Genomic DNA, 227,075 nt, shown 5'->3' with positions numbered 1-227,075 from the left:
AGCGACCACGCTTCCCACGTTCGTACGGTCTGCGTCGTATCTCGATGCCGATATCGCGAACCTGTGCGCATCGTTCTGTGCGGCTTTTCGGCCGTGCAGAGAGCATTTGCATCGGCGTCCGTCACAGGACGCATCATTGGAGACGGCATTCATGGATATCAGCGGCAAGCCCTTCACGGCGGAGACTTACGGCGCCGGTTCGTTTTCCGGGCTGTCCTATACATTGCGCGCCGGGCGCGATTTCGAGCCGCCGGCCACCCATACGCTCGTCACGCTTCTCGATCGGTACGGCGATACGCTGTGGGAGGGCGGCAAGCACAAGGCCAATGTCGTCGCCTTCATCCACGATCTCTACGAGATGATGGTGGAGAAGGAATTTGCCGGCTTCTCCCAGGATATGCTCGACCGTCTGGTCAATGCACTGCGCAAGCGCGGCAACAGTAATGCGACGATCAACCGCAAAATGTCGGCGCTGAGCAAGCTCCTGCGCAAGGCGCACAAGATGGGCGACATCTCCGTCCTGCCGGATTTCACCCGACAGAAAGAACGCGCCGGGCGCGTCCGTTTCCTGGAGCACGACGAGGAGGCGCGCCTCTTCGCCGCGATCGGCGCGCGCAACGAGCTCTATCGACGGCTCTGCATCTTCCTGGTGGATAGCGGTGCGCGTCTCGGAGAAGCGCTCGGCCTGCGCTGGAACGACCTGCAGGGCTCCATGGCAACCTTCTGGATCACCAAATCCGGCCGCAGCCGCTCCGTTCCGCTGACAACCCGAGCCCGCAAGGCTATCGGTCACGCCACGTCGCGCGGCCTCGGACCTTTTTCCAGCATCGATCAGCAGCAGTTCCGCACGGTGTGGAAGCTTGCCAAGCAGGATTCAGGCTTTCTCGACGATCCCGATCTCGTGCCGCATGTGCTGCGTCATACCTGCGCGTCGCGGCTCGTGCGCGGCGGCATCGATATCCGCCGTGTCCAGATGTGGCTCGGCCACCAGACGCTGCAGATGACGATGCGCTATGCCCACCTCGCCTCGCACGATCTCGATCTCTGCGTGCCGGTGCTGGAGCGCGCCAACAAGACCTTCGCCGCGGCGGCGAAAGCCAAGCGCATGCCGCAACAGGCGCCCTCGGCGCCGGCCTGCTGAGGTCGCAGAGCACCGGCGAAGCGCGTTCGAGAACCGATAAGCCTTCCCCGGACGGGCCGCGACATCGGCACCGTCCGGACTTGTCCCGCGAGCGAGCTACTGCCCGCCCTCCTGCGGTATTTCGTCCGTCACCACGTCGAAACGCACCAGCGTTGCCGGACCGAAAGCGGTGGAGAGCGCGACGTCGGTCGCATCCCGTCCGGTCGCCATCAGGATGCGACCGATCCGGGGCTTGTTGTGCCGGGCGTCGGCCGTATGCCAGTGGCCGCCGAGATAGACCTCGAACCAGGCGCTGAAATCCATCGGATTGACATCGATCGGCACGCCGATATCGCCGAGATAGCCGGTGCAGTAGCGCGCCGGGATATTCATCGCCCGGCAGAGCGTGATGGCGAGATGCGCGAAATCGCGACAGACGCCCACCCGGTCCGTAAAGCCGCCAAAGGCCGATCGCGTCGAATCGGCCTTCATATAGTCGAAGCGGATATGATTGTGGGCGAAGGAGAGGATCGCCGCCACGCGGGGCCAGCCCGGGGGCGTGTGGGAAAAAGTCTGCCATGCGAAGTTCGAGAGGCGGTCGGTGTCGCAATAGCGGCTGCCGAGCAGGAAGACCAGAACGTCGTCGGGCAGATCCTTGATCGAGTGCTGGACGGCATCATAGGGGATCAGATCGGGTTGGCCGCTGTCGTAGATCTCGAACGTGGTCGATAGCGTCGTGATGCCGGCCGGGGCGACGATCCGGCTGCAACTGTTGCCGAAGCCATCGACATATTCCCAGGCCTCGATCGGCCGGTCGAACTGCAAAACCTGGTCCGTCAGCAGGTCCACGCGCCTGGAAGGATGAATGTTGAGCACCAGCAGCATCGCGGTGTCGTGTTGGCATTCATAGCTGATGTGGAACCCGGCTTTGATCTTCAAATGCTCTATCCTTCGGTGCGGCGTGGCGGGAGGTCATGCTGGACGGGAAACGGCGTGTGAGACGGATGGTTGCGCATGCGCGCGCTCCGAGGCGTCGATGACGTCGGATTTCTGGCCTTCGGGATGCGCATTGACGTTTGCGGGCTGCGCGACGCTGCCGGCCTGCAACGCTTCGCTGATGACGTTGACCTGCACGGTCATGCTGTCGAAGTCGCCCTTCTTGCCGTCATAGCTTCCCGAGAGCGGCACCGCCTGCCGGGGCGTGCGGGCCACGCCGACGCGAATCAGGTCCCGGTTGCCGACGATGCCGTTGGTCGGATCGAACTCCACCCAGCCTGCTCCCGGCAGATAGACCTGGCACCAGGCATGGGTCGATCCGCCACCGAGCGTCACCTGTCCATCCCGACTCGGCACATAGATATAGCCGGTGACGAAGCGGGCCGCGAGGCCCAGGGCGCGGGCGGCCTCCATCATCAGCAGCGCGAAATCGCGGCACGTTCCCTTGCGCAGACGCAAGGTTTCCAAAGGTTGCTGCGTCCCATGTTCCTGCCGGCGCGCATAGACGAAGCCTTCGCGGATCGCGAAGCAGAGCGTCATCAGCAAATGCCCGGTCTCCGTCGGCCGGCCGACGCGCACGAACTGGCGTGCCCATTTCCCCACCTGATCTTCGGGGTCCGGACAATGGCGTTTCATCGTCTGCTCGAGGTCGAAAGCCTCTTCCGGATCGTAGGCGAAAGGATAGGTTCGCGCCTCTTCATCGATCTCGAAGTCGATCGGCACATGCGGCGTGTGTTCCAGCCGGATCAGCGTCTCGAAGGCCAAGTCCCGCGCGGGCTTCTCGAACCCGACCAGAGCCACGCAATTGCCGAAGACGTCATGAATCCAGCGGATATAGCTCGGCTCCGGCGACACATGAAGCGATGCCTCCAGCAGCGTCTGGTCGAAACTGTCGCGCGGTCGAAACATCAGCCGGTGCTCGCCGAAGCCGACCGGCCGCTTGTAACGATAGGACGTCTTGTGGTGAACCGAGAAGAGAACCATTAGCCGACGTTAGCACCTCGCCTGCCGCCCGTCGCTGGGAAAGCTCATAAAATAGGGGGAAATTCAGGCTCGCCGCAGCGGACCGGCATGCGAAAGAGGTCGGACAAACGCCTGCCCGCTGTCCATGGCCGCGACACGGGACACGCGCGCCTGACCCTGCTTCGGACGGCAGGCACGGCGGCGGCCATCCCGGTCTCCACCCGGGGCCCGTCCAGCCTCGTGCCGCGCCTCGCTCACAAATCCTTCGCCAGACGCAGCGCATCGTAGATCGCGGCATGGGTATTGCGCGCCGCGACGGCGTCGCCGATGCGGAAAAGGCGATAGGTGCCGGCGGGGTTGTGGACGAGGGTCTGGGGTTCTCCCGACAAAAGGGCATCGTAAGAGACTTCGCCGAGGTTGCGAGAAGCGGGGCGAAGCTCGAAATAGAGATCGTCGAGCGGGATCGTGCCGTGATTGACGACGATCTGGTCGACGATGCGCTCCTTCGCGCCGGCGCTGAGGTTGCCGCCGTAATCGCTGCCGACGCGGGCGACGATGGCGTTGCCGCGGCGCTCGGCGGAGTGAAGCCGGTAGGTGACCGTGAAGGTGGCGTCGAGCGCCTGCAGCGTGCGCATGTAGGGCACGAGATTCATCGCCATCACCTCCGGTGCGAAGGCGCGGTCCGGCGTCATGATCTCGACCTTCGCGCCCGATTTCGCAATGATTTCGGCGGCCTGCAGGCCGGCATGGTCGCCGGCATCGTCGAACACCAGCACGTTGGTGCCGGGTTTCACGTCGCCCGACAGGATGTCCCAGGCAGACACGACGAGATCGTTTCCGGTGGAGAGAACATCCGTGTGCGGCAGGCCGCCGGTGGCGATGATCACGACGTCGGGTTGTTCGGCCGCGATCGTCTCGGCATCCGCCCAGCTGTTGAAGTGGAAGGTGACACCCTGTTTTTCGCACTGGGCCATACGCCAGGCGATGATGCTCATCATCTCCCGCCGGCGCTCGCTCTGCGCGGTCAGGCGAATCTGGCCGCCGGGCTGGTTGGCCGCCTCGAAGACGACGACGTGGTGGCCGCGCTCGGCCGAAACACGGGCGGCCTCCAGCCCCGCCGGTCCCGCGCCGACGATGACGATCCGGCGCAGGACGTCGGCTTTGGCGATCGTGTGCGGCATGGTCTCCTCACGGCCGGTCGCCGCATTGTGGATGCAGAAGGCCATGCCGCCCTGATAGATGCGGTCGAGACAATAGTTAGCCCCGACGCAGGGGCGGATGTCCTCTTCGCGCTTCTCGATGATCTTGCGCACGATATGCGGGTCGGTCATATGCGCCCGCGTCATGCCGACCATGTCCACCTTGCCGCTCGCGATCGCATGGCGGGCCGTGGCGACGTCGGGGATCTTGGCCGCGTGGAAGGTCGGGAAATTGGTCGCGGCGCGGATCTCGCCGGCAAAGTCGAGATGCGGGGAATTGGCCATGCCCTGGATGGGGATGACGTCGGTGAGGCCGGGATCGGTATCGATATGGCCGCGGATGACGTTGAGATAGTCGATCAGACCGCTGTCGCGCAGGCGGCGCGAGATCTCCAGACCCTCGGCCTGCCCCGTGCCGCCGGGCAGACATTCGTCCGCCGTGTAGCGCACGCCGAGAATGAAATCCTCGCCCACGCGGGCGCGCATCGCCCTGAACACGTCGAGACAGAAGCGCAGGCGCGTGTCGAGCGAGGCGCCGCCATAGGGGCCGTCGAGTTCGTTGGTGGCCGGCGAGGTGAACTGGTCGATCAGGTGGCCATAGGCTTCGAGCTCGACACCATCCATGCCGCCGGCCTTCATGCGCTCGGCCGCGTCGGCAAAATCCTTGATGATCCGGGCGATGTCCCAGTCTTCGAGCTTCTTCGGAAAGGCCCGGTGTGCGGCCTCCCGCTGGTGCGACGGGGCAACCACGGGCAACCAGTCGCCCTTGTCCCAGCGGGTGCGCCGGCCGAGATGGGTCAGCTGGATCATGATCGCCGCGCCCTCTTCATGCACGGCATCCGTCATCTCGCGGATATAGGGAACGATCTCGTCCTTGTAGGCGAGCAGATTGTTGAACACCGGCGGGCTGTCTTTCGACACGGCGGCCGAGCCCGCCGTCATCGTTAGCGCAACGCCGCCCCTCGCCCGCTCCACCGTATAGGCCCTGTAGCGCGCCTTGGGCATGCCGTCTTCCGGATAGGCCGGCTCGTGCGACGTCACGATGATGCGGTTGCGCAGGGTCAGATGCTTCAGCCGGTAGGGCTGCAGGAGGGGATCGCTGGACATGCCTTGGCTCCGATTGATGCGTCGGGGGTCGATGCGTCGGGGCCGAGGCTAACGAGAAATGTACACATGTGTCAATCCGCAAAACAGGCGTGTACATTCACCTTGTTCACGCGGCCGGGATTTGGTAGGCATGAGGGTATGGAGCAAGCGGTGAGCGACAGCGGCTGGCGGGGGTCTTACGAGGGGTGGTTCGATGCCGCCTACACCTCGCTGCTGGAATCCGGTGTGGATTCGGTCAAGATCCTGCCGCTCGCCAAGCAGCTTGGCCTGTCGCGCACCAGCTTCTACTGGTTCTTCAAGGATCGCGAGGCGCTGCTCGATGCGCTGATCGACCGCTGGCGCGACACGAATACCGGCAACATCATCCGGCAGTCGGAGGCCTATGCGGAGACGCTCGTCGAGGCGATGCTGAACGTGTTCGACTGCTGGCTCGACACCGCGCTGTTCGATGCCCGCTTCGAATTTGCGGTGCGCAGCTGGGCGCTGCAATCGCCCGAGATCGAGGCGGAGGTGCAGCGCGCCGATGCGGCGCGCATGGCGGCGCTCGCCCGCATGTTCGCACGCTTCGGCCATGACGACGTGGCGGCGGATGTCCGGGCGCGCACCACCTATCTCGTGCAGATCGGCTATATCTCCATGCAGGCCCGCGAGGACGTGGCGCTGCGGATGAAGCGCATTCCGCAGTACATCGCCATCTTCACCGGTCAGGAACCGCAACAGCGGGAGCTCGACCGTTTCCATGCCCGCCACGGCTACCGGCAGGGATAGCGGAAATGGCGGTCGCGGCGATATCGAACACCGGCCCGATGGCCACCGCGCAGCGACCAATCCTCATGCCGACACGTCCATCGACCCACCTGTTCCGCCCGTTCGATCGCGCCGCGGCCTGTCTAATCGCGCCCTGGAATGGCGCGGCAGGACTGTCGGTCGCCCGGTCCATCCGCCACACTCCCTGCATCACGCGAGGGCCCTGGCCTTTCACGAAAGGAGACCTGCGGGCCGCAGATGCGGTCTGCGCCGAAGATTGGAATAAGGAGACTGTCCTTCAGGACCCATGAATCTCCAAGCCTATGAAGCGGATGTCTGCGGCGTCCCGCTTTTTCTGCCTTGCCGCTCATCCATAAAAGGGGAACGATAATGAAGAAACTACTCGCCTCCACCTGCCTCACCATGGGCCTGTTTGCCGGCCTGTCCGGGGCCAGCGCGGCCGAATGCGGCAGCGTCACCATTGCCAGCATGAACTGGCAGAGCGCGGAGGTCATCTCCAATCTCGACAAGCTGATCCTCAACGAAGGCTATGGCTGTCAGGCGGAAATCACCGTCGGCGACACCGTTCCCACCATCACCTCCATGGCCGAGAAGGGCCAGCCGGACATCGCGCCCGAAGCCTGGGTGGATCTGCTGCCGGACGTCGTCGCCAAGGGCACGGAAGAAGGCCGCATCGTCAAGGTCGGCTCGCCTTTGCCGGATGGCGGCAACCAGGGCTGGTGGATCCCGAAATATCTCGCCGACAAGCATCCCGACATCAAGACCATTCCCGACCTGCTGAAGCATCCTGACCTGTTTCCGAGCGAGGAAGACCCGAGCAAGGGCGCCGTGCTCAACGGCCCGCAGGGCTGGGGCGGCACCGTGGTGACGACGCAGCTCTTCAAGGCCTATGACGGCGAGAAGGCGAACTTCACGCTGGTCGATACCGGCTCTGCCGCCGGCCTCGACGGCGCGATCGCCAAGGCCTATGAGCGCGAGAAGGGCTTTGCCGCCTATTACTGGGCACCGACCGCCCTGCTCGGCAAATACCCGATGGTCAAGCTCGACGCCGGCGCACCGGCGGATGCGGCCGAATGGAAGCGCTGCAACACGGTTGCCGATTGCCCGGACCCCAAGCCCAATGCCTGGCCGGTCGATACCATCGTGACGCTGGTCGCCAAGCCCTTCTCCGAGAAGGCCGGGCCAGAGGTCATGGCCTATCTCGAAAAGCGCTCCTGGAGCAACGAGACCATCGGCAAGCTGATGGCCTGGATGACCGACAACCAGGCGAGCGGCGAAGACGGCGCCAAGCACTTCCTGAAGGAAAACAAGGACATCTGGACCAAGTGGGTTTCGGCCGACGCGGCCGCGAAGATCGAAGCGGCGCTCTGAGCTCCGTCCTTTGAGGCGGCGTGCGCCGGCGCTTGAGCCTATCTGGGCCCGGCGCCGGCGCACGCCGCTTCCCGCTTGCCGTCAGAAGAAGAAAAAGACGTCGCACGGCTCCTTCCAGAGAAAGGGACCCGCATGGAATGGTTTTACACATTTCCACACATGGATGACGACGCGCTTCGCAACCTGAAAAAGACCATCGACGAGGGATTTCGGGCCTTCACCCGGACCTATGGCGACGCGATCGAAAGCCTGTTCTCGCCGCTCCAGACCTTCCTGCTCGCGACCGATCGCTTCATGACGCAGACGCCCTGGCCGATCATCACCGCGATCATCCTGACGATCGCCTGGTTTGCCAGTCGCAGCGTGAAGATCGTGCTCGGCTGTCTCGTGACGCTGCTGCTCATCGGCTATTTCGACATGTGGACCGACACGATGCGGACGGTCGCGATGATCTTCGTCTGCACGGTGCTGTCGATCGCGGTCGGCCTGCCGATCGGCATTCTCATGGCGCGCTCCGATACGTTCCGGCGGATCGTCAATCCGATCCTCGATGTGATGCAGACCATGCCGAGCTTCGTCTATCTCATTCCCGTGGTCATGCTGCTCGGCATCGGTCGCGTGCCCGGCCTCATCGCCGTCGTCATCTACGCCATTCCCCCGATGATCCGGCTGACCGACCTCGGCATCCGGCTCGTGGACAAGGACGTGCTGGAGGCGGCCGATGCCTTCGGCACGTCGGATCGCCAAAAACTCTTCAAGGTGCAGCTCCCCCTCGCCCTTCCCACCATCATGGCCGGCATCAACCAGACGATCATGATGGCGCTCGCCATGGTCGTGGTGGCCTCGATGATCGGCGTTCAGGGCCTCGGCCAGCCGGTGCTCAAAGCCATCGCCAACCAGTATTTCACGCTCGGCATGTTCAACGGGCTCGCCATCGTGGGCATCGCCATCATCTTCGACCGCGTCAGCCAGGCCTATGGCAAGCGCCTGCAGAAACACCGGGAGATCGTCCATGGCTGACCCCCTTGCGTCCAAGGCTTTCGGCGGCATCGCCGTGCGCAATCTCTACAAGATCTTCGGCCCCAATGCGGCAGCCCATGTCGAGGCGGTGCGCAACGGCATGACGAAGACCGAGCTCAACGCCTTGCACGGCCATGTGCTGGGGCTTCGCGATATCAATATCGAGATCGCCTCCGGCTCGATCCAGGTGATTATGGGCCTGTCGGGCTCCGGCAAGTCCACGCTGATCCGTCATATCAACCGGCTGATCGACCCGACCGCCGGCGAGGTGCTGGTGGATGGCGTCGACGTCGTGAAGATGGGACCGGCCGAGCTGCGCAATTTCCGGCGCCACCAGACGGCCATGGTGTTCCAGAAGTTCGCCCTGCTGCCGCATCGCAGCGTGCTCGACAACACCATGTTCGGCCTGGAGATCCAAGGCATCGAGCGCACGACGTCGCGCGACATCGCCATGCGCTGGCTGGAGCGGGTGGGGCTGAAAGGCTTCGAGAGCAAATATCCGAACCAGCTTTCGGGCGGCATGCAGCAGCGCGTGGGGCTCGCCCGTGCACTGTCGAACGATGCGCCCGTGCTGCTGATGGACGAGGCCTATTCCGCGCTCGACCCGCTGATCCGCATGGACATGCAGTCGGTGCTCCTCGACATCCAGGCGGAGATCCGCAAGACCATCGTCTTCATCACCCACGATCTCGACGAGGCGCTGCGGCTCGGCGACCAGATCGCCATCCTGCGCGATGGCGAGGTGATCCAGCAGGGCACGAGCCAGGATATCGTGCTGCGCCCCGCCGACGACTATGTCGCAAGCTTCGTGCGCGAGGTGAACCGCGGTCGCGTCGTGCATGTCGAGGCGGTGATGACGCCGCTGCGCGGACCGGCGTCCGGTGGCACGGCATCCGGTGGCCGCACCATGGCCTCGACCGTCACGATCGAGGAGGCGCTTCGCCTGCTGGTCGGCGTGCCCGAGGACGAGGCTACAGTGGTGGACGCGAGCGGGCAGCCCGTGGGCACGGTCAGTTTCCGCCAGCTTGCGGGCGCCATGGTGAATGCTCACGAAATCGGGGCTCACGGTATTGGGGAACCCGAAATCGGCCGGCCGATGCCGGAGGGCCGCTCCCACGTCGCCTGAGCCGGCCTCAGGTGAACCGGCCTCAAGTGAACCGGCCTCAAGGCAGGCTCCGAACCGGACGTCTGCCCGCCGCCGCGGGCGGGCTCTCGAACCTGGCCCTGCCGGCCGTCGGCGAGACCTCGGGCGTCATCGACGAAGCGCGAATCGTCCGAGCCAATGAACAGCGCCGCCCCGGCGATCTCCTCGGCCTCCCCCTGCGACGGAGCGGACTGCGCGCGCAGAAGCGCGTGGCGGAACCCCCGCGCGCGCGATTACAGCGTCTTGCCCACGGGGAGTGTTTTCGTGCCCAGATTGCCGGAGAATGACGTCGCGCAGACGTCGAGCGCCTCGACCACCGACCGAAGGTAGATGCCGCGCCGGCTGTCGCCTGCCCGTATCGCCTCGGCGGACAAAGCCTCCCGGATCCGGTCGATGAAGCCCTGATGATCGAACGCATCCGACCGCACGTTGACCTTCACCTCGTCGACATAATGCGACACCAGCGGCTCCAGATCGAGGTTCCCGTCGGCCTGATACATGACCGCCATCTGCTGGGCGAGTTTGACCATCTGGACATAGGGCCCGAACGCGGCGCTCATGAACGTCTCCTTTGAAGGCTTGCTATCCCCGCCACCACGACACGGCAACGCGCGTGACGAAGACGGTATCGAATTGCCCTGAAGATGGGGATCCCCGCCCGCAACGCCATCAACCCCCAAGATAAACTTTCCGTCAGACGCGCGCCAGCGAAGATGCGTCGGACGTGAGAGGGAAGCGAACGGGAGATTGGCCGAGACTCGGCTGAAGACGTTTCGGGATCCGGCGGTGAAACGATAGGCGTTCCCGCAAAGCGTCAGACTTGCGCGAACGTGCAGTTCCAATCACCGATTGGACCGTCGAAAAACCGGGTGAATGAAGAAGATAAAATGGCGGGCCACGCCCGACGATGATGAGAACGACGTCTACGCTATTGCACTCTAACACTGCACGGCGCTACTTTCAGTGCCAATTGGCGCAGTTCATCAGCGGTTTTGGCCATTCTCGATGGGCGGGTGGCTTGTAGCATCGCTGGAACAGCAGGCCGCCTTGTCCTTGCTTCGCCCCGCAACGCATGAAGAGGAGATCGCCCATGTCTTTCTACCCTCCCTTCGTCATAGAACCGGGCGAGCCGAGCACCGCGACGTTCTTCCGTGGAGAGCCTCACTGGTCTAACCCGCCCCATGCCGACGCCGCGCTAATCCGCGCGACAGAGGAGCGGCTGAACATCGTGATGCCAAATTTGCTCCGAACCCTTTACCTGGAGCAGAATGGCGGCGGTTCAGACTTCATCTACTCGGCGATCGAGCCCGGCGCACCGCTTGCTCCGGCCGAAGCCGATTTCGACAGGTGGTGGCGCGGGAGCTTGCCTGGCGAGGCGCTGCTGCCGCTCGGCGATCTCACGAGCATGGAAGCGCTACAGGAGACAGTCGTCTACGACCCGGACTATTCTTGGCGCGAGCACCTTCCCGAAGCCGGCCGATTGATCCGGATAGCCGGATGGGACGAGTTTCTCTGCCTCGACTATGGGAACGGACGTACCGAGCCGCGCGTGGTTTTGTTTGACGACGTGCACTGGACCCCCGGCAACAATGCACCTTTCGAAGCCGTATGGCCGGATTTCACGACCTTTTTCACAGGACTACGCCGCCCTACGCTGACCTTTGACGAGGGGCGGCCCTACCGTGGATTGATGCCAGCTGGCCCTCGCGATCAAAGCATGACGGAAGGCTGAATGAGCAGGGTCGAGAGGCGCTCATCCTTTGTCGCTACAGATAGGGACAAGTCGGACGCCCATGCAGAATTCGGCGGTGATTGAGTAACCATCGAGCGGAATATCGCGCCATAGCGTAAAATCGGCGGGAATGGCGGAGAAGATGGGATTCGAACCCACGATACCCTTCCGGGTATACTCCCTTAGCAGGGGAGCGCCTTCGACCACTCGGCCACCTCTCCGTCGAGGCCCCTGATAGGATCAATCCACGTGGGGATCAAGGGCTATTTGGTCTTTCTGGCGATGATCTCGCAAAACGGTCATGAAGATGCGGGTGTCTTCCGCACGGGAAGGTGCTCGGGGGCCGGGTGCTGTGGCGTATGGCGATCGCTCGGCGGCATGGCGCGCGCCGGGTTGGATGGACCGTTGGCCGCATGGGCCCTCACGCCCGCAACGACAAGGTTGAAACAAGGCTCGCGGCCTAAGGATCAGGGCGAGAGCGAGCGACCCTTGACCGGAGCAATCCCATGTCCATGATCATGCACAGGGCGGAGGCCCGTCCGGGGCAGACGAGTGCAACCTACAAGCACTTCTTCCTCGAGCGCCCCTGCCGCATTCTCGTGGTCGGTCAGCATCTGAAACCGAAGACGAAATATAACGGGCTCTTGCGGCATATCTCGATCGGCGGCGCGATGATCGATTTCAACCCGGCCGTCTCCCTGCCGCAGCATTTCTTCGTGGAGATCATCGGCTTTCCCGAGGAGATCGGCAGCACCGTCGTTCACCGCAGCGGCTCGGAACTCGGCGTGCGCTTCAATATGCAGCTGACGCCGGAATTCATCCGCCAGCTGATCCGCATGGATTTCGCCCAGAACAGCATCGCCACGCGTTAGGCACGGGCCGTTGATGGCCGGATTGCGTCGCCTCGCGCTTCTTTGGGGCGTCTCTAATGACGCAACAAACGGTAATCCGGTTGTGGTCGCGCTCCGTAGACGTGCAAAACAGGAGCGCGACGATGAAGACCTATCTGATTGCCTATGCCGGTACCCTCCTTTCCTTCCTCGTCGTCGATGCCGTGTGGCTGGGCGTCGTGGCGCGGACGTTCTACCGCGACCAGCTCGGCGACCTGATGTCGCCGCAGCCGAACCTTGCCGTTGCCGCCGTCTTCTACCTGTTCTTTGCCGTGGCCATCGTCATCCTCGCCGTGCTTCCGGGGCTCCGGGCGGGGTCGCTGATGACGACGATCGGCTATGGTGCGGTGCTCGGCCTTGCCGCCTACGGCACCTATGACATCACCAACCTCTCCACCCTGCGCAACTGGCCGGCCATGCTGAGCGTGGTGGATATGATCTGGGGCACCTTCCTCACGGCGCTGGGCGCTGCCTGCGGTTTCTTTGCCGTGCGCTGGCTGGGCGACGCCGCCGTCTGAGAGCGGTCCTTCGAGATTGGAGGGGCGGACGGTTTCCGGCGCGGCGGTTTCTGCTAGGGTGGCGAAAAGTCGTCACCATCGGACCTTATCATGTCAGCTTTCGCCCGCTTCACGCCGCTTGCCCGTTCCCTCCCCGCAACCGTCCCTTTCGTCGGGCCGGAAGCCATCGAACGGCAGCGACATGCCCGGCTGACGGCGCGAATCGGGGCGAACGAGAGCGGCTTCGGCCCTGCCGCGAGCGTGGTCGCCGCCATGACATCCGCACTGTCGGGCGTCTGGAAATACAATGATCCCGAAAATTTCGACCTGAAGCAGGCGCTCGCCCGTCACCTCGGCGTGCAGCCGAACAATCTGGCGATCGGCGAAGGCATCGATGGGCTTCTCGGGCAGATCGTGCGCCTGGTCATCGAGCCGGGCATGCCGGTGGTCACCTCGCTCGGCGGCTATCCCACGTTCAATTTCCATGTCGCCGGCCATGGCGGGCGACTGATCACCGTACCCTATGACGGCGACGACCGGGAAAACCTGGCGGGCCTGCGGGAGGCCGTTATCCGCGAGGATGCACCGCTGGTCTATCTTGCCAATCCCGACAATCCGATGGGGAGCTGGTGGGACGCCGACAGCGTGCTGGATTTTGCACGGGCCCTGCCGGAAACGACCCTGCTGGTGCTGGACGAAGCCTATGGCGAGACGGCACCGACCGGCACCCTGCCCGCGCTCTCCGCCCTCATCGACCGGCCGAACATCATCCGGACTCGGACGTTCTCGAAGGCTTACGGCCTTGCCGGCGCGCGGATCGGCTATGCGATCTCCACGCCCGGCACGGCCGCGGCCTTCGACAAGATCCGCAATCATTTCGGTATGAACCGCATCGGCACGGCGGCGGCGGAGGCCGCGCTGCAGGATCAGGCCCATCTTCAGACCGTGATCGCCCAGATCGCCGCCGCGCGCGCGACCATCGCCCGGATTGCGGACGAGGCCGGGCTGAAGCCGTTGCCGTCCGCGACGAATTTCGTGGCGATCGATTGCGGCGCGGATGCGACCTTCGCGCGCGCCATCGTCGATGGGCTGATGGACGATGCCGGTGTGTTCATCCGCATGCCGGGTGCGGCCCCGCTCAACCGGTGCATTCGCGTCAGCGCCGGTCCACAGGCCGAGATGGATGCCTTCGCGCAGGCGCTGCCGCGTGTTCTGGAGCGTCTTCGCCGGGCGTGAGCGCGGGAACGGGACATGAAAAGAGCGCGTGGCGGGGGCCACGCGCTCTTTTCGTCATTCAAGTCTCGTCAATCGAGGCTTCAGGCGATCAGTTGACCGACGTCAGCGTCATCGAGGTGCCCGCGGCGGCGACGTTGAGACCGATCTGACCCTGAAGGCTCAGGAGCTGAAGGTGGATCGAGCCCGACGTGCCGCCGGTCAGAATGTTGGCACCGACGCCGAGACCGACCGTGGCTTCGGCCGATGCGCCCTGGTAGAGGCCGGCCAGCGAACCATGGTGATAGCCGGCCGTGGGCGCGAGAACGGCCCAGATCAGGCGGCCTTCGGTGGTGAAGCCGAGGTCGATGCCGAGCTTGCGCATGGCGCCCGAGTAGTCATCGACGGGTTCGCCATCGATGGTCGACTTGAAGGCGCAATTGACCTCCTTGGACGAGCCGAGGACATAGCCGGCGCCGCCGGCGATCGTGCAATCGAGATAACCGATCTTCACGCCGTTGCGGGCGCCGGAATCGGAATAGGATTGTGCGGGAGCGAGGTCGGCGGCCATGGCCGGAAGGGTGCCGGACGCGATGGCTGCAGCGCAGACGATGCTGGCGAGGGACTGGTTCATGATATTCTCCTGTCAGAACGAGATACGGACATCGACCCGAGATAGGGCGGAAATGCGTTTGGCCGTTCATAACGCACGAAGAGCCGAAACGATCCGGCAAACCCTGTGACCGGGATGTCACAAACCATGACAGGATGTCACGATTCCCCGACGCACGCCGGATGCCAGCGCAAGGCCACAGCGCGGGCGACAACGCAAGGTGGCGCGTCTTTACCAGGCGTTAACCATAATTCCGGCATTTTGAGCGCTCCAGAGTCATCCACTTGGGGCTTGTTCATGTCCATTTCCCGCCGCGGCCTGCTGCTCGGTTTCTCCGCTCTTCTCGCCGGCTGCGCCGACACGGGATCGGTTGCCCGCCTCAACTATGCGGCCCTGCCCGACGAACGCTTCCCCCTGCCCGCGGTGCCTCTGGACCAGATCGAGCCGGACCTGCGACGCCAAGACGTGGCCTATCCCGCAAGCTATGCGGCCGGCACCATCGTGGTCGACACGCCGGCGCGGCGGCTCTACTATATTCTCGGCAATGGCCGCGCGATGCGGTACGGCATCGGCGTCGGGCGCGAAGGCTATGCGCTGGCCGGCAATGCCTATATCGGCCGCAAGGCGGAATGGCCGAGCTGGACGCCGACGCCGAACATGATTCGTCGCGACCCCGACCGGAACCTCAAATATGCCGGCGGCCTGCCGGGCGGCCCGAACAATCCGCTCGGCGCGCGCGCGATCTATCTCTATCGCGGCGGCAACGACACATTGTTCCGCATTCACGGCACCAACCAGCCGCGATCGATCGGGCACGCGATGTCGAGCGGCTGCGTCCGCATGCTCAATCACGATGTCGTCGATCTCTACGATCGCGTGAAGGCCGGCGATCAGGTCGTGGTTCTGCAAGCCGCAGCGTGAGGGCTCTGCCCGTCCATTCGACGGCAGAGCGCGTCTCGTCAGCGGACCGCTGTCGCCTTCATGCGCGAATGCGAAATAAGCAGGGATTCACCGGCGGGGCTCATCTTGAAGCCTGTGATAAACGCCGCATATACGATCCGGCAGGAGGGACCGGCCGGGACCTGCCCGGTCTGCCCATGCCTTGCGCTCAGACACAGCCGGGATCCGCATGAAGCTCAAAGCGATACTGAACAGCGACGGCGGCACCTTTCGCACCACCGATATGGCTGCCTATTCCCAAGCGATGGAGGGCGCCTTCCGCTCTGCCGGCCATGAGATCGAGATCGCCGTGGTGTCGGGCAGCGACATGGAAGCGGAACTCAAGAAAGCAGCCAACCGCGACGACCTCGATGCGATGATTGCCGGCGGGGGCGACGGCACGATTTCCGCGGCCGCCGGCGTCGCCTGGAAAAGCGGGCTGCCGCTCGGCGTCGTGCCCGCGGGGACGATGAACCTCTTTGCCCGCTCGCTGAAGCTGCCGCTCGATATCTGGAAGGTGCTGGACGTGCTCGCCCATGGCGAGGTGATCGAGGGCGACATCGGCAGCGCCAATGGTCGCGCCTTCGTGCACCAGTTTTCCATGGGCCTGCATGCGCGCATGGTGCGCTACCGCGAATCCTACAGCTTCGCCTCGCGCCTCGGCAAGATTTCGGCCAGCACCCGGGCCGCGATCGGCGTGGTCTTCAACCCGCCGCAGTTCAAGATCGAGTTTCGCGCCGACGGCGTGACGGAACGGCGCAAGGTGTCCGCCCTGTCCGTCTCCAACAATCATTTCGGCGCCAATTCGCTGATGTATGCGGACGACCTGACCGGCGGCCATCTCGGCTTCTACACCGCGCCGCCCCTCACCCCGCCGGGCGTCGGACGCCTCGTCTTCGATATTCTCAGGGGAAAATTCCGCGAGAGCACGCTGATCACCGAGATGAGCGTGAAGCAGGTGGAGCTCTATTTCCCGCACGCCCGCCGGCACAAGATCAATTGCGTCATCGACGGCGAATTGCTGCCGTTGCGCGGCGACGTCGATATCCGGATTCATGCGGGCGAACTGAAGCTGCTCGTGGGACGATCGGTGGCGCCGCAGGCTGCGGCCGTCGCCCCGGCGCCGGAACAGACGGCCTGACCGAGGCGGCGCGCCCGCCTGCGGTCATCCTTCGAAGCCTCTACTGAAACGCCGTCTCGAAGAAGCTGCGAAGCTTGCGGGAATGCAGCTTTTCCGGCGGCATCGCGGCCAGCTTTTCCAGAGCGCGAATGCCGATCTGCAGATGCTGGCTGACCTGATTCTTGTAAAAAGCCGTTGCCATGCCCGGCAGTTTCAGCTCGCCATGCAGCGGCTTGTCGGAGACGCAGAGCAGCGTTCCATAAGGAACCCGGAACCGGAAGCCGTTGGCGGCGATGGTGGCGGATTCCATGTCGAGCGCAATCGCCCGTGACTGCGACAGCCGCTTGACCGGGCCGCGCTGGTCGCGAAGCTCCCAGTTGCGGTTGTCGATGGTCGCGACCGTGCCGGTGCGCATGATGCGCTTGAGGTCGTAGCCCTCGTAGCCGGTGGTTTCCGCCACGGCTTCCTGCAAGGCCATTTGCACTTCGGCAAGCGCCGGGATCGGCACCCAGACCGGCAGATCGTCGTCCAGCACATGGTCCTCGCGCACATAGGCATGCGCCAGAACATAATCGCCGAGCGCCTGGCTGTTGCGCAGGCCGGCGCAGTGACCGAGCATCAGCCAGGCATGCGGGCGCAGCACGGCGATATGGTCGGTGATGGTCTTCGCATTGGACGGACCGACGCCGATATTGACGACGGTGATGCCGCCATGCCCCTTCTTCTTCAGGTGATAGGCCGGCATCTGCGGCAGGCGGGCGAGCGTCAGGTCGCTGTCCGGCTCGTCGGAGCCGGCCTGCGTCACGATGTTTCCCGGCTCGACGAAGGCCGTGTAGCCATTGCCGCCCTCGGACATCTGCTTGCGCGCCCAGACGCAGAATTCATCGATGTAGAACTGGTAATTGGTGAAGAGCACGAAGTTCTGGAAATGCGCCGCGCTGGTCGCTGTGTAATGGCTGAGGCGTGCCAGCGAATAATCGATGCGCTGTGCGGTGAACGGGGCCAGCGGAAAGGGTTCGCCTGGGCCCGGCTCATAGGCACCGTTGGCGATCTCGTCGTCGGTGGTCGAGAGGTCGGGCGTATCGAACAGGTCGCGCAGGGGCACATCGATATTCTCGGCCAGCGACGCCTCGACATGCGCGCCCTCGCCGAACGCGAAGTGCAGCGGGATGGGCGTCGCGGATTCCGACACCGTGATGCCCGTGCCGTGATTGCGAATCAACAGGCCGAGCTGTTCCTTGAGATAGTGCCGGAACAGTTTGGGGCGGGTGACCGTGGTCGTGTAGACGCCGGGCGCGGTGACATGGCCGTAGGACAGGCGCGAATCGACATGGCCGAAGCTGGAGGTTTCCATGCTGACCTGCGGGTAGCAGGCGCGGAACCGGCTGGCGGCGACGCCCTTGCCGAGCGCCGTGAACCCGTCCACGAGGAAATTGGTGTTGCGCTCATAGAGCGCGGTCAGCGCATCCACCGCCTGGACGGGATCGTCGTAGGTCTGGGGCTCGAAGGCCTCGGGCATGGCGATGGGAAGGACGGGGACGGAAGAGATTCGTGCGCTCATACGGCATTATAGGATGCCGTAATTGACAAGCAAACGACAAGTGACGCCGCCGCGCTGCAATTCCTTCCCGCACGTCTTCAGCCGCGCGAAGGCGCGATGATGACGAGCGTTCCGGCGAGCGCCAGCAGCACGCCGGCGAGATCGAAGCGATCGGGCCGCACGCCCTCCGCAAGCCACATCCAGAGAACCGATGCCGCGATGTAGATGCCGCCATAGGCCGCGAAACTCCGGCCGGCCGCCGGCTGCGGGCTGAATGTCAGGAGCCAGGCAAAGGCCACCAGACTGGCGATGCCGGGGATGAGCCAGAGCGCGGAGCGTCCGAGCCGGAGCCAGGCCCACAGGCTGAAACAGCCGGCGATCTCGAACAGGGCTGCGAGCGCATAGAGGAGGATGGTGGAGACAGGAAGGCCGAACATGGGGCGATGATGATCGCAGGCGCGGCGTGGACACAAGCGGATTTCATCCGGTCTTCTGCAATGCCGGAGAAAGAGAAGAGGCCCGGAACCCGCCCGGAAGTGGCGGGTTCGACAGGGTGAGCGTGCCGGATCGGGCGGCGGTCAAGCCGGCGCGCAACAGGTTCGCGTCAGAGCTTTGCCTGGCAGAACTGCGCGGTATGCGCGGTGCAGTCGGCCAGCGTCGTGGTGTAATCATGCTGGCGGCGGCGCTCGGTGTCGGCGCTGACGGCGGCCGCCAGGCTCATGGCGAAGACGACCATGAGGGCGCTGATGATCGTGAGGCGGCGAGCAATGATATCCATGACAGTCGATCCGTTCGAGCGATTTGGGTGGGTGTGGGTTCGATGATCGTCTTTTCGCACAGCCAAACTGAATTCTAGCTGAGAGGCCGGTTCATGTGCCGTTCAGGTTGAATGCTGCATTGCACAGAGTCTCCTCCACTCGTCCTCGCGACACCCGCCGATCCGGCCTGCCCGACCCGCGCGGCAGGACCGATCATCCTGCGCAAACGGTTCCGGTTCGATGCTTTCTGCGCTAGGCTGGCGTCGAACCCGATGCAAGCGAGAGACCGGAGCCAAACATGTCCGCACCGATAGACCTCTATTACTGGCCGACACCCAATGGCTGGAAGATCACCATCCTGCTGGAAGAACTCGGCCTTCCCTACGCGGTCAAGTACATCAACATTTCCAAGGGCGAGCAGTTCGCACCCGACTTCCTGAAGATCGCCCCCAACAACCGCATGCCGGCCATTATCGATCCCGACGGCCCGGGCGGCGCACCGATTTCGGTGTTCGAGTCCGGCGCCATCCTGCAATATCTCGGCCGCAAGACCGGGCGTTTCTACCCGAGCGACGAGCGGGCGCGCGTCGATGTCGATCAATGGCTGTTCTGGCAGATGGGCGGGCTCGGCCCGATGGCGGGACAGGCCAATCATTTTCGGCACTATGCGCCGGAAAAGATCGCCTACGGCATCGAGCGCTACACCAACGAGGTCAATCGCCTCTACGGCGTCATGAACCGGCGCCTGGCCGACCGGGACTATCTGGCCGGAGACTATTCGATCGCCGACATGGCCTGCCTCGGCTGGGTGCGCCAGTATGAAAGCGGCGGGCAGGATCTCAACGACTTCCCGCACCTGAAGCGCTGGTTCGAGGCGCTGGCCGCCCGCCCCGCCGTCATCGCCGGCTTCGATGTCGGTCGCGAGGAGCGCGAGCGGCAAAAACATCTGTCGGAAGACAAGGACGCGCAGAAGATCCTGTTCGGCCAGCGCGCGCAGTAGATCGCTTTCAAAAGCGGAGCCCTTCTGCCGGAGGGCTCCGTTATCCTTCCGGCATCCATCCGTCATCCTTCCGGCCGCCATGGCGCCGGCGACGGTCGAAGGAGCGAAGGCTCAGAGCCGGCTCCAGGTCTGGCTCTTGCAAAGCACCTTCAGCACGCAACCCTTGAGTTTCAGCTGTTTGCCCGTGACGGCGGCGGAACCGCTATAGGTCTTGTCGTTGTCGGGGTCGGTCACTTCGCCGGTGTAACTTTCCCCAGCACCCGACAGGGTGCCGATCTTCTTTCCCGCATTCTTGCCGGTCTTCACCGTGATGCAGAAGCTGCCGCCGCAGGACGCGATCGCTGCGGTCTCGCCACTTGCCGTCTTCCAGTTGCCGACGATGGGCTCCGCCGCCAATGCGGGCAAGGCAAGAAGAGCCGAACCCAGAACGGCTGCAGACACAATCGATGTGATCTTCATGAAATCTCCTCCCAAAAGGCGCCTCCCCAGCGCCGCATTCAAAAATTACGTGAACGTAAAAGGAATGTCAAAAGCGCATTGGAAGAATCTCGTGCCGCACGGATTTTCCAGGGACGAAGAGCGCCCATGCGTTTCGTGGTGAACGAAGCGTTGAAATCCAGACGTGAAAGATGCGTAAAATTTGACGCGAAAGCCAGGCAATACAGGGCCTGCGATGTTTAACGAAAACCCAAGTTTACCAATCGTTTGAACTTCGTTTGCCGCGAATTAATCATGCATTTTAAGCGCGCATTGAAGGCCGTGCGGCATACTTCAATCCATAAGACGAGCGGAGACGAAACACTCCGCCGACAGCCTCCGGAAGATCAAGAGCCCCGCAGAGGGCCGGGCTTCCAGAGGTCGAAACAGGGACTGCACGAAGAAACGTTCAACGCAACAGGGACAACGACAATGGCACGCTTCGACCTCCAGAATTTCACCTATGCCACGATCGCCGGCGAAAACCGCGCGGAAGCCTTCTGCAACATGGGCCTGATGTACGCCACCGGCCGCGGCTGCGACGTCGATGTGGTCGCCGCGCACAAATGGCTGAACATCGCCGCCATCAAGGGCTCCGAGCGGGCCGCCGAGCTGCGCGCCGAACTGGCCGCCACCATGTCGAAAGCCGACCTCGCCATCGCGCTGCGTTCGGCCCGCGAATGGATGACCGTGCATTGATCGATCCACGCATAGAAAAACCCTCCCTCTCCGCACCCCGTTTCTTCAGGCCGACCTGACAGGACGTGGACGGAGAGCGGAGGGCTTTCGGCGTTTTTGTGAAACGGGCCTCCAGCGACGCGCCTTACATGTTCGGATAGACCGGCCCCTCGCCGCCCTGCGGCGGAACCCAGGTGATGTTGCCGTTCGGATCCTTGATGTCGCAGGTCTTGCAGTGCACGCAGTTCTGCGCGTTGATCACGAAGACCTCGTCGCCATCCTTCTCCACCCATTCATAGACGCCGGCCGGACAGTAGCGTGTGGACGGACCCGCATAGATGTCGTGCTCGGAGCGCTTCTGCAGCGCCATGTCCTTCACCTTGAGATGGACCGGCTGGTCTTCCTCATGGTTGGTGTTGGAGAGAAACACCGAGGACAGGCGATCGAAGGTCAGGACGCCATCCGGTTTCGGATAGGCGATGCGCTTGTGCTTGGCCGCCGGCTCCAGGCTTTGGGCATCGGTCTTGCCGTGCTTCAGCGTGCCGAAGAAGGAGAAGCCGAGGAGCTGGTTGGTCCACATGTCGAGACCGCCGAGCGCCACGCCGGCCACCGTGCCGAGCTTCGACCAGAGCGGCTTGACGTTGCGCACGCGCTTGAGGTCCGTGCCGATCGGGCCGGCGCGCCATTCGTTTTCAATCTCGACCACTTCATCGTTCGCCCGGCCGGCCGCAATGGCCGCGGCGATCTTCTCGGCGGCCATCTTGCCCGACAGCACGGCGTTGTGGCTGCCCTTGATGCGGGGCACGTTGACGAGACCGGCGGAACAGCCGATCAGAGCGCCGCCCGGGAAGGTCAGCTTCGGCACCGACTGATAGCCGCCCTCGGTGATGGCGCGCGCGCCGTAGGAGAGGCGCTTGCCCCCCTCGAACGTGCCGCGGATCGCCGGGTGCGTCTTGAAGCGCTGGAATTCCTCGAACGGGTAGAGATAGGGGTTCTTGTAGTTGAGATGCACCACGAAGCCGACGGCCACCGTGTTGTCCTCGAGATGATAGAGGAACGAGCCGCCGCCGGTGCTGAGGCCGAGCGGCCAGCCGAAGGAGTGCTGTACGAGACCCTGCTTGTGGTTCTCCGGCTTCACCTGCCAGAGTTCCTTGATCCCCAGACCGTATTTCTGCGGCTCGCGGTCTTTCTGCAGGTCGTATCTTGCGATCAGCTGCTTGGCGAGCGAACCGCGCACGCCTTCGCCGATCAGCACGTATTTGCCGCGCAGCTCCATGCCGCGGGCGAAGTTCGGGCCGGGTTCGCCGTTCTTCTCGATGCCCATGTCGCCGGTGGCGACGCCGACCACCGCGCCCTGCTCGTCGTAGAGCACCTCGGTCGCGGCAAAGCCCGGATAGATTTCGACGCCGAGTTCTTCGGCCTTGCCCGCCAGCCAACGACAGACATTGCCGAGCGAGACGATGTAGTTGCCGTGATTGTTCATGAGCGGCGGCATGGCGAAGTTCGGCAGGCGCAGCGAGCCGGCCGGGCCGAGCAGCAGGAACTGGTCCTCGGTCACCTGCGTCTTGAAGGGATGATCCGCCTCTTCGCGCCAGCCGGGCAGGAGCGCGTCCATGCCGCAGGGATCGACGACGGCGCCCGACAGGATATGGGCGCCGACCTCCGCGCCCTTCTCCAGCACGACGACGGTCAGCTCCGGGTCGATCTGCTTCAGCCGGATCGCAGCGGAAAGGCCGGCCGGGCCGGCGCCGACCACGACGACGTCGAAATCCATGCTCTCGCGCTCAGGCAAGGCGCGCTCAGGCAATTCTTGTGCTTCGCTCATGATCACCCCGCCTCCCAGCGACTGCTACCGGACCCGTCTTCATCGTTTCGTCATGTCAAATCCGCGCCGGCTTGTCGAGCCGATGTGCGCCATCGACCATGCCGATCCGGCCATTCGCTCTTGTTTTTCGCACGGGCCCATGCGAGGGAGCGCCCTTCCCAAAGCCGCCAGTGGCGAGATTTCTTTTCCCAGGGTCCTTTCACAGGGTCCTTTCACAGAGCCTTTTCGCAGGGGCCTTTTCGCAGGGCCCTTTCCGCAAGCCCGTCCCGCCGGACCGGCCCATGCCCGCATCGCACCGCCCGCGACACCTCGCCGACCCGGCGCCGGAGCTCCGGCGCGACGGCCTTGCGTCGCGGCGATCCGCACCAGGAGACAGATCATGACCGCGTCGCTCGGCTTCGATTTCGGCACCACCAACTCCGTCCTCGCCACCGTCGGCAGCGGCGGCACGCAGGCCATCGGTTTCGACAGCCCTGCCGGCCGCTACGACACGATGCGCACCGCCCTGTCCTTCATGAAGCATCCGAATCTCGGCGCGCAGGCCCTGCAGATCGAGGCGGGACAGGCCGCCATCCGCACCTTCATCGACAATCCCGGCGACGCGCGCTTCCTGCAGTCGATCAAGACCTTCGCGGCCAGCCCGCTGTTCCAGGGCACGCTGATCTTTGCGCGCCGCAACGGGTTCGAGGACCTGATGCGCGCTTTCGTCGCACGCCTGCGCGACTATGCCGGCGACGCCTGGCCGGTCGAAGGCACCCGCATCGTCGTCGGCCGGCCGGTGCGCTATGCCGGGGCGAACCCGGACGACAATCTGGCGCTGGAGCGCTACCAGACGGCGCTCGGCACCTTCGGCTTCTCGGACATCCGCTATGTCTACGAGCCGGTGGCGGCCGCCTTCTACTTCGCCCAGACCTTGAGGCAGGATGCGACGGTGCTGGTCGCCGATTTCGGCGGCGGCACCACCGACTACTCGCTGATCCGCTTCGAGACCCATGCCGGCGTGCTGTCGGCAACGCCCATCGGCCATTCCGGCGTGGGCGTCGCCGGCGATCATTTCGACTTCCGCATCATCGACAACCTCGTCTCGCCGCTGATCGGCAAGGGCACCCAGTTCCGCTCCTTCGACAAGGTGCTCGACGTGCCCTCGGGCTACTACGCCAATTTCGGCCGCTGGAACCAGCTGTCGATCTTCAAGACACTGAAGGACTTCGCCGACCTGAAGCAGCTCGTCCGCTCCTCGCTGGAGCCGGAAAAGCTCGAAGCCTTCATCGACCTGATCGAGCATGACGAAGGCTATCCGCTCTACCAGGCGGTCTCGGCCACCAAGATGCGGCTTTCGGCCGAGGACGAGACCGAATTTTACTTCGCACCGCTCGGCGAACGCAGCCGCAAGATCGTGCGTCGGTCCGATTTCGAGCAATGGATCGCCCCGGAACTCGGCCGAATCGAGAGCGCGCTGGACGAGGTGCTGGAAAAGACGAGCACGACGGCGGGTGGCGTGGACAAGGTGTTCCTGACGGGCGGCACCTCCTTCGTGCCGGCCGTGCGGCGCCTGTTCGAGCGGCGGTTCGATGCGGGAAAGATCGAGAGCGGCGGCGAACTTCTCTCCATCGCCCATGGCCTGGCCCTGATCGGCGCCCGCGACGACATCGATCTGTGGACGGCGGAGGCGAACTGAGGCTTCCGGGCGTCACGCGGCGGCCTTTCGGCCAATTGCCGCTTTCATGCACGGCGGCGCTTCTGTAAACCTTGTCCCATGACCTCCCCCGACGAGACACGGTTTGCCGACGGACCGATCCTGGATGCGATGTCGCCGCACGAGCTTGCGGCGCTTCTCGCGTTCCATGCGGATTCCGGCGTGGACTGGCTCCTGGAGGACGACCCGATCGACCGGATCGCCGCCTTTGCCGCCAGTCAGGCGACACGCGGCGGCGCTGGATCCGGCGTCCGCGACGAAGCTCTGCGGGATTCGCAAGGCTCGTCCAGAACGACGCCCAAAAATGAGGCTGGCGGGCGCGCGCAACCGCCCGCTGTGGAAAAGCAGCAGGGCCGCGGCAAGTCCGACCCCGCACCCCGCCCGGTCTCGACGCGGGTCGCCATTCCCGACGAGCAGGCCGTGGCAGAGGCGCGGATCGCCGCAGGCTCGGCGCAGACGCTCGCCGATCTCAAGAGCGCGCTTGACGGCTTTACCGGCTGCAACCTGCGCAACAGCGCCCGCAATCTGGTCTTTGCCGAGGGCGATCCGGCCGCCGGGCTGATGATCGTCGGGCCGGGACCGAATGGCGACGACGACCGCGACGGGCGGCCTTTCGCCGGTCGGCAGGGCGATCTGCTCGACAAGATGCTGGCCGCGATCGGCCTCGAGCGTGCGGGCGTGCTGGTCACGAACGTCATTCCCTGGCGGCCGCCGGGCAACCGCATGCCGTCGGCGCGCGAACTGGAGATCTGCCGGCCCTTTCTCGACCGGCAGTTTGCGCTCGCCCGGCCCCGGCGTGTCCTGGTGCTCGGCAATTTCGCGGCGCGGTTCTTCTTCGGCGGCAGCGACACGATCCACGAAATGCGCGGCGACTGGCGGACGATCACCACCGGCGGCGAGACGTTTCGGGCACTGGCAACGCTGCATCCGCAGGACCTGATGTCGGCCCCGATCTGCAAGCGCCTCGCCTGGCAGGACCTGCAGATGTTCGCCGCACCGGACAATGCCTGACACGTCGGCATGGGCAGGCGTTTCTGCGCGCGATTCGCAATCTTGAAGAAACTGTGAAGGATGCATGCAAAAAGCCATGCAAGTTGCGCATGGCAGCAACCCGACTTCACGGCTTGTGAAAAGCATGGTGCGGCGCAATATAGCATCACGGGAGGAACGGAATTTAAGGAACTGACAATGAACACCCGTCCGCGCCCCCTGCATTGCGGCTTCGAAACGCTCCGCCGCAGTGGCTCTGCCCTCCGCACGCCGTTCAGCGGCTTCGGCTCGGCAGCAAACGAGCAGATGACCGCCGCCGGCTATGCCCGTGCCGCACGTCCTGCCACCATCTACGCCGAATTCATCCAGCGCTAAGCCGTCTCAGCGACGATCGCTGAGCCCGTCCGGCGCTTTGTCGGTCATCACGAGACTGACGAACGTCGATCCGGGCGGTCTCCGGACGCAACTGAAAGACTGCCCCATGCCCATTCGCGCGCTCAACGCTTTTATCTCCGACATCCGGATCGCCGTGCGCGCCTCGCAGACCTTTTCCGACCTCAGTCGCGATCTCCGCGCGTCTTCGGATGTGAACCGAGGCACCTTCGGCCTGCTGCCGCGTTAAGGCGCGATCTTCCAGATCAGCGTGTTGCGCTTTCGCTCGTCGTTTTGCGCATGTCGTTATTGCAAAACCGCTGCGCAGTCTTGCGCCTCAGGCGTGAGGCGCCTCGGCATTGCCTCTTCGCCGCACCAACCCGTTTGGGAAGACGGCCGTTTGAGAGGGCAACTGCGTCGCGAACGCTGCCCCTTCATCTCTTCGGTCGATTCGCGTGAGCCCTAGGGTCTTCACCCGACGCCACCCGCATGGCCCCTTTCCTCCCTGACCCTCCTCACGCAACCGCGACCGTGTCATCCTTGCGGCGTCACATGCTTGCGCGCGGCTCGTCGTTCCAGACCCAGCCTGTGTTCGCGCAGGATGATGAAGATGCCGGCACCGATGACGATGGCGGTGCCGATCAGCATGGTGATGGTGGGCACGTCGTCGAACAGCCAGTAGCCGATCACCAGGCCGAGCACGATCGACGTGTATTCGAACGGCGCGATGGTCGACATATCCGCATAGCGATAGCTCTGCGTCAGCAGCAATTGCGCGACGCCGCCGCAAAAGCCTGCCGCCATCAGGAACAGGAAGGCGCGCCAGCTGAGCGGCTCCCAGCCGAAGGGCAAGGTCAGCAGCGAGAACAGCGAGGCCGACAGCGAGAAATAGAGCACGATCGTGTGCGTCCGCTCGTTCATCACGAGCTTGCGCACCAGCACCATCGCGGTTGCGCCGAGCGCTGCCGATATCAGCACCGCAAGCGCGCCATAGGCCGCGCCGGCCTCGCCACCGCCACCGGCAAACAGCGTCAGCCGCGGATAGGTGATGATCATCACCCCGACAAGACCGACCATGACGGCCGACCAGCGATAGATGCGCACGACCTCTTTCAAGAACACGGCGGCGAAGACGACGGCGAGCAGCGGCATGGCATAGCCGATGGCGATCGCCTCGGGCAGCGGCAGATGCGTCAGGCCGTAGAAGCCGCAGCTCATGGCGAGAATGCCGATGAAGCCGCGAATGAGATGCCCGAACGGATCGCGCGTCCTGAAGGCGGTGCCGAGATCGCCCTTGATCGCGAGATAGCCGAGAATCGGCACCATGGCGAAAGCGGAGCGGTAGAAGGTGATCTGCCCCGTGGCGATACCGTCGCCCGCCGATTTGATGAAGGTCGACATCGCCACGAAAACGAGAACGGACGATACTTTGAGAGCAATACCCAGAAGCGGGTTGGGCTCGTCGCGATCCATAAGATCGGTCCTGCATGCACGAGAAGGGAAAGGGAGCCTGAGGCGGCGCGGAGAATCGCAAGCCTACTGCATAAATCCGCAAACCGGAATCGCCTTGGGCGGAAAGTTGCAGATATCCGCGCGCGATCGTGCAGCGTGCGGCCCCCCGGCGCGGGGCACCTAAGAAATAGTGATTCGAAAAGGATGATGTCCGCCTGAAAATGGCTTATTGCTTAAAATCTTGTTAGGCCGAAACGCGTAATTGTTCAGGTCTTTGATCGGCACTGGCCCTCGCACCCTTGCGAGCGGCTTCTCAGGCTGCCTCGGGAGCAAAACGAAACATGCGGACGGACACGGGCCAGATTATCCACCTCGAAGATTATCAACCGACGGATTTCGTGCTCGAGCGCGTCGATCTGACATTCGAACTGGATCCGCTGGAAACCAAGGTCGAAGCCCGGCTGATCTTCCATCGCCGCGAAGGCGTTGCTGCCGATCGTCCGCTGGTGCTGGATGGCGACGAGCTGAAGATGACCGGGCTGGCGCTCGATCAGGAGCCGATCGCCGCAAAAGACTACACCGAGACCGCGGCGACGCTGACCATTCGCGGTCTGCCGGAAAGCGCGCCGTTCGAAATCACCGTCACGACAGAGCTTTCGCCTCAGACCAACACCAAGCTGATGGGCCTCTACCGGACGAACGACGTCTACTGCACGCAGTGCGAGGCCGAGGGTTTCCGCCGCATCACCTTCTTCCCCGACAGGCCCGACGTTCTCGCCGTCTACACGGTCAACATCATCGCCGACAAGGCGACGGTGCCGCTGCTGCTCTCGAACGGGAATTTCCTCGGCGGTGCGGGCATGGGCGACGGGCGGCATTTCGCCGCCTGGTTCGATCCGCATCCCAAGCCCAGCTACCTCTTCGCGCTGGTCGCCGGCGATCTCGGCGTCATCGAGGACAGCTTCACCACCCTGTCCGGCCGCGAGGTCGTTCTGAAGATCTATGTCGAGCACGGCAAGGAGCCGCGCGCGGCCTACGCCATGGACGCACTGAAGCGCTCCATGCGCTGGGACGAAGAGGCGTTCGGCCGCGAATACGATCTCGACATCTTCATGATCGTCGCCGTGTCCGATTTCAACATGGGCGCCATGGAGAACAAGGGGCTCAACGTCTTCAACGACAAATACGTGCTGGCCGATCCGGAAACCGCCACCGACCAGGACTACGCCAATATCGAGGCGATCATCGCGCACGAATATTTTCACAACTGGACCGGCAACCGCATCACCTGCCGCGACTGGTTCCAGCTGTGCCTGAAGGAAGGCCTGACGGTCTATCGCGACCACCAGTTTTCCGCCGACCAGCGGTCGCGCGCCGTCAAGCGCATCGCGGAAGTCCGTCATCTGAAGGCCGAGCAGTTCCCGGAAGACGGCGGCCCGCTGGCGCATCCGGTCCGGCCGACGCACTTTCGCGAGATCAACAATTTCTACACGACGACCGTCTACGAAAAGGGCTCGGAAGTCACCGGCATGATCGCGACCCTGCTCGGGCCCGATCTGTTCAAGGCCGGCATGGACCTCTATTTCGAGCGCCATGACGGGCAGGCCGTGACCATCGAGGATTTCGTGCGCTGCTTCGAGGATGCGAGCGGTCGCGATCTCGCGCAATTCGCACTCTGGTACCACCAGGCAGGCACACCGCTCGTCAGCGCATCGGGCACCTTCGACGCGAACCGGCAGACCTTCACGCTGGCGCTGGAGCAGACCGTGCCGCCGACGCCCGGCCAGAGCACGAAGCAGCCGATGCACATCCCGCTTCGCTTCGCGCTGATCTCGGAAGACGGCACGATCGCGCAGCCGTCGGGCGTGACCGGCGCCGAGGTCACCGGCGACGTGCTGCATCTCGTCGAGCGCAGCCAGACCGTGACGTTCGAGGGCATCGCTTCGCGGCCGGTCGTCTCGCTCAATCGCGGCTTCTCCGCCCCGATCAACCTGCATTTCGAAAAATCGCTGGCCGACCGCGCCCATATCGCCCGGTTCGAGACGGATCTTTTCTCGCGCTGGCAGGCGCTGAACGACATGGCGCTCGACGCGCTGGTGGCCGCGACCGCCAGCGTCCGCGCCGGCACGCCGGTCGTGTGCGACGCGTCGCTCATCGACGCGCTGATGGCGACGGTTTCGGACGACGCGCTGGAGCCGGCCTTCCGCGCCCAGGCGCTGGCCCTGCCGAGCGAGTCGGATATTGCGCGGGAGATCGGCCGTGACAACAACCCGGACGCCATCTTCGCCGCCCGGCGCGAGATCATGACGGCCATTGCGGTTTCTGCGCGGGAGACGTTCGCCCGCCTGTTCGACACCATGGGCTCGTCGGAAGCATTCTCTCCGGATGCCGCGAGCGCCGGTCGCCGCGCCTTGCGCAATGGCGCCCTGTCCTACCTCGTGCTCGCCGAAAACATCCCGGCCAGAGCCGTCGAGGCCTTCGCCGCCGCCGACAACATGACCGATCTCGTCCAGGCGCTGACCATCCTCGTGCACCGCTTCCCGGATACGCCGGACGCCGCCCAGGCGCTCGAGAGCTTCCAGACGCGTTTCGCGGACAATGCGCTCGTTCTCGACAAGTGGTTCACCGTCCAGGCGACCATTCCCGGCGCCGCGACGCTGGAGCGCGTCGAGGCGCTGATGACGCATCCGCTCTTCAACGGTCTCAACCCGAACCGCGTCCGCGCGCTCGTCGGCACCTTCGCCTTCTCCAATCCGACCGGCTTCAACCGGGCGGACGGCAAGGGTTTCCGGTTCCTCGCCCGCCAGATCCTGGAGATCGATCCGCGCAACCCGCAGCTCGCCGCGCGCATTCTCACCGCGATGCGCTCCTGGCGTTCGCTCGAGGCCGGACGGGCCGAACAGGCCCGTGCGGCGCTCGGTGAGATCGCAGCTGGCGCGAAGCTTTCGCCCGATGTCAGCGACATCGTCGAGCGCACCCTAAACGGCTGACGTTCCGGATCGGGCGCGTCCAATGCCTGATTCTTTTCAACGGCTTACCGGAAAAACCGGATTCGCGGCGCGGCAAGCTGCGAATTCGTACCGGTGAGAACTGGTTAACCTCTCGTTAGCCTTTTCGCTGGACAAGAAGAATCCGAATTGATTCATTGAGCCAGATTCGGGCGAGCGGCGCGTCGAATCAAACGAGGTTCAAAGATTTGACGAAGATGGCGGAAGCGCAACAGATGCGCGCGGCCGGGGATGGGCTGCGCCCACGATTCCCGGGCCTTGCGAGCCTTGAACAGGCTTTCCTGCGGCATGTGCGCGGTCTGGCCGCGCCGGCCTCGATCCGGCTCAACAAGGCGGAGCCGCTGCTGAAGCGCTCCATTCCCGTGCTGATCACGGCGTTCCTCATCGTGGTCGCCATCTCCCGCATCAGCGGCATCGTCAACGAATATGCCCGGATGGAAAACAGCGCCCGCCAGACGACGGTCATGGCGGCCACCGCAGCCGAAGCGATCCTCGCCCCGCAGGCGCACCTCCTCTTCGATCAGGCGCAGCGCGCGCCGGTGGAACAGGCGCTCAACGATCTTCTCACGCCCGACATGCTCGCCCCCGGCGCTTTCGCGCTCGGCGTTCGCAATGACGGCCGCATCTTCGCCTCCTCGTCGGAGGGCAAGGCCTTTACCGGACGCGCGCTGTCGGCGATCTCGCCGGAAATCGCCGCCTTCCAGTATTTCGGCGAACGCTCGACGGTCATGAACGCCTTCATTGGCGGTAGCGAATATGTCGTCGCACTGATGCAGGTGGGCGACAAGGCCGGCACGCTGATGGTGGCAACGCCGCTCGCGCATATGGACCGGCTCTGGCGCGACGAGGTCTCGCTCAACGTCACGCTGTTTGCCGGCATTTCGGCCATCCTGCTCGTCGTGCTCTATGCCTATTACATCCAGGCCAAGCGCGCGCGCGACGCCGACCAGATCTTTGCCGAATCCAACCTGCGCGTCGAAACCGCGCTGTCGCGCGGCCGGTGCGGGCTGTGGGATTTCGACATGCCGAACCGGCGGCTTTTCTGGTCACGCTCCATGTACGAGATGCTGGGCATGACGCCGCAGGGCAGCGTGCTCTCCTTCGGCGATGCCGCCCGGCTGATGCATCCCGACGATACCGGCCTCTACAAGGTTGCCCGCTCGATCGCCCGCGGCGACATCCGCCACATCGACCACGTGTTCCGCATGCGCCATGCCGACGGACATTATGTCTGGCTGCGCGCCCGCGCGCAGGTAATCCGCACCAGCGGCGACCGCGTGCACCTCATCGGCATCGCCATGGACGTGACCGAGCAGCACCGCCTCGCCCAGCGCTATGCCGAAGCCGACCAGCGGCTGGCCGACGCCATCGAGTGTACCTCGGAAGCCTTCGTGCTCTGGGACAAGAACGACCGTCTCGTGATGTGCAACACGCATTACCAGCAGGCCTACCAGCTTCCCGATACCGTGCTCGTGCCCGGCACCGAGCGCTCGGCCGTCAATGCCGCCTCGGCCCGCCCGATCATCGAACGACGCATCGCCGATCCGGATCGCTCCAATCATTCCTCGACCTCGGAGGTCCAGCTGGCCGACCAGCGCTGGCTGCAGATCAACGATCGCCGCACGCGCGATGGCGGTCTCGTGTCCGTCGGCACCGACATCACGCTTCTGAAGCGCCACCAAGTGCGCCTGCGCGAGTCCGAGCGCCGGCTGATGGCGACCATCGGCGATCTCTCGACCTCGCGCATGACGCTCGAACATCAGAAGTCGGAACTGTCGATCGCCAACGCCAACTACCTTGCCGAAAAGCAGCGCGCGGAAGCGGCCAACCGGGCGAAATCCGAGTTCCTCGCCAACATGTCGCACGAGCTGCGGACGCCGCTGAACGCGATCCTCGGCTTCTCGGAAATCCTCAAGAACCGCATGTTCGGCCCGCTCGGCTCCGACAAATACGGCGAGTATGCGCTCGATATCCACGACAGCGGTAAGCATCTCCTCAACGTCATCAACGATATTCTCGACATGTCGAAGATCGAGGCCGGGCAGATGCGGATCGACCGCGAGCGGATCGATCTCGCACCGCTGATCGAGGAAACGCTGCGGCTGACCACCGTGCCGGCCACGCAGAAGAACATCAGCGTCATGCATCAGGTGTCTTCGGGCCTGACCATGGTCGCGGACCGCCGGGCGATGAAGCAGGTTCTGCTCAACCTCCTGTCGAATGCCGTGAAGTTCACCAATGACGGCGGGCGCATCTCGCTGCGGGCCCGCAAGGTTTCCGGCGCGGTCATGCTGACCATCGCCGATACCGGCATCGGCATCCCGCGCTCGGCGATGCGCAAGATCGGCCTGCCGTTCGAGCAGGTGCAGAGCCAGTATGCCAAGAGCAAGGGCGGCTCGGGCCTTGGGCTCGCCATCTCCCGCTCGCTGACCACCCTGCATGGCGGCCGCATGAAGATCCATTCGGCCGAGAACGTCGGCACGATCATCTCGGTGCGTATCCCGGATTCTGTCTAGGACGGCTCTGTCTAGGATAGCTCCGGCTAAGATGTCTCCGGCTGGGGTTCAACCGCTCACGAGCGCGAGAAAAATGCGGCGCACGGCCTTTGTCAGTCGCCGCAGTTCGCTCTCCAGCACCTTGATGTCGGGCGCGTCGCCGGCCCGGCACAGCCGCTCGACCAGCCCGGCCGGCGCCTGTTGCGGATCGAACGGCCCGTCGATGCAGAGGCGGATGATCTGCGACAGCTCCGTCATCAGGGCGAGCGCCTGCGTCAGCAGCGCAAGATCCGGAGGTGCCAGGAAGCCCGGGCCGAGCTGTTCCAGCACCTCCATCGTCGGCAGGCCGCAGACCGGCAAAGCCTGCCCCTGCGCCGAGGCGAGGAGAAACATGGCCTGCGCCGAAAACTCGATATCCACGAGACCGCCGGGGATGAGTTTCAGGTCCCACGCATTCTCCGGCGGCTTCTCCGCTTCGACGAGGACGCGCATCTCGCGCACATCCTTTCGCACCACCGCCGCGTCGCTCGGCTCCCGGATCACGGCCTGGATCGCATCGGCCGTCGTGCTCATCATGTCCGGATCGCCGGCGATCGGGCGGGCACGGGTCAGCGCCATGTGCTCCCAGGTCCAGGCGTCCTCACGCTGATACTTGACGAAAGCCGGCAGACGGGTGGCGACAGGCCCCTTGTTGCCGGACGGGCGCAAGCGCATGTCCACCTCGTAGAGCACGCCCTCGGCCGTCGGCGCCGAGAGAGCGGCGATCAGCCTCTGCGTCAGGCGGGCGTGGTAGCGCGCAGCGTCCAGCGGGCGCGGCCCGTCCGAATCCGCCGCATCGCCATCATGGTCGTAGATGAGGATCAGGTCGATGTCGGAGCCCGCCGTCAGTTCGCGGCTGCCGGCCTTGCCCATCGCCACGAGCGCGACCCGGCTGCCGGCGATCTCGCCATGCGCCTCGGCAATCTCATGTCGGACAGCCTTGAAGGTGGCGGCAACGACGATCTCGGCAAGGTCGGTCAGGGCCCTGCCCGTCCTGGAACCGTCGATGACCCCGGTCAGAAGCCGGATTCCGATCAGGAAACGCTGTTCGGATGCGAAGATGCGCAGCCGGTCGAGCCGATCCTCGTAATGGCGCGCCGTGGAGAGAAAGTCGTCCAGCCGGCCGGCCAGATCGTCCCGCTCGGGCATTTCGTTGAGCACCCGCCGGTCGAGCATGCCGTCGAAGACATGGGGCTTGGCCGCGATGATGTCGGCCAGCCGGGGCGCTGCCGACATGATGGTGACGATGAGCGAGAGCAGCGCGGGATTGTTGCCGAGCAGCGAGAACAGCTGGATGCCGGCCGGCAGCTTGGCGAGGAAGCCATCGAAGCGCAGCAGTGCCTCGTCGGCCCGCCGGCTCTCGCCGAAGACTTTCAACAGCCGGGGGGTGAGCTCCGTCAGCCGCTCGCGCGCCTCGACGGATTGCGTCGCCCGGTAACGGCCATTGTGCCAGGTGCGCATCACGCGGGCGATGTCCTGCGGCCGCTCGAAACCGAGGCCGCGAATGGTTTCCAGCGTGTCGGGGTCGTCCTTCTGTCCGGTAAAGACGAGGTTGCCGAGGTCCGAGGACAATTCGGCCTCGCGCTCGAACAGCTGGATATAGCGCCGCTCCACCGTGCGCATGGCCCGTGACAGCGCCTCGCCGAACGCCTTCGTGTCGGCAAAACCGGCCATCAGCGCGATGCGCTTCAGCTCGGCCTCCGTCGTCGGCAGCGTGTGGCTCTGCTCGTCGCGGACCATCTGGATACGGTGCTCGACATCGCGCAGGAACCAGTAGGCCTGCGTCAGCTCGTCCCGCGTGCGCCCGTCGATCCAGCCGGCCTCGGCGAGCGCCGCCAGCATCGTCTCCGTCTCGCGTCCGCGCAGGGCGGCGGAGCGCCCGCCTGCGATCAGCTGCTGGGTCTGCACGAAGAATTCGATCTCGCGGATGCCGCCGCGGCCGAGCTTGACATTGTGCCCCTTCACCGCGATCTCGCCATGCCCCTTATGCGCATGGATCTGCCGCTTGATGGAGTGGATGTCGGCAATGGCGGCGTAGTCGAGATACTTTCGGAAGACGAAGGGCCGCAGCGCCTTCAGGAACCGCTCGCCGGCCTCCAGATCGCCGGCCACGGGACGCGCCTTGATATAGGCCGCCCGTTCCCAGTTCTGCCCGCGCCCTTCATAATAGATCAGCGCAGCCTCGACCGGGATCGCCAGCGGCGTCGCGCCGGGGTCGGGCCGCAGGCGCAGGTCGGTGCGAAACACATAGCCGTCGCCCGTGCGCTCCTGCAGGATCCGCACCAGCCGGCGCAGCAGCCGCGCAAAGATGTCGGACGCGTCGAGGATATCGGCAAAGCCAAGCATTTCCGGCTCGTAGAACACGACGAGATCGATGTCGGAGGAATAGTTCAGCTCGTCGGCACCGAGCTTGCCCATGCCGAGCACGATGACGCCCGAGCCGTCACTCGGCCGGTCCTCGTCCTGAAGCCGGATCTTGCCCCCGCGATGCGCGCCGAGCAACAAATGATCGATCGTGGCGGACGTGGCGGCGGACGCGAACCGGCTCAGCAGTCGTGCGCTGTCGCGCGCGTCCGTCAACCGCGCGAGATCGTGGAGCGCGAGCGCGAAGGCTGCGGTTCGCTTGGCTCTGCGCAACCGCTCCATCAGCAGGGTGTCGCTGACCTCGGCACCGCGCCAGCTCTCGCGCGCCTCGAAAATCGTGTCTTCGAGGAGGGCTCCGAGCGGCTGACCGATCACCCGCAGAAGCAGGGCCGGATGGGCGACCGCGATATCGCGCAGATAGGGCGAAAGGGAAAAGGCTGCGACGAGAAACGCCCGCAGCACGGGGGCCGCCTCCAGACGCGGCTGCAGCGCAGGCTCCGCCTTCGTCATTGCCTTCAGATCGGCACTGACGCTGCGCGCCTCCGTCTGGCTGATGGGCTTGAGCGCGCATGTCGCCAGCGCCGCCAGCCCGGCCGGCGTCTCCTGCCCCATCGTGTGCCTTGCCGTGTGCCCTGTCGTGTGCCCCGCGTTGAAACCGCCCGATGTCATGAAACCTCCCGATCACGACGTTTTCCGACGACTCATACAGCATCTCTGCCGAATTCGTGCATCGGTTTGGAGACAAGGCCGGATCGACGGGGGTTTTCAGGTCGGGCTCTGGGGAAAGATCATATCGACCGTCAGCCCCTTGGCGCCGTCGGCCTCCGGCATCGTGCCGCGCAGCGCGAGACGACCATGGTGCAGTTCCATGACCGCTTCCACCAGCGACAGGCCGAGGCCGGTTCCGGGCTTCGACCGGCTCTGGTCGAGCCGCACGAACCGCTGCACCACGACCTCGCGCTTGTCGTCGGGCACGCCGGGGCCGAAATCGGCGACCGACACGACCGCGCCGCCCTCGCGCCGCGACAGCCGCACGAGGATGCGCGCGTCCGCCGCGCCCTCCGAATATTTGACCGCATTGTCGATGAGGTTGCCGAGCGCCTGCCCGATCAGCTCGCGGTTGCCGGTGACGGAAATGCCCGGCTCGACCTCGGCCTCCAGCGACAGCGCATGTTCGTCCGCCAGCGGCTCGTAAAGCTCGACGCAGTCGGCCACGCTCTGCGACAGATCGACATCGCTCATCTCCGCGGCCGAAGATCCGGCCTCGACGCGGGAGATCATCAACAGCGCGTTGAAGGTGCGGATCAGCTGGTCGGATTCGTTGATGATCTCGTCCAGCGAGCCGCGATACCCGTCGATCGAGGTGTTGTGGGCGAGCGCCGCTTCCGCCTTGTTGCGCAGGCGGGTCAGCGGCGTCTTCAGGTCGTGGGCGATGTTGTCGGAGACCTGACGCAGGCCCTCGTTCAGCTTCTCGATGCGGCCGAGCATGGCGTTCAGCGATTCCGACAGGCGATCGAACTCGTCGCCAGAGCCGCTCATCGGCAGGCGCTGCGACAGGTCGCCCGCCATGATGCGCGTGCTCGCATCCGACATGCGGTCGATGCGCTTCAGGGCATTGCGGCCGATGGCAAACCAGATGATCAGGGCGCCGACGCCCATCACCCCGAGCGCCACCATCAGCGCCTGGCGGACGAGGACACGGAATTTCTCCGGCTCCTGCAGGTCGCGGCCGACGAGGACGCGCAGCCCGTTGTCGAGGAAGAGCACCTGGGCGAGCGCCACGTGTCGGTCCTTGCGCGTTTCGTCCGTGTAGCGCTGATAGGCGAAGGCTTCGTCGGTCCAGCCTTCCTTGTCGAGCAGGCCCGGCTGCAGCGAGGCGACATTGCCCGCGAGGATCTCCCCCGTCGGGCCGGCGATGACATAGAGGGCGGCCCCCGGCTGGCGCGCGCGTCGCTCCAGCGTCCGCAAAAGCCCGTTGACCCCGGCACGCCCGTAGATCGCCTCGATCTGCGTCGCCTCGGCGCTCACGGCATCCTTGGTCTGCTGGTCGAGCAGCCGCTGTGACATGCCGGTGACGTAAAAGACGAGGAAGGCGGCACAGAGCGAAAACAGCACGAGATAGAGCGCCGACAGGCGCACGGCCGTCGTGCGCATCAGAATGCCGACACGGCTCATGCCTCGGCGCGCCCTTCGATCCTGGGTTCGTCCTTGATCATATAGCCGGCACCGCGCACGGTCCGCAGCAGCGGCTGGTCGAAGTCCTTCTCGATCTTGGCCCGCAGGCGCGACACATGCACGTCGATGACGTTGGTCTGCGGATCGAAATGATAGTCCCAGACATTTTCGAGCAGCATGGTGCGCGTCACCACCTGCCCCGCATTCTTCATCAGATATTCGAGCAGGCGGAACTCGCGCGGCTGGAGAAGAAGCTCCCGGCCCTGGCGCTTGACGGTGTGGGACAGCCGGTCGAGTTCGAGATCGCCGACGCGGTAGATCATGTCCTGTTCCGGCGCGCCCTTGCGGCGGCCGAGCACCTCGATCCGGGCCAGAAGCTCGTTGAAGGCATAGGGTTTTGGCAGATAGTCGTCGCCGCCTGCGCGCAGGCCCGTCACCCGGTCGTCCACCTGGCCGAGCGCGGAGAGAATGAGCACCGGCGTGTGGATGCCGCGGGCGCGCAGCTCGGTGATGACGGAAAGGCCGTCACGGCGCGGCAGCATGCGGTCGATCACCAGAACGTCGTAGCTGTTCTCGCTCGCCATGAACAAGCCGCTCTCGCCGTCGCTCGCTTGATCGCTGACGATGCCCGCCTCGCGGAAGGCCTTGGAGAGATAGGCTGCAGCTTCGAGGTCGTCCTCGACGATCAATATCTTCATGTGGCTGACCATAATGCCGGTCCCGTCACTTTCACAGTGTTTCCCTGACAACAGAGGGGCTTTGTTGGAACATCCGGCCCCTGAAAACGGCAACGCCGCGAAACCTCGTCGATTTCGCGGCGCGCCATCCGTCTATCGAGGCCCGATCAGCCCTGGTCGATCGGCAGCGCGATGAAGCGGCTGGCATTGTCGGCCTGGATCTGGAACAGCGCCTTGGAGCGGCCATCCTTCTTCGCCTGGCTGATCACCTTCAGGATGTCGTCCGCGGACTTCACTTCCTGATTGTTGACCGAGACGATCTTCTCGCCTTCCTTCAGGCCGCGATCGCTCGCGTCGCTATCGGGATCGACCTGCGAGATCGTCACGCCCTGGCCGTCCTCGGAGGGCGCAACCGTCACGCCGAGATCCGCCAGCGCCTTCTCGCTTGCGGGCTGCGACGGCTCTTCCGGCTGCGTCGGGTCGGCGGCGGCTTCCTGCTTGTCGTCCGGCAGCGTGCCGATGACCAGCTTGACGCTCTGCGACTTGCCGTCGCGCCACAGCGAGACATCCACCGAGCTGCCCGGCTTCATCGCGCCGATCTTGCGGGCGAGTTCGCGCGGTCCCTTGATCGGATCGCCATCGACGGCGGTCACGACGTCGCCCTTCTTGATGCCGGCCTTTTCGCCCGGGGAACCCGGCTGCGGCTCGACCACCAGCGCGCCGCTGGCTTCCGCCAGGCCGAGGCTGTCGGCGATGTCCTTGTTGACGGGCTGGATCTGCACGCCGAGCCAGCCGCGCGAAACGCTGCCGTCCTTCATCAGGTCCTCGACCACGTCTTTCGCCACCGAAGCCGGAATGGCGAAGGCGATGCCGACATTGCCGCCCGACGGCGAGAAGATCGCGGTGTTGATGCCGACGACTTGGCCTTCGAGGTTGAAGGTCGGGCCACCGGAGTTGCCGCGGTTCACCGCCGCATCCACCTGCAGATAATCGTCATACGGGCCGGAGCCGATGTCGCGGCCGCGGGCCGAGACGATGCCGGAGGTCACCGTGCCGCCGAGGCCGAACGGGTTGCCGACCGCCACGACCCAGTCGCCGACGCGAACCTTGCTGTCGTCGGCGAAGCTCACATAGGTGAACTTGCGCTTGTCATCGACCTTGAGCACCGCGAGATCGGTGCGGCTGTCCTTGCCGACGAGCTTGGCATCGAGTTCGGTGCCGTCGTTCAGCACGACCGTGAAGGCCGAGCCGTCGCTGACGACGTGGTTGTTGGTGACGAGGTAGCCGTCTTCGGTGATGAAGAAGCCCGAGCCCTGCGAAGTCGGGCGCAGGCGGCCTTCGCCACCCTTGCCATGCGGGCCGCGTTCGGCATGCGGGCCGTTCGGGCCGTGCTGGGGCCCACTGTTCGGGCCCCCGTTCTGGCCACCAAATTCGCGGAAGAGACGCTTCAGCGGGTGATCGTCCGGCAGGTCGTCGAACCCGCGACCGTTGAAGTCGAACGAAAAGCCGTTGGTCGCATCTTCCGACACCGGGTTCGCACGGCTCTGGACGCGAACGGAGACGACGGCCGGGGAGACGGCGTCGACCACGTTGGCAAAGCTCGGAACCTGCTGCGGCGCCGTGATGCGGACGGGTTCGGCAAAGGAACTGGTGATGGCGGCGGGGATGCCCGTGGAGAGCATGACGGCCGCGAGACCGGCGACGCTGGACGTCTTCAGGACGGTCTTCAAGGAGGGGCGGAAAGAACGTGTCGTTGTCATCCTGATATGCCTTTTCTTCTCTGCTCGGGCTGTGACTGGAGGAAACAGCTGATGACCACAGAGATAGGCTCGCCCACCTTACGAGGGAATGTCTTGGGCATGAACATTTGGTAATGTTGGAGAAAACGCACTCCGTCAGGCGGACGTCACTTCCCAGTTCCGCTTCAGATATTCAGCAAACAGCGGCACGGTAAAGTCGATATCACCGTGCGACGGGCTGTAAATCATGCCTTTGCGGATGATGCTCGATCGAGTCGGCCCAAGACTTGTGACTTTTTCCTGCATTTCCGCGGCAACGTCGCCAGATCGGTAGGGTCCGTTGCCCAATCTTGCCATGCAGATCACATATCGGCGTTCCTTTGTGGTCAATCGATCGAAACGCACACGGAAAAACCCTTCGTCCAGTCTCTGGATTGCATCAATCGAAGCGCGGTCAACGTCACCCTCGGAGATCGGCGACACCGCGGCCATATTCCAAACCTGATAACCCCATTCCTGCAGAAAATATGGGTATCCCTGTGTTTTGGCTACGATGTTGCGGATGGCGGCATCGCTAATGCTTTCATTTTCTTGTTCGATAGGGTTTCTGATAGCCGCACGGGCATCCATGTCGTTGAGGGGGCCAACCGAGGGATAGCTGAAAATGCGCTCGGCATAGGACTTTGCATCACCAGAAAGCGCTGCGGCCTGGGGGAGACCGGCACCGAAAAAGAGAACAGGCAGCGCTTTCTGGTTTGCACGGTGAAGAGCGACAATCAATGCTGAGAGATCGTCGGCTGCAAGATATTGCACCTCATCGATCAGCAGCGTCCAACCGCAGTTCGCGGCCTTCGCTGCCGCACCAATCTTCAGAAACAGGTCCGACAGATCATACTCCAAATTTCCGCTATCCGCCGTCCCACTTTCCGGATCGACTGAAATCGAGATATCGCCGATCTCGACTTTGAACGCACCCGCAAAACCACGTAGTGCCCGCAGTCCCGAATGAGCCGATGCCTTTGCCTTTTCCGTTAGGGAAAGCTTGCGAAGAACCTGAACGAGCTTCGGATAGAGCAGATCTACAATTCGGTTTCCTTCCGGCGCCTCGATGAACGATGTCAGATGACCTTCATCTTCAGCCATTTCCTGAATACGGTTGAGAAGAACAGTCTTGCCGACGCCACGCAGGCCCAGCAGCATCTGGGATCGACTGTTGCGACCGAGAACGGCGCGTTGCAACGCGATGCGCACGTCTTTGATGATACCGTCACGTCCGGCAAGCTCGGGTGGCTGCGTCCCTGCACCGGGCGCAAACGGATTTCGGACTTCGTCCATGATATACCGACTTTACAAAGTTTATCGCTGATATGCCGATTTCTGAAAATGACGCTATAACCGCATATAATGCTATATAATTCGATAAACTTCCTACAGATCCTTGGTCACTTCAGGAGCTGATCTAGCCGCCCCTCTTCCTCCGCCGACAGCGGGTCGGGGGCAGGAGGCCGTTCGCGGCGGCGGCGGACGGCCAGCAGCATGGCGGTGCCGCCGGCGAGCAGGAGCATGACGGGCGTTCCCCAGAGGATCAGCGTCTTGCCCTCGAAGCGGGGTTTGAGCAGCACGAATTCGCCGTAGCGCGAGACGACGTAGTCGATCACCGCCGCATCGGTGTCGCCGCGGGCGAGCCGCTCGCGCACGATCAGGCGCAGGTCCTTGGCAAGCTCGGCATTGCTGTCGTCGATCGACTGGTTCTGGCAGACCATGCAGCGCAGTTGCCCCGAGAGGGCCCGCGCCCGCCCCTCCAGCGCCGGATCGGCCAGCACCTCGTCCGGATTGACCGCCAGCGCCGGCCCGATCGTCATCAGCCCGAGCATCAGGGCGACGAGCATCGTCGCCGCCATACCGGCGCCTTTGCGCGCCAGGGGGCCGAGCACCGTCATTCCGCTGCCTCGGCGATGGGCCGGACCGGCTTTCGCGCCCGCGACGGGGCGCCGATGCGCAGGCGCCGGTCGCTGAGCGACACCGCCCCGCCGAGCATCATCAGCACCGTACCGCCCCAGATGCAGAGGATCAGCGGCTTCCACCAGATGCGCACGACGACGCCGCCATTCGCCTGGTCGTCGCCGAGCGAGACGTAGAGCTGGCTCATGCCGAAGGTCAGGATGCCCGCTTCCGTCGTCGGCATCCGCCGCGCGGTGTAGAGCCGGCGCGCCGACCAGACGTCGGCAACGACGAGGCCGGCGCGGCTGATCGTGAAATGCCCGCGTTCCTCGCTGTAATTCGGCCCCTGCCCGGCCTTCAGGCCGTCGAAGCGCAGCGCATATCCGCCGGCCTCGGTCGATTGCCCCGGCGTCATCGCCAGAATATGCTCGCTCTGGAACGCCGTCACCGCGACGATGCCGATCATCGTCACGCCGACGCCGGCATGCGCCAGCGCCGTGCCGAAGCTTGAGCGCGGCAGGCCGGACAGCCGCCGCCGGGCGGTGGCGAGCGGCACCTTGCCGAGGCCGGAGCGCAGCACGAGATCGGTCACCGCGCCGCCGATCATATAGGCGCCGAGCGCGATCCCGAGCAGCGCCAGAACCGGCCCGCCGCCTTGTGCATAGGCAATTCCCGCGCCGACGACGAGGCCGAAGGCGACGGCGGCAAACAGCCGCTGGCCGGCTGCGAGAATGTCGCCGCGCTTCCAGGCCAGCAGCGGCCCGAAAGGCACCGCGCAGAGCAGCGGCAGCATCAGGAGGCCGAAGGTCATGTTGAAGAAGGGCGGCCCGACGGAGATCTTGTCGCCGGTCAGGGCTTCGAGCGCCAGCGGATAGAGCGTGCCGGTCAGCACGGTCGCCGCCGCGGTGGTCAGGATCAGGTTGTTGAAGACCAGCGCGCCCTCGCGCGAGATCGGCGCAAACAGCCCGCCCGCCTTCAGCCGCGCGGCCCTGAGCGCAAACAAGGTCAGCGCCCCGCCGATGAAGAGGATGAGAATCACGAGAATGAAGATGCCGCGCCGGGGATCGGTCGCGAAGGCATGCACCGAGGTGAGCACCCCGGAGCGCACGAGGAAGGTGCCGAGCAGCGACAGCGAGAAGGTCATCAGCGCCAGCAGCACCGTCCAGATCTTCAGCGCCTCGCGCTTTTCCATGACCAGTGCCGAATGCAGCAGTGCGGTTCCGGCAAGCCAGGGCATGAAGGAGGCGTTTTCGACCGGATCCCAGAACCACCAGCCGCCCCAGCCGAGTTCGTAATAGGCCCAGTAGGAGCCCATGGCGATGCCCGCCGTCAGAAAGCTCCAGGCGGCGAGCGTCCAGGGCCGCACCCAGCGTGCCCAGGCCGCATCCAGCCGCCCCTCGATCAGCGCCGCCACGGCGAAGGAGAAACAGACGGAGAAGCCGACATAGCCGAGATAGAGCAGCGGCGGATGGATCGCGAGCCCGATATCCTGCAGCACGGGGTTCAGGTCCTGCCCCTCGCCCGGTGCCGGCACCAGCCGCGCGAACGGGTTGGAGGTCAGGAGCACGAAGAGCGCGAAGGCTGTGGCGATCAGCGCCTGGATCGACAGGACATGCGCCTTGAGCGTGGCCGGCAGGTTGCCGCCGAAGAAGGCGACGAGCGCCGAGAAGAAGGTGAGGATCAGCATCCACAGGAGCATGGAGCCCTCGTGATTGCCCCAAACGCCCGAAAACTTGTAGATCAGCGGGATGGCCGAATGCGAATTCGCCCAGACATTCTCGACGGAGAAGTCGGACGTCACATGCGCATGGGTCAGCGCGGCAAACGACAGGGCCACGAGGATGAACGTCGCATAGGCGGCCGAGGTACCGCTCGCCATCAGGGCCGTGTCGCGTCGCCACGCGCCGATCGCCGGCAGCGCCGCCTGCAACAGGCTGGTCGCCAGCGCCAGCACCAGCGCGTAGTGCCCGAGTTCCGCAATCATCGGATCACCTCTTGCCCGCCGAGCGAAACGCCCTGCGCCTTCAGCCGGTCGGCCACGTCCTTCGGCATATAGGTTTCGTCATGCTTGGCCAGCACCGTATCGGCCACGAACACGCCGGCATCGTTCATCGCGCCCTCCGCCACCACGCCCTGGCCCTCGCGAAACAGGTCGGGCAGCATGCCGGTATAGGTCACCGGAACCTTGGCCAGCGTGTCGGTCACGGTAAAGGTCACCGTCGTGCCCGCGCTCCGCTCCACGGAACCTGCGGCCACGAGCCCGCCGAGCCGGATGCGGGTTCCCGGCGCGACATGCGCCTTTTCGAGATCGGCCGGCACGTAGAAATAGGCCACCGCCTGGCTGAAGGCGAAAAGCACGAGCAGCACGGCAAGCGTCAGGAAACCGACGCCGCCGGCGATCAGGCCCAGCCGCTTCCGCCTGCGCGCCGACCCTCTCGTCGTGCCACCTGTGACCATACTCGTCATGGTGCTCTCCCCGTGTCGATGCCCAGTTCCGCGGCCAGCGCCAGCAGTTGCCGTCCGCCCTCGCCGTCTCCCGGGAACGCGGCGAGCCCGTCGCGCAGCGCACCTTCCGCCTTGGCCGTCTCGCCCAGGACCGCATAGGAGCGGATGATCCGCTGCCAGCCCTCGAGGTTGGCGGGTTCCTCCTTCAGCTTGGCGGCGAGGCTTGCCACCATGCCTTCGATCATCTGCCGCCGGTCGCCGGTGCTCATCGCCTCGGCGCTGGCGATCGCGGCCGCATCCGGCCCGCCGAGCGTCGCCGGCGCTGCGGGCGCTTTGTCGGCCAGCGCTTTGTCGGAAGCTGCGAGCGCGGCGACATGCTGGTTGACGAGCGGCAGCCAGGGCGCGCCGGCCGGCGAGGTCGCGACGATCGCGCGGAAGGCCGTCAGTGCCTCGGTCGCCTTGCCGTCCTGCTCCAGCCCCAGCGCGAGGTAGAAGCGCGCGCGCGGATCTTCGGGCTGCAGCACCAGCGACTGTTCCAGCGCCTTGCGCGCCTCCGCCGCCACCAGACCGCCGGAGCGCGCGATCAGGCTTTCGGCATAGCCGCCCAGCCGTTGCGGCGAGGGTCCGTTGAGGCGGATCGCGTTGGAAAAGGCGGAGATGGCATCGTCGAAACGGCCGCTGCGATAATAGATCGGCGCGAGCACGTCGTAACCGGCGCCGTCGTCCGGACGGGCGGCGAGCTGCCGCTCGGCCTGGGCGATGAGGATTTCGACGTCGTCGCCGGGATTGGCGATCCGCGCCGACAGCGGCGCATCGGGCAGCTCCGGGCTGCCGGTGTTGAGATAGAGACAGAGCCCGACCAGAGGCAGCACGACGATGACGGCCGCCTGCGCCAGCCGGTTGGTGCGGCCATGGGCCGACATGCCCCCCACCGCCCGGGTCCGCTCCGCCCGGGTCCGCTCCGCCTTGGCGCTCGCGGCCAGCAGCCGCCGGGCGATCTCGGCGCGGGCCAGCTCGGCCTCTTCGGGCGCGATCAGCCCCGTCCGGGCGTCGCGTTTCAGCTCTTCCAGCTGGTCGCGATAGACCTCGGCGTCATAGTCGCCCGCCACGGCCTCCGCCCTGCCGGCCCGCAAGAGCGGCAGGAGAAGCAGCGCCGCGACGGCGGCGGTCATCACGGCAACGATGATCCAGAACAGCATGTCCAGTCTTTCAAGCCCATCTTCGGCACGAGGATGCGGCACCTCCGCCATCCCCCTGTCCGCGCTGCAAAAACGCAGGACGAGCCGTCCTGCGCCGCAGCCGTCCTATGCTGCCATACTATGCAGGCAGCCGGGTTCCAATCGCCAAAGCGAGCATGACGAAAAATTGAGGCGCGAAACGGGCGGGCGCGCTCCGGCGAAAGGTCGCACTCGGCCGGGAGACGACGCTCAGATCAGCGGCGTCCAGCTGCCGTCGGCATTGCGGCAGGCGACGCCGCGCGCCACGCTGTCGGTCGCTCCCACCGTCACCGTATGGCTGTACTGCCGGCAGTTCTGAGAGCCCACCTGATAGGGGGCGGCGCCGACGACCGAGCCGCGGATGCCGCTGCCCTGCCAGACGACGGGCTGGCCGCCCGGTGCGGCCTCCAGGGCGCGATATTCCGCTTCGAGCGCTCTCTGGCGGTCGGCCCCCGAGAGCTTGATGCCGGCGATCTGGCCGATGATGCCGTTTCCGAGCGCCGCGATGAAGGAGGAAGAGGCGCCGCTGCGTGTCGCCACGCCGCCCAGCGCGGCCGCCTTGCCGCCGGTGGCGCGGGAGGCGCAGCCGCCGGCCACCCCGAGCGCGACCAGAAGCCCTGCGGTTGCCAGTGTCCGGATCGTGCGGGAAAAGCGGTGTCTGTCTGTCATGCGCAATGCGGATCCGGCTTCATCGGGAACGGTCGAAGCGCTTATTTTGCACCGCCGCAAAATGCGGGCAACAGCGCATCGCGAAATAAGCGCGGGCGTCCGTGCATTTCCGCCCGAGCGGTGTCGAAAAAGCACGCCGGACCGTCAGCGTGTCTGCTCAGGAGGCCGCGGGCAGCACCAGCGTCGCCTTGAGACCGCCGATCTCGGCCCGGTCCATGGCCAGCGTCCCGTGATATTCGCCGGCGATCTCCCGCACGATCGAGAGGCCGAGGCCGGTGCCCGGCTTGCTCTCGTCCAGCCGTCGGCCGCGCTTCATCGCCATGGCGATCTGTTCCGGCTCGATGCCCGGCCCGTCATCCTCGACATCGACCGTGATCCAGGCGCGCCGTCCGGGATCGAGCCCCTGCACGCCTTCGGCCGAGAGATGCGCCGTGATCCGGACCTCCGTCCGCGCATAGCGCGCGGCATTGTCGAGCAGGTTGCCGACCGTCTCCTCCACATCCTGCTGCTCCATCGCCAGAACCAGGTTCGGCGGCGAGATCGTCAGGTGGAAGGTCTTTTCCGCATGCAGGCGGCGCATCACCCGCACCAGCCGCTCCAGCGCCTGCTCGACCTCGGTGCGGGCCAGCACCGATTCGCGCTGGGCGGCGATCCGCGCGCGGTTGAGATAGGATTGCACCTGCACCTGCATGGCGTCGGCCTGGCTGCGCACCAGCTCGCCATGCGGCGGCTCCAGCACGCGCGCCTCGTTGATCAGCACGGCAAGCGGCGTCTTCAGCGAATGGGCGAGGTTGCCCACCTGCATGCGCGCCCGCTCGATGATGCGCCGGTTGCTGTCGATCAGCGCGTTGACCTCGCTTGCCAGCGGCTGGATCTCGCGCGGAAACTCCCCGTCCAGCCGTTCGCTCTCGCCCGCCCGGATCTTTTCGAGCGACCGGCGCGCCTGGTCCAGCGGGCGCAGGCCGAACAGGATGGCGAGCGCGTTCATGCCGAGCCCGCCGAAGCCGAAGATCGCCAGGGCCAGATAGAGGTTGCGGTTGAAATCGTTGATATCGGCTTCCAGCACATCGCGGTTGCCGGCGATGCGGAACCGCGCGGTGCGGCCCTGAATGTCGAGCACCACCTCGGTCTCGGCCACCTCGACCTCGTTGCCAAAGCTGTCGAGCGTCGTGTAGAATCGCTCGTAGCGGATGTCGAACGGCACCTCGTCGACGCTGACGATCGGCAGCTTTCCGGAGCCGAGCGAGGTCGAGACGAGCGGCGGCGTGTTGAACTCGCCGATCGGCTCGACGATCCAGTACCAGCCCGTCTGCGGCTGCGAGAACCGGAGGTCGCCGAGCTGCGGACTGCCGGCGAGCACCCCCTTGTCGTTGACGACGATCGAGTTGATGACGTTGTAGAGCTGCGCCCGCAGCAGATCCTGAAAGCCGCGCTCGGAGCCCTGCCGGTAAAGCGTCGAGATCACGACGCCGATCACCACGAGCGCCGCCGCCGCCCAGATGGTGGAGACGAGCAGAACGCGCGCGGTGAGGGATTGCAGCCGCAGCATCAGCCGTGCCGGCGTTTGTTGGGCAGCGTCTGCCTCAAGACTTTTCCGCCATGCCTTTTTCAGCGACACCCGGCGCCTGCATCCGGTAGCCGAGCCCGCGCACGGTCTCGATCAGGTCGTTGCCGATCTTCTTGCGCAGCCGGCCGACGAAGACCTCGATCGTGTTGGAATCGCGGTCGAAATCCTGGTCGTACATGTGCTCGACCAGTTCGGTGCGCGAGACCACCTGGCCCATATGGTGCATCAGGTAGGAGAGCAGCCGGAATTCGTGCGAGGTGAGTTTCAGCGCGACGCCGTTGACCGTCGCCTTAGAGCCCTTGGTGTCGAGCCGCACCGGGCCGCAGACGATCTCGGACGTCGCGTGGCCGGCCGCGCGACGGATCAGCGCGCGGATGCGGGCCAGCACCTCCTCGACGTGGAAGGGTTTCGTCACGTAGTCGTCGGCCCCGGCATCGATGCCGGCGACCTTGTCGCTCCAACGGTCGCGGGCCGTGAGGATCAGCACCGGCATGCGGCGTCCGGCGGCGCGCCATTTTTCCAGCACCGTGATGCCGTCCATTTCGGGCAGGCCGATGTCGAGGATGATCGCGTCGTAGGGCTCGCCCTCGCCGAGATAGTGCCCCTCTTCGCCATCGAAGGCCTGGTCCACGACATAGCCCGCTTCCTTCAGCGTGTCGGCCAGCTGCCGGTTGAGGTTGACGTCGTCTTCGACCACCAGAATGCGCATCCGATATCACTCTCCGTCTGTCCGTCGTCACGGACCCTACCGGGCAAGCCCGGCTGCATTGCGTTCATAGCCGCTCTCCGCCCCCGGAGGGAAGCGGCACGGCCGGCGCGCGGCGCCGATCTACATCGGCACCCGCATCGTCACCTTCTTCGGCCGTCCGCCATTGCCGGGAATGAGCACGGTCACCACGCATTGCCCGTCGGAGGTCAGCTGCACCGACAGGAGATCGCCGCCGGTCTTCTCGACGACCTCCGAGGCCGCCGAACTGCAATCGCCGGAAACGGGCGCGGCCTCCAGGGCCTCGACGGTGCCGATGGCGGGCGTGACCGCGAACGGTGCTGCCGCCGTCGGCAGCGACAGCAGCATCAGGCTTCCGGCCAGGCTTCCGGCGAGCATCGCGATGATCAGCGGTGACGGCATGAACGCACTTTCGCATTTCCGAGGTGTTGCGTGTCTATTAGGTGTCCCTGCCTGAATGGCGAATGAATGCGCGACTCACGCCATTCTCTCCGCTCCGGATCAAGCCCTGATACCCCCTGATCTGCGCGCCCGCCAGCGGTTTCGCCCTCGCGGTCCGCCACGGTCGGCAAAGGCCGCCTCAGACGGCCAGCAGCGCCTCGGCGGCAAGCCCGAGCGCCACCACCTGCCCCCTCTGGCGCACCCGCACGGAAAGCTGGCTCTGCCGCGACCCGAAATCCGCGATTTCCTGCGCCAGCGGATAGGCGAATTCGGCCGCGGTCGTCTCGCCCCGGCGCAGGACCTGCGTCCCCGAGAGGATCTCGATCCGGTAGGCCTCGACGGGCTCGTCCAGCGGCGTTTCCCCGTCGAGCCAGGCGTCGGCCGAGGCGCGGGCGCAGCGGATCCAGCGGAGCGTGAGGTTGCCGCCCGCATCCCGCCGCGCGCGGATATGCACCGGCGCCAGCGGCGTTTCCGCCCGCAGGCCGCCGGCAAAGGCGTAGGTCTGCGCCGCGCCGGCCGGACGGCCCTGCGCCTCGACGATCCAGTTGAGGGCCTGCCCCGCTTCCGCACTGCTCAAGCCCAGCGGCTGCACGGCCGCGTCGAGCATCACGATCGCGGCACCGGCCGCCGCACCCGCCGCCTGCGCATCCGTGGAACCGCCCAGCCCGCGCAGGAGCCGCGACAATCGCCAGCGTCCGGGCGCGATCTCGTCGGCGAGACCGAAGCCCAGAATTTCCAAGGCCCCGTTGCGCGACAGCACGGCCATGCGGTTCTCGCCGCCGAACAGCGCCAGGTCGCTCAGCGCGGTCAGTTCGCCCGCAAGAAGGTCGAGGACCAGGCTGTTCGCACGGTCGAACCGCCCGGAGACGCCGGGGCCGAGAGCCTCGGCCAGCGTCCCGGTGCGCGCCGGCCGCGCGAGCGACAGGCGCGCGGCAAAACCCTCGCGCGTCGGCGAGGCCGAGAGCGTCACGGCCGTCCAGGGCCGCGCGAAGACCGCCGCCCGCGCAAAGCCGGCGGCCTCGCCGTCCGTGTAGCGCGGCAGGTCCATCAGGTGAACGAGCGGCGAGAAGGCGGAGGCGGCGCTGTGGCCGACGGTCGGCGTGCGCGTCTCCGGCACGAAGCGGCTGGCGCCGCCGGTGACGATGCCGCGCGCCTCCACCCGGCGCACGTCGCCATCGTCGATCCGCTCGATGAGGAAGGTCCCGGCCGGCCCCTGTTCGAACGTCGCGACATCCCCCGGCACGGGGCCGATCGCGGTCGGCGACAGCGCAAAGCTTACCCGCCGTCGCCCGGCCTGGTGGTCGCGCAGGGCCGCCTCCACGGCATCGGTCGCCGCCGCCTCGTGCAGCGCGCCCGCCAGCGACAGCCGCAGCAGCCGCTCGTTGCCGGGTGCGGCCCGGCGCGAGCGCGCCGTCGTCCGGCCATAGTCGTTCATGGGGTCGAGATGGTCGAGGATCGCCTCGCGGGCGAAGTCGCCGGCATCACCGCGCAGGTCCTCCAGCAAGGCCGCGTCCTTCCCCTCCGCCAGCGTGTCGAGCCGCACCGGCGGGCCGGCCTGCAGCAGGCGCGAGCGGAAGACCAGCCGCCCGTCCCGCTCCACCGCATCGATGCTGCCGGCCGCCATCAGCGGCTCCAGCAGGTCGCGCGCCGACATCTGTTCGGCCTGCACATAGCCGCCGAGATCGCCGCAGACGAGGCGCGTATCGCCCTCGGCAAAGTGGTGATCGGACAGGATGGCCGCGATCGTGTCGGCCATCGTCGCCGTGCCCAGCCGGCCGTTCAGCCAGTGGCCGGTCTGCCAGTTGCGGCCATCCGCCCAGGTATCGAGATCGCCCGGAAAGGCCGGCTGCGGCCGCGCATCCCAGGTCCAGACGAACATGTGGTCGGGATCGACGCCCGCGGGCGCGTCCGCGGCCTGCCAGAAGGCGTGGCTTGCCTCCAGAACCCGGCGCTGCAGCGCGTCGCTGCGGCCGCCGGCCGAAAAATACGGCACCGCGCTCTCGGAGGATTTCGGATCGGAAAAGACATTCGGCTGGTTGGCGCCCTTGTCGATCGCCGGGCATCCGGTCTCGGTAAACCAGACCGGCTTCATGCGCGGCACCCAGGCCGTCGGCGCGGCCTGCTCGATACCGCCGATGCGCGGGTGATGCGCGTTCGCCCACCAGGCGCCGATGTCCTTGGCGCGAAACACCCAGGGCTTGCCGGCCTGCCCGTCGCTGATCGGCGTGCGCCGCCGGGCCTCGCGATCGGCAGCGCTCGCATAATACCAGTCGAAGCCCTCGCCACCGGCATGCATCGCCTGCAGCGCGTCGCCGTCCTCCGGCGTCCGCTGACCGTCCGGATTGCCCCCGGCGATATCGCCGTCCCGCCAGTCCGACAGCGGCAGGTAACTGTCGATGCCGACCGCGTCGATCGCGGGCGAGGCCCAGAGCGGATCGAGATGGAAGTGAACGTCGCCCGATCCGTCGTCCGGGTGATAGCCGAAATATTCGCTCCAGTCGGCGCCGTAGGTCAGCCGTGTTGCCGGTCCCACCACGCCGCGCACGTCCTGAGCCAGCGCCGTCAGCGCCTCGACGAAGGGAAAGCCGCCGGTCCCGTCGCGCAGCGTCGTCAGGCCGCGCAGCTCCGAGCCGATGATGAAGCCGTGGACGCCGCCCGCGTCCCGCGCCAGCCGCGCATGGTGCAGCACGAAGGCCCGGTACCGCTCGTCAGCCGTGCCGTTCCCGCAAAAGGCGGCGATCTCGCCCCGCACGGCCGGCGTGTTGTCGCTGCTGCCGGGCCGTCCGGGCGCCACCGCGGCCGTGATCCGCCCACGCCAGGGATAGGCCGCCTGCCGCGCGCCGCCATAGGGGTCGGCCAGCGCATTGTCTGTGGGAATGTCCATCATCACGAAGGGATAGAGGAACACCTCCAGCCCCCGTGCCTTCAGATCGGCGATGGCGGCGGCCACGCTCGCGTCCGAGGGTGTGCCGCCATAGGCCGGTCCGCCCCCGTTGCGGCTGACGAGATGCGCCGCGCCCCGCGCCACGCCGGCCACCGACCAGACCCGCGTCTCCTGCCCGCCCGCGCGCGTCTCCACGCCGGGCACGATCCGGCAGGCCCCGGCGCGGAGATCCGTGCCGAACCAGGAGACGACCAGCGCCACGCGCTTGAGGTTCGGGCAGAGCGCCTGCAGCTCGTCGAGCGAGGCCTGCCAGTCCGTCTCGCCATGGAAGACATGACGGTTGAGGATGCGGGCCTCGCCCGGCCGCGTCTTTTCCTCGACCGGCGCCGGGTCGTAGCCATGCTCCGTCGCACCGGGAATGATCGTCACGGCGCGGATCTGCCTCTCGAGGCGTCCGACCGGGCGGACGACCTCGACATGCAGCAGCGGAATCCGGTTGCCGTAGCTGCCGAGCGGCAGCCGCTCGAAGACGAGATAGGCAAGGCCGCGATAGGCCGGGGTTTCGCCGGCGGCCTGCTTGGCCGCGATCAGCGGATCGGGCGCCTGGGTCTCGGTTCCGGTGTAGAGCCGCATCTCCACGGTGGAGAGATCGAGCTCGCGCCCGTCCGCCCAGACGCGGCGGATGCCGGCGATCGGCCCCTCGCAGAGGCCGAGCGCGACATTCGCGAAATAGCGGAACGTCTCGACGCGCGGCCCGCTCGCCTTGCCGCCCTGCCGCTCGCGATGCACCTCTTCCTCGAAACGCGTCGCCCAGATCAGCGTGCCGCCGATCCGCAGCGTGCCGTAGACGCGCGGAACGGCCGTGCCTTCCTCGGCGCCGGGCACGCGGGCATCACCCAGCCGCGCGCCGGTCACGGTCGTCATGCCGTTGAGGATGGAGCGGTCGATGGCGGAGCCCGCGAGCGCGCCTGCCGCCCGCCCGACGATCGCGCCCAGCGGCCCGAACACGCTGCCGATCGCGGCCCCCGCCGCCTGCAGAAGAATCGTCGCCATGGCTAAAAGACCTCGGGAAAGCGGAAGACGCCGGCAATCCGCCGTCGCCAGGCGGGCACCAGCGCCGATTCCACGACGCTTGCCTGTTCATAGGCATGAATGAAACGCGCACCGCCGGATGCCGGCGGCGCCTCGTCCCGGCTGAGGATGCCTGCGTGCTTGGCCGGCATGCCGAGCCGCCAGCGAAAGAGGAGAAGGTCGCCCGGCCGCATCGCGCCAAGGTCGATCGGCGCCCCCATCACGCGGGTCGCGGCGTCCCACAGCCGGTCCTCGCCGCTGCGCTCGGCCCAGTCCGGCCGGTAGGGCGGCGGCGTCTCGGGCTCCCGCCCGTGGATCTCGCGCCAGATGCCGCGGATGAGCCCGAGGCAGTCGCAGCCCACCCCCTTCAGGCTCGCCTGATGCCGGTAGGGCGTGCCGATCCAGTCCCGCGCCGAAGCCAGCACCCGAAGGCGCATCGGTTCCTCACGCAAACAGCGGTCGTCCGTCATGCACCGTCTCCCCATCCGCATAGCCATAAGAAAAGTCGCTGCCCGGCATATGCGGGAAGCCGCGAAAATTGCGCGTGTTGGCAAAGCGGTCGCGGCAGGTGGCAAAGCTCTTGTCGCAGCCCATCGTCACCGTGAAGGTCTCGCCCGCCGACAGGGCCACCGGCGGCGGCAGCCAGAGGCTGAGCACCGCCGAAGCGCCCCCCGTCCCGACGGCGTGGTCCTCGACATCGCAGCTCCAGCCGGCATTCGCCCCGCTCGTCATCCGCAGCAGCCCGTAGCGATAGGCCCCGGCTGCGGCCGAAAGCCCGGAGACACGCAGTCCCACATCGCCGGTGACCGCAAGGATCACCCCCGCCTCGCTGCGCCCGGCAAGGCTCGCGCCGCAGCGCGCATCCCCGAAGGCCGCGTCGCAGCGGCGTCCATAGCTGCGGCCCTGCACCTCGGACAACCGATGCGTCAGGCTGCGCAGCTCGGCGCGAAAGGCTCCGCCCGCCTGCGTCACCTCGCCGATGTCCTGCACGGTCAGGAGCACATGCTGCTGGGGCGCCTGCCAGTTGACCAGAAACTGCTCGACGCGGGCGCCGTCGTAGCGCCCCGCCGCCACATCCGTCTCGCTGATCGCGACGCTCGAAAAACCGCCCGCCACCTCGCCGGCATCCGCCGCCAGCCCTGCTGCCGCCTCCGTTTCGCTCGCCCGAAAGCCGCTTGCCGCCAGAAAGGTCATGCCGGCAAAGACGAGGTCGCGGTCATGCTCGGTAAAGCCGATCACGACGCCGTCGCGCCGCATCACCCGCCAGCCATGGCAGACCGTCGTCGCATCGCCGGAGAGATGTGCCGCCAGCGCTTCGGGAATGTCTCTCATGGCCGGATCTCCACCAGCGGAATGGTCGGGATGCGCCCGGCCCGGAACTGCGCCAGATCGACGTCGATCCGGTCGGTGTCGAAGCGCACCGGCACGTCGAAGTCGAAGCCCGCCCGCACCACGGCGCCGACGGCGGGCACATGGCCGGGCGCAAAGGTCACGATCCCCGTCGCCGTATCGAACGTCACCTGCCCGGCGGTAACCGCGATGCCGTTGACGGAGACCAGCAGCGTTCCCGCCACCGGCTTGGCGATCTCGCGCACCGTGGCGCCGCCTGCATCGCCATAGGTCTTGGTCAGTTGGAAGCGCGCCGTCTGCCCGTCGCCGGTGCCGATCGCCTGGTCGCCTGCCGTCGCCGCCCGGCCCGGCGGACCGGAGCGGAAATCGAGCGGATCGCGGAAGCGAAACCCGTGCAGCTGGCCGGAGCGCGCCTCGAAAAACGCGATCACCGCGTAGAGATCGTCGATCCCGCGGATGCCGGACCCCGCATCGTAATGCCGGCGCGCATCCCGCCAGCGGCTGTTGCGGGTCTCCCGCCCGTTCGACAGGCTGACGATATCGGTGCGCCGCACCGGCCCGCCGCTGGTGCCGAGCGCCAGCCGCATCGGAAACCGCACCTCGTGAAATCCCTGATCCATGGTGAAACCTTTTTAACCGCCCCTCGTCAGACGCCGCGCCGCCCGCGCCCGACGGTGCGGGTCAGCATGGCGGCGATCTGCCCTTCCGAGCGGCGAAAACTCTCGGCATCGCTCGCCGTCACGTTGAAGACGACGGTCGGGCCTGCGCCTGCCGTCCCGCCCGCGCCCGGCATGCCTCCCGCCGCGGTGCCGGCGCCGGACGCGTCCCCGCCGCCCGCCGTCCCGCCCTCGGAAACCCCGGCGAGAAACCGCGGCGTCGCAAGGCGTCCATCGCCCGAGAACGGCGCAACGCCCCTTTCGGCCGACGCGCCGCCGATCCCGGCGACCCCTCCGCCGAACACAGCCCCGATCCCGGTCGACACCGCGTCCTGCAGCGGCTTCAGCCCGGCCGACAGCGCGATATCGACCAGCCGCAGACCGGCGCTCTTCAGGATGTCGTCGAGCCCCTTTCCGCCGCGCACCGCGCTCGACAGCGCGCTCGTCATCGCCGCGCCGAAACGCCCGGCGCTCTGCTCCAGATCGGAGAGCACCGTGTCCAGCGCCTTTCCCTGCGCGATCATCTCCGGAAAATCGCGACCCTTGCCCGCCCCGTCCGCCCCGTCCGCCCCATTCGTCATGCCTGCCTCCATCGGTTTCTTCGGCCGTCACGCCGCATCGTCAGGAAATTGCCGCATCATCCGGGCGAGCCCCGCCCGGTCGGGCGCGCCCCCTCTGCCGGCCGAAAGGCCGAGCGCTGCCGCGAGCTCGCGCGGGGTCATCCGCCAGAAGTCGCGGGCCGGAAGCCGCAGGCGCGAAAGACCGGCCGCCATGACCGCCTCCCAGGGAAAGGGCGCCGGTGCCGCGCTTTCCTCGCCGCCTGCGGCCGTCAGGGGTCCGTTCCCGTCGGCGCCTCCGCCGCATCGCTGCCGAAGGCCGCGGACAGGAGGTCGCCCACCAGCCGCGCCAGTCCGCCCAGCCCGCCCTCGACGCTCATGCCGGCGACGTCCTCGTCGGAGACGAGGTTACCGCCGCCGCGCAGGCCCGCCCCGAGGAGGACGATCAGGTCCTCCGCCTTCAGCCCGCCCGCGGAAAAGCGCCGCGCCAGCCCCATGAGGCTGTCGGCGGCAAAGGCCGTCTCAAGCTCGGCCAAGCTGCCGAGCGTCAGGCAGAGGATGCGGCGTTCGCCGTCGATGACGGCCTCCACCTCGCCTCGGTGCCGGTTCGCGCGCCCGGCAGCGCCCCTGTCGCGCGGCCGCATCAGGCGACCGTGAAGGTCAGGGGGCCGGCCGATACCAGCGCCGCCTCGAATTGCACCTCGCCATTATACTGGCCGGTATAGGCGAGCGTCGTCAGCTGAAAGAGGCCGCTGACCGTGCCGAAATCCGGGATGATCACCTGCCAGGTGACGATCGCGCCGGAAAAGAACGTCGCGCGCACCAGCGCGTCGGAGGCCTGGTCCTTGAACAGGCCGGCGCCGGCGATCGAGGCCCGCTGCACGCCCGCCCCGCCCAGAAGCTCGCGCCAGCGTCCGCTGGACTCCGCGTCGGTCACGTCGACCGTTTCCGCATCGAATGCCAGCCGCTTGGACCGCAGCCCGGCCACGGTTACAAAGCCGCCGCCGGTCTCGATCTTCAACAGAATGTCCTTGCCCTTCTGCGCCACCATCGGCCGATCCCTTTCCCGTTTATTCTCTCGGTTGTTTCCCGTCCCACACGGCCCAGCCGCTCAGGCTCCAAGCTCCAGGCTCAGGCCACCGGCTCCGTCACGGCGCGAAACCGCATCGCCGCCACATGCCCCCGCGCCGCGCCGTCGCGCGCCGTGCGCGTGCCCTCGTGCCGCAGGTTCACCAGATGCTGGCCGGCCAGCGACAGGCCCGCATCGTGCAGCAGCGCCAGCACCCGCGCGGCGATCTCCTGCACCACGCGGTTGCCGCCCTCCGGCCCGCGCACCTCGATGGCAAGGTCGTGTTCCTCGCCCGGCTCGCTCGCCGTCGACCAGTCGCGGCTCTCGATACCGGCAAGGCGCAGATAGGGATGCGCCGGGCTTTCCAGCAGCCGGTCATGGATGCCGCCCGGCCCGAGCAGCGTCGAAAGCGCTGAATCCCCCGACAGCCTGGCGAAGACCGCGGTCTGCAGGGCATTGGCCGCGCTCATGACCGCGCCTCCCGGCAGCGGCAGACGAGGTAGCGTCGCGTCTCGTCCGGATCGAAGGCCGAGAGGATCGCGAACAGCCGCGTTCCCTTGCGAAAGCGCATGCCGGGCGCAATATCGGCACGGTGGCGGATCCAGACGTCGTGCTCGACATCCACCACCGTCTCGTCGCGCCGCTCCGCGATCAGCGCCACTCGCGGCTCGATCAGCGTCCAGAGCGCGCCGGCCGCCGCAAACGCGCGCGACGTGCCGCCCTGCCCGTCCGGCATGTCCACCGGCATTTCCAGTTCCATCCGCGCCGTCATGCGGCCGGGGTCGATCGTGTCTGTGCGCATGGTCAGAGCCTCATCCGGCGAAAGGGCGCGACCAGCCGGTCGTAGCCGGCCGGCACGTCGGCCGGCTGGTCGTCCGGCGCAACCGCGCCGCGATAGGCGTGCAGCAGTGCCAGATGCAGCAGCAGCGCCCGCTTTAGCGAGGCCGGCACCTCCGCCCCCGTCGTGCCGAAGCCCGCGGTGAAATCGATCTCGATGCCGTTCACCGCCCGCGCCGTCTCGGGTGCCGCCGGCAGGAACAGGCGCGGCGGAGATGCCCCGCCATCCAGCACGAAGCCGGTCATATCCGCCTCGAACGGCGCCCCCAGCGCGTCGTAACCCGTGATCGTCTCGATGCTGCGGATCGGCCCGCGCCCGATCTCCAGCACGCGGCCCTGCGGCCAGCGGTCGAGATAGAGCCGGAAGCTGCGGGCGATCAGCACGAGCCCGGTCGTGCGCTCCAGATGTTCGCGCACGGTGGTGATGAGGTCGGCGATCACAGGATCGTCGGCGGTATCGTCGATGCGCAGATGCGCCCGCGCTTCGGCAAGCGTCAACGGCTCGCCCACCGGCGGCGCCAGTTCGGCAATGGTCATGGATGTCTCCGGTCTCAAAAGGAAAGGGTGCCCAGAGCACGCCCCGACGAAGCCCCTTCGCTCCGCCTTGGGGGACAATGCTGCGATAAAAAGCCGTGCGTTCGAAGGGGTGTGCGCGACAGCGCCGTCGTCGCCACCCAGGCCCGCCGTCATTCCGGCATCGAGCCCCGAAAACGTCCGCCGACGGCCGGGCACGCACCCCGCCCGCCAATGCTACGTTCAACCGGTCAGTTGACCGCGAACTTCACCAGCTTGATCGCCTCGAAGTTCTGCACCCCGCCGCCGACGCGCTTGGTGGTGTAGAACAGCACGTAGGGCTTGGCGGAATAGGGATCGCGCAGGATGCGCACGCCCGTGCGGTCCACCACGAGATAGCCCGCCTGGAAATCGCCGAAGGCGATGGCCGTGCTGCCGGCGACCACATCCGGCATGTCCTCGGCCTCGGCCACGGGGAAGCCGAGCAGCGAGGCGGCCTGGCCGACCGTGGCCGGCGGCTGCCAGAGATAGTTGCCGTCGGCATCCTTGAACTTGCGGATATCGGCCTGCGTCCTGCGGTTCATCACGAAGCTCGCCTTCTGCCGGTGGCCGGCCTTCAGCGCGTAGATCGTGTCGATCAGCACGTCGGCGGGGCCGCTCGAGCGGAAGCCGTTGGCCGCGCCGGTGGCGATATAGCCGAGGCTGCCCCAGGCCCAGCCGGCTTCGGCGACCGACCCGTAGCTCAAAAATCCCCTCGGCTTGTTGATGCCGTCGCCGGTGACGAAGGCGGTGCCCTCCTGCTCGCTGAAGGCGATGTCCACCTCGTCGGCGATCCAGCCCTCGACGTCCACCGCCGCATCGTCCAGAAGCGCTGCGGTCGCCGCCGGCATGGCGTAGAGTTCCATGGTCGGAAAGGTCAGCTCGGAGAGCTGCGGCGTCGCGGTCTGCGGCCGCGCCGCGGTTTCCGAGACCCAGCCGGAGGCGAGACCCGAGACCGCGAACGGCTTCTTCAGCACGCTGCCCGAGACCTGCCGCACGGTCGACAGCGCGCGGATCGGCGAGATCACCTGCAGCCGGCGGCCGATTTCCGTGTCGGTCTGCGCCGGCACGAGGTAGCCGCCGTCGCTGGCCGAGCCGATCGAAAACGCTTTCTCCTCCAGCGCCCGCAGCGCGCCCTCGTCGCCCCGGCGGATATAGCTGTCGAAGGCCGCCTTGTGCTCGGCCGCCTCGAAGCTCATCGCCTCGGCCTTGCCGCCCAGCGCCGGGCGCGCCTTCGTGAGCAGCATCCGGTCGAGCGCCCGCTTCTGCTCGTCCATGCCGCGCGAGATCCGGTCCACCTTGTCGCGCGTGATCACGTCGGCGGAGAGCTTGCTCTCGATCTCGCCCAGCCGCTGGTCGTTGGCTTCCTTGAACACCTCGAAGGCGCCCATGAAGTCCTCGAAGGCCGAGGCCATCGTGTCCGGGATCGTCTTGATCTCGGGTGCCGTCTTCGACGGATTGGCTGTCTGTGTCTGGGTCATCTCAAGAAATCCTTTCGTTCCACCATCATCCGGGCCGCCCGCCGCATCGTGCGCACGAGCTCCGTTTCCCTGTCGCGGAAGAACCGCGCATGCTTGACGTTCGAGACCCGCGCCGATGGCAGCATCGGAAAGGTCACGACCGAAATTTCCCAAAGGTCGGCTTCGAGCACGCGGCGGATGCCGCTCTTGGCGTCGGTGCGCGCCTTCACCGTCTGGAAGCCGATGGACAGCCCGTCGAGCGCGCCGCCCTTCATCAGCTGATGCACCTCGCGGGCCCGCGCCACACCCTGGGAGAGCCGCCCCTCGACGAACAGCCCGCGCCCGTCCTCCCGGATCGTCGTCCAGGTGCCGATCGGCTCGTTCGGATCGTGCTGGAACAGCATCCGCACGCCGCCCGCGCCACGCTTTGCCAGCGAGTGCAGGAAGGCGCCGCGCTCGATCGTGTCCTTGCCGAGATCGATCTCGCCGAACACGCTGGCATAGCCCGAAAACCGCCCCTCTCCCGTCATCCCCGCCAGCGTCAACCCGGCAACCGCCGTCGTCCGCCGTACCGCATACCGGTCAGTCGCCATGGAATTCTCCCGATGCTGTGATGTGTTGAACCGACGTTCCGACCGGACCTCCGACCAGAAAACGACCGAAAATGCCCGCGTCCGCTATTTCTGCCCGTAGCGCCGCGAAATCCGCACGGCGGCGCCCAGGGCCCACCAGGCCAGAAGGCTCGCCGCCGCCGATCCGGTCAGGAGCACCTCGGCCCCGGAGACGCGCCCCGCAATCCCCAGCCGCTCGACCGCCCACAATCCCGTCGGCCCGCCGAACACCAGCCCGCAGACCGTCCCGGTCAGAAACCGCGACGCCGCCTCGTGCCGGCTTTTGGGCAGCAGATAGATGAGCGAAACGGCAGCCCCCGCCACCGCCCCGATTCCGCGCGCGATCCACAGTCCCGGATCTTCCGCCATCGCCATATCCTTCACCTCGTCCCGTTTCGCCCGCCAGTGTGCCAGCTTGCCCGCCGGTGCCCGACCGGCCGCCTCAATACCCCACCGCCGCCCGCTTCTCCGCGTCCGTCAGAAACCCGGCCGCCCCGACGCGGGACCAGAGTTCGCTGCGCTCGCCGGCCAGGCCGCTCACCTGGTCGAGATCGGCCGCCAGTTGCAGCGGCGTGTCGAAGCGGTCGGAGAGGAAGGCGGAGAGCGCCGTTGCCGTGCGGTTGATCAGCGGCAGCACGGTCAGGCGGTAGAAGGCCCGGTGGGCCTCCTGATAGTTCGCATAGGTGTTGTCGCCGGGAATGCCGAGCAGCATGGGCGGCACGCCGAAGGCGAGCGCGATGTCGCGCGCCGCGCCGTTCTTCGCCTCCACGAAATCCATGTCCTTCGGCGAAAGGCCCATCGCCTTCCAGTCGAGCCCGCCTTCCAGAAGCAGCGGCCGCCCGGCCCGCATCGGGCCGCTATAGCCCTCGTCCAGCTCGCTCTTCAGCCGGTCGTACTGGTCGGGCGAAAGGTTGCCGCCCTCCTTCGGCTGGTAGACCAGCGCGCCGGAGGGCCGGGCCGAATTGTCGAGCAGCGCCTTGTTCCAGGTCGCCGCCGCATTGGACAGGTCGAGCGCCGTCTGGGCGGCCGCCAGCGGCGGGAACCCCAGATGATCGTCGAGCGGGTGAAACAGCTTCAGGTGCAGCAGCCCGGAGCCTGCGGGATAGCGCCGCACCGCGCCGCCGGCACGATATTCATAGCCCTCCGGCCATCCGTCCCGCCCTTCGAGCACGCGCACCCGGTCGGGCCGCAACAGATGCAGCTCGCGCGTTTCCGCGCCGATCGCCACCGCCTCGATAAAGGCATTGCCCGAGAGCAGCAGGTGGCCATAGAGCGTCTCGAGAAAATCCGCCGCCGCCATCTGGGCGTTCGGCCGCGCCAGCAGGTGCCGCACCGGATGGTCGGTCACCTCGCGCCCGTCGCGATAGACGAGCAACGGCACGGCGGCGGAGGCTTCCGCGATCATCCGCACGGTGCGATAGGCCACCGGATTGCGCAGAAACCCCTCCCGCGCCAGCGCGGCATAGGATCGCCCCGTCCAGTGCGCCCGCCCCTCCTGCGCGATCGCCACGAACCCGGCCGCCTTGTTTTCGCGCCCGGGCTCTCTCGTCTCAGGCTCTCTCGTCTCCCGCTTTTCCAAGGACGTCCCGGCGGCGAACCCGGGCATTTTCAGGCCAAACGGCATCTTCATGACAGGACGATCCTTCTGATGGAGGAGAAACCCGCGGCGTCCAGCGCCGCATGATAGGCCCGGCCATAGGCCGCGATCTCCACGGCCCGGTCCCGGCCGTTGATGATCTTTCGCGCCCCGACCCAGTCGGTGCGGCCGGTGCCGAACACATCGGCCAGCGACACGCCGGTAAAGGCGCCCGTCTCCATGCCGACGAACAGGATCTCGACGGCCGTCGCACCGTCCATGGCGCGGTCGGGATCGGCGATAAGGTCGATGCCGACGAGACCGGACAGGTTTTCGTAGTTGCGCCGGTGCGTCAGCTGCACCAGCCCGCGGCCGAGCCAGGACTTGCCCTCCGCATCGCGCCGCCAATAGGGCGTGCGCACCGACGGCAGCTGCCCGCGGGCAAAGGCCCGGTCCAGCCGGGCGATAGCCTGTCCGTCGCTCATTGCCAGGGTCTCGCGCACAGGCTGCATTTTCTGCCCGGTTTCGTGGTGCGCGGTCGCCAGGAGATAGGCGAGCCAGCGCGGATCATACGGTGCTGCACGCGCCTGCGCGCTCGTCCCGGCCCGCTCCGCCTGGTCGAGGATCGCGCCGATCCCCGCCACCTGCCCGCTCGTCAGCCGCCCGGAAAAGAGCGTCCTGCGGATCCTGTCGAAGAACATCGCCCGGTCCATGCGGTCACCTCCTCGTGCTGCGGCGCACACGGACGCCCGGTTGTCATAAAAATGTCGAGATTCAATCGATTTAGAAGAATTAAATCGTTTAAATCCCTTAAACCACTGATTTACTTTTCGTTTAGCATCTGCCAGCGTAAGCCCATCGGGCGGGACCGGCCACTTATGGTCGCATTTTAAACAATCGAACCAGTTTCAAACCTTCGGGATGGAGAGACGGCATGACCTCGACAGAGAAGACGCAGACCACCGTTCGCGAAACCATCCCGCCGCATCTCTTCAGCCGGATCGAAAACGAGTGGCAGCAGATGCGCTCCGTCGCCGTGGCCACGCCGCGCACGGACGACCGCTCCGCCGCCGCAGAGGTGTCCATCGCCCGCGGCTGACGCAGCCTCGCGCTGCAGATATCTGCGGAACCATTCCGACCCATGTGCGTTTTTGTCGCACTCAACCGTCGCGTTAAGGAGAGACCATGACCGTGAAGACGATTTCCCAGAGCCTTTTCGACCGCTTCGAAAACGAATGGCGCCAGATCCGCACCTCCAGCACCACCCCCGCCAAGCCGGCACCGGCCAGCGCGAAGTAGTCGACCGAGGTCGATCACAAGGTTTGAAGAAGGCGCACAGGTTGCGCCTTTTTCCGTTGACGCACCTGTCACCTCCGTCCACCCCTCATCCGGCGTGGCCCTGCCTCGTCCCTCACCTGCAATAATCCCATCCGCCCTGCATCCGGCTGTCGGCACCGCCTCCCCGCACGCGGGACGAAAGGAGATGTGGCAAAGCGCTCGCTCCAGGTCCCTTCTCCCCGCCGGCGGGGAGAAGGTCGCGGCAGCGGGATGAGGGGCCGCCACAGAGAACAACCGCGCCGTCATCGCCAGCACCACGCGCCACGCGTAACCACCCGCACCCCCATCACACCATCCGCAGCCGCGGCTCTCCGCCGCCCTCCAGCATCAGGGCCGTCAGCGCCCAGACGAGCGCGTCCAGCCGGTCCGGCGAGCGGCCCGAGGACAGTCCGTCGGCGCCGAAATCGCACATCTGGTCCTCGAGTGCGGGAAAGGTCCCCGCATGCACCACGCGGCCCTGCTCGTAGAGTGCGGCCACCGGTTCGGCGCGCAGCCATTTGCCGCGGCTGGCGCGAACATTGGTGATCGGCAGGCGCGCGTCGATGCCGCGCAGCACGGCGGCCACCATGTCGCCGCCCTGGTTGATCTCGGCGACGATCCGGTCGGCGTCGAAGCGGCGGAAGGCGCGCACCACGGCGGCGGCCCAGGTGGCCGGGCTTGCGCCCTCCACCGAGCAATCCGCCAGCACCACGGCCCGGCCGCGCCCGTCGAGGCCGGCCACCACGATGCCGCAGCAGCTGTCGGCACCGGCGCCGGCCGGCGGATCGACCGCCACGACGATGCGGCCGAGCGGCCCCGTCTCCCGGAGCGAACCGGTATCGCGCAGCGTCAGCGCCTCGATGGCCGCCCGGTTCCACAGCGCGTCTTCCCGGTCGGCGATCATCTCGCCGTCGAGTTCCTGCCGCCCGAGCCGCGTGCCGCCATAGCGGCCGTCCATCGCCTTCAGGAAGCCCGGCGCCAGATTGCCGGCATTGTCGGCCGTGCGGATGCGGCGCAGCACCGTTGCCGGGTCGGCGGCCAGCGCCTTCAGCATGGGGATCGGCCGCGGCGTCGTCGTCACCAGAATGCGCGGGTCGGCCCCCAGCCGCAGCGCGAACTGCAGCATGTCGAAGGTCGCCTGGGCATGCTTCCATTTTCCCAGCTCGTCGCACCAGGCATAGTCGAATTGCGGCCCGCGCAGGCTTTCGGGATCTTCCGAGGAGAAGATCTGGGCGATCGTGCCGTTCGGCCAGACCAACCGCCGGCGCGAGACCTCGAACTCCGGGCGATGCCGCGTCGCCACCCGGCAGATGCCGGAGACGCCGTCGATCATCACCTCGCGCGCGTCACCCAGCGTTTCCGCCACCAGCGCGATCCGGAGACCCGGCCGGGCGCCGGGGGCGGTCGCCAGATCGTGCACCCAGTGCGATCCCGCCCGCGTCTTGCCGGAGCCGCGGCCGCCCATCAGCAGCCAGACACGCCAGTCGCCGGGCGGCGGCCGCTGCTCGGCCCGTCCCGTCAGCCGCCAATCGGAGGCGAGCCGCGAGAGAAGCACCGGCGAGAGATCCCCGGCGGTGGCCGCGAGCCAGGCCGCAAACCCCTCGGGCTGCGGCCGGCCGTCGCCGTCCGTCATCGTCTCCGTTCGCGCATCCGCCACGGGACGCACGCGCCGCGCCGCGATATCCGCGCGCACCGCATCCCGCACCGCGTCGCGCACCGCATCGGCGGACCGGATAACCGGGGCTGACATCGCTGGCCTGTCCCCATCCGAAGCGGCAGCGCCGTGCGCCATTCTCTGCCCCATGCCGCCCAGTCGTCCCAGAGAGCCCGTCAATCGTTCCTCGACCCGCGCCACGCCCACCTCAAGATCCGCAACGATCATCTCAAACAGCGCTGCGTGCGCCGCGTCGATCCGACGCCGCCGCATGGCGGCCGCGACAGAACGCTCATCCGTAGGGTGCGAGGGGATTGCCAGCTCGGCAGACGGCGGGCACGGAACCGTCGCCAGCCAGAGCGGCAGCGCCTGCGACAGATCCGCCCTCAAGCCGCCCATCTCGGCCAGTTCCATCTCGGCCAGCCCCCTCTCGGCCAGTTCCGTCTCCGGCCTCCCGGCCGCGCGCGCCATCGGCCTGCGCCGGAATGCTGTCCCGCTCCCGGAAACGCTCGACAGCGCGCTGCTCGATGACAGCCTCCAGTTTGACGAGAAGAGAGTGATAGCCGGCATCGTCCAGTGTCTCCGCGTCCCGCCGTTCCCGGTCCTGCGCCAGCGTCCGCTGCAGGCTGTCGATCTTTTCGAGCGTGCGCACGATCAGCGACATCGCCTCGATCGAGGCCTTGGCATCGGCCTGGGCGACCTTGCGGTCGATCTCCTCGCCGGCTTCCGCCGTCTGGCGCTCGGCCTGCCGGCGCAGCATCTGGAACATCTGCATCTGCTCGCGCAGTTCCCGCGTCATGCCGTTCAGCATGTCCACCAGCGCCTCGCCGGCGGGAATATCGGCGGCCTTCCGGTCGAGAATCAGCCGGATCTCGTCATCGGACGGGTCCGCATCCACAGTCAGCGCCCCGTCATAGACGCAGCGCGCCGGCCACGCGCCAAACAGCGCCGGATCTGCCTGTCCGTCGATCATCGCATCGTCCTGTCGTCAGATCGTTTGGAGAAGAGGGAGGTTCAGAAATGCAAAAAGCCGGCTGCGCCCCGGCGGCCCCGCCGCACCCGCACATCTCCGACCATACACAAAACCTACCCGAGGACCGTCACGCCGTCAAGGACTATTTTCCTATATCGGGAAAATAATCAGCTCTTCTCGCCGGAATTGCCATCCATCGGCCAGTCGGCCAGGTAATCCTCGAAATCGTCGATATCGACATCGTCCTCGCTGACGGTGCGGCCGCGGGCGGAGATGCCGGCGGCGTGCACGGTTTCCGGGTCGCCGGACACCAGCGGGTGCCACCAGTAGAGGTCCTCGCCGTCGCGCACGAGTCGATAGCCGCAGGTGGGGGGCAGCCAGGGGAGGTCGCGCACCTGCTGCGGCGTCAGCTGAATACAGTCCGGCACCGTCGCCTGCCGGTTGGGATAGTCGCGACAGCGGCAGGTGTCGCCGTCGAGCAGGGTGCAGCGGATCGAGGTCCAGGCGATCTCGCCCGTGTCCCAGTCCTCGAGCTTGTTGAGACAACAGAGGCCGCAGCCGTCGCAGAGGCTTTCCCACTCCGCGCCGTCCATCGTCTCCAGTGTCTTGGTCTTCCAGAAAGGCACGTCGCCCATCGATCCGTCCTGCCGTTCTGTCCTGCCTTCGTTACACCGTCCGTCTATACCCGGGGGCCTCCCGGCGCTAGGCCTGCCGGTGTCCACATGTAAGCGGACATTTCCAGATTTTTAAGGCTGTTCCGACATATCCTCATTTCCGTGAAGGCTGCCCCGTGGCAGTATGGCGCCATCCCGCGCGAAAAAAGCCTGCTTTGCCCGGCAGCCTGTGCGATATCGAAACATCGCGCGAGATTGAGGACGGTCCGAAGCGTTGACAAGCCCGAGCGACGACATTCCCGACACGGCCCCGCGCCCGGCCTCCCCGGACGACGCCCCGCCCGTTTCGCCGTCAGAAGCCCTCTCTAGCGCCGCCGCGCCCTCTCCGCCGGACCGTCCGAAGAAGCGCCATATCCTGCTGCGCATCGATGCCTTCATCGATTCGACCGTCTGGCATGCCGGTTTCCGCCTTGCGGAATGGTGGGAGGACGTCACCATCTTCTTCCGCCGTTTCCGCGTGCGCGGCTGGAAGCGCGTCGTGTTCGAACTGATGGGCGAAGGCATGACCTGGGGCACGGTCGGGGCGGTCCTGCTTCTGGCGCTCGCCCTTCCCGCCTTCCAAGAAACCAAGGGCAACTGGCTGGCGCAGAGCGATTTCGCCGTCACCTTCCTCGATCGCTACGGCAACGAGATCGGCCATCGCGGCATCATCCACGAGGACAGCGTTCCCGTGGACGAGCTGCCGGACACGCTGGTCAAAGCCGTGCTCGCCACCGAGGACCGGCGCTTCTTCGATCATTGGGGCATCGATTTTCTCGGCCTCGCCCGGGCGATGACCGTGAACGCGCGCGCCGGCGGCGTCGTCCAGGGCGGCTCGACGCTGACGCAGCAGCTTGCCAAGAATCTGTTCCTCTCGAACGAGCGCACTTTCGAGCGCAAGATCAAGGAAGCCTTCCTGTCCGTCTGGCTGGAGTGCAACCTGTCGAAGAAGGAAATCCTGCGCCTCTACCTCGACCGCGCCTATATGGGCGGCGGCACGTTTGGCGCGGCGGCGGCGTCGCAATTCTATTTCGGCAAGGCCATCACCGACATCAATCTGGCGGAAAGCGCCATGCTCGCCGGCCTGTTCAAGGCCCCGGCCCGCTATGCGCCGCATGTCAACCTGCCCGCCGCCCGCGCGCGGGCGAACGAAGTGCTGACCAATCTCGTCCAGGGCGGGCTGATGACCGAGGGCCAGGTGGTCGCCGCCCGTCTGCACCCGGCATCCGTGGTCGATCGCGCCGAGGTCACCGCGCCCGATTTCTTCCTCGACTGGGCCTTCGACGAGGTCCAGCGCATCGCCGCCCCCTTCGCGCAACACTCGCTCATCGTGCGCACCACCATCGACATGAGCCTGCAGCAGGCGGCGGAAGATGCGATCGAATCGAGCCTGCGCCAGTATGGCGAAAGCTACCGCGTCGCCCAGGGCGCGCTGGTGATGATCGAGAACGGCGGCGCCGTGCGCGCCATGGTCGGCGGGCGCGATTACGGCGAGAGCCAGTTCAACCGCGCCACCAAGGCGCTCCGCCAGCCGGGCTCCTCCTTCAAGGCCTATACCTATGCCGCCGCCATGGAAAAGGGCATGACGCCGGAGACCGTGATCAGCGATGCGCCGATCACCTGGGGCCGCTGGTCGCCGCAGAATTACGGCCGCAGCTTCTCCGGCAAGGTCACGCTGCTCAATGCCATCGCCCGCTCCATCAACACGGTGCCGGTGCGGCTGGCCAAGGACACGCTCGGCATTCCGCGCATCGTCGCGCTCGCCAAGGCCTTCGGCGTGGAAACGCCGATCCGGCCCGACAAGACCATTCCGCTCGGCACCTCCGAACTCACCGTCATGGACCAGGCGACCGGCTATGCCGTCTTCCCGGCCGGCGGCCTGCAGGCGCGCCGCCACGGCCTCAGCCAGATCCTGAACTATGACGGCGACGTGCTCTATGATTTCAACCGCGACGCCCCGCCGGCAGAGCGCGTGCTCAGCGAAAAGGCCACGGCCTCGATGAACTACATGCTGACGCAGATCCCGATCATCGGCACGGCGCGCAAGGCCGCCCTCGACAACGGCGTCGTGGCCGGCGGCAAGACGGGCACCACCCAGTCCTATCGCGATGCCTGGTTCGTCGGCTTCACCGGCGATTATACCGCCGCCGTCTGGTTTGGAAACGACGACTATACCTCGACCAACAACATGACCGGCGGCTCCCTGCCCGCCATGGCCTTCAAGCGGCTGATGGATTACGCCGAACAGGGCATCGACCACCGCGCGATCCCCGGCATCGCCCCGCCGCCGGCCCCCTCCAAAAACGACAAGCCGGCCGCCGCCGTCGCCAAGACCGACGAAAACGCCCTGCCGCCCCTCGTGCGCCCCCGCATGCTCTCCGGCGACGTCACCCGCCTCCTGAAGGCGCTCGGCACCCGCTTCGAAACCACCCCGCCCCTCGACATCCCCCCCGCCACCCCCGGAAAAGTCGCGAGCGCCACCCCCAAACCCGCTGCCGCCGCCAGCAATTGATGCGGGGCCGATGTCGAGACGTCGGCCTTCCCGACGGTGCCGCGCATCTCCACGCCCGTTGTCGGTCCATGGCCGATCGGCTATATAGAAACGGTGTATGTCTATAGGAGCGTGCGGTGTCCTCCACGGTTTCGGCAAATGTCGACGGCAGAACGGCCACGAAATTGAAGCGGGTGGCATTGATGGAAAACAGGTCCGTCTCGAATGCGGTGTCCAGCGCGATCACCGTCTTCGTCGGGCTTCCCAAGGGCGTGCGGGATTTCCTGCTCGAGCTGAACGCCGAGAACGATGAGGACACCATCGTCCGGCTCGGCCGCGAAATGATGGCCGCCGCGGCGCGGCTCCGGCTCGAGAAGGCCACGGACGCCCTTGCCTCCGAGCACCGGTTCGGCGGACCGGACGACGCGTCCAGCGAGATCGACATCATGGAGGAGGCAACGGTTCTCGCCCGTGCTGCGACACACCGGACGTAATCGTGAACCGTCCCGTCCGCGTCGTCCTGGATGTCAACATTCTCGTGGGCAACATCATGGCCCACGACCGTGGCCGCAGGGGCACGGCAACGCAGACCCTGGTGTCGATGGTCGCCGGCCAGACCTGGGGCCTTACTTGGGGCATGGGTGGCAGGGCGCAGCTGGTCATCTCGCTCGATATGATCGAAACTTTGGAAACGGTGCTGCGCCGCCTGCAGTTTGCCGACGACAAGATCAAGGCATATTCCGGATCCCTGATCGACATCATGCACTACGGCCCGGACGCGCTGGATCCCTATCTCGTTCTGGGCGGAGAAGAGCGCTTCGCCATGCCGGATGCGGAGGATGCCGGCGTGCTGGCGACCGCCATCGCCGCGAAAGCCGATCTTCTCGTGACCGACAACCTGCGCGACTTCGCAACCAAGGATGCCGCCATCATCGACACGCAGGTGATCGAGACAACCGCGTCGGGCCAGAGAACTCTTCAGGCGCTGCGGTATCGGATCGGCGGCGCGGATCTCATCGTCGCGCATCCGTTCGATATCATGCACTGGATGCGCCTTGGCTATGATTTTACCCCGGAGATCCTGTGGAACGCCCTTCGCACACATGGAAGCGGAAGCGTGCGATGACGGTTGACAACAGCCCGATGTCGCGGCTTCGGTGCCACCTGCGCGGCACGTCCGCGCAAACCGCCCCACCCGCACCCCTTATGCCCGAAAGCCGCCAGTCCTGATGTTTCGCGTGCCCTTTCTCGTTGCACTCACCCTCTGCGTCGCCTTTGGCGGCGGCATTGCCGTGAGCAATTTCGCGCTGAAGGCGTCCACCGGTTTCGGGTCGATCCAGCTCGGGCCCTGGGTCGCCTATCCCAATGCCCAGACCGCCGATACCGACCCCTATGCCAAGGCCCACCGGGCGCGCGCCGGGCGGCTGCTCTATGGCAAGGCCGAGGGCATGCGGTTTACCGCCGACACCGACGATGCCGGCCGGCCGCTGTCGGGCACCTGCCGCTACGATATCGTCGGCAACACCCCGCCTGCCCGTTTCTGGACCCTGTTTGCGACCGACCGGTCCGACCGGCCGCTGACCGCGTCGGAAACGCTGCCGGTCGCGCTCAATGCCTGGACCGTGCTGCGCGAGGCCGATACCTCCTTCGTCATCCATGTCGCGCCGGATGCCCAGCCGGACAACTGGCTGGCGATCACGCCGCCGGACGATCCGCGCCGCGCCGCCTCCACCGCCGCCGCCTATGATGCCGCCAGCGCGCTGAACGGCACCAATACGCCCGCCATCAAGCCCGCCACAACGCTTGCCGGCCCTCCCGCCGTCCCGCCGGTCGGCCGGTTCCGCCTTGTGCTGACGCTTCTCGATGCGCCGACCGCCAATTCCTCGGGCGCCATCGAGCTGGTCATGCCGGCCATCGTCCAGCGGGGATGCGGCGATGCGTAGCCTTCTCTATGCGCTTCTCGTGGGTGTGATCGGTGCCGCCCTGCTGCACATCGTCATCATTCTGGCTCTGCCGCGCTTCACGGCGGAGGATGCCTATAGCCGGGTGCTCGGGCTCTATGAAATGGACAGCTTTTTCCCGCTCACCTCGGCGCCGGGGCCGACCGGCCTGTCGAACGACGACCCCTATCTGCGCGTCGCGGTCTGCGGTTTTTCGGTGCTGGGCGGACCGGTGCGCTTCACCGCGGCGGGCGACGTGCCGTTCTGGTCGCTGGCGATCTATGATTCCGGCTCGAACGAGATCTTCAGCATGAGCAATGCCACCGCGGTCGACAACCGCGTCGATGTCGTCGCGGCGACGCCGCTGCAGCTCGTGGAGCTGCGCAAGCAGCCGGCCGACACGATCGGGCAGACCATCACGGTGGAGATGCCGGACGACGAAGGCTATGCCGTGCTGCGGGCGCTCGCCCCGCTCGGCAGCTACGAGGCCGCCGCCAGCCGCTTCCTCGCGGAAGCCGGGTGCGAACCCCTGTCGCGGTGAGGCGACTGTCGCAGTGCGGCAACTATGAAGATCAGGCGAGACCGTTCCGCGCGATGGTGACATCGACCGCGCAAACGCCATCGCAAATCATCAATGTTTGTGGGTCGAACCGTTCAGCGGCTTGACGGCCGAGGCTTTGGGGTGGGGGCCGGTCGTGGCCGGGGCGCCGTCCATGCGCTCGTAGCGAATGCCGGTGAAGAGCAGGATCGTTGCGTCCTGCCGGGCCCCGTCCGGGGTCATCTTGCGGCCGCCGCGATGCTGGCGGTCCTGAAGTCTGATAACATCTGCCATTCTCGTCTCCAATGATCTGGATGAGACGGATGAACTTGAAACAGATCTCATCCTGCCCTCGTCGGGCTGACGCTTCACCACACCTTCGGGGTTCCCTTTCGGGACACCTTTTGGGGTGGACATGAGCGCCGTTCTCGTTGCTCCTTCTTCCGGATGATCCCGGATGTATTTCGGCTCGAATTGCAGGGCCGGCTCGGCATTTTCGACGCGTCGTCCCGCGTGATGATTGGGCCATAGCTTCGTTAACATGGCCTTAACCGTGGAAGCCCCAAACCTAGCGATGGAAAACATCAGAGAAACCTGCCGCTTACCCGTTGAAACCCGTGATTCGCATGAAATGAAGTGAAAGCCTGTCGCCATGGCAGCGGAAAACACCGCTGTTTTCCAGTCGCAGACAGCCGCAGCGCCCTTTCGGACGATGCGGCTGCAGGCTTTATAGGTTTTATGACGGACGATCGCGTCAGCGGCGGGCGAGAAGGCCCAGCACGAACGAGACGCCGGCAATGGTCAGAAGCGTGGTCACCGGCTCTTCGCGAACGCGGTCGCGCAGGCGCTCGGTCAGCACTTCGGCTTCCGACTGCACCACGGCCTTCGCGCCGCTGCCGATCGCCGAGACCGAGTCGGTCAGACGGGCGATTTCGGCGCGCAGATCGGAAATCTGGCTGTCGAGTTCGCTCTTGGCGACGCTGGCTTCGACTTCGGCTTCTGCGCTGGAAACGGTGGCGAATTTCTTATCGATCATTGTCCGGGGCTCCTGTTCGAACTGCCCCGTAAACGGCCGACCCGCGCTTTTGTTCCCGCCCGTGTTCCTGCACGCCAGCGCCACCCCGATATCGAGGGCCGATCCTTTTTCCCGTCCGCCATCGTTCAGGAACCGTTCAGGCCGGCGGACCTAGGAACAAAACAGGCGGAAAATCTTTTCTGCTTCGCCCGACGCTCGCGTGGCGGTGCGCATTCGTGACGTGATCTGGTTTGCAGGCGCAGGAAGAATACGCGTTTGGCGGTCTTTTCCGCGCGACGTTGCCCACCTCCTCTCCTTGGCGATTGCCAACGGAGAAGAGCGGGGCCAACGGAGAAGCGCGGAGGGAGACCGCCGCAAACCTTGGACCGCGGACGGAGCCGCCATCATACGGACGCGTTTCGAACATGTTACTTGCCTATCGCCGCCGGCCTGATCTGCCCTTTTTCCGGTGCAGACCGCGCGCCGGAGAGCTCACTGGAGGACCCTGAAGTGTATTCCGTCAAATCCATCCTGTCCGGCATCGCGCTGGCCGCCACGCTGCTGACGCCGGTCGCGGCCAGCGCTGCGGAGGGCTTCGCCACCGCCAATGTCAACATGCGCTCCGGCCCGAGCACCCGTTACCCCGCCGTCGTGGTCATCCCCGTCGGCGCGCCCATCGAAATCCACGGCTGCCTGGCCGATGCCAACTGGTGCGACGTGTCCTTCGCCCGCGGCCGCGGCTGGGTCTCCGGCACCTATGTGCAGGCCGAGTATCAGAGCAACCGCGTCTATGTGGCGCCGCGCTACTACCGCCCGCTCGGCATTCCCACCGTCACCTTCGAACTCGGCAATTACTGGGATCGCAACTACCGCAACCGCGACTTCTACCGCGACCGCGAATACTGGCGCGGCGGCCAGGGCCGCTACGATCGCGACCGGGATCGGGATCGGGATCGCCCGCGTTTCGACCGGGATCGTGACCAGGACCGGGATCGGGATCGCAACCGGGACCAGGTCGAACGCGAACGCGACCGCGTCGAGCGGGATCGGTTCCGCATCGAGCAGGACCGCAACCAGATCGAGCGCGATCGGAACCGGGATCGCGACCGGGAACGTTTCGAGCGCCAGCGCGAACGCGACCGTCAGCGCTTCGACGACAACAACAACGGTGCCTCCGACAGGGACCGGGACCGCGAACGCGACCGTCGCCGCTTCGATCGGGATGGCGACGGCAACCGCGATCGCCCGCAGTTCGAGCGTCGGGACAATGACCGTCGGGACAATGATCGTCGCGACAACGAGCGCCGGGACAACGAGCGTCGGGACAATGATCGCCGGGATAACCAGCGGCAGGAAAACCAGCGGCAGGACAACGACCGGCGCGACAACGACCGGCAGAACATGGAACGCCGGGACAACGACCGCCGCGGCACCAACGGCCTCAACGAGGACCGCCGCAACGATCGCCGCGAGCGTCGCGCCTGCGACGTCAACGATCCCAGCTGCGTGCTCTAAGCGCGCGGTCCGAGCGAGCTGACAGAGACGTGAGAGAGACGGGCGGCGCCTGACACAGGCGCCGCCCGAACTGTTTCGACGGTTCCCGGCAGGCGGTCGCCTCCGACATCAGCCGCAACGCGCGTCGCCCGCCTCATCTCCGCCTGCAACCGCCACGACAGGGCGGTCCCGCCTTGCGCGCGGCCTGCCCCGATCCGGGGCGCCCTTAAGCCGATGTTAACCACGTCGTCATAATCTCCCTCTCATGGCGCGCTCCTTGCCATCGCTGCGACACCTGTCTCCGTCATTCCGAGAGACTTCAACGCTTTGTTCGGAGACGTTCGGAAGATGCGTGAGCGGAAACCGGCGGCGGGAGGGTGCGATCGAGACGTCCGGTGGGGATTGCCCTGCTTCAGGATTGCGTCAGTGTTTTGCGTATGAGGTGGACGTGTGGCGGACCGTTTTCGTGAATTGGAAAGACCTCGGAATGGCCGCGTCAAAGACGCGGTGCTGATGGCCACGGTGTCGAGCTTCGAGGGGCTTCGCCAGCCGCGCGCCTCCGACCTCAAGCAGTTCTGCGAGCTGTTCGAGCCGCTGTTTGCCGCCTCCAGCGACGAGGCGCGCCGCCAGGCCGCTGCCGCGCTCGCCAGAAGCCCCAATGTCCCCCCGTCCGTCGCGCTGCAGATCGGCAGCGCGCCTATCGCCATCGCCGCGCTGTTCCTCACGCGCGCCATGGCGATCGACGAGCGCGTTCTCCTCGACATCATCCGCAACCAGAGCCCCGCACACGCCAACACCATCGCCCGCCGCGACAAGCTGAGCGTGCGCGTCGTCGATGCCCTTGTCGAACGGCGCGACAGTGCGCCCGGCCGCGACGCGTCCGCCAGACAGGCCGAAACGCCGGAAACAGACGTCACCGGAACCGAAACCCTTTCGATCCAAACCCTTGCGACCGACGCTCGGGCCGAGGCTGCGGCCACCGCGACGCGGGAGCGCGAGGAGCGGCTGCGGGCCGAGCTGAAAGCGCTTACCCGGACCGTCGGCCAGCCCTTGCAGGCGCCGGCCGCCCCGCCCCGCCGTCCGCTCCTGTCGCTCGATGCCACGCATGAGGCGCTGCTCGTGCGCTTCTCGCGCTCGGGCGAGGTCAATCTTTTCGCCGCCACCCTGTCGCATGCGCTCGACTGCTCCGCCGTGTTCGGGGAGCGCCTCGTGCTCGACGTCTCCGGCTGGCAGCTGGCCGTCACCCTGTCGGCGCTCGGCACCGAGCGGGCGGAGATGGTGCGCATGCTGACCAGGCTCTATCCCTATCTGTCCGAAAGAAGCGGTGCGGCAACGCGCTGCGACGCGCTGCTCGACGGCATCGATCCGATTGAAGCGCGCAACCGCGTCGAAGGCTGGATCGCCGCGGACGCCGCGCGCCGCGACGGTGGACAGCGCCATGCCCCGGTGCTCGGCCCGGAGCGCGCCGAAGACCCGCGCCAGCCCACGAGTTACCCCACGAGTTACCCGGCCCCCGCCAACCAGACGCAGCAGGTCGTCTCCACCTTCTACCGCCGCACTCTCCATCGCGGCGCGCGCTGACGCCCGGCGTCAGGGCTCAGGGATCTGGCTTAAGGGATTGGGCTCAGGAATCGGGCTGGCTCGTTTCGAAGAGATCGGAGACATCGGACGTCTCCAGCTCCACCACCCAGCAGTCGGGATCGAACCGGATCTCGCGGGCGAGGGCGGCGTCGATGGCCTCCGGATCGGCCGAGGACAGCCGGCGCTCGAACAGCCGGCCGCCCTCCTCCTGCGCCGTCACGAGGCTTTGCGGTGCCGGGCCGAACAGGGTCTCGACCCCGTCGCGGGCGCGCTGGCGGAGGAAGATCGCGCCGGCCGCCTCGGCCCCCTTGCGCAGCACGGCCGCGGTGTCGCCGCGCGAAAACACGCGGCGGGTGATGGCGGAAACGAAGACGTCGGAGCGAAGGCGCATGGCCCTTCCTACAGCGGTCGCGCAACGGCGTCTATCGCTGCCGTCTCAGGCGCTTGAGGCCGGTCTCTTCACGGGACACGCGAAGTCCCTGCCGGGTTGAGTCCGGAAGCCCCGGCAAACCGCGGCAATCCCTGCCTTTTTCGAAAGAGTCCGCGGCTCAGATCGCCCCGATTTCCTTCATCTTCAGCAGAAGCGCCTGGCTCGGCTCGCCGGTCTCCGGCAGGCGATAGTGCTTTTCGAAATGGCGGATCGCGAGACGCGTCTGGTCGCCCACCACGCCGTCGATCGAGACGTCGGTATAAGCGAGATTGGCAAGCCCCCGCTGGATCGCCATGACCATGCCGGAGCCCTGCCCCGCGGTCGGCGCGGTGCGCACCGGCGCCGGCTCGGCGGAGGCCGTTTCTGTGTCTTTGACGGGGGCTTTGACGGGGGCCGGCTTCGGCTTCGCTTCCGCGCCGCCTTCCGCCGCCCGGATCGCGGCGGCGATCGGGTCGATCTCGACCGTTCCGCCGTCTGCCGATTTTTGCGCGGGCGGAATGGCCGTCGGGCGCGGTGCGGGCGTGATGGTGGCGATATCCGATCCCGATCCCGATCCTGATCCGCGCAGCGCGGCCAGCAGGCCCGCGCTGACGACGCCGGTCTGCGGGCGGCCCTTGGCCTGCTCGAAGCGGCGGATGGCGGCCGTGGTCTTCGGGCCGAGACGGCCGTCGGCCTCGCCGTCGTAAAAGCCGTGGCGGGCAAGCTCCGCCTGCACGGCGCGCACGAGGCTCGCCGGGTCGAGGTCAGGCTGGGACTGGGACTGGGACTGGGGCTCCGGCTCGCCGGGCAGGGTCGCCAGCGTATCGTGCGCGGGGACGCTCGCGGTGCGCTCGCCGGTCGGAGCCGTCTCGGCCGGCATCTGCCCCGGTTCGGCCGCGGCCGTCTGCGGATCGCCCGCGCCACCCTCGCCTTCCCGTCGGATGACGAAGGTCGTGACCTTGCTCGGGTCCGGCACATCCTGCGGGTCGCTCAGCGAAACGCGCGCGGGGTCCGGATGGGTGAAGGGCAGCCGGGTGCGCAGCAGCGGCGACGGGTGGTGGCTCGGCTGGTACCAGAGCGCATTGGCGGCGACGAAACCGAACACGACGGCAAAGGCCGCGCCGCCGCCGAAGATGGCGGGATTGCGCAGCGCAAGGCCGAGCAGGCCGGAGGCCGCCCGCAGCACGATGTTGGGCCGCGACGAGCCCTTGCGCTTCAGCGCGGTCGCGCCTTTGGCACCCGTCCTGGCCTTGGTGGTGGGGGTTTTGCGCCGGTCAGGCTGTTTTCGCGTAGGCTTCGCCATCGGTCGCACCTCCTTTCTCGACGCCGCGCGTCTCGGCATCGGTGGTCCCGGGCGTTGCGCCCGCCTCTGTCCGGCGCGGGTCCTGGGCCTTCAGGCGCGGCGGAAATTCGGCGATGGCCTCGCCACCGTCGGCCTGATCGACATCGCGGATGCCGGAGCCGTCGAGCGGCAGGCTGATCCGGATCGCCGTGCCTTCGCGCACGCGGCTCGAAATGTCGAAACCGCCGCCATGCAGCGCCACCAGCCCCTTGACGAGCGCCAGCCCGAGGCCGGTGCCTTCATAGGCGCGGGTATATTCGTTCTCGACCTGCATGAAGGCCTGGCCGAGATGCGCGAGCTTCTCGGCGGGAATGCCGATGCCGGTGTCGCTGACGGTCAGCCGCAGATCGGCGCCCACCACCTCGGCATCGATGGTGACGATGCCGCCGGCGTCGGTGAACTTGATGGCGTTGCCGACGAGGTTGATGAGGATCTGCTGCACGGCGCGGCGGTCGGCATGGACCTCGCCGACGCCGCGCAGGATGCGGCTTGCCAGCTTCACGCCCTTGGCCTCGGCCTGCAGGCCCAGCATCGCCTCGCAGGCGGAGACGGCATCGGCCACGACGAAGGGCTCGGCGATCAGCTCGTAACGGCCGGCCTCGATCTTGCTCATGTCCAGCATCGTGTTGACGACGGAGAGCAGATGCGCGCCCGACTGGTTGATCAGGGCGACATATTCGCGCTGGCGATCGTTTTCCAGCCGGCCGAAATATTCGCCGGAAAGGATATCGGAAAAGCCGAGAATGGCATTGAGCGGCGTGCGCAGCTCGTGGCTGACGGCGGCAAGGAACCGGCTTTTCGCCTCGTTGGCGCTTTCCGCGGCCTGCGCCTTGGAGGCGGCATCGGCCTTCAGCGCGACTTCGGCCGAGATATCGCGCGACTGGACGAGAATGCCCGACAGGACGCCGTTGTCGACGATGGCCGCCAGTTCGCAGCGGACATGCAGCAGCTGTGCGCCGCCTTCGGTCATCGAGCCGCGCTCGAGCCGCAGCTCGACCGTTTCGCTGCCGGCGCCGAGCCGGATGGCGTCGATGGCGCGCAGGAAGCCGATGCGGTCGGAGACGTGGATCTGCTCGATGAAGCCGCGGCCCGCGGGGTCGCGCATCCAGGCGAGGAAGGCGGACGCATCGCGGCCGTGCACGGCGGTGACCGAGCCGCGCAGATCGTGCAGCGTCACGAGGCCGGCGAAGAGATCATAGGCGGGCGCGGCATCCGCCGTCGGCAGAGGTGCCGGCAAAACGGTCGCAGGGGCGCGGCCGGCAAGGCCGACGGCGCAGAGACCGCCGACCAGCGTCAGCGCGCCGACGAGACCGGCACCGACCGGCAGCGCCAGCGACAGCGGCAGAACGGCGGCCAGCGCCAGCGGCGCGACGGGAAAGGCGATGAGGGCGGAGGCGGCGACGGTGCGCAGCGCCGAGAGTTCGCGGGCCGTCGGTGCCGGACGCGGCAACCAGAGCCTGGCGGCATCGTCCACGCGGGACGCAAACCTTCCAGCGATGTTCCGCACAATTGTCACGCCCGACCCTGCATTTTTTGTTGCCCGGAACATCCTGCCCCGGTCTCATGAGGTGCCGCGGCGATCGTTTCGCGTCGCTCCCGAAGGGGCGCTGGCGATCGCTGTCGGCATGGGGCGAATGTCTCACCGGCGGCTTAATGAAACTCTAAGTGAGACGGCTCGACGTGTTGCAAAACGGCTTCACCGGCCTTCCGGAGCCCGAATCGGACGCCCTTCGTTTGTTGTGGTTAACGTCGCGTAACCGTTGAAATATTGGTGTTTTTCGAGTTAATTTAACGCCTGTGGCAGGAGACGACGCTGCGGGAGGCCGCATTTGCAGGGGCTTTGGACCAGGCCCCGCCTTGACCCTTAACGGAATTGGCTCAAATGCCCCTCAAATGCGTGTCAAAAGCAGATCGATCGAATTTTATGAAACATCGCTTCAAATACAGGTCTCGTTTTCAAGGCCGTGTTGGAAGAGGCGCACTAGATTGATGTTCAGCCGCCCTGCACCCTGTCATCGGGCATCCTGTCATCGGAACCGTCGAAAGACAACGGTGAGGGAAGCGAACAGGGCGCGCGGGACAGGTGCGTGAACGTCAAGAACGGGGTCGACCATGTGGTTTCTGATCAAGGCAGCATTCTGGTTTTCGCTGGTGCTCGTGCTGCTGCCGATCTTCGGCACGGAGGACGCGGCGCAGACGACGCCGCAGACGACCGCCGGCGTCGATATCGGCGACACGGTGTCGGCCGCCAGCCAGGCGATCGGCTATATCAGCGCCATCTGCTCCGAGAAGCCGGATGTCTGCGTCAAGGGTGCCGAGACCTTCAACGCGCTCGGCCACCGCGCCAAGGATGGCGCCCGCATCGCCTATCAGCTGCTCGAAACCCAGTTTGCCGATGAGACGACCGCGCAGGCCGGCGCCGCTTCGGGCGACGCCGTGACCACCGGAACCGTGCCGGCCGCCCGCAAAGGCGCATCGGAACAGGCGCTTCCCGTTGCCGCCGCGCCGGCTGCGTCCGCGCCGCAGACGCCGGAAGAGGTCATTCGCGCCAGCGAGCAGGCGAATGAGCAGGCTGGCGAGCAGACTAATGAGGATCTTGGCTTCACCCGCATTCCCGTTCCGGAAAAGCGCATTCCGCCGAAGCCGCATCGCGCGTCGTGAGCAGAGGCGCGAAGCCCGCAAAAGAGGCTTTCCAAGGAGGCCGCAAAGGCCGTTTCGCGCGCCGCGTCCCGGCTTCTCAAGCCGCTTGCGATCCCTTATAGAGACGGCATGACCGATGCCGCCGCCTTCACGCCGACGCCCCTTTCCGACATTCTCGAGAATTGCGCCTATCTCGACGACTGGCAGGACAGGATGAGCTATGTCATCGAACTCGGCCGCACCCTGCCCGTCCTGCCGGAGGACAAGCGCACGGCGGAGAACAAGGTGCAGGGCTGCGCGAGCCAGGTCTGGCTCGTGACCCACGCGGCAGACGGCGGCGATCCGGTGCTGACCTTCGAGGGGGAGTCCGACGCCCATATCGTGCGCGGCCTCGTCGCCATCGTGCTCTCGATCTTCTCCGGCAAGACGGCCTCCGAGATCGTCAGGACCGATGCGCTCGACCTCTTCGGAAAGATGGGCCTCATCGAATTCCTTACCGCCCAGCGCGCCAACGGCCTGCGCTCGATGGTCAAACGCATCCAGGACCAGGCGGCGCTTCGCCTGAGGGGTTGACCGGGGTCTGTCGGTAAATTTGTCGGTGACTGTCTCTCTGGGCTGCGGACGGGTCACGTTTCCTGACCTGACGGACGGTCGGTCGCCGGCGCCCGGCGCAAGGCCGGAATGACGGAGGGTTGGGGCCTGTTCTCCGCCTTGCCGCTCTCGGCTCTCGGGTGTCGCCTCGCGCATCACAGCGTCCGGCTCACCGCTCACAACTCACAACTCACAACTCACTCCTCACCCCTTCCCCCCATGTCCGGGCGAAACCCTTCCGCGCCCCAGGCGCGGGTGCGGCGGGTCGGCGGGGGCGGTGGGGCGTAGTGGCGGGCAAGGGCCATGAGGGCGGCGCGGAGCAGGAGCTTGGCCGAGCGCGCCGGCCACTGGCGTTCCCGCTCCACCGTTTCCAGCCCCTTTTCGAAGCCGCAGACGTCGATGGCGACGCCGCAGAGTTCCGGGCCGATGGCTTCCATGGCGCGGGCCACACGGGTGCGCGCGGCGATCGCGCTGTCGGCGATCTCGCCGCCGCCGCTGCTGCCCTTCGTGCGCGTCGACAGGCGCGGCTCGTAGGCCATGGTCAGGCGTGGCTGGAGCTGCGCGCGGGTGAAGTCGCGGTGCAGGCGCTGTCCGGCCTCCAGCGCTTCCGGCGGCAAGAAGGGCCGGCCGGATTTGTCCCTCAGCCGGCCGATGGGCGCGAGCGGCGATTCGGCGAGATTGATGTGCACCGTCTGCCGGCCGGCCGCGGTCTCCAGCGTGGCGGAAGCGATCTGCCGGTGCTGGCCGGCATAGGCGTCGTCCGGATCCGACAGCGCCCGCTTGAGAAAGCCGACGGCGGGGGGCAGGAGCCGGTAGAGGCCGGCCGCATCCGGGCCCGAGACGAGACCGAGGGACACGGCGCTGCGCAAGACGGCCGGCGGCACCGTGCGTTTCGCGCCGTCCGCTCGGGTGACGACGCTCTCGGCGCCCTCCTCCGCGACGGAGAAAGACACGCTCACCGGATCGGCCGCGTCCGGAGCGCCCGCCTGCTCCGGGCTGCCCCGACGGCCGCCGAGGAGATGCCGGACGAGCCGGACGAGGCCGGCGCGGGTGGCAAGGGTGGCAAGGGTGGCAAAGGCCTCGCGATCCTGCGCAGAGGCGGGATGGCCGCGCGTCATGGTGCGACACCCTGCTCGACGGCTGCGGCCGGCGGGAAGACGGCGCCGATGATGCGCTCGATGGTGGAGACGAAGTCGTCGAAATCGGCCGCGTCGCGCCGGTCCTCGACCACATGGCAGGAATAGCTGACGGTTGAGCGATCCCGACCGAAGGCGATGCCGATATCGGTGAGCGTCACCTGCAGCACGACATGGCTGACATACATGGCGATCTGGCGGACATGCACCATCATGCGCCGGCGGTCGCGGCGCAATTGCGGGCGGTCGCCGACCATCATGGTCAGCTCCTCGACCACCTCCGCCACCATGCGGCAGCGGGCCTGCGCCAGCGGATCGGGCGCGCCGAGATCGGGAACCTCGGAAATGCGGGAGGTCTGGACCAGAGGCTCCGACGTTTCCGGCGCGACATCCGACGCGACATCCTGCCCACCGGCAAAGATCGACTTGCATTCGGGCGCGCGGGCCGGCGGGAGCGTGCGGCAAGAGACCGCGCGGAGCGACACGATCGGCGCGGGCGGGAGACTCGCTGGGAAGCCGGGCGGGAAATCAAGCCGGAAGCCGGGCCCGAGGGTGGGCGGGAGGCTCGCGAGGACGAACGGCTTGAAATCAAGGCCTTGGGCAGCATGAGGCATGGTCATCGCAGGTCTCCGTTATAGGAATAGTTTCACATATCCTATGTCGAAGATGAAACGAGCGCTACAACCCGGCCGCAACTTTCTGTTGAATTACAGAGACTTTCCGATAGGTCTCTGAATCATATAGGCATTTTTTCCTTATTCAAGGACGCGAATATTCTTGACTTCGAATGAACATGAAAAAGCCGGGTCGGAAAGGATCCGGCCCGGCATGCATAAGAGACGTGACGGCAATTCCCGTCCGTCTTCCGGCCCTGAGGGAGGCCTTATTTGGCGGCGCGCTTGCGGCGCTGGCCGAGGCCCATTTCGCGGGCGAGGCGCGAGCGCGCTTCGGCATAGGCCGGGGCGACCATCGGATAATCCTGCGGCAGTTCCCACTTCTCGCGATAGTCTTCCGGCGACAGCGCGTGATGGGTCATCAGGTGGCGCTTCAGCGACTTGAAGTTTCCACCGCATTCCAGGCAGGTGATCTGCCCGTCCTGCACCGACTTGCGCACGGAAACGGCCGGCTTCGGCTTTTCGACGGCAGCGGCGACCGGAGCCGGCGCGCCGGTGTTGTTCAGCGCATTGTGCACGTCGCCGATGAGGGTCGACAGTTCCGAAACCGGAACGACATGATTGCTGACATAGGCGGCGACGATTTCGGCGGTCAGTTCCACCAGCAGCTCGTTGCCGTGTCCTGCAGAGCCCTGACCGGCGTGGCTTGTGTGACTATGGCCGGCGTGGCTGTTTGCCGTCGCGCTCTGTCCTGCCATCTGTTCGCTCATTTTGTTCTCCTTTCGGGCGATATCTCGTTTCGCCCACGGATCCGCAGGCACTGGCTGAAAGCATCAATGCTCCATGGAGACGCCATCGATTCCGGCGCAAGCCGGGGCGATGGCATCAGAAGGGAACGACCGAGTTACTTGCTTGAAGCTTTTGCATTCCCCGTCGCGTAACTTGACAAAACCTCGGAATGACAACCCAATTCTGTCGATTTATTGTCGCGGCGGTACCGTGCAGTATTTTCAGTCTCAGACACTTTGCTGATACTCGAATAACATTCACCCCAAAAATGTCAAACACGTTTTTCAATAGTCGCAAGACTTGACGACAGAAATCCGTCCCGGCATCGCAGTTACCGGAAGCAATCACCGTATATCTGTACGCTTTTATCTATCAAGGCGGGCAAGCTGCGGTCAGTTCTGCCCGTCCACCTTGAGCAAGGGCGGAAATTTTCTGCAACCAGGGATTCCCGCAGCGATTCGTCGGCTGCATATAAGCAGCGGATACTATGCAGGGTCGTGGTCTGCCGTTGGAATGCCGGCTTTGTTTGGCCGATCGGCGTTCCTATATGAAGTGCAGTGTGAAGATGAGGAGCACGATATGAGCGAACATCACCCGAATGCCGCCGCCGAGCCTGCGAACCCCGGGCTGAAGGTCGTGAAGAGCGATGCGGAATGGCGCGAACAGCTGACGCCGGACCAGTATCGCGTCACGCGCCAGCACGGAACGGAGCGCGCATTTTCCAGCCCGGACTTCGCGCTCGGCAAGCCCGGCACCTATCGCTGCGTGTGTTGCGGCAAGGCGCTTTACGATGCCCGCACGAAGTTCGATTCCGGCACCGGCTGGCCGAGCTTCTTCCAGCCGCTGGAGCCGGACGCCGTGACGCAGGTGACGGACCGCTCCTACGGCATGACGCGGACGGAGGTGAAATGCGCCGATTGCGACGCGCATCTCGGCCATGTCTTCCCCGACGGCCCGGCCCCGACCGGCCTGCGCTACTGCATGAACGGCGTGGCGCTGACCTTCGAGCCGGCCTGAGACCCGGCCAGAGAGCTGGCCTGAGACCCGGCTGAGCGGAAAAACGGGGCGGCGCCTTAAAGGGCGCCGTTGCCGATGACGGAAAAGACGGCCGAGAAATGCACCGCCGCCGCGGTGACGACGAAACCGTGCCAGATGGCGTTCTGGAAGCGCAGCCGCTCCCATACATGGAAGATGACCCCGGCGGAATAGATCACGCCGCCTGCCAGGATGAGCAGCATGGTGGCACCGTCGAGCGTGGCGAGCAGCGGCCCGACGGCGAGCACGCCGCTCCAGCCCATGGCAAGGTAGAGCACGATCGCCAGCCTGTCATAGCGGCCGGGGAAAACGCATTTCAGCGCGACGCCCAAAGCGGCGATCATCCAGATGCCGACGAGCATGACGGCCAGAAACGGATCGTTCCAGCCGCTCTGCAGGAAGGGCGTGTAGGTGGCGGCGATCAGGATGAAGATCGAGGAATGATCGAACCGGCGCAGCAGCCATTTGGTGCGCGAGACCGGCCACATATTGTAGACGAAGGAGATCGACAGGGTGGCGACGAGGCCGGCGCCGTAGATCGCGGCGGCCGCGATCTGTCCGGCGGTGCTGGCCGCGCTGGCATGGACCAGCAGGATGGTAACACCGACGAGCGCGCAGGCAAGTCCGATGCCATGGACGATGCCGTCCGCGATCATCTCGCTGCGGTCGTAGTTCCACTTGATGCCTTGGATCTCCACGCGTGCTTCGTCTCCAGATCGTTTCGAGTATCAGGCTACGCAACCGCTGCCCGTTTGGCGAGCCCCTGCGCGGTGCGCGGCCGTCACTTTCGGTGACGGCTCGACTATCGGTGCCGATGCGGGCGGGAGCATGGCGGAGACCGTGTCCGGTAGCGATATCGGGACGAGATTGTCAACGGAGCCGAGACGATCCATCGCCGTTCCCGAGGATTTCGCGCGGCGGGCAAGAGGTGCATAGTCGGCCCGACCGAACGGGAACCCTGCCATGGACACTCTGCGCCGACGCCGCCTGCTGCACATGACGGGGCTCGCGCTCACCCTGCCCGGCGCCTTTTCCCCATTTCCCGCTGGAGCGACCGAGATGACCCCTTCCATGACTGCGCGCGGCTCTTCCGCCGACCATCCCCTTGGGCCCGAACATCCGCTCTCCATGCCGGCCTTCGTCGATCATGCCCGGCTGGTGGTGCGCGACCTGCCGCTCGTTTCCTCCTGGTATCAAAGGGTCATGGGGCTGAGCGTGATCGAGCGGCAGCCGAGCGGCGAGACGCTCGGCGTCGGCGGCCGGCCGCTGCTCACGCTCACCACGTCGGGCCAGGCGGCCATCGCGCCGCGCAATGCGCCGGGCCTGTTCCACACGGCCTTTCTCGTGCCGGACCGGGCAGCGCTCGCCCGCTGGCTCGCCCATGCCGCGGGCCAACAGGTGGCATTGCAGGGCGCGTCCGACCATCTGGTCTCCGAGGCGATCTATCTCGCCGATCCCGAGGGCAACGGCATCGAGGTCTATCGCGACCGGCCCCGTGCCGACTGGACCACCCTGCCCGATGGCATGGTGCAGATGGCGACACTGCCGCTCGACCTGCAGACGCTCTACGACGAGGGCGTGAGCCTTTCCCGGGGAGAGACCGCCTGGGGCGGAATGGATGCGGGAACGGCGCTCGGCCATCTCCATCTGCAGGTCTCGGACCTGCCGCAGGCAAACGGCTTCTTCCGCGATGTGCTGGGCCTCGACATCGTCTCGACCTATCCCGGCGCGAGCTTCTTTTCGACCGGCCGCTATCACCATCACCTCGCCGCCAATATCTGGAACACGCGCAACGCGCCGCGCCGCGCTGCGGATATGACCGGGCTCGGCACCTATGCGCTGCGCTTCAACGACGCCTCCGCGCTTGAGACGGCCCTCGCCGCCCTCGACCGGCTGGAAATCCCCACCCGCCGCGATGGCGACACCGTCTCGCTCACCGACCCCTTCGGCATCGGCCTGACGCTGTCGCTTTAAGCTCTCGTCATCCGGCGCGCCGGATGACGAGGGATGTCAGGCGGAGCGCGATCGGGCGGACGAGGAGCACGCTGACGAAGGCGGCGGGCATGGCGATGATGTAGGCTGCGAGAACGCGGCGCGGCAGACCGCCATCGATGCCGCTATTGGCGGCGACGATGATCCAGCACATGATGAAGGCCATGATGCCCGCCATGAAGAAGGCGAAGACATAGGGCGTCAGGGTCGGCGACAATCCGGCTCTTGGCCCGGCTCTTGACGACGAGAGCTGCGATTTGGGGGGTGTTGCGGTGGGCATGATGGCTCCTGTCCTTGCGGTTGTTCGAAACGGTGTTGCCCTTTCCTACGCTTGAAGACGATGCTTGATTAGTGGCTTGCACGCACGAATAATCTGAAGCAAAACTTTCGAATGGCCGGGATCGAAGGAGCGCTCAGCTATGGATAGCCTTCGCGGCATCGAGAGTTTCGTGCGCAGCGTCGAGATGGGCAGCATCGCCGCCGCCGCCCGGCTGCTCGGCATCAGCCCTGCCGCCGCCAGCCAGAACATCGCCCGGCTGGAGCGCGATCTCGGCGTGCGCCTGCTGCAGCGCACGACCCGCCGGCTGGGGCTGACGGACAGCGGCGAGGTCTATTTCGAGCGGGTGCGCCATGTGGTGCACGAACTGGAGGCGGCCGCCACCGCCGTCTCCGCGCTCAACGACCTGCCGCGCGGCCGGCTCACCATCTCCGCCTCCGTCGCCTTCGGGCGCCATGTCATCGCGCCGCTCATTCCCGGCTTTGCCAGCCTCTACCCGCAGCTCTCCGTCGAGCTCGTCATCACCGACCGGGCGATCGATCACATTGCGGAAGGCATCGACATCAGCGTGCGGTTCGCCGAGCAGCTGGAGCCGTCGCTGATCGCCCGCCGGCTCGTCACCGTGCCGATGATCATCTGTGCCGCGCCCGACTATCTCGCCCGGCGCGGCCATCCGCAGAGGCCGGAGGATCTGGTGCATCATGATTGCCTGCTCTACCGGCTGGCCACCGATGGCCGCCTGTTCCGCTGGACGTTCCTGCGCGACGGCACGCTCTACGAGCCCGACATCCAGGCGCGGATCATCAGCAACGATATCGACACGCTGACCACGATGGTGCTGGCCGGCGCCGGCATCGCCCGCCTCGGCGCCTTCATCGCCGACGATCTCATCGACAAGGGGCTGGTGGTGCCGCTGTTCGGAAACGACGCGGCGCATACGCCGTTCACCTTCTATGCCTGCATGCTCGACCGCCACAGCGCCACGCCGAAAATCCGCGCCTTCATCGATTATGCAGTGGCGGCCCTGTCGTCGCGCTGGCGCGCGGCTGCCTGAGGCGACGTGTCCCGCGCTTTGCCGCTTGAATGCACCGGCTGCGGCATCTATGTCCGGAGCACCCCCGAGCCTGTTCGGGTGAGCATGTCCGGGGCGGAGCGTGTCGCTTTGCCACGGACGATGCGGCCAATCGAAACGATGGCGCTGGTCCCCGAACCGGACAGCGCTCTGCCCCCCGGAGATCGCATTGTCCGACAAGACCCCCGTCTTTTCCGCCCTGCCCGCCGCACCCGTCGCGGCTAGAAAGCCGCTGAGCGACACCCGCCACGGCATCACGCGCACCGACGACTATGCCTGGCTGCGCGCCGACAACTGGCAGCAGATGTTCCGGGACACCTCTATTCTCGATCCCGAAATCCGCGCGCATCTGGAGGCAGAGAACGCCTATATGAAGGCGGCGATGGCGGATACCGAGGCGCTGCAGAAGACGCTGTTTGCCGAGATGAAGGGCCGCATCAAGGAGGACGACAGCTCCGTGCCGATGAAGGACGGACCGTTCGCCTATGGCACGTCCTTCGTCACCGGCGGCGAGCAGCCGCGCTATTTCCGCGAGCCGCGCGCGGGCGGCGACCGCGTCGTGCTGCTCGACGGCGACAGGGAGGCCGCCGGCAAGGACTATTTCCGCCTGTCCGGCATCGACCACTGCACCGACCATTCGCTCGGCATCTGGGGCTATGACGACAAGGGGTCGGAATATTTCACGCTGCGCATCCGCGATCTCTCGACCGGGGCCGACCTCGAAGACGTGATCGACAACACCGGCGGCGGCGGCGCCTGGGCGCCGGACGGCCGCAGCTTCTTCTACACCGTGCTCGACGAGAACCATCGCCCGTCAAAAATCTTCCACCATGTCGTCGGCACGCCGCAGGCGGACGACCGGCTGGTCTACGAGGAAGAGGATGCCGGCTTCTTCATGGGCGTCGGCGCCTCCATGCTGGACGACGTCATCTATATCGACATCCACGACCACGAGACGAGCGAATATCTGCTGATCCCGACCTCGGACCTTCATGCCGAACCCAGGCTGGTCGCCGCGCGCGAGACCGGGCTCGAATATTCCCTGACCGAAGGCGGCGACGTCTTCTACATCCTGACGAATGCCGACGGCGCCAAAGATTTCAAGATCATGGAAACGCCGGTCGACACGCCGGAGCGGGAAAACTGGCGCGAGGTGGTGCCCCATACGCCGGGCCGGCTGATCCTCAACCACATGGCCTTTGCCCGCCACCTCGTCTGGCTGGAGCGCGAAAACGGCCTGCCGCAGATCAAGATCCGCGACCGGCGCACAGGCGAGGAACACGCGATTGCCTTTGCCGAAGAGGCCTTCTCGCTCGGCCTGTCCGGGGCCGGCGAATACGACACCGACGTCATCCGCTTTTCCTATTCCTCGATGACGACGCCGAGCCAGCTTTACGACTACGACATGACGACGCGCGAGCGCACGCTTCTGAAGACGCAGGAGGTGCCCTCCGGTCACGATCCGGACGACTATGTGACGCGCCGGGTGTTTGCGCCCTCGCATGACGGCGCCTCCGTGCCGGTGACGCTGCTCTACCGCCGCGACACCCCGCTCGACGGCTCCGCGCCCTGCCTGCTCTATGGCTACGGCGCCTATGGCATTTCCATTCCCGCCTCGTTCAACACCAATTGCCTGTCGCTGGTCGATCGCGGTTTCGTCTATGCCATCGCCCATATCCGCGGCGGCAAGGACAAGGGCTTTGCCTGGTACGAAGACGGCAAGATGGAGAAGAAGACCAACACGTTCAAGGACTTCATCGCCGCGGCCGATTATCTGAGTCAGGAGCGCTTCACGTCTTACGCGAACATCGTCGCCGAGGGCGGATCGGCCGGCGGCATGCTGATGGGCGCGATCGCCAACATGGCGCCGGAAAAGTTCGGCGGCATCATCGCGGCCGTGCCCTTCGTGGACGTGCTCAACACCATGCTCGACGACACCCTGCCGCTGACCCCGCCGGAATGGCCGGAATGGGGCAACCCGATCGATGACGAAGCGGCCTACCACCACATCGCCGGCTATTCGCCCTATGACAATGTGGACGCGAAGCCCTATCCCGCGCTGCTGGCCCTCTCCGGCCTCACCGACCCGCGCGTGACCTATTGGGAACCGACCAAATGGGTGGCGAAGCTGCGCGAAAAGGCCACCGGCGACCAGCCGATCCTGCTGAAGACCAATATGGGCGCCGGCCACGGCGGCGCCTCCGGCCGCTTCCAGCGACTGGAAGAGATCGCCTTCGAATATGCCTTCGCGATCAAGGTGGCGCGGAAGATGTGAGGGGACGCGGAAGACGGGCCTCGCCCCGCCTTCTGACGCCTGCCTCCCGAATCTCGCCTTATCATGAACATGGGCCGTCTCGAAAACAGGCCGTCGCGCCCTATCCTTAGGGCTGCGGCGGCGATCATTCCGGTCGGTCCGGTTCGGGGGGTCTCATGCTCAGGTCGAAACGTCTCTGGCAGGTGGTGCGGCTGTCGCGGCGGCTTTGGGTGCGGGCGACGCTCTATTGCCTGGCCGGGGTTGCGACCGCGCTTGTCGCCATCCTGCTCGGGCCGTTCATTCCGGAAGAGATGACGAAGGCGTTCGGGGCGGATGCGGTCGATCCGATCCTCAGCATCATCGCCTCCAGCATGCTCGCCGTGACCACCTTCTCGCTCTCGACGCTGGTGGCCGCGACCTCGGCGGCCGCGAGCAGCGCGACGCCGCGGGCGACCAGCCTGCTGCTCGAGGACACCACCGCGCAGCGGGCGCTCTCGACCTTTCTCGGCACCTTCCTGTTTTCGCTGGTCGGGCTGATCGCGCTGCATGCCGGTCTCTATGGCGGCGGCGGGCGGCTGGTGCTGTTCATCGTCACGCTCGGCGTCATCGCCGTGATCGTGCTGACGCTGCTGCGCTGGATCGACCATCTTTCGACGCTCGGCCGGGTCGGCGAGACCATCGACCGGGTAAAAACGGCGGCGATGACCGGCATGCGCGACCATCTGGAAGATCCGCTTCTCGGCGGCGCCCCCGCAGGCGTCACGCCGCCCGGCGCCGTGCCGGTCTCGCCCATCAAGGTCGGCTATCTCCAGCATATCGACATGCCGCACTTGCAGGCGCTTGGCGAGGCGCGCGATCTCGACCTCTATCTCACCGCGCGGGCCGGCGCCTTCTGCGCGCCGGGCACGCCGATGCTGTTCGTGCGGGCCCGCGCGGGCGGCGGTCCGGACGAGACGATAACGCAGGCCATTCTCGACGCGCTGACCATCGGCCCGCGCCGCACCTTCGAGCAGGATCCGCGCTTCGGGCTGATCGTGCTGGCCGAGATCGCCTCGCGCGCCCTCTCGCCGGCCGTCAACGATCCGGGGACGGCGATCGACGTGATGACGACGATGGTCGAGGTGCTGGCCGTGGAACCGCGCGCCGACCATCTGCGCGCGACGCCGGACTTCCCGCGCGTGCACGTCTCCCCGATCACGCTGCGGGATATGTTCGAGGATGCCTTCCTGCCGATTGCCCGCGACGGCGCCGAGAACCCCGACATCGCCATCCGCCTGCAGAAGAGCCTGCGCGCGCTCGCCAACCTGCCCGGCGGACGCCTGCACACCATTGCCCGCGAGATGGCGGAGGCATGCCTGGCGCGCGCGCTGGAAAGCCTATCCTTCGAGCCGGATCGCGCACGGCTGAAGCGGGAGGCTTTCGTGGCGGTTTGACCCGCGTTCCCGCCCGGCCATAGCGCCGGACCCGAACCGCCTCTGCAAGCCTCGCGCAGGTCCTGTCCTTTAGGTCATCCTCATACGCAGGAAGGATCGCGCCATGAAGATCGCCGACAGCCGCATCACGCCCTACAGGACCCCTTCGAACCGGCCGAGCGCGGGTTTCGACCCGCGCCAGATCGACGCCTCCTTTTCCGGCGGGCAACCGGGTGCGCTGAACCGCGATGCGGCCGGCGGCGCGGGCCGCTCCGGCGCCGGCGACGACATCGGGGCCGTCGTTGCCACCGATCCCACGGTCAGCCTCTCCGCCGCCTTCTGGGCGATCAATGCGGAGAAGCGGACAGCGCGTGCCGAAGACGACAGGAAGGCCGTGCAGGCGGTCGCCGATCGCGCCGCGGACAAGGCCGAAACGCGAAACGCCTTCCTGGACTGGGCGGGAAAATCGCTTGCCGAGACGATCCGGGCGCAGGTTCTGGAAAAGCACGGACAGACGGAGGGGACCCTCGCCCAGATGGATCCCGAGGCGCGCAAGGCGATCGAGCAGGAGATTGCGGACGCCATCAAGCAGCAGGCCGGTCTTGACGTCGACGAGACCAGCGTCCTGGCGCAGGTGGCATTGCCGGCCGAATTCCAAGCTGTAACCCGGCCTGTAACCCGGCCTATCCGCGCGGACTGACCGCCCTTTCATGCCGCCGCCCCGCACCCTATCTAGAGGTCCCGGTCCTGCGACGGGACGATCAGGATTGCGGAACACAGTGGAGGCGACGATGGAGGCGACGAACAGGACCGAGGCCGGCACGCCGCCCATACCCTTCGACAACAGCTATGCCCGGCTGCCGGAGAGTTTCTTCACCGCCGTCGATCCGACGCCGGTCGAGGCACCGGTGCTGATCCGCTTCAACCGGGCGCTGGCGCAGGAGCTCGGGCTCGATGTCGCGGCGCTGGAGGCCGAGGGTGCGGCGATCTTTTCGGGCAATACGCATCTACCCGGCGCGCAGCCGCTGGCCATGGCCTATTCCGGCCACCAGTTCGGCGGCTTCAACCCGCAGCTCGGCGATGGCCGGGCCATTCTGCTCGGCGAGGTCGTGGACATCCACGGCCGCCGCCGCGATATCCAGCTGAAGGGGGCGGGCCCCACCCCCTATTCGCGCCGGGGCGACGGGCGCGCGGCGCTCGGGCCGGTGCTGCGGGAATATATCGTCAGCGAGGCCATGCATGCGCTCGGACTGCCGACCACGCGGGCGCTCGCCGCCGTCGTCACCGGCGAGCCGGTCTATCGCGAGACCGTGCAGCCCGGCGCCGTGCTGACGCGGGTGGCGGCCAGCCATATCCGGGTGGGCACCTTCCAGTTTCACGCCGCGCGCGACGATCAGGCCGGGGTGAAGCGGCTCGCCGATTATGCCATCGCGCGGCATTATCCCGACATTGCGGACGATCCGCAGCCCTATCTCGCCTTTCTCACCGCCTTTGCCGACCGTCAGGCCCTGCTCATCGCCCGCTGGCTGTCGATCGGCTTCATCCATGGCGTGATGAACACCGACAATGTCGCGATCTCCGGCGAGACGATCGATTTCGGCCCCTGCGCCTTTCTCGATGCCTACGATCCGGCCAAGGTGTTCTCCTCCATCGACCGCAACGGCCGCTACGCCTATGCCGCCCAGCCCGGCATCGGCCAATGGAACCTCGCGCGGCTGGCCGAAACCCTGCTGCCGCTGCTCGACACCGACGCGGAGGCCGCCGTGACCGCCGCAAACGGCGTGCTGAAGCTCTATGGCGAGCGGTTCCAGCACCACTGGCTCGCCGCCATGCGCGCCAAGCTCGGGCTTTCCGCCAGCGCAGACGGCGATCTCGATCTCGTGCAGGACCTGCTGACGCTGATGCATCAGGAAGAGGCCGATTTCACGCTGACCTTCCGGAGGCTCGCGGATGTCGCGGCCGACCCGTCGACGGAGGACGGGTTCACCGCGCAGTTCCGCACCCCCGCCAGCACCAGCCTCTGGCTCGACCGCTGGCGCCGCCGCGTGGAGACGGACGGGCGCAGCGGAGCCGACACCGCCGCCGCCATGCGCAGCGTCAACCCCGCCTTCATCCCCCGCAACCACCGGATCGAACAGGCGATCACGGCCGCCCGGACGGACGCCGATTTCTCCGCCTTCGACGCCCTGATGCAGGTCCTCGCCCGCCCCTATGACGACCAGCCCGCCCTCGCCCCCTTCGCCGCCCCCCCGGCGCCGGGCGAAGAGGTGCTGAAAACGTTCTGCGGGACGTGAGGGGTGCGCTTGCCGCAAAACCCGCGACATGATATGCATATCTGCTGATATGAGGTGCCGACATGGCGACGAAAACTCTGCCGAAGCCTGCCCGAATGCAGGAAACACAGATCGACCGCCTGACCCGCATCGCCACGGAGGCGAAAAGGGAAAAGGGCGAGGAACTGCCGACGATGACGCGCGAGGAAGCGCGCGCGTTCTTTTTCAAGACGCAACCCGACATCGAGACATGATGCGACGGCCAGACATGATGCGACCGGCCACCGCGTCGTCCGCTTCCTGACGGCTTCCGGATGCTGCACGCGAAGACGGATGCGCGAAGTGCCTAACAGGGTCCACTTCTTCGCGTATCCTGACCCGGTTGAGGAAATGCGGCGAACGTTGACGTGACGGGTGCGAGCGTGCGGCTTTCAGGGCCACCGCCGAGCCTGCGGCTGCCCCTCATCCTCTCCCCGCTTGCGGGGTTCCCTCACCTTCACTCTCTCCTTGCATGCGGGGCCCCTCACCCTAACCCTCTCCCCGCTTGCGGGGCGAGGGGACGCGGCCTGCGCGGCGTTTCGATGTGGGGCGAAAGCCGTGCCACACGTCCCTTCGCCCCGCTTGGCGGGGAGAAGGTCGCGGCAGCGGGATGAGGGGCGGACGGGAGCGCCAGTGTTCGCGGCGATACCCACGCCCCTTCCCCGCCCTTTGTGCATTGCGGCATTGACCCCGCATCACCTCGCCCTAATTTCGCCATGACGGGGTCCGGATCGCCACCAGGCCCCCGCTGTCGAAATTGACGAGGTGCCCGATGCGGTGCCGGGAGTCCCTTCCATGATCATGTTTACGTCTGTCCTCTTTGCGCTGATAGGACTGGGGCTTGCCGGCTTCGGGGCCTGGCTCGCCGTTCTCGGCGGCAGCTGGTATTATGTGCTGGCGGGTCTCGCCTTTCTGGCGACCGCCATCCTGCTCTCGCGCCACAGATCCTCGGCGCTCACCGTCTATGCGGTGTTCATCGTCGCCACGCTCGGCTGGGCGCTGTGGGAGGTCGGGTTCGACTGGTGGCAGCTCGGCCCGCGCGGCGGCGTCGTCATCCTGCTCGGCCTCTGGCTGCTGCTGCCGTCGATCCGCAAGCCGCTCGGCTTTACGAGCCCGACGGGCCACGTCTACCGCGCCAGCGGCTGGCCGCTCGGGATCGCCGTCGTTCTGTCGATCGCGGTCGCGCTCTATTCGATGACGCAGGACCCGCTGGATATGGCCGGCACGCTGCCGACCACGGTCGCCAATGCGACGCCGGCGCTCGGCGGCAATGTGCCGGACGGCGAATGGCACCAGTATGGCCGCACGCAATATGGCCAGCGCTATTCGCCGCTGGCGCAGATCACCACCGCCAACGTGTCGGACCTGAAGGAAGCCTGGCGCTACCAGACCGGCGACGTGAAGCTGCCGGAGGACGTGGGCGAGACGACCTATCAGGTGACGCCGCTCAAGATCGGCGAGACGCTCTATGTCTGCACGCCGCACAATTGGGCGATCGCCATCGATGCCGCAACCGGCAAGGAAAAGTGGAAGTTCGACAGCAATTCCGGCATGAACCCGGACCGGCAGCATCAGACCTGCCGCGGCGTCAGCTATTACAAGGACGCGGCCGCCGCACCGGGCAGCGCCTGCGCCTCCCGCGTCTACCTGCCGACCTCGGACGCCCGGCTGATCGCGCTCGACGCCGAGAACGGCCAGGTCTGCACCGGCTTTGCCGATCAGGGCACGCTGCATCTGGAAAGCGGCATGCGCTACCAGCCGGCCGGCTACTACTATTCGACCTCGCCGCCGGTCATCACCGGCAACAAGATCATCATCGGCGGTGCCGTCAACGACAACTATTCGACGCAGGAACAGTCGGGCGTCATCCGCGCCTTCGACGTCAACACCGGCGCGCTGATCTGGAACTGGGACAGCGGCAATCCCGACGTCACCACGCCGCTGCCGGAAGGTCAGCACTATACGACCAACTCGCCGAACAGCTGGTCGGTGTTCTCCTATGACGAAGCCCTCGGCCTCGTCTACATCCCGCTCGGCAACCAGGTGCCCGACCAGCTCGGCATGGGCCGCAGCGAGAACGTGGAAAAGTTCTCCTCCTCCATCGTCGCGCTCGACATCAACAGCGGGCAGCTGCGCTGGGTCCGCCAGACCGTGCATCACGACCTCTGGGACATGGACGTTCCCGCCCAGCCCGTGCTGCTCGACATCGACGGCCGTCCGGCGCTGGTGGGCCCGACCAAGCAGGGCGATCTCTACGTGCTCGACCGGCGCACCGGCGAGGCGATCATCCCCGTGAAGGAAATCCCCGCGCCCTCCGGCGCGATCCCGGAAGACTTTACCGCGCCGACCCAGCCGATCTCCGACCTCACCTTCTCGCCGCCGCCGCTGACGGACAAGAACATGTGGGGGGTCAGCATGTTCGACCAGCTCGCCTGCCGCATCGCCTTCGAGCGGCTGCGCTATGAAGGCCGCTACACGCCGCCCTCGCTCGAGGGGTCGCTGATCTATCCCGGCAATTTCGGCACCTTCAACTGGGGCTCCGTCGCGGTCGATCCGGAAAAGCAGCTGATGTTCGGCATGCCGACCTATCTCGCCTTCACCTCGCAGCTCGTGCCGCGCGACCAGATCCCGCCGAAGGGGCAGGACCAGAAGGGCAGCGAACAGGGCCTGAACCGCAATGACGGCGCACCCTATGGCGTGCTGATGGGGCCGTTCCTCGGCCCGCTCGGCATTCCCTGCCAGGCGCCGCCCTGGGGCTATGTCGCGGGCGTGGACCTGAAGACCGGCGAGACCGCCTACAAGCACCGCAACGGCACGGTCTACGACATGACGCCGCTGCCCCTGCCCTTCAAGGTCGGCGTTCCCGGCATCGGCGGCCCGATGATCACCAAGGGCGGCGTCGCCTTCCTGGGCGCGGCGGTCGACAACTACCTGCGCGCCTACGATCTCGCCACCGGCCGCGAACTCTGGAAGGGTCGCCTGCCCGCCGGCGGCCAGTCCACGCCGATGACCTACAGCACGCAGGACGGCACCCAATACGTCGTCATCGTCGCCGGCGGCCACGGCTCGGTCGGCACGAAACCCGGCGACTCCATCATCGCCTACACGCTGCCGAAATAAGGCGGCGGGAACGGACAGGACGAAGCCCGGCCGCGAAAGCACGCCGGGCTTTTTCGTGTCGGGGGTGTGGGGGGACCTATCGCCCAAGCCCCCTCAAGAAAGCCCCCCTCAAGACAGCCAGTGCGCAATCTGGGGGGCGGTGAGATTGCCGCCGCAGAGGGGGGTGGCGAGGCGCTGGCCGGCGAGGCTTTCGGCCTCTGCCAGGATGGCGGCGAGGCCGGCGGCGCCGGCGGGTTCGATGCGGCGGCCCCAGGTGCGGTGTGCAAAACGCATCGCCTCGATGATCTGCGCGTCGTCGACGAGAACGACATCGTCGATCGTGCCCTGCAGCCAGTCGACGGCCGAGGGCACGGGGATGCGCACGGCGATGCCGTCGGCGATCGTGTTGCCTTCGGGGCTCGAGATCGGCCGGCCTTCCCGAAACGACAAAGCCATGCAGGGTGCGCCCTTTGCGGCGACCGCGACGATGCGAGTTTGTGGCGAACGCGCCTTGAGCCAGCACCCCATGCCGGCGGCAAGAGCGCCATTGCCGAGGGGGACATAGACGGCGTCGATCGCCGCGACCGCCTCGGTGAGTTCGGCCGCGATGGTTCCCGCGCCTTCGGCGATGGCGGCGCTTGCGCCGTCCTCCACGAAGGTGAGCGCGCGCTCCTGGGCGTAAAGCCGCGCCGCATCCTTGGCCGCGTCGAAATCCTCGCCGGCGAGACGAACCTCCGCCCCCAGCCGGCGCATGGCCGCAATCTTCAGCGGATTGGCGTTGACGCTGGCAAAAACGACGAGCGATCGCCCGCGCCGCGCGGCATGATAGGCAAGGCCCTGCCCGAAATTGCCGGCGGATGCCGTGACGAGCGGGTCCCGGCCGGCAGTGCCGCCTTCGCCGGTGTCCTGCGCGAGAAAATACCCCGTGCCGCGGCCCTTGAAGCTGCGGATCGGATTGTCGGTTTCGTCCTTGGCAAAAAGCGACAGGCCCGCCGTCTCCGAGACAAGCACGGGGCTGTCCAGAAAGACCGGATCGATGATCCGTCGGGCGGCGATGATATTCTGATGGGACAGTGCGGGTTCTTTTGTCATGGGCTTATGATACTGCTTTGAGATGCGGCAATGCGGCAGACTTCGATGTTTTGGCGCCGCTTTTCCGCTCGATCGAGGGGTTCGACGCCATGGACGATGTGGACAGAGTGCTTCTGGCGGCCCTGCAGGAGAATGCCGACATGCCGGCGAAAAGGCTGGCGGAGCGGGTCGCTCTCTCGACCTCGGCCGTCGAGCGGCGGATCGCCCGGCTGAAGCAGGACGGCGTCATCGAGAAAATCGTCGCCGTGGTCGATCCCAAGGCGATCGGCCGGCCGCTTTCGATCCTGGTGGAGCTGGAGATCCAGAACGAGCATCGCCACACGCTCGACCAGTTCCAGAGATGGCTCGACCGCGCGCCGGAAATCCAGTCCTGCTGGTACGTCACGGGCGATATGGACTATGTCCTCCTCGTCGCCGTGCGCGACCTTGCCGAGTACAACGCCTTCATCGAGCGGCTGATGACCGAGCAGCAGGCGCTCGTGCGGAAATACAAGAGCATCATCGCCCTGAAGACGATCAAGCACGGACTGGCGCTTTCGGTCGAGGCGTGAGGCTTGAGGCTTGAGGCGGGGATCGCGCGGGAGAGATCCGGATATCGGCGGAGCCGGCCCGGTCTTCGCCCTGCGCTCAGTGCTGGACGGCCAGATCCCCGCGGATTGCGTTTGCGAGGATTGAGCGCTTTCAAGCGGCCGCGGGAGCACCTATCTTGACAGGACAAGCGGCCGTGTTTGCCGCGCGGAGAACGGGCCCATGTATTCGATCGGCGATCTGTCGCGGCGCACCGGCGTGAAGGTGCCGACCATCCGGTATTATGAGCAGGCGGGGCTGATCGTGCCGGCCGAGCGGACAGAGGGCAACCAGCGGCGCTATGAGCGAAAGGCGCTCGACCGGCTGGCCTTCATTCGCCACGGGCGCGACCTCGGCCTGTCGATCGAGGCGATCCGCGACCTGATCGAGCTCAGCGACCACCCGGAAAAGCCCTGCGGCCGGGCGGATGGCATCGCGCTCGAGCATCTGGCCGCCGTGCGCGCGAAGATCGCGCAGCTGCAGCGGCTGGAGCAGGAGCTGGAGCGGATCGTCTCCCATTGCGCCGGCCATACGGTGGAGGATTGCTATGTCCTGCGTGCGCTGTCCGACCACGGGCTCTGCGACGGCGAGCATGCCGAGCTGCCGGCCAAGGCGGTCGGGCGGGAGGGTGTCTGAGAGGCTGGCTGAGAGGCCGGACGGGATGCGGGCCCCGCGCGCCGGGCCCCGTTGACATGGCGGGGAAAAGGGCTCATGACGGATGCATGATCACGACCGCAACCCGTGCCCGCTGGTATTTTACGCTGCATTCATAGATGCGGCTGTGTGATCACGTTCAACAAGCCGCCGCCAGGCGGCTTTTGTTTTGACGGGTGCCTGGGGCGGATCAGCTTCAGGAAACCACGATGCCGACCTTGTCTTCCCCACCTCTGCCAAAACCGCCTCTACCAATTCCGCATGCCCATTCCCATCCGGCCGCCCACCTGACCGCCTTGCCGAACGGGCTGGACCTGCAGGCTGCCGCCGCGCCCAAGCGCGCGCCGCTGGTGACCATCCGGTCCGCCCGCGCCGAGGATATCCCCGCGCTCTGCGCGATGATCGCCGAGCTGGCCGCACATCATGGCGACACGGCCCCGCTCGATGCGGAGACGCTGGAGCGCGACCTGTTCGGCCCGGTGCCGTGGATCACCGCGCTCGTGGCCGAAGCGGCCGGCACGCTGATCGGCTACGCCATTCTCGTGCCCCTCTACCGGGCGCAGCTCGGCGTGCGCGGCATGGACCTGCACCATCTCTTCGTGCGCGATGCCCATCGCGGCACCGGCATCGGCCGCCATCTCGTGGCAAAGGCCCGCGAACAGGCCCGCCGCGCCGGCTGCACCTACCTCTCGGTCAGCGCCGCCACCGGCAACTTCCAGGCGCACCGGTTCTATGAGAGCCAGGATTTCACGCCCGGCCCGGTGACCGGGATGCGGTATGTGCAGGCTTTGCGGTAGGCGTCTTCAGAGCGCGGGACGCACGGCGCAGGACGCGTCGTTCACGCGTGCCACTCCGCGGAGCGTGATGCTCAGTCCCGTTAAGACGGCTGGCATCCTTTCGGAGATCGGAAGCGTCTTCAGGAAGGATGCAGCCGTCGCATCTGGTCCGGCAAAACAGAAGGGGGCCAAGCGGAGGTCGTCAATCGTCGTCGCGCGCGTCGGCCGCAGCTTCGGCCCGGCGTTCGGAGATCCGTTCGTCGGAGACCAGGCCGGGGCCCGGATCGAGCCCCCTGCACGCTTCCCGCAACGCCCGAACAGCCTGCATTTGGGATAGGCCGGGCCCTGCGTCCCGGTCGGGAGCAGCCGTCCGTTCGACGTCATCGGTTCCTGTCAGCGTTTTCCCCTCACGCCTCTTCCGTCGCGGCCTCCGCCAGAACCTCGGCCGCCCATTGGTTGAGGCTCTTGCCGGCGAGTGCTGCCGCGCGGGCGGCCTTGGCGTGGATTTCCGGATCGACGCGGAACATCATCCGGCCGGAATAGGGTTTCTGCGGATCCTTGCCGGCCTTGGCGCAGGTCTCGATATAGTCGTCCACCGCCTCGTGAAAGGCGGTCTTCAGGTCCGATACCGTGTCCGCATGGAAGCCGACGCCGTCCGTGATGCCGGCGAGACGGCCGAAGAAGATCTCGTCCTCGGCATCATAGTCTATCCGGGCGAAATAGCCTTTGTACGACATGACGTTCACGGTTGACCTCCCATACGCCTGATAAAATCCCGTGCGGCGCGAACCTGATAACGCTTGGCTTCTTTCGCCGGATGCGGGCGGTGGAAGCTTTCGATCTCCGACCCGTTGACGAACCGCACGCGCGACCCCGAGCCTTCGACGACGTCGCATCCCAGCGCGATCAGAAGCGCCTCGATATCCGCCCAGGCGACGGTGCCGGAGACGGGGTCCGCGAAAATGGCCATCAGGATCTTGCGATGCCGATTGTTCATGGCCGATCCTACGTCATGCTTGCAGTTTCTGCAAGCACTACCGCGCCGGCACCGCCTTCAGATAGGCGGCGATCGCTTCGCGGTCGGCGGCGGGGAGTTTGGCAATGTTTTGCTGGACCTCGACCATGGAGCCGCCGGCGCTGTCGAAATCGGGGGTAAAGCCGGTTTCGAGGTAGTTGGCGATGTCGGCTTCGCTCCAGCTGCCGATGGATTTGGAGCCGGGGGTGATGTTGGGGATCTGGCCCTCGCCTTCCGGGTTCGGCGCGCCGGCAAGCCAGAGGTCGGCCTTGAAGCCGCCCAGCGCATTGCGCGGCGTGTGGCATTCGCCGCAATGGCCGGGGCCTTCGACCAGATACTGGCCGCGCACCAGCTTGGCATTCGCCTGGTCGATCGGCACGCGCGGCTTGTCGCTGTAGAACAGCAGCTTCCAGCCGCCAAGCGATGCCCGGATGTCGAAGGGGAACGGCAGTTCGTGCGGCGGCGCGACATTGGCGCTCTTCGGCAGCGTCTTGATATAGCCGAAGAGGTCGTTGACGTCCTTCTGGGTCAGCCGGGCATAGGAGCCGTAGGGAAACGAGGGGTAGAGGTGCTCGCCATCCGGGCCGACGCCGCGCGTCATGGCATCGCCGAACTGGGCGAGCGTCCAGCCGCCGATGCCGGCGGTCTCATCGGGCGAGATATTGGGCACGTGGAAGGTGCCGAACGGGCTTTTCAGCGGCAGCCCGCCGGTCAGCACCAGCTTGGCATCGCCTTCCGATCCCGGCGCCGCGTGACAGCTCGTGCAGCCCCCGGCCCAGAACACCTGCTCGCCATGACCGAGGTCCGGTTCGCCGAGGCCGTCCCAATGCGCGGCGGGCCAGGGCTCGGGCTTGGTGACGAACCAGGCGCCGCCGGCCACCACCACCCCCAGAAACAGCATGGTCGAGACGAATTTCCGAGCGCGACGGGCCATGCGGCAGATCCTTGTTGTCGGGGCGCCGGGGTTTCAGGAGGGAACCGCAGCGCCGTTACGGTCGGACGATGATCCGCAGGGAGATAGGGCGGGCGGTCTTTGGGGAAAGCCGTCCGCTGGGGGGAAAGCCGTCCGCCGGCGCGCGTTGGCGGTCATCGGATGCGGCCGCGACGGGCCGCACGGTCCTCGCGCGGCACGCCGCCACACGGCCAGGATGGAACGCGCGTGGGACGGCAGGCGGGCGGGACGGCACGGCCGGAGCTGCGCCGCCTCGATGGCGATCGGAAAAAAGCCCGTCTCCGGTCTACCGCTTACTTCTTGACGCGGTAGACCTGGTGACAGTCGCCGCAATGGGGGCCGAGCTTGCCGATGGCAAGGCTGAGGGCGGCCGGGTCGGCGGGCAGCTGCGCCAGAACCAGGTCGGCATCCTTGGCGAGGCTCGCAGCCTTGGCGTCGAAATCGGCCTTGTTTTCCCAGATCTTCGGGCTTGCCTCGGAGTTGGCTTCCGATCCCGCCGGGAACTGATCCGGGAAGGCCTTGATGCTGGTGCTGATCGTCGTCAGCGACGTCTTGACCACCTCGGCATCATAAGGCTTCTGGCCCTTGGCGATGGCCGACAGCGCGCCCATGGAGCCGCCGATCTTCTTCATCAGGCCTTCGCGCACCTCTTGCGGCTCTGCCGCCGTGACCGCGCCTGCAGCAAGCCCCGTCAGGGCCGCGGCGAGAAACATGGTTCTCAGTTTCATGGGAGTCCTCTCTGGTATCGACGCGCGTTGCGGGCGTCTCTCCGTCATTCATGGCCGAGCGAGACGACCGAATCCTGCCCGCAGGCACGGTCATTTCGTCGCAGGCATCTTGGCATCTTCTGATCGCGTTGAAAGTAAAATCTTTGCGACATCGCAGATACATAACGGCGGGCCGACAGGCGGCAAGGCGGGTCCGGCGTCAGCGGCCAAACGTGCGCGACAGGTGCGGCCATTCGGCCAGAAGCGCGTCGCGCGTCAGCACGCCGGGCGAGGTCTCGGTCTTTTCGCGCGTGCGGATCAGCCGGGCGAAGACCACGGGCCGGTCGTTTGCCGCTTTCTCTTCGGCCCAGCCGACATACCAGCCCCAGCCATGGGCATAATCGAAGCTGCGATCCGCCCGGCGCGGAAAGGCCGCTCCCGTCTTGCCGTGCAGCGTCCAGCCGCCGATCGCGCGCGTTTCCACGATCCGCCGGGTCTTCTCGATCGCCTCGGCACCGACTGGCAGGGTGCCGTTGACGAGGCCGCGCAGGAAGGCGACCTGCTCGCGCGGCGAGATCTGCAGCGAGGAGGCGATCCAGGCGCGCTCCAGGCCGTTGTCGAAACCGGGATCGCCGGAAAAATCGGCATTGCCGTAATTCAGCTCGCGCGCGTAGCGCTCCAGCCTGTCGCGGCCGAGATCGCGGGTGATGCGCTGGGAATACCAGACGACGGAATAGCGCAGCCAGTCGGTCGGGTTGGTGTCGCGCAGCCAGTTGGCCCCGCCCCAGTCCGGATCGCCCTTCTGGTAGGACAGCACCGGCGTCGTCTCGTCTTTCAGGACATGCGTGTCGTAGCCGATCAGCGCCAGCGGGATCTTGAAGGTGGAGGCCGGCGTGGTGCGCGTGGCGCAGTCGCCCTCCTCGATCAGCACACTGCCCGTGGCCGCATCGAGCATGATGGTGCAGGTGACGTCGATGTCATCCGCAGCCCAAGCGGTGGAGGCGAAAGCTGCGAACAGGGCGAAGGCGAGAGCGGGACGATGCAAGCGGAATGTCCTTTCGGGAGAGGAGGATGCCCCGGCAGGATGCGGCAAAAGGCGGCATGAATGCGGCGCCTGCCGCACGGGCTCCGGCCGTTCTTCGAAACTCAGAACTTACACACAGCTTTGCAGGACGCGGCTTTCCTCCCGGCCGAACCCTTCGATTTCCAGCCGGTCTTCGTAGAGGCTGAGAACGGCGAAGGCATTGCGGTCCGGCGTGTCGACCATGCCGCGGAACGTGACGAAATGGGTGCCGTCCCGCGTGACGGCATTGCCGGCGTGATTGTGACCGCAGAGATAGGCGCGGACATTCTCATAGGGCGCGAGGAGATCGAGCAGGCGCTGGGCGTCCCAGAGATCATGCGCGTTTTCGGGCGCGACCGGATAATGGCAGAGAAGCACGACCGGCTCGTCCTCCTCGCGGGCCTGCTCCAGCACCTCGCCGAGCCAGGCGAACTGCGCCTCGCCGAGGCCGCCGTTCCAGCGCTGCGCATTGGCGGCGCCGGCAGCCGTCAGCGCTTTCAGCCGGGCTTTCGCCTGTTCGCGCCGCGGATGGCCGTCCGGCACGGCAAACAGGCTGACCTCGCTGCCGTCGAGCACGACGATCCGGTGGCCGGCGATCAGCAGGTCATGATAATGCGCGGGCATGCCGAGGCGTCGGTGCACGTCGCCCAGATGCTCCGGCGCGACCGCGAAATCATGATTGCCGGGCAGGAAGATCGCCCGATGCCGCAGACGCCGATAGACCGCCAGCGCCGGATCGAAGCTCGCCCAGTCGCGATCGATCAGATCGCCGAGCGTGACCACGGCATCGAGCGCGCGCCCGTTGAACAGCGCGATCGCCTCCTCCAGCCTGCCGAGGGACTGGCGAAAATGCCGGTCGAGCGCAAGATTGGGGTCGAGATCGGCATATTGCGGATCGGCGATGATGCCGAGGCGCAGGAGGGGCGTTTCACGTCTGCTGTGTTCCATGGCGCGCGACGTAGCGATGATGGGTGACGGGAGCATGACAGGGTGTGGACAAGGCCGGATCGGCCTCCGTTCAAATTATCCCTTGATCGTGCCCTGATGGAACAGCATTTGCCAATGTATTCCGTCGTTTTTCCAGACGGAGCTCCTCAGGACACGACGCATCGAACAATCTCCATACGACTGCTCAGTCTCGTAGGTGAGAAGCACGGCATCGCTCGATATGGGCGTCAAAACGTAGTTCGACGTTCGGAGATCACCGTCATCGCCGCCGCTCTCCTGTGCGAGAAGCGCGATCACGGTCGGACGATCGTAAACCTTGCCGGATGCGCCAAACTCCACAAAGCCTGCTGCAAGCAGCGGTTCCACGGCCTCTCTGGAACGCCTGATCTCAGGCTTGTGAAGCGCCTCTTCAAGCGCTCGTATCTGATGAAGGTTCGGCACTTCGGTCACGGTTCTCACCTCCATGAGACCTCGACAGGATGTCGAGGCAGGCCGCTCGACGTGTGAGGGTGCGAAGGCTGCGGGCATGAAAAAAGCGGGACCCGAGGGCCCCGCTTTTCCGATTCTCAGGGCCTGATCAGGCGGCCTTTTCGTAAAGCTCCAAGACGTAGTCCCAGTTGATCAGGTTGTCGATGAAGGCTTCCAGGTACTTCGGGCGGGCGTTGCGGTAGTCGATGTAATAGGAATGTTCCCAGACATCGACGCCAAGCACCGGCGTGGCACCGTGGACCAGCGGGTTTTCGCCGTTCGGGGTCTTGGCGATCTGCAGCTTGCCGTCCTTGACGGCGAGCCAGGCCCAGCCCGAGCCGAACTGGCCGACGCCGGCCGCGATGAAATCGGCCTTGAACTTGTCGTAGCCGCCGAGGTCGGACTTGATCGCCGCGTCGAGCTTGCCCGGCAGCGAGGTGCCGCCGCCGCCCTTCTTCATCCACTTCCAGAAGTGCAGATGGTTGTAGTGCTGGCCGGCATTGTTGAACAGCGGCTGGTTGGTGCCGTAGGACTTCTTGACGATCTCCTCGAGCGAGAGATCGGCAAGGCCGGCCTCTTCCGCCAGCTTGTTGCCGGCCGTCACATAGGCCTGGTGGTGCTTGTCGTGATGATATTCCAGCGTCTCGCGCGACATGTAGGGCGCAAGCGCATCGTAATCATAGGGCAGCGGGGGAAGTTCGAAAGCCATGGCGGTTCTCCTCTTGGCATCGGAATTCATTCGCGAAATCGTCAGGGGAACATAGGCACCCCCCTCGCCGGAGGCAACCGGCGCCGCCGCTAAATTCACCGCACCGCGCGGAATGGTTTTCTCCGGGCGAGGCTGGGCGGCGGCGGCGACCCGCGTTCGGGGTGGCGACGGCCATGATGGAACGGGCCCTCACCCTTGCGTCCTTCCGGGCTCGACCCGGTTTCTAGCGACCCGACGTCCGTCCGGTCGGAAAGCCTGCCCTCCCTCCCGCAGTTGTGACTGGCGGGCCTTCATTTCGCCCGTTTCTTAAGCCTCTGTTAAGACTTTCGAAACCCGGGGGAATGCTCCATGGCGCTAGGCGCTTCGCATCGATTGCAGGACGGCATCGAGGCCGTCGAGACCATGACGCGGTTTGCGCTGGCCGTGCTGGCGCTCGCCTCGGGCGTCTATACCTATCTCGGCGTCCGCTCGATCCTCGACGGGTCGGCCACCGCCGTGTTCTTCGCCGCCCTGATCTATTCCTCCGCCGTCTCCGTCGCGATCTATGCGTTCTGGAGCTACATGGCGCGGTTCTATCCGCATGTCACCGGCACCGCCGGGCGCGGCGCGATGATCGGCGTGATGGCGCTCGGCTGCGCCATGATCATCGCCATGTCGAGCTGGCTGAACGCGGCAGCGCTTGCCGGATCGGCCGCCCTCGAGCAGCATCTGGCCGAAACCCTGGAGGACTATACGGCCGATCTCGACAAGGCGCACCAGAATGCGCTGGCCGCCCAGAGCCTGCTGCCGGACATCCAGCGGACGCAGGAGCGCTTCCAGAGGCTGGCCGACCAGGAGCGCGAGACCGGCGCGCTGACCGGCACCACCGGCGCGGGCAGCGTCGTGCAGCTGCTGTCGCAGATGGCCGCGCAGTTGACCGAGCTCGAAAACGGCATCACCGCCTCGCGCGAGCGCGTCACCACGCTGTTCGACGACGGTCGCAAGCGTCTGGAGACCATGCGCACGCTGGTCTCGGCCCCGGGCGCGATCGACCCGCGCGCCGACCAGTTCTCGGCCGAAGTCGTGGCGCTGTCCGGCGTCATCACGTCGCTGCAGCAGACCTCCATCGCGCCCTCCGTCAAGCGCGCGGCGGAAGACCTTTCCCTCGGCTTCATCGCCCCGATCGCGGATGGCGATGCGCCGGACCTTGCCAACCGGCAGGACCGGGTGATGGAGACGATCCGCTCCTCTGTCGCTGCGCAATCCAAGGTGCTGTCGACGGCGGCGGACGAGATTCTCGCGCGCGAGCCCGTGGCCGACCGGCGCTTCGTGCCGCTGTCCTCCGCCGAGGCGGTGCTGCGCTATGCCTCGGACTTCATTCCGAGCTGGGCCGGCGCGATCTCGATCGACCTGCTCCCCGCCGTCCTCGTCTTCATGCTGTCCATCGTCCATGCGGCGCTGCGCCGGCAGGAGGAGACCCTGCCGTTCGCGCAGCGCATCACCGCGGCCGAGCTTCTCGACGCCATGGCGGTGCAGCAGGCGCTGGCCCGCAGCGGGGTCGATATCGAGGCGATCGTGCGGGCCGAGGTTTTGGCGGACCGCAGCGGCGACGCGGTGGATCTCAACGAGGCGGGAGCGACGGAGCCGACCAATATCACGAGCCTCGACATCGCCTCGAAGGGCCCGCCCCGGGCGCCGCGCGCCGGAACGCCCGCATGAGCCTGACCGCGGACGACGGCACACCCGCCGGCGGCGAGAGACCGGCACGCCCGGAGAGAGCGAGCGTGCTGCAGGATCGGCGCAGGCCCGCCGGAGAAAACGCCGACCAGAGCGCGGGCCAAACCTTTGCCGCCACCGCGCGGCGGACGCTGCGACGTCTCGCCCGGCTGGACGACGGGCAGATGATGCGCGCCTTCTTCTACGGCCTGCTGGCAACCGCGGTCGTCTTCGTGCTGATCGACTGGCGCACGATCAGCACGCAGGCCGCTCTCGTGCCCGCCACCGATCCGGCGAGCCCGGCCAGCGATCCGGTTCTGCCACCGGCGCTCACCACCGGCGAGCCGGAGGATGCGCCCGGCGAGGTCAAAACCGATCCGGACGTCCTCCGGCAGGCGATCCGCTTCGAGCTGCAGCCGGGCGGCGTGCTGCTCGCCAAAGGCGCGATCGACCCCGGCGCGGCGGCGCGGTTCGCCACGGAAATCGAGGCGCGCGGCGAATATGTGAAGGTGGTGAGCCTCGATTCGCCCGGCGGCTCCGTCGGCGATGCGCTCGCCATGTCGAAGCTGATCCGCGAGCGGCAGTTGAACACGCTGGTCGACAAAGGCGCGCTCTGCGCCTCCTCCTGCCCGATCGTGCTGTCGGGCGGGGTGGAGCGGACCGCGGCGGAGGGCGCCGTCGTCGGCGTGCACCAGGTCTTCAACGGCTCGCGCGAAAAGCTCTCGCCGGAAATGGCCATGTCCGAAGCCCAGCGCACCACCGCCACCGTCACCCGCCACCTCGACGCCATGGGCATCAAGCCCGGCCTCTGGCAACGTGCCATGGAAACGGCGCCCGACCGGCTGGCCTATCTCAGCGTCAAGGAGATGCGGGACTTTGCACTGACGACCGGTGCGGAGGCGGCTGCGGCGGCGCCCTGAGCGGGGTGTTTTCGGCGAAGCGGCCCCTCATCCGGCAGCTAAAGCCCGCGCTGCCCCTCATCCCGCTGCCGCGACCTTCTCCCCGCCGGCGGGGAGAAGGGAGATGTGGCAAACGCCCGCTCCACGTTCCCCCCGCGAGACCGGGGCTGAGAGAGAAGTGGGGCGGCCGTTCGGGGGTCCTTCTCCCCGTGAGAACGGGGAGAAGGTCGCGGCAGCGGGATGAGGGGCCGCCTCCCCGCTCTATTGACCGCTCAGAAATCCAACCCGTTGCCATGGGCATCAGGCCCGGCCTCTGGCAACGCGCCATGGAAACAGCGCCCGACCGGCTGGCCTATCTCAGCGTCAAGGAGATGCGGGACTTTGCCTTGACGACCGGTGCGGAGGCGGCGGCGGAGGCGCCCTGAGCGGGGTGTTTTGGGCGATGCCGCCCCTCATCCAGCAGCTAAAGCCCGCGCCGCCCCTCATCCCGCTGCCGCGACCGTCTCCCCGCCTGCGGGGCGAAGGGAGATGTGGCCAACGCCCGCTCCAAGGTCCCCCGCGAGACTGGGGCGGAGAGAGATGAGGCGGCCGTTCGGGGGTCCTTCTCCCCGTGAGAACGGGGAGAAGGTCGCGGCAGCGGGATGAGGGGCCGCCTCCCCGCTCTATCGACCGCTCAGAAATCCGACCCGTTGCCATGGACATCAAGCCCGGCCTCTGGCAACGCGCCATGGAAACGGCGGCCGACCGGCTGGCCTATCTCAGCGTCAAGGAAATGCGGGACTTTGCCTTGACGACCGGTGCGGAGGCGGCTGCGGCGGCGCCCTGAGGGGGTGTTTTCGGCGAAGCGGCCCCTCATCCCGCTGCCGCGACCTTCTCCCCGCCTGCGGGGMGAAGGGAGATGTGGCCAACGCCCGCTCCAAGTCCCCCCGCGAGACCGGGACTGAGAGAGATGGGCGGCCGTTCTGGGCTCCTTCTCCCCGTGAGAACGGGGAGAAGGTCGCGGCAGCGGGATGAGGGGCCGTCTCCCCCCGCTTTGCCGACCGCTCAGAAATCCGACCCGTTGCCATGGGCCCAGTCCATGTAGACTTCGAGCGCCTTTTTCCCCACCGGGCCCTCCTGGAAATGCCGGTCGTCGAGCCTGACGACGGGGACGATCTTGGAGAAGTTGCCGGAGGTGAAGATCTCGTCGGCGGCGAGGAAATCCTCGACCGTCAGCGTCGTCTCGCGCACGTCGAGACCGGCGCGGCGCAACAGGGTGAGGACGCGGGAGCGGGTGATGCCGGCGAGGAAGGTGCCGTTGGCGAGCGGGGTGAAGACGATGCCGTCCTTGACCATGAAGATGTTGGACGAGGCGGTTTCCGCGACATTGCCGTTCATGTCCTTTGCCAGCGCGTTGTCGAAGCCGCGCGAGCGGGCCTCCAGGATCATGCGGCCGGAATTGGGGTAGAGGCTGCCGGTCTTGGCCGTGGTCACCGCGACTTCGGGGCTCGGGCGGCGGAAGGGCGAGACGGTGAGCGAGGACGGCTGGGCCGTGTTCATCGGCGCTTCGAACAGGCAGAGCGCGAAGCGCGTGGATGCGGGATCGGCCGCCACAACCGAGCCCGGCATGCCGTGTTCGGCCCAGTACATCGGCTTGATGTAGATCGCGGTGCGGCCGTCGAACTTCTTGACGCCCTCCCAGGCGAGGCCTTCGATATCCTCGGCGGCGACGAGCGCATCGAGGCCGAGCGCCAGCGCCGAACGGTTGACGCGCTGGCAGTGGAGATCGAGATCCGGCGCGATGCCGTCGAACCAGCGGGCGCCGTCGAACACGGTCGAGCCGAGCCACATGGCATGCGAGGTCGGCCCGATCAGCGGCGGGTTGCCCGTCACCCATTCGCCATCGACGAAGGTCCATGTGGTGCTGCGCGGTGACGTGTCGACGGCCATGATGGTCTCCTTGTTCTCGTTCTCGTTGTCATTCTCGAATGCTCGCGTCGGGATCGATGCCGGGCCGGCACGGGTCGCTCGCCCTGCAATCTCGATCCGTCTTGTCGCATAGCCCGAAATCGGAGAACAGGGGTGAATGGATCGATCAAAACTTCTGATCGTCCGGACTTACCGGCTTTGCCCGCCGGCGTCGTTTGCGCTAGGCACGTGCAACGCTCTCAAACCCCAAACCTGCGGAGACCGCCATGCGCGCCATGTATTTCGACACGTTCGGCAAGACGCCGGAGATCCGCGACGTGCCGGATCCGACGCCCACGGACGGTGGCGTGGTCATCCAGGTGGAGGCGACGGGCCTCTGCCGCAGCGACTGGCACGGCTGGATGGGCCACGATCCCGATATCCGCCTGCCGCACGTGCCCGGCCACGAGCTTGCCGGCACGGTCGTCGCCACCGGCCGCGGCGTGATGCGCTACACGGTCGGCGACCGGGTGACGGTGCCGTTCGTGTCCGGCTGCGGCCGCTGCGCGGAGTGCCATTCCGGCAATCAGCAGGTCTGCCCCGACCAGTTCCAGCCGGGCTTCACCCATTGGGGCTCGTTCGCCGACTATGTCGCGATCGACTTTGCCGACGAGAACCTCGTGCGGCTGCCCGACGACATCGATGCGGCGACGGCGGCAAGCCTCGGCTGCCGGTTTGCCACCGCCTTCCGGGCGATCGTCGACCAGGGCCGGGTGCGCGGCGGCGAATGGGTGGCCGTGCACGGTGCCGGCGGCGTGGGGCTGTCGGCCGTCATGATCGCCTCGGCCATGGGCGCGAACGTGATCGCCATCGACATTGCCGACACGAAACTGTCCTTTGCCCGCGAGATCGGGGCGGTGCAGACCATCAATGCCACGCAGACCGGCGATATCGCCGAGGCCGTGCGCGAGATCACCGGCGGCGGCGCGCATCTGTCGATCGACGCGCTCGGCTCGCCCGTCACCTGCTTCAATTCCATCCGCAACCTGCGCCGGCGCGGCCGGCATGTGCAGGTGGGGCTGATGCTCGGCGACCACGCGGCGCCGCAGATCCCGATGGCGCAGGTGATCGGCCAGGAGCTGGAGATCTATGGCAGCCACGGCATGCAGGCCTGGCGCTACGAGGCGATGCTGGCGCTGGTGGCGTCGGGCAAGCTCGCGCCGCAGAAGCTGATCGGCCGGCATCTCTCGCTGGAAGAGGCCGTGCCCGCGCTCGTCACGATGGACACGTCCACCGATCTCGGCATCAGCGTCGTCACGACGTTCTGACGCGCGCGCGCCGGAGCGCCGACCGGAATTTCCGCCGGGGACCCTTGGCTCGGTCCCGTTCCCGCTGCTAATTTACCCACCGGGGCAGACAGAGAATCACGAGGTGGATCATGGCACGCGCAGCGCAGACACCGGATGAGGACGTTCTTTTTTCGCCGGTGCTGCTTCCCAATCCCGAACACCGGAACGGCTGGCCGCTGTCGATGATGGTGAGTTCGCAGACCGAGGCGCGGCACAATCGCGCGCTCTGGGCGCCGACGCATCTCATCTCCATCCGGGCGCCGGACACCAAGCTCCTGTCGATGATCGACCTTCCCGAAGACCGGCATCTGCAACTGATCTTCGGCGACACGATGGACCCGGAGGAGCGGGACGCGGCGCGACTGCCCGCCATCACGCAGGCCTTCGCCTTCATCGACGGACTGCCGGCGGATGCGCGGCTGCTGATCCACTGCCTGCGCGGGATCGGCCGCTCGACGGCGCTGACGCTCGGCATTCTCGCGCGCTACATGGACCCCGAATCGGCCGCCGCCGCGCTGCATGCGCTGCGGCCGGATGCCAAGCCGAACCGGCATGTCGTCGGCCTTTGCGATACCGCGCTCGGGCTGAAGGGCAAGCTCGCCAGGCAGGCGCTGCGCTTTCCGGCAAAAGCCTGGAAACCGGCAAAGGGCTGAGCATGGCCTGGTCGGCGGCGCAATATCTGGCCTTCGAGGACGAGCGGACGCGGCCGGCGCGGGATCTGCTGGCGCAGGTTCCGGACCTGCCGGACGGTCCGATCTTCGACATCGGCTGCGGGCCGGGCAATTCGACGGCGCTGCTCGCCGCGCGGTTTCCGGCCGCGCCCCTCACCGGCATCGACAGCGACGCGGACATGCTGGCCGCCGCGCGGCAACGGCTGGCCGATATCCCGTTCCGGCACGCCGACCTCAACGACTGGCAGGCGCCCGCCCCGCCGGCGCTGATCTTCGCCAATGCCGTGCTGCAATGGCTGCCGGACCCTCTCTTCGCCATCGACAGGCTCGCCCGGATGCTCGCGCCGGGCGGGGTGCTTGCGGTGCAGATGCCGGACAATCTGGAGGAGCCGACGCACCGGGCCATGCGCGAGATCGCCGCTGAGCCGCTCTTTGCCGAGGCCTATGGCGCGACGCGGCCGAACCGGAGCGGCCTGCCTGCGCCGGGGCGGCTGGTCGATCTTCTGTCGCCCGTCTGCGGCCGCGTCGATGTGTGGCACACGATCTATTATCACCGGCTGGCGGGCCCGGAGGCCATCGTGGACTGGGTGAAGGGCACCGGCCTGCGCCCCTATCTCGCGCCGCTTTCCGAGGATCTCCGCCCGACATTCCTTGCGCGCTACCTCCAGCGCGTGGCCGCCGACTATCCGCCGCTTGCCGACGGGCGCGTGCTTCTGCGCTTCCCCCGGTTGTTTCTGATCGCGCAGCGCAACGGCCACGCGCCGGCGTGATGCGGGGCGGAACACGCGGTCGTTCCGGTGCGTTTTGCCGGCTTCATACAGAGCCATGATGTGAAAAACGCCGTTCATCTGCGAAATTGCTTGCCTGCCTCGCCGCCCCGCTTCAAAACAGAGCATTCGCTTTCCGCTCAAGACATCGTGATCCATGATCGCACGCTTCGATTTTCCCCTCGTCCCGCACGGTGCCACCGCACCGCTCGCGCCCGTGTGCCGGGGGGTTTGAGATCATGGGACAGTCCAAGGCGCCGATGCCGGTCGTGCTGGTGGTGGAAGACGAGCCGCTGCTGCGGATGATGGCGGTGGACCTGATCGAGGAGGCCGGATTCTCCGTCGTGGAAGCCAGCAATGCCGACGAGGCCGTGCATCTGCTGGAAACCCGGCTCGACATCCGCATCGTCTTTACCGATATCGACATGCCCGGCAGCATGGACGGGCTGAAGCTCGCCGCCGCCATTCGCGACCGCTGGCCGCCGATCGAGATCATCATCACCTCCGGCGCCGTCACCAATGCCGCGGCGCAACTGCCGGACCGGGCCGTGTTCTTCCCGAAACCCTACGACCACACCCGCCTGCTCTCCACCCTCCAGGGCTTCGCCGCGCTGCCGCAGCTGCCGGGGCTTTAAAAAGCTTCGTCGTCTTTGGGACGTCGGCTCAGACCGGATCGCAGGCCTTTTCGGCACCGACCTTGATGGCGGTCGTTGCCTGCAGCGCGGCTTTCGCCTGTCCCGTCAGGGGTGTCGACGCACCATCCTGCGCGTAGAGGCTGCGGATCTCCCCGGCGACCAGGGTGTCGTTTGGCACTGAATGGTAAGAATGCGGCCCTTCATCCAAGGTGACCCCACTCGTTATGATGAAGCGATAGACCAGATGATGCGTTACGCATTGTGCTTGAGAGAAAACGGTATCATTCCATAGAGAGACGTTGGAGACGAACTTGGATCAAGAATGGACGCTTGTACCCAAAGATGGGCTGACGCAGCTAAAATTTGGGATGTTGGTGAGCGACGTTGCCAAATTAAGCGAAATCTATGGCGCTGTTGAAGCCGCATCCACGAACCCGATAACTCCCGGCGTGGCTGATGACAACGATGATTTTCTTAGCAAGTATTTTTCAGATGATGAGCTCGCCAAGGATAAAGATCACGTTGATGAATCTACAGATGAAGCCACGGTTATTACGCAAAGGCTGACGGGAAGTTCTCTGGTACTCGATTATTTGAATGGCAGACTTCAATCGATTATTGCGTCGGAGCAGGCTGACCAAATCAATTTGAGCGGTGAACGTATCTTTCAGATGGAAAGCGATAAATTGCTGAGGCTCTTGGAGTCAGCAAACGGTTCGCCAGGGCGATATGACTCTACAGGCGCTGCGTTCGACAATATCGCACTTTACCTGGACGGCTTTACGGAAACCAATTCCGACGGAAAAATTATCATCCTGACGAGATCAGATGATCGATTTGAGTCTCGAACCATAACCGCTCGGCATGAGCGGTACCAGATCAACGATTTTCTACCTGAGGGAAAGATACAATCTTTCCTTTGATTATTACGAGGTTGCTACACTGCGTCAGACAAGTTGGAGATAGATGATCGATGGGACCTTTTGTTTATTGAAACTGTTGAAGCGGAATCTCACGATTAAGTGCAAAACGAGATGGTGAGATATTCCGCGCCTGAGCCGACATGGCCGCAGGCGCGGGCGAGGATGCGGGCGACCTCCTCCAGCGGCAGGCGGGCGACGGCGTTGTGGCCGCTGCCGGGGCTTTAAAAAGCGTCGTCGTCGGGACGTCGGCTCAGACCGGATCGCAGGCCTTTTCGGCACCGACCTTGATGGCGGGCGTTGCCTGCAGCGCGGCTTTCGCCTGTCCCGTCAGGGGTGTCGATGCACCATCCTGCGCGTAGAGGCTGCGGATCTCCTCGGCGACCAGGGCCTGCAGGCGCCAGAGGTTGCGGTCGTGGATGCCGGCGGCTTCGAGGTGGAGCACGGTGTTGTAGAGATATTCCGCGCCTGAGCCGACATGGCCGCAGGCGCGGGCGAGGATGCGGGCGACCTCCTCCAGCGGCAGGCGGGCGACGGCGTCGTGGCCGGTCGATCCGAGCCAGAAGCCGAGCACGTTCACATTCGTATTCGCCGGGCCTTCGGACACTGGGCCTTCGGGCGTGCGGACCGGCATCCAGCGGACGGTGGAGACCGTTTCGCGCGAGGAAAGTTCGCGGCGCAGCAGGCGCTCGATCTGGGCGATGCGGTCGCCATCCGCAAGCCGGTAGATCACGCCGTCGCAGCGCCCGCCCCGCTCCAGCGCCATCATCAGCCCGGGTGCGGCGCGCGAGCCGCGCCAGCGGTCGATCTTCAGCGAAAAGGCGCGGTGCCAGCCATAGGCGGTGGCGCGGCGGCTTTCGACCGGGTCGAATTCCGGCTTCCAGATCAGCGAGCCATAGGCAAAGACCCAGAGCGGCGCGCCGCCCGACTGCGCGTCCAGATCGCGCGCCAGCGCCCGGTAATCCTCGTCCTCCATCGGCGTCAGCCGCGCATCGAGACCGGGATCGGGCTCGTCGCGATAGCAGAGCGCGACCAGTTCCGGCGTCAGCGACATCTGCCGTTGCCTGGCGCCCGAGCGGGTCTGAAGCGATATTGGCGCGGCGGCGGGGGTTTCGGACATGGAAGCACGTTTCCTTGCGGACATCGGGGCCTCCTCCTCGCCCTATCGGAGGGGGAAGCGGCGGTTTTGTCAAGTTGGCTCGTGCGGTTGGCCTTTCAAGGTGTCGTTCACTATGACGACTGGGCGGGGCCGATGTGGGCTGGGTCGATGCGGGCAACGAGGAAATCGATGAAGGCGCGGATGCGGGCGGCGAGATGCTCGTGGCTGGCAAAGACGGCATGGATGGTTTCCCGGTCGGCCGGGCGGTGCGCCTGCAACAGCGGCACAAGACGCCCGGCATCGACATCCCGCTGGATGTGAAAGGCGCCGATGCGGCCGATGCCGACGCCGTCGAGGCAGAGCGTCCGCATGACGAAGCCGGCATTGACGAGGACCGCCGGCTCGAACGGCCGCTGGATCGTCGCGCCGCTGAGCGGATCGATAAACGGCCATTCGCTGCGCATGCCGGGAATGTTGAAGCCGAGGCAGGCATGGCGCGCGAGATCCGCCGGCACCTGCGGCGTGCCGTGGCGGGCGAGATAGGCAGGCGATGCCACCAGCAGGCGGTGGCTGTCGAGCAGCTTTCGCGTCTTCAGCGAGCTGTCGCGGAGCGCGCCGGACGACCGGATGGCGATGTCCGTGCGGTCGCCCACAAGATCCACCACGTCGTCGCTCAGCGACAGATCGATCAGCACATGCGGGTAGAGGCTGCGGAATTCGCCGATCAGCGGCAGGATATGGCGCTCGGCAAAGGCCATCAGCGCGCTGACCCGCAACACGCCGCGCGGCACGGCCTGCGTGCCGCTCGTGATCAGGCGTTCCGTCTCGTTGATCTCGGCAAGGATGGCGCGGGCGCGGGCGAGATAGAGCTCGCCTTCCGGCGTCGGCTGCAGCGTGCGGGTGGTGCGCACCAGAAGCCGCGCCCCCAGCCGGTCCTCCAGCCGCGCGACGAGCTTGCTGACGGCCGACGGCGACAGGCCGAGCCTGCGACCCGCCGCCGAAAAGCCGCCGCCGTCCACGGCCGCCACGAAAACCTCCATCTCGCCGGCCCGGTTGTCCATTCTCGTCCGCCCCTCTCATGAACTGAAATCACAGGTGATTGTCCGATATACCGGATTATCGCACAAGCGGGCACCGGCTATATCTCCCCCATCCCCGCACCGGCCAAACCCGACGCGGCTGCCGCGCAACCCTTTTGACCATCCCGGAGGCTGCCATGCCCCTTGCCCTGCTTGCTCTGACGATCGCCGCCTATGCGATCGGAACCACCGAATTCGTCATTGTCGGCCTGTTGCCGACGGTCGCCCGCGATCTCGACATCACGCTGCCGATGGCGGGCCTGATCGTGTCGATCTATGCGCTCGGCGTCACCTTCGGCGCCCCCATCCTCACCGCGCTCACGGGCCGCATCGCGCGCAAGCCGCTGCTTCTCGGGCTGATGGCGCTGTTCATCCTCGGCAATACGCTCGCGGCACTCTCGCCCGGCTATGGTCTGCTGCTCGTCGCCCGCGTGCTCTCGGCCTTTGCCCATGGCGTGTTCTTCTCGGTCGGCGCGACGATCGCCGCGGGGCTGGTGCCCGAGAACCGGCGGGCGTCGGCCATTGCGATGATGTTCATGGGCCTGACGGTCGCCATCGTCACCGGCGTTCCCCTCGGCACGCTGATCGGCCAGACCTTTGGCTGGCGGGCCACTTTTGCCGCCGTGGCCGGGCTCGGTGCCGTCGCCTTCGCCGCCATCGCGCTGCTGCTGCCGGCCGATCTGCCGTCGAGCCCGCCCGCCCGGCTCTTCGACCAGGTCAAGGTTCTCGGCAGCGGCCGCCTGCTCCTCGTCTTCGGCATGACCGCGCTCGGCTATGGCGGCACCTTCGTCACCTTCACCTATCTGGCGCCGCTTCTGGAAGAGATCACCGGCCTCTCCGCCTCGGCCGTCAGCCTCGTGCTGGTGCTCTACGGGCTGGCGATCGCGGCCGGAAACCTCGTCGGCGGGCGTCTCGCCAACCGCAATCCGGTGCGGGCGCTCGCCGCCCTGTTCACGGCGCAGGCGCTCGTTCTCTTCCTGCTCACCTTTACGGCGAGCGCCACCATCCCCGCCCTCGTCACGCTGACCGCGCTCGGCTTTCTCTCCTTCGCCACGGTGCCGGGCCTGCAACTCTATGTCGTGGAACTCGCAAAACAGCATCGCCCGGCGGCCGTCGATGTCGCCTCGGCGCTCAACATCGCCGCCTTCAACCTCGGCATCGCCGCCGGCGCCTGGATCGGGGGCCTCACCGTCGCCTCCTCGCTCGGCCTCGGCGCCACGCCCTGGGTGGGCGCGCTGATCGTGCTCGGTGCGCTGGGGCTGACGCTGGTCAGCGGCCATCTCGATCGCCGGCCGGCAGCCGCACCCCCGGTCTGCGCCTGACCGGTTTTGCGGAACCTTCGGCAGCCCGGCACCATTACGGTCTCTTCGGTGCGGCGTGTTTGCTCGCGGGCCGGAAAAACAGCTTCTAGAATCCCTTACCGGCATTTCAGAATCCTCTTGTGGAGGATCAGTGCCGCCCCTTCCCGCCCCTGCCGACCCATGGCCGGGGCCATTCGACTGAGGAAACATCGTCATGCAACATGTCAAAGCCAATGGTGCCGAGATCCCCGCTCTCGGCTTCGGAACCTTCCGCATGCCCGGACCCGAGGTTCTCGAAATCGTGCCGAAAGCCATCCAGCGCGGTTTCCGCCACGTGGATACGGCGCAGATCTACGGCAACGAGGCGGAGGTGGGGACGGCGATCCAGCAATCCGGCGTCTCCCGCAACGAGATCTTCCTGACCACCAAGGTCTGGCCGGAGCGCTACGCCCGGTCGAGCTTCGCGCAATCGGTGGACGAGAGCCTGCGCAAGCTGAAGACCGACCATGTCGACCTGCTGCTCCTGCACTGGCCGCGCGGAAGCACCGTGCCGCTCGAAGAGCAGATCGAGGGCTTGAACGCCGCCGTGAAGGCCGGCAAGACGCGGCATATCGGCATCAGCAATTTCAACACGGAGGCGATGCGCGCGGCGAGCCGCCTGTCGGATGCGCCGATCTCGACCAACCAGATCGAGTATCATCCCTATATCGATCAACGGACGGTGCTGGAGACGGCGCGCGACCTCGGACAGTCGATCACCGCCTATTACGCCATGGCCGACGGGCAGGTGCCGAAGGACGCCGTGCTCAACGACATCGGCAGCCGCCACGGCAAGACGGCGGCGCAGGTCGTGCTGCGCTGGCTGATCCAGCAGGACGGCGTCGTCGCGCTGTCGAAGACCTCGACGGAAGCGCGGCTGACCGAGAATCTCGGCATCTTCGAATTCGTGCTTTCACCCGAAGAGATGCAGGCCATCCACGCCCTCGCCCGCCCCGACGGCCGCATCGTCAACCCCGGCCACCTCGCGCCGAAATGGGACGAGGCGGCGTAAAAGGGCGGCCCTAGAGATGGCGCCGCGGGTCTTTCGATCCGCGGCTACGCCGTGAGCCTCAGACGAACTGGCGCAGGCCCGGGACCGAGTTGATGACCGCATCGACCGTTTCGTCGCCGGCGTGCTCGCGGGCATAGGCGAGGATTTCCTTGGCGAGGCCGGTGATCTCGCCCATGGAGAGGCCTTCGCCCATCAATTGCTGGCCGAGCGCCATGACGCCGCCACCGACCGCGCCCATGACCTTGCCGAGCAGACCGGGCTTGGCGCCTTCGCCGTTGAAGCGGGCGACGAGTTCCGGCGCGCCGGGCACGGCCTCGATCATGCGGGCCACGGGACCGGCATCGGCTTCGCGCTGCAGGAAGCCCAGCATCATGCCGATCGCCTTTTCCGCCTTGTCCGGCTCGATGCCGACATTGTCGGATACGCGGGTGACCAGTTCGCTCATGCTCTTCTCCTCGGCAAGAGATTTTACGTTCACGTCTACGTAAAGATCCCGGCGGAGAAATCAAGCCGTCCGGCGGGGTTTTCCGGGATGCCTCGCCCGACGCGAAGCGAGCATCCGGGACCGGGCAAACAGCGTGCTTGTCTGCTTGCGGACAACGTATAGTATCCCGGCCAAACAAGCGAATGGATCCCGACATGGCACTGCTGCAGCCCGGAATGCTCTACCTCGGCACGAGCCGCAAGCCGGACGACACGTTGAACAAGCCCGAATATCTCACGCTCAAATACGGCAACCGCCACGGGCTGGTGACGGGCGCGACGGGCACGGGCAAGACCGTGACGCTGCAGGTGCTGGCCGAAGGCTTTGCGGCCGCCGGCGTGCCGGTGTTCTGCGCCGACATCAAGGGCGACCTTTCGGGCATCGCCGCCCGGGGCGAGCCGAAGGATTTCCTTCTCAAGCGCGCCGCCGAGATCGGGCTCGATCCCTATGACTTCACCCAATATCCGGTGATCTTCTGGGATCTCTACGGCGAAAAGGGCCACCGCGTGCGCACCACCATGTCGGAGATGGGGCCGCTGCTGCTCTCCCGCCTGATGAATGCGACGGACGCGCAGGAAGGCGTGCTCAACATCGCCTTCAAGATCGCCGACGAAGGCGGCCTGCCGCTGCTCGACCTCAAGGATCTGCGGGCGCTGCTGACCTATATGAGCGAGAATGCGAGCGCGCTTTCGGCCACCGTCGGGCTGATCTCCAAGGCTTCCGTCGGCTCGATCCAGCGCGAGCTTCTCATTCTCGAGCAGCAGGGCGCCGAGCAATTCTTCGGCGAGCCGGCGCTGAAGGTGACCGACATCATGCGGGTGACGCCCGAGGGGCGCGGCACGATCTCCGTGCTGGCTGCCGACAAGCTGATGATGAACCCGCGGCTCTACGGCACCTTTCTCCTCTGGCTGCTGTCGGAGCTGTTCGAGGAACTGCCGGAAGTGGGCGACCCGGACAAGCCGCGGCTGGTGTTCTTCTTCGACGAGGCGCACCTCTTGTTCAAGGACGCGCCAAAAGTGCTTCTGGAGCGGATCGAGCAGGTGGTCCGCCTGATCCGGTCCAAGGGCGTCGGCGTCTATTTCGTGACGCAGAACCCGCTCGACGTGCCGGAAAGCGTGCTGGCGCAGCTCGGCAACCGGGTGCAGCATGCGCTGCGCGCCTATACGCCGCGCGAGCAGAAGGCGGTGAAGACGGCCGCCGACACGTTCCGCCCCAATCCGGCCTTCGACTGCGCCGCGGTGATCACCCAGCTTTCGACCGGCGAGGCGCTGGTCTCGACGCTGGAGGGCAAGGGCTCGCCCGCCATGGTGGAGCGCACGCTGGTCCGCCCGCCTTCGGCCCGCGTCGGCCCGCTCACCGATGCGGAACGGGCGCAGGTGATGGCACAGAGCCCGGTTGCCGGCCTCTACGACCGGGATATCGATCGCGAATCAGCCTACGAGATCCTCGCCGCCCGCGCCGCCAAGGCCGCGCAGGCGGACGCTGCGCGCGAGGCGGAGACGTCTGACGGGCAGGAATCCACCACAGGCGGCAGCCGCTGGACGCTGCCGGGCTTCGGCGACGATGCCGCACCGGCCCCCAAGCCGACGCGCGCGGGCACGGCCGACAGACCGCGCGCCACGGGCTACCAGCGGGAAACCGTGGTGGAGGCCGCCATGAAGACGGTGGCGCGAACCGTCGCCTCCTCGCTCGGCCGGGCGCTGGTGCGCGGCATTCTCGGCAGTTTGAAGCGCTAGGCGCGACTTGGCGGGTCGCATCAAAGTCTTTGCGGCCGGCATTGCCCGGGTTTTCCCCATGGTTCCAAGACGTTGCCACATGGGGGTCGCTGGCCGGGGTCGCCGGGCGCTTCCGCAAATTATTGCCGACGTCTTGCAATTGTCGGGGGGATCGTCTATCTCATGTCTATCGATCTTGCATTTTGAGCTTTGCTCCCGCGCAACGCGCCGTTCAATCTTCTCTTTCAACGTCGATCTATCACCGCCCGCACACTGCGAGCGAAACTTCATCACGATTGAAAAGGAATCACGTCGTGGCAACAGGTACCGTAAAGTTCTTCAACGCAACCAAGGGCTTCGGCTTCATCGCTCCGGACAACGGCGCAAGCGACGTTTTCGTGCACATCTCGGCCGTTGAGCGCGCCGGCATGCGTTCGCTGAACGAAGGCCAGAAGGTCAACTTCGAAATCGTTCAGGACCGTCGCAGCGGCAAGAGCGCTGCCGACAACCTGTCCGCAGCCTAAGACACAGAATTTCGTTTCCGGCGCCTGACCACGGATGTACTGGCAGAAACCGTCGAGACGATATCGAGAAGGTCGGGAATTTCCCGGCCTTTTTTTGTGCCTTTCGGTGTCTGCCGGCGTGGTTGTGCGGTCCTGATGCGCGGCCGTGATGCCTGGCCTATGGCAAGGCTGTCTGGCGATCCTGTATCTCGGGGTGTATGTCGGGACGGACGCTTCCGGTTTGGCCCGGAATGCGGTAAGCTCCTCATAACATTGCGGATGCCGCGCCTGCCGCAGAGACGCGCACCCGCTTCCTTAAGCCCCGCACGACCCGCCGCCCCGCCAGCCGCGTCAGAGAGAGCGGCGGCTGTGGGGCGCGACGACACGCCCGACACCGACGACAGACTGCGCGATCGTGGCCGACCGGCCTTCGACGCCCCCCGATCCTTTCAAAGGAGAACGCCTTGGTTCCCGCCGATCGCCTGTTCAAGACCGAAGCCCGTCCCGCCAACGCCAAGGCGACCCAGACCGATTCGGCCTCCCGCTCCATCATCGAGGTCGAGGCCGCCCAGCGCCGCGCCAAGACCGAGCGCCTCAAGCAGGCCCGCATCGCGCAGGAAGCCAGCCAGCCCGCGCCCGAAGCGCCGGTGAAGAAGGCCGCCAAATCCCGCAAGAAGGACTGACGCCGCTTCGCGCCGGCTCGGGCCTTCAGGCGCCCTCCGCGCCCTCCCCGTTTCCCGTCGCGGGACATGCGCGCGGATCGGTCCGTGCGGTGGCAGAGCCGCGTCCGGCGAGATGGGCCCTCAGAGAGGCCACCGGCGCGCCGATCGGACGCCCGTGCCTTGTATCCGCGTCATGTCTAACCATCTATGATCTCCAGACAGGAGACCAGGATTGTCCGACTTCATCAGCACCCTCTTTGCCATTTTCGTCGTCACGCCGCTGCAGGCGGATCTGACGGACCGCCTGCAAGGCCTGCCCTCGGCGGACCTCCTCCAGGCCGGCCGCGCCTGCATCGCGGCGGAAGGCCCTCGCCTGCTGCAGATGGCACAGGAAAACTGGGGCTGGGCCGCCGCCCAGGCCATCGGCGTCAGCACCGGCTTCGTCGATCCGGTGACGTTGCTGTCGACCCAGAACGGCGATTGCGGCGTGGTCCGCAACGCCCTGCTCAACCGCTCCGGCGAAGACGCGTAAACGCGCCGTCGCGACACGGGGCATCCCCCGGGATTGCGGGGCTTTGTCCCGAGAATGACACGACATTCCGCCACCGCTTCGCCCGCTGGCAGGCGCCGACGACGCGCCGGGCCGGGTGTCCGGCAGGCCCGACGGTCGGTCCCCACCGGCGTCCGGCAGAACCATATCGTCGGCGTTGACGGGGCCCGAGGTTTTACGCCGCCACCGCCCGCATCGTCTCCGCCGTCTCGAACATGCGTTCCAGACTGAGACAACAGATCCTTCCCTTCGGTTGGGCGATGATGCCGTCGGCATCGTGCCTGCCGGGGGATATGCTGATCTCGGGGACCGGCTGCAGCAGGCTTTCCGGGACCTTGAGGATGTCGGAGACGCCGTCGACGAGGAGGCGATCGTCCTGTCGTCGATCTCGGCCACGACGATGGCGCTGCGCGGGGTCGGCGTCGTGCTGTTCCTGCCGGGCCGGGTGGCCATGCCGAGCCTGGTGGCCAGATCGATGACCGGGATCACCGTGCCGCGCAGGTCATCACGCCGGACACATCTGCCGGGGCAAACGGGATCGGGGTGGCCGGCCCCCATCCGCGACTATCGCGGATGGTCGTCGTGTGGAGGCAGAACGCCTGCCCGTGCAGCCTGAAGGCGACGATCTGGAGCGTGCCGCCGGTCCCGGCTGTCGACGGGTTTGGACCGCTCGTCAGAACTCCTCCCAGCTTTCCTTCACCGCAGCATTGCCGGAGAAGGCCTTCGCGACCTTGCCCGCCAGTCGCTTCGCCGGCGAGGCGACGGGGCGATGAGCCGGGCTTGCGGCCATGGCTGCGCTCTGGCGCGGCGCTCCGCCCAGCTGGAACTGCGCAATCAGCTCGCGCAGGCGTTGGGCTTCCGAGGCCAGCGTGGCGCTGGCGGCATTGCTTTCCTCGACCATGGCGGCATTCTGCTGGGTCACCTGGTCCATCTGGTTGACGGCCGTGTTGACCTCGGCAAGGCCGACGGATTGTTCGCGGGCGGAGGTGGCGATGGCGTCCATGTGCTGGTTGACGGTGACGATATAGCCTTCGATCGTCTTCAGCGCATCGCCGGTCTCGCTGACCAGCCGGACGCCGTTCTGCACCTCGACCGAGGAATTGCGGATCAGCTCCTTGATCTCCTTGGCCGCCTTGGCCGAGCGCTGGGCCAGCTCGCGAACCTCCTGCGCGACGACGGCAAAGCCCTTGCCGGCATCGCCCGCGCGGGCCGCCTCGACGCCGGCATTCAGCGCCAGCAGATTGGTCTGGAAGGCGATTTCGTCGATGACGCCGATGATGTTGGAGATTTCATTGGAGGACTGCTCGATCTTCTGCATGGCATCCACCGCATTGGCAACGACCGCGCCGGACTGCGCCGCGCTTTCGTTGGCAAGCAGGGCCGTCTTGCGGGCTTCCTCGGCGCGCTTGGAGGAGTTGGTGACATTGACGGTGATCTCGTCGAGCGCGGCGGCCGTCTCTTCGAGCGATGCGGCCTGCTGTTCGGTCCGCTTGGAGAGATCCTCGGTGCTGGCGCTGATCTCCCGCGTGCCGGTGTCGATCTGGGTGCTGGCACCCGCCACGGCCCGCATGGTTTCGGCAAGCTGTGCGATCGCCCCGTTCAGATCGTGACGCAGAGCCTCGAAATCGGACGAAAAGGCCTCGTTGAGCTGGAACCCGAGATCGCCCGACGCAAGGCGGCGAAGACCGGTGGCGAGGCCCGACGTCGCGTCCTGGAGGAGCGACCTTGCAGCGGCTTCCGCTTCGGTGGTCATGCGAAGGCGATCCTGTTCCGCCTGGATGCGGGCCGCTTCGGATTCCTGCTCGAGGCGCTTGTTGTTGATCGCCGCCTGGCGAAACACCTCGACGGCACCGGCCATCTCGCCGATCTCGTCCTTCCTGCCCGTCTGGGCGAGATCGATATCCGTATCGCCGTCGGCGAGCTTTCGCATGGCCGTCGTCATGGCGCGAATGGGCTGACCGACACTTTTGATCAGAACGAAGGCGGAGAGAACCAGAACCAGCACGATCGCAAGACCGATGCCGAGCGCGACCGAATCCGCCCGTGCGACCGTGGCGCCGAGCGCTTCCTTCGCGCCGGCCGTGAAGCGGGTGGCGTTCTTCTTCGCCGTGTCGATGGCGGTCGCCGTGGCGTCGGCGACCTTGCCGCTATCGGCGGCAGACCCGACGAGCGCCTGGCTCAGCTCCTCCGCCGTGATCTGACCGTCCGCCTTTTTCTGGAACGAGGCCACGACGAAGGCCGCCCGTTTTTCCGACGTGTCCGTGTAGTCCTTCAGGCCGTTCCGGATCTGAACCAGCACGTCCGGGATCATCGCCAGCGCGATGGGTTGCTCAAGACCGTTCCAGCCGGCTTCGAAGTGCGATCTGACCGTCGCAAGGGCCGTGTCCGCATCCTCTTTGGTCTGTGCCAGGTTCATGCGGGTCGCGGCATAGCGCATCCGGGCGAGCGCGAGCTCTGCGTTGACGACGCCGTTGAGGATCGTCTGTTCGCGTCCGACGACGGCGTTTGCCTCGTCGACCTGACGACTGCTGATCTGCTGGTTGGCGATCATTCCGGCGATCAGCAGGATGGCGATCCCCGACGAGACGAGCAGCTTGGTTCCGACCTTGGCATTCTGGAATAGTGACATGAACCTCTCCAATGAGATGCGAGTTTGGCGTGGTGTCCGATGGAGGACGGCCGGAAGCAAAGTCATTCTGCCGCAGGCTTGGGGAGGAAGACGGAGATCATCTCCGCAGCGGGCTTTGAGGCCAGAAAGGCGCTCGTCCGTCGGCCGGGCTGCCGAGGGTTGCGTTGACAACGCGGTTTCCCCCGGACGTCCGGCATCGACGGCCATTCGGACCGGTCCCGCGACGTCTCCCGCGACGTCTCCCGCACGGGGGAGATGCGAGACAGACGGTTGCGCGCTCGATTCTGATCTCGGATGCGACCGCTGAGCTGAAAGGTTTCAGGGCCGCGCGATCACCGACCGAATATCGGCTACATTCATTGTCGTTTAGATAATAACTCGCTTAATTATGATCTTCGCGGTAATCTTTTCGCGTGTAAAAAGCGATCATATCCGGGAAGGCGTTCTGGGCTTGCGCAAAGGGTGAGCGAAAATCGTTCAGGCCCCGCGCGTTCGGATCGCATGCAAGGAGAGGGAAGAGATGCCGAAACGGCGCCTTTCGGGGCATGACGCGACCGGCCAGGCCCCGCACGAGGAGATGGCCGGAAACCCTCGCATGATGGGCATTTCATCGCGGCATTTCCTGAAGCTCGTCGAAGACCGGGGCGTGATCGGTTTCTGGTCGATGGATTTCGAGACGGGCCACATCAACGGGTCCGTGGGCATGTACAGGCTCCTCGGCCTGCCGCCGTCGACCCGGCTGACCTTCACGGAACTGCTGACGATGATGCATCCCGGAGATCGGACGCTGAACGTCGATATGCTCGCGGTCATCCGCTCCGGCCAACCGCTCGACCGGGACTTCAGACTGATCCGGCACGACAGGACCCTGCGCTGGATCGAGAGCAAGGCGGAGGTTCTCGTCGACAGCGAGGGCATTCCCAGACGCGCGCTCGGGCTCTTCATCGATGTCACCGAGCGCCACGAGGCCCGCGTCATCGTCGAGGAAGGGTGGCGGAGCTATCGCAGCCTCGTCTCGGCGATTGCCGCCGTGGAATGGCGGATGTCGCCGGAAGGCCGGATCACGTCCCTTGAGACATGGGACGCGCTGACCGGGCAGACGCTGGCCGAAGCCGACAACTGGGGATGGGTGGAGATGGTCCATCCGGACGAGCGCGACGCCGCCCTTTCCCTCTGGGCGGAATGCGCGGCAACACGCCGCCCTTACGCCCTCGACCTCCGCATCCGATGCGTGGACGGACCCTATCGGACCTATCTCGTCCGTGGCGCCCCGCTCTACAATGCGGACGAGACGTTGCGGGAATGGATTTGCGTCCTCGTCGAACCGGCGGCGATCGGCGGCGCGAACGAGGCGCCGCCTTTGGAGGATTTCGAGGGCCTGGGTGTCGCGCATATCCGCGCCGCCCGGGCGATCCTGAACTGGAGCATCGAAAATCTGTCGACCGAGTCCGGCGTGTCCGTCTCGACGATCCGGCGCATCGAACAGAGCGCCGCGATGAAGACGCGACTGCCGCATATGAGGGCGCTGCTGAAGGCGCTGGAAAACGGCGGCGTTCGGTTCGGACACGGCCCGAACCGCGAACTGACCATCAGCTGCTGATCCCGCAACGGTCGCCGCCTGCCCCCCAAGCGTGACTGGAGGACGGCTTTGCTCCGACCGGAGTGACCGATATCATGCCTCGACCTGTGCTGATGCCGAACCAATGTGGTGTCGTCAGAAAAGATCGGTCTTTCAGGAAGCAGTGTGGGACTGTCCCAAAGTAGATGCACGGGGCCAAGACATGCGCGCGATCAGAAGAAGAAGATCAATATTAGATCGTCTTCATGTTCTCTTCCGGGCGATGGTTTTACACGGGAAATTCGAGGTTGAGTACACGCAGGACTAGACACCTGTCATCGTTTATCTCATCAAATACAATGGGTGGACGGAGGGACAGGGCATGGACGAGCGAAGCATGGACGGGTCGAATGCGGTCGAGGCGTCCGTTTTTGCGAGCAGCCTGTCGGTCGAGGCCAAGATCGAGCGCGCGCGGATGGAGCTGCTCGATCTCTCGGCCCGCAACCGGCTTCTCAACGTCCCCCGCTTTTCCAAGAGCGCGAAAACCATCGACATTGTCGAAGAACGCGCGTCCGAGGTGTTTCGTATCCTCGTGACGGAAGGCAAGGCGATGACGTTTCTCGCCGGGGCGAAGGGGCGCGAGGTCAAGGGTGAGGATGGCGCGCAGGAAGAGCTGATCGAACTGGCGCTGCCCGACGACGACGATCGCGACGAGAGCGGCCGCCTCGTGCGGCATGCGGATACGAAGCTCCAGACGCGCATGACGCCGGCGGCGTTGCAGAAGAGGCTGCTCGATCTCTACTTCGACGCCCGGACGCTCGAGGAGGAACAGGGCGTCAATATCCTCTTCCTCGGTCTCGGAACGCTGAAATGGATCGATCCGAAGAACCCGGACAATATCCGCTATGCGCCGCTGGTTCTGGTTCCGGTGTCGCTGGAGCGCGGGACGGCGGCCGAGCGGTTCCGGCTCAAGGCGCGGGCCGAAGACTTTTCGTCCAACCTCTCGCTCCAGGCCTATCTCGACCGCGAACATACGATCAAGATGCCGGACTTCGAGCCGTCCGACGACTTCTCGCTGGAAGACTATGCGGCCAAGGTCGCCACCAGCATCGCGATCAAGCCGACATGGTCGGTGCAAACGGACGATATCGTTCTCGGCTTCTTCTCCTTCGCCAAGTTCCTGATGTACCGAGACCTCGACCCGGCTCTCTGGCCTGCCCATGCGAAGTTTACGGATCGACCGCTGATCACGTCGCTCGTGTCGAACGGGTTTTCCCGGTCCGAGGCGCTTCTGGCAGAGGATGCCAAGATCGACCCTCATATCTCGCCGGCCGAGATGACGCACATCGTCGATGCCGACAGCTCGCAGACGGTGGCCATTCACGAGGTCCGCAAGGGCCGCGATCTGGTGATCCAGGGGCCGCCCGGAACAGGCAAGTCGCAGACGATCGCCAACATCATCGCCGCGGCCGTCGCGGATGGAAAGACCGTGCTGTTCGTGGCCGAGAAGATGGCGGCGCTCGAGGTGGTCAAACGGCGCCTCGATCAGGCCGGCGTCGGGGATGCGTGCCTGGAACTCCACAGCAACAAGGCCAACAAGCGCGCGGTTCTCGCCGAACTGCGCCATACCTGGGAGCTGGGCGCACCGAAGGGCGATCGCAGCGCCATCCTGCTCGAACGGCTGACCGAGGTGCGCGACAGGCTGAACGCCCATCCCGAGAGGCTTCATCTCGTCCACCAGCCCTATAATCTTTCGCCTTATCAGGTAACGGGGCATCTTGCGCGCCTTCGACGTGCCGGCCTTCCGCCCTCCGATATCGCGCTGCCGGTCGCCACGACCTGGTCGCCCGAAACGCACACACGCATCGCCGCCCTGCTCCTCGAACTGGGCGAGCGGATCAAGGATATCGGACGGCCCATCGACCATCCGTGGCATGGCATCGGCCTGACAGGCATCAGCCCGCTCGATCTCGAACGGCTGATGACGCGGATCGACGGTGCCGTGGCGAGTGTGGCGCGGTTCACGGTCGCCGCCTCCGACCTGACCGGTCGTCTCCGCAGGTCCGAGGTTTCCTCTATCGCCGCGCTTCTGCGCGAGGCGGAGCTTGCGGACCGGATCGCCACATGCCCCCACACCTTTTCAGCCGAGGCGCTGGCCAATCCGATCTGGGACACGGACAGCGCCGGCGTCGCCCGTCTCGTCGAGGACGGCGGAGCGTACAAGGCGCTGACGGACAGGCTTGGCGACAGCGTGACGCCGCTGGCATGGACAGCGGAGACGGAGCCGCTGAGGCTTGCCTTCTCGCGACTGCCGGAAAGCTTTCCGCAGGAGGCGTTCGCCCATCTCCACGCCCTGGATGCCGCCCTTCCCCGGTTTCTCCACGCGGCTCAGGCGCTGCGCAGCCTGCTCGGCGTCAACGCCTCGCCGACCCTCGGCTCGATCGACCGGCTGATCGTGATCGGCCAGCGCGTTGCCGAAGCCCCCGATGCCAGCCCGGACGCCTTCGTCGCCGCCATCTGGGAGCGCGGGCTCGAACAGGCAAGCGATCTGGCCGAAGCTGTCACCACGCTTCGGCGGATCAGGGCGGAGCTTTCCGGCAAGATCGCCGATCAGGCCTGGGACACCGATCTCGCGCCGGCCCGCATGGCCATAGCGGTGCACGGCAAGCGTTTGCTCCGGTTCACGAGCGGCGACTGGCGGACAGCTCGCGCGCTGCTGAAGACCGTGCTTCCGGGCGAGACCACGCCGGAAGAAACCGTTCGGCTGCTCGATCTCCTGCAGAAGGGCAAGGATGCCCGGACGATCGTGCGCGATGGCGACGGACTTGGGCGGTCGGCATTCGGCGCGGACTGGCGCGGCGAGCGTTCGGACCCCAAGCCGTTGGAGAACCTGGTTCTCTGGATGCGCAGCCTGCGGGGCGTCGGTGCCGAGGCGCGGGTGATCGCCAGCCGCCTCTCCGACAAAGCCGCGGTGTCGTCGCGCTGCGAGCAGCTGAAAGATCAGCTGGACGAGGCGCGCCGGCTGCTTCAGGCGTTCTGGGCAGACATCGGCCACGAGGCGACCCGGCTGTTCCCCGATGCCATCGGGGTGGACGAGGTCAGCCTCATCGCCGCCGCCAAAGCGGTCCACGACCTGACCGACGCAGACAAGGCCTTTGCTCCGCTCGTCAAACGGGCGCTGGACACCGCCGGGGCCAGAGTCCGGCTGCTGGACGTGCTGGTCTCAGCCCGACGTTTGCGGGTCGCGCTGACGGAACGCGCACCCGTCGGGCAAGCGGCATTCGGTTCCCTCTGGCAGGATGCCGCTTCCGACTGGGCCGCTCTTGCGGGCGCTGTCGACTGGACGCGCGAGAATGTCGATATCCGGGTTGCCGCCTCTCAGGTCGAAGACAGGCAGGGCGCTGCGGACAGGGCCGCCAGGGGCCGCGCGCTGGCCGCAAGCCTGACCGCCGATCTCGACACGCTTTTCGAGGCACTGGTGGTGGCCCGGCCGACCGTGTTCGGCACCGACGATCTTGCCACTGTCGCCCTACCGACCCTGTCCGAGCGCCTGTCCGTCTGGCGTGCCGCAGAGGAGCAACTGTCGAAATGGGCCGCCTATAAAGGCCGCGCCGAGGAGGCGTCCAAGGCCGGGCTCGGCGATATCGTGGCACGGCTTGACGACGGCCGGGTCCCGCCGGACGCTGTCATTCCGTATTTCGAGATGGCCTTTTACGAGGCCCTGCTCCGCCACCAGACCAATGCCGATCCTGAGATCGGCCGCTTCGACGGCGAGGTGCATGGACGGCTGGTTAGCGAGTTCGCGCAGCTGGACCGCGACCGCATGGCCCTCTCGCGGCTGGAGGTCGTTCGCGCGCACCACAAGCGGCTGCCGGCGATCAGCGGCATCGGCCCGGTCGGCGTGCTGCGCGGTGAGATGGCCAAGCGCAGCAAGCATATGCCGATCCGCCAGCTCATGCAGAGGGCCTCCCCTGCGATACAGGCGCTCAAACCCGTCTTCATGATGAGCCCGCTGTCCATCGCCCAGTTCCTGCCGCAGGGTCTCTTTCAGTTCGATCTCCTCGTTATGGACGAGGCCAGCCAAATTCAGCCGATCGACGCGCTGGGCGCCGTCGCCCGCGCCAATCAGGTCGTCGTCGTCGGCGACGAACGGCAGCTGCCGCCGACCAAGTTCTTCTCGAAGATGACGTCGGGCGCGTCCGAGGACGACGACGATGCCGATGGCGCGCAGGTGTCCGATATCGAAAGCATTCTCGGCCTCTTTTCCGCGCGCGGCCTGCCCGAGCGCATGTTGCGCTGGCATTATCGCAGCCGCCACCAGTCGCTGATCGCGGTTTCCAACAGCCAGTTCTACGAGAGCAAGCTCTTCATCGTTCCCAGCCCCTACACCCAGGAAGCGGGCATGGGGCTGCGCTTCCACCATGTGCCGGGCGGCGTGTTCGAAGAGAGCGTCAACAAGGTCGAGGCGAAGGTGGTCGCCGAGGCGATCATCCGGCATGCCAAGCAGTTTCCCGCGCTGTCGCTTGGCGTCGCCGCTTTCTCGATCAAGCAGCGTCGCGAAATTCAGGACCAACTCGAGCTGCTGCGCCGGCTGAACCCGGAGACCGAAGACTTCTTCCATGCGCATCCGAACGAGCCGTTCTTCATCAAGAACCTCGAAAACGTGCAGGGCGACGAGCGCGACGTGATCCTCATTTCGGTTGCCTATGCCCGCAATGCGCAAGGATACATGGGCATGCGCTTCGGGCCTCTGGGTGCCGAGGGCGGCGAGCGGCGTCTGAACGTGCTGATCAGCCGGGCGAAGCGTCGCTGCGAGGTTTTCGCATCGATTACCGATGAGGACATCGATCTGGAACGCGGCAAGGGCAAGGGCATCTTCGCCTTCAAGCTCTTCCTCCACTATGCCCGGACCGGCCGTCTCTCGATGGCGGAGCGGAGCGGACGCGACATGGACAGCGTGTTCGAGGAGCAGGTAGCGGCAGCCCTTTTGGAGAAGGGATATCAGGTTCACCCGCAGGTCGGCATCGCCGGCTTCTTCATCGACCTCGCCGTTGCCGACGCCGAAGTGCCCGGCCGCTATCTCATCGGCATCGAATGCGACGGCGCCTCCTATCACAGTTCGCGCTCGGCGCGGGATCGCGACAGGCTGCGGCAGGCGGTGCTGGAGGACCACGGCTGGACCATTCACCGCATCTGGAGCGGTGACTGGTTTCAGCGCCCGAAAGCGGAGCTCGAACGGCTCGTCGCCGCCATCGAGCGCGCCAAGGCGGACGCCCAGTCCGGCGCAGCCGATCACGCCCTTTCGGCGCGAGCCGTGCCGGTCGAGATCGTGACGGTCGAGCGGACCGACGTGACGGAGATCGGACTGGAGCACAGCACTGCCCCGAAGGTGGATCGCACTTACAAACAGGCGGACCTTCGCCCCGTGATCGAGGGTGAGCTCCACGAGCTCCCCACGGGAAAGATGGTGAAGCTCGTGACGGAGACCGTGCAAGTCGAAAGCCCGGTTCATCGCGACGAGGTCGTCACGCGGATCAGGACGGCCTGGGGCCTGCAACGCTCTGGACATCGCATCGATACCCATGTCGGCAACGCCATCACCGTCGCCGTCACCTCCGGTATGATCCAGCGTGACGGAGACTTCCTGCTTTGGCCGGACGCTGCCGTTCCTTTCCGAGACCGCTCCTATGTCACATCCCTCAGCCTGCGCCGGATCGAGATGCTGCCGCCGATGGAGATCGACGAAGGCCTGAAGGTCATCCTTCGCCAGAGCTTCGGTGCGACGACCGAAGAAGCCATCAGTGCAGTCTCCAGAGCGCTCGGCTTCAAGTCGACCAGCGGACAGCTGCGGGAGCTCATTCTCTCGCGGATCAGCCAGCTTCGAGCGGATGAGGTTCTGGTGGAGGGCAACGGCGTGTTGACCGTTCGCGAGACTTAGCGCCCGTCTGCCGCCCTCGGAGGCATCGACTGGATGCCTCTGCCTGTCTACCCTCCACGACCACCGGATTAGGTCCGGCACGCCACCCGGAGACGTCCTTGTCTCGACAACATGCCGCGCCCGTTATCCTCAGGGATGGCTCCACCACCACGCTCCGTCCGCTGAGCCTCACCGCAGTATTGGACGGCGTCAGCGAAGCGCAGATTCAGGACCTCGTTCACAGGGATCCGGGATCATTGCCGATCGACGAGGTAGACCCCTCTTTCGGAAATCCCATTGCCATCTGCCGTGAACTCGGAACACCGGCGGGTGCCATCGACAACCGTCTCGTGACGGCGTCCGGTCTGCCGATCCTGGTGGAATGCAAGCTCTGGCGAAACCCGGAAAGCCGCCGCGAAGTCGTGGGGCAGATCATCGACGATGCCAAGGAACTCAGCCGCTGGAAGTCATCAGACCTTCAGCGTGAAGTGAGCCGACGCCTCGGCGTTTCCAGGAACGCAATGCTCGACCTCTCGTGCGAGCCGTCGACCCTTTCGTCGATGAAATCGCCTTCAACGACGCGCTCAGCCTCAATCCCCGTCGCGGACGGTTCCTGCTCCTGATCCTCGGCGACGGTATCCGCGAAGGCGTCGAAGCGATCGCCGAATATCTGCAACGCCACATTCCGTCTGATGTGGGGCCGATGCCAGACCGTCCGTTATTGGACAGATGTATCCAGAAGCGGACGTATCAGCTCCGAGGTGTTTGATCCCAGGTTTTGATGGTGCAATCAGCTCTCTCGACCCAAGCTGATGGCCTCGCACAAGGTCCCTTCGCCATTATCCCGGCATCGATAAAAGGCGGGTAAGACGCTATGACGGGACGATTGGCAAACGCCAACAAGGCTTACGAGAGCAGCGATTACATCGGCGCTCTCACGCTGTTGAGCAGCATGATTGATGACGGCGCAGATTCAGAGGTGCTGACGCTTCTTGGTCTGACCTTTCAAAAGCTCGGCCTGGAAAAAGACGCGCTCGACATATTTGCCCGTGCCGTCGATCTGGATCCGACACCCGAGGTCCTGAAGCGCGCGGCCGACTCGGCCGTAGCGGTCGGCGACGACGAGCGCGCCCTTCTCTTTGGGATGCGCCTCTTCGTGCTGCAGCCTGAAAATCCAGACGTCGCTGCCCTCGTCGCCTCGACCTTTCTTCGCAAAGGCGACACCAAGTCGGCGCATCTTGTTCGGGCCGCACTGGTCGACAGCAACGACCCCGCCCATATCCATCTCGCTGCAACGCTGTATAACGGCGAAGGCCGGGATCCTGCTGCGCTGACAGTCTTCCGGAAACTGGCGGACCTGGAAACCGAAAATCCCTATCCGCAGGCCTGCTATATGGCAGTTGCGCGGGAATTCTGCGACTACAAAGCCCTGGCCGAACTGGAAAGCCGTTGGGAAGTGGCAAGTTGGGACACCGCGACCTCGACGCCGCGGCTCCTTAAGGGCGAAATGTCCTTCGCCAACCTGCTCCACTGCGGCAACGAGCGGCTGAACCGGCTTGCGACCAACAGCGCACCGGTCCGCAACCGGTCGAAACCCGCCCGTCCCCGCATGAGCCGGAAACGCGGCACGCAACCCTTGCGCATCGGCTACCTCTCCAGCGACTTCTGGAGCGGCCACGCCACCATGCGCCTGCTGCAAACCGTTCTCACCCTGCACGACCGCGATCGATTCGACATCACGCTCTACTGCCACACGAGCGAAAGGTATTTAAAAGCCGAAACGGCCGACCGCTCGCTCTTGGGCCGCATCGTCCCTATTCATGCGATGACCGACGCGGAAGCCGCCCGGACGATCCGCGCCGACGGCATCGACATTCTGGTCGATCTCAAGGGCGCGACCGCCGACACCCGATACATCATCCTCAACGAAAACGTGGCGCCGGTGCAGGTCTCCTGGCTCGGCTTTCCCGGAAGCAACATCGGTATCGACTGCGATTACGTCATCGGCGACCCGATCGTGACGCCGCGGGCGTCGGCACGCTTCTACCACGAGCAAATCTGCCGCCTTCCCGAGACATACCAGCCGAACGACCCGCTCTATCGCGCTCTTCCACCGCCGACGTCCCGCTCCGAGCTTGGCCTTCCAGAAGGCCGCTTCATCTTCGCGGCCTTCAACGCAACTCGCAAGATGACGATCGAGACCATCGACATCTGGGCTGATATCCTGCGAGGAGCGCCAGAGGCCCTCCTCTGGGTTCTTGTCGACAGCCCTACCGCGCGCAACAATTTCATGCGCGCCATGACGGAAAGGGGCGTAGGCGAGACGCAGATCGTCTTTGCCGGGACAGCCCGCTATGATGCTCATATCGCCCGGCTGCAGGCGGCCGATATCGGCCTCGACACCTTTCCCTATAACGGACACACGACAACCTCCGACAAGCTTTGGGCGGGTCTCCCTGTCGTCTCCAAGCGGGGAAACAATTTTGCCTCACGCGTTTCGGAAAGCCTGTTGACAGCGGCTGGCATGCCCGATCTCGTCATGCCTGACAGTCGAGCCTTGGTCGAACGAGCCGTGGCGCTTGCAAAGAATGGCGACGAAGTGGCCAGCCTGAAACAACGGCTCGTCAAAAGCCGCGACTCAGCGCCGCTGTTCGATGCCGAGAGATTTTGTCGCCACCTCGAGGCAGCCTATGAAAAAATGGCGGATCGAGCGCGTTTGAGGCTGCCGCCAGCATCTTTCGATGTGCCGCCGCTTGCCGAACGGAAAGGGCGCTTTCGAGTGAATGAAACCGCAGCCTCCTATGAGGGGCCTTCGATGTGAGCGCATAGACATGCATCTCGTCTAAACTTCCCGATAAGGAAGAAAATTCGTCTTTAGACGATTTCTTCCCGATCGGTAAACTAGCCGATGCTTGGCCAATAACGCTTGGCGGCTATCAGGCTTGGCGGCTCTTCCTCGCCTGCCTCGCCTCGTGACCGGCGACGCTTTCCAGAACGCGAACGGCTGCCATGCTGAAGCCTTTGTGAAAAGTGAGCGGGATTTTCGGCCTTCCTGTGAGGCACCCGTGTCAGACAGCCTTGTCAGACAGTCCTGTGAGACACTGCGTCCCATTCGATTCCCAGCTCAGCATAAGCGCTGGAAAACGTGGATTTCCGGGCTGAAAAAAAGCTGCTGGCTGGGGCGCCAGGATTCGAACCTGGGAATGCCGGTACCAAAAACCGGTGCCTTACCGCTTGGCGACGCCCCATTGCCGGCCCGGGTGCGGTGATGTCCGGGTGTTGGGCTGATAGCAAAGCGTGAGGGCGGGGACAACGGGTAAGTTCGTCGGGTCTCAAGATTATCCGGGCGCTGGTTTCGCGGTTCCGTGGTTCGGGTCCCGTGGTTCGGGTCCCATGGTCCGGGTTCTGTGTTTCGGGTTCTGCGTTTCGGGTTCCGGCTTTCGGCACCGTCGTTTCGGTTGGCGGCGAATTGGGCTAGGGTCGGCTTTCGGGCGCGCTCTTGCAGCGGGCAGGATGCGGGCCGGGTCGGCGCGGTGTGAGGAGACGGGAATGGCGGGATATCGGGCTCGGATGCCGGCGCGGCCGACGGTGGTCAGCGACGATGGTTTCATGCGCGTCACGCAGTGGGATTTCGCGCCCGGGGCCGAGACCGGGCATCATGTCCACGGGCTTTCCTATATCGTCGTGCCGATGACGGATTGCCGCTTCCGGATCGAGGATGGCGGAGGCGCGCGGGAATTCGATGTCGCCAAGGGTGCGGTCTATCGGCGGGAGGCCGGCGTGGAGCACAATGTGGTCAATGCCGGGGACGCGCCCATGTGCTTCATCGAGATCGAACTGAAATGAGCGGCGCGTCCCTTGCAAGCGAGGAGGAGCCGCAGTTCGAGCGGGCCTTCGCGCCGGCCTATGGGCAGGCGGTTGCGGTCGCGGACGGCGTGCGGCGGGTGACGGTCGAAAATCCCTCGCCGTTCACCTTTCACGGCACCAACAGCTATCTCGTCGGGGAGGAGACGCTGGCGATCATCGATCCCGGTCCGCTCGACGATGCGCATCTGGCCGCGCTGCTGCGCGCGATCGAAGGGCGGCCGGTCAGCCATATTCTCGTGAGCCACACGCACCGCGATCACGCGCCGCTGGCGCGCGTTCTCCAGGCCCGTGTGGGTGGGGTGATCGCGGCGGAGGGGCCGCACCGGCCCTCCCGGCCGCTGCATGCGGGCGAGGTCAACCCGTTTTCGGAAAGCGCCGACCTGGATTTCGTGCCCGATCTCGCGCTCGGCCATGGTGCGACGATCGCCGGCGACGGCTGGGCGCTGACGGCGCTTTCGACGCCCGGCCATACGGCGAACCATCTGTCGTTCGCGCTGGAGGGAACGGGCATCGTCTTCTCGGCCGATCACGTGATGGCCTGGGCGACCAGCATCGTCGCGCCGCCGGATGGGTCGATGCGCGACTATATGGCCTCGCTCGAGACGATGCTCGCGCGCGACGACCGGCTCTATCTGCCCGGACATGGCGGGCCGGTGACGGAGCCCCACAAGTTTCTGCGCGGGCTGCGGGCACATCGGCGCATGCGCGAGCGCGGCGTGGTGGAGCGCATCCGCCGCGGCGACGGTGCGATTTCCGAGATCGTGCGGGCGCTCTATGCCTCGACGGACCCGCGGCTGCATGGTGCCGCCGCTCTCTCCGTGCTCGCCCATCTGGAAGATCTGGTGGAGCGCGGGATCGTCGTGACCGAGGGGCCGCCGGCGCTTAACGGACGCTACCGGCTGACCTGAGCCGGCGGTCTGTCGCGGCGCGCGGGTCCGGCCGTCCGACAACATGCCCGGCGATGCCGGGGGAAGATCAAGCCTCAGTATCCGGCCTCAGTCGCCGGCGATGCCCAGAAGCTCGGCGTCGAGCGCGTGCAGGAAGCGCTCGGCCACGGCGGCATCGAGGCCGAGATCGTGATGGCCGAGCCTGGAGGCGACGCGGATATCGACGAAGGTGGTTTCGGACTCTTCGCGAAGACGGATGACGAGATCGAAACGGAAACCGGCCAGGAAACTGCGGCTTTCCCCCTGCAGCAGGATATCGCCGGCCTTTCGGCCGGGCGGCAAGGGACCGAGATCCGGCTTCGGGCGCGAGAGCGGAATGGGCACCGGGCCCGGATCGTCGCCCAAGGGGTCGCTGCGGCCGGCTTTTGCCGTTTTGCCCTTGGTCTTTCCCTTGGCGCCGCTTTGGCCGTCGGTGGGCGGCGGCTCGGTTTTCTGGGCGAGATCCTCGAAATCGGGCTCGGCGTTTTCGAGGCCCTCTTCCGCGACGATGGCGATGCCGGATTGTTCGGCCACTATGCGCACGCCGGTCAGCACGCGGTCGAGCGCGCCGTCGTAGCGACGCCCGGTGAGCGCGGGAAAAGCCTGCGCCTGCGCCTGCCGGTCGGCCGCGGCGGGCGGCGTCGGGGTCAGCCAGCCGGCCTCGACCGGGCGTTCGCGGATGAAGGGCGGCGGCGTGACGAGATCGGTGGACACATCGGTGAGCGCCGGCTTTTCGACCACCTGAAACAGCGCGAGGCCGGCGACGCCGAGCGGCAGGGCCGCATAGACCAGCGCCATGGTGGAGGCGATGCCGCCGACGGCCGCGACCTGCCACAGCCGCACGAAGCCGACGACCGACAGGAGAACGGCCACCAGCGCCAGCGCCGCACTGGCGAGCGCCAGCGTGACGAACAGCGTGCTCGACAGGGAGCCGAAGCGGTGGGCGGCAAGCGACAGGACGAAGATGGCGAAGGCGAGCCGCGCGACATGGCGCGCCGCGCGGGCGGCGTAGGATATCGGGCGCTCATAGGTGATCATTGCCGGCCGAACCCCCGTCTCGTTCCACGTCCTGTCCCACGTCGTCGCACGTCTGCGCTCTCACCCGGCGCTTGGCCCAGGGATCGCACGTCGCTCTGTCCTTACACCATCCTGCGCATCATCCAAGGCGGCAATCGCGAGGCGAAGGCGGCAATCGCAAGGCGCCTGCGGGTGTTGCCGAACGGCATCGACGGTCGATCCTTTCCGGGTGCGACACGGGCGTCGGTTGTCCGGACCTGCGGGCCTTGCCTGAGAGCCGACGCTGGAACCTTTGCGCGGCTGCGACGTTAATCCCCGCTTCACGATCTTCCGCAACCGGGAGACGCGTTGCCACGGAATTGCCATTCTTGTTAACGATTTTATCGAAGACCTTTGGCCTGCTGCCCCGCAGTCGGCTATCCTGACCGGGTCGGACCGGTTGCAAAAGGGGGATGACGACCATGCGTTCTGCCGAAATCGAAACCCCGGCCATCCAGAGCGGCGCTCCAGAGGGTGGCGACTTTGAATTCACGATGGAAATGCTGGAGCTCGAGCTGTCGCTGGACGGCATCGTGCTCGACGGCATGGTGGGCGACGGGCTGGTCGGCAGCGGCGACGCGTTTGCCGATCGCGTGCGCGCGGCGGCGACCGACCTCAAGGGCGCCTTCCTGTTCGACCTCCCCGCCTCCGGTCTCGTCGAAAACTGCCTGCGGATCGCCGTGCTGCGCATCCCGCGCGACACTGGGGCTGGCGCCGAGACGATCTTTGCCTGCCTGGAGGCCGACGGCACCTCGATCCGCATCGAGAAGCCGGATGAGCGCACGCTTGGCCTCGCGAGTTTCGCCCAGGCCTTCGTGGATGTTTTTCAGCGGATCTAGACGCGCCGGCAAACGCTTGCCGGGCCCCGACCCCAGCCGGCCCTAGCCAGCCAGAGCGCGCAGCGGGGACACCTCGACCGGAGTGGTGCGCTTCGAGTTCGTCTCGCCGAACAGGCGCCAGGTGTTGCGGCCGCTGCGCTTGGCCTCGTAGAGGGCGATGTCGGCTTCTCCACAGAGCTTTGCAAAACTCTCCGTCTCCCCTGCGTCTCCTCCGCCTGCCATCAGGGCCATGCCGATGCTCGCACCCACGCGGATCGGCAGGCCGCCGATGTCGGTCGGCTTGTTGAACTGGAGAAGCACGCGGCCTGCAAAGGCTTCGAGCCCGGCGGCGTCCAGACCGCTGGTGCAGATGGCGAATTCGTCGCCGCCGAGGCGCGCGAGCAGGCCGTCGGCGCCGGCAACGCCCGCTCCCACGACATTCGAGAGACGGGAGGCGATCTCCCGCAGCAGCTGGTCGCCGGCGAAATGGCCATGCGTGTCGTTCACGGCCTTGAAGCCGTCGAGATCAATATAGAGCACGCCGACGCGGTTTTCCGACATCTGGCACTCCCGATCGGCCGTCTCCGTCCCGGTCCGCAGGGCGGCGGCGAACCGGTCGTCGCCGAGGCTTGCGAAACGGGTCCGGTTCAAAAGGCCGGTCAGAGGATCGGTTTCCGCCTGGAAGCGCAGCCGCTCGGTCAGGTCGCGGCGTTCCGACAGTTGCCGTTCCAGCCGGGCGATGGCCTCGAAGAGATCGTTGAGTTCGCGCGTGTCGGCCTTGGTCGCCACGCGCTCGACCGGTTGTTCCTCCGCCAGCCCGACGATCATCTCGTGCGCCGTCAAGAGCGGGCGCAGGACCGAAAGGAACAGGCGCCGCAGGACGACGACCAGCAGCACGAGGAGAAGCGCCGTTGCCGCGGCCATGCCGACGAGCTTCAGCAAAGCGAGATCGCGGCCGTGGCCGATATCGGTCACCATCTGGTGGATTGCGGCCTTGCGCAGGTTTTCGAGCGGCAGGAGCGTCGGAACGTAGAGGCCGGTGAGGTCGGCGGGGGCGACGCTGTAAGGTGCGCCGCTGCGCCCTTCCTGCGTCAGCCTTTCGATCAGCCGGACGCCCTCGCCGATGAAGAGCCGGCGCACCTCGCCCATCTGCTGGCGCAGGCCGGCGTCCGAGGCGTCGATGCGCGCGCCGAGTATCCACACGAGCTGCTCGATCTTGCCCGCGGTGCGGTTGACCTTGTCGACGGCCTGCGGCGAGAGCGCCAGGCCGCGCGAGACGCTCGGGACGACATAGCTTCCGAGCCGCCCCGCCTGCTCGCGCAGATCCGTGGCGATCAGCGCCGTGAAGACGCTGCGGGACAGACCGGGATGGCGCATCTGCAGCGTTGCGGCGGCGCGGGCAACGGAGGGCTGGATCGCATCGGCGATCGCAAACATCCGGGCGATCGCCTCCGTCAGCATCTCGAGGGACCGTTCCGCCTGCGGCAGCAGCGCGATGGCGTCGATGCTGGCACGGGCGTTCTTCAGATCGTCCTCGAGACTGCGCAGGATGCCCGGCGCCAGCGGCAGGGTCCGGGTCCGGTCGACCACGGACAAGGCCGCATCCGTCAGGCGGCGCGCCTCCCGCAGCTTGGCGACGGCCGCGGGATCGGCGCCGGCCTCGATCGACATCAGGACGTTGGAGGGTCCGCGCTCGGCCGACAGCGCGCGCGTCGCCACCAGCAGCGCCTCGTATTCATGGACGCCGGCAAGGCTTTGTTCGGCATCAAGGAAGGCCCTGGCCGACGGTGCGACGATCCAGAGCGCCATGCCGAGGACGGCTGCCGACAGGAGAAGGCAGGCGCTGCGCCATTGGCCATACAAGGATCGCGCATGCCGCTTCGCCTGTTTCATCTGGGTCGTCCTTAAGCCTCGTCTCCTCAAACCGATACTGATGAACCTTTAAGCGGGGGTGAATACCCTAAAATTCAGGCCCCCGAAATCTTGCCGTTGATGGCCGCCTGGGCGGCGGCCAGACGGGCGATCGGCACGCGGAACGGCGAGCAGGAGACATAATCGAGGCCGGTCTCCTCGCAGAAGCGGATCGAGGCGGGATCGCCGCCATGTTCGCCGCAAATGCCGAGCTTCAGGCCGTTCTTGGTCCGCCGGCCGCGCTCGGCGGCGATCTGGATCAGCTCGCCGACGCCGTCATAGTCGATGGAGACGAAGGGATCGCGGTCGATGATGCCCTTCATGCGGTAGGTGTTGAGAAACTGCGCGGCATCGTCGCGCGAAATGCCGAAGGTGGTCTGCGTCAGGTCGTTGGTGCCGAAGGAGAAGAAATCGGCAGATTCGGCGATGACATGGGCCCGAAGGGCGGCGCGCGGCAGCTCGATCATGGTGCCCACGAGATAATCGATGCCGACGCCGGCTTCGGCAAGGATCTCCGCGGCGACCGCGTCGATGCGCGCCTTGACGTAGTCGAGCTCGGCCTTGAGACCGACCAGCGGCACCATGATTTCCGGCACGACCGGCGCGCCCGTCTCGCGGGCGGCGATGACGGCCGCCTCGAAGATGGCGCGGGCCTGCATTTCCACGATTTCGGGATAGGAGATGGCGAGGCGGCAGCCGCGATGGCCAAGCATGGGGTTGAACTCGTGCAGCGCATCCACCCGCTGGCGCAGTTCCAGCGGCCTCATGCCGAGCGCCGTGGCGACGTCGGCGATCTCCTCGTCGCTTTTCGGCAGGAACTCGTGCAGCGGCGGATCGAGCAGGCGGATCGTCACCGGCAGGCCGTGCATGATGGAGAAGAGCTCGGTGAAATCGGCCCGCTGCATCGGCAGGAGCTTGGAGAGAGCCGCGCGCCGTCCGGCCTCGTCGGCGGCGAGGATCATCTCGCGCATGACGTTGATGCGCTCGCCCTCGAAGAACATGTGCTCGGTGCGGCAGAGGCCGATGCCCTCGGCCCCGAAGGAGCGCGCGGCGCGCGCATCGGCCGGCGTATCCGCATTGGTGCGCACGGTCATGCGGCGGCTTGCATCCGCCCATTCCATGATGCGGCCGAAATCGCCGGAAAGCTCCGGCTGGACCATGGAGACGCGGCCCTTGAGCACCTGTCCCGAGGAACCGTCGATGGTGATGATATCGCCCCGGACAAAGGTCGCGCCGGCGGCCGTCAGCCGTTCGTTGCGCAGGTCGACCCTGATGGAGCCGGCGCCGGAGACGCAGGGGATGCCCATGCCGCGGGCGACCACGGCGGCGTGGCTGGTCATGCCGCCGCGCGTCGTCAGGATGCCTTCGGCCGCATGCATGCCGTGAATGTCTTCCGGGCTCGTCTCGACCCGCACCAGAATGACGGAGCGGCCCTCCTTCTTGGCCGAAACCGCCTCCTCCGAGGTGAAGACGATCTCTCCAGTCGCCGCCCCCGGCGAGGCGGGCAGGCCGGCGCCGATGATATCGCGGCGGGCGGCGGGATCGATGGTCGGGTGCAGCAGCTGGTCGAGCGCGGCGGGATCGATGCGGGCCACGGCCTCCTCGCGCGAGATCAGCCGTTCGTCGGCCATATCCACCGCGACCTTCATCGCCGCGCGTGCCGTGCGCTTGGCCGAGCGGGTCTGCAGCATCCAGAGCTTGCCCTGCTCGATGGTGAATTCGATGTCCTGCATGTCGCGATAATGGGCTTCCAGCCGGTCGCAGATGGCGCAGAGATCGGCGAAGGCTTCCGGCATGACCTTTTCGAGCGAGGGCCGGTCGGAACCGGAGGCGATGCGGGCGCTCTCGGTGATGTTCTGCGGCGTGCGGATGCCGGCGACCACGTCCTCGCCCTGCGCATTGACCAGGAACTCGCCATAGAGCGCCTTTTCGCCGGTCGAGGGATTGCGCGTGAAGGCGACGCCGGTGGCGGAGTCATTGCCGAGATTGCCGAACACCATGGTCTGGACGTTGACGGCGGTGCCCCAGTCGGCGGGAATATCGTGGAGATGGCGATAGGTCACGGCCCGCGGGTTCATCCAGCTGGCAAAGACCGCGCCGATGGCGCCCCAGAGCTGCACGGCCGGATCCTGCGGGAACCCCTCGCCCGTCTCCTCCTCGATCACGTCCTTGTAGCGGGTGACGAGGCGGCGCCATTCGCCGACGGTGAAATCGGTCTCCTGCTCCTTGCCGATCCGGCCCTTCTCGTCCTCCAGAAGCTCGGCGAAGACCTCGTGGTCGATGCCCATGACGACGTCGCCATACATCTGGATGAAGCGGCGATAGCTGTCCCAGGCAAAGCGGGCATCGCCGCTGTCGCGCGAGAGCGCCTCGACCGTCTCGTCGTTGAGGCCGAGATTGAGCACCGTATCCATCATGCCGGGCATGGAGGCGCGGGCGCCGGAGCGCACCGACAGGAGCAGCGGCCGTTCCCCGTCGCCAAACCGCCGGCCGGCCATGTCCTCGACGAGGGCGATGCCGGCGAGCACCTCGGTCTTCAGGCTGTCGGGAAGGGCGCGGCCGTTTTCGGAATAGAGCGCGCAGGCGCGCGTGACGATGGTGAGGCCCGGCGGCACCGGCAGGCCGAGGCTGCACATTTCCGCGAGGTTGGCACCCTTGCCGCCCAGGAGATCGTGATCCAGCGCCCGCCCCTCGGCCTTGCCTCCGCCGAAGGTGTATACCCACTTCACCATGTCCGTCTCCACCCTGAGACGCCCGCGCCAGGCGTCGCATTCCCGCAACCCCGGCCCGTCCCGCCTCTTCTCCCATTTCACGCTACAGCATCCGCAACCGATTAGGAATGCTGCAAGTGCGGCTATAGTGTTGCATTGCAGCAAAATTGTTGCGGGGCGCGGGTGCGGTGGCCTCCGGACATCGTGTGGCCTTCAGTCTTTTTTGATTTTTCCACCCTGTGCCGATAGAGTTGGGACAGGCCGCAGCGTTTTGCACATCAGATCATACCGGCGCAATTTCCCGAGCTGCGAAACCTCGTCTGGAACAGGGACCCCGCGCGCCCGATCGATGCGGACGACGTCTTTGCCCTTTACGAGCGCAACTGGCGATTTGTCGATCGCGAACGCCTGTCGGACGAGGAAGCGCTGCTGATCCGCGAACTGACCGAGACCTTCGGTCACGGCCATATGCTGGTGTGATGGGATATCTCCGCGCCGAGCACCGGGCCATCGCCGAGGTGTTGTCTTCGATGAACCATGACGCTCTTCGTTCTGCCGAATGCTGGTTCGGCAGGGGAACGGCGATCGGCCGGTGTTCGGGCATTTCCGCAGGCTAGCATTCGGGCGGACGGCGGCGCCTTCGACTGATCGCTCCCTCCCGCCCTCACACCGCCTCGCGCAATTGCTCCGCCGTCTGCAGATCCACCGAGACCAGCTGGCTCACGCCCTGCTCGGCCATGGTGACGCCGAAGAGGCGGTTCATGCGGGCCATGGTGATGGGGTTGTGGGTGATGATGACGAAGCGGGTTTCGGTGGAGGCGGCCATTTCGTCCATGAGGTTGCAGTAGCGCTCGACATTGTGGTCGTCGAGCGGCGCGTCGACCTCGTCCAGCACGCAGATGGGCGCGGGATTGGTGAGGAAGACGGCGAAGATCAGGGCCATGGCGGTCAAAGCCTGCTCGCCGCCGGACAGCAGTGTCATGGTTTGCGGCTTCTTGCCCGGCGGGCGGGCGAGGATTTCGAGGCCGGCATCAAGCGGGTCCTCGCTTTCGATCAGTTGCAGCTCCGCCGTTCCCCCGCCGAAGAGGTGGCTGAACAAGCGCTGGAACTGGGCGTTGACGATGTCGAAGGCGGCGAGCAGCCGTTCGCGGCCCTCGCGGTTGAGGTTCTGGATGGCGCTGCGCAGCTTGCGGATCGCGTCGATCACGTCCTCGCGCTCCTTGAGCAGCGCCGCGAGCCGGCCCGCCAGTTCCGCCTGCTCCTCCTCGGCGCGCAAGTTGACGGCGCCGAGGCGCTCGCGCTCGATCTTCAGGCGTTCGAGGTCGCGCTCTACGCCGCGCGGATCGGCCGGCAGGGCATCGGCTGTGCGGCCGGTCAGGCGCAGCACGTCGTGCGGGGCGACGGACAGGGCCTGGCGGATCGCCGCTTCCACCTCGATGCGTTTTTCGCGCGCCGACATCAGCCGCTCCTCGGCGCGGCCGCGCTTTTCGCGGGTCTCGGCCAGATCGGAGAGGGCGGTCGTGGCAAGGCGATCGGCGTCGCGCTGGCGGGTTTCCGCCTCGACCAGCCGGTCGGCCGCCGCGCGCCGGGCCGCTTCCATGTCCGAGAGGGCGCTCATCAGGGCGCGCCGCTTCTCGTCGAATTCGTCGGGCGCATCGAGGATGGCCTCGATCTCGTCGCGGGCTTCCGCCTCGCGGTCGCGCAGCGTGGCGATATGGTCGTCGGCGCTCACGGCGCGGGCGGCCCATGTCGCGCGCTCGGCGTCGATCGCCCGGAGCCGCCGCGCACGCGCATCCGTCTCGCGCGTGAGGCCATCGGACAAAGCGCGGGCTTCGGCGAGCGCCGAGCGGTCGGCGGCGACCTCCGTGCCCTGCACGGCGAGGCGCTGGTCGAGGCCGGCCATGTCGGGAGCGTCCTCGAGCGCCGCGATGGCGTCCTCGAGCGCGGTCGCCGTTTCCGCGCGCTGTTCCTCGATGCGGGCGGCGGCTTCGGCCAGAACCGCACGGCGGCGGGCGAGATCGCCCTGGGCGCGCTCGGCGGCCGTCAGCGCGTCGCGCGCCTCCGACAGGCGGCGGATCGCCTGCCGCTCGGCCTCGCGCGTCATCCGCACCGCCTCGTCGGCCGCGCGGACCGCGTCCGTCGCTTGGCTCAGAGCGCGCTCGCACTGCTCCAGAGCGTCGGAGGCCTCCCCGATCTCGGCGTCCAGTTCGCCCAGCCGATTGCGGTTTTCGAGCCGCAGGGTGGCCGCACTCGGCGCATCGGCACCGGTGACATGACCATCCCAGCGCCAGAGCGCGCCGGACCGCGTCACGAGGCGCTGGCCGGGGTGGAGCGCGGGCAGCAGCCGTTCGGCCGCGGCATCGTCCGCAACGATGCCGACCTGCGACAGGCCGCGCCGCAGGGCGTCCGGCGCGGTGACATGATCGATCAGCGGGGCGGCGCCCGGCGGCAGGGCCGGATCGGCATCGCCGCCGCCGGGATCGCGCCAGTGGACGGGCGCCGACGCATCGAGCGGGGATTCGAGATCGTCGCCGAGGGCAGCCCCCAGAAGCGCCTCGAAACCGCGCTCGACGGCGATGGCATCGACCACGGGGCTGGCGCCGCCCGACAGGGTTGCGGCTTCCAGAAGGCGGCGCAGGGTGCGCGCCTCGGTGTCCGCCGCACTCAGCCGCGCCCGCGCGGCCTCCAGCGGCCCGCGGGCCTCCGCTTCGCGGGCGCGGGCGTCGCCGAGCGCGTCTTCAGCCTCGATGATCGCCTCGGTCCGCGCCTCGATCTCGGCGTCCGCCATCTCCACGGCTTCGCGATGCGCTTCCGGGTCTTCGAGGCCTGCCATATCTAGGTCGAGCGTGGCGATCTCGCCGGCCTGCTCGGATATCTGGCGCGCGAGGCGCATCTGCCGGTCGCCGAAGTCGCGGATGACGCGTTCCAGCTGACCCCGGGCGGCGGAGGCTTCGGCGCGTTCGGCGGTCAGCGCCGCCAGCGCCCGCTCGCTGGTCTCCAGCCGGTCCTGCGCCTCGACCAGGCGCTCGCGCGCCTCTTCCGCCCGCTCGCCGGCCTCCTCGGCATCGGCCTGCAGCGCCTCGGCCTCCTCTTCCAGACGGGCGACGGCACCGGCATTTTCGAGCGCCAGCCGTTCCTCGCGGGCAATGTCCTCGCCGAGCTGGGTCAGGCGGCGCTGCAGTTCGTCGCGCCTGCGCAACGTGCGGCTCATATCCTCGTCGAGCTGGGTGCGGGCGATCTGCAGCCGCTGGAGACCGGCGGCCGCGCGGGCCTCCGCCTCGCGCAGCTCGGGCAGCTTGAGGCTCGATATCGCCTGGTTTTTCGCCGCCTCCATCTGGGCCTGCGCCTTTTCGGCCACCAGCGAGGTCGCCTGGTTGAGCAGGCTGTCCGCCTCGCCCTCGGCCTCCTTGGCCTGCACCCAGCGGATGTGGAACAGCATGGCCTCGTGGGCGCGGATCTCGGCCGAGAGCATCTTGAAACGGTTGGCCTGACGCGACTGGCGCTTAAGGCTCTCGATGCGGCTTTCGAGCTCGGCCGTGACCTCGTCCAGCCGGTCGAGATTGGTTTCGGCGCCGCGCAGGCGAAGCTCCGCCTCGTGGCGGCGGGAATGGAGACCGGAAATGCCGGCGGCCTCTTCCAGCAATTGCCGGCGGGCCTGGGGTTTGGCGGCGATCAGCTCGCCGATGCGGCCCTGCCCGACCATGGAGGGCGAGCGGGCGCCGGTCGAGGCATCCGCAAACAGCAGCTGGACGTCCTTGGCGCGCGCCTCACGGCCGTTGATTCGGTAGACCGAGCCGTTCTCGCGCTCGATGCGGCGCGTCACCTGGATCTCGTCGCTGTCGTTGAAGGCGGCAGGTGCGGTGCGGTCGCTGTTGTCGAGATAGAGGCCGACTTCGGCCGTGTTGCGGGCCGGACGCTTGCCCGAGCCGGAGAAGATGACGTCGTCCATGCCGGACGCGCGCATGTTCTTGTAGGAATTCTCGCCCATCACCCAGCGCAGGGCCTCGACGAGGTTCGACTTGCCGCAGCCGTTCGGGCCGACCACGCCGGTCAGACCGCGCTCGATGACGAATTCGGACGGCTCCACGAAGGACTTGAAGCCGACCAGACGCAGCTTGGTGAACTTCATGACGGCCGGCCCGTCTCAAACGGGAACGCGGTCATGACCGGACACGGGACGAACGGGAAAAACGGCACGGTTTCCCGTGCCGCATCGGAGCGCGACTTAAAGCAGAGGGTCGATAAGGGCCGACATGGTGTCAACCGACATGTCTCCGGAATAGCGCTTGCCGTTGATGAAGAAGGTCGGCGTCGAAGCAACCTGGTACTCCTTCATGCCCTTCTGCATCACGGCATTCACATCATCCAGAAGCTTCTGGTTCGTCAAGCAGGCCTCGAAGCTCTCCTGTGAAAAACCGGCGAGCTTGGACATCTGCAGCAGGGCATCGCGGCCGTTCTGGGCCGCGGCCCACTGTTCCTGCTGCTTGAAGAGCATGGAGACCATCGGGAAATACTGGCCTTCCGGGGCGCAACGCGCCAGCATGAAGGCGGCCGCCGCGCGCGGATCGAACGGGAATTCGCGCAGCACGAAGCGCACCTTGCCGGTCTCGACATATTTCGTCTTGATGGTGTCGAAGGTCTGATTGTGGAAGTTGGCGCAATGCGGGCAGGTCATCGACATATATTCGACGATCGTGACCGGGGCATCGGCCTTGCCGATCGCCATTTCCGGCAGAGCGCCGGGTTCCATCAGCTTGGAAACTTCGACCTCGCCATCGGCCTGGGGCAGTTCGGGTGCCGCCGTGGGCGCTGCGGCCGGGGCGGCCGCCTGGGCCATCTGGGTCTGCGACGTCGCGGGCGTTGTTGCGGTGGACGATGTCGTCATCGTATCCGCGGGCTTCATCTCGGTCTTGGTCGCGGTATCCACGGTTTCGACCGGAGCCGCCGCATTCGCCGTCTCCTTCTTCTCGTCGCTGCAGGCGACGAGCGCGAGCGCCAGCGTGGCGATGGCCACACCGCTCGAAAGGCGTTTCAGCAAGGTCATTTCGGAAAGGGACATGGTTCACCTGTTCAAGCGGAGACGGGCCTTTGCGATATCGCGCCGGCCGGGACCGGACAAGGGGTCCCCTTAGCGCATCGTTCAAAGAATTGTGAGGCATTTGTGGCGCGAGGGCCTTCCTTTCCCGATATCGCACGTGCGTGATGGTCGCACGTGTTGATTAGGGCGGCACGCTACTGATACAATCGAACGCGCAGGCAGCCCTTCAGGACCGGAGGCGAGGCAGACGATGACGGCCATTACGATCCGAAATCTCCCCGAAGACACCCATCAGGCTGTGGAAGCCCGTGCGCGCCGAAACGGACGCACGACGGAAGCGGAGATCAACGCCATTCTGCAGAGGGTCGCGGAGAGCGAAGTGCCGGGTGGCATCGGCTCCTCTCTGCGCGCCGTCGGACGATCGATCGGCGGGGTCGACCTCGAAGACGGGCGAGACCGGAAAACCTACGAACCCCCCTCCTTCACAGGATGATCCTCGACACGAATGTCGTGTCCGAGCCTTTGCGAAAATCGCCGAACGCGCGCGTGCTGGCCTGGCTCGACGCACAACCGGCAGGTTCGTTGTTCCTGACGACCATCACCGTCGCTGAGATCTTGTCCGGCGCGGCGATCCTGCCGGCGGGGCGGCGGAAAGACGCGCTGCAACACGCGCTCGACCATCTCGTGACGACCCTGTTTCACGATCGAATCCTGCCATTCGACCTGGCGGCGGCACGGGAATTTGCCGTGATCCTGCAAAGGGCGCGGCAGAACGGGATCGGACTGGCGGACGCACAGATCGCGGCGATCGCTGTCGCGAGAAACGGCTCCGTGGCGACGCGCGATGTCACGCCGTTTGCCGCGAGCGGCCTGAGCAAGATCGATCCCTGGAGGGACTGACGCCCCCTACCGCGTCTTCCCCAGCACCGCCGTGCCCAGCCGCGTCAGCGCCGCCTTCAGGCCTTCGTCCTCGATCTCGGCGGTGAGCGCCGCGAGGTGGCGGGCGGGTTGGCCGGTGAGCGGGCGCGGTGGACGGCGGGTGCGGTTCTGCGGCGTGACGGGCTTCTGGACGATGCGGACGCGGTCGATGGCGGGGAAGCCGAAGAAGCCGTTGATGCGCTGGACGAGTTCGCCCTCGGCATGGGCGAGGAACAGCGCCCGGCCGCCGTCGCAGGCGATGGTGAGAACGCCCGGCTGGTGGCGGCTTTCGCCGGTCATTTCCGAGACGCGCCGCGGCCAGGCGATCTTCTCCGGCCGGGTGCAATCGGCAAAGGCCTCGCCGGCGATCTCGTCCCAGGAGCCGAGCAGCAGCGTGCTGATGCCGGCGCGTTTCGCCAGAACCGGATCGAGGAGACCGTTGGCGACCTCGCTGATCTGGCGGACGCCTTTCGGTGTATAGGGCTTGGAAGGCGCCATGCGGTGGTTCCCGTCGGTGGTGAATGCTGTCGCAGCCCTTACCCGCCGATGCCGTTTCGGCTATGACGCTCGGGGCGGCATGGCGCGCGGCAAGACGGCTCGGCTCGGCTGCTTGGCGATGATCTATAGGGCAAGTCGGCCGCAAGGACCATGATGCAACGTTTTCCGTCCACCGCAGAGGCCCTGCCCTTCGACACGTCCCGGCCGGCGCCGATGCCGCAGGCGGGCTCCCCCACCGCGCTGCTGCTCGACTGGTACGACCGCAGCCACCGCGTGCTGCCCTGGCGCATCACGCCGGCGATGGCGGCGGACGGGCTGCGGCCCGACCCCTATCATATCTGGCTGTCGGAAGTGATGCTGCAGCAGACGACGGTGCAGGCGGTCAAAGCCTATTTCGAAAAGTTCCGGGCGCTGTGGCCGACCGTGACCGATCTTGCCGCGGCCGACACCGAGGACGTGATGAAGGCCTGGGCGGGGCTTGGCTATTACGCCCGCGCGCGCAACCTCAAGGCCTGCGCCGAACAGGTCGCAAGCCGGCATGGCGGGCGCTTTCCCGATACCGAAGAGGGTTTGAAGGCGCTTCCGGGCATCGGCGACTATACCGCCGCCGCGATTGCCGCCATCGCCTTCGGCCGGCAGAGCGCGGTTCTCGACGGCAATGTCGAGCGGGTGATCTCCCGGCTCTACCGCGTGGAGACGCCGGTGCCGGCGGCGCGGCCCGACATGCGCCGGCTGGTCGCGGCCATGACGCCCGCCGGGCGGCCGGGCGATTTCGCGCAGGCCATGATGGATCTCGGCGCGACCCTCTGCACGCCGCGCCGGCCGGTCTGCGCGCTCTGTCCGATCAACGCGGATTGCCGCGCCTTCAAGGCCGGCGACCCCGAGCGCTTTCCGGTGAAGCTGGCGAAGAAGGCAAAGCCGGTGCGCTATGGCACGGCCTATGTCGCGACCGACGCGACCGGCGCCGTCTATCTCAGCAAGCGCGGCGACAAAGGCCTGCTGGGCGGCATGACCGAGGTTCCCGGCACCGAGTGGACGGCCGACGGGACGGCCGCGCCGGCGCCGCCTTTTGCTGCCGCCCGCGAAATCGCCTGGCGCGACTGCGGCAGCATCGTGCATGTCTTCACCCATTTCGAGCTGCGGCTCGGCGTTCTCAAGGCCGAGGTCGAGCGGGCGGCGATTGCGGCCAATGGCTGGTGGGAACCGCGCGCTTCGCTCGCCGAGCAGGCCTTGCCGACGGTGATGAAGAAGGCGATCGAGAAAGCCCTGCCCGGAAGTTTCGAACCCAAGGATCTCAAGAAGGAGAAACGCCCATGACCGACGCGACGACGCCCATCCGCCATATCGTTTTCGACATCGGCAAGGTGCTGATCCATTACGATCCGAATATTCCGTTCAGCCGCCTCATTCCCGACGAGGCCGAGCGCACCGCTTTCTTTGCGACCGTGTGCACGCATGAATGGAACCTGGAACAGGACCGCGGCCGCAGCTGGAGCGATGCGGAGGCGCATCTGATCGCGCAGTTTCCCGAGCAGGAGGCGCATATCCGCGCCTTCCGCCTGCATTGGGGCGAGATGGTGCCGCATGCCTATGAGGAGAGCGTCGCGATCCTCGAAAGCCTTGTCGAGAAGGGCTACGACGTGACGATGCTGACCAATTTCGCGGCCGACACCTTTGCCGAGGCACGGGCCCGCTTCGCTTTTCTCAACCTGCCGCGCGGCGTGACGGTTTCCGGCGAAAAGCGCCAGATCAAGCCCGACCGCGAGATCTACGAGACGCACCAGGCGGCCTTCGACCTCGAACCCGCAGCCACCCTGTTCATCGACGACAGCCTCGCCAATGTCGAGGGCGCGCGGGCGGCGGGCTGGCAGGCGGTGCAGTTCATCGACGGGCCCCGGCTGAAGGCCGATCTCGCACGGCTCGGGCTGCCCGTGTAGCATCTCGATCGTCCGGCGGGCCCGGCGCGCAACGACCTGACCGGGCCTGCCTTTTTCATATCACTGAAAAGCCATGTTTGGTTCAGCCGACGTTCACTTGATCGGTGTAGTCTCGGCCCGTCATCTTGACCGATCATTCTGCGAGGACGCTTTCATGGCGAAATATTACGGCACCAACGGCAACGACATCCTGACCCAGAACAACCTGTCCGAAGTGTCGATCTACGGTTACGGCGGGAACGACACGATCTATCTCAACCGCACCGACAGCCGGGGCGGCTTCAATTTTGTGGATGCGGGCTCCGGCAGCGACCGGGTCGTCAACTATTACGAAGGCGGCAACGACATTTTCCTCGGCACCGGCAACGATCTCTACGTCGCCGACATTCGCGCCGGCGATTCGAAGGCCTATGACATCGTCTCGGGCGGCGACGGCAACGATCGTTTCGAGGTCAATTCCGAATCCAGCGTCTACAAGGGCGATGCCGGCAACGACACCTTCGTGTCGGTCGGCTACAACAACAGCTTCAATGGCGGCTCGGGCGTCGACACGATCAGCTACGCCATGCAGGACAACTACGCCTCGCAGCGCGGCAAGGGCGTCGACATCGATCTCGGCAAGGGCACGGCGATCATCGACAACGATCAGGCCGAGGATCTGATCAGCATCGAAAACGCCATCGGCACGAATGCGGCCGACGACATCACCGGTTCCTCGGTTCGCAACGTGATCAAGGGCCAGGGCGGTGCCGACGACATTTACGGCCTCGGCGGCAATGACAGCCTCTATGGCGGCAGCGGCAACGACTACATCTATGGCGGCGCGGGCGCAGACGACATCACCGGCGGCACCGGCACCGACTATCTGAACGGCGGCTCGGGCGCGGATATCTTCTTCTTCGACAGCGTCAGCGAAAGCCGGGTCGGCAGCGGCCGCGACCTCATCGCCGATTTCCGCCCGGGTGAAGGCGACCTCATCGACCTCGGCACGATCGATGCGAATTCGCGCTCCGGCGGCAATCAGTCGTTCGACTATATCGGCAGCCATGGCTTCACCCAGCATGCCGGCGAACTGCGCTTCTCGAACGGCATCCTCTCGGGCGACGTCAACGGCGACGGCCGCGCCGACTTCGAAATCCGCGTCAACGGCGTCACCAAGATGTATGCCGACGACTTCATTCTCTAACGGGCTTTTCAGGCTCTAAAGGGCTTTTCAGGCTTCAGGAGCGCCGCGCGTCGATCGTGATGTGCGGCGCTTCCATGCTTTAAACCGGCATATCCTATCGAAGGACGTCCAGCCCCTTGCGCTCGATCAGGTCGAGAATCTTGATGGCCGTACCGTTCGGCTTCTTGTTCCCCTGCTCCCATGCCGCGACCGTCACTTTCTTAACGTTGATGAAGCTGGCGAAGACTGCCTGACTGGCCTTGCTATCAGCCCTGATCTTCCTGATCTCATCGGGCGAATAGTCCCGCAGAGGAGGCAGGCAGAGCGCGTCGAATTCTCTCATCGTCACGTCATCGACGAAACCTGCATCCTGCAGTCGCTCGGCAGATTTATGGACGTTCTTCAGTATGCGACTCATTGCACGCGATCTCCCGTATCGTGGTCTTTGCGATCATCTCGGCAAGCGTGCTGTCATCCGCGGACATGTAGATCTCGCACAGTTTCCGAAGGGCTGCCTTTTCGTTTTTCGTGATGTTGTCCGTCTCGTTCTTCGCAAAGCCGTGCACGAAAATGAGCCTATCGGCTTGTCGATAGCCAACGAGCATCCGGTAGCTTCCCGACTTGCCTCGACCCGGTGCCGCCACCCGCTTCTTCAAGAGGAACCCGCCAAGCCGGGCATCGACGAGACCCGCCTCGATCTCCTTTGCGGCCGTGCACAGCATCGCATCTGACACGCCGTATTCGATCGCCCAGTTGTGAAATTCAACGTCCTTCAAGACTCTCAACGACAATTTCTATATCACTCCGTAATACAAGCAACAAGAGCGATCATCTAGAGGCAATCATCAGGATACGGGATCGACCCTTATCGAAATCATGTGGCAACCGCCGCATGATGCCACAATTCCGGCCTGAAGCAGATATTATTTTAGAAATCGCTGCATGAAAAACAGCAACGCCCGGCGGCTTTTTCAAGCGGCCGGGCGTTTCTGATTCCTCCGGGACTGAAGGTACGAAACCGGAGGAAAGACGACTGTCGGCGGGCTTTCCCGTCGATAGATCGCACTCCCGCTTCGTCTTGGGACGGAGCCCCGGCAATCGCCGGAACCCTGTCCGCATCGCGGTCTGCCGGTGGTTGATCAACGGCGGTATCGCAGATGCGAGACTAGCGGCGGAGAGGTTAAATTCTCTTAAACAATGCGGAGAGAATCTGGCGGAGATGGCGACATTTGGGCGTGGCCTCCCCTCACCCTGGCCCTCCCCCTGGCCCTCTCCCCGCTTGCGGGGCGAGGGGCAATGTGGCGGCGGCCGGATGAAGGGCTGACGCGGGCGTTGACCCCTTGGCTTACAGCATCACCCCAGCCGTGCCATATCGGCCCGGATGACGCTGCGCAGGTCGTCGATCGGCTTCAGCACGCCGCCATCCTCGTAGTGCCAGAAGGTCCAGCCGTTGCAGGCGTCAAAGCCCTGCACCTTGGCACCGAGGCGGTGGATGGAGCCGGCCTCGCCGCCGCTGGCGAGCGTGCCGTCGGCGCGCACGATGGCGCTGTGACGGCGGCGCGCGTCGGTGAGGATGGCGCCGGGCTTGATGAGGCCGCTTTCCACCAGCACGTTGAAGGCGACGCGGGGTTCGGCGCGCTTGCCGGTCATCACCGACAATGTGGCACCGCCGAGCGGCTCGACCGCCTCGATGCGGGCACGGGCCGCGTCGATATAGGTCTGTTCGCGCTCGACGCCGACATAATGGCGGCCGAGGCGCTTGGCGACGGCGCCGGTGGTGCCCGAGCCGAAGAACGGATCCAGCACGACATCGCCCGGCCGGGTGGAAGCCATCATGACGCGGGCGAGCAGGGCTTCCGGCTTCTGGGTCGGGTGGACCTTGTCGCCGTTCTCGTCCTTCAGGCGCTCTCCGCCCGAGCAGATCGGGAAGACCCAGTCGGACCGCATCTGCACGTCGTCGTTTGCCGCCTTCAGGGCGTCGTAGTTGAAGGTGTAGCCCTTGCCCTTGGCGCTCGGGCTCGCCCAGATCAGCGTTTCATGCGCGTTCTGGAACCGGCGGCCCTTGAAATTGGGCATCGGGTTGGTCTTGCGCCAGACGATGTCGTTGAGGATCCAGAAATTCAGGTCCTGCAGGATGGCGCCGACGCGGAAGATGTTGTGGTAGGAGCCGATGACCCAGAGCGTGCCGGTGGGCTTCAGCACGCGGCGGCAGGCCAGAAGCCAGGCGCGGGTGAAGGCATCATAGGCTTCGAACGAGGCGAACTGGTCCCAGGCGTCATCGACGGCATCGACCAGCGACTGGTCCGGCCGGTGCAGGGCGCCGCCGAGCTGCAGGTTGTAGGGCGGATCGGCGAAGACGACATCGACCGAATTGTCGGGCAGCTTCTCGAGGGCGGAGACGCAATCGCCCTTGATGATGGTGTCGAGCCACCCGGATTCCCGGGCGGAACCGGCGGCGGGGGAGGTTTCAGCAGACAAAACGACGGAAGACTTCAGGGACACCATGACTACTCGCTGATACGCTGACTCTGGGACACATATTCTGCTGCTATGGTTACCGAGTTTGGTTACCAAAGGCTGAAGAGCCGCAAAACTTGCGCGAAAAACCGACGAATGGATCGATTGCGTGTTTTGCGCTAAGCGCGATCGCATGACAGCGCACCTCGATCGAAGACAGGTCATCGAGCGTCTCCGTGGCCAGGCGGAGGCGGTGCGCTCCTGTGGCGCGACATCGCTCTCCGTCTACGGTTCGGTGGCGCGCGACGAAGCCGGGGTAACGAGCGACATCGACCTCTTCATCGACGACGATCCTGCCAGCCGCTTCAATGCCTTCGATCTCATCGGCATCAAGCTGATGCTGGAAGAGCGCCTGGATTCGACCGTCGATATCACAACCCGGGATGGGCTCCACCCCATGCTGAAGGCGGATATCGAAGCCTCGGCCCTGCAGGTTTTCTCGTGGCACGCGATTTCCGACATGCGCTTTCAGACATGAACGACGCGATCCTCGGGATTCAGGCGGCGGCGGACGGAAACATCATCCGGCACGCATATCACGGGCTCTCCGACACGATCCTCCGGGGCGTCATCGTCGACGAAATCCCCGCTCTCGAACGCGCGGTTGCCGGGCTGCCGGCGCAGCATCCCCCGGCATAGGCATGGGCGCGTCCCTGCCGTCGTCCTGACATGGAAATTCGCTTTCCGTCGTTCGCGCATTGTCCCGCGCCGTCCCCTCGTGTAAAGCGCGGGGCATCCCCCATTCGTCCCCCATGCATCAGAGATTTTCCCATGTCCGGTATCGACCTCATCATCTTCGATTGCGACGGCGTGCTCGTCGATAGCGAGATCATCGCCTCCGAAGTCGAGGCGGCGCTCTTGACGGAGGCGGGCTATCCGATCTCCACCGAGGAGATGGCCGAGCGCTATGCCGGCATGACCTGGCAGAACACGCTGCTGGCGATCGAGCGCGAGGCGACCATCCCCCTCTCGGCGCGCCTGTTGTCGCGCCACAGCGAGATCCTCGAACAGCGGCTGAAGGACGATGTGCAGATCATCGACGGGGTCAAGGCGGCGCTGTCGCAGATCCGGCTGAAGACGTGCGTCTGCTCCAACTCCACCTCCGAGCGGCTGGCGATGATGCTCGGCAAGGTCGGGCTGAAGGACCTGTTCGGCCGCAACATCTTTTCCGCCCGCGACCTCGGCGAGGACCGCGTGAAGCCGAAGCCCGACATCTTCCTGCATGGCGCGGCGCAGATGGGCATCGACCCGTCGCGGGTGATCGTGGTGGAGGACTCGGTGCACGGCGTCCACGGCGCCCGCTCGGCCGGCATGCGCGTCATCGGCTTCACCGGGGCCTCCCACAGCTACCCCTCGCATGCCGACGCCCTGACCGAAGCCGGCGCCGAAACCGTCATCTCCCGCATGACCGCCCTGCCCGCCACCATCGAGGCGCTGGCCGAATGGTCGGAGGAGCTGGGAGCCTGATCGGGCCGTCGGAGGTTTCCGGCACGAAAAACGCGGCGACCGTTGGAACAGCCGCCGCGCACATTCGGTCTGACAATGCTGAGGCGATCGGGCCTTACACGATCAGGAAATCGGCCGCCGTCATCTTGAGATTGGCCGAGACTGTGGCAAACAGCACCGCAGCGGTGCCGTTCGCGCCGTCGGCATCGTAATAGATGTTGCCGGAGCTTGCCTGGTAGATGATGTGATCGTTGCTGTCGACGGCCTTGCCGGACGCGTTGATGACGAATTCTCCCGCGGCGAGAACGCCCGTCTTGGTGAACACCTTGAAGACCGCGTTTTCAAGCCGGATCGTATCGTCGGCGACGATGAAATCCTGGATGACATCGCGATTGGAGCCGCCATTCGGTGCGACATCGAACAGGAAGCTGTCCCTGCCGGCGCCGCCGAGCAACGTGTCGTTGCCGCCGCGTCCGGAGAGGAGATCGTTGCCCTCGTCGCCGCGCAGGAAATTGTCGCTCGCGCTGCCCAGAAGCGTGTCCGCCAATTCGGAGCCGCGCGCGCCTTCGATGCTGGTCAGCTTGTCCGCCTTGCCGAAGCCGTCGATCGCCGTGCCCTTGGTCAGGTCCACGGTCACGCCGCTTTCAGCACCACGGCGCACGTCGCGGTGATAGGTCACCATGTCGAAGCCGCCCTTGCCGTCGATCGTGTCCTTGCCGCCGAGCCCCATGAAGGTCTCGTCCCGCGAGGAGCCTGTCATCACGTCGGCGAAAATGGTGCCTCGGAACCCCTCGATGTTCTTGAAGGTTTCCTTGTTGCCGTACTGGTCGGTCACGGTGCCGGCGGCCGCGTCGAGCACGATACCGCGGAGACTGTCGCGATTGTAGTAGCTGTCCTGGAAGCTGATCGTGTCCCAGCCGGTGCCGCCGTCATAGCTGTCCTTGCCGCTCCCGCCTTCCATGAAGTCGTCGCCGGCGCCGCCCCGCATGACGTCATTGCCGTTGAAGCCGTACATGTCATCGCCGCCGGCCGAACCGGTGATCGTGTCGTTGCCCTTCATCAGCCATTCCTGGAAACCCCAGCTGTCATAGGCCTGCGTCGCATCGCTCAGGTCGGCAAACGACAGGCTGAGGCCCGAAATCGTCTGGAAAACCGTGCCGCTCTTGGTTTGCAGCTGAAGGCTCGTGACCGTGCCGGAGATCGGATCCTTCTGGCTGTCGAAGGAGAAGCCGGAGCCCAGAACCTTCAATTGAAGGCCGTTGTCGAGATCGTAGATCGCCTGTTTCGTCGTGCTCGAATTGTAGGTCACGCCGGATTCGTCGATATAGTCGGCCAAGGAAAAATTGTAGTCGCCGTTGAGCGGCGACTGATTTTTCGGAAAGAAATACGTCCAGACTGCCATGGTTGAAGCCCCCTTAACCCTTGCTTAAGGAAGTCTTAACATGCCCTGAAAAAAGGGAAAGCCCCATCATGAAAGCTTGGTTACCGGCCCCGAGAAAAAGCGCGTCACCCGCGCGTTCGCAGACGCGCCGGCAGCCGGGCTGCCGGCGAACGCCGTGGTCCGAACCCTACTTTTTTCTCTTGGCGGCAGGCTTGGCCGGGGCCGTGTCGAAGCCGACATAGACCTTGGCGAAGTCGCCGGCGCCGCCGTTGATGGGGGCGGATTTGGTGAAGATGAACTGCTGGGCGCCGGCGCCGGCCGCCACCGTGACCGGAAGCTGCGTCACCTCGGAGAACAGCGTGTTGTCGGCGTCGCTGGCGGTGACGCGGATGGGCAGGTTGATCGTGCCGGGGCCGCCGGCGGGACCGGTGGTGACGCGGCCCTGCACCACGACGGTGACGGTGAGCGTCGTATCGCTCTGCACGCACTGGCGGGTCGAGTCGGCGAGCGAGGCCTGGTAGACGATCTGCGTCGGATCGTCCTTGGCGCCCTTGGCATAGGTGCGATAGACCGAGGTCGCATCGCGCATCACGATCTGCGGGCACTTGGCCTGAATGACGGCGGGCGTGGCCGATGCCGCGCTGCCGCCGGCCTCGATCGCGCCGCCCGTATCCGGCGTGTTGCAACCACCGAGCGCCAAGAGACCGACACATGCCGCGATGCGGCTGACTGTTTGACCCACCATTCGAACTCGACCCCCTGTCGCTGCCCGCGCTCTCACGGCGCGTGTCTGTCGCTGTCCGCAGAGCCGGTCCCGTCTGCCGAAAGGCAGGCTTTCCAGTGCTGCGGCGATGGTCTATAGCAGCGGCGCGCCGGAAAATCGATTGGACAAGCGCGCCTTCCGGTCGATTTTTGCAAGGCCTGCCTCCGCCCCTGGCGTCCCGTCTCAGGGCTGGCGCCCGGGTTCTTCGGCAGCGTCGCCGGCCGGCACGAGACGAGGATGACGACCGTGAAGTATGTTTCGACCCGGGGCGAGGCCCCTGCGCTCGGTTTCAGCGATGCCCTGATGGCGGGCCTTGCCCGCGACGGCGGGCTCTATGTTCCGGAGACGTGGCCGACCCTGTCGAAGCGCGAGATCCGGGCGTTGCGCGGTCTCTCCTATCAGGACGTCGCCTTCCGCATCCTGCAGCTGTTCGTGGATGGCGAGATCGAGGATGCAACGCTGCGCGGCATGATCGACGAGGCCTATGCGACGTTTCGGCATCCGGCCGTGGTGCCGATCGTGCAGACCGGGCCGAACGCCTTCGTCATGGAGCTCTTCCACGGCTCGACGCTCGCCTTCAAGGACGTGGCGATGCAGCTGCTCGCGCGGCTGATGGACCATGTGCTGGCCACCCGCAACACGCGCGCCACCATCGTCGGCGCGACCTCGGGCGATACCGGCGGTGCCGCGATCGACGCCTTTGCCGGGCGCGACCGCACCGATATCTTCATCCTGTTTCCGCACGGCAAGGTCTCGCCGGTGCAGCAGCACCAGATGACGACGTCGAAGGCGTCAAACGTCCATGCGATCGCGATCCGCGGCAATTTCGACGATTGCCAGACGCTGGTCAAAGACATGTTCAACGACACGGCGTTCCGCGACCACGTGCACCTGTCGGGCGTCAATTCGATCAACTGGGCGCGCATCATGTCCCAGATCGTCTATTACTTCACGACGGCGGTAGCGCTGGGCGGGCCCGATCGCAAGATCGCCTTCACCGTTCCCACGGGCAATTTCGGCGACATCTTCGCGGGTTACGTGGCGATGAAGATGGGGCTGCCGATCGCGCGCCTCGTGGTGGCGACCAACGAGAACGACATTCTCGCCCGCACGCTGAAGACCGGGCGCTACGAAATGCGCGACGTGCGCGCGACCACCTCGCCCTCGATGGACATCCAGATCTCCTCCAATTTCGAACGGCTGCTGTTCGAGGCCTTCGACCGGGACGCGGGCAAGGTGCGCGCGGCCATGGGCGGGCTGAAGCAGTCGGGCGCCTTCGAGATCGAGGAGAAGGCGCTGAAGAGGATCCGCGGCCTGTTCCGCGCCGGACGGGCGACCGAGAAACAGGTCGCCGACACCATCGCGAAGACGCTCGAAGAGACCGGCTATCTGTTCGATCCGCACAGCGCCATCGGCGCCTTCGTTGCCGCCAAGCATATGAAACCCAACGCACCTATGGTGACGCTGGCCACCGCGCATCCGGCCAAATTCCCCGCCGCAGTAAAATCGGCCAGCGGTATTGACCCGGCGCTTCCGACGTGGCTTGCTGACCTGATGGACAGGGAGGAGCGCTTCGACATTCTGGATCCCGAGCTGAAAGCCGTCGAGGCCTATATCGGCGAGCACGCGCGTATCCGGAACTAGTGCGCAGAAAGACCGATGATGAAAGTTGAGTGCACCCGGCTTGCCTCCGGGCTGACGGTCGTTACCGAAACCATGCCGCACCTGGAAAGCGTCGCGCTCGGCACGTGGATCAAGTCCGGCTCCCGCGACGAGACCATGTCGGAGCATGGCATCGCCCATCTGCTGGAGCACATGGCCTTCAAGGGAACGGCCTCGCGCTCGGCGCGCGACATCGCCGAGCAGATCGAGAATGTCGGCGGCGAGGTGAACGCCGCGACATCGACCGAGACGACCTCCTATTACGCCCGCGTGCTGAAGGACGACACGACGCTCGCCATCGACATCCTCGCCGACATCCTGACCGAGTCGTCCTTCGACGAGGACGAGCTGGAGCGCGAGAAGAACGTCATCCTGCAGGAAATCGGCGCGGCGAACGACATGCCCGACGACGTGGTGTTCGACCGTTTCGCCGAAACCGCCTTTGCCGACCAGATCGTCGGCCGGCCGATCCTCGGCACGCCGGACACGGTGATGTCGTTCTCCTCCGACCAGATCCGCAGCTATCTCGGCCGCAACTACACGACCGACCGCATGTTCGTGGTGGGTGCCGGCGCCGTCGATCACGATGCCTTCGTGGCGCAGGTCGAGGCGCGCTTCGCCGCCCTGCCGCAGCAGCCGGCGGAGGCGCCGATCCTCGAAAAGGCCCGCTATACCGGCGGCGACACGCGCGAGGACCGCGACCTGATGGACGCGCAGGTGCTGCTCGGCTTCGAGGGCAAGGCCTATCATGCGCGCGACTTCTACTGTTCGCAGATCCTCGCCAATATTCTCGGCGGCGGCATGTCCTCGCGGCTCTTCCAGGAAGTGCGCGAGCATCGCGGCCTCTGCTATTCGGTCTATGCGTTCCACTGGGGCTTTTCCGACACCGGCATCTTCGGCGTCCACGCCGCGACCGGCGGCGAGAACCTGCCGGAACTGATGCCGGTCATCATCGAGGAGCTGCGCAAGTCGGCCGACCGCATCGAGCAGCAGGAAATCGACCGCGCCCGCGCGCAGATCCGCGCCCAGCTGCTGATGGGCCAGGAGAGCCCGGCCGCCCGCGCCGGCCAGATCGCCCGGCAGATGATGCTCTACGGCCGGCCCATTCCCAACGAGGAACTGATGGAGCGGCTGTCCGGCATCACCGTCGAGCGGCTGACCGACCTTGCCGGCCGGCTGTTCTTCGAGACCGTGCCGACGCTTTCGGCCATCGGCCCCGTCGACAAGCTGGCGCCCATGGCGGACATTCTCGGCGGACTGACCAAGGCCCCGGCCCTGCCGCGCGCGGCCAACGGCTGAACTCATCCCGGCGCACCCGCGCCGGCACCTTCGCCTTCATCATCCCGGCGCGCCCGCGCCGGGCCCTTCCCTTTCCTCATCCCGGCCGTGCGGAGGCGTTCATGACACGATCGGTGTTTCGGTTCCTGTCACGACAGCCGGACCCGGTCAGGATCGAGAGCGACGCCCATCTGTTGCGCCTGCCGCGCGGCTCCGACTATCGGCAATGGTTCGCGCTGCGCCGGGAAAGCCGGCCGTTTCTGGAGCCCTGGGAGCCGACCTGGCGGGCGGAGGAGATGACCGAGAGCGCCTTTCGCGCCCGGGCGGTGCGCAGCGAGCAGGAGTTCCAGTCCGGCCAGGCCGTGCCCCTGTTCGTCTTCGCGCGCGAGACCGACACGCTGCTCGGCGGTCTCACAATCGGCTATATAAGGCGCGGCGCGGCGCAGTGCTGCATGATCGGCTACTGGATGGGCGAGCGTTTCGCCGGCCAGGGACATATGTCCGCGGCGGTCAGGCTCTCCATCCCCTACATCTTTTCGACCCTTCAGTTGCACCGTATCGAGGCAGCCTGTATTCCGGAAAACGACAGGAGCATCCGGCTCCTTGAAAAGGCCGGCTTTCATCGCGAAGGCTACCTGCGTGAGTATCTCAAGATCAATGGGCAGTGGCGCGACCACCTGATCTTCTCCCTTCTTTCGCGTGACATCGCGCCCAACAGGACTGCTAGCGAGTGACCTACCCCTTCCGTCCGACGCGTCTGCCGTCGATCCGCAGGCTGCCCGGGCTGATGCTGGCCCTGGTGCTGGCGATGACGTGGCTCGGTGCGGGTCTGGCCCATGCCATCGAGCCCGTGAAGATCTCGCGCGAGGACACAGCGCTCGATCTCACCGCGACCACCGAGATCTAYACCGGCCGCGGCGAGGCCTTTCAGGTATCGACCGCGCCCGGCACTGACGGCATCGTGCGGCGCATCGAGGTGCGCTCCAGCGCCGAGAACCACCAGGGCGACTGGGCGGTGTTCGCGCTTGCCAACGTGTCCGAAGAGCAGCTCGACCGGGTGATCGTCGCGCCGCATTTCCGGCTGGTGAACTCGAAGATCTTCTGGCCGGACCTCGGCTCGAAGCGCATCCTCTCCATCACCCCGTCGGAAGGCTTCGCGCTCGACCGGCAGCCGAGCGAGGAAGCCGACGTCTTCCGCATCACGCTCAATCCGGGCTCAGTCATCACCTTCGTCGCGGAGCTGGCGACGCCCGACCTGCCGCAGATGTATCTCTGGGAGCCGGACGCCTACAAGGACACGGTCAACGCCTTCACGCTCTATCGCGGCATCGTGCTCGGCATTGCCGGCCTGCTCGCCGTGTTCCTGACCATTCTCTTCGTCGTCAAGGGCACCTCCATGCTGCCGGCGACGGCCGCGCTGGCCTGGGCGGTGCTCGCCTATATCTGCGTCGATTTCGGCTTCCTGTCGAAGCTGATCGCGATCACGGCCGGGGACGAGCGCATCTGGCGGGCGGGCACCGAGGTGTTTCTCGCCGCGGGGCTCGTGATCTTCCTCTTCACCTATCTGAACCTCAACCGCTGGCACCAGCATCTGTCCTATGCGACGCTCGCCTGGGTCCTCGGTCTCGGCCTGCTCTTCGGCGTGGCGATCTACGATCCGGCGATCGCGGCGGGCATCGCGCGCATCTCGTTTGCGCTGACCGGCACGGCCGGCATCTTCCTCATCGCCTATCTCGGGCTCAACCGCTACGACCGCGCCATCCTGCTCGTTCCCGCCTGGCTGCTGACGCTGGTCTGGCTGTTCGGCGCATGGCTGACGGTCACCGGCAGGCTTTCCAACGACATCGTCCAGCCGGCGCTCGGCGGCGGGCTCGTGCTGATCGTGCTGCTCATCGGCTTCACCGTCATGCAGCACGCCTTTGCCGGCGGCGCCTATAGCCAGGGGCTGTTCTCGGACCTCGAACGCCAGTCGCTGGCCCTGACGGGCTCGGGCGACACCGTGTGGGACTGGGACGTGGCGCGCGACCGGGTGGTGACCATTCCCGACGTGTCGCAGCAGCTCGGCCTGACCCCCGGCGCCATGCACGGCCCTGCCCGCAACTGGCTGCCGCGGCTGCACCCCGACGACCGCGACCGTTTCCGGGCGACGCTCGACATCCTGCTCGAGCACCGCCGCGGCCGCCTCAACCACGATTTCCGCATTCGCGCCGAAGACGGGCATTACCACTGGCTGTCGATCCGCGCGCGGCCGGTGCTGGGCGCCAACGGCGAGATCATCCGCTGCGTCGGCACGCTGGTGGATATCACCGAGCAGCGCAATTCGCTCGACCGCCTGCTGCACGATGCGCTGCACGACAACCTGACCGGCCTGCCCAACCGCCAGATCTTCCTCGACCGGCTGCAATCGATTCTGGCGCTGGCGCCGGGTTCCAACGGCGTGCGCCCGACGGTGATCGCCATCGACATCGACCGCTACAAGCAGAACGTCAACGACGTGCTGGGGATCGCGGCCGGCGACAACATCCTGATCGCGCTGACGCGGCGGCTGCGGCGGCTGTTGAAGCCGCAGGATACGCTGGCGCGGCTCGGCGGCGACCAGTTCGGCCTGATCCTCATTTCGGAGCGCGACCCGGCCAAGGTGGCGGATTTCGCCGAGGCGATCAGCCGGGCGATCATGGTGCCGATCAGCTTCGGCAATCGCGAGATCAGCCTGACCGCCTCCGTCGGCCTCGTCTCCTGGGTGGACCAGAGCCAGAGCGCCGCCGGCCTGCTGGACGACGCGGAGCTGGCCATGTTCCGCGCCAAGAAGGCGGGCGGCAATCGCGTCGAGCCCTATCGGCCGGCCTTCCGCACCTCGGGCACGGACCGGCTGCAGCTCGAAACCGACCTGCGCCGCGCCATCGAGCGCAACGAGCTTTCCCTCGTCTACCAGCCGATCGTGCGGCTGAACGATGCGGAGATCGCCGGCTTCGAGGCGCTGATGCGCTGGGACCACCCGAAGCGCGGCAGCATTCCGCCGTCCGAATTCATTCCGATCGCCGAGAGTTCCGAGGTCATCAACCAGCTCGGCCTGTTCGCCTTCGAGCGGGCGACGAGCGATCTGGGCGAATGGCAGATCCAGACGGGGCAACTGCCGATCTTCGTCTCGGTCAACCTGTCGAGCGGCCAGCTGCTCAACAACGACCTGCACGACGACATCCGCGCGATCCTGCACAAGAATCGCTGCGATCCCGCGCAGATCATGGTCGAGCTGACCGAATCGCTGATGATGGAAAACCCGGAACAGGCGCGCCTCGTGCTGCAGAAGCTGCGCGACAGCGGGCTGAAGCTGGCGCTGGACGATTTCGGCACAGGCCACTCGTCGCTCGCCTATCTTACGCGCTTCCCGTTCGACACGATCAAGATGGACAAGGCGCTGGTGAAGGACGAGAGCGACAAGCGCACCATCCTGCTGCGCTCGGTCATCAACATGGCGCGCGAGCTGGACATGCAGGTGGTGGCCGAAGGCATCGAATCCGAGGAGGATGCGATCCAGCTCGGACAGATGGGCTGCCACTTCGGTCAAAGCTTCCTCTTCGGCCCGCCGATCGCCTCGGATCTGATCCAGCGGCTGCTGAAGGAGCGGTTTCCGTTGATGAAAAGGGCATGAGGGGTGAGTAGTGAGTAGTGAGTAGTGAGTAGTGAGTAGTGAGTAGTGAGTAGTGAGTAGTGAGTAGTGAGTAGTGAGTAGTGAGTAGTGAGAAATCATCGCAAATGACAACTCACAATATGATATTTACGACTTACCGATCACTGCTCACTACTTACTAATTCTGCTCACTACTCACCAATTCTGATCACGGCTTACTACTCACTGATCACCGATCACCACCTTACGCTGCTTCCGGCGCCTGCACCGGCGGGGCGACCATGGCGAGGTTTCCCTGGCCGGCCTTGTGGATCAGGCGGTTGAGGAATTCGAGTTTCTGGACGACCGGGATCGAGAGGACGAAGGGGTAGCTGTCGGTCTGGCCCATCGAGCGCTGGATGCTGTTGAGCGCCACGCTCAAGGGGACCCAGGCATCGACCAGCGTCTGCGCGTCGCGGACGTTGTAGGGGTCGAAATCGACTTCGGCGGCCATTTCCTCGTGGCGGCGCGGGTCGGTGGAGAGACCGAAGGCGCGGGCGGTTTCGAGCGTATCCACGATATGGAAGAAGTGCGCCCAGCACTCGGCGAAATCTTCCGAGGGGTGGCAGCTGGCATAGGTGGAGATGAAGCGGTTCTGCCAGTCGATCGGCGGTCCCTGCTCGTAATTGCGCTGAAGCGCTGCGGCGTAGTCCTCGCGTTCATCGCCGAACAGGGCGCGGGCTTCGGCCAGCGTTTCTTCATCGCGGCAGAGCTGCGCAAAGTAGAAATGGCCGATCTCGTGGCGGAAATGGCCGAGCAGCGTGCGATAGGGCTCGCCCATGGAAACGCGGATGCTTTCGCGCGTGGCATCGTCGGCTTCCGCGGCGCGCAGGCTGATCAGGCCATCCTCATGGCCGGTCATCGCGGCCTGGATGATGTTGCCATTGGCATCGACCTCGTCGGCGAGGAAATCGAACACCAGTCCGCCCTGCGGATCGGCATCGCGGCCGGGACGCGGCAGGTTCCAGCGCAGGATCGAATAGAACAAATGCCGCTGCGCCTGGCCGATCTTCTGCCAGCGCTGCACGCCTTCCGGATTGTCGGTGACGGGAACGATGTGGTTGTAGCTGCAGGCGACGCAATAGGTGTTCTGGCTACCGGCGGGGACGAGCCAGTTGCAGATGTCGTTCATGGCATTGGCGCAGAAGCGCACGGCCGTGTCGGTGTTGCCGATGACGCTCCACTGGTCGCCGCCGGCCGGGGCCAGCGCCCGCATGCTCAGCGTCCCGCTGTCGAAGCCGAGGCGCGATCCGCAATTCACACAGGTTCGATTGTCGAAATGGACGGAATTTCCGCAATTGCTGCACGTAAAGAGCTTCATGGTGGTTTCGTCCCTGCGCCGTCCCTCAAAGGATGGCCCTTGTTTGATGTGGCTTGGCAGCGCGGCCTTTTGCATGCCCCGTCTTCGCTGCCCTCTCAATAGTGTCTGCTGAAATAATGTCGGTGTATGCCGTGGCGAAAGAGCCATCGGCTGATGAAGACGACCGCCTGACGAGGAAATGCCCGCCGGCGCGAAGCACAGCGGGCATTCGGCGCACGTCGCCATCCAGTTGAACCCGTCAGGACGGCGACGGTTGCGCACCTCGGTGCTACGGGATCGACCGTAGCGAAACTTTGTTACAGGCGATCGACGGCACCCTTGACGGTGTCCTTGGCCTTGCCGGATGCCTGCTGGACTTCGCCCTTGACTTCCTGTGCCTTGCCTTCGGCCTGCAGGCGCTCATTGTCGGTCATCTTGCCGACGCCCTGCTTGATGTTGCCTGCTGCCTCGTTGGCGAGACCGGATACCTTGTCGGACATGCTACCCATGTGCATAACTCCCTGTCTTGGCGGCGCCGCTTGATTGCTGTGCCGCTTGCCCTGAAAACGGGGCGTCGGACAAAATGTTCCGCGATTAGTTCATGAGAAAGTCGGAAAGTCTTCGCTTTCTTAGACAGGTGATGGGCGCGTGAAGCGACCGCGCCCACGCGCGCGCCGACACGCCGTCAGGCGTGGCCGGCGGTCATGGAGAGCATGGCGGGGGCGACGCCCATGGCGGCGAGCGTGCGGTCGTATTTGTCGCCGAGGTCGCGATCGAAGATCAGGTCCTCATTGGCCGGGCAGGTCAGCCAGCCATTGTTGGCGATCTCGGCTTCCAATTGTCCTGCGCCCCAGCCGGCATAGCCGAGCATCATCATGGCGCGGGCGGGGCCGGCGCCGCGGGAGATCGCGCGCACGATGTCGAGCGTCGCCGTCAGGCAGATGTCGTCATTGACCGGAATGCTCGATTCGCTGAGATAATCGTCGGAGTGGAGGACGAAGCCGCGGCCGGTCTCGACCGGGCCGCCGGTCTGGATCTGGAACTCGCGCGTGCGCTCCGGCAGGCGGATCGCCTGCAGGCGATCGACGATTTCGAGATGCAGGAGCACGTCGGGGAAGGTCAGTTGCTGCGGGCGGTTGAGAATGAAGCCCATCGCGCCATCGTCGGAATGCGCGCAGACGAAGATCACCGTGCGCGCGAAATTGGTGTCGGGCATGCCGGGCATGGCAATCAGGAATTGCCCATCCAACATGCCCCGTTCGCGGTTCTTCTGGAATGTCGCCATCATGGTGCCCGTACCCTTGTTTTCGGTTGAGATCTGTCCCGCCTTCTCGCTGCCGACTGTTACCTGTTTCCTGCTTCTCTGTTTCCTGCTTCCCTGGTCGCCGTCTCGCCCATGCCCCGGCGATGCCCCGGCGGCGGAACCGTCTTCGCCTTTGACGAATCCGGTTTCCCGACCTTCGTTCCGCGCCTCATTCCCTGAAGGCGAGAAAAAGCAGTGATGCCGCTCTCGCGTCTTCAAGAAAAAGTGCGTGACTTTGCCGTGGTCCCGCACGCTGCCGATCTTCTCCGAACCCGGCAAAAGCGCTATGGCTCTGTCGATGATCGCACGCCGTATCGCGCAGAGTTTGACGGATTCAGCCCGTGTGGCAACCCTTTCCGCCGTCTTTTTTTTCAGCTGTGCGGCCTTCGCCGGCACGGCCTTTGCGGCGCGCAGCGCCTGGGTGGAAACGGTCGGCGGCGGCATCCGGCTGGTGACCGGCGCCCGCCTCGACGACGGCACGCTGCCGGCCATGCTGGAGATCCGGCTGGAGCCGGGCTGGCGCACCTATTGGAGCGATCCGGGATCGAGCGGCATTCCCCCGGAGGTGACGATCACCGCGACGGGACCGGGTTCCGAAAGCTTCGTCTCGTCCGGCCTGCGGCTTCCGGCGCCCAAGCGCTTCGCGGAAGGCGATCTCGACTATGCCGGCTACGACCAGCCGGTCGCCTTTCCGCTGTTCCTGAAGACCGCGCCTGGCGCGCCCGAGGCGCTGACGCTGGAGGCATCGGTGTTTCTCGGCATCTGCAAGAGCATCTGCATTCCCGTGCAGGCGACGCTCGATGTGCGACTTTCCGGCGATGCGTCCGACAATCCGCTGGACACGGCGCGCGTGCGCTCGGCCTTCGCCGCCCTGCCCGCCGCGCCGAGGCCGGATTTCGCCGTGGCCGAGGCGCGTTTCGATGAGGCGGGTAGCGAGATCGCGCTGGCGCTGACGCTGCCGCACGGGGCGACGCTGTCGGATGTTTTCCTGGCCGCGCCGTCGGGCTATGTCTTCAGGCGGGCGACGAGCCGGGTCGATGCGGCGGGGCTGACGCAGGTGCGGATCGCCGCCAAGCGGCCGGCCAAGGCCTCGGGCCTCCCGGCCGGGGGCGCAATCCGCGCGACGATCAGCGTGAAGGGGCCGAGCGGGATGAGCGCCATCGAAACGCCGCTTGTCTTCAAGCCCTGACAATCTATATCCTCGCTCTGCGCCTGTCCGGCGCACGGATTTTCCACGGAGCCCGACCGCGCTCCGCGCCGTCATTCGAGCCCCTTCCCCAGACACAAGTGAGGACCTGCCTTTGACCATTTCGATCGGCGACAAGATTCCATCCGCGACCTTCAAGGAAAAAACCGTCGACGGCCCGGTGGAGGTGACCACCGATGCGCTGTTTTCCGGCAAACGCGTCGTGATCTTCGGCGTCCCCGGCGCCTTCACGCCGACCTGCTCGCTCAACCATCTGCCCGGCTATCTTGAAAACCGCGACGCGATCCTCGCCCGCGGGATCGACGACATCGCCGTCGTCGCCGTCAACGACATCCACGTGATGGGCGCCTGGGCCACCGCTTCGGGCGGCATGGACAAGATCCACTTCCTCTCCGACTGGGACGCAGGCTTCACCAAGGCGCTCGGCCTCGACATCGACCTGTCGGCCGGCACGCTCGGCCTGCGCTCCAAGCGCTATTCGATGCTGGTGGACGATGGCGTGGTGAAGACGCTGAACATCGAGGAGAGCCCGGGACAGGCGACCGTGTCCTCGGCAGCGACCATGCTGGAGCAGATCTGAGGGTTTGCGACAATCGGCAGCGGCAGCCCCTCATCCGGCTGCCGCCACCTTCTCCCCGCTTGGCGGGGAGAAGGGACTTGGGGTGCCTGCTTTGCCCCCCTCGGAAACCGTTCGACCCTCTCGAAAACCTGCAAGAGGTGAGCGAGCGTATGCGGCTTGCCCCCTTCTCCCCGCTTGGCGGGGAGAAGGTCGCGGCAGCGGGATGAGGGGCGGGCCGCGCGTTCGACGGCCGCGACACCCGACATCTCACCCCAGCTTGACCGCCCGCTTCGTCTTGAACGGCTCCATGCCCTTGCGGGCCAGTTCGTCGGCGCGTTCGTTTTCCGGGTGGCCGGCGTGGCCCTTGACCCAGTGCCAGGTGACCTTGTGGGTGCGGTTGGCGGCGTCGAGCGCCTGCCAGAGTTCGCCGTTCTTCACCGGCTTGCGGTCGGCGGTCTTCCAGCCGTTCTTCTTCCAGCCGTGGATCCATTTCATGATCCCGTCCATGACGTATTTGCTGTCGGTGTGCAGGTCCACCTCGCAGGGCTCCTTCAGCGAGGTGAGCGCGGTGATGGCGGCGAGCAGTTCCATGCGGTTGTTGGTGGTTTCCGCCTCGCCGCCGCACAGGTCCTTTTCGGTCTCGCCATAGCGCAGCACGGCGCCCCAGCCGCCGGGACCCGGATTGCCCGAGCAGGCGCCGTCGGTGAAGATGTCGATGTGTTTCATGCGTCGGGTTCCGAAATCGTCAGGCCATATTCGAGCGCCGAGGTCACCGAGCGGTGAAACTGCAGCTTGCGGAGATATTCGAGCGGATCCTTCTTGACCACCAGCGCGCCGGCCGGCGTCGTCAGCCAGTCGTAGAGCCGCGTCAGGAAGAAGCGCAGGGCCGAGCCGCGGGCCAGCAGCGGCAAGGCCGCGATCTCGCCGGGCGTGAGCGGGCGCACCGACTGGTAGCCGGACAGCAGCGCCATGCCCTTGGTCATGTTGAAGGACCCGTCCTTCTCGAAGCACCAGGCATTGAGGCAGATCGAGACGTCGTAGGCGAGAAGATCGTTGCAGGCGAAGTAGAAGTCGATCAGGCCCGAGAGGTTCTCGCCGAGGAAGAACACGTTGTCCGGGAAGAGATCCGCATGGATGACGCCGGCCGGCAGATCGGACGGCCAGTTCGCTTCGAGATGGTCGAGTTCGGCAGCGATCTCGGTGGCGATACCCGTCTGCACCGCGTCGGCGCGATCCCGGGCCTTGTCCCAGAGCGGCCGCCAACCCGAGACCGACAACGCGTTTTTCCGCGACAGGGCAAAGCCCTCGCCCGCGACATGCATCTCGGCCAGCGCCCGGCCGACCTCGCGGCAATGGGCCGCTTCCGGCTTGCGCAGCCACATGCCTTCGAGGAAGGTGATCATGGCGGCGGGGCGGCCCGACAGCGTGCCGAGCAGGGCGCCGTCGCCACGCGCCAGCGGCAGCGGGCAGTTCAGCCCGCGATCGGCGAGATGCTGCATCAGGCCGAGGAAGAAGGGGAGATCGCCTGCATCGACGCGCTTCTCGTAGAGCGTGAGAATATAGGCGCCGGTGGTGGTGTGCAGCAGGAAGTTGCTGTTCTCGACGCCTTCGGCGATGCCCTTGTAGGAGGTGAGTTCGCCCACCGCGTAGGGTCCGAGAAACTGCTTGAGGTCGTCCTCGGAGATATCGGTATAGACGGCCATGTCGGGGAGCCTTCAGGAATGGAGGGTGGGACGGAAGGCCCTCTCTGCCCTGCCGGGAGAGGACGCGCGGAGCGACCGCCGGATTTCAGTCGCCGTTGACGAAGGCCATGTCGGCCTGGGTCAGCGGCACGTGGCGCAGCTCGCGGTTGACGAGGAAATTCTCGGTTTCCTCGACCGTATCGGCCAGCTCCACCACCGCATCGTAGCGCGCGCGAAAGGCCTCGATGATCTCGTTGACGATGACCTCCGGCGCGGAGGCCCCGGCCGAAAGCCCGACCGTGCGGATGTCGCCGAGCGTGTCCCAGTCGATCTCCGCCGCGCGCTGCACCAGCACCGACTGGCGGGCGCCGGAGCGCAGGGCGACCTCGACCAGCCGCTTGGAATTGGAGGAATTGGGCGCGCCGACGATGAGGAACAGGTCGCAGCCGGGGGCGGCCTGCTTCACGGCCTCCTGCCGGTTGGTGGTGGCGTAGCAGATGCTGTCGGCGGCGGGCGCGGTGAGATGGGGGAAGCGCTCGTGCAGGCGCTTGATGACGCCGGCGGTGTCATCGACGGACAGCGTCGTCTGGGTGACGAAGCCGAGATTGTCGGGATCGGGCGGCGTGTAGGTATCGACGTCGTCGATGGTTTCGACCAGCGAGACGCTGCCCTCGGGCAGCTGCCCCATGGTGCCGATGACCTCCGGGTGGCCGGCATGGCCGATGAGCACGACATGGCGGCCCATGCGGTTGTGGCGCATGGCCTGCTTGTGCACCTTGGAGACCAGCGGGCAGGTCGCATCGAGATAGAAGAGATTGCGCTGGTCGGCATCGGCGGGCACGGATTTGGGCACGCCGTGCGCAGAGAAGACCACCGGCTGCTTGCGGTGCTCCGGCGGGATCTCATCCAGCTCTTCCACGAAGATCGCGCCCTTGGCCTCGAGCCCTTCCACGACATAGCGATTGTGGACGATCTCGTGCCGGACATAGACCGGGGCGCCGAATTCCTTGAGCGCCAGCACGACGATCTGGATGGCGCGATCGACCCCGGCGCAGAAGCCGCGCGGGCCGCAGAGACGGATGGTCAGCGCGGACTTTGAAGGTGCGGGCGCCTGCGAAGCGGGCGTTTCAGCGGGACGAAATTCCATGGGATCAGGCGCCAAGGCTTGTGAACGGGAGTGCGAGCATCACCGGACCGCCCGGCACCCGACAGGATGCGCGCATGGACCGGCCACGGTTCTATATAGCGGCGATGACGGCGCACACAAGAAAGAACAGCCGGAGATCAACGGATGTCGGGCGGCACCTCTGCCCGGGCCTTCCGCTCCTCGGCGCGCCTGCGGACGACGAACAGGCCGCTGACGACCACCAGCGCTGCGGCAAGGCCGTACCAGGTCAGGGCATATTGGAGGTGGCTGTTCGGCAGGTCGAACTGCGTGACGCCGCCGATCGGCAATCGGGCTGCACTCGCGCCGCCGGGATGGGGCGTCGCATCGGCATCGATGAAGAAGGGCAGCGTGCGCTCCGGAGACAGGCCCGACGCCGCCACCATGGCGCTCCAGTCCTTCCAGTAGAAAATATTCTTGGCGAGATCATTGTCCGGCACGACCCAGGAGGGTTTCGCATCCAGCCGGGCGCGGGCAAGGCCGGTGATGGTGACGGGACCCTCGGGCTGGCTCTCCGGCCGGGTGGCGGGCTCCTTCTGGTCATAGGGCACGAAGCCGCGATTGACGAGGACGGCGCGACCATCCCCAAGCATCAGCGGCGTATAGACGTAAAAGCCGGTCTGCCCGTCATAGGTCGCGAAGAAATGGCGTTCGCCGTCCTTGTCGAAAATGCCGGAGACGCGGACCGTGCGATATTCGATATCGGTGCCGGCTGCGGCCATCGCGGCGATGGCATCGATCTCGACGGGCGGGGCATGGCGGCGTTCGGCGATGGCCGCGAGCAGGCCCTCCTTCCACTGGAGACGCTGCATCTGCCAGGTGCCGAGCGAAACGAGCGCCGCAAACAGACCGAGCAGAAGCACGGCCGAGAGGACGCGGGCGACGGGCCCGTCCCGGCGACGGGTGGTGCCCGGCGATGCCAGGGGCAAGGGCTCAGCCACGGTCGATTTCGCCGGGCCGGGCATTGTTGCGATACTGCAGATCGATCAGGACGCCCTTCAGCATGCGCGTCAGCGCCAGCGAGAGCACGATGGCAAGCGGGATCCAGAGCAGGAAATGCAGCCAGAGCGGCGGGCTGTAATTGACCTCGGCCCAGAGCGCAGCGCCGACCGTGATGAAGCCGATGATGAGGATGACGAAGACCACGGGACCATCGCCCGCATCGGCGAAATCATAGTCCAGCCCGCAGGCGGCGCAGCGGGGGCGTAGCGCCAGATATCCGGCAAACAGCTTGCCCTCGCCGCAGCGCGGGCACCGGCCGCGCAGGCCCGCCTTGATCGGATCGACCGGCGGATAATGGGCGGTATCGTGACGGTCCGGTTCTACGCTCATGCCTCGCCCCTCTCGGCTTTTCGTGTGAAAGCCGGTTTACAACGGACGGCCGGCCGGGGATATCCCCTCGAGCGATGGACGGGTCGAAGACATGCACGATACTTTAGAAAAGCGCTGATCAGGGCTTTCACGCGATCACGCCGCCCGCGATTGCGGACGCCATTGTCGCACTGGGGACATCAGCGTCTCGCGATCGTCAAGACACAAGGCGCTTTGCGGGTCTTCTCGATGACCCATGCGGCACGGGGTCCGCGCCAAGCGCATTTCGCTTTGCACCCTGCAGCGCCGGCCGATCGTTTCAGGATCATCGGCGGCATTGCTGCGCTTCCGCCGGGTCGCGTCGATGGTTCGGCGCGCCGTTTCCGACGCGCCGACGTGGTGCTTAACCGGCGAGCGGCGCGCCCCAGCCGCCCCAGATGTAGATGGAGAAGAACAGGAAGAGCCAGACGACGTCCACGAAGTGCCAGTACCAGGCGGCGGCCTCGAAACCGAAATGCTGCTGGGGCGTGAAGTCGCCCTTCAGCGCCCGGATGAGGCAGACCGCGAGGAAGATGGTGCCGACCAGAACGTGGAAGCCGTGGAAGCCGGTCGCCATGAAGAAGGTGGCGCCGTAGATCGAGTCCTTGAAGGCGAAGGGGGCGTGGGCGTATTCGTAGCCCTGCACGAAGGAGAACAGCACGCCGAGGACGACGGTGAGCGTCAGGCCGCTGATAAGGCCCTTGCGGTCGCCGTGCAGCAGCGCATGGTGCGCCCAGGTGACGGTGGTGCCCGACAGCAGCAGGATGACCGTGTTGTAGAGCGGCAGGTGCCAGGGATCGAGAACCTCGATGCCCTTCGGCGGCCACTGGCCACCGGTGAAGGCCGTGCGGGTCGCCTGGATGGCCTCGCCCGGAAACAGGCTGGCATCGAAATAGGCCCAGAACCAGGCGACGAAGAACATCACTTCCGACGCGATGAACATGATCATGCCGTAGCGCAGATGCAGCGAGACGACGCGGGTGTGGTGGCCCTCATGGGCTTCCTTCACCGTATCCGCCCACCAGGCGTACATGGTGTAGAGCACGATCGCGAGACCGATGAAGAGGATCCAGGGATTGGCCCATTCGAGCCCGAACATCTTGAACGAGCCGCCGGAGAGATAGCGCATATAGGCGACGCCGCCGAAGGCCATGACGAAGGCGCCGATGGAGGCGAGCAGCGGCCAGGGGCTGGGATCGATGATGTGATAGTCGTGGTTCTTCTGATGCGTGTCGGCCATGTCGTTCTCCCCGTCGTCCCCTCGCCTGAAGCGGTGCGGTCTTGCCGCGCCACTCTTCCCGAACGCCCGCAAGATTACAAGTCTGCGTCCGGTCTCATGATCTGTTGCCGACCCGCCGTCGGCGGGTCTTTCGGTTTCCTGCCAGCGGCAGGTTCGGCCTGGCACCCGTCTGGGGCGCCGGCCGCTTAAAGCTTCCGGTCCGCCGTCGCGCCGTCCTGCGGCTTCAAGGCTGCGACCGGCTTTGACGGCTGGCGCGCATAGAAGGTGTAGGACAGGGTCAGCGTTCCGATGTCTTTCGTTTCCGCCGCCTTGACGATCTCGGGATCGACGAAGAAGACGACGGGCATTTCCAGTTCCTCGCCCGGCTGCAGCGTCGTCTCGGTGAAGCAGAAGCACTGGACCTTGTTGAAATAGGCGCCGCCCTGCATGGGCGTGACGTTGAAGACGGCCTGTCCGGTCGTGGGGACATCGGCGATGTTCTTCGCCTTGAACTCGACCTGCACCGTCTCGCCGATCTTCGGCGAGATCTCGCGCACGACCGGCGTGAACCGCCAGGGCAGATCGCCCGAGACATTGGCATCGAAGGTGACGCGGATGGTCTTGTCGAGAATGGTGTCGGAGGCCTGATCGACGCGCTTCGTCGTGCCGTTATAGCCGGTGACCTTGCAGAACATGTCGTAGAGCGGCACCGCGGCATAGGCCATGCCGACCATGCCCACCACGAAAGCGACGCAGGCACCGACGATCACGCCGTTGCGACGTTCGGGCTGGCCTGTCTTTGCCATGGGTGCTGTCGGTTGCCGTGTCATGGGCACCCTCTCCTACTGCGCGAGGCCGTTGGAAAATTTCACGAGCGTGACGACGTAGAACAGCGCCACCAGGCCGAAGAGCACGAGGCCGAGCGCGATGTTGCGGCCGCGGCGGGCGCGTTTCTGGGCGGGCGTGAGCGTGACGAGATCCATCAGAAGCCCTTTCCGAAGGCGGCGAGCAGCGCGACAACCGCGCGGTCGGCGAGCAGCGCCGAGAAGATCGCAAAGAGATAGACGAGCGAGAAGGCAAACAGCTTCTTGGCCGGCAGCATTTTCTCGTCCGTCTCGGGCATGGACTGCACCTTGATCGCGTACCAGACGAAGCCGAGGCCGAGCGCCAGCGCGACGGCGCCATAGCCGAGGCTCGCAAAGCCGAGCAGGGTCGGACAGATGCCGGCAACCGCGGTCAGCACGGCATAGACGAGGATGTGCACCTTGGTGGTGGGGATGCCGCGGACGTTCGGCAGCATCGGCACGCCGACCGCGCCGTATTCGCCCATCTTGAACAGCGCCAGCGCCCAGAAATGCGCCGGCGTCCAGAGGAAGATGATGAGGAACAGGACGACGCTCTCGACGGAAACGCCGCCGGTGACGCAGGCCCAGCCGATCATCGGCGGAAAGGCGCCGGCCGCACCGCCGATGACGATGTTCTGCGGCGTCGCCCGCTTCAGCCACATCGTATAGACGACGGCATAGAAGAAGATGGTGAAGGCCAGAAAGCCGGCGGCGAACCAGCCGACGACGAGGCCGAGGATACAGACCGAAAAGGCCGAGAGCGTGAGGCCGAAGCCGAGCGCTTCCTGGCCGGTGATGCGGCCCGACGGAATGGGGCGCGTCGCCGTGCGCTTCATCACGGCATCGATATCGGCATCGTACCACATGTTGAGCGCACCGGAGGCGCCGGCACCGACCGCGATGCAGAGGATGGCGACGAAGCCGATGAACGGATTGATCGCGCCCGGCGCGAGCACCATGCCGGCAAAGGCCGTAAACACCACGAGCGACATGACGCGGGGTTTCAGGAGCGCCCAGAAATCGCGCGCCGAGGCCTCCGACAGGCGGAGATCGCCGTGGTCGAGGTTTCCGGTGGTGTCGATGACGGTCATTCCGGTTTCTTTCTTCCAGCGTTTTCGGGTGGGGCTTTTGGGCCCGGCCCCGGTGAGGCATGCGGCCTGTGACGGCCCCTCACCTTAAGCCCTCTCCCCGCTTGCGGGGCGAGGGGACGTGCGCCCCAAGATTTGGGATGCGTCCCGATAGGTCACTATAGCACGAGCGGTTGCCGCATGCCCCTTCGCCCCGCGCGCGGGGAGAAGGTGCCGGCCAAGCGGATGAGGGGCAAGCCACAACCGCCCCTCCCCCAAAACCCTACCGAATGCGGGGCAGCTGCTCCCACTGGTGGAACGGCGGCGGCGAAGAGAGCTGCCATTCGAGCGTGTTGGCACCCTCGCCCCACGGATTGTCGCCGGCGAGGCGCTTCTTGGCGAAGGCTTCCCAGACGCCGTAGAGGAAGATCAGCACGCCGAAGGCCGAGATGTAGGAGCCGATCGACGAGACGTAGTTCCAGCCCGCGAACGCATCGGGATAGTCGATATAGCGGCGCGGCATGCCGGCGAGGCCGAGGAAATGCTGCGGGAAGAACACGAGGTTCACCCCGATGAACATGACCCAGAAGTGCAGCTTGCCGATGAACTCGTTGTACATGTAGCCGCTCATCTTCGGGAACCAGTAGTACCAGCCGGCGAAAATGGCGAAGACGGCGCCCAGCGAGAGGACGTAGTGGAAGTGGGCGACGACGTAATAGGTGTCGTGCAGGGCGCGGTCGAGACCGGCATTCGCCAGCTGGACGCCGGTGACGCCGCCGACCGTGAACAGGAAGATGAAGCCGATCGCCCAGACCATCGGCGTCGCGAAGCGGATGGACCCGCCCCACATCGTCGCGATCCAGGAGAAGATCTTCACGCCCGTGGGAATGGCGATGACCATGGTGGCGAACACGAAGTAGCGCTGCGTGTCGAGCGACATGCCGACCGTGTACATGTGGTGCGCCCAGACGATGAAGCCGACGGCGCCGATCGCCACCATCGCATAGGCCATGCCGAGATAGCCGAAGATCGGCTTGCGCGAGAAGGTCGACACGATGTGGCTGACGATGCCGAAGCCGGGCAGGATCAGAATGTAGACTTCCGGGTGACCGAAGAACCAGAACAGGTGCTGGAACAGGATCGGGTCGCCGCCGCCTTCGGGTGCGAAGAAGGACGTGCCGAAATTGCGGTCGGTCAGCAGCATGGTGATGCCGCCGGCGAGAACGGGCAGCGACAGGAGCAGCAGGAAGGCGGTGATCAGCACCGACCAGGCAAACAGCGGCATCTTGTGCAGCGTCATGCCCGGTGCGCGCATGTTGAGGATGGTGGTGATGAAGTTGATCGCGCCGAGGATCGAGGAGGCGCCGGCGATGTGCAGGCCGAGGATCACGAGATCCATGGCGGGCCCCGGTTGTCCCGATGTCGAGAACGGCGGATAGATCGTCCAGCCCCCGCCCGCGCCATAGCCGCCGGCCGGACCTTCCACGAACATGGAGAGGAGGACGAGAAGGAAGGCCGGAATGATCAGCCAGAAGGAGATGTTGTTCATGCGCGGGAAGGCCATGTCCGGCGCGCCGATCATGATCGGCACCATCCAGTTGGCGAAACCGCCGATCATCGCCGGCATGACCATGAAGAAGATCATGATCAGCGCATGCGCGGTCGTGAACACGTTGTACATATGCTTGCCGCCGTCGATGGCGGCGTCGCCCTCGAAGCCGTAGACCATGGAGGCCAGACCGTGGAAGATCTGGATGCCCGGCTCCTGCAGCTCGGCGCGCATGAACACCGACAGCGTGCCGCCGATGATGCCCGCGAAGATCGCGAAGATCAGGTAGAGCGTGCCGATGTCCTTGTGGTTGGTGGACAGGAACCAGCGCTGGAAGAAGGTCAGCGGCTTGTGGGCGTGGTCATCATGCGCGTGGTCGAGCGAATGATCGTGAAGGTGATCGGTATGCGCGGTTGTTCCGGCCATTGTTTCCAGCTCCCCGAATTACTGTGCTGCGGCGGCGGCGACGTCGGTCGTCTTCACCGCATCGACGGAGGCCATCAGGGCCTTGTTGGCGTCGCCGATATTGGCGGCAGCGGCGGTCAGCCAGGTGTCGTATTGCTGCTGGCTGACGACGCGGATGGCGATCGGCATGAAGGCGTGGTCCTTGCCGCAGAGCTCGGAACACTGGCCGTAATAGAGACCCTCGCGATCGGCCTTGAACCAGGTCTCGTTGAGACGGCCGGGCACGGCATCGATCTTGACGCCGAAGGCCGGCATGGCGAAGGCGTGGATGACGTCGGCGGCGGTCACGAGCACGCGCACCGTCTTGCCGACGGGCACGACGACCTCGTTGTCGACGGCGAGCAGACGCGGATAGGCGTCCTTGTCTTCCTTGCCGAGCGCCGCGCGGTCCTCTTCCTTCATCAGCAGGCTGTCGAAGGAGAGCGGGGTTTGCCCGACTTCATATTCGTAGGACCAGTACCACTGGTTGCCCGTCGCCTTGAGCGTCAGGTCCGGATTGGCCGGCGGGGTCAGCTGCGCGGTCAGGAGCTGGAAGGAGGGAATGGCCAGGAACAGCAGGACCACGACGGGGCCGACGGTCCAGGCGATCTCGATCGCCGTGTTGTGGCTGGTGCGCGAGGGAACCGGGTTCACCTTCTCGCGGAACTTCACGACCACGACGACCAGCAGCGCCAGCACGAACAGCGTGATCGGGATGATGAACCACAGCGTGTAATGCTCGAACCAGGTGACCTCTTCCATGATGCCGGTCGCGGCCGCCTGGAAGTTGGTCTGCCATGCAACCGGCTTGTCCGCGAGCGCCGTGCCCGCGGAAAGCAGACAGCTTGCCGCCGTCACACATGCCGCGAGACCCGCAAAAGCCTTGTTTCTCACCATTCGTAATTCCCCTCTCCATCCCGCTTTCGCCGGATCGAACGATCTCCGCCCTTTACAGCGCTTCAAACCACAGTTTGACCAGAGCCGCAACATCTGTCCATGCACCGCGGGCAACGGTCTCGTCCTCGTGCGCAGAATGCCACAGAACGACCGCTGCCGCCACCGGGAGACGCGGCTTGTCCATGCGGCATTTTGCGCAGGCCTCCGGGCTGGCACGCGATCCGGGCCGGGGACCTTTGAGCGATCCGGGCCGGGGACCCTCGAGCGATTCGGGCCGGCATGGCGGCAGAGGTGGACAGGGCGGGCCCCTGCGGGATAGAAGACGGGGAGATAGCGGAACAGAGGATGCCGGAGACGTGATGTGGGGGCGCGTGCATCGTGAGAACGCGGGTCGTATTTCCGCCACACCGCGCTCTGATAGAACGTCGCCTGGAACGTCATTTGAACCTATCGGGCCATCGACGCCTTTTCTCGTGTCTTCGACGGGACAGGGAAGACGTCGGACGGCACAAGACGCGCCTCGCCCCCACAGGGGTTTCATTCGGCCCCTCCGGGGGTTTTCATTTCCGGGCCGGCCCTTCAAGAATAGCCGGACTGATTCGGTATTTTGAGGTTTTCATGGGCCTGTCCCCGCTTTTTCGCCCGTCGATCATCGGAGCTGCCCTCGCTCTGGCGTTGCCTCTGGTCTTCCTGCCCGTGAGCGCCATGGCGCAGCAGACGCCGGCCGCCCCCGGCACGGTCAAGTCGAACCACGGCGCCTGGTCGATCGTCTGCGACCAGCCGGCCGGCGCGTCTGCCGAACAATGCGCGCTGATGCAGAACGTGATCGCCGAGGACCGGCCGGAAGTCGGCCTGTCGGTGGTGGTGCTGAAGACGGCCGACCGCAAGGCGAAGATCCTGCGCGTGCTCGCGCCGCTCGGCGTGCTGCTGCCGAACGGTCTCGGTCTGAACGTCGACGGCAAGGATATCGGCCGCGCCTATTTCGTCCGTTGCTTCTCCGATGGCTGCTATGCCGAGGTGGTGCTGGAGGAAGAGCTGCTGAAGACCTTCCGGTCCGGCGCGACCGCGACCTTCATCGTCTTCCAGTCGCCCGAGGAAGGCATCGGCATTCCCGTCGATCTCAAGGGCTTCGGCGAAGGCTACGACGCGCTGCCGTAAGAGGCGCGCCCTGCCCGCTCCACTTGGGCCCCTCCGCTTGGGCCCCTCCGTTCGGCCCCCCGCTCGGCTCCTCCGCCTTGCCTCTCCCCCGGCGCGTGCCTACATAGCGGCTTCACACTGTCTGACGGAGATGCTCCATGAACACCGATCTCATCACCCTGTTCGATGGCGACGAGGCGGCGGTGCGGCGCATTCTGGCCGAGACGCTGCAGGGCGCCGACGACGGCGAGCTGTTTCTCGAGCACATCCAGTCCGAATCGCTCTCCTTCGACAATGGCCGCTTGAAGGGCGGTAGCTTCAACACCGACCAGGGTTTTGGCCTGCGCGCGGTGGCGGGCGAGGCGGTCGGATATGCGCATTCCGGCGATCTCTCCGTGGCTGCGCTGAAGCGCGCCTCGGATGCCGTCTCCGCCGTCACGCGCGGCTATAGCGGCACCTATGCCGCCGCACCGCAGAAGACCAACCGCAAGCTTTATGGCGACGAGAACCCGATCGGCGAGCCGAGCTTCGAGGCGAAGGTCGCGCTTCTTTCGAACATCGACGCCTATGTCAGGGCGAAAGACCCGAAGGTGCGGCAGGTCACCGCCTCGATCGCCGCCAGCTGGCAGGTGGTCGATATCCTGCGCGCCGATGGCGAGCATGTTCAGGATATCCGGCCGATGACGCGGGTCAACGTCTCCGTCGTCGTCGGCGACGGCGACAAGCAGGAGGCCGGCTCCTACGGCTTTGGCGGGCGGCGCGGTTTCGGCGATCTGATCGCCGGCGAGACCTGGCGCTATGGGGCCGACGAGGCGCTGCGGCAGGCGCTGGTCAATCTCGAGGCGATCGACACGCCGGCCGGCACCATGGACGTGGTGCTGTCGTCGGGCTGGCCGGGCGTCATGCTGCATGAAGCGGTCGGCCATGGGCTCGAAGGCGATTTCAACCGCAAGAAGACCTCCGCCTTTGCCGGCCTGATCGGCGAGCAGGTGGCGGCCAAGGGCGTGACCGTGGTGGACGACGGCACAATCGAATCCCGCCGGGGTTCGCTGACCGTCGACGACGAAGGCACGCCTTCCGCCTACAACGTGCTGATCGACGACGGAAAACTGGTCGGCTACATGCAGGACCGGCAGAATGCCCGCCTGATGGGCATGCAGGCCACCGGCAACGGCCGGCGCGAATCCTATTCCCACGTGCCGATGCCGCGTATGACCAACACCTATATGCTGGCCGGCGACAAGACGCCGGAAGAGATCATCGCCTCGGTGAAGAAGGGCATCTATGCCGTGTCCTTCGGCGGCGGTCAGGTGGACATCACCTCCGGCAAGTTCGTGTTCGGCTGCACCGAGGCCTATCTGATCGAGAACGGCAAGGTCGGCGCGCCGGTCAAGGGCGCCATGCTGATCGGCAACGGGCCGGATGCGATGAAGCGCATCACCATGATCGGCAACGACATGCAGCTCGACACCGGCATGGGCAATTGCGGCAAGGGCGGACAATGGGTGCCCGTCGGCGTCGGCCAGCCGCATCTGCGCATGAACGACATGACCGTCGGCGGCACGCAGGCCTGATCGGCCTCGCGCTTCCGGCCTCAGTCCTCGAACCTCTGGCATGCTCCCGCTAAAAAAGCGTTTTATTTCAGGCGGAAGGCATGATGCTTCCGCCTGACGTCTCTCCTCCCCCCACGGAACTTTCCCGCGTCGTTTCAGTTGACGATGGTCAAATCCGGACAGTGCGTCCGGGCAGCAAGGAGAGACATCATGGGACGCGGCATTCTGCTCTGGCTTCTGGGGATTCCGATCCCGATCATCATCCTGATCATGCTGTTCGTGCGCTAGGAGGCGGAGATGGCAAAGCCTCTCACCGCCGTCCTTCCCGCGGCGGCCGCTTCCGTGTCGTCGGCGGAATCCGCCAAGTCCGCCGTCAGCTGGGGTGCGATCTTCGCAGGCGCCGTCGCGGCGTCGGCCCTGACCCTGCTTCTCACTCTGCTCGGCTCGGGCCTCGGCCTCAGCGTTGCCTCCCCGTTCGGCAATGACGGCCCGTCGGTCACGACCTTCGCCGTCTCCGCTGCCGTCTGGATCGTCATCGTGCAATGGCTGTCCTCGGCCTTCGGCGGCTACATGACCGGACGTCTGCGCACCAAATGGAGCGGCATCCACAATGACGAGGCGTTCTTCCGCGACACCGCGCACGGCATTCTCGCCTGGGCGATCGCGACGCTGGTCGCCGCCGGCCTGCTCGGCTCGGTCGTGTCGTCCACCATCGGCACCGGCGTGCAGGCTGCGGCCTCGCTGACCGGCACCGCGGCCGCGACCACGATGGGTGCAGCGGCAACCTCCGACAGCGCCGGCAATGCGACGTCCTATTTCGTGGACACGCTGCTGCGCCCGGCCGATCCGCGCACGGGCCAGGGGGGCCCGAACGGCACCGACGCGACGTCCGAAGTCTCCCGCATCCTGATGAACGGCGCGACGACCGGCACGATCCCGGAAGGTGACCGCACCTATCTGTCGCAGCTGATCGCCGCACGCACAGGCCTTTCGGAGGCCGATGCCAATAGCCGCGTCGACAGCGTGCTGAAGAGCATCGAGGATGCGAAGACGGCGGCGGCGGATGCGGCGGAAACGGCCCGCAAGGCCAGCGCCACCACCGCCCTCATCGGCGCCGTGTCGCTCTTGATCGGCGCCATCTGCGCTGGCATCGGGGCTGCTCTCGGCGGTCGCCAGCGCGACGACGACAATCTCTATATCCGTCGCTAACACCCTGGAATGAAACGACGATCAGGCGGGCCGCGACTGCGGCCCGTTTGCGTATCCGGCATTTGCCGCCCCGCCGTTCAGGGAGCCTTTACCCCATGGGCCCTACACTCGCCGGCGTCACCAGCGGGAGTGTCGGCGGTCGTGAAGCGGTTGATCAAAAGAGGCGTCATTGCCGGCGGGCTGGCGGTTGCGCGCGGGCTTTCGGCAGGGGGGCTGATGCGCGGTGCGCGCGGGCGCGGGGCGATCTTTACGCTGCATCATGTGCGGCCGTTCGTTCCCGCGGTGTTTTCACCGAATGCGCATCTCGAGATCACGCCGCAATCGCTCGACGCGGCCCTCTCGCGGCTGAAACGGGACGGCTACAGGTTCATCGCGCTCGCCGATCTTCCCGCGCATCTCGCGAGCGACGACCGGAGGCCGGTTGCCGTCTTCACGCTCGACGATGCCTATCGCGACAATCTCGACCATGCCGCCCCGGTCTTCGTCCATCATGGCGCGCCCTTCACGGTATTTGCGACGGAGGGCTTCGTCAAACGCACGCACAGCCTCTGGTGGGAGACGCTGGCGGCGCTGCTGCAGGAAAAGCCCTGGCTGATCTTCGAATTCGAGGACTGGCCGGAGCGCATCCATCTTCAGACGCCGCAGCAGATGCAGACGGCGTTCGCGCGCTTTGCCGATTTCGTGCAGTCCGGCGACGAGGCGGCGGCCGTTGCCGAAATCGACCGCGTCGCCCGTGCCGAAGGGCTCGATCCGCTGGCGCTGACCGACCGGCTGACGCTGGATGCGGCGGGGCTGGAGGCGCTCGCCCGCCTGCCGGGCGCCTCCATCGGGGCGCACACGGTCAGCCACCGGGCGCTGGCGCGCTTGTCCGACGCGGATGCCGAGGCCGAGATCGTGCGGTCGGTCGAGGCCGTCGAGGCCATCACGGGCATTCGCCCCTCGAGCTTCGCCTATCCCTATGGCGACAGGCGGGCCGTCTCGGCGCGCGACATGCGGCTGGCCGGCGGCCACGGGCTCGTCGCGGTCACGACCCGGCCCGGCACGCTCGCGACCGATGCCGACCTGACCGCCCTTCCCCGCATCTCGATCAACGGCCATTTCCAGGCGCCGGGCGATGTCGCGGCGCTTGCCTCGGGCATTCCGTTTCGCCTGATGAAAGCTCGCTGACGCCTCAAGGGTACATGCGCACCTTGGACCAGTCGCCGGCCGTCTCGGGGCGGCGGAACTCGATGCGGTCGTGGAGGCGGAAGGCGCCGTCCTTCCAGAACTCGATGGAGACCGGGCGGATGCGGAACCCGGACCAATAGGCCGGGCGCGCGATCTCGCCGATCGGGTGGCGCGCGGTGAACTCGGCAACCGCCTTTTCCAGCGCGAACCGGCTTTCGAGCGGGCGCGACTGTTTCGACGCCCAGGCGCCGATGCGGCTGCCGCGGGCGCGCGACTGAAAGTAAGCGTCTGCTTCCTCATCACCGACGATCTCGACCGTCCCGCGCAGGCGCACCTGCCGGCGCAGGCTCTTCCAGTGAAAACACATGGCGGCCTTGCGGGTCGCCAGGATCTCGCGGCCCTTCTGGCTTTCGAAATTGGTGTAGAAGACGAAGCCGTCGGCGTCGAAATCCTTCAAAAGCACCATGCGCACGTTGGGAAGGCCATCCGGATCGACGGTGGCGAGCGCGACCGCGTTGGGATCGTTGATCTCGCTCTTCTTCGCCTCCTCCAGCCAGCTGCCAAAGAGCGTAAATGGTTCATTTTCCTCGGTGAAGTCACCAGTTGTTAACCGGGTTTCCGTCATAATTCAGTTTCCAATGCAGGCTGCCGATGCTGACTTCGAACGTAAGCCCCGGACATGCCGTTTCGAGCGACACCGCATTCATTTCGAGTTCGACAGGGTGACCGTGAAAGACATAGCAAAACGCGTCTGCGACACCAAGCTCTTCTCCCGATCCGCCGGCGCGCTTTTTGGCCGCATCGCCGGGGCGGCGACGCTTGGTCTCTGCGTCGTCGGGCTTTCCGGCTGCATGGGCAACGGCATCGGGCTCGGTGACGCGGCCGGCGTCGACAGTGTGCGCACGGGCTCCGTCCCCGCACCGGCCAGCCCGGCCATGGTCGATGCGGCCGCCGTACAGACGGCAGTCTCGACGGCCGACGTGACCGAGGTCACCCAGAACCCCATTCCCTGGGCCAATGCGCAATCCGGCAGCGCCGGCGTGATTTCCAGCATCGAGGAACAGACCGTCGGGGCGATGGTGTGCCGCCGCTTCACCACGACGCGCCACTCCTATCAGGGCATTGCCAAGTTCGACGGCAATACCTGCCGGACGGGCGACGGCGACTGGACGCTGACCAGCTTCGGGCCCCGGAGCTGAATCACCGAACGGCCCTTCCTCCGCAAACGCTTTCTTAACCCTGTGCGGATGTAAACGGCCGCGTTTCCAAGGGATAAACCTGTCCTTAAGGGCCTTCTTTTCATGATCGCTGCCGGCAATGGCGAACCCGCCGTCGCTGGAGGATCATGATGAAAATGTCGATGCAGGACCCCTATACCGTCCTCGGCGTCCGCCGCAATGCAGGCCCCGACGAGATCAAGGCCGCCTGGCGCGCCGTGGCCAAGGCCGTTCATCCCGACCAGAATCGCGAAGATCCGCACGCCACCGCCCGCTTTGCCGAGGCCGGCCGCGCCTATGAGGTCCTGAAGGACCCGCAGATGCGCAATCGCTACGACCAGGCGCGCCGCGACGCCGATCTGCGCCGCATGGAAGACATGAAGCGCCGCGCCGACCGTTCGCGCGCGCCCGAACAGCCCGTGGGTCCGGAGACGGCCGAAGAGGCGGTCTCGCGCATCTTCGGCACCGAGGACGGCAAGCCCGAGGCGGCCCGCGCCCAGCCACCGCGGCCGGCAGCCCCCCGCCCGGCCGCCCCGCCACGCAGCGAGGCCCCGGCAACCGAGGCGAAAGCTGCGGACGAGGCGACGACGCCCGCCGAGACGACAGCGGATGCCGCTGCACCCGGCGCGCCCGCCGGTCCCGGCATTCTTGCCCGCGCGGCGGCGCCGGCCGCCGAGATCGTCTCCAGCCTTTTCCGCCGGATTCTGCCGCTCACGGGCGAAACCGTCGAGAAGGCCGGGGAACGAACCGGCGAAAAGAGCGCCGAGAAGCCGGCCGCCGATCGCGTGCCCGATCTCGTCTGCGAGGCCGTCGCGACCATCGAGGACATTCTGCAACGCAAGCGCGTGACCGCCACGCTGCCCGACGGGCAGGTGCTGAAGGTGGCGCTGCCGCCCGGCACCACCGATGGCAGCCTGATCCGCCTGCGCGAACAGGGCTACCGCCAGGGCGCGGCCCGCGGCGACGCGCTGGTCGGCATCCGCATCGCGCGGCACGAGCGGTTCCGCGTCGAGGGCACGGACCTGCGCACCACGCTGTTCCTGTCGCTGCACGATGCCGTGCTCGGCTGCACCGCGACGGTGGCGACCGCGACGGGACAGGCGCCGGTCGTCGTTCCCCCTTGGTCCGGCCCCGACAGCCCCATCCGCATCGCCGGCCAGGGCCTTCCGACCGCGGACGGCCGGCGCGGCGACCTGATCGTCGAGCTCAGCCTGACGCTCGGCAAGCGTCCCGACCGGCAACTGATGGACCTGATGCGCAGCCAGCGCGACGGGCTGGTGCTCTGATCCGGTTTCTCCCCGATCAGACCGGATCCCGTCGGACATCCGCCCAACCGCACTGTCGGAGGCGTTCGGCGGAGATATCGCGCGCTGTGTGACAGATGTGTGAGATTCGCGGTGGACACTGACCGTTTGTTACCGCTCCTAACAGTTCCTGATCCTCCCCAAGCTTGAACGCCTTGTAAGCCTATGCCATAGCGAGGCCTCGCAAACCGGACCGACCCTCGCTTACGAGCGGGTGCGGACGCGTTCCGGCACTGTATTTTCAAGCAAGATTTCGACTGGCGCCTGCCGGTCCGATCCAGAGGCATTCGGGGGCAGACACGATGGCGCAGACATCCGGTTTGATGAGTGGAAAGCGCGGCGTGATCATGGGCGTCGCCAACAACAGGTCGATCGCCTGGGGCATCGCCAAGGCGATCCATGCGCAGGGTGCCGAGATCGCCTTCACCTATCAGGGCGATGCGCTGAAGAAGCGCGTCGAGCCGCTCGCGGCCGAACTCGGCGGCATTCTCGCCGGCCATTGCGACGTGTCGGACGAATCGACCATCGACGCCGTGTTCGACCATATCGAGAAGACCTGGGGCAAGATCGACTTCGTCGTCCACGCCATCGGCTTTTCCGACAAGGACGAGCTGACCGGCCGTTACGTCGATACCTCGGCCGACAATTTCGCCAAGACCATGCAGATCTCCGTCTATTCCTTCACCTCGGTTGCGCGCCGCGCGGAAAAGCTGATGACGGACGGCGGCTCGATGCTGACCATGACCTATTACGGCGCCGAGAAGGTCATGCCGAACTACAATGTCATGGGCGTCGCCAAGGCCGCGCTGGAAGCCAGCGTGAAGTATCTCGCGGTCGATCTCGGCCCGAAGAACATCCGCGTCAACGCCATCTCGGCCGGCCCGATCAAGACGCTGGCCGCCTCCGGCATCGGCGACTTCCGCTACATCCTCAAGTGGAACGAATACAATGCGCCGCTGCGCCGCACCGTGACGATCGAAGAGGTCGGCGATGTCGGTCTCTACATGCTGTCCGACCTGTCGCGCTCGGTGACCGGCGAAGTGCATCACGCCGATAGCGGCTATCACGTCGTCGGCATGAAGGCGGTGGACGCGCCGGATATCGCCGTCGTCAAGGACTGACGTTTTCTCCCGATCGGGCAGATCCTGAAGGCCGCCGGCAGGTCCGGCCCATCCGGACGCCCGATCCGCCCTCCCCTGCAGCAGGCATTTCCCGATGTTGATCTACATGATCCGCCACGGCCAGACCGATTGGAACGCGGAAATCCGCCTCCAGGGCCAGAAGGACATTCCGCTGAACGACACCGGCCGTGCGCAGGCGCGCGGCAATGGCCGGGCGCTGGCCGCGATCCTCGGCACCGAGGCGACCGCCTTCGACTATGTGGCAAGCCCGCTCGGGCGGACGCGCGAGACGATGGAACTGCTGCGCGGCGCGATGGGCCTCGACCCCGGCGCCTACCGGACCGACGAGCGCCTGAAGGAGGTTTCCTTCGGCGACTGGGAGGGGTTTACGCTGGAGGAGCTGGAAGCGAGCGTGCCGGAAAAGGTCGCCGAGCGCGAGGCCTCGAAATGGGACTTCATCCCGCCGGGCAGCGATGCCGAGAGCTACGAGATCCTGTCCTGGCGCATCGCCTCCTGGATGAAGGACGTTGCGGTGCCCACCGTCTGCGTCAGCCATGGCGGCGTCATCCGCAGCGTGTTCAAGCTTCTGGGCGCGCTGGCGCCGGAAGAGGCCTCGATGGGCGCGATCCCGCAGGACCGTATCCTGAAGATCGAGAACGGGACGGTCGGCTGGGTCTAGACAGCGGTCCTACTGGACGACTTCGAGATCGTTGATCACGCGCTTGCCATCGACTTCCGTGTAGAACACGACCACCTTGACGCCGGCCTTCAGGCCTTCGAAGTTGAATTCTTCCGGCGCCTGATAGCTCTTTCCGTCATCCAGCGAGAGGCTCAGCCGATCCGTATCGATGCTCGTGATCGTGGCCTCGATATCGGCGCTGTCGGCAAAGGCTGCCAGAGGGGCGAAGAAACTGGCGGTCGCCATCAATGTCGCAACGACGAAACGCATCTGTGTCTCCCTCTTGGCGGTTTGATTCACTGTTCGAATATGATGCAGTTTTTGGGCGTCGATTGTGGCAAAAATTCACCAACCTTGTGACAATCCGATGAGCATGTGACGGCGGAGCCGGTTCCCGAAAACATGGTTAACGAAGGGTTGACGCGATCCGCCCGCCGAACCGGCGCCCGCTTGTGGACATCCAGCTTTCATAAGAAGTTTTTAATCTTCGAGCACTACCCTTGGGCGAGTTCAAAGGGAAGCTGTCTGCATGACGTGGTTTGGGGACAGTGTTCGCGCCAAGGCGGCGATCGCAGGGCGTTTCACGCGCTCCTCGATCGTCCCGTCTCTGTTCGCGATCCTCGCCCTGCTCGCCATCGGCTATGTCTACCAGACGCAGAACAGCGCCAATTTTCGCCAAGCCCTGAAGAGCGACGTGGAAAGCACGCTGAGCCTCGTCGCGGCCCAGATCCAGGCGAACATCGAGAGCAATACCGCCGCCCTCTCCGGTCTCGCCAACGACGTTTCCCTCGACGGCAGCATCTCGCCGGCACGGTTCGAGGCGATCGCCACGCGGATCATGCGGCGCAATCCCGGCATCCGGCGGATCGGCCTGGCGCCGGGCGGGGTGCTCACCCGCGTCATGCCCGCCTGGGAACAGGCGCGGATCGTCGGCACGCGGCTCGACACGTTCTACTCGCAGCGCACGGCATCGCGCCGGGCGCAGACCCATGGCCGCGCCGCGCTCGGCAGCCGGATCATTCTCCCCGACGGCACCGCCGGCTTCGACGTCTATCTTCCCGTCTTCTCCGGTCGCGGCGGCTCGTCCGGCCTCTGGGGTTTCGTCGAGGCGGTGATCGACGAGGAGGCCATCCAGCTCGGCACGACGCTGACGGCGCTGAGCCAACGCGGTAACGCCGCCAGCCGCGTTTCTGCCGGCCCCGTTTCTACCGGCCGCAACACGCCGATCATGCTCGCGATCCGCGACATTTCCGACCCCGACAATATCGGCGACGCCTTCGTCGGGCGGAATGCGACGTTCCAGGCCGAACCCGTACTTCAGGACGTCGCCCTGCCCGGCGGCGCGTGGCAGATCGCCGGCGTGCCCGTCGGCGGCTTCGACCAGACGCCCGACAACGCGCACCGGATCGGCCTGATCCTTCTTCTCTGCGGCATCGTCGTGATCGTCCCGATCGTGCTGACCTTCGGCATGATGGGGGAGCGCCGGCGGGCCGTCGCCGCGCTCGACCGCCGCAACCGCGAATTCGTCGCCATGTCGCAACGGCTCAACCTGGCGCTGGAATGCTCCCGGTTCGGCGTGTGGGAAATCGATCTCGCCACGCGGCAGCGGAGCTGGGACGACCGGATGTACCATCTTCACGGCCTTGCCACGGGCGGCGGGGCGCCCGGGTCCGACGGCTGGAAGGTGCATGTCCATCCCGACGATCTCGACGAGGCCGAGGACGCGCTGACCGAGACGGTGATGTTTCTCGGCCGCTACCAGAGCGACTATCGCGTCGTGCTGCCGACGGGCATCCGCCATATCCGCCACATCGGCGCCGTCAATCTCGGGCCGGATCACCGCAAGACCGTGACGGGCATCAGCTGGGACATCACCGAGGACGTGCACCTGACGGCGGCGCTGCGGGAGGCGAAGGCGCTTGCCGAGGCGCGGACGGCGGAGCTTGCCGCGGCCAAGGACCGGATCGAGCACAATGCGCTGCACGACCCGCTGACCGGGCTCGGCAACCGGCGCATGCTCGACGCCGCCCTCGCCGCCCTGTCCGAGCGCGATCCCACCGCGGCGACCGACGTGGCGCTGCTGCATCTCGATCTCGACCGCTTCAAGCAGATCAACGACACGCTCGGCCATGCCGCGGGCGACGCCATGCTGGTGCATGCCTCGCAGGTGCTGCAGAGCGAGGCCGGCGAAGGCGATCTGGTCGCCCGCATCGGCGGCGACGAATTCATCGTGCTGGTCGAAAATCCCGCATCCGGAGAGCTGGAGGCCCTCTCCGAGCGGATTATCGCACGGATGCGGCAGCCGGTCGATTTCGAGGGCTTTGCCTGCCGCTTCGGCGTCAGCATCGGCATTGCCGTCAGCGACGGGGCGGACGCCGATCTCCGCCGCCTGCTCGTCAATGCCGATATCGCGCTCTACCGCGCCAAGGAAAAGGGCCGCAACCGCTTCGAATTCTTCAGCGAGGCGCTGCAATGCGAGATCGTCAACAACAAGCGCATCGCCGACGAGATTCTCGAGGGCATCGAGAACGACGAGTTCACCGCCTGGTACCAGCCGCAGTTCGATGCGGAAACGCTGACGCTCTGCGGGGTCGAGGCGCTGATCCGCTGGAACCACCCGCGCGAGGGCGTTCTGACGCCGGACAGGTTCCTGTCGATCGCGGAGGACCTGAACGTGGTGGCGACGCTCGACAAGATCGTCATGGAGCGCGCCCTGATCGACCTGATGACGTGGACCGCCGCCGGCATTTCCATGCCCCGGATCTCGGTCAACGTCTCGGCGCGACGGCTGAGCGACGAAACGCTGCTCGCCACCCTTGCCGGCCTCTCGTTCCGGCCGGGGCAGCTCTGCTTCGAACTGGTGGAGGCGATTTTCCTCGATGGCGACGACGAGATGATCACGGCGAACATCGCCGGCATCCTCGCCCTCGGCATCGATATCGAACTGGACGATTTCGGCACCGGCCACACCTCGATCGTCAGCCTGCTGAAGATCAAGCCGAAGCGCCTGAAGATCGACCGGCAGCTCGTCTCGCCCATCATCAACTCGCCGCGCGAACAGGCGCTGGTGCGCGCCATCATCGATATCGGCCGGTCGCTCGGCATCGGCATCGTGGCGGAGGGCGTGGAGACGCTGGCGCATGCGGAAATGCTGGCCGTGCTCGGCTGCGATATCCTGCAGGGCTATGCCTTCTCCAAGCCCGTGACGGCCGAGGACCTGAAGCGCGCCGCCGTCCTGCAATGGGAGCTTGCCTCGTGAAAAGCCGGCCTGGGCGGCCGTGTTTTTCTGCGCAAAGCGTTTCCGCCCGGCAACTTATGCAGTAAGAGTGTCGGCCGAAGAACGGGTGCCGCCAGTTTCGGCCGCCCGCAGCAGACAATGGTTGCCGCAGCATGTCGCATAATACGTTCGGTCATCTCTTTCGCGTCACCACCTGGGGCGAAAGCCACGGCACGGCGCTCGGCTGCGTCGTGGACGGCTGCCCTCCGGGCATCCGCTTCACGCTGCCTGAACTGCAGGCCTGGATGGACAAGCGCAAGCCCGGTCAGTCGCGCTTCGTGACCCAGCGGCGCGAGGACGATCTGGTGCGTGTGCTCTCCGGCGTGATGCCGGATGCCGACGGCGAAACGCTGATCACCACGGGCACGCCGATCTCCATGCTGATCGAGAACACCGACCAGCGCTCCAAGGACTATGGCGAGATCGCGCGGCGCTACCGCCCGGGCCATGCGGACTACACCTACGACGTGAAATACGGCATTCGCGACTATCGCGGCGGCGGGCGCTCGTCCGCCCGCGAAACGGCGGCGCGCGTGGCGGCCGGCGGGCTCGCACGGCGCGTGGTGCCGGGCCTCACCGTGCGCGCGGCGCTCGTGCAGATCGGCCGGCACAAGATCGACCGGGCGAACTGGGACTGGTCGGAGGTCGGCAACAACCCGTTCTTTGCGCCGGACCCGGCCATCGTCCCGGTCTGGGAAGAATATCTCGACGGCATCCGCAAGGCGGGCTCCTCGGTCGGCGCGATCATCGAGGTCGTGGCCGAGGGCGTGCCCGCCGGCATCGGCGCGCCGATCTATGCCAAGCTCGACCAGGACATCGCCTCCAACCTGATGTCGATCAACGCCGTGAAGGGCGTCGAGATCGGCAACGGCTTCGAGGCGGCCGGCATCACCGGCGAGGAAAACGCCGACGAGATGCGGATCGGGCCGGACGGCCAGCCGGTGTTCCTCTCCAATCACGCCGGCGGCATTCTCGGCGGCATTTCCACGGGACAGCCGGTCGTCGCCCGTTTCGCCATCAAGCCGACCTCCTCCATTCTCACCGAGCGCCGCTCGATCGATGCGGACGGCCAGGAGGTGGACGTGCGCACCAAGGGCCGCCACGACCCCTGCGTCGGCATTCGCGCCGTGCCGATCGGCGAGGCCATGGTCGCCTGCGCGATCGCCGATCACTATTTGCGGGACCGCGGCCAGACCGGCCGCCTGAAGTAAGAGGATCTCACTCATGTCCTTCGACCAGAAGCGCGTCGTCGATGCGATCCGGGCCTTCGAGGCCGGCGAAATCGTCGTCGTCACCGATGATGACGGCCGCGAGAACGAGGGCGACCTGATCGTTGCCGCCGTCCACTGCACGGCCGAGAAGATGGCCTTCATCGTGCGCCACACCTCCGGCATCGTCTGCGCCCCCATGCCCAAGGAAGAGGCCAAGCGGCTGAACCTCAACGCGATGGTGGCCGACAATGACAGCGCCCACACCACGGCCTTCACCGTGAGCGTCGATTTCAAGCACGGCACGACGACCGGCATCTCGGCCGACGACCGGACGCTGACCGTGCGCAACCTCGCCAACCCCAATGCGGGCGCGACCGATTTTCTCCGGCCGGGCCATATCTTCCCGCTGGTCTCGCGCGAGGGCGGCGTGCTGATGCGCTCCGGCCATACGGAGGCGGCCGTCGATCTCTGCCGGCTCGCCAGCCTGCCGCTGATCGGCGTCATCTCCGAACTCGTCAACGACAACGGCACCGTGATGCGCGGTCCCGAGGTTTCGGCCTTTGCCGAGGTTCATGGCCTGAAGCAGCTGTCCGTCGCCGATCTCATCGCCTATCGCCAGCGCAAGGAAACGCTGATCAACCGCGGCGACGTCTTCGATATCGAGACGGGCTTCGGCATGGCCAAGGGCCACGCCTTCTCGCTGCCCTGCGATCCGATGCAGCACCTCGCGGTCGTCTTCGGCGATATCCGCGACGGCGTCGATATTCCGGTGCGGCTGCATCTGGAAAATGTCGGGGCGGACGTCTTCGGCCAGGCGCGCCAGCTCGACCGCATCCTGCAGCGCATGTCGGACTATGGCCGCGGCGTCGTCGTCTACCTGCGCGAAGGCTCCGTCGGCGTCGGCGCGTCGCAGACCGCGCGCAAGGGCATGCAGGACCGCGAAGGCCACAGCGAAGCCCAGGCCCGCGACAGCGAATGGCTCGAAATCGGCCTCGGCGCCCAGATTTTGAAGGACCTCGGCATCTCCTCGATCAAACTCCTCTCCACCCGCGAGCGACATTATGTCGGACTGGAAGGGTTCGGGATCGAGATTTCGGAGACGGTGATTTTGTGAGTGAGTGATGGGGCGGCTTCAGAGATCGTTTTCGTATCTGATGGCTGCTTCGATCGCTGCCGGAAGAATCGAGATCACATTCGGTAGAAACTGATCGAGCGTTGCCCAGATCGTTTCAAGATTCAATGTGGAGAAGCCATGCGCAATATGGTTTCTCATCCCCTTCATATCTCGATAGGGGATATGCGGGAACACGTCGGCGAAGGCCGGCTGTTCCTTCAGTATCCGAGCCGAGCACTCCCCCATGATGAGCAGATTGAGAATACAGGCCTGCTGTGTTTTCCTGTCCGCCAAAAATTGCGCATCGTCGAAATCTGCACAAAACTCCTCAGCATCGTGAGCCATTTCCTGCATCAGCAGGAGATGCTCAACCAGACTTGTATCGTTCATACAGGTAGAGCTTCGTTCAAAACCTTTGCGCGTCGCTTTTCCGGTAGCCCTCCCGGCGTCAGCACATGCACTTCCACGCCAAAAAGATCCTCCAGTTCGACTTGCAGGCCGCCCAAATCGAGAAGGGTGGTGCCGGGGCGATCATCGACCAGGAACTCGAGCTCGTCGCTCTCGGCCTCGCTGTTCTCTCCCGCAGCGCCGACAAGACGAGGATTGGACAGGTGGAAGCGGCGCACGAGCGCGTGAATGGCTTCGCGGTGTTTCTCGACGGCGGCGGACGGCTTCATCTTCGATCCTCGGCTTGGACCCATCATACGCGCTCCTCAATATCGCACAACAGATGCCGCTGACATGACGCGGCCCTACCCTCTCGCCCCCTCCAGCCACACGACCTGCTCCACGCCGGCGAAGCGGGCGATGCGGATGAGCTCGGCGTCGAGGCGCGCGTCGCGGCCGGACGAGGCGCGGATGCCCGGTTCCCACCACAGGCGCTTGACCTCCAGCAGGCCCGCCTTGCGGTTGGCCTTCATGTCGATGCGGCCGACGAGGCGGTCGCCTTCGAGCAACGGAAAAACATAGTAGCCGTATTGGCGCTTCGGCTCCGGCACGAAAATCTCGATGCGATAGGAGAAGCCGAACAGGCGCTCGGTGCGGGCGCGATCCCGCAGCAGCGGATCGAACGGGCTGAGGACGCGCAGGCGCGCCGGCGGATCTTCCAGTTCGCCGAGCGTGCCGGGAAAGCCGGCCAGCGCATGGGCGGCGCGCGGGCGGCTGCCGTCGGCGGGCTCGATGACCACGGATTGCAGATCGTGCGCATGGGCGAGCACCCATTGCCGCGCGTCTTCCGGCGAGATCAGCGCGAAGAAGGCGGCGAGCTCGCCATGGGTGGCAAAGCCGAGACGCTCGAGCGCTGCCCGGCAGCACCAGTCGATGAAGGCCTCGCGGTCCACCTCGGCCGCGCGATAGGCCTCGGGGATGACGCGTTCGGTGAGGTCGTAGATCTTCTGGAAACTGTCGCGGCCGGCAATCGCCAGCGTGCCGGTGCGCCAGAGATATTCGAGCGCGGTCTTGGAGGGATGCCAGTTCCACCAGCCGCCGGAGCTGCGGTCCTCGTATTTGAAATCGCGCGCGAGCACGCGCCCGGTCTCGGTGATCTGCCGCAGCGTCTCGTCGAAGACATCCTCGAACCCCGCTTCCCGCCATTTGCGCCAGCGCTCGACCAGCGTCTCCCGTTCGCGGGCGAAGCGGTGCTTCCAGTAGACGAAGAAAGCGCTCGGGATGATCGAGGCGTCGTGGGTCCAGTGCTCGAACAGCGCGCCGTCCGTTTCCAGAAGCGCGGTCAGATGCTCCGGCCTGTAGGTCTGGTTGCGGGCGTGGAGGATCATGTGGTGGGCGCGCTCCACCGTGGAGATGCTGTCGACCTGCACGAAGCCGATCCTGGTGACGAGATCGAGCAGGCCGGCCTTGGTCAGCGCCCGGTTCGGCGCCGAGGCCAAGCCCTGGCGGTTGAGGAAGATGCGGCGGGCATCGCGGTTGGATACGAGAATCGTCATGGGTTTGATCATGCTTTGTTCTGACAAATAATCAACTGCCGGCTGCGACGATACGTCGTTTCCGCACACGCCGTCTTGCCGTGCTGCCGCGTCGCACGCTTGCCTTTCCCCCGGGTTCGCCTATGAACCGGCCATCCGCTGTCAGATCCGAGGAGACGGGATTGGAGATCCGCTTTGCCGATTGCAGTGTCCGCTATGGCGAGACCGTCGCGCTGCAGCCGCTCGACCTGACGCTGACCGAACGGCGGATCGGGGTGATCGGGCTCAACGGATCGGGCAAGACGAGCTTTGCGCGGGCGATCAACGGGCTGGTGAAGCCGAGCCAGGGCCGCGTCACCGTGAACGGGCTCGACACCGTCGCGGATGGCCCGGCCGTGCTCGGCACCGTCGGCTTCATCTTCCAGAACCCGCAGAACCAGCTGATCCTGCCGATCGTCGCCGACGATATCGCACTCGGGCTGAAGAGCCGCGGCGTCGGCAAGGCCGAGGTCGCCGACCGGGTCGCGGCCATTCTTGCGCGCTTCGGCATCGCGCATCTGGCGCGGCGGCGGGTGCATGCGCTGTCGGGCGGCGAGACGCAGCTGGTCGCGATGGCAAGCGTGCTCGTGAGCGCACCCGACATCCTGATCCTCGACGAGCCGACCAACCAGCTGGACCTGAAGAACCGCAAGCGGGTGATCGACACGCTGGAAGGCCTTGAGGAAGCCGCCATCGTCGTCAGCCACGACCTGTCGCTGATCGAGCGTTTCGGCCGCGTGCTCCTCTTCCACGAGGGTCGCCTGATCGCCGACGGGGCGCCGGGCGACGTGGTCAAGGCCTATGAGGCGGTCGCGCTGTGCTGAGGAGCCTGCATATCGACGGCGCGACGCCGCTTCACCGGCTGTCCGTACGCATCAAGCTCGCCGGCCTGTTTCTCGCGAGCCTTGCGATCTTCCTGACCGGCAGTCCGCTGCTTCTCGGCGGCGCCGCCGTGCTGTCGGCGCTGGTCCTTGCCAGCGTCGGGATGTCGTTTTCCGAGGCGGGGTCGCGGCTTTTCTGGCCGTTCGTCTCCATCGCGATCGTGGCCGTCGCCACGGGCGTCTTCGAAGCGCCGCTTCAGGGTCTCGTCGTCCTCCTGCGCTTCGCCACGCTCATTCTGCTCGCCGCGGCCGTCACCGCCTCGACGGAGGTGGGGGATTTCATGGAGGAGATCACCGTCCTGATGCTGCCGTTCGAGCGGCTGGGCCTCGTGAATGCCGCCGATATCGGGCTGGCGCTCGGCCTCGTGCTGCGCTTCGTGCCGGAGATCGCGACGCGCTACGAGAGCCTGCGGGACGCGCATGCGGCGCGCGGCCTGCCCGTGCGGCCGTTGAAGATGCTGGCGCCCTTGATCATCCTGACGCTGAAAGATGCGGACATGATCGCCATGGCCATTGACGCGCGCGGCCTGCGCCGTCAGTAATTCGCGTCCATCAGCAATTCGTGAAAGGAGGGACGATGTCCACACGCGATCTGGTTCTCACTGCCCTGTTTACCGCCATCGTCATCGTCCTCGGCATCATTCCGCCGATCACGCTCGGCTTCATCCCGGTGCCGATCACCGCGCAGTCGATGGGCGTCATGCTGGCCGGCTGCATCATCGGCGCCAAGCGCGGCGCGCTTGCCTATCTCCTCCTCATCCTCATGGTCGCGGTCGGCCTGCCCGTCCTTTCGGGCGGGCGCGGCGGTCTTGCCATTCTCGCCGGCCCGACGGCCGGCTACATCGCGGGCTGGGTCGTCGGCACGTTCGTCACCGGCCTCATCGCCGAGCGGATGGTTCGCGAAAGCCAGAGCGGCGGGCGGCAGATCGCCGGCTTCCTGCTTGCCTCGGTCGTGGGCGGCATCGGCGTCGTCTATCTCATGGGCACGATCTGGCTTTCCATCAACACCGGCATGGGCTTCTTCGCCGCGCTGACAGGCAATGCGGTCTTCCTTCCCGGCGACGCCCTGAAGGCGGGCATCGCGGCACTTGCCGCCCGCGCCGTGCTGGTCGGCTACCCGCTGCTGCCGCAGCGGACGTGAACGCGCAAGGCGGAACAGGCGGCGGGCGCGCACCGCTGCCGCCTGCCCGCCGGACGTCACGCTAACCCGCTCAATACGCTTGTCTATTTTATCCTGAAACCGGTTCCGGTTCGCAGCGTTTTGCGGTAGCTTGCCGCGCATGACAACGATCCTCTTCGAACATCCCATCTTCCTCGAGCATCAGGTGCCCGAGGGTCATCCCGAGCGGCCGGACCGGCTGCGGGCGCTCAATCTGGCGCTGGAGCACGATCGCTTCTCCGACCTCGTCCGGCAAAAGGCACCGCAGGGCAACGAGGATCTCGTCCTGCTCGCCCATCCGGAGGAGCATCTGCGCGCCGTGATGTCGGTGATCCCCGAAGAGGGCATCAACAGCTTCGAGGCCGATACGCATGCAAGCCCCGCCAGCCTGCAGGCGGCCCTGACCGGGATCGGCGGCGCGGTGGCGGCGGTGGATGCCGTCTTCACCGGCAAGGCCGACAATGTCTTCGTCGCCTCGCGGCCGCCCGGCCACCATGCCGAGACGAAGAAGGCCATGGGCTTCTGCTTCTTCAACAATGCCGCCATCGCCGCGCGCCACGCCCAGCGCGTGCACGGCGCCGAGCGCGTGGCGATCGTCGATTGGGACGTGCACCACGGCAACGGCACGCAGGACATCTTCTATGACGATGCCTCCGTGCTCTTCTGCTCGACCCACCAGATGCCGCTCTATCCCGGCACCGGGGCGAAGGACGAGACGGGCACGCACAACACGATCGTCAACGCGCCGCTGTCGCCCGATACGGGCAGCGATCATTTCCGCGAGGCGTTCAAGTCGCGCGTGCTGCCGGCGCTCGAGCGTTTCCGGCCGGATCTCGTCATCATCTCGGCCGGCTTCGACGCCCATCACCGCGATCCGCTGGCGCAGATCAATCTGGTCGGCGACGATTTCGACTGGGCGACCGGGCGGCTGCTCGATATCGCCGGCAAGCATGCCGGCAACCGCATCGTCAGCCTGCTCGAAGGCGGCTATGACCTCGTGGGGCTCGCCGAATCGGCCGGCCTGCATATCCAGCGCCTGATGAGGGGATGACCGACATGGCAAACGACGCACGCACGCAATCGCCGGCCGGCGGATCGGCCAATCCCGCCGCTGCCGCCGCGCCTGCCGATGTGGCCGCCCTCTCTTTCGAGCGGGCGGTGGAGGAGCTGGAATCGATCGTCTCGGCGCTGGAGCGCGGCGATGTCGCGCTCGACCGGTCGATCGAATTCTACGAGCGCGGGGAAGCGTTGAAGAAGCATTGCGAGGCCCTGCTCAACGCGGCGGAAAACCGCATCGAGAAGATCCGTCTCGACCGCACCGGCAAGCCGCAGGGCGTGGAACCGCTCGACGGCGACTGACGCCGGTCAGGCGGCGGCACTTTCCTCACCCGAAGACGGCCGACGGTCGGGCTGAACCTGCGTCGGGGCAGCCGCATCGCGCAGAGACCGGTCCATCAGGGCGGCGAGGTTTTTTCCGTTCCTGGCGACGATCATGCTGAGGTGATTGCCCGAGACGGTGATCCATTCGGCCTGCGGCAGATAGGGCTTCCAGATGCGCGGGGCATCGCAATCGATCGGCGAGCCGGATGTCGAGCCGAAGAAGACGAGCGGCCCGTCATAGAGGCTCGGACGATAGAGACCCTTCATCTGCAGCAGCTGGCGCGCGCGGGCATCGTAGGCGGGCGTGTAGCCGCCTGCCCATTGCGGCGCCTTCAGCGGATAGTCTGGCCGGCGTGGGCTCAGGAAGCGGAAGACGAGCTGATGGCCCCGCCGGGGCGGACTGTGACGGAAGGCGGCCGCCGCAAGATCCTCGCGCAGGGACTGGCCGTCGTTTTCGCCGGGGGCACGCCCCGACCGTCTGTCGCGACGGCGTGTCCGGCCCGCCAGCTTGCCCAGCACCGATTTCGCCTGGCGGGTCACGGTCCTGCGCATCAGCCGGGCCCAGAGGGGCAGCGGCCAGCTGTGATCGTTCTGCGGCGGATCGAGCAGCATCAGCGCCGCGATCGCATCACCCTCAGCCCTTGCCCGCCGCGCAAGCTCCAGCGCCAGCAGGCCTCCGAAGGAGTAGCCCGCGATCCGGTACGGCCCGGTCGGCTGGATGTCCTTGATGGCGCGATAGGCGAGCGCGATCTCGTCCGCGACCGCGGGCGGATCGTTCGCCGGCCGGCCGAAATCGGTGAGCGTGACGCCGTAGATCGCCCCGTCATAGCTCATCGCATCCACGAGATCCTGCGTTTCGAGGAAACAATTGACGCCGCCGGCAAAGAGGAAAAGCGGGCGGGTGTGGTCGCCATCGCGCAACAGCAGGATCTTCTCGCCCGGCTGCACGCGATTGTCCGCGATCGCCTCGACGATGGCACGCGGCGTGCGGGCGCGGTAGAAGAGGTTGACGTCGAGTTCGATGCCGGTGCGCATCCAGAACAGCTTGATCAAAGCCAGCGCCCTGTTGGCGTTCAGGCCCTTGGCCACCAGATCGTCATCCTCGGCAATGGCGCTTCGCATCGTCTGCCCGCAGAGCGCCGTCAGCGTCGTGAGCATCCCGTTTCGCTCCCTGTTCGAACACCGGACATCCGGCCAATATGCGCACCTGTCGCCGCGTCACGCGCGCAAATTACCCGAAAAGACCTACCAAAACCTTGAGCGAAGACGTCAGGATGCGTGTGGTTTCGGCACAGCGGGACCGGCAACATGTCACAACCCGTGCTGGAAATCGTGCCGTCGCGCGGCGTGGCGGATGCATCTTTCCTTCACCGCCTGCTGAACTATGTCTTTTGGAAGACGATCCGTGGGAGAAGGGGATTTCCGATGACGGTTGAGGACAGACAGGCGACGCAACCCGAGCTGAAGCGCGTGATGGGGCCGGCGCTGCTGCTGCTCTTCATCATCGGCGACATTCTCGGCACCGGGATCTATGCGCTGACCGGACAGGTCGCGGGCAAGGTCGGCGGTGTCGTCTGGCTTCCCTTCCTCATCGCCTTTGCCGTCGCGCTGCTCACCGCCTTCAGCTATCTCGAGCTGGTGACGAAATATCCGAAGGCGGCCGGTGCGGCGCTCTATACCCACAAGGCCTTCGGCATTCATTTCCTCACCTTCATCGTCGCCTTCGCGGTGATGTCGTCGGGCATCACCTCGGCTTCCACGGCCGCGCGGGCCTTTTCCGCCAATTTCACCGCGGCGCTCGGGCTCGAGGTCGGCAATGCGATGGTCGTTCTGATCGCGATCCTGTTTCTCGGGCTCGTGGCCGCCATCAACTTTCGCGGCGTCGGGGAGAGCGTGAAGCTCAATGTCGGGCTGACGATGATCGAACTCACCGGCCTGCTGATCATCATCGGCATCGGCTTCTGGGCGATCTTCCACGGCCAGGGCGACGTGTCGCGCATCACGACGTTCACGCCGGCCGGCGACAGCGGCGTGTTCTGGTCGGTCATCGCCGCCACCACGCTCGCCTTCTTCGCCATGGTGGGGTTCGAGGATTCGGTCAACATGGCCGAGGAATGCAAGGATCCGAGCCGGATCTTTCCAAAGGTTCTGCTGACCGGCCTGCTCATCACCGGCGTCATCTACGTGCTCGTCTCCATCGCCGCCATCACGCTGGTGCCGGCCGCCGAACTCAGCGAAGGCGAGACGCCGCTTCTGAAGGTCATCCAGGCCGGGGCGCCCGGATTTCCGATCAGCATCTTCGGCGTGATCACCATGCTCGCGGTCGCCAATTCCGCCCTGATCAACATGATGATGGCAAGCCGGCTGCTCTACGGCATGGCGCGGGAAGACGTCATTCCCGCCGTTCTCGGCCGCGTGCATCACGGGCGCCAGACGCCCTACATCGCCATCGGCTTCACGACGCTGCTGGCCGTCGGCCTCCTCGTCTTCGCCGGGGGCGTCCCCCAGCTCGGCGGCACGACGGCGCTGCTGCTGCTCGGCGTCTTCGCCATCGTCAACATCGCCGTGCTCGTGCTGCGCAAGGATACGGTGGAGCACAAGCACTTCCGCATTCCCACGGTGTTTCCGGTGCTCGGCGCGCTGACCTGCACCTTTCTGGCCGGCCCCTGGACCGGGCGCGACCCGGTTCAATATCTCATCGCCGGCGTGCTTCTCGCCATCGGCGTCGTGCTCTGGTTTGCAACCGTCGGCATCATGCGCCGGACGCAGGCCGCCAGGGCATAAGGCGTAGGGCGTGAGGCGTGGGGCAGGATGCGTGAGGTGCCGAACTTTCGGAGCCGAAGTTTGTTGTAGGATCGAGACGGGGGTTCCGGTATCCTACCCGGCACCCCTGAAGCAGATTCGGAGCGGGGCCGATCCGGTCTGCCGCACGGTTTTTGCGACGATGGTCTGACAGGGCTCCAACGTGGAGATGTCGCTGCGACGGGCTTTTGCAATTTCCGCAAATTGCGATTAAGAGGCCTTTTTGCGAATGATTTCGATCGCGGCCCATCAATGACCGCGGGTATGAGGACAGCGTGACCCAACCGATTTCCCAGCCGTCGACGCCGCTTCTGGACAAGGTCAACCTGCCCCGGGATCTCAAGGCCATCGACGACAAGGACCTGCCGCAGCTGGCCGGAGAACTGCGCGCCGAGATGATCGATGCCGTCTCGCGCACCGGCGGCCATCTCGGCGCCGGCCTTGGCGTGGTCGAGCTGACGATCGCCATCCACAAGGTGTTCGACACGCCGCACGACCGGCTGATCTTCGACGTCGGCCACCAGTGCTACCCCCACAAAATCCTGACCGGACGCCGCGACCGCATCCGCACGCTGCGCCAGGAAAACGGCCTGTCCGGATTTACCCGCCGGGCGGAGAGCGAATACGATCCCTTCGGCGCCGCGCATTCCTCCACCTCCATTTCCGCCGGTCTCGGCATGGCGGTCGCCTCCGAACTGCAGGGCGTGAAGCGAAACGTCATCTCCGTCATCGGCGACGGCGCGATGTCGGCCGGCATGGCCTACGAGGCGCTGAACAATGCCGGCGCGCTGGACGCCCGGCTGATCGTCATTCTCAACGACAACGACATGTCGATCGCGCCGCCGACCGGCGCCATGAGCGCCTATCTGGCGCGGCTCGCCTCCGGCCGGACCTATATGGGCTTCCGCGAGCTCGGCAAGAAGCTGACCGCCTATCTCGGCAAGTCCGTCGATCGCGCCATCACCCGTGCGGTGGAGCACGCCCGCGGCTACGTGACCGGCGGCACGCTGTTCGAGGAGATGGGTTTCTACCATATCGGGCCGATCGACGGGCACGCGTTCGAGCATCTGCTGCCGGTGCTGCGCAACGTGCGCGACAATGCGCACGGACCGGTGCTGATCCACGTGGTGACGCAGAAGGGCAAGGGCTATGCCCCGGCGGAAGCCGCCGCCGACAAATATCACGGCGTCAACACCTTCGACGTCATCACCGGCGCGCAGGCGAAGGCCAAGCCGAACGCGCCCTCCTACACGGCCGTGTTTGCCGAAGCGCTGGTGCAGGAGGCGAATGAGGACGAGCGGATCGTCGCGGTGACCGCCGCCATGCCGAACGGCACCGGGCTCGACAAGTTCGCGCTGGCGCATCCCTCTCGCATCTTCGATGTGGGGATTGCCGAGCAGCACGCCGTGACCTTTGCGGCCGGACTGGCGACCGAAGGGTTGAAGCCGTTTGCCGCGCTCTATTCCACCTTCCTACAGCGCGGCTACGACCAGGTGGTCCACGACGTGGCGATCCAGGGCCTGCCGGTGCGCTTCCCGATCGATCGCGCCGGTTTCGTCGGTGCCGACGGCCCGACGCATGCGGGCTCCTTCGACACGACCTATCTTGCCGCCCTGCCCGGCTTCGTGGTGATGGCCGCGGCCGACGAGGCGGAGCTGAAGCATATGGTGCGCACGGCTGCGGCCTATGACGAAGGTCCGATTTCCTTCCGCTACCCGCGCGGCGAAGGCGTGGGCATCGACATGCCGGTGCGGGGCGAGATTCTGGAGATCGGCCGGGGCCGCATCGTCAAGGAAGGCACCAAGGTCGCGCTGCTCTCCTTCGGGACGCGGCTTGCCGATTGTCTGCTGGCCGCCGAGGATCTCGATGCCGCCGGGCTTTCGACGACGGTGGCGGACGCGCGTTTCGCCAAGCCGCTCGACCACGACCTCATCCGCCGGCTTGCCCGCGAGCACGAGGTTCTGATCACCATCGAGGAAGGGTCGGTCGGCGGCTTCGGCAGCCATGTCCTGCAGTTCCTCGCGCTCGAAGGCCTGATGGATTCCGGGCTGAAGGTGCGCCCGATGGTGCTGCCGGATCTCTGGATGGAACAGAGCAAGCAGGAGGCCATGTATGCCCAGGCGGGTCTCGACCGCGCCGGCATCGTTTCCACCGTGTTCCGCGCTCTGGGACAAAAGCGCGTCGGCCGCGGCGCGGCGAGCTGACCGCCGAGGGACAGGCATAAGCTCGCATATCGCGCAAAAGGCTTGTCAGCCGGGCCTCGACACGCCATGACAGGCGCCATGTCAAACGAACCGAAAACCACCGTCCGCCTCGACCAGCTCGTTCTCAACCTCGGGCTCGTCGCCAGCCGGTCTCGCGCACGCGATGCCGTGCAGCGGGGAACCGTGCGGGTCAACGGCCGCGTCGTCACCAAGCCGAGCTCCACCTTTCCCGAGGATGTGACGATCGAGATCGACGATCCGGTCCAGGCCTATGTCTCGCGCGCGGCGCTGAAGCTGAAAGCCGGGCTCGACCATTTCGCGCTGTCGCCCGAGGGGCTGGACTGTCTGGATATCGGCGCCTCCACCGGCGGCTTTACCGAAGTGCTGCTGCATGCGGGCGCTGCCCATGTCATTTCCGTGGATGTCGGCCACGGCCAGTTCCACCCCCGGCTCGAAGCCGATCCGCGCGTCACCAACATAGAGGGGCTGAACGCCCGCGTGCTCGACGAGGAGCATCTGGAAGACCGCGAGATCGGCATGGTCGTCTCCGACGTGTCCTTCATCTCGCTGAAGCTCGCTCTGCCCCCGGCGCTCGACCTCGCGGTGCCCGGCGCGCTCTGCATCCTGCTGGTCAAGCCGCAGTTCGAGGCCGGCCGTGATTTCGTCAGCAAGGCGGGACTGTTGAAAGATCCCTCGACCGCACCCGAGGTGGCCGCCGAACTGGAGCGCTGGCTCGTGGAGGAGATGGGCTGGGAAAGCCTCGGGATGATCCCCTCCCCGATTGCCGGCGGCGACGGAAACGAGGAGTTCCTGCTCGCCGGCCGCAAGCCTCTCGATGACGATGCCGAGGCGGACGCAGAGACGGACGAGGACAGAGCATGAGCGCGGAAACCGCGACGATCGAACGGCTGGGCCTGCAGGGCGACGGCATCGTTACCTCCGACGCCGGGCCCATCTTCGTGCCCTTCACGCTTCCCGGCGAACGGGTGACGCTCGCCGTCAACAAGCAGCAGGGCACGGTGATGTCGCTGCTCGCGCCTTCGCCCGACCGCGTCGCGCCCGCCTGCCGGCATTTCGGGCCGGAGGGCGAGAACGGCACCTGCGGCGGCTGCACGCTGCAGCATGCCGGCGACGACCTCTACCACGCGTTCAAGCGGCAGATCGTGATCGATGCCCTGCGCGCGCGCGGCATCGAAACGGAGGTGGCACCGCTGGTCATTGCCCGCCCCGGCGAACGCAGGCGGACGGTCTTCACCGCGCGGCGCACCGAAAAGGAGCTGCTGCTCGGCTATAACCAGGCGGAAAGCCATCATATCGTTTCCATTGCGGAATGTCCGATCGCGAGCCCTGGCATCGTCTCCCGGCTCGCCGCCATCCGCATCGTTGCGGCCGCGCTTGCCGCCAGTGCCGAGCCGTTTCGCATCACCGTTCTGGAGACCTCGGCCGGGCTCGATCTCGCCGCCGAAGGCATCAAGGCGCTGTCGGACCGGCACCGGCAACAGGCGATCGAGGCCGTGCTGACGCTGCGCGGCATCGCCCGGCTCGCGGTCAATGGCGAGACGATCGTCGAGCCGATGAAGCCGCTCATCACCTTCGACGGCATCGCCGTCTCGCCGCCGCCCGGCGGCTTTGCGCAGGCGAGCGCGGTTGCCGAAGCGGCGATGGCGGAGCTGGTCCTCGCGCATCTGGGCAAGGCCAAGCGGATCGCCGATCTCTTCGCGGGGACCGGCACCTTCGCGCTGCGCATGGCGCGAAAAGGCCGCGTGCATGCGGTGGAGAGCGAGGAGAAGGCGCTGAAGGCCCTCGACCTCGCCGCCCGCAACACGCAGGGGCTGAAGCCCGTCACCATCGAAAAGCGCGACCTCTTCCGCCGGCCGATGATGACCTCCGAGCTGAAGGTCTTCGACGCCGTCGTCTTCGATCCGCCCCGCGCCGGCGCCGAGGCGCAATGCCGCGAGCTGGCCCGCTCGACGGTCAAGACCATCGTCGCCGTGTCCTGCAACCCGCAGACCCTCGCGCGCGATCTTTCGATCCTCATCGAAGGCGGCTACCGCGTCACCGCGGTCACCCCCGTCGATCAATTCCTCTGGTCGTCCCATGTCGAAGCCGTGGCAATGCTGACGCGCTGACATCATATCTGAATTTTCTAATATTTAGAAATGGCCCGTGCTACGCTCATGCCGTTCGCGGTAGAAGCAGAAAGCGCTGTGCCAGCCAGCGCGTCGGGGACGATGAGCCTCCCCGACCTCGGCAAAGGCTTTGCTGTCGAACAGGAGTGACGCGAATGGGATATCTACCCGTGAGCATCACGCTTGAGATAAGGAAAACCCGCACGGGCTGGCAACTGCACGTGCGGGTCATATTCCTAGTCTGAGCGACAGGCAGCCGGAGTTCACCCTCCGGCTGCCACTCCGCTAATATACAGCGTTGTCTGCCGTGTGCAAGACAACGGAACAGACAACGCCCGACAAACCCGACATCTGCAGGCACGCCTGATCGCCTGCAGGGCAGCGCGACACGCTCCCGAAAAAACCTTAAAAAAGAAAATCCTTATATTCCCGGACCGGTCTGCTACGCTCGCTCCGTTCGCGGCAGAAGCAGAAAGCGCTGTGCCAGCCAGCGCGTCGGGGATGATGAGCCTCCCCGACCTCGGCAAAGGGCTTTGCTGTCGAACAGGAGTGACGCGAATGGGATATTTGCCCGTGAGCATCACGCTTGAGATAAGGAAAACCCGCACGGGCTGGCAACTCCACGTGCGGGTAACATTCCTCGTCTAAGCGAAACGACAGCCGGAGTTAGCGCTTCGGCTGTCACTCCGCTAATATACAACGATGCGGTTTCCGCTGCAAGGCGTGTTGAATGGCGTGGTGCGCGTCAGCGCCTGGAGAGGAAGGCCGTGAAGGCGGCCTGGGCTTCGGTGCTTTTCAGGCGGGTGGCGAAATGCTCCGCTTCGATGTCGATGCGGGCGAGGATGTCCGCGGTGTCGCCGCGCAGGAGTTGACGGGCGATGCGCAGCGCCTGGGGCGGCTTGGCGGCGAGCATGGCGGCGGCGGCAAGGGTTTCCTGTTCCAGCACCTCGGGTGCGACGGCCTTCCAGACGAGGCCGGCGGCCACGGCCTCGTCGGCTGCGATCGGCAGGCCGGCGGCGAGCAGCGCAAAGGCGCGCTGGTGGCCGATGATGCGGGGGACGATGAGGCTGGAGGCGGCTTCGGGCACCAGAGCGAGATCCACGAAGGGCGTCCGCAGCTGGGTGCGGGTCGAGATGACGGTGAGGTCGCAATGCAGGTTGAGCGTCGTGCCGATGCCGATCGCGAGACCGTCGACGCCGGACACGAGCGGCTTGGTGACGGTCGCCAGAGCGTGCAGGAAGCCGAAAACCTCCGTTCCCCGGGTTTCGCCCATGGCCATTCGCGCGAAGTCCGCCATGTCGTTGCCGGCGGAAAAACAGCCGGGCGATCCGAGAAAGACCACGACGCGAACGTCGTCGTCCGCCTCGGCCGCTGCGAGCGCCGCGGTCATCGCCTGATACATGGCTCCGGTGATGGCGTTCTTCTTTTGCGGACGGTTGAAGCGAATGACGCGGATGGCGGCATCCGGGCGTTCGATGAGGATGGTCTCGTCGGTCATATCGGGATCTCAGTTCAGCGCGATGCGCGCAGCCTCGAGGCTGGCTGCGCCGTGGAGAATGGCGTCGGCAAGGGACGCGGTTTCGCCGATGAGGTTTTCGGCAAAGAAGCGCGCCAGCGCGACGCGCTGCGCCTGTCGGCCATCGTCGGCTTCGCTTGTCGCCCCCTTGGCGAGAAGCGCACCGGAGAGGACGAGGCCGAAGAGGCGTTGATAGGCGGTGGCACCGGCCAGCGCCGTAGACAGCCTGCCGGCCGCGACTTCGGATTGGAGCCATTCGGTGGCCGTGGACAAGGCGCCGATCGCATCCTCAAGACGCGAAGCGGTCGTGCCCCAGGCGTCGGCATCCGATCTCGCAACGGTCTTAGCGATGGCGAGCAGGTCGGCAATCAGGCCGCGGACATGGGCGCCGTCGCCGAGCGGCAGCTTGCGGGTGACGAGATCGATCGCCTGGATGCCGTTGGTGCCTTCGTAGATCGGGGCGATGCGCGCATCGCGCAACAGGCGCGCGGCACCGGTCTCCTCGACGAACCCCATGCCGCCATGGACCTGGATGCCGAGCGAGGCAACCTCGACACCGACATCGGTCGGGAAGGATTTGGCGATCGGGGTCAGGAGCGCCGCGCGATCCTGCCAGTGGCGTTTCTCGTCGCCCTCCGCCTCGTGGGCGCGATCGACCGCTTCGGCGCAAAGATAGGTGATCGCACGTGCGCCCTGCGTCAGCGCCTTCATGGTCAGCAGCGTGCGGGCGATATCGGGATGGTCGATGATCGGGCTCGATGTCGTGGCGCCCGCATTTTTACCGGGTGCCTTGCCCTGACGCCGTTCGCGCGCATAGGCGAGCGCGCCCTGCGTTGCGGCCTCCGCCATGGCGACGCCCTGGACGCCCACCGCGAGGCGGGCGTTGTTCATCATGGTGAACATGCAGGCGAGCCCGCGGTTTTCCTCGCCGATCAGATAGCCGACGGCCCCGGCCTCCGCACCGAAGCGGCCGTCGCCATAGATCATGGTGCAGGTCGGCGAGGCATGAATACCGAGCTTCTCCTCGATCGAGTGGCAGAAGAGATCGTTGCGCGCGCCGAGGCTCTCGTCGTCGTTGACGAGAAATTTCGGCACCAGGAACAGCGAGATGCCGCGCGTGCCCTCGGGCGCGTCAGTGAGACGCGCCAGAACGAGATGGACGATGTTGTCGGTGAGGTCGTGCTCGCCCCAGGTGATGTAGATCTTCTGACCGAAAATCCGGTAGGTGCCGTCATCGCGGCGTTCGGCCCGCGTGCGCAGCGTCGAGAGGTCCGAGCCGGCATGGGGTTCGGTGAGGTTCATCGTGCCGGTCCACGCGCCGGACACCATCTTTGGCAGGAACCGGGCCTTCAGCGCGTCCGAACCGTGCGCGGCCAGCGCCTCGGCGGCACCGCCCGTCAGCATCGGCGCGAGCGCGAAGGCCATCGAGCCGCCGTTCCAGATTTCCATGGCGGCGATCTGCAGCCGGTGCGGCAGGCCCTGCCCGCCGACATCCATCGGCGCGGCGAGGCCGTTCCAGCCGGCCGCCGCCCAGGCGCGGTAGATCTCGGGCCAGCCGGAGGGCGAGCGGACCTCGCCATTGGCAAGCCGGGAGCCCTCCTTGTCGCCGCGTGCCGCAGCCGGCGCGATCGTCGCGTCGCAGAAACGGCCCGCCTCCGAAATCACGGCATCCACGATATCGGTATCGACCGAGGCGTCGTTGTCGAGCCCGGCGATATGCTTGAGCGTGAACAGAATGTCGTCCACGGGCGATGTGTACATGAGGTCCTCCTGCCTTTGCCGGCGCCCATCCGTCTTTCCCGCGCCGTCGCTTAAATTATTGATTTTGACGTAAACGTCAACTGCCGATCTCCGACCGCTCCGCGGGGGCCGTTCGGCCCTTGCAACGGCGTCTGGCCTCGCAACCAAAATCTGGGCCTCGAAACGAAGTCTTGCCTTGCAACGAAACTGTCATAGAAGATCGATACAGCACGATCCCGGCCGCCGGATATTCCGTCATGAACCTTGTTTCGCCTGAAATTCCCGGCCTCGTCTGGGCCTATCGCTTTCCTCCGGGCCAGAGCCGTGGCGAGCGCATCTCCGCCGATGCGCCGCTTGCGGCCCTGAGCGAGGGCGATGGCTGGCTCTGGCTGCACCTGGCGCTGAGCGATGCGCGCACGCCGGCGCTGATCCAGAAGATCTGTGACCTGCCGCCGGATGCGCTGGCCACGCTGTCGAGCCACGACACGCAGGCCGCGATCACCACCGACGAGGCCATGGTGCACGGCACGCTGGTCGATTTCGAACGCACGTTCGACGAGATGACGAAGACGATCGGCTGGCTGCATTTCGTCGTCACGGACAAGGTGATCGTGACGACGCGGCTGCACCCGTTGCGCAGCATCGACCGGGTCAAGACAGCAATCGAGAAGAACCCGCGCTGCCTGCGTCCGATCGACCTGTTCGAGATGATGGTGATCGAGTTCCAGCGCACGCTGATCGGCCTTGTGCTCGAACTGACGGAAGAGCTGAACGTCATCGAGGACGAGGTCTATGGCGAGGCCGGACACAACGACCAGCCGCGGCTGGCGCCGCTGCGCCGCACCGCCGTGCGGCTGCACCGGCATCTGCGCACGCTGCTTGCGCTTCTGCGCCGTGCGGCGGCATCCGACGACGACGAGGTTCCCACCGGTTTCATCGACGTTGCCGAACGCCTGACCGACAAGTTGGAGACGGTGGACCGCGACGTCTTCGCGCTGCAGGAGCGGGCGCGGCTGCTGCATGAGGAGATTGACAGCAAGCTCTCCTCGGAGACCAATCGCCATCTCTACATCCTGTCGCTGATGACGGCCTTTTTGCTGCCGCCGACGCTCGTCACCGGCTTTTTCGGCATGAACACCAGCGACCTGCCGCTCTCCGGCGGCGTCCATGGCACGCTGTTTGCCGGCGTCTTCATCGTTATGTCCATGGCATTCGCCTGGACGATCCTGAAGCGCATCGGGATTCTCTGAGACCTTGCTGAACCGTGAGGCCAAAATGCTAAAAGGCACCGGTGAACCGGTGCCTTTTCGTCAATCATGTATAAACTCAGCAGATCAATAAGGCGAGTTGCACTGGCGGCGCGGGCCGTTGTTCGGCTGATACGTATTGTCGTAGGCACGATACGAACGGTAGCGGTTCTGGCACCAGGCGACATGGCTGCCGCCGACGCGGACCGGCCGGTCATTGTTGACGGCACCGCCGATGATGGCGCCTGTCGCGAAGGCTGCGAGCGGGAACCACATGCCGTTATATTCGCGGTAGCCACGACGGCGTTCGCGATAACCGCGGTGGCCGTTGTAGTAATAGGCATTGTTGCGGCGGTGATAGCCGCGGCGGCGCCAGTCGTCGCGATCGCGATTGCGGTACTGGACGGGCTCGGCTGCATTCGCCGTCTGGACCGGCTTCTGGACCGGGATCGGCACCATGGCCTGGACCGGCACGAACGAGGTGATGAAGAGCGCTGCGGAAAGGCCGGCGGCCGACAGGAGCTTTGCGTTGAAGAGACCCATTGTTTCCTCCGAGAATTTTTATTGAAATTCTGATCGAACGACCGCGCGGGGGCACGGTATCCGCTGGTCTGACAACGGGCGACGGACCTGTTGGTTCCCCCGGCGGGCACGCGGCGCGCGCCATTTCGCGCGGGTTAACGGCGCGTTAACCATGTGAGCGCAGCATTGCGCCCATGTCCACCACCGCCAGAATCATTGCCGGCGCGTTACAGCCTTCCTCAGGAGGGCCCATCGGCGTGGTCGTCAGGCCCCTCGTCGCTCTCGTCGCGGGCCTCGCTTTCTCGCTCGGCAGCCTGTTTCTGCCGCAGACGGCGCGCGCGGTCGATCAGGAACCGTGGAAGAAGCCGGAGCCGGCGCTGGTCATCGACGCCTACGAGCTCAACATCGTCGACTGGCAGGAGATGCTGAAGAACAAGCGCATCGCCGGCTTCGTTTCCAAGGCCTCGGACGGAATGCCGGAGAGTTTTTCCTGCACAGGCGACCACAAGGGCGACAGTTTTGCGCACTGTAAGACGATGTGGCGGAAGTATGCGGTCAGCCGCGAGCTTTATCAGACCCGCCGCATGGTGGCGCGAGCGAGCGGCTTGCTCTGGGGCGCCTATCATCTGGCGCGGCCGGGCAACCCGATCGAGCAGGCCAACCACTTTCTCGACTATGCCGAACCCGCGGCCGACGAGTTGATGGTGCTCGATATCGAGGGCATCGATCCGGAAAACTTCATGTCGCTCGCCGACGGCGAGATCTTCGCGCAGCATATCAAGACCCGCACCGGGCGCTATCCGATGCTCTACACCAACCACACGACCGCCCGCCATATCGCCGAAAACCGGGCGCTCTACCCGATCCTCTCGCGCCTGCCGCTCTGGTATGCGCGCTACAAGCCGGGCATCCGCGACGTCTTTCCGATGGGCAACTGGGACAGCTACGCGCTGTGGCAGTTCTCCTCCGGCGCCAATTGCAACAAGCGCCGCTGCCCCTATCGCATCGGCGGAACCCTGCCGGACATCGACGTCAACGTCGCCCCGATGGATGCGGCACGGCTGAAGGTGGAATGGGCCAAGGGCGCGCTGCTGCCGGAAAAACCCCTGCCTTCAGACCCTGCGCCAGCTCAGCCGGTGCCTGCCATACCGACGCTCGACCCGCCCGTGGTGACGCTGGTTGCCGCCAACGGCGCACGCCCCGTCTGCATCGGCACGCGGGCAGCGCTTAGCCAGGCCGCGCTTAGCCCGGCAGAGCTGGGCGTGGACGGCATGACGACCTCCTCGATCGCCACGCGCGGCCCGCGGATCGCCTCGCGCTAGGCGCATGTCCGGCCTCTGGCAGGTCTGCCTCACCTCGACAGACGCGGCTGCCCCTATCCCTGCCCGGCCCCTCAAGCCTCGATCTGCACGTCCGTCAGGGGGCGGGAGCAGCAGGCGAGGATATAGCCTTCCTCGACTTCCTCATCGAGAATGCCGCCATTGTGGTTCATCTCCACCTCGCCGGAAATCTTCATGACGCGGCAGGTGCCGCAGAGGCCGCCTTCGCAAGCGGCACCGATGCGAACGCCGGCGGCGCGGGCGGTCTGGAGCACCGTCTGGCCGGGAACGCATTTGGCTTCCTTGCCGGCCATGGTGAAGGTCACGATGGGCGCGACGACCGGCTGGTCGCCGTCCGTCTCGCCGGCCCCCTCGCCCGCACCGGCGCGAACGGCGAGCTCATCGATATTGGGTGCCGCGGCGGGCTGGAAGCTTTCCTCGTGGTAGCGCGCCATGTCGAAACCGGACGCCTGCAGCATCTCGCGCACGCCGCGCATGAACGGCTCCGGGCCGCAGCAGAACACGGTGCGGCTCAGGAAATCGGGCGCGAGCAGCGCCACCTTGGCGGCATCGATGCGGCCGCGCAGGCCGTGCCAGCCATGGCGGGGCTCATGGCCTTCCACGACGAAGCCGAGCGACAGGTTCGGCATGCCGGGGCTGAGCGTTTCCAGTTCGCGCCGGAAGAGCAGATCGTCCGGGCGGCGGGCGCAGGAGATGAACGCGACGTCGGTCTGCGGCGCGCAATCGGAAAACCAGCGCGTCATCGACATCATCGGCGTGATGCCCGAGCCGGCCGAGACGAAGAGGTATTTTTCGCCGGGATAGCGCACGAAGGAGAAATCGCCGAGCGGGCCGAAGGCCTTCAGCGTCATGCCCGGGCGCAGGTTTTCAAACATCCAGCGCGTGCCGATCGAGGTCGCCTGCGCCTTGACGGTGACGGCGATCGAGAACGGGCGCGACGGGGTCGAGGACAGCGTATAGGTCCGCATCACCGGATCGTCCGCCGTCACCGGGATTTCGAGCGTGACGAACTGGCCCGGCAGATAGCGGAACCAGCCATCGCGATCGGACTTGAACACGAAGGTCATGACATCCGGCGCTTCCGTCGTCACGGCGATGCATTCGAGCAGGTGCTGGCGGTCGTTCCAGGGCTGAAGCTCGTCGAAATGGCGGAACGGCGATGCGGAGGTCCTGCCCTGATCCATGCTCGTCCCCGTCGCTTGACCCTGCTTGTCGCTCATCTCAGGCCACGCGCACGAGCGGCGCGTGGACGCCGTTCAGGCGGTTCTGCATGAACTGGGTGTACCATTCGACGAACTGCATGACGCCGCCTTCGTGCTCGGGCGAGTACGGGCCGGGCTCGTAGGCCGGCGAGCGGATGCCGAAGGCGTTTTCCTCGACGATCCGCCGATCCTGGTCGTTGGTCTCGGTCCAGACATGCGTCAGCTCTTCGAGATTGTAGTCGACGCCTTCGACCGCATCCTTGTGCACCAGCCACTTGGTGGTGACCTGCGTCAGTTCCGGCCCGAGCGGCAGCACGCGGAAGGTGATGGCGTGGTCGGCCAGCACGTGATTCCAGGTGCTCGGATAATGGAACATCAAAAGCGTGCCGATATGGCTCTGGGTGACGTCGTCGGAGAGGCGGCGCTTGACGGCGCGGGCGCCGGACATGGTGTAGCTCTCGGCATCCTCGATGAGCGGCATGCGGGCGACGCGGAACTGGCCGGTCGGATCGATGCGGAATTCGCTCGGCAGGCCGGAGGCTTCGCAGCGGCTCCAGTGCTCGGAAATGACCGGATCGTCCTTGGCGCCCTGCACGCCGGTGGCCGAAGGGGCTTCCGGATAGGTGCGGCAAAGCTCCGGGTGATTGCTGGCGCAGTGGTAGCACTCGCGGTTGTTTTCCCAGACGAGCTTCCAGTTGCCCTTTTCCACGATGGTGCTTTCGAAGGCGACCTTCGTGTCCTTGAGATTGTGCGGCGCGATGTAGGACGTGACCATGTCGCGCACGGGCGCAAAGTCCAGCGGCTCGGCGGCCAGGCTGATGAAGATGTAGCCGCCGATGGTTTCGCAGGCGACCGGCTTCAGGCCGTGGGCCGACTTGTCGAAATCCTCGCCCATCTGGCGGGCGAACATCAGCTTGCCGTCCAGCTCATAGGTCCAGTTGTGATAGGGACAGACGAGCTTGGCCGAGGCGCCCTTGGCCTGCGTGCAGACGCGCGAGCCGCGGTGGCGGCAGGCATTGTGCAGCGCATGGATCGCGCCCTGGCGGTCGCGGGTGACGACGACGGGGTAATCGCCGACCTGCACAGTGAAATAGTTGCCGGCCTTGGGGATCTCGCAGTCATGGCCGATGAAGAGCCAGTCCTTGTACCAGATCTCCTCCAGATCGATCTTGTAGAGATCGGGATCCGTATAAAACGCCTGCTCGAGGCTGTGGGTCTCGCGCCGGTTCCGGAGCGTGCGGAGCACTTCGCTGCGAAAATCCATCTTCCCGTTCCTTTAAACGACGGACCCCGCGGCGGGGCCGTATTCAGGGCTGGTCCGCTCGGGCGAGCTTTTCGCGCTCGACCCTCAAGACCCCGCCGCACCAAGACATTCCACATCATCGATCGTCACAGTATGGGCAGTCGCAGTATAAACCGTCTCAGGAGAACAGTCATACTGGCACCAAGACAGGTGTCCGGGCTCAGGGGCCTTGGCCGTGCCGATCTCCCGAGGGGTGCACCCTCAAGACGGATCTGCCGGCTCATGCTCCACCACCGTTGCGGGCGCAGCGCCGGGTTTCGACCGGCTTCCCAAACTGTCCGGATCCTTTGGGAACCGGCGCCTTGAGCCTCTCTATCTAACGCCGCGTCGCCCGATTTCAGAGGCCAAGAAGCGACACGCGATTTGAGAAAGACGACACGCGCATTCGCCGGCTTTTTCCAGGTCTTTGAAAGCCGATCCGTGAAGATAAACAAGGCAATGCGCGAAACTTAGACAGATGTGGATTGTCCGGTCGGCCGGCAGGCAGCGCGCCGGATGCCCGTTTGCGACATGAACGGGTTCAGGCGTGACATTCCGGACCCGTGCCGCCCCCAAGACGGCATATCAGCGATCACGCAAGCCTCGCGCCATGGCGGGACCGTAAAAGCGATGAAAAGGAAGATCACCGATGCTGGACCAGACCATGGCCAAACTGCGCTACTTCGATGATGCCAAGACGCCGCCCGCGGACCAACGCGGGGGCATCTACACCGATTACCTTCGCACCGGGCGCATCAACCGCGGGACGACGGAGGCGCGCACGGCCAAGCGCTACCTGACGCACCAGCAGGTGGCCGAGCGCACGGGGCGCAAGCTGGAAACCGCCGGCACGCTCGCCTACGACCGCATCAACGGCTTCCACGCCTCCATCCGCTTTCCCAAGATGATCTTCCACCGCACGCTCGACGACAGCCCGCACCTCGGCTACTGCCACGTGACGGCGGCGCGGTCCAAGTTCGCGGACTATGACGATGTCCGCTGGTCGTTCTACATGGCCAATTTCTTCTGCGAGATCGGCAAGGACGAGCATTTCTTCGACGACGTCCGCCGGGGATATTCGCGCATGTACTTCGCCGTCGCGATGGACCTCGACCGAGAACAGGGCAAGCTCGTGATCAACCGGACCGTCCGCGATGGCGGCCTTCTCTTCCGCACGCAGGACCCGAAGACGGCCTTGAAGAACGTGCTGATGCTGGGTGCCCGCAACGACGCGCTGCGCACGATCATCCGCGCGCTCTGAGGTTCGACGTCTTTCTGCTTTTTCGACTTTGCGCTTTTCGCCTGTCGTTCCCGCAAAAGCGCTGCACAGTTCGCGCGACATGCTTTAAGACGTCCCCCTCATCGGACGGAAGCGTGAAAGCGGCATGGCAGAGATCATCGACACGACCCTGGACCCGGCGCGGGCGCTGGACCGCGCGGTGGCGGTGCTCGGCCAAGGCCGGCCGATCGCCCTGCCGACCGAGACCGTCTACGGGCTTGCGGCCGATGCGACGCGGGCCGATGCGATCGCCTCGATCTACGAGGTCAAGGGTCGCCCGCGTTTCAACCCGCTGATTTCCCACGTGTCCGACATGGCGATGGCCGAGCGCCATGGCGCGTTCGATCCCGTCTCCCGCCGGCTGGCCGAGGCCTTCTGGCCGGGACCGCTGACGCTGGTCGTCGCGCGGGCGCCCGGCAGTGCCGTGCATGCGCTGGCGACGGCCGGGCTCGATACGCTGGGGCTGCGCATGCCGGCCGGCTTTGCGCGCGAGGTCATTGCAGCCTTCGGCCAGCCGCTGGCGGCGCCGAGCGCCAACACGTCGGGGCGCATCAGCCCGACGACGGCCGCACATGTGGCCGACGATCTCGGCGGCGCCATCGACCTCATCCTCGACGCCGGGCCGGCGGGCATCGGGCTCGAATCGACCATCGTCAAGATGGAGAACGGGCAGCTTCGCCTGTTGCGGCCGGGCGGGCTGGAGGCCGACGAGATCGAGGCCGTGGCCGGGCAGCGGCTGCTGCGGCCGGCGGCGGCGGGGGCAGCGATGACGGCGGCGGGGGCCGCCCTGGAAGCGCCCGGCATGCTCGCCTCGCATTATGCGCCCGCAGCCTCGGTTCGGCTGGACGCGACCGAGGTGCGGCCGGGCGAGGCCCTGATCCGCTTCGGCGGCAGGGCGCTTCCGGGCGAAGACAGGGCCGCGCTCGTGCTCGACCTCAGCCCGTCGGGAAGCCTCAGGGAAGCCGCCGCCCATCTCTTTTCCTATATGAAGCAGGCGGACGCGACCGGCGCCCGGACGATCGCCTTTTCCGCCATGCCCGCGGACGGCCTCGGCGAGGCCATTCGCGACCGGCTGGAACGGGCGGCAGCGCCCCGCTGAGACCGAGACCGCGACCGAAACGGACACAATGAAAGCGCCCGACATGACGAACGACCCGACGAACACCGTTCCATCGCCCGACCTCGTCCGGCGCTTCGTCGATCTCGTCGGCGGCCATGCCGAGGTGGGCGCCGATGTCGCGGATCGCTATCTGGTGGAGACGCGCGGGCTCTATCGCGGCACGACGCCGGCGGTGCTGAAGCCCGGCAGCGTGGCGGAGGTTTCGGCGATCCTGACGCTTGCCAGCGAAACCGGCGTCGCCATCGTGCCGCAGGCGGGCAATACCGGCCATGTGGCCGGGCAGATCCCCCGCACGGGGGCGGCCGACATGCTGCTGTCGCTGGAGCGGATGAACCGCATCCGCGACGTCGATCCGGTCGGCAATGTGATCGTGGCGGATGCCGGCTGCATCCTCGCGGATATCCAGGCGGCGGCCGAGCGGGTGGACCGGCTGTTTCCGCTGTCGCTCGGCTCGGAGGGCTCCTGCCGGATCGGCGGCAATCTCTCGACCAATGCCGGGGGAACGGCCGTGCTGGCCTATGGCAATATGCGCCAGCTCTGCCTCGGGCTGGAGGTGGTGCTGCCGACCGGCGAGATCTGGGACGGGCTGCGGCGCTTGAAGAAGGACAATACGGGCTACGACCTGCGCGACCTGTTCATCGGCGCGGAAGGCACGCTCGGCGTCATCACCGGGGCGGTGCTGCGGCTGTTTCCAAAGCCGCTCGGGCACGAGGTGGCGCTTGTGGGCCTGCGCACCGTCGAGGCTGCGCTGGCGCTGTTCGAGCGGGCGTCCACGCTCTGCGGGCAGACGCTGACCGGATTCGAGCTGATGCCGCGCATCGGCATCGCGTTTTCGATGCGCAACATTCCGGGCGTCACCGATCCGATGGCGACGGTCCATCCCTGGTACGTGCTGATCGATATCTCGAGCGCCGACAGCGCCGAGAGCGCGCAGCGGACGATGGAAACGCTGTTATCGGGCGCGCTTGAGGACGGTCTTGCGGACGACGCCATCGTCGCCTCCAGCGAGGCCCAGCGCAAGGCACTCTGGCATATGCGCGAAAGCCTGTCGCTCGCCCAGCGTCCCGAGGGGGGCTCGATCAAGCATGACGTGTCGGTGCCCATCGCCAGCATCCCCGCTTTCATGGCCGAGGCCGACGCCGCGGTGATGGCGGCGATCCCCGGCGCGCGGATCTGCTCCTTCGGCCATATGGGCGACGGCAATATCCACTACAACATCTCGCAGCCGGTCGGCGCGGACAAGCAGGAATTTCTCGGGCGCTGGCGGGAGATGAACGCCATCGTGCATGGCATCGTGCTCGCGCATTCCGGCTCGATTTCCGCCGAGCACGGCATCGGCCAGCTGAAGCGCGACGAGCTGGCGGAGGTCAGGCACGGCATCGAGATCGAGCTGATGCAGCGGATCAAGCATGCCTTCGACCCCGCCGGCATCATGAACCCCGGCAAGGTGCTGCAGATCAGACCCTGAGGCGATTGCCTCGCTCAGCCTGAAGAGGGCGCGTCAGCCGCCCCGGCGCAACTGCGCGATGGCGAGCAGCGAGTCGCCGCTGATCCCCGCACTCCCGGCCGACGAATTGAAGATCGCCAGCGCCGGAGAGGTGTCCGTGTCGTTTTCCAGGTCGTAGAGCGCGGTGAACCGCTTCATCAGCTTTTCGAGCTTTTCCGGATCGTGGAGATCCTTCACATCGAGAACGCGCTTGATGTAGTCGGCCTGAACGTCGACATCGGCGCTGCTCATCTCCTCCGGGATGCTGAAGGTGGTGCGCACGACCTGCATCAGCGGGGTATCGGCGAGGATATCGTAGACGGAGCCGATGCCGGAGGCCATGCGGCGGAAATAGAGCGCCAGGCGCACGCCTTCATTGTCCGCGCCCGTCTGCTCTTCCAGCGTCTGGTTGAAATAGAGGTCCTCCGTTTCCAGAAGCCCGCGGCGGGTCTGGATCTGGTTTTCCTGCGGGCGCACCGTCTTGCCGGTCGCATCGAAATTGAAGGAGGCGACGAGTTCGCGGTAGCGCGGGTCGGCCTCCGTGTTGATCAGGCTCTCCGGGTCGGAGAGATCGGAGGTGAAGACCGTCTTCAGATAGTCCTTCGGCACGGTCTTCGGATCGATGCCGGTGGCGACCAGGATGAAATCCGTCATGCGCGTGTTCTTCAGGAGATCGTCGAGCGTGCCGATCTTCTCCATCTCGGCGGCATAATATTTCGCCTCGGTCGTGGCGTCCGTCTTGTCCTTCTCGGTGCCGAACTGGCTCTTGGTCAGCACATAGGCCTTGGAGATCTGCAGGATTTCCGACTGCGACTGCGCGAGCTTCGGCGCGCCGATCTTGCCGTCGGTCTTGAAGTTGAAGGCATTGGTCAGCTTGACGTAGCGGTCGTCCTTCAACGAATTCACGTAGCTCTTCGGGTCGTTGACGTCGCTGGTCAGGATCAGGCGCAGTTCGCGCACGGTCTTGCCCTCGTTCTCCACGCCGAAGGCCGAGAGCGCGAGCTTCAGGGCCTGCGGATTGGACAGGAATGTATCGACCGTGTCGACCTTGCCGATCAGCGCCTTGTAGGACGAGATCAGGGTTTCGTCGGCCGCATCCGCCACGTCGTTGTAGCGGTTCATGTAGTTCGACGAGGCTTCCGCCGTCTGGGACGCGGTCTGAGCCGTCTCGCCCGAGGCCAGCGTTCCATCCGGCAGGAAGTTGAAGCCGGCGGCGAGCGTCTTGTAGGCGGCGTTGTTTTCGGCGCCCGTCGTGTTGGCATAGCTTGCGGGATCGTTGAGATCGCTCGTGATGATGGCCTTGAGCACCGTGGAAGACGTCGCGCGCGGAATGCCGTAGGCCGTGACGATAAAGGCGCGCATGCGGCTGTCGGCGAGCAGGTCGGTCGCGGTCGCGAAATCGTTGACGTGCGCCTCGAAGTAATCCTTGTTGATCAGCGCCCCGGTGCCGGTCAGACGCGGCGCGGAGGCAAAATGGAGCTCGCGCATCGACGCCTTGTCGCTGTCGCCGACGAGCGGGCCCGAGGCCGGCGCCGTGCCGTCGGTGTTGAATTTGAAGGCCGTCGCCATCGCCTTCAGATTGGTGGCAAGCGAGGCTGTGTAGTCCAGCTGCGCATATTCGCTCGACAGCGCCGACACATTGGCGGCAGTTTGCGATTCCGGCGGGAGTTCGGCATTGCGAGCGTCGTAGATCGCCTGCTGCTCGCTGATCTTTGCCTGGATGGCCGGCTGGTCGGCGCCGGGCTGGGACAGGCTCGCGGTCAGAGACGTGATCTGTGCTGCGGCCGAGGAACGCTCGTCATATTTCGCGACCAGTGCCTCGATCTCGGCACCGCGACCGGTGAGAGAACCTCCCGCGCTCTGCTGCAGCGTGTTGATATAGCTTGCGGGATCGTTGAGATCGCTCGTCAGGGCATCGCGGACCTGCGTGAAATTGTAACTGTCCGGATTGAGGTTGAAGAGCGGGAAGGCATAATCACGCAGCCGGTCGTTCTGGAGGAACTGGTCGACCGTCTTGATATTGCCGTCCTTGGTCATTGCGTCGAAATAGTTCACCTCGGTGTTCATCGCGCTGTCGGCATTGGCGATGTTGGTGTTGTAGAGACCGATCACCGCATCTTCCTGCGCGGTGGTCTGTGCCACCGTTGCCGACTTGTCGAAGCTGAAGGCCATCGCGAAATTGCGGTAACGATCGTCGGACAGCTGATTGGCGTAGCTCTTCTCGTCGGTGAGGTCGCTTTCCAGCACCTTCTTCATGAAGGCCTTGGCGTAGGTCATGTCCTCGAGGCCATGCGCCTTCATGGCATAGGAATAGAGACGGTAGTCGTCGAGGAAGGCCTCGACCGTGGTGACCTTGCCGATGTTGTCCTTGTAATACTGGGTATCGCGCTCGACGACCTTCTGCTGGGAGACGCGGTTGATGCTCTCCCGCATGTCCCGAACGATGAGATTGTAGTCGAGATAGGTCGATGCCATCTGCCGCCCTGTCGCTGCCGAATCCGCAGGCGCAGCGCGCGCCGCAAGGCACGCACCGGCACGCTGCGGCCATGTCGCGCCACCATGACGTCTGCTGCTTGCGCGAGGCTTTTTTGCGGAGAATGCGCGGGACCGCGTTGACGTCTTTTAAACCGTAAAGGCTCGACTTTTGCTAACCATCGGAGAATGCAAAGTTTTTTAACCGCGAATTTTAAGCGCTCTCAAACAGCCGCCGCCTATGTTGAGGTCATAGAAGACGAAAACGTCTCACTGAGAAAAGACCGGAAACCGGCTCTCATCGGTAAAACAAGGGCGAAATGACCATGCTGAAAACCGTTTCTCAACCTGCCTGGGTCGACACTGCACTGCGGCTCGACCCGAAGCGTTTCCCGCAACATGCAAGCTATGCACTGCCGGGCACACGGAGCAATGTGACGATCAGCCTCGACGAACGCGGCGCCGTCATGCGCAAGGTTCTGCCGTCGAGCGGCCTGCCGCTCTCCATCGCGCTGCCGGCGCGGGCCTTCAAGGGCGTTGCCGCCCGCGCCATCGATCATGGCGACGGCGACGTCACGGTCACGCTCGAACTGCATCATGACGATCCGGACCTGTGCGTTCCCCTGCTCGTCGCCCACGACCTTTCCGATATCGCCGCCGACTGGCGCGCCTGGTCGGAAGCCTATCGCATTCCCATGCTGATGGTGGAAGCCGACGGGGTTGCCCGGCCGCTCGACAATCATCTCGGCGAGGTGAAGACCCATGCGATCGTGCCGCGTCGTCGCCATTCGCTGCACGCCAAGCGCCGTCCGCGTTTCCTGATGCGCCGGACCACCGGCAGCCTCGGCGTGGTCATGAAGATCGACGGATCCGAGATCATCGCGCGCAGCTGATCTCTCCCGACCGGTTCTCCGGTGCTCCCTTCTCCAGTGCAGAAAGTCGGCCGTTCCCTGCGGCCGGCTTTTTGTTTGTGGAGAGAGGCCGTTCCGCTTTCCCGTTTCGGAACAATCCGGTCCTCGTTCCTGTTGGTCGTCGTGATAACGAGGATCCTCCCATGCCAGACGACAAGCAGACACCCGACACCGCTCCGAGCAAGCCGAAGACCGACGCCGAGCGCGAAGAGCTTCTGAAAGAAGCCGACCAGAACCGGGTCGACAGCGACGATGGCGAAGACGCGGTCGTGCCCGATCCGGCCAATGACTGGCCGGCCGCCTGAGGCCGATCGGAAAGTCGTTTTGCCGCAGTGTCCGTCAGCCGAAGCGATGCCGCTTCGGCTGACGGATCTAGATCAGCCGCACCAGGAAGGCGACCATGAGGCCTGCGAAGATAATCAGCCCGACCATGCCGTTGAAGCGGAAAAGGGTCATGCACTGCCCCGCATCGTGGATGTCGAGGACGAGGATCTGGTAGACCAGCATGACGGCAGCGGCCGCGAGCGCGAGATAGGCGAGCGCGCCGGCACCGGCGAGCGCGAAGGATAGGGCGAGCAGAACGACGGTGAGGCCGTAGAGCGCCACCAGCCACGGTTTTGGCCGTTCGCCGAAGCGACGCGCGGTCGAGCGGACGCCGACCAGCGCGTCGTCCTCCCGGTCCTGATAGGCATAGATGGTATCGTAGCCGACCGTCCAGGCGATGGCGGCGAGGTAGAGCACCAAGGGCGCTGCCGAGAGCTGGCCGAATTCCGCCGCCCAGCCCATGACCGCGCCCCAGGAAAAGGCCATGCCGAGGAAGAACTGCGGCCAGTCGGTGAAGCGCTTGGCAAAGGGATAGATGGCAACGAAGCCGAGCGAGAAAATGCCGAGCACGATGGCAAAGGCATTGAACTGCAGGAGGACGACGAGGCCGACCAGTGCCTGCAGCGCCATGAAGATCTTCGCATTCCGGCGCGACACCCGGCCGGACGGCAGCGGGCGCGAGCGCGTGCGGGCGACCGCGCCATCGATCGTCTCGTCGACGATGTCGTTATAGGTGCATCCCGCCCCGCGCATCGCGATCGATCCGATCAGAAACAGCACGAGATGCCAGAAGAGGCGCCCGACGGACACCGTTCCCGGAAGCATGGCCGCGTTGGCGGCGAGCGCGACCGCCCAGAAGCACGGCCACATCAGAAGCTGCCAGCCGATCGGCCGGTCCCACCGGGCAAGCTGGGCGTAAGGCCAGAGCGCGCGCGGCAGGATGCGATAGACCCAGTTGGTCGATGGCGCATCGAAGACGCGGCCGCTGTCGGAAGGCAGAGTGTTCATGCCCTCCTGTTTGCCGTCTCGCCCCGGCCCGGTCAACCCGCCTCGACATCCGATCAAAACGGCTGGAACGGTCCGATCAAAACGGCTTGACGATGACCAGGAGCACGATGAGCAACATGACCACGAGCACGATCGCGCCGGCATGGCGGGCGTAGGCCGGCGGGCTGCGGTTCGGGTCGGCCGCGGTGCGGCGCAGGGCGCCCGACAGCATGCCGTGCAGCGCCGAGAGGGCGACGACCAGCAGCAGCTTGGCATGGAGCCACGGCGCGGAGAACCAGTCTCCCTGCCAGGCGGCGATGATGCCGAACAGCCAGGTCAGACCCATGGCCGGCGATGTGACGCGTCCGTCCCAGCGCTTGACCGAGGCGATGACCGCGGTCTCGCGCTCGGTACGCGGACATTGCGCCCGCGCCAGCCAGAGATGGATCGCCGACAGGAGAACCATGCCGCCCATCCAGGCGACCATGCTGGCCACGTGAAGGGATTTGATCAGAAGATAACTCAAGGCGATGTCTCCTCGCTGGCGCCGTCGAGACCCGGATCGGTTCGACGGCCTGAATGATGGTTTCGACACGTCCGGGCAAGCGCCCGGCCGTTTGTCGTCCCGCAGGTTCTACAGGGAAAACCGCTGCGGTCGAACAGGCATTCGATGTCGCGCCCTTTGCAATTGCGCCCACCCGACCCGGTCGAGACCGGCCCGGTGCCCGACAGGGCCGCGATGGTCATTGCCTTGCGGACGCAAACACTTGACGTTGCTTGCCTCTTTCCCGCTTAAGGGTGTGGCAGCGTAAAGTTTCGGCAAGCTTTAGCGTCTATTCTCACGTACGACCATGGAAGGGACGCCGGATGCGACAGGGACTTGCAGCGACAACGCTTTTGCTCGGCCTTTTCGGCTGCACGACGCTGGCGCGGGCGGAAACGCTGAACCTTCTCATCTGGGAAGCCTATATCGACCAGGCCATTCTCGACGCCTGGACCGCCTCGACCGGCATTGCGGTGCGGCAGATTTATTTCGACAGCGGCGATGCACGCGACGAGATCCTCGCCGATCCCAACAGCAATATCGACCTCAGCGTCGTCGGCGAGAACGGCAGCGCCCTCTTCGGCAAGCGCGGCATCCTCGCGCCGATCGGCGAAGACAGCGTGCCGTCGCTGAAAGATTACAAGACGCAATGGACGGCGCGCTGCGGCGGATACGGGGCGCCCTACCTCTGGGGCACGATGGGAATCGTCTATCGCTCCGACAAGGTCACGACGACGCCCACCTCCTGGAAGGACCTCATGCAGCCGGCGCCGGCGCTGAAGAAGCACATCGCCATGTACGACGATCACAACGAGGCTTTCATCGCGCCCCTGATCATGCTCGGCAAGTCGATCAATGCCAATGACAGCGAGACGCTGAAGCTGGCCTTCGAAC

Annotated in this window: 211 protein-coding genes, 2 tRNA genes, 3 pseudogenes and 1 riboswitch (1 of these 217 only partly in view); of the genes and pseudogenes, 104 read left to right on the top strand and 112 right to left on the bottom strand. The window is 65.9% G+C overall.

Annotation, left to right across the window (positions count from 1 at the left end):
* The first annotated feature begins 151 nt into the window (after positions 1-151).
* Positions 152-1,141 (top strand): site-specific integrase, encoded by a 990-nt coding sequence (locus ASG39_RS09585; protein ID WP_062594752.1) that lies wholly within the window; start codon positions 152-154, stop codon positions 1,139-1,141.
* A gap of 96 nt (positions 1,142-1,237) precedes the next feature.
* On the opposite strand, the gene ASG39_RS09580 is transcribed toward ASG39_RS09585, so the two are convergent.
* The 3 genes from ASG39_RS09580 to ASG39_RS09570 all read right to left on the bottom strand — a co-directional run bounded on the left by ASG39_RS09580 (position 1,238) and on the right by ASG39_RS09570 (position 5,385).
* Positions 1,238-2,059, bottom strand: a complete 822-nt coding sequence (locus ASG39_RS09580; protein WP_062594751.1) for a transglutaminase family protein — start codon at positions 2,057-2,059, stop codon at positions 1,238-1,240.
* A gap of 33 nt (positions 2,060-2,092) precedes the next feature.
* The gene (locus ASG39_RS09575) at positions 2,093-3,100 is read right to left on the bottom strand and encodes a transglutaminase family protein (protein WP_082477101.1); all 1,008 of its coding nucleotides are present in this window, start codon (positions 3,098-3,100) and stop codon (positions 2,093-2,095) included.
* Between the two features lie 233 nt (positions 3,101-3,333).
* Positions 3,334-5,385: an NADH:flavin oxidoreductase gene (locus tag ASG39_RS09570; protein WP_062594750.1), complete on the bottom strand. Its 2,052-nt coding sequence runs from the start codon at positions 5,383-5,385 to the stop codon at positions 3,334-3,336.
* A gap of 138 nt (positions 5,386-5,523) precedes the next feature.
* Here ASG39_RS09570 and ASG39_RS09565 point away from each other — a divergent pair, with 138 nt between their 5' ends.
* The 4 genes from ASG39_RS09565 (at position 5,524) to ASG39_RS09550 (ending at position 9,670) form a co-directional block, all read left to right on the top strand.
* On the top strand, positions 5,524-6,153 hold the full coding sequence (locus ASG39_RS09565; RefSeq protein ID WP_062594749.1) for a TetR/AcrR family transcriptional regulator: 630 nt from the start codon (positions 5,524-5,526) through the stop codon (positions 6,151-6,153).
* A 369-nt stretch (positions 6,154-6,522) separates the two neighbouring features.
* A complete protein-coding gene (locus ASG39_RS09560; RefSeq protein ID WP_062594748.1) occupies positions 6,523-7,524 on the top strand; it encodes an ABC transporter substrate-binding protein in 1,002 nt (333 codons plus the stop codon).
* 132 nt (positions 7,525-7,656) lie between these two features.
* The gene (locus ASG39_RS09555) at positions 7,657-8,544 is read left to right on the top strand and encodes a proline/glycine betaine ABC transporter permease (protein ID WP_062594747.1); all 888 of its coding nucleotides are present in this window, start codon (positions 7,657-7,659) and stop codon (positions 8,542-8,544) included.
* A complete protein-coding gene (locus ASG39_RS09550; protein ID WP_082477099.1) occupies positions 8,537-9,670 on the top strand; it encodes a glycine betaine/L-proline ABC transporter ATP-binding protein in 1,134 nt (377 codons plus the stop codon). The genes ASG39_RS09555 and ASG39_RS09550 overlap by 8 nt, the downstream gene beginning before the upstream one ends.
* Positions 9,671-9,921: 251 nt before the next feature.
* Here the strand turns inward: ASG39_RS09550 and ASG39_RS09545 are convergent, their stop codons facing one another.
* Complete coding sequence (locus ASG39_RS09545) at positions 9,922-10,248, bottom strand: hypothetical protein (RefSeq protein WP_200943876.1); 327 nt, start codon at positions 10,246-10,248, stop codon at positions 9,922-9,924.
* A 530-nt stretch (positions 10,249-10,778) separates the two neighbouring features.
* Between ASG39_RS09545 and ASG39_RS09540 the strand changes: the two genes are divergently transcribed.
* Entirely contained in the window at positions 10,779-11,420 is a 642-nt protein-coding gene (locus tag ASG39_RS09540) for an SMI1/KNR4 family protein (RefSeq protein WP_062594746.1), read from the top strand.
* 131 nt (positions 11,421-11,551) lie between these two features.
* On the opposite strand, the gene ASG39_RS09535 is transcribed toward ASG39_RS09540, so the two are convergent.
* Positions 11,552-11,641, bottom strand: a tRNA-Ser gene (locus ASG39_RS09535).
* A 285-nt stretch (positions 11,642-11,926) separates the two neighbouring features.
* Between ASG39_RS09535 and ASG39_RS09530 the strand changes: the two genes are divergently transcribed.
* From ASG39_RS09530 to ASG39_RS09520, 3 genes are all read left to right on the top strand, one after another.
* Positions 11,927-12,292 (top strand): PilZ domain-containing protein, encoded by a 366-nt coding sequence (locus ASG39_RS09530; RefSeq protein ID WP_062594745.1) that lies wholly within the window; start codon positions 11,927-11,929, stop codon positions 12,290-12,292.
* 122 nt (positions 12,293-12,414) lie between these two features.
* Positions 12,415-12,828, top strand: a complete 414-nt coding sequence (locus ASG39_RS09525) for a DUF2177 family protein (protein WP_062594744.1) — start codon at positions 12,415-12,417, stop codon at positions 12,826-12,828.
* A 90-nt stretch (positions 12,829-12,918) separates the two neighbouring features.
* A complete protein-coding gene (locus ASG39_RS09520) occupies positions 12,919-14,043 on the top strand; it encodes a pyridoxal phosphate-dependent aminotransferase (protein ID WP_062594743.1) in 1,125 nt (374 codons plus the stop codon).
* 88 nt (positions 14,044-14,131) lie between these two features.
* On the opposite strand, the gene ASG39_RS09515 is transcribed toward ASG39_RS09520, so the two are convergent.
* Positions 14,132-14,653 carry a DUF992 domain-containing protein gene (locus ASG39_RS09515; RefSeq protein ID WP_062594742.1) on the bottom strand — a complete coding sequence of 174 codons (522 nt, stop codon included), beginning with the start codon at positions 14,651-14,653 and terminating at the stop codon, positions 14,132-14,134.
* Positions 14,654-14,929: 276 nt separating this feature from the next.
* Between ASG39_RS09515 and ASG39_RS09510 the strand changes: the two genes are divergently transcribed.
* Both ASG39_RS09510 and ASG39_RS09505 read left to right on the top strand, forming a co-directional pair.
* Positions 14,930-15,553, top strand: a complete 624-nt coding sequence (locus ASG39_RS09510) for a L,D-transpeptidase (RefSeq protein ID WP_062594741.1) — start codon at positions 14,930-14,932, stop codon at positions 15,551-15,553.
* Between the two features lie 208 nt (positions 15,554-15,761).
* Complete coding sequence (locus tag ASG39_RS09505; protein WP_062594740.1) at positions 15,762-16,712, top strand: diacylglycerol kinase family protein; 951 nt, start codon at positions 15,762-15,764, stop codon at positions 16,710-16,712.
* Between the two features lie 40 nt (positions 16,713-16,752).
* On the opposite strand, the gene ASG39_RS09500 is transcribed toward ASG39_RS09505, so the two are convergent.
* The 3 genes from ASG39_RS09500 to ASG39_RS24220 form a co-directional block, all read right to left on the bottom strand.
* Positions 16,753-18,252, bottom strand: a complete 1,500-nt coding sequence (locus ASG39_RS09500; protein ID WP_062594739.1) for an AMP nucleosidase — start codon at positions 18,250-18,252, stop codon at positions 16,753-16,755.
* 77 nt (positions 18,253-18,329) lie between these two features.
* Entirely contained in the window at positions 18,330-18,668 is a 339-nt protein-coding gene (locus ASG39_RS09495) for a YnfA family protein (RefSeq protein WP_062594951.1), read from the bottom strand.
* A 167-nt stretch (positions 18,669-18,835) separates the two neighbouring features.
* Complete coding sequence (locus tag ASG39_RS24220) at positions 18,836-19,009, bottom strand: hypothetical protein (RefSeq protein ID WP_132533847.1); 174 nt, start codon at positions 19,007-19,009, stop codon at positions 18,836-18,838.
* Between the two features lie 278 nt (positions 19,010-19,287).
* Here ASG39_RS24220 and ASG39_RS09490 point away from each other — a divergent pair, with 278 nt between their 5' ends.
* The gene (locus ASG39_RS09490; protein ID WP_062594738.1) at positions 19,288-19,989 is read left to right on the top strand and encodes a glutathione S-transferase N-terminal domain-containing protein; all 702 of its coding nucleotides are present in this window, start codon (positions 19,288-19,290) and stop codon (positions 19,987-19,989) included.
* A gap of 111 nt (positions 19,990-20,100) precedes the next feature.
* Here ASG39_RS09490 and ASG39_RS09485 read toward each other — a convergent pair whose 3' ends face one another.
* A complete protein-coding gene (locus ASG39_RS09485; RefSeq protein WP_062594737.1) occupies positions 20,101-20,448 on the bottom strand; it encodes a DUF2147 domain-containing protein in 348 nt (115 codons plus the stop codon).
* 450 nt (positions 20,449-20,898) lie between these two features.
* Here ASG39_RS09485 and ASG39_RS09480 point away from each other — a divergent pair, with 450 nt between their 5' ends.
* Entirely contained in the window at positions 20,899-21,165 is a 267-nt protein-coding gene (locus ASG39_RS09480; protein ID WP_062594736.1) for a sel1 repeat family protein, read from the top strand.
* 124 nt (positions 21,166-21,289) lie between these two features.
* Here the strand turns inward: ASG39_RS09480 and ASG39_RS09475 are convergent, their stop codons facing one another.
* Positions 21,290-22,969: an electron transfer flavoprotein-ubiquinone oxidoreductase gene (locus ASG39_RS09475; RefSeq protein WP_062594950.1), complete on the bottom strand. Its 1,680-nt coding sequence runs from the start codon at positions 22,967-22,969 to the stop codon at positions 21,290-21,292.
* 379 nt (positions 22,970-23,348) lie between these two features.
* On the opposite strand from ASG39_RS09475, the gene ASG39_RS09470 reads away from it, so the two are divergent.
* The 4 genes from ASG39_RS09470 (at position 23,349) to ASG39_RS23795 (ending at position 26,277) form a co-directional block, all read left to right on the top strand.
* On the top strand, positions 23,349-24,647 hold the full coding sequence (locus ASG39_RS09470; protein WP_062594735.1) for an Hsp70 family protein: 1,299 nt from the start codon (positions 23,349-23,351) through the stop codon (positions 24,645-24,647).
* 117 nt (positions 24,648-24,764) lie between these two features.
* Positions 24,765-25,676 carry a uracil-DNA glycosylase gene (locus ASG39_RS09465; protein ID WP_062594949.1) on the top strand — a complete coding sequence of 304 codons (912 nt, stop codon included), beginning with the start codon at positions 24,765-24,767 and terminating at the stop codon, positions 25,674-25,676.
* Between the two features lie 177 nt (positions 25,677-25,853).
* A complete protein-coding gene (locus ASG39_RS24215; RefSeq protein WP_165914988.1) occupies positions 25,854-26,030 on the top strand; it encodes a hypothetical protein in 177 nt (58 codons plus the stop codon).
* 106 nt (positions 26,031-26,136) lie between these two features.
* Positions 26,137-26,277 (top strand): hypothetical protein, encoded by a 141-nt coding sequence (locus ASG39_RS23795; RefSeq protein WP_156468090.1) that lies wholly within the window; start codon positions 26,137-26,139, stop codon positions 26,275-26,277.
* A gap of 284 nt (positions 26,278-26,561) precedes the next feature.
* Here the strand turns inward: ASG39_RS23795 and ASG39_RS09460 are convergent, their stop codons facing one another.
* On the bottom strand, positions 26,562-27,500 hold the full coding sequence (locus ASG39_RS09460) for a DMT family transporter (RefSeq protein WP_062594734.1): 939 nt from the start codon (positions 27,498-27,500) through the stop codon (positions 26,562-26,564).
* Positions 27,501-27,820: 320 nt separating this feature from the next.
* Between ASG39_RS09460 and pepN the strand changes: the two genes are divergently transcribed.
* Both pepN and ASG39_RS09450 read left to right on the top strand, forming a co-directional pair.
* Positions 27,821-30,469 (top strand): aminopeptidase N, encoded by a 2,649-nt coding sequence (gene pepN, locus ASG39_RS09455; protein ID WP_062594733.1) that lies wholly within the window; start codon positions 27,821-27,823, stop codon positions 30,467-30,469.
* A 206-nt stretch (positions 30,470-30,675) separates the two neighbouring features.
* Positions 30,676-33,003 (top strand): ATP-binding protein, encoded by a 2,328-nt coding sequence (locus ASG39_RS09450; RefSeq protein ID WP_062594732.1) that lies wholly within the window; start codon positions 30,676-30,678, stop codon positions 33,001-33,003.
* Between the two features lie 48 nt (positions 33,004-33,051).
* On the opposite strand, the gene ASG39_RS09445 is transcribed toward ASG39_RS09450, so the two are convergent.
* The 29 genes from ASG39_RS09445 to ASG39_RS09310 form a co-directional block, all read right to left on the bottom strand.
* Positions 33,052-35,997: a bifunctional [glutamine synthetase] adenylyltransferase/[glutamine synthetase]-adenylyl-L-tyrosine phosphorylase gene (locus ASG39_RS09445; RefSeq protein WP_062594731.1), complete on the bottom strand. Its 2,946-nt coding sequence runs from the start codon at positions 35,995-35,997 to the stop codon at positions 33,052-33,054.
* 153 nt (positions 35,998-36,150) lie between these two features.
* Positions 36,151-37,560, bottom strand: coding sequence for an ATP-binding protein (locus tag ASG39_RS09440; protein WP_062594730.1), 1,410 nt, complete (start codon positions 37,558-37,560; stop codon positions 36,151-36,153).
* Positions 37,557-38,270 carry a response regulator transcription factor gene (locus ASG39_RS09435; protein ID WP_062594729.1) on the bottom strand — a complete coding sequence of 238 codons (714 nt, stop codon included), beginning with the start codon at positions 38,268-38,270 and terminating at the stop codon, positions 37,557-37,559. The genes ASG39_RS09440 and ASG39_RS09435 overlap by 4 nt, the downstream gene beginning before the upstream one ends.
* A 134-nt stretch (positions 38,271-38,404) precedes the next feature.
* Positions 38,405-39,997 carry a Do family serine endopeptidase gene (locus tag ASG39_RS09430; RefSeq protein WP_062594728.1) on the bottom strand — a complete coding sequence of 531 codons (1,593 nt, stop codon included), beginning with the start codon at positions 39,995-39,997 and terminating at the stop codon, positions 38,405-38,407.
* A 135-nt stretch (positions 39,998-40,132) separates the two neighbouring features.
* Positions 40,133-41,311 (bottom strand): ATP-binding protein, encoded by a 1,179-nt coding sequence (locus ASG39_RS09425; RefSeq protein ID WP_062594727.1) that lies wholly within the window; start codon positions 41,309-41,311, stop codon positions 40,133-40,135.
* Positions 41,312-41,418: 107 nt separating this feature from the next.
* On the bottom strand, positions 41,419-41,877 hold the full coding sequence (locus ASG39_RS09420; protein ID WP_062594948.1) for a cytochrome c-type biogenesis protein: 459 nt from the start codon (positions 41,875-41,877) through the stop codon (positions 41,419-41,421).
* 35 nt (positions 41,878-41,912) lie between these two features.
* A complete protein-coding gene (locus tag ASG39_RS09415) occupies positions 41,913-43,901 on the bottom strand; it encodes a heme lyase CcmF/NrfE family subunit (RefSeq protein WP_062594726.1) in 1,989 nt (662 codons plus the stop codon).
* Positions 43,898-44,374: a cytochrome c maturation protein CcmE gene (ccmE, locus tag ASG39_RS09410; protein ID WP_062594947.1), complete on the bottom strand. Its 477-nt coding sequence runs from the start codon at positions 44,372-44,374 to the stop codon at positions 43,898-43,900. Before ccmE ends, ASG39_RS09415 begins: the two co-directional genes overlap by 4 nt.
* 5 nt (positions 44,375-44,379) lie before the next feature.
* Complete coding sequence (gene ccmI / locus ASG39_RS09405) at positions 44,380-45,561, bottom strand: c-type cytochrome biogenesis protein CcmI (RefSeq protein ID WP_062594946.1); 1,182 nt, start codon at positions 45,559-45,561, stop codon at positions 44,380-44,382.
* 228 nt (positions 45,562-45,789) lie between these two features.
* Entirely contained in the window at positions 45,790-46,248 is a 459-nt protein-coding gene (locus ASG39_RS09400; protein WP_062594725.1) for a hypothetical protein, read from the bottom strand.
* 157 nt (positions 46,249-46,405) lie between these two features.
* Positions 46,406-47,794, bottom strand: a complete 1,389-nt coding sequence (locus tag ASG39_RS09395) for a HAMP domain-containing sensor histidine kinase (protein ID WP_062594945.1) — start codon at positions 47,792-47,794, stop codon at positions 46,406-46,408.
* A 37-nt stretch (positions 47,795-47,831) separates the two neighbouring features.
* Positions 47,832-48,524 carry a response regulator transcription factor gene (locus ASG39_RS09390; RefSeq protein ID WP_062594724.1) on the bottom strand — a complete coding sequence of 231 codons (693 nt, stop codon included), beginning with the start codon at positions 48,522-48,524 and terminating at the stop codon, positions 47,832-47,834.
* A gap of 120 nt (positions 48,525-48,644) precedes the next feature.
* Positions 48,645-48,944, bottom strand: a complete 300-nt coding sequence (locus tag ASG39_RS09385; RefSeq protein ID WP_082477095.1) for a hypothetical protein — start codon at positions 48,942-48,944, stop codon at positions 48,645-48,647.
* Positions 48,945-49,122: 178 nt separating this feature from the next.
* Positions 49,123-52,920 (bottom strand): glycoside hydrolase/phage tail family protein, encoded by a 3,798-nt coding sequence (locus ASG39_RS09380; RefSeq protein ID WP_062594723.1) that lies wholly within the window; start codon positions 52,918-52,920, stop codon positions 49,123-49,125.
* A gap of 2 nt (positions 52,921-52,922) precedes the next feature.
* Positions 52,923-53,408, bottom strand: coding sequence for an NlpC/P60 family protein (locus ASG39_RS09375; RefSeq protein WP_082477093.1), 486 nt, complete (start codon positions 53,406-53,408; stop codon positions 52,923-52,925).
* Entirely contained in the window at positions 53,383-54,270 is an 888-nt protein-coding gene (locus ASG39_RS09370; RefSeq protein WP_062594722.1) for a DUF2163 domain-containing protein, read from the bottom strand. The genes ASG39_RS09375 and ASG39_RS09370 overlap by 26 nt, the downstream gene beginning before the upstream one ends.
* On the bottom strand, positions 54,267-54,908 hold the full coding sequence (locus tag ASG39_RS09365; RefSeq protein WP_062594721.1) for a DUF2460 domain-containing protein: 642 nt from the start codon (positions 54,906-54,908) through the stop codon (positions 54,267-54,269). The genes ASG39_RS09370 and ASG39_RS09365 overlap by 4 nt, the downstream gene beginning before the upstream one ends.
* A 26-nt stretch (positions 54,909-54,934) precedes the next feature.
* Positions 54,935-55,525, bottom strand: coding sequence for a phage tail tape measure protein (locus ASG39_RS09360; RefSeq protein ID WP_244481195.1), 591 nt, complete (start codon positions 55,523-55,525; stop codon positions 54,935-54,937).
* 27 nt (positions 55,526-55,552) lie between these two features.
* On the bottom strand, positions 55,553-55,777 hold the full coding sequence (locus ASG39_RS23250) for a rcc01693 family protein (protein WP_082477091.1): 225 nt from the start codon (positions 55,775-55,777) through the stop codon (positions 55,553-55,555).
* Positions 55,774-56,145, bottom strand: a complete 372-nt coding sequence (locus tag ASG39_RS09355) for a gene transfer agent family protein (protein ID WP_062594720.1) — start codon at positions 56,143-56,145, stop codon at positions 55,774-55,776. Before ASG39_RS09355 ends, ASG39_RS23250 begins: the two co-directional genes overlap by 4 nt.
* Positions 56,145-56,552 (bottom strand): phage major tail protein, TP901-1 family, encoded by a 408-nt coding sequence (locus ASG39_RS09350; protein ID WP_062594719.1) that lies wholly within the window; start codon positions 56,550-56,552, stop codon positions 56,145-56,147. The genes ASG39_RS09355 and ASG39_RS09350 overlap by 1 nt, the downstream gene beginning before the upstream one ends.
* A gap of 80 nt (positions 56,553-56,632) precedes the next feature.
* On the bottom strand, positions 56,633-57,040 hold the full coding sequence (locus ASG39_RS09345; protein ID WP_062594718.1) for a DUF3168 domain-containing protein: 408 nt from the start codon (positions 57,038-57,040) through the stop codon (positions 56,633-56,635).
* Positions 57,037-57,372 (bottom strand): phage head closure protein, encoded by a 336-nt coding sequence (locus ASG39_RS09340; protein WP_062594717.1) that lies wholly within the window; start codon positions 57,370-57,372, stop codon positions 57,037-57,039. Before ASG39_RS09340 ends, ASG39_RS09345 begins: the two co-directional genes overlap by 4 nt.
* A 2-nt stretch (positions 57,373-57,374) precedes the next feature.
* A complete protein-coding gene (locus tag ASG39_RS09335; protein ID WP_062594716.1) occupies positions 57,375-57,944 on the bottom strand; it encodes a phage head-tail connector protein in 570 nt (189 codons plus the stop codon).
* A gap of 227 nt (positions 57,945-58,171) precedes the next feature.
* Positions 58,172-59,440, bottom strand: a complete 1,269-nt coding sequence (locus ASG39_RS09330; protein ID WP_062594715.1) for a phage major capsid protein — start codon at positions 59,438-59,440, stop codon at positions 58,172-58,174.
* Entirely contained in the window at positions 59,437-60,012 is a 576-nt protein-coding gene (locus ASG39_RS09325; RefSeq protein WP_062594714.1) for an HK97 family phage prohead protease, read from the bottom strand. The genes ASG39_RS09330 and ASG39_RS09325 overlap by 4 nt, the downstream gene beginning before the upstream one ends.
* Before the next feature lie 84 nt (positions 60,013-60,096).
* Positions 60,097-60,405: a DUF6107 family protein gene (locus ASG39_RS09320; protein WP_062594713.1), complete on the bottom strand. Its 309-nt coding sequence runs from the start codon at positions 60,403-60,405 to the stop codon at positions 60,097-60,099.
* Between the two features lie 67 nt (positions 60,406-60,472).
* Positions 60,473-61,660 carry a phage portal protein gene (locus tag ASG39_RS09315; protein ID WP_244481194.1) on the bottom strand — a complete coding sequence of 396 codons (1,188 nt, stop codon included), beginning with the start codon at positions 61,658-61,660 and terminating at the stop codon, positions 60,473-60,475.
* Positions 61,657-62,319 carry a hypothetical protein gene (locus tag ASG39_RS09310; RefSeq protein WP_062594712.1) on the bottom strand — a complete coding sequence of 221 codons (663 nt, stop codon included), beginning with the start codon at positions 62,317-62,319 and terminating at the stop codon, positions 61,657-61,659. The genes ASG39_RS09315 and ASG39_RS09310 overlap by 4 nt, the downstream gene beginning before the upstream one ends.
* Positions 62,320-62,540: 221 nt before the next feature.
* Between ASG39_RS09310 and ASG39_RS23790 the strand changes: the two genes are divergently transcribed.
* Positions 62,541-62,705 carry a hypothetical protein gene (locus ASG39_RS23790; protein WP_156468088.1) on the top strand — a complete coding sequence of 55 codons (165 nt, stop codon included), beginning with the start codon at positions 62,541-62,543 and terminating at the stop codon, positions 62,703-62,705.
* A 525-nt stretch (positions 62,706-63,230) separates the two neighbouring features.
* On the opposite strand, the gene ASG39_RS09305 is transcribed toward ASG39_RS23790, so the two are convergent.
* The 3 genes from ASG39_RS09305 to ASG39_RS09295 all read right to left on the bottom strand — a co-directional run bounded on the left by ASG39_RS09305 (position 63,231) and on the right by ASG39_RS09295 (position 66,185).
* Positions 63,231-64,673, bottom strand: coding sequence for a terminase family protein (locus ASG39_RS09305; RefSeq protein ID WP_244481193.1), 1,443 nt, complete (start codon positions 64,671-64,673; stop codon positions 63,231-63,233).
* 196 nt (positions 64,674-64,869) lie between these two features.
* Positions 64,870-65,550 (bottom strand): hypothetical protein, encoded by a 681-nt coding sequence (locus ASG39_RS09300; protein WP_062594711.1) that lies wholly within the window; start codon positions 65,548-65,550, stop codon positions 64,870-64,872.
* Positions 65,551-65,717: 167 nt separating this feature from the next.
* A complete protein-coding gene (locus ASG39_RS09295) occupies positions 65,718-66,185 on the bottom strand; it encodes a YcgN family cysteine cluster protein (protein WP_062594710.1) in 468 nt (155 codons plus the stop codon).
* Between the two features lie 391 nt (positions 66,186-66,576).
* On the opposite strand from ASG39_RS09295, the gene ASG39_RS09290 reads away from it, so the two are divergent.
* The 5 genes from ASG39_RS09290 (at position 66,577) to ASG39_RS09270 (ending at position 71,175) form a co-directional block, all read left to right on the top strand.
* Positions 66,577-68,715 (top strand): PBP1A family penicillin-binding protein, encoded by a 2,139-nt coding sequence (locus ASG39_RS09290; protein WP_062594939.1) that lies wholly within the window; start codon positions 66,577-66,579, stop codon positions 68,713-68,715.
* Between the two features lie 182 nt (positions 68,716-68,897).
* Positions 68,898-69,188, top strand: a complete 291-nt coding sequence (locus ASG39_RS09285) for a hypothetical protein (RefSeq protein ID WP_062594709.1) — start codon at positions 68,898-68,900, stop codon at positions 69,186-69,188.
* A 2-nt stretch (positions 69,189-69,190) separates the two neighbouring features.
* Positions 69,191-69,820, top strand: a complete 630-nt coding sequence (locus ASG39_RS09280) for a PIN domain-containing protein (protein WP_062594708.1) — start codon at positions 69,191-69,193, stop codon at positions 69,818-69,820.
* A 112-nt stretch (positions 69,821-69,932) separates the two neighbouring features.
* Positions 69,933-70,637, top strand: a complete 705-nt coding sequence (locus tag ASG39_RS24780; protein WP_347360158.1) for a DUF1214 domain-containing protein — start codon at positions 69,933-69,935, stop codon at positions 70,635-70,637.
* Complete coding sequence (locus tag ASG39_RS09270) at positions 70,630-71,175, top strand: hypothetical protein (RefSeq protein ID WP_062594706.1); 546 nt, start codon at positions 70,630-70,632, stop codon at positions 71,173-71,175. The genes ASG39_RS24780 and ASG39_RS09270 overlap by 8 nt, the downstream gene beginning before the upstream one ends.
* Positions 71,176-71,265: 90 nt before the next feature.
* Here ASG39_RS09270 and ASG39_RS23785 read toward each other — a convergent pair whose 3' ends face one another.
* Entirely contained in the window at positions 71,266-71,466 is a 201-nt protein-coding gene (locus ASG39_RS23785) for a hypothetical protein (protein WP_132534048.1), read from the bottom strand.
* 460 nt (positions 71,467-71,926) lie between these two features.
* Complete coding sequence (locus ASG39_RS09260) at positions 71,927-72,208, bottom strand: hypothetical protein (protein WP_062594704.1); 282 nt, start codon at positions 72,206-72,208, stop codon at positions 71,927-71,929.
* 489 nt (positions 72,209-72,697) lie between these two features.
* Between ASG39_RS09260 and ASG39_RS09255 the strand changes: the two genes are divergently transcribed.
* The gene (locus tag ASG39_RS09255) at positions 72,698-73,702 is read left to right on the top strand and encodes an SH3 domain-containing protein (protein WP_200943875.1); all 1,005 of its coding nucleotides are present in this window, start codon (positions 72,698-72,700) and stop codon (positions 73,700-73,702) included.
* Positions 73,703-74,194: 492 nt separating this feature from the next.
* Positions 74,195-75,262 carry a DUF2336 domain-containing protein gene (locus ASG39_RS09250; RefSeq protein WP_156468087.1) on the top strand — a complete coding sequence of 356 codons (1,068 nt, stop codon included), beginning with the start codon at positions 74,195-74,197 and terminating at the stop codon, positions 75,260-75,262.
* Positions 75,263-75,305: 43 nt separating this feature from the next.
* Here ASG39_RS09250 and ASG39_RS09245 read toward each other — a convergent pair whose 3' ends face one another.
* From ASG39_RS09245 to ASG39_RS09235, 3 genes are all read right to left on the bottom strand, one after another.
* Entirely contained in the window at positions 75,306-75,653 is a 348-nt protein-coding gene (locus ASG39_RS09245) for a DUF1491 family protein (RefSeq protein WP_062594702.1), read from the bottom strand.
* A gap of 157 nt (positions 75,654-75,810) precedes the next feature.
* Positions 75,811-76,974: a peptidoglycan-binding protein gene (locus ASG39_RS09240; RefSeq protein WP_062594701.1), complete on the bottom strand. Its 1,164-nt coding sequence runs from the start codon at positions 76,972-76,974 to the stop codon at positions 75,811-75,813.
* Positions 76,946-78,562 (bottom strand): HAMP domain-containing sensor histidine kinase, encoded by a 1,617-nt coding sequence (locus ASG39_RS09235; protein ID WP_156468086.1) that lies wholly within the window; start codon positions 78,560-78,562, stop codon positions 76,946-76,948. Before ASG39_RS09235 ends, ASG39_RS09240 begins: the two co-directional genes overlap by 29 nt.
* A 563-nt stretch (positions 78,563-79,125) precedes the next feature.
* Between ASG39_RS09235 and ASG39_RS09230 the strand changes: the two genes are divergently transcribed.
* The gene (locus ASG39_RS09230) at positions 79,126-79,674 is read left to right on the top strand and encodes a DUF5330 domain-containing protein (RefSeq protein ID WP_082477087.1); all 549 of its coding nucleotides are present in this window, start codon (positions 79,126-79,128) and stop codon (positions 79,672-79,674) included.
* A 108-nt stretch (positions 79,675-79,782) separates the two neighbouring features.
* Positions 79,783-80,226, top strand: coding sequence for a SufE family protein (locus ASG39_RS09225; RefSeq protein ID WP_062594700.1), 444 nt, complete (start codon positions 79,783-79,785; stop codon positions 80,224-80,226).
* Between the two features lie 215 nt (positions 80,227-80,441).
* Here ASG39_RS09225 and ASG39_RS09220 read toward each other — a convergent pair whose 3' ends face one another.
* The 3 genes from ASG39_RS09220 to ASG39_RS09210 all read right to left on the bottom strand — a co-directional run bounded on the left by ASG39_RS09220 (position 80,442) and on the right by ASG39_RS09210 (position 82,764).
* Complete coding sequence (locus ASG39_RS09220; RefSeq protein WP_062594699.1) at positions 80,442-81,362, bottom strand: DUF6456 domain-containing protein; 921 nt, start codon at positions 81,360-81,362, stop codon at positions 80,442-80,444.
* A complete protein-coding gene (locus tag ASG39_RS24515; RefSeq protein ID WP_244481192.1) occupies positions 81,359-82,000 on the bottom strand; it encodes a helix-turn-helix domain-containing protein in 642 nt (213 codons plus the stop codon). The genes ASG39_RS09220 and ASG39_RS24515 overlap by 4 nt, the downstream gene beginning before the upstream one ends.
* A 263-nt stretch (positions 82,001-82,263) precedes the next feature.
* Positions 82,264-82,764 (bottom strand): MucR family transcriptional regulator, encoded by a 501-nt coding sequence (locus ASG39_RS09210; RefSeq protein WP_244481191.1) that lies wholly within the window; start codon positions 82,762-82,764, stop codon positions 82,264-82,266.
* Positions 82,765-83,362: 598 nt separating this feature from the next.
* On the opposite strand from ASG39_RS09210, the gene msrB reads away from it, so the two are divergent.
* Positions 83,363-83,800 (top strand): peptide-methionine (R)-S-oxide reductase MsrB, encoded by a 438-nt coding sequence (gene msrB / locus ASG39_RS09205; protein ID WP_062594698.1) that lies wholly within the window; start codon positions 83,363-83,365, stop codon positions 83,798-83,800.
* A gap of 56 nt (positions 83,801-83,856) precedes the next feature.
* Here msrB and ASG39_RS09200 read toward each other — a convergent pair whose 3' ends face one another.
* The gene (locus ASG39_RS09200; RefSeq protein ID WP_062594697.1) at positions 83,857-84,516 is read right to left on the bottom strand and encodes a hemolysin III family protein; all 660 of its coding nucleotides are present in this window, start codon (positions 84,514-84,516) and stop codon (positions 83,857-83,859) included.
* A gap of 373 nt (positions 84,517-84,889) precedes the next feature.
* Between ASG39_RS09200 and ASG39_RS09195 the strand changes: the two genes are divergently transcribed.
* A complete protein-coding gene (locus ASG39_RS09195; protein WP_062594935.1) occupies positions 84,890-85,792 on the top strand; it encodes a VOC family protein in 903 nt (300 codons plus the stop codon).
* 7 nt (positions 85,793-85,799) lie between these two features.
* On the opposite strand, the gene ASG39_RS23245 is transcribed toward ASG39_RS09195, so the two are convergent.
* Positions 85,800-86,090, bottom strand: coding sequence for a DUF2798 domain-containing protein (locus tag ASG39_RS23245; protein ID WP_082477085.1), 291 nt, complete (start codon positions 86,088-86,090; stop codon positions 85,800-85,802).
* A 139-nt stretch (positions 86,091-86,229) separates the two neighbouring features.
* On the opposite strand from ASG39_RS23245, the gene ASG39_RS09185 reads away from it, so the two are divergent.
* The 7 genes from ASG39_RS09185 to ASG39_RS09160 all read left to right on the top strand — a co-directional run bounded on the left by ASG39_RS09185 (position 86,230) and on the right by ASG39_RS09160 (position 96,257).
* Positions 86,230-87,141 carry a LysR family transcriptional regulator gene (locus ASG39_RS09185; protein ID WP_062594696.1) on the top strand — a complete coding sequence of 304 codons (912 nt, stop codon included), beginning with the start codon at positions 86,230-86,232 and terminating at the stop codon, positions 87,139-87,141.
* A 187-nt stretch (positions 87,142-87,328) separates the two neighbouring features.
* Entirely contained in the window at positions 87,329-89,434 is a 2,106-nt protein-coding gene (locus ASG39_RS09180; protein ID WP_062594695.1) for a S9 family peptidase, read from the top strand.
* Between the two features lie 155 nt (positions 89,435-89,589).
* Positions 89,590-90,846, top strand: coding sequence for a DUF2254 domain-containing protein (locus ASG39_RS09175; RefSeq protein ID WP_062594694.1), 1,257 nt, complete (start codon positions 89,590-89,592; stop codon positions 90,844-90,846).
* A gap of 103 nt (positions 90,847-90,949) precedes the next feature.
* A complete protein-coding gene (locus ASG39_RS09170; RefSeq protein WP_062594693.1) occupies positions 90,950-91,525 on the top strand; it encodes a hypothetical protein in 576 nt (191 codons plus the stop codon).
* Between the two features lie 91 nt (positions 91,526-91,616).
* Positions 91,617-93,119: a protein adenylyltransferase SelO gene (locus ASG39_RS09165; RefSeq protein WP_062594692.1), complete on the top strand. Its 1,503-nt coding sequence runs from the start codon at positions 91,617-91,619 to the stop codon at positions 93,117-93,119.
* A 62-nt stretch (positions 93,120-93,181) separates the two neighbouring features.
* Positions 93,182-93,352, top strand: coding sequence for a hypothetical protein (locus tag ASG39_RS23780; RefSeq protein ID WP_156468085.1), 171 nt, complete (start codon positions 93,182-93,184; stop codon positions 93,350-93,352).
* A gap of 580 nt (positions 93,353-93,932) precedes the next feature.
* Positions 93,933-96,257: a glucose/quinate/shikimate family membrane-bound PQQ-dependent dehydrogenase gene (locus ASG39_RS09160; RefSeq protein WP_062594691.1), complete on the top strand. Its 2,325-nt coding sequence runs from the start codon at positions 93,933-93,935 to the stop codon at positions 96,255-96,257.
* A 108-nt stretch (positions 96,258-96,365) separates the two neighbouring features.
* Here ASG39_RS09160 and ASG39_RS09155 read toward each other — a convergent pair whose 3' ends face one another.
* Positions 96,366-97,328, bottom strand: a complete 963-nt coding sequence (locus ASG39_RS09155) for a pyridoxal-phosphate dependent enzyme (protein ID WP_062594690.1) — start codon at positions 97,326-97,328, stop codon at positions 96,366-96,368.
* A gap of 89 nt (positions 97,329-97,417) precedes the next feature.
* Here ASG39_RS09155 and ASG39_RS09150 point away from each other — a divergent pair, with 89 nt between their 5' ends.
* The 3 genes from ASG39_RS09150 (at position 97,418) to ASG39_RS09140 (ending at position 99,346) form a co-directional block, all read left to right on the top strand.
* Complete coding sequence (locus ASG39_RS09150; protein ID WP_062594933.1) at positions 97,418-97,879, top strand: Lrp/AsnC family transcriptional regulator; 462 nt, start codon at positions 97,418-97,420, stop codon at positions 97,877-97,879.
* Between the two features lie 199 nt (positions 97,880-98,078).
* Positions 98,079-98,531 carry a helix-turn-helix domain-containing protein gene (locus ASG39_RS09145; RefSeq protein WP_062594689.1) on the top strand — a complete coding sequence of 151 codons (453 nt, stop codon included), beginning with the start codon at positions 98,079-98,081 and terminating at the stop codon, positions 98,529-98,531.
* A gap of 227 nt (positions 98,532-98,758) precedes the next feature.
* On the top strand, positions 98,759-99,346 hold the full coding sequence (locus tag ASG39_RS09140; protein ID WP_082477083.1) for a GNAT family N-acetyltransferase: 588 nt from the start codon (positions 98,759-98,761) through the stop codon (positions 99,344-99,346).
* A 386-nt stretch (positions 99,347-99,732) separates the two neighbouring features.
* Here ASG39_RS09140 and ASG39_RS09130 read toward each other — a convergent pair whose 3' ends face one another.
* The 8 genes from ASG39_RS09130 to ASG39_RS09095 all read right to left on the bottom strand — a co-directional run bounded on the left by ASG39_RS09130 (position 99,733) and on the right by ASG39_RS09095 (position 105,187).
* Positions 99,733-100,071, bottom strand: a complete 339-nt coding sequence (locus tag ASG39_RS09130; protein WP_200943874.1) for a type II toxin-antitoxin system HicB family antitoxin — start codon at positions 100,069-100,071, stop codon at positions 99,733-99,735.
* Positions 100,068-100,322 (bottom strand): type II toxin-antitoxin system HicA family toxin, encoded by a 255-nt coding sequence (locus ASG39_RS09125; RefSeq protein ID WP_062594687.1) that lies wholly within the window; start codon positions 100,320-100,322, stop codon positions 100,068-100,070. Before ASG39_RS09125 ends, ASG39_RS09130 begins: the two co-directional genes overlap by 4 nt.
* A gap of 37 nt (positions 100,323-100,359) precedes the next feature.
* Positions 100,360-101,274, bottom strand: a complete 915-nt coding sequence (locus ASG39_RS09120) for a cytochrome c (protein ID WP_062594686.1) — start codon at positions 101,272-101,274, stop codon at positions 100,360-100,362.
* 311 nt (positions 101,275-101,585) lie between these two features.
* Entirely contained in the window at positions 101,586-102,020 is a 435-nt protein-coding gene (locus ASG39_RS09115; RefSeq protein WP_062594685.1) for a cytochrome c, read from the bottom strand.
* A 199-nt stretch (positions 102,021-102,219) separates the two neighbouring features.
* Positions 102,220-103,044 (bottom strand): class D beta-lactamase, encoded by an 825-nt coding sequence (blaOXA, locus tag ASG39_RS09110; RefSeq protein WP_062594684.1) that lies wholly within the window; start codon positions 103,042-103,044, stop codon positions 102,220-102,222.
* 108 nt (positions 103,045-103,152) lie between these two features.
* Positions 103,153-104,010: a metallophosphoesterase gene (locus ASG39_RS09105; protein ID WP_062594930.1), complete on the bottom strand. Its 858-nt coding sequence runs from the start codon at positions 104,008-104,010 to the stop codon at positions 103,153-103,155.
* A 75-nt stretch (positions 104,011-104,085) separates the two neighbouring features.
* Entirely contained in the window at positions 104,086-104,460 is a 375-nt protein-coding gene (locus ASG39_RS09100) for a DUF4440 domain-containing protein (protein ID WP_244481189.1), read from the bottom strand.
* Positions 104,461-104,587: 127 nt separating this feature from the next.
* Positions 104,588-105,187 (bottom strand): superoxide dismutase, encoded by a 600-nt coding sequence (locus tag ASG39_RS09095; protein WP_062469353.1) that lies wholly within the window; start codon positions 105,185-105,187, stop codon positions 104,588-104,590.
* Between the two features lie 348 nt (positions 105,188-105,535).
* On the opposite strand from ASG39_RS09095, the gene ASG39_RS09090 reads away from it, so the two are divergent.
* The 3 genes and pseudogenes from ASG39_RS09090 to ASG39_RS24700 all read left to right on the top strand — a co-directional run.
* Positions 105,536-106,885: a hypothetical protein gene (locus ASG39_RS09090; protein ID WP_062594682.1), complete on the top strand. Its 1,350-nt coding sequence runs from the start codon at positions 105,536-105,538 to the stop codon at positions 106,883-106,885.
* A gap of 182 nt (positions 106,886-107,067) precedes the next feature.
* Positions 107,068-107,802, top strand: a complete 735-nt coding sequence (locus ASG39_RS09085; RefSeq protein ID WP_062594929.1) for a hypothetical protein — start codon at positions 107,068-107,070, stop codon at positions 107,800-107,802.
* A 673-nt stretch (positions 107,803-108,475) separates the two neighbouring features.
* Positions 108,476-108,607 (top strand): annotated as a pseudogene (locus tag ASG39_RS24700) (hypothetical protein); the annotation flags it as partial.
* Positions 108,608-108,825: 218 nt separating this feature from the next.
* On the opposite strand, the gene ASG39_RS09080 reads toward ASG39_RS24700, so the two are convergent.
* Positions 108,826-109,710 (bottom strand): branched-chain amino acid aminotransferase, encoded by an 885-nt coding sequence (locus tag ASG39_RS09080; protein WP_062594681.1) that lies wholly within the window; start codon positions 109,708-109,710, stop codon positions 108,826-108,828.
* Between the two features lie 245 nt (positions 109,711-109,955).
* Between ASG39_RS09080 and ASG39_RS09075 the strand changes: the two genes are divergently transcribed.
* The 4 genes from ASG39_RS09075 to ASG39_RS09060 all read left to right on the top strand — a co-directional run bounded on the left by ASG39_RS09075 (position 109,956) and on the right by ASG39_RS09060 (position 113,090).
* Positions 109,956-110,996 carry a zinc-dependent alcohol dehydrogenase family protein gene (locus ASG39_RS09075; RefSeq protein WP_062594680.1) on the top strand — a complete coding sequence of 347 codons (1,041 nt, stop codon included), beginning with the start codon at positions 109,956-109,958 and terminating at the stop codon, positions 110,994-110,996.
* Positions 110,997-111,106: 110 nt separating this feature from the next.
* A complete protein-coding gene (locus tag ASG39_RS09070) occupies positions 111,107-111,670 on the top strand; it encodes a hypothetical protein (protein WP_062594679.1) in 564 nt (187 codons plus the stop codon).
* A gap of 2 nt (positions 111,671-111,672) precedes the next feature.
* Entirely contained in the window at positions 111,673-112,458 is a 786-nt protein-coding gene (gene tam, locus ASG39_RS09065) for a trans-aconitate 2-methyltransferase (RefSeq protein WP_062594678.1), read from the top strand.
* A 236-nt stretch (positions 112,459-112,694) separates the two neighbouring features.
* Positions 112,695-113,090, top strand: a complete 396-nt coding sequence (locus tag ASG39_RS09060; protein ID WP_062594677.1) for a response regulator — start codon at positions 112,695-112,697, stop codon at positions 113,088-113,090.
* Between the two features lie 28 nt (positions 113,091-113,118).
* Here the strand turns inward: ASG39_RS09060 and ASG39_RS23775 are convergent, their stop codons facing one another.
* Positions 113,119-113,268 (bottom strand): hypothetical protein, encoded by a 150-nt coding sequence (locus ASG39_RS23775; protein WP_156468084.1) that lies wholly within the window; start codon positions 113,266-113,268, stop codon positions 113,119-113,121.
* A 133-nt stretch (positions 113,269-113,401) separates the two neighbouring features.
* Here ASG39_RS23775 and ASG39_RS09055 point away from each other — a divergent pair, with 133 nt between their 5' ends.
* The gene (locus ASG39_RS09055; protein ID WP_062594676.1) at positions 113,402-114,013 is read left to right on the top strand and encodes a hypothetical protein; all 612 of its coding nucleotides are present in this window, start codon (positions 113,402-113,404) and stop codon (positions 114,011-114,013) included.
* Positions 114,014-114,123: 110 nt separating this feature from the next.
* On the opposite strand, the pseudogene ASG39_RS24510 reads toward ASG39_RS09055, so the two are convergent.
* The 3 genes and pseudogenes from ASG39_RS24510 to ASG39_RS09045 all read right to left on the bottom strand — a co-directional run.
* Positions 114,124-114,204, bottom strand: a pseudogene (locus ASG39_RS24510) (gamma-glutamylcyclotransferase); the annotation flags it as partial.
* Positions 114,205-114,263: 59 nt separating this feature from the next.
* On the bottom strand, positions 114,264-115,130 hold the full coding sequence (locus ASG39_RS09050; protein ID WP_244481188.1) for a gamma-glutamylcyclotransferase: 867 nt from the start codon (positions 115,128-115,130) through the stop codon (positions 114,264-114,266).
* 110 nt (positions 115,131-115,240) lie between these two features.
* Positions 115,241-116,170: a LysR family transcriptional regulator gene (locus ASG39_RS09045; RefSeq protein ID WP_062594675.1), complete on the bottom strand. Its 930-nt coding sequence runs from the start codon at positions 116,168-116,170 to the stop codon at positions 115,241-115,243.
* 155 nt (positions 116,171-116,325) lie between these two features.
* Between ASG39_RS09045 and ASG39_RS09040 the strand changes: the two genes are divergently transcribed.
* Entirely contained in the window at positions 116,326-117,510 is a 1,185-nt protein-coding gene (locus ASG39_RS09040) for an MFS transporter (protein WP_062594674.1), read from the top strand.
* A 193-nt stretch (positions 117,511-117,703) separates the two neighbouring features.
* Entirely contained in the window at positions 117,704-118,540 is an 837-nt protein-coding gene (locus ASG39_RS09035) for an aldo/keto reductase (RefSeq protein ID WP_062594673.1), read from the top strand.
* Between the two features lie 58 nt (positions 118,541-118,598).
* Here the strand turns inward: ASG39_RS09035 and ASG39_RS09030 are convergent, their stop codons facing one another.
* The gene (locus ASG39_RS09030; protein WP_347360157.1) at positions 118,599-119,018 is read right to left on the bottom strand and encodes a DUF2780 domain-containing protein; all 420 of its coding nucleotides are present in this window, start codon (positions 119,016-119,018) and stop codon (positions 118,599-118,601) included.
* A gap of 167 nt (positions 119,019-119,185) precedes the next feature.
* Between ASG39_RS09030 and ASG39_RS09025 the strand changes: the two genes are divergently transcribed.
* The 4 genes from ASG39_RS09025 (at position 119,186) to ASG39_RS09010 (ending at position 122,436) form a co-directional block, all read left to right on the top strand.
* The gene (locus tag ASG39_RS09025) at positions 119,186-120,760 is read left to right on the top strand and encodes a helicase HerA-like C-terminal domain-containing protein (RefSeq protein WP_062594928.1); all 1,575 of its coding nucleotides are present in this window, start codon (positions 119,186-119,188) and stop codon (positions 120,758-120,760) included.
* Positions 120,761-121,053: 293 nt separating this feature from the next.
* Complete coding sequence (locus tag ASG39_RS09020; protein ID WP_062469383.1) at positions 121,054-121,263, top strand: cold-shock protein; 210 nt, start codon at positions 121,054-121,056, stop codon at positions 121,261-121,263.
* 443 nt (positions 121,264-121,706) lie between these two features.
* The gene (locus ASG39_RS09015; RefSeq protein WP_062594671.1) at positions 121,707-121,925 is read left to right on the top strand and encodes a hypothetical protein; all 219 of its coding nucleotides are present in this window, start codon (positions 121,707-121,709) and stop codon (positions 121,923-121,925) included.
* A gap of 211 nt (positions 121,926-122,136) precedes the next feature.
* A complete protein-coding gene (locus ASG39_RS09010; protein ID WP_062594670.1) occupies positions 122,137-122,436 on the top strand; it encodes a hypothetical protein in 300 nt (99 codons plus the stop codon).
* A 193-nt stretch (positions 122,437-122,629) separates the two neighbouring features.
* Here the strand turns inward: ASG39_RS09010 and ASG39_RS24505 are convergent.
* Together ASG39_RS24505 and ASG39_RS09000 are read right to left on the bottom strand one after the other, a co-directional pair.
* Positions 122,630-123,131, bottom strand: a pseudogene (locus tag ASG39_RS24505) (chemotaxis protein CheW).
* Positions 123,128-125,083: a methyl-accepting chemotaxis protein gene (locus tag ASG39_RS09000; RefSeq protein ID WP_062594668.1), complete on the bottom strand. Its 1,956-nt coding sequence runs from the start codon at positions 125,081-125,083 to the stop codon at positions 123,128-123,130. The pseudogene ASG39_RS24505 and the gene ASG39_RS09000 overlap by 4 nt, the downstream one beginning before the upstream one ends.
* Positions 125,084-125,603: 520 nt before the next feature.
* Here ASG39_RS09000 and ASG39_RS08990 point away from each other — a divergent pair.
* The 4 genes from ASG39_RS08990 to ASG39_RS08975 all read left to right on the top strand — a co-directional run bounded on the left by ASG39_RS08990 (position 125,604) and on the right by ASG39_RS08975 (position 135,379).
* Positions 125,604-126,683, top strand: a complete 1,080-nt coding sequence (locus ASG39_RS08990; protein ID WP_082477082.1) for a PAS domain-containing protein — start codon at positions 125,604-125,606, stop codon at positions 126,681-126,683.
* A 340-nt stretch (positions 126,684-127,023) separates the two neighbouring features.
* Positions 127,024-132,579 carry a DUF3320 domain-containing protein gene (locus ASG39_RS08985; RefSeq protein WP_062594665.1) on the top strand — a complete coding sequence of 1,852 codons (5,556 nt, stop codon included), beginning with the start codon at positions 127,024-127,026 and terminating at the stop codon, positions 132,577-132,579.
* Positions 132,580-132,677: 98 nt separating this feature from the next.
* The gene (locus ASG39_RS23230; RefSeq protein WP_210168567.1) at positions 132,678-133,181 is read left to right on the top strand and encodes a hypothetical protein; all 504 of its coding nucleotides are present in this window, start codon (positions 132,678-132,680) and stop codon (positions 133,179-133,181) included.
* A 251-nt stretch (positions 133,182-133,432) separates the two neighbouring features.
* Positions 133,433-135,379, top strand: coding sequence for a hypothetical protein (locus tag ASG39_RS08975; RefSeq protein WP_082477081.1), 1,947 nt, complete (start codon positions 133,433-133,435; stop codon positions 135,377-135,379).
* A gap of 352 nt (positions 135,380-135,731) precedes the next feature.
* On the opposite strand, the gene ASG39_RS08970 is transcribed toward ASG39_RS08975, so the two are convergent.
* A tRNA-Gln gene (locus ASG39_RS08970) sits at positions 135,732-135,806 on the bottom strand.
* Positions 135,807-136,107: 301 nt separating this feature from the next.
* On the opposite strand from ASG39_RS08970, the gene ASG39_RS08965 reads away from it, so the two are divergent.
* Positions 136,108-136,404: a cupin domain-containing protein gene (locus ASG39_RS08965; RefSeq protein ID WP_062594662.1), complete on the top strand. Its 297-nt coding sequence runs from the start codon at positions 136,108-136,110 to the stop codon at positions 136,402-136,404.
* Positions 136,401-137,333, top strand: a complete 933-nt coding sequence (locus ASG39_RS08960; RefSeq protein WP_062594661.1) for an MBL fold metallo-hydrolase — start codon at positions 136,401-136,403, stop codon at positions 137,331-137,333. The genes ASG39_RS08965 and ASG39_RS08960 overlap by 4 nt, the downstream gene beginning before the upstream one ends.
* 87 nt (positions 137,334-137,420) lie before the next feature.
* Here ASG39_RS08960 and ASG39_RS08955 read toward each other — a convergent pair whose 3' ends face one another.
* Entirely contained in the window at positions 137,421-138,389 is a 969-nt protein-coding gene (locus ASG39_RS08955) for a DUF1499 domain-containing protein (protein WP_062594660.1), read from the bottom strand.
* Between the two features lie 440 nt (positions 138,390-138,829).
* On the opposite strand from ASG39_RS08955, the gene ASG39_RS08950 reads away from it, so the two are divergent.
* Positions 138,830-139,246, top strand: a complete 417-nt coding sequence (locus ASG39_RS08950) for a hypothetical protein (protein ID WP_062594927.1) — start codon at positions 138,830-138,832, stop codon at positions 139,244-139,246.
* A gap of 42 nt (positions 139,247-139,288) precedes the next feature.
* Here ASG39_RS08950 and ASG39_RS08945 read toward each other — a convergent pair whose 3' ends face one another.
* The 5 genes from ASG39_RS08945 to ASG39_RS08925 all read right to left on the bottom strand — a co-directional run bounded on the left by ASG39_RS08945 (position 139,289) and on the right by ASG39_RS08925 (position 148,906).
* Positions 139,289-141,118, bottom strand: a complete 1,830-nt coding sequence (locus ASG39_RS08945) for a GGDEF domain-containing protein (protein WP_062594659.1) — start codon at positions 141,116-141,118, stop codon at positions 139,289-139,291.
* Between the two features lie 74 nt (positions 141,119-141,192).
* Positions 141,193-143,868, bottom strand: a complete 2,676-nt coding sequence (gene ppdK, locus ASG39_RS08940; protein WP_062594658.1) for a pyruvate, phosphate dikinase — start codon at positions 143,866-143,868, stop codon at positions 141,193-141,195.
* Between the two features lie 192 nt (positions 143,869-144,060).
* The gene (locus ASG39_RS24775; protein WP_156468083.1) at positions 144,061-144,309 is read right to left on the bottom strand and encodes a hypothetical protein; all 249 of its coding nucleotides are present in this window, start codon (positions 144,307-144,309) and stop codon (positions 144,061-144,063) included.
* A gap of 202 nt (positions 144,310-144,511) precedes the next feature.
* Positions 144,512-147,976 carry a chromosome segregation SMC family protein gene (locus tag ASG39_RS08930; protein WP_062594656.1) on the bottom strand — a complete coding sequence of 1,155 codons (3,465 nt, stop codon included), beginning with the start codon at positions 147,974-147,976 and terminating at the stop codon, positions 144,512-144,514.
* A gap of 96 nt (positions 147,977-148,072) precedes the next feature.
* Positions 148,073-148,906, bottom strand: coding sequence for a DsbA family protein (locus tag ASG39_RS08925; RefSeq protein WP_062594655.1), 834 nt, complete (start codon positions 148,904-148,906; stop codon positions 148,073-148,075).
* A 229-nt stretch (positions 148,907-149,135) separates the two neighbouring features.
* Here ASG39_RS08925 and ASG39_RS08920 point away from each other — a divergent pair, with 229 nt between their 5' ends.
* Positions 149,136-149,378, top strand: a complete 243-nt coding sequence (locus ASG39_RS08920; RefSeq protein WP_062594654.1) for a hypothetical protein — start codon at positions 149,136-149,138, stop codon at positions 149,376-149,378.
* A 53-nt stretch (positions 149,379-149,431) separates the two neighbouring features.
* Positions 149,432-149,785, top strand: coding sequence for a type II toxin-antitoxin system VapC family toxin (locus tag ASG39_RS08915; protein WP_244481187.1), 354 nt, complete (start codon positions 149,432-149,434; stop codon positions 149,783-149,785).
* A 6-nt stretch (positions 149,786-149,791) separates the two neighbouring features.
* Here ASG39_RS08915 and ASG39_RS08910 read toward each other — a convergent pair whose 3' ends face one another.
* Complete coding sequence (locus ASG39_RS08910) at positions 149,792-150,301, bottom strand: DUF721 domain-containing protein (protein WP_062594652.1); 510 nt, start codon at positions 150,299-150,301, stop codon at positions 149,792-149,794.
* Positions 150,302-150,514: 213 nt separating this feature from the next.
* Here ASG39_RS08910 and mutY point away from each other — a divergent pair, with 213 nt between their 5' ends.
* The 3 genes from mutY to ASG39_RS08895 all read left to right on the top strand — a co-directional run bounded on the left by mutY (position 150,515) and on the right by ASG39_RS08895 (position 153,424).
* Complete coding sequence (gene mutY / locus ASG39_RS08905) at positions 150,515-151,618, top strand: A/G-specific adenine glycosylase (protein ID WP_062594926.1); 1,104 nt, start codon at positions 150,515-150,517, stop codon at positions 151,616-151,618.
* Positions 151,615-152,238, top strand: a complete 624-nt coding sequence (locus tag ASG39_RS08900) for an HAD family phosphatase (RefSeq protein WP_062594651.1) — start codon at positions 151,615-151,617, stop codon at positions 152,236-152,238. The genes mutY and ASG39_RS08900 overlap by 4 nt, the downstream gene beginning before the upstream one ends.
* 154 nt (positions 152,239-152,392) lie before the next feature.
* Positions 152,393-153,424, top strand: a complete 1,032-nt coding sequence (locus ASG39_RS08895; RefSeq protein ID WP_062594650.1) for a calcium-binding protein — start codon at positions 152,393-152,395, stop codon at positions 153,422-153,424.
* 94 nt (positions 153,425-153,518) lie between these two features.
* On the opposite strand, the gene ASG39_RS08890 is transcribed toward ASG39_RS08895, so the two are convergent.
* The 3 genes from ASG39_RS08890 to ASG39_RS08880 all read right to left on the bottom strand — a co-directional run bounded on the left by ASG39_RS08890 (position 153,519) and on the right by ASG39_RS08880 (position 155,908).
* Complete coding sequence (locus tag ASG39_RS08890) at positions 153,519-153,821, bottom strand: transcriptional regulator (protein ID WP_062594649.1); 303 nt, start codon at positions 153,819-153,821, stop codon at positions 153,519-153,521.
* Positions 153,793-154,179, bottom strand: coding sequence for a type II toxin-antitoxin system RelE/ParE family toxin (locus ASG39_RS08885; protein ID WP_244481186.1), 387 nt, complete (start codon positions 154,177-154,179; stop codon positions 153,793-153,795). The genes ASG39_RS08890 and ASG39_RS08885 overlap by 29 nt, the downstream gene beginning before the upstream one ends.
* A 577-nt stretch (positions 154,180-154,756) precedes the next feature.
* Positions 154,757-155,908, bottom strand: coding sequence for a site-specific DNA-methyltransferase (locus ASG39_RS08880; protein WP_062594647.1), 1,152 nt, complete (start codon positions 155,906-155,908; stop codon positions 154,757-154,759).
* Positions 155,909-156,053: 145 nt separating this feature from the next.
* On the opposite strand from ASG39_RS08880, the gene ASG39_RS08875 reads away from it, so the two are divergent.
* From ASG39_RS08875 to ASG39_RS08870, 3 genes are all read left to right on the top strand, one after another.
* A complete protein-coding gene (locus ASG39_RS08875; protein ID WP_062594646.1) occupies positions 156,054-156,398 on the top strand; it encodes a nucleotidyltransferase domain-containing protein in 345 nt (114 codons plus the stop codon).
* Positions 156,395-156,559: a DUF86 domain-containing protein gene (locus ASG39_RS23755; protein ID WP_244481185.1), complete on the top strand. Its 165-nt coding sequence runs from the start codon at positions 156,395-156,397 to the stop codon at positions 156,557-156,559. The genes ASG39_RS08875 and ASG39_RS23755 overlap by 4 nt, the downstream gene beginning before the upstream one ends.
* Before the next feature lie 132 nt (positions 156,560-156,691).
* Positions 156,692-157,387 (top strand): HAD family hydrolase, encoded by a 696-nt coding sequence (locus tag ASG39_RS08870; protein ID WP_062594645.1) that lies wholly within the window; start codon positions 156,692-156,694, stop codon positions 157,385-157,387.
* A 94-nt stretch (positions 157,388-157,481) separates the two neighbouring features.
* On the opposite strand, the gene ASG39_RS08865 is transcribed toward ASG39_RS08870, so the two are convergent.
* Positions 157,482-158,768 carry a calcium-binding protein gene (locus ASG39_RS08865; protein ID WP_062594644.1) on the bottom strand — a complete coding sequence of 429 codons (1,287 nt, stop codon included), beginning with the start codon at positions 158,766-158,768 and terminating at the stop codon, positions 157,482-157,484.
* A gap of 166 nt (positions 158,769-158,934) precedes the next feature.
* Positions 158,935-159,492, bottom strand: coding sequence for a hypothetical protein (locus tag ASG39_RS08860; protein WP_062594643.1), 558 nt, complete (start codon positions 159,490-159,492; stop codon positions 158,935-158,937).
* Between the two features lie 255 nt (positions 159,493-159,747).
* On the opposite strand from ASG39_RS08860, the gene thrC reads away from it, so the two are divergent.
* The 4 genes from thrC (at position 159,748) to ASG39_RS08840 (ending at position 166,099) form a co-directional block, all read left to right on the top strand.
* Positions 159,748-161,154: a threonine synthase gene (thrC, locus tag ASG39_RS08855; protein ID WP_062594642.1), complete on the top strand. Its 1,407-nt coding sequence runs from the start codon at positions 159,748-159,750 to the stop codon at positions 161,152-161,154.
* A gap of 15 nt (positions 161,155-161,169) precedes the next feature.
* Entirely contained in the window at positions 161,170-162,471 is a 1,302-nt protein-coding gene (locus ASG39_RS08850; protein WP_132534137.1) for a pitrilysin family protein, read from the top strand.
* Between the two features lie 101 nt (positions 162,472-162,572).
* The gene (locus tag ASG39_RS08845) at positions 162,573-163,184 is read left to right on the top strand and encodes a GNAT family protein (RefSeq protein ID WP_062594641.1); all 612 of its coding nucleotides are present in this window, start codon (positions 162,573-162,575) and stop codon (positions 163,182-163,184) included.
* Positions 163,185-163,237: 53 nt separating this feature from the next.
* Positions 163,238-166,099: an EAL domain-containing protein gene (locus ASG39_RS08840; protein ID WP_062594924.1), complete on the top strand. Its 2,862-nt coding sequence runs from the start codon at positions 163,238-163,240 to the stop codon at positions 166,097-166,099.
* Between the two features lie 223 nt (positions 166,100-166,322).
* Here the strand turns inward: ASG39_RS08840 and ASG39_RS08835 are convergent, their stop codons facing one another.
* From ASG39_RS08835 to ASG39_RS08825, 3 genes are all read right to left on the bottom strand, one after another.
* Positions 166,323-167,438 (bottom strand): putative zinc-binding metallopeptidase, encoded by a 1,116-nt coding sequence (locus ASG39_RS08835; RefSeq protein WP_062594640.1) that lies wholly within the window; start codon positions 167,436-167,438, stop codon positions 166,323-166,325.
* Between the two features lie 296 nt (positions 167,439-167,734).
* Positions 167,735-167,926, bottom strand: a complete 192-nt coding sequence (locus ASG39_RS08830) for a CsbD family protein (RefSeq protein ID WP_062594923.1) — start codon at positions 167,924-167,926, stop codon at positions 167,735-167,737.
* A gap of 176 nt (positions 167,927-168,102) precedes the next feature.
* Positions 168,103-168,702, bottom strand: a complete 600-nt coding sequence (locus ASG39_RS08825) for a YqgE/AlgH family protein (RefSeq protein ID WP_062594922.1) — start codon at positions 168,700-168,702, stop codon at positions 168,103-168,105.
* Positions 168,703-169,063: 361 nt separating this feature from the next.
* Between ASG39_RS08825 and ASG39_RS08820 the strand changes: the two genes are divergently transcribed.
* Entirely contained in the window at positions 169,064-169,909 is an 846-nt protein-coding gene (locus ASG39_RS08820; protein WP_162242422.1) for a protein-disulfide reductase DsbD domain-containing protein, read from the top strand.
* Positions 169,910-170,021: 112 nt separating this feature from the next.
* On the top strand, positions 170,022-170,507 hold the full coding sequence (locus ASG39_RS08815; protein ID WP_062594638.1) for a peroxiredoxin: 486 nt from the start codon (positions 170,022-170,024) through the stop codon (positions 170,505-170,507).
* A gap of 246 nt (positions 170,508-170,753) precedes the next feature.
* Here ASG39_RS08815 and rnhA read toward each other — a convergent pair whose 3' ends face one another.
* The 11 genes from rnhA to coxB form a co-directional block, all read right to left on the bottom strand.
* Positions 170,754-171,212 carry a ribonuclease HI gene (gene rnhA / locus ASG39_RS08810; protein ID WP_062594637.1) on the bottom strand — a complete coding sequence of 153 codons (459 nt, stop codon included), beginning with the start codon at positions 171,210-171,212 and terminating at the stop codon, positions 170,754-170,756.
* Positions 171,209-172,189, bottom strand: a complete 981-nt coding sequence (locus ASG39_RS08805; protein ID WP_062594636.1) for a homoserine kinase — start codon at positions 172,187-172,189, stop codon at positions 171,209-171,211. Before ASG39_RS08805 ends, rnhA begins: the two co-directional genes overlap by 4 nt.
* Before the next feature lie 85 nt (positions 172,190-172,274).
* On the bottom strand, positions 172,275-173,315 hold the full coding sequence (gene ispH, locus ASG39_RS08800; protein ID WP_062594635.1) for a 4-hydroxy-3-methylbut-2-enyl diphosphate reductase: 1,041 nt from the start codon (positions 173,313-173,315) through the stop codon (positions 172,275-172,277).
* A 137-nt stretch (positions 173,316-173,452) separates the two neighbouring features.
* Positions 173,453-174,298 (bottom strand): SURF1 family protein, encoded by an 846-nt coding sequence (locus ASG39_RS08795; RefSeq protein WP_062594634.1) that lies wholly within the window; start codon positions 174,296-174,298, stop codon positions 173,453-173,455.
* Positions 174,267-174,665, bottom strand: a complete 399-nt coding sequence (locus ASG39_RS08790) for a DUF983 domain-containing protein (RefSeq protein ID WP_062594633.1) — start codon at positions 174,663-174,665, stop codon at positions 174,267-174,269. The genes ASG39_RS08795 and ASG39_RS08790 overlap by 32 nt, the downstream gene beginning before the upstream one ends.
* Before the next feature lie 382 nt (positions 174,666-175,047).
* Complete coding sequence (locus ASG39_RS08785) at positions 175,048-175,923, bottom strand: cytochrome c oxidase subunit 3 (RefSeq protein ID WP_062594632.1); 876 nt, start codon at positions 175,921-175,923, stop codon at positions 175,048-175,050.
* Positions 175,924-176,108: 185 nt separating this feature from the next.
* Positions 176,109-176,732, bottom strand: a complete 624-nt coding sequence (locus ASG39_RS08780; protein ID WP_244481184.1) for a cytochrome c oxidase assembly protein — start codon at positions 176,730-176,732, stop codon at positions 176,109-176,111.
* A gap of 12 nt (positions 176,733-176,744) precedes the next feature.
* The gene (locus ASG39_RS24205; RefSeq protein WP_062594630.1) at positions 176,745-176,885 is read right to left on the bottom strand and encodes a hypothetical protein; all 141 of its coding nucleotides are present in this window, start codon (positions 176,883-176,885) and stop codon (positions 176,745-176,747) included.
* Positions 176,885-177,838 carry a heme o synthase gene (locus ASG39_RS08770; RefSeq protein WP_062594629.1) on the bottom strand — a complete coding sequence of 318 codons (954 nt, stop codon included), beginning with the start codon at positions 177,836-177,838 and terminating at the stop codon, positions 176,885-176,887. Before ASG39_RS08770 ends, ASG39_RS24205 begins: the two co-directional genes overlap by 1 nt.
* A 259-nt stretch (positions 177,839-178,097) precedes the next feature.
* Positions 178,098-179,789, bottom strand: a complete 1,692-nt coding sequence (gene ctaD / locus ASG39_RS08765; protein ID WP_062594628.1) for a cytochrome c oxidase subunit I — start codon at positions 179,787-179,789, stop codon at positions 178,098-178,100.
* Positions 179,790-179,807: 18 nt separating this feature from the next.
* The gene (gene coxB / locus ASG39_RS08760) at positions 179,808-180,701 is read right to left on the bottom strand and encodes a cytochrome c oxidase subunit II (RefSeq protein ID WP_132534912.1); all 894 of its coding nucleotides are present in this window, start codon (positions 180,699-180,701) and stop codon (positions 179,808-179,810) included.
* A gap of 621 nt (positions 180,702-181,322) precedes the next feature.
* Here coxB and ASG39_RS08755 point away from each other — a divergent pair.
* The 4 genes from ASG39_RS08755 (at position 181,323) to ASG39_RS08740 (ending at position 185,770) form a co-directional block, all read left to right on the top strand.
* Entirely contained in the window at positions 181,323-181,862 is a 540-nt protein-coding gene (locus tag ASG39_RS08755) for an invasion associated locus B family protein (protein WP_062594626.1), read from the top strand.
* 137 nt (positions 181,863-181,999) lie between these two features.
* Entirely contained in the window at positions 182,000-183,415 is a 1,416-nt protein-coding gene (tldD, locus tag ASG39_RS08750) for a metalloprotease TldD (RefSeq protein ID WP_062594625.1), read from the top strand.
* A 276-nt stretch (positions 183,416-183,691) separates the two neighbouring features.
* A complete protein-coding gene (locus tag ASG39_RS08745; RefSeq protein ID WP_062594624.1) occupies positions 183,692-184,603 on the top strand; it encodes a hypothetical protein in 912 nt (303 codons plus the stop codon).
* A gap of 129 nt (positions 184,604-184,732) precedes the next feature.
* A complete protein-coding gene (locus tag ASG39_RS08740; RefSeq protein WP_062594623.1) occupies positions 184,733-185,770 on the top strand; it encodes a polysaccharide deacetylase family protein in 1,038 nt (345 codons plus the stop codon).
* Between the two features lie 4 nt (positions 185,771-185,774).
* Here ASG39_RS08740 and pdxH read toward each other — a convergent pair whose 3' ends face one another.
* Positions 185,775-186,395: a pyridoxamine 5'-phosphate oxidase gene (gene pdxH, locus ASG39_RS08735; RefSeq protein WP_062594622.1), complete on the bottom strand. Its 621-nt coding sequence runs from the start codon at positions 186,393-186,395 to the stop codon at positions 185,775-185,777.
* 103 nt (positions 186,396-186,498) lie between these two features.
* On the opposite strand from pdxH, the gene ASG39_RS24080 reads away from it, so the two are divergent.
* The 4 genes from ASG39_RS24080 (at position 186,499) to ASG39_RS08715 (ending at position 190,091) form a co-directional block, all read left to right on the top strand.
* Entirely contained in the window at positions 186,499-186,969 is a 471-nt protein-coding gene (locus ASG39_RS24080) for an RT0821/Lpp0805 family surface protein (RefSeq protein ID WP_062594621.1), read from the top strand.
* 149 nt (positions 186,970-187,118) lie between these two features.
* Positions 187,119-188,273 (top strand): DnaJ C-terminal domain-containing protein, encoded by a 1,155-nt coding sequence (locus tag ASG39_RS08725; RefSeq protein ID WP_082477079.1) that lies wholly within the window; start codon positions 187,119-187,121, stop codon positions 188,271-188,273.
* A gap of 320 nt (positions 188,274-188,593) precedes the next feature.
* Complete coding sequence (gene fabI, locus ASG39_RS08720; protein ID WP_062469489.1) at positions 188,594-189,412, top strand: enoyl-ACP reductase FabI; 819 nt, start codon at positions 188,594-188,596, stop codon at positions 189,410-189,412.
* Between the two features lie 94 nt (positions 189,413-189,506).
* Entirely contained in the window at positions 189,507-190,091 is a 585-nt protein-coding gene (locus ASG39_RS08715) for a histidine phosphatase family protein (protein WP_062594619.1), read from the top strand.
* 9 nt (positions 190,092-190,100) lie between these two features.
* On the opposite strand, the gene ASG39_RS08710 is transcribed toward ASG39_RS08715, so the two are convergent.
* Entirely contained in the window at positions 190,101-190,361 is a 261-nt protein-coding gene (locus ASG39_RS08710) for a DUF1344 domain-containing protein (RefSeq protein WP_062594618.1), read from the bottom strand.
* A gap of 259 nt (positions 190,362-190,620) precedes the next feature.
* On the opposite strand from ASG39_RS08710, the gene ASG39_RS08705 reads away from it, so the two are divergent.
* The 3 genes from ASG39_RS08705 (at position 190,621) to ribB (ending at position 195,693) form a co-directional block, all read left to right on the top strand.
* A complete protein-coding gene (locus ASG39_RS08705; RefSeq protein WP_062594617.1) occupies positions 190,621-193,350 on the top strand; it encodes an EAL domain-containing protein in 2,730 nt (909 codons plus the stop codon).
* 131 nt (positions 193,351-193,481) lie between these two features.
* Entirely contained in the window at positions 193,482-194,579 is a 1,098-nt protein-coding gene (gene aroC / locus ASG39_RS08700) for a chorismate synthase (protein ID WP_062594616.1), read from the top strand.
* 13 nt (positions 194,580-194,592) lie between these two features.
* Positions 194,593-195,693, top strand: a complete 1,101-nt coding sequence (gene ribB / locus ASG39_RS08695; protein ID WP_062594615.1) for a 3,4-dihydroxy-2-butanone-4-phosphate synthase — start codon at positions 194,593-194,595, stop codon at positions 195,691-195,693.
* 18 nt (positions 195,694-195,711) lie between these two features.
* Here ribB and ASG39_RS08690 read toward each other — a convergent pair whose 3' ends face one another.
* From ASG39_RS08690 to ASG39_RS08680, 3 genes are all read right to left on the bottom strand, one after another.
* Positions 195,712-196,083: a HepT-like ribonuclease domain-containing protein gene (locus ASG39_RS08690; protein ID WP_062594614.1), complete on the bottom strand. Its 372-nt coding sequence runs from the start codon at positions 196,081-196,083 to the stop codon at positions 195,712-195,714.
* Positions 196,080-196,370, bottom strand: coding sequence for a hypothetical protein (locus tag ASG39_RS08685; RefSeq protein ID WP_062594613.1), 291 nt, complete (start codon positions 196,368-196,370; stop codon positions 196,080-196,082). Before ASG39_RS08685 ends, ASG39_RS08690 begins: the two co-directional genes overlap by 4 nt.
* A gap of 75 nt (positions 196,371-196,445) precedes the next feature.
* On the bottom strand, positions 196,446-197,636 hold the full coding sequence (locus tag ASG39_RS08680; RefSeq protein ID WP_062594921.1) for a winged helix-turn-helix domain-containing protein: 1,191 nt from the start codon (positions 197,634-197,636) through the stop codon (positions 196,446-196,448).
* Positions 197,637-197,797: 161 nt separating this feature from the next.
* On the opposite strand from ASG39_RS08680, the gene ASG39_RS08675 reads away from it, so the two are divergent.
* The 5 genes from ASG39_RS08675 (at position 197,798) to ASG39_RS08655 (ending at position 201,053) form a co-directional block, all read left to right on the top strand.
* Positions 197,798-198,478, top strand: a complete 681-nt coding sequence (locus ASG39_RS08675) for an ABC transporter ATP-binding protein (protein ID WP_062594612.1) — start codon at positions 197,798-197,800, stop codon at positions 198,476-198,478.
* Entirely contained in the window at positions 198,472-199,077 is a 606-nt protein-coding gene (locus ASG39_RS08670) for an energy-coupling factor transporter transmembrane protein EcfT (RefSeq protein ID WP_156468079.1), read from the top strand. The genes ASG39_RS08675 and ASG39_RS08670 overlap by 7 nt, the downstream gene beginning before the upstream one ends.
* A 35-nt stretch (positions 199,078-199,112) precedes the next feature.
* Positions 199,113-199,676, top strand: a complete 564-nt coding sequence (locus tag ASG39_RS08665) for a biotin transporter BioY (RefSeq protein WP_062594611.1) — start codon at positions 199,113-199,115, stop codon at positions 199,674-199,676.
* A gap of 139 nt (positions 199,677-199,815) precedes the next feature.
* Positions 199,816-200,745, top strand: a complete 930-nt coding sequence (locus ASG39_RS08660) for a histone deacetylase family protein (RefSeq protein WP_062594919.1) — start codon at positions 199,816-199,818, stop codon at positions 200,743-200,745.
* A 5-nt stretch (positions 200,746-200,750) separates the two neighbouring features.
* On the top strand, positions 200,751-201,053 hold the full coding sequence (locus ASG39_RS08655) for an exodeoxyribonuclease VII small subunit (RefSeq protein WP_062594918.1): 303 nt from the start codon (positions 200,751-200,753) through the stop codon (positions 201,051-201,053).
* A gap of 6 nt (positions 201,054-201,059) precedes the next feature.
* Here the strand turns inward: ASG39_RS08655 and ASG39_RS08650 are convergent, their stop codons facing one another.
* Positions 201,060-202,232: a thioesterase domain-containing protein gene (locus ASG39_RS08650; protein WP_062594610.1), complete on the bottom strand. Its 1,173-nt coding sequence runs from the start codon at positions 202,230-202,232 to the stop codon at positions 201,060-201,062.
* Positions 202,233-202,382: 150 nt separating this feature from the next.
* Between ASG39_RS08650 and ASG39_RS08645 the strand changes: the two genes are divergently transcribed.
* The 4 genes from ASG39_RS08645 (at position 202,383) to ASG39_RS08630 (ending at position 208,209) form a co-directional block, all read left to right on the top strand.
* Positions 202,383-203,858, top strand: coding sequence for an APC family permease (locus tag ASG39_RS08645; RefSeq protein WP_244481183.1), 1,476 nt, complete (start codon positions 202,383-202,385; stop codon positions 203,856-203,858).
* A 293-nt stretch (positions 203,859-204,151) separates the two neighbouring features.
* Positions 204,152-206,080 carry a 1-deoxy-D-xylulose-5-phosphate synthase gene (gene dxs, locus ASG39_RS08640; RefSeq protein WP_062594609.1) on the top strand — a complete coding sequence of 643 codons (1,929 nt, stop codon included), beginning with the start codon at positions 204,152-204,154 and terminating at the stop codon, positions 206,078-206,080.
* A 78-nt stretch (positions 206,081-206,158) separates the two neighbouring features.
* Complete coding sequence (locus ASG39_RS08635) at positions 206,159-206,962, top strand: TlyA family RNA methyltransferase (RefSeq protein ID WP_062594608.1); 804 nt, start codon at positions 206,159-206,161, stop codon at positions 206,960-206,962.
* Positions 206,959-208,209 (top strand): class I SAM-dependent RNA methyltransferase, encoded by a 1,251-nt coding sequence (locus ASG39_RS08630; RefSeq protein WP_062594607.1) that lies wholly within the window; start codon positions 206,959-206,961, stop codon positions 208,207-208,209. The genes ASG39_RS08635 and ASG39_RS08630 overlap by 4 nt, the downstream gene beginning before the upstream one ends.
* 745 nt (positions 208,210-208,954) lie before the next feature.
* Here ASG39_RS08630 and ASG39_RS08625 read toward each other — a convergent pair.
* The gene (locus ASG39_RS08625) at positions 208,955-209,707 is read right to left on the bottom strand and encodes a crotonase/enoyl-CoA hydratase family protein (protein WP_062594606.1); all 753 of its coding nucleotides are present in this window, start codon (positions 209,705-209,707) and stop codon (positions 208,955-208,957) included.
* A 9-nt stretch (positions 209,708-209,716) separates the two neighbouring features.
* Positions 209,717-211,486 carry an acyl-CoA dehydrogenase gene (locus ASG39_RS08620; RefSeq protein ID WP_062594605.1) on the bottom strand — a complete coding sequence of 590 codons (1,770 nt, stop codon included), beginning with the start codon at positions 211,484-211,486 and terminating at the stop codon, positions 209,717-209,719.
* A gap of 236 nt (positions 211,487-211,722) precedes the next feature.
* On the opposite strand from ASG39_RS08620, the gene ASG39_RS08615 reads away from it, so the two are divergent.
* Positions 211,723-212,715, top strand: a complete 993-nt coding sequence (locus ASG39_RS08615) for a transporter (RefSeq protein WP_062594604.1) — start codon at positions 211,723-211,725, stop codon at positions 212,713-212,715.
* Between the two features lie 84 nt (positions 212,716-212,799).
* Here ASG39_RS08615 and ASG39_RS08610 read toward each other — a convergent pair whose 3' ends face one another.
* Positions 212,800-213,255: a BA14K family protein gene (locus tag ASG39_RS08610; RefSeq protein ID WP_062594603.1), complete on the bottom strand. Its 456-nt coding sequence runs from the start codon at positions 213,253-213,255 to the stop codon at positions 212,800-212,802.
* 293 nt (positions 213,256-213,548) lie between these two features.
* On the opposite strand from ASG39_RS08610, the gene ASG39_RS08605 reads away from it, so the two are divergent.
* A complete protein-coding gene (locus ASG39_RS08605; RefSeq protein ID WP_244481205.1) occupies positions 213,549-214,556 on the top strand; it encodes a GH25 family lysozyme in 1,008 nt (335 codons plus the stop codon).
* Positions 214,557-214,627: 71 nt separating this feature from the next.
* On the opposite strand, the gene ASG39_RS08600 is transcribed toward ASG39_RS08605, so the two are convergent.
* Positions 214,628-215,758, bottom strand: coding sequence for a hybrid-cluster NAD(P)-dependent oxidoreductase (locus tag ASG39_RS08600; protein WP_062594916.1), 1,131 nt, complete (start codon positions 215,756-215,758; stop codon positions 214,628-214,630).
* 37 nt (positions 215,759-215,795) lie between these two features.
* Positions 215,796-217,040 (bottom strand): aromatic ring-hydroxylating dioxygenase subunit alpha, encoded by a 1,245-nt coding sequence (locus ASG39_RS08595; protein ID WP_062594601.1) that lies wholly within the window; start codon positions 217,038-217,040, stop codon positions 215,796-215,798.
* Positions 217,041-217,206: 166 nt separating this feature from the next.
* Positions 217,207-217,399, bottom strand: a riboswitch (cobalamin riboswitch).
* Positions 217,400-217,722: 323 nt separating this feature from the next.
* On the opposite strand from ASG39_RS08595, the gene ASG39_RS08590 reads away from it, so the two are divergent.
* The 3 genes from ASG39_RS08590 (at position 217,723) to ASG39_RS08580 (ending at position 220,925) form a co-directional block, all read left to right on the top strand.
* Complete coding sequence (locus ASG39_RS08590) at positions 217,723-218,319, top strand: DUF6656 family protein (protein WP_062594915.1); 597 nt, start codon at positions 217,723-217,725, stop codon at positions 218,317-218,319.
* Positions 218,320-218,443: 124 nt separating this feature from the next.
* Positions 218,444-219,436, top strand: a complete 993-nt coding sequence (locus ASG39_RS08585; protein WP_062594600.1) for an L-threonylcarbamoyladenylate synthase — start codon at positions 218,444-218,446, stop codon at positions 219,434-219,436.
* A 43-nt stretch (positions 219,437-219,479) separates the two neighbouring features.
* Entirely contained in the window at positions 219,480-220,925 is a 1,446-nt protein-coding gene (locus ASG39_RS08580; protein ID WP_062594914.1) for an FAD-binding oxidoreductase, read from the top strand.
* A gap of 33 nt (positions 220,926-220,958) precedes the next feature.
* On the opposite strand, the gene ASG39_RS08575 is transcribed toward ASG39_RS08580, so the two are convergent.
* Positions 220,959-223,418, bottom strand: a complete 2,460-nt coding sequence (locus tag ASG39_RS08575) for a DUF1217 domain-containing protein (protein ID WP_062594599.1) — start codon at positions 223,416-223,418, stop codon at positions 220,959-220,961.
* 323 nt (positions 223,419-223,741) lie between these two features.
* Here ASG39_RS08575 and ASG39_RS08570 point away from each other — a divergent pair, with 323 nt between their 5' ends.
* Both ASG39_RS08570 and ASG39_RS23750 read left to right on the top strand, forming a co-directional pair.
* A complete protein-coding gene (locus tag ASG39_RS08570) occupies positions 223,742-224,308 on the top strand; it encodes a DUF6101 family protein (protein WP_082477128.1) in 567 nt (188 codons plus the stop codon).
* 161 nt (positions 224,309-224,469) lie between these two features.
* Positions 224,470-224,631 (top strand): hypothetical protein, encoded by a 162-nt coding sequence (locus ASG39_RS23750; protein WP_156468078.1) that lies wholly within the window; start codon positions 224,470-224,472, stop codon positions 224,629-224,631.
* 67 nt (positions 224,632-224,698) lie between these two features.
* Here the strand turns inward: ASG39_RS23750 and ubiA are convergent, their stop codons facing one another.
* Both ubiA and ASG39_RS08560 read right to left on the bottom strand, forming a co-directional pair.
* Positions 224,699-225,658: a 4-hydroxybenzoate octaprenyltransferase gene (gene ubiA / locus ASG39_RS08565; protein ID WP_062594597.1), complete on the bottom strand. Its 960-nt coding sequence runs from the start codon at positions 225,656-225,658 to the stop codon at positions 224,699-224,701.
* A 76-nt stretch (positions 225,659-225,734) separates the two neighbouring features.
* Positions 225,735-226,163 carry a CopD family protein gene (locus ASG39_RS08560; RefSeq protein WP_062594596.1) on the bottom strand — a complete coding sequence of 143 codons (429 nt, stop codon included), beginning with the start codon at positions 226,161-226,163 and terminating at the stop codon, positions 225,735-225,737.
* A 341-nt stretch (positions 226,164-226,504) separates the two neighbouring features.
* On the opposite strand from ASG39_RS08560, the gene ASG39_RS08555 reads away from it, so the two are divergent.
* Positions 226,505-227,075, top strand: partial view of a spermidine/putrescine ABC transporter substrate-binding protein gene (locus ASG39_RS08555; protein WP_062594595.1) — the 5' portion only. Its footprint extends 473 nt past the window's final position; 571 of the gene's 1,044 nt are visible here — the first part of the coding sequence; it begins with the start codon at positions 226,505-226,507; its stop codon lies beyond the right edge, outside the window.

Source organism: Rhizobium sp. Leaf371 (assembly GCF_001424045.1).
Classification (GTDB): Bacteria; Pseudomonadota; Alphaproteobacteria; order Rhizobiales; family Rhizobiaceae; genus Ferranicluibacter.
The sequence above is the reverse complement of the archived record's forward strand: the minus strand, read 5'-3'. Positions and strand labels throughout refer to the sequence as shown.

Bases quoted from the DNA above. Each gene is read 5' to 3' on its own strand.
- ASG39_RS09585 (WP_062594752.1), top strand. From the start codon at position 152: ATGGATATCAGCGGCAAGCCCTTCACGGCGGAGACTTACGGCGCCGGT.
- ASG39_RS09575 (WP_082477101.1), bottom strand. From the start codon at position 3,100: ATGGTTCTCTTCTCGGTTCACCACAAGACGTCCTATCGTTACAAGCGG.
- ASG39_RS09570 (WP_062594750.1), bottom strand. From the start codon at position 5,385: ATGTCCAGCGATCCCCTCCTGCAGCCCTACCGGCTGAAGCATCTGACC.
- ASG39_RS09565 (WP_062594749.1), top strand. From the start codon at position 5,524: ATGGAGCAAGCGGTGAGCGACAGCGGCTGGCGGGGGTCTTACGAGGGG.
- ASG39_RS09560 (WP_062594748.1), top strand. From the start codon at position 6,523: ATGAAGAAACTACTCGCCTCCACCTGCCTCACCATGGGCCTGTTTGCC.
- ASG39_RS09555 (WP_062594747.1), top strand. From the start codon at position 7,657: ATGGAATGGTTTTACACATTTCCACACATGGATGACGACGCGCTTCGC.
- ASG39_RS09550 (WP_082477099.1), top strand. From the start codon at position 8,537: ATGGCTGACCCCCTTGCGTCCAAGGCTTTCGGCGGCATCGCCGTGCGC.
- ASG39_RS09545 (WP_200943876.1), bottom strand. From the start codon at position 10,248: ATGAGCGCCGCGTTCGGGCCCTATGTCCAGATGGTCAAACTCGCCCAG.
- ASG39_RS09540 (WP_062594746.1), top strand. From the start codon at position 10,779: ATGTCTTTCTACCCTCCCTTCGTCATAGAACCGGGCGAGCCGAGCACC.
- ASG39_RS09530 (WP_062594745.1), top strand. From the start codon at position 11,927: ATGTCCATGATCATGCACAGGGCGGAGGCCCGTCCGGGGCAGACGAGT.
- ASG39_RS09525 (WP_062594744.1), top strand. From the start codon at position 12,415: ATGAAGACCTATCTGATTGCCTATGCCGGTACCCTCCTTTCCTTCCTC.
- ASG39_RS09520 (WP_062594743.1), top strand. From the start codon at position 12,919: ATGTCAGCTTTCGCCCGCTTCACGCCGCTTGCCCGTTCCCTCCCCGCA.
- ASG39_RS09515 (WP_062594742.1), bottom strand. From the start codon at position 14,653: ATGAACCAGTCCCTCGCCAGCATCGTCTGCGCTGCAGCCATCGCGTCC.
- ASG39_RS09510 (WP_062594741.1), top strand. From the start codon at position 14,930: ATGTCCATTTCCCGCCGCGGCCTGCTGCTCGGTTTCTCCGCTCTTCTC.
- ASG39_RS09505 (WP_062594740.1), top strand. From the start codon at position 15,762: ATGAAGCTCAAAGCGATACTGAACAGCGACGGCGGCACCTTTCGCACC.
- ASG39_RS09500 (WP_062594739.1), bottom strand. From the start codon at position 18,252: ATGAGCGCACGAATCTCTTCCGTCCCCGTCCTTCCCATCGCCATGCCC.
- ASG39_RS09495 (WP_062594951.1), bottom strand. From the start codon at position 18,668: ATGTTCGGCCTTCCTGTCTCCACCATCCTCCTCTATGCGCTCGCAGCC.
- ASG39_RS24220 (WP_132533847.1), bottom strand. From the start codon at position 19,009: ATGGATATCATTGCTCGCCGCCTCACGATCATCAGCGCCCTCATGGTC.
- ASG39_RS09490 (WP_062594738.1), top strand. From the start codon at position 19,288: ATGTCCGCACCGATAGACCTCTATTACTGGCCGACACCCAATGGCTGG.
- ASG39_RS09485 (WP_062594737.1), bottom strand. From the start codon at position 20,448: ATGAAGATCACATCGATTGTGTCTGCAGCCGTTCTGGGTTCGGCTCTT.
- ASG39_RS09480 (WP_062594736.1), top strand. From the start codon at position 20,899: ATGGCACGCTTCGACCTCCAGAATTTCACCTATGCCACGATCGCCGGC.
- ASG39_RS09475 (WP_062594950.1), bottom strand. From the start codon at position 22,969: ATGAGCGAAGCACAAGAATTGCCTGAGCGCGCCTTGCCTGAGCGCGAG.
- ASG39_RS09470 (WP_062594735.1), top strand. From the start codon at position 23,349: ATGACCGCGTCGCTCGGCTTCGATTTCGGCACCACCAACTCCGTCCTC.
- ASG39_RS24215 (WP_165914988.1), top strand. From the start codon at position 25,854: ATGAACACCCGTCCGCGCCCCCTGCATTGCGGCTTCGAAACGCTCCGC.
- ASG39_RS23795 (WP_156468090.1), top strand. From the start codon at position 26,137: ATGCCCATTCGCGCGCTCAACGCTTTTATCTCCGACATCCGGATCGCC.
- ASG39_RS09460 (WP_062594734.1), bottom strand. From the start codon at position 27,500: ATGGATCGCGACGAGCCCAACCCGCTTCTGGGTATTGCTCTCAAAGTA.
- pepN (WP_062594733.1), top strand. From the start codon at position 27,821: ATGCGGACGGACACGGGCCAGATTATCCACCTCGAAGATTATCAACCG.
- ASG39_RS09445 (WP_062594731.1), bottom strand. From the start codon at position 35,997: ATGGGGCAGGAGACGCCGGCCGGGCTGGCGGCGCTGGCGACATGCGCG.
- ASG39_RS09440 (WP_062594730.1), bottom strand. From the start codon at position 37,560: ATGAGCCGTGTCGGCATTCTGATGCGCACGACGGCCGTGCGCCTGTCG.
- ASG39_RS09435 (WP_062594729.1), bottom strand. From the start codon at position 38,270: ATGGTCAGCCACATGAAGATATTGATCGTCGAGGACGACCTCGAAGCT.
- ASG39_RS09430 (WP_062594728.1), bottom strand. From the start codon at position 39,997: ATGACAACGACACGTTCTTTCCGCCCCTCCTTGAAGACCGTCCTGAAG.
- ASG39_RS09425 (WP_062594727.1), bottom strand. From the start codon at position 41,311: ATGGACGAAGTCCGAAATCCGTTTGCGCCCGGTGCAGGGACGCAGCCA.
- ASG39_RS09420 (WP_062594948.1), bottom strand. From the start codon at position 41,877: ATGGCGGCGACGATGCTCGTCGCCCTGATGCTCGGGCTGATGACGATC.
- ASG39_RS09415 (WP_062594726.1), bottom strand. From the start codon at position 43,901: ATGATTGCGGAACTCGGGCACTACGCGCTGGTGCTGGCGCTGGCGACC.
- ccmE (WP_062594947.1), bottom strand. From the start codon at position 44,374: ATGGTCACAGGTGGCACGACGAGAGGGTCGGCGCGCAGGCGGAAGCGG.
- ccmI (WP_062594946.1), bottom strand. From the start codon at position 45,561: ATGCTGTTCTGGATCATCGTTGCCGTGATGACCGCCGCCGTCGCGGCG.
- ASG39_RS09400 (WP_062594725.1), bottom strand. From the start codon at position 46,248: ATGACAGACAGACACCGCTTTTCCCGCACGATCCGGACACTGGCAACC.
- ASG39_RS09390 (WP_062594724.1), bottom strand. From the start codon at position 48,524: ATGCGCATTCTGGTGGTCGAAGACGACGTCAACCTCAACCGGCAGCTG.
- ASG39_RS09385 (WP_082477095.1), bottom strand. From the start codon at position 48,944: ATGCCGTCACCGCTGATCATCGCGATGCTCGCCGGAAGCCTGGCCGGA.
- ASG39_RS09380 (WP_062594723.1), bottom strand. From the start codon at position 52,920: ATGGCGACGATTCTTCTGCAGGCGGCGGGGGCCGCGATCGGCAGCGTG.
- ASG39_RS09375 (WP_082477093.1), bottom strand. From the start codon at position 53,408: ATGACGGACGACCGCTGTTTGCGTGAGGAACCGATGCGCCTTCGGGTG.
- ASG39_RS09370 (WP_062594722.1), bottom strand. From the start codon at position 54,270: ATGAGAGACATTCCCGAAGCGCTGGCGGCACATCTCTCCGGCGATGCG.
- ASG39_RS09365 (WP_062594721.1), bottom strand. From the start codon at position 54,908: ATGGATCAGGGATTTCACGAGGTGCGGTTTCCGATGCGGCTGGCGCTC.
- ASG39_RS09360 (WP_244481195.1), bottom strand. From the start codon at position 55,525: ATGACGAATGGGGCGGACGGGGCGGACGGGGCGGGCAAGGGTCGCGAT.
- ASG39_RS09355 (WP_062594720.1), bottom strand. From the start codon at position 56,145: ATGCGGCCGCGCGACAGGGGCGCTGCCGGGCGCGCGAACCGGCACCGA.
- ASG39_RS09350 (WP_062594719.1), bottom strand. From the start codon at position 56,552: ATGGTGGCGCAGAAGGGCAAGGACATTCTGTTGAAGATCGAGACCGGC.
- ASG39_RS09345 (WP_062594718.1), bottom strand. From the start codon at position 57,040: ATGAGCGCGGCCAATGCCCTGCAGACCGCGGTCTTCGCCAGGCTGTCG.
- ASG39_RS09340 (WP_062594717.1), bottom strand. From the start codon at position 57,372: ATGCGCACAGACACGATCGACCCCGGCCGCATGACGGCGCGGATGGAA.
- ASG39_RS09335 (WP_062594716.1), bottom strand. From the start codon at position 57,944: ATGACCATTGCCGAACTGGCGCCGCCGGTGGGCGAGCCGTTGACGCTT.
- ASG39_RS09330 (WP_062594715.1), bottom strand. From the start codon at position 59,440: ATGACCCAGACACAGACAGCCAATCCGTCGAAGACGGCACCCGAGATC.
- ASG39_RS09325 (WP_062594714.1), bottom strand. From the start codon at position 60,012: ATGGCGACTGACCGGTATGCGGTACGGCGGACGACGGCGGTTGCCGGG.
- ASG39_RS09320 (WP_062594713.1), bottom strand. From the start codon at position 60,405: ATGGCGATGGCGGAAGATCCGGGACTGTGGATCGCGCGCGGAATCGGG.
- ASG39_RS09315 (WP_244481194.1), bottom strand. From the start codon at position 61,660: ATGAAGATGCCGTTTGGCCTGAAAATGCCCGGGTTCGCCGCCGGGACG.
- ASG39_RS09310 (WP_062594712.1), bottom strand. From the start codon at position 62,319: ATGGACCGGGCGATGTTCTTCGACAGGATCCGCAGGACGCTCTTTTCC.
- ASG39_RS23790 (WP_156468088.1), top strand. From the start codon at position 62,541: ATGACCTCGACAGAGAAGACGCAGACCACCGTTCGCGAAACCATCCCG.
- ASG39_RS09305 (WP_244481193.1), bottom strand. From the start codon at position 64,673: ATGTCAGCCCCGGTTATCCGGTCCGCCGATGCGGTGCGCGACGCGGTG.
- ASG39_RS09300 (WP_062594711.1), bottom strand. From the start codon at position 65,550: ATGATCGACGGACAGGCAGATCCGGCGCTGTTTGGCGCGTGGCCGGCG.
- ASG39_RS09295 (WP_062594710.1), bottom strand. From the start codon at position 66,185: ATGGGCGACGTGCCTTTCTGGAAGACCAAGACACTGGAGACGATGGAC.
- ASG39_RS09285 (WP_062594709.1), top strand. From the start codon at position 68,898: ATGGAAAACAGGTCCGTCTCGAATGCGGTGTCCAGCGCGATCACCGTC.
- ASG39_RS09270 (WP_062594706.1), top strand. From the start codon at position 70,630: ATGCGTAGCCTTCTCTATGCGCTTCTCGTGGGTGTGATCGGTGCCGCC.
- ASG39_RS23785 (WP_132534048.1), bottom strand. From the start codon at position 71,466: ATGGCAGATGTTATCAGACTTCAGGACCGCCAGCATCGCGGCGGCCGC.
- ASG39_RS09260 (WP_062594704.1), bottom strand. From the start codon at position 72,208: ATGATCGATAAGAAATTCGCCACCGTTTCCAGCGCAGAAGCCGAAGTC.
- ASG39_RS09250 (WP_156468087.1), top strand. From the start codon at position 74,195: ATGGCCACGGTGTCGAGCTTCGAGGGGCTTCGCCAGCCGCGCGCCTCC.
- ASG39_RS09245 (WP_062594702.1), bottom strand. From the start codon at position 75,653: ATGCGCCTTCGCTCCGACGTCTTCGTTTCCGCCATCACCCGCCGCGTG.
- ASG39_RS09240 (WP_062594701.1), bottom strand. From the start codon at position 76,974: ATGGCGAAGCCTACGCGAAAACAGCCTGACCGGCGCAAAACCCCCACC.
- ASG39_RS09235 (WP_156468086.1), bottom strand. From the start codon at position 78,562: ATGTTCCGGGCAACAAAAAATGCAGGGTCGGGCGTGACAATTGTGCGG.
- ASG39_RS09230 (WP_082477087.1), top strand. From the start codon at position 79,126: ATGTGGTTTCTGATCAAGGCAGCATTCTGGTTTTCGCTGGTGCTCGTG.
- ASG39_RS09225 (WP_062594700.1), top strand. From the start codon at position 79,783: ATGACCGATGCCGCCGCCTTCACGCCGACGCCCCTTTCCGACATTCTC.
- ASG39_RS09220 (WP_062594699.1), bottom strand. From the start codon at position 81,362: ATGACGCGCGGCCATCCCGCCTCTGCGCAGGATCGCGAGGCCTTTGCC.
- ASG39_RS24515 (WP_244481192.1), bottom strand. From the start codon at position 82,000: ATGACCATGCCTCATGCTGCCCAAGGCCTTGATTTCAAGCCGTTCGTC.
- ASG39_RS09210 (WP_244481191.1), bottom strand. From the start codon at position 82,764: ATGAGCGAACAGATGGCAGGACAGAGCGCGACGGCAAACAGCCACGCC.
- msrB (WP_062594698.1), top strand. From the start codon at position 83,363: ATGAGCGAACATCACCCGAATGCCGCCGCCGAGCCTGCGAACCCCGGG.
- ASG39_RS09195 (WP_062594935.1), top strand. From the start codon at position 84,890: ATGACTGCGCGCGGCTCTTCCGCCGACCATCCCCTTGGGCCCGAACAT.
- ASG39_RS23245 (WP_082477085.1), bottom strand. From the start codon at position 86,090: ATGCCCACCGCAACACCCCCCAAATCGCAGCTCTCGTCGTCAAGAGCC.
- ASG39_RS09185 (WP_062594696.1), top strand. From the start codon at position 86,230: ATGGATAGCCTTCGCGGCATCGAGAGTTTCGTGCGCAGCGTCGAGATG.
- ASG39_RS09175 (WP_062594694.1), top strand. From the start codon at position 89,590: ATGCTCAGGTCGAAACGTCTCTGGCAGGTGGTGCGGCTGTCGCGGCGG.
- ASG39_RS09170 (WP_062594693.1), top strand. From the start codon at position 90,950: ATGAAGATCGCCGACAGCCGCATCACGCCCTACAGGACCCCTTCGAAC.
- ASG39_RS09165 (WP_062594692.1), top strand. From the start codon at position 91,617: ATGGAGGCGACGAACAGGACCGAGGCCGGCACGCCGCCCATACCCTTC.
- ASG39_RS23780 (WP_156468085.1), top strand. From the start codon at position 93,182: ATGGCGACGAAAACTCTGCCGAAGCCTGCCCGAATGCAGGAAACACAG.
- ASG39_RS09160 (WP_062594691.1), top strand. From the start codon at position 93,933: ATGATCATGTTTACGTCTGTCCTCTTTGCGCTGATAGGACTGGGGCTT.
- ASG39_RS09155 (WP_062594690.1), bottom strand. From the start codon at position 97,328: ATGACAAAAGAACCCGCACTGTCCCATCAGAATATCATCGCCGCCCGA.
- ASG39_RS09150 (WP_062594933.1), top strand. From the start codon at position 97,418: ATGGACGATGTGGACAGAGTGCTTCTGGCGGCCCTGCAGGAGAATGCC.
- ASG39_RS09145 (WP_062594689.1), top strand. From the start codon at position 98,079: ATGTATTCGATCGGCGATCTGTCGCGGCGCACCGGCGTGAAGGTGCCG.
- ASG39_RS09140 (WP_082477083.1), top strand. From the start codon at position 98,759: ATGCCGACCTTGTCTTCCCCACCTCTGCCAAAACCGCCTCTACCAATT.
- ASG39_RS09125 (WP_062594687.1), bottom strand. From the start codon at position 100,322: ATGAACAATCGGCATCGCAAGATCCTGATGGCCATTTTCGCGGACCCC.
- ASG39_RS09120 (WP_062594686.1), bottom strand. From the start codon at position 101,274: ATGGCCCGTCGCGCTCGGAAATTCGTCTCGACCATGCTGTTTCTGGGG.
- ASG39_RS09115 (WP_062594685.1), bottom strand. From the start codon at position 102,020: ATGAAACTGAGAACCATGTTTCTCGCCGCGGCCCTGACGGGGCTTGCT.
- ASG39_RS09105 (WP_062594930.1), bottom strand. From the start codon at position 104,010: ATGGAACACAGCAGACGTGAAACGCCCCTCCTGCGCCTCGGCATCATC.
- ASG39_RS09095 (WP_062469353.1), bottom strand. From the start codon at position 105,187: ATGGCTTTCGAACTTCCCCCGCTGCCCTATGATTACGATGCGCTTGCG.
- ASG39_RS09090 (WP_062594682.1), top strand. From the start codon at position 105,536: ATGGCGCTAGGCGCTTCGCATCGATTGCAGGACGGCATCGAGGCCGTC.
- ASG39_RS09085 (WP_062594929.1), top strand. From the start codon at position 107,068: ATGATGCGCGCCTTCTTCTACGGCCTGCTGGCAACCGCGGTCGTCTTC.
- ASG39_RS09080 (WP_062594681.1), bottom strand. From the start codon at position 109,710: ATGGCCGTCGACACGTCACCGCGCAGCACCACATGGACCTTCGTCGAT.
- ASG39_RS09075 (WP_062594680.1), top strand. From the start codon at position 109,956: ATGCGCGCCATGTATTTCGACACGTTCGGCAAGACGCCGGAGATCCGC.
- ASG39_RS09070 (WP_062594679.1), top strand. From the start codon at position 111,107: ATGGCACGCGCAGCGCAGACACCGGATGAGGACGTTCTTTTTTCGCCG.
- tam (WP_062594678.1), top strand. From the start codon at position 111,673: ATGGCCTGGTCGGCGGCGCAATATCTGGCCTTCGAGGACGAGCGGACG.
- ASG39_RS09060 (WP_062594677.1), top strand. From the start codon at position 112,695: ATGGGACAGTCCAAGGCGCCGATGCCGGTCGTGCTGGTGGTGGAAGAC.
- ASG39_RS09050 (WP_244481188.1), bottom strand. From the start codon at position 115,130: ATGTCCGAAACCCCCGCCGCCGCGCCAATATCGCTTCAGACCCGCTCG.
- ASG39_RS09045 (WP_062594675.1), bottom strand. From the start codon at position 116,170: ATGGACAACCGGGCCGGCGAGATGGAGGTTTTCGTGGCGGCCGTGGAC.
- ASG39_RS09040 (WP_062594674.1), top strand. From the start codon at position 116,326: ATGCCCCTTGCCCTGCTTGCTCTGACGATCGCCGCCTATGCGATCGGA.
- ASG39_RS09035 (WP_062594673.1), top strand. From the start codon at position 117,704: ATGCAACATGTCAAAGCCAATGGTGCCGAGATCCCCGCTCTCGGCTTC.
- ASG39_RS09000 (WP_062594668.1), bottom strand. From the start codon at position 125,083: ATGTCACTATTCCAGAATGCCAAGGTCGGAACCAAGCTGCTCGTCTCG.
- ASG39_RS08990 (WP_082477082.1), top strand. From the start codon at position 125,604: ATGCCGAAACGGCGCCTTTCGGGGCATGACGCGACCGGCCAGGCCCCG.
- ASG39_RS08985 (WP_062594665.1), top strand. From the start codon at position 127,024: ATGGACGAGCGAAGCATGGACGGGTCGAATGCGGTCGAGGCGTCCGTT.
- ASG39_RS08975 (WP_082477081.1), top strand. From the start codon at position 133,433: ATGACGGGACGATTGGCAAACGCCAACAAGGCTTACGAGAGCAGCGAT.
- ASG39_RS08965 (WP_062594662.1), top strand. From the start codon at position 136,108: ATGGCGGGATATCGGGCTCGGATGCCGGCGCGGCCGACGGTGGTCAGC.
- ASG39_RS08960 (WP_062594661.1), top strand. From the start codon at position 136,401: ATGAGCGGCGCGTCCCTTGCAAGCGAGGAGGAGCCGCAGTTCGAGCGG.
- ASG39_RS08955 (WP_062594660.1), bottom strand. From the start codon at position 138,389: ATGATCACCTATGAGCGCCCGATATCCTACGCCGCCCGCGCGGCGCGC.
- ASG39_RS08950 (WP_062594927.1), top strand. From the start codon at position 138,830: ATGCGTTCTGCCGAAATCGAAACCCCGGCCATCCAGAGCGGCGCTCCA.
- ASG39_RS08945 (WP_062594659.1), bottom strand. From the start codon at position 141,118: ATGAAACAGGCGAAGCGGCATGCGCGATCCTTGTATGGCCAATGGCGC.
- ppdK (WP_062594658.1), bottom strand. From the start codon at position 143,868: ATGGTGAAGTGGGTATACACCTTCGGCGGAGGCAAGGCCGAGGGGCGG.
- ASG39_RS08930 (WP_062594656.1), bottom strand. From the start codon at position 147,976: ATGAAGTTCACCAAGCTGCGTCTGGTCGGCTTCAAGTCCTTCGTGGAG.
- ASG39_RS08925 (WP_062594655.1), bottom strand. From the start codon at position 148,906: ATGTCCCTTTCCGAAATGACCTTGCTGAAACGCCTTTCGAGCGGTGTG.
- ASG39_RS08920 (WP_062594654.1), top strand. From the start codon at position 149,136: ATGACGGCCATTACGATCCGAAATCTCCCCGAAGACACCCATCAGGCT.
- ASG39_RS08910 (WP_062594652.1), bottom strand. From the start codon at position 150,301: ATGGCGCCTTCCAAGCCCTATACACCGAAAGGCGTCCGCCAGATCAGC.
- mutY (WP_062594926.1), top strand. From the start codon at position 150,515: ATGCCGCAGGCGGGCTCCCCCACCGCGCTGCTGCTCGACTGGTACGAC.
- ASG39_RS08900 (WP_062594651.1), top strand. From the start codon at position 151,615: ATGACCGACGCGACGACGCCCATCCGCCATATCGTTTTCGACATCGGC.
- ASG39_RS08895 (WP_062594650.1), top strand. From the start codon at position 152,393: ATGGCGAAATATTACGGCACCAACGGCAACGACATCCTGACCCAGAAC.
- ASG39_RS08890 (WP_062594649.1), bottom strand. From the start codon at position 153,821: ATGAGTCGCATACTGAAGAACGTCCATAAATCTGCCGAGCGACTGCAG.
- ASG39_RS08880 (WP_062594647.1), bottom strand. From the start codon at position 155,908: ATGGTGTCCCTGAAGTCTTCCGTCGTTTTGTCTGCTGAAACCTCCCCC.
- ASG39_RS08875 (WP_062594646.1), top strand. From the start codon at position 156,054: ATGACAGCGCACCTCGATCGAAGACAGGTCATCGAGCGTCTCCGTGGC.
- ASG39_RS23755 (WP_244481185.1), top strand. From the start codon at position 156,395: ATGAACGACGCGATCCTCGGGATTCAGGCGGCGGCGGACGGAAACATC.
- ASG39_RS08870 (WP_062594645.1), top strand. From the start codon at position 156,692: ATGTCCGGTATCGACCTCATCATCTTCGATTGCGACGGCGTGCTCGTC.
- ASG39_RS08865 (WP_062594644.1), bottom strand. From the start codon at position 158,768: ATGGCAGTCTGGACGTATTTCTTTCCGAAAAATCAGTCGCCGCTCAAC.
- ASG39_RS08860 (WP_062594643.1), bottom strand. From the start codon at position 159,492: ATGGTGGGTCAAACAGTCAGCCGCATCGCGGCATGTGTCGGTCTCTTG.
- thrC (WP_062594642.1), top strand. From the start codon at position 159,748: ATGACGACCGTGAAGTATGTTTCGACCCGGGGCGAGGCCCCTGCGCTC.
- ASG39_RS08850 (WP_132534137.1), top strand. From the start codon at position 161,170: ATGATGAAAGTTGAGTGCACCCGGCTTGCCTCCGGGCTGACGGTCGTT.
- ASG39_RS08845 (WP_062594641.1), top strand. From the start codon at position 162,573: ATGACACGATCGGTGTTTCGGTTCCTGTCACGACAGCCGGACCCGGTC.
- ASG39_RS08835 (WP_062594640.1), bottom strand. From the start codon at position 167,438: ATGAAGCTCTTTACGTGCAGCAATTGCGGAAATTCCGTCCATTTCGAC.
- ASG39_RS08830 (WP_062594923.1), bottom strand. From the start codon at position 167,926: ATGGGTAGCATGTCCGACAAGGTATCCGGTCTCGCCAACGAGGCAGCA.
- ASG39_RS08825 (WP_062594922.1), bottom strand. From the start codon at position 168,702: ATGGCGACATTCCAGAAGAACCGCGAACGGGGCATGTTGGATGGGCAA.
- rnhA (WP_062594637.1), bottom strand. From the start codon at position 171,212: ATGAAACACATCGACATCTTCACCGACGGCGCCTGCTCGGGCAATCCG.
- ASG39_RS08805 (WP_062594636.1), bottom strand. From the start codon at position 172,189: ATGGCCGTCTATACCGATATCTCCGAGGACGACCTCAAGCAGTTTCTC.
- ispH (WP_062594635.1), bottom strand. From the start codon at position 173,315: ATGGAATTTCGTCCCGCTGAAACGCCCGCTTCGCAGGCGCCCGCACCT.
- ASG39_RS08795 (WP_062594634.1), bottom strand. From the start codon at position 174,298: ATGCCCGGCCCGGCGAAATCGACCGTGGCTGAGCCCTTGCCCCTGGCA.
- ASG39_RS08790 (WP_062594633.1), bottom strand. From the start codon at position 174,665: ATGAGCGTAGAACCGGACCGTCACGATACCGCCCATTATCCGCCGGTC.
- ASG39_RS08785 (WP_062594632.1), bottom strand. From the start codon at position 175,923: ATGGCCGACACGCATCAGAAGAACCACGACTATCACATCATCGATCCC.
- ASG39_RS08780 (WP_244481184.1), bottom strand. From the start codon at position 176,732: ATGACACGGCAACCGACAGCACCCATGGCAAAGACAGGCCAGCCCGAA.
- ASG39_RS24205 (WP_062594630.1), bottom strand. From the start codon at position 176,885: ATGGATCTCGTCACGCTCACGCCCGCCCAGAAACGCGCCCGCCGCGGC.
- ASG39_RS08770 (WP_062594629.1), bottom strand. From the start codon at position 177,838: ATGACCGTCATCGACACCACCGGAAACCTCGACCACGGCGATCTCCGC.
- ctaD (WP_062594628.1), bottom strand. From the start codon at position 179,789: ATGGCCGGAACAACCGCGCATACCGATCACCTTCACGATCATTCGCTC.
- ASG39_RS08755 (WP_062594626.1), top strand. From the start codon at position 181,323: ATGGGCCTGTCCCCGCTTTTTCGCCCGTCGATCATCGGAGCTGCCCTC.
- tldD (WP_062594625.1), top strand. From the start codon at position 182,000: ATGAACACCGATCTCATCACCCTGTTCGATGGCGACGAGGCGGCGGTG.
- ASG39_RS08745 (WP_062594624.1), top strand. From the start codon at position 183,692: ATGGCAAAGCCTCTCACCGCCGTCCTTCCCGCGGCGGCCGCTTCCGTG.
- pdxH (WP_062594622.1), bottom strand. From the start codon at position 186,395: ATGACGGAAACCCGGTTAACAACTGGTGACTTCACCGAGGAAAATGAA.
- ASG39_RS08725 (WP_082477079.1), top strand. From the start codon at position 187,119: ATGAAAATGTCGATGCAGGACCCCTATACCGTCCTCGGCGTCCGCCGC.
- fabI (WP_062469489.1), top strand. From the start codon at position 188,594: ATGGCGCAGACATCCGGTTTGATGAGTGGAAAGCGCGGCGTGATCATG.
- ASG39_RS08715 (WP_062594619.1), top strand. From the start codon at position 189,507: ATGTTGATCTACATGATCCGCCACGGCCAGACCGATTGGAACGCGGAA.
- ASG39_RS08710 (WP_062594618.1), bottom strand. From the start codon at position 190,361: ATGCGTTTCGTCGTTGCGACATTGATGGCGACCGCCAGTTTCTTCGCC.
- ASG39_RS08705 (WP_062594617.1), top strand. From the start codon at position 190,621: ATGACGTGGTTTGGGGACAGTGTTCGCGCCAAGGCGGCGATCGCAGGG.
- aroC (WP_062594616.1), top strand. From the start codon at position 193,482: ATGTCGCATAATACGTTCGGTCATCTCTTTCGCGTCACCACCTGGGGC.
- ribB (WP_062594615.1), top strand. From the start codon at position 194,593: ATGTCCTTCGACCAGAAGCGCGTCGTCGATGCGATCCGGGCCTTCGAG.
- ASG39_RS08690 (WP_062594614.1), bottom strand. From the start codon at position 196,083: ATGAACGATACAAGTCTGGTTGAGCATCTCCTGCTGATGCAGGAAATG.
- ASG39_RS08685 (WP_062594613.1), bottom strand. From the start codon at position 196,370: ATGAAGCCGTCCGCCGCCGTCGAGAAACACCGCGAAGCCATTCACGCG.
- ASG39_RS08680 (WP_062594921.1), bottom strand. From the start codon at position 197,636: ATGACGATTCTCGTATCCAACCGCGATGCCCGCCGCATCTTCCTCAAC.
- ASG39_RS08665 (WP_062594611.1), top strand. From the start codon at position 199,113: ATGTCCACACGCGATCTGGTTCTCACTGCCCTGTTTACCGCCATCGTC.
- ASG39_RS08660 (WP_062594919.1), top strand. From the start codon at position 199,816: ATGACAACGATCCTCTTCGAACATCCCATCTTCCTCGAGCATCAGGTG.
- ASG39_RS08655 (WP_062594918.1), top strand. From the start codon at position 200,751: ATGGCAAACGACGCACGCACGCAATCGCCGGCCGGCGGATCGGCCAAT.
- ASG39_RS08650 (WP_062594610.1), bottom strand. From the start codon at position 202,232: ATGCTCACGACGCTGACGGCGCTCTGCGGGCAGACGATGCGAAGCGCC.
- ASG39_RS08645 (WP_244481183.1), top strand. From the start codon at position 202,383: ATGTCACAACCCGTGCTGGAAATCGTGCCGTCGCGCGGCGTGGCGGAT.
- ASG39_RS08635 (WP_062594608.1), top strand. From the start codon at position 206,159: ATGTCAAACGAACCGAAAACCACCGTCCGCCTCGACCAGCTCGTTCTC.
- ASG39_RS08630 (WP_062594607.1), top strand. From the start codon at position 206,959: ATGAGCGCGGAAACCGCGACGATCGAACGGCTGGGCCTGCAGGGCGAC.
- ASG39_RS08625 (WP_062594606.1), bottom strand. From the start codon at position 209,707: ATGACCGACGAGACCATCCTCATCGAACGCCCGGATGCCGCCATCCGC.
- ASG39_RS08620 (WP_062594605.1), bottom strand. From the start codon at position 211,486: ATGTACACATCGCCCGTGGACGACATTCTGTTCACGCTCAAGCATATC.
- ASG39_RS08615 (WP_062594604.1), top strand. From the start codon at position 211,723: ATGAACCTTGTTTCGCCTGAAATTCCCGGCCTCGTCTGGGCCTATCGC.
- ASG39_RS08610 (WP_062594603.1), bottom strand. From the start codon at position 213,255: ATGGGTCTCTTCAACGCAAAGCTCCTGTCGGCCGCCGGCCTTTCCGCA.
- ASG39_RS08600 (WP_062594916.1), bottom strand. From the start codon at position 215,758: ATGGATCAGGGCAGGACCTCCGCATCGCCGTTCCGCCATTTCGACGAG.
- ASG39_RS08595 (WP_062594601.1), bottom strand. From the start codon at position 217,040: ATGGATTTTCGCAGCGAAGTGCTCCGCACGCTCCGGAACCGGCGCGAG.
- ASG39_RS08590 (WP_062594915.1), top strand. From the start codon at position 217,723: ATGGCCAAACTGCGCTACTTCGATGATGCCAAGACGCCGCCCGCGGAC.
- ASG39_RS08585 (WP_062594600.1), top strand. From the start codon at position 218,444: ATGGCAGAGATCATCGACACGACCCTGGACCCGGCGCGGGCGCTGGAC.
- ASG39_RS08580 (WP_062594914.1), top strand. From the start codon at position 219,480: ATGACGAACGACCCGACGAACACCGTTCCATCGCCCGACCTCGTCCGG.
- ASG39_RS08575 (WP_062594599.1), bottom strand. From the start codon at position 223,418: ATGGCATCGACCTATCTCGACTACAATCTCATCGTTCGGGACATGCGG.
- ASG39_RS08570 (WP_082477128.1), top strand. From the start codon at position 223,742: ATGCTGAAAACCGTTTCTCAACCTGCCTGGGTCGACACTGCACTGCGG.
- ASG39_RS23750 (WP_156468078.1), top strand. From the start codon at position 224,470: ATGCCAGACGACAAGCAGACACCCGACACCGCTCCGAGCAAGCCGAAG.
- ubiA (WP_062594597.1), bottom strand. From the start codon at position 225,658: ATGAACACTCTGCCTTCCGACAGCGGCCGCGTCTTCGATGCGCCATCG.